Source organism: Idiomarina piscisalsi, assembly GCF_002211765.1.
Taxonomy (GTDB): Bacteria; Pseudomonadota; Gammaproteobacteria; order Enterobacterales; family Alteromonadaceae; genus Idiomarina; species Idiomarina piscisalsi_A.
In genome coordinates this window covers 173,015-403,700 of sequence record NZ_CP022133.1, presented here as the reverse complement: position 1 = coordinate 403,700, position 230,686 = coordinate 173,015, and the positions used below count along the sequence as shown (strand labels likewise).

At 48.0% G+C, this 230,686-nt stretch carries 218 protein-coding genes, 4 tRNA genes, 3 rRNA genes, 2 pseudogenes and 1 riboswitch (2 of these 228 cut by a window edge); of the genes and pseudogenes, 103 read left to right on the top strand and 124 right to left on the bottom strand.

Annotated features, from left to right (window positions below; translation table 11 throughout):
• On the top strand, positions 1-562 hold the 3' portion of the coding sequence (locus CEW91_RS01905) for an aspartate carbamoyltransferase (RefSeq protein ID WP_088767433.1). The gene continues 452 nt to the left of window position 1, outside the view; the window shows 562 of its 1,014 coding nt (coding positions 453-1,014); the start codon falls outside the window, past its left edge; it ends in the stop codon at positions 560-562.
• Between the two features lie 15 nt (positions 563-577).
• Positions 578-1,861, top strand: a complete 1,284-nt coding sequence (gene hemL, locus CEW91_RS01900; RefSeq protein WP_088767432.1) for a glutamate-1-semialdehyde 2,1-aminomutase — start codon at positions 578-580, stop codon at positions 1,859-1,861.
• Between the two features lie 34 nt (positions 1,862-1,895).
• On the opposite strand, the gene mrcB is transcribed toward hemL, so the two are convergent.
• The 3 genes from mrcB to pepB are packed head-to-tail and all read right to left on the bottom strand — an operon-like array spanning position 1,896 to position 7,930.
• Positions 1,896-4,157, bottom strand: coding sequence for a penicillin-binding protein 1B (gene mrcB, locus CEW91_RS01895; protein ID WP_088767431.1), 2,262 nt, complete (start codon positions 4,155-4,157; stop codon positions 1,896-1,898).
• Entirely contained in the window at positions 4,154-6,625 is a 2,472-nt protein-coding gene (gene hrpB / locus CEW91_RS01890) for an ATP-dependent helicase HrpB (RefSeq protein WP_088769330.1), read from the bottom strand. The genes mrcB and hrpB overlap by 4 nt, the downstream gene beginning before the upstream one ends.
• Before the next feature lie 6 nt (positions 6,626-6,631).
• A complete protein-coding gene (gene pepB / locus CEW91_RS01885; protein ID WP_088767430.1) occupies positions 6,632-7,930 on the bottom strand; it encodes an aminopeptidase PepB in 1,299 nt (432 codons plus the stop codon).
• A gap of 55 nt (positions 7,931-7,985) precedes the next feature.
• Here pepB and sfsA point away from each other — a divergent pair, with 55 nt between their 5' ends.
• The 7 genes from sfsA to panC all read left to right on the top strand — a co-directional run bounded on the left by sfsA (position 7,986) and on the right by panC (position 13,762).
• Positions 7,986-8,690, top strand: coding sequence for a DNA/RNA nuclease SfsA (gene sfsA, locus CEW91_RS01880; RefSeq protein WP_088767429.1), 705 nt, complete (start codon positions 7,986-7,988; stop codon positions 8,688-8,690).
• A gap of 141 nt (positions 8,691-8,831) precedes the next feature.
• The gene (gene dksA / locus CEW91_RS01875) at positions 8,832-9,284 is read left to right on the top strand and encodes an RNA polymerase-binding protein DksA (protein ID WP_053953875.1); all 453 of its coding nucleotides are present in this window, start codon (positions 8,832-8,834) and stop codon (positions 9,282-9,284) included.
• Between the two features lie 6 nt (positions 9,285-9,290).
• The gene (gene gluQRS, locus CEW91_RS01870; protein WP_088767428.1) at positions 9,291-10,142 is read left to right on the top strand and encodes a tRNA glutamyl-Q(34) synthetase GluQRS; all 852 of its coding nucleotides are present in this window, start codon (positions 9,291-9,293) and stop codon (positions 10,140-10,142) included.
• A 148-nt stretch (positions 10,143-10,290) separates the two neighbouring features.
• Complete coding sequence (gene pcnB / locus CEW91_RS01865; protein ID WP_198400895.1) at positions 10,291-11,613, top strand: polynucleotide adenylyltransferase PcnB; 1,323 nt, start codon at positions 10,291-10,293, stop codon at positions 11,611-11,613.
• A complete protein-coding gene (gene folK, locus CEW91_RS01860; protein ID WP_088767426.1) occupies positions 11,600-12,106 on the top strand; it encodes a 2-amino-4-hydroxy-6-hydroxymethyldihydropteridine diphosphokinase in 507 nt (168 codons plus the stop codon). Before pcnB ends, folK begins: the two co-directional genes overlap by 14 nt.
• 19 nt (positions 12,107-12,125) lie before the next feature.
• Positions 12,126-12,920 carry a 3-methyl-2-oxobutanoate hydroxymethyltransferase gene (gene panB, locus CEW91_RS01855; protein ID WP_088767425.1) on the top strand — a complete coding sequence of 265 codons (795 nt, stop codon included), beginning with the start codon at positions 12,126-12,128 and terminating at the stop codon, positions 12,918-12,920.
• Positions 12,917-13,762 carry a pantoate--beta-alanine ligase gene (gene panC, locus CEW91_RS01850; RefSeq protein WP_088767424.1) on the top strand — a complete coding sequence of 282 codons (846 nt, stop codon included), beginning with the start codon at positions 12,917-12,919 and terminating at the stop codon, positions 13,760-13,762. Before panB ends, panC begins: the two co-directional genes overlap by 4 nt.
• Positions 13,763-13,775: 13 nt before the next feature.
• On the opposite strand, the gene panP is transcribed toward panC, so the two are convergent.
• Genes panP through mpl form a run of 6 tightly spaced genes read right to left on the bottom strand, consistent with a single transcriptional unit; the run spans position 13,776 to position 19,777 of the window.
• Positions 13,776-15,425, bottom strand: a complete 1,650-nt coding sequence (panP, locus tag CEW91_RS01845) for a pyridoxal-dependent aspartate 1-decarboxylase PanP (RefSeq protein ID WP_088767423.1) — start codon at positions 15,423-15,425, stop codon at positions 13,776-13,778.
• Complete coding sequence (gene trmB, locus CEW91_RS01840; protein WP_088767422.1) at positions 15,426-16,100, bottom strand: tRNA (guanine(46)-N(7))-methyltransferase TrmB; 675 nt, start codon at positions 16,098-16,100, stop codon at positions 15,426-15,428.
• Positions 16,100-16,876 carry an ABC transporter permease gene (locus tag CEW91_RS01835; protein WP_088767421.1) on the bottom strand — a complete coding sequence of 259 codons (777 nt, stop codon included), beginning with the start codon at positions 16,874-16,876 and terminating at the stop codon, positions 16,100-16,102. The genes trmB and CEW91_RS01835 overlap by 1 nt, the downstream gene beginning before the upstream one ends.
• Positions 16,873-17,802: an ABC transporter ATP-binding protein gene (locus CEW91_RS01830; RefSeq protein ID WP_088767420.1), complete on the bottom strand. Its 930-nt coding sequence runs from the start codon at positions 17,800-17,802 to the stop codon at positions 16,873-16,875. Before CEW91_RS01830 ends, CEW91_RS01835 begins: the two co-directional genes overlap by 4 nt.
• 8 nt (positions 17,803-17,810) lie before the next feature.
• Complete coding sequence (locus CEW91_RS01825) at positions 17,811-18,431, bottom strand: flavin prenyltransferase UbiX (protein ID WP_088767419.1); 621 nt, start codon at positions 18,429-18,431, stop codon at positions 17,811-17,813.
• Positions 18,428-19,777: a UDP-N-acetylmuramate:L-alanyl-gamma-D-glutamyl-meso-diaminopimelate ligase gene (mpl, locus tag CEW91_RS01820; protein ID WP_088767418.1), complete on the bottom strand. Its 1,350-nt coding sequence runs from the start codon at positions 19,775-19,777 to the stop codon at positions 18,428-18,430. The genes CEW91_RS01825 and mpl overlap by 4 nt, the downstream gene beginning before the upstream one ends.
• A 150-nt stretch (positions 19,778-19,927) precedes the next feature.
• Here mpl and CEW91_RS01815 point away from each other — a divergent pair, with 150 nt between their 5' ends.
• The 5 genes from CEW91_RS01815 to CEW91_RS01795 all read left to right on the top strand — a co-directional run bounded on the left by CEW91_RS01815 (position 19,928) and on the right by CEW91_RS01795 (position 23,946).
• A complete protein-coding gene (locus CEW91_RS01815; RefSeq protein WP_088767417.1) occupies positions 19,928-20,911 on the top strand; it encodes a class 1 fructose-bisphosphatase in 984 nt (327 codons plus the stop codon).
• Positions 20,912-20,994: 83 nt separating this feature from the next.
• The gene (gene ppa, locus CEW91_RS01810; RefSeq protein ID WP_088767416.1) at positions 20,995-21,525 is read left to right on the top strand and encodes an inorganic diphosphatase; all 531 of its coding nucleotides are present in this window, start codon (positions 20,995-20,997) and stop codon (positions 21,523-21,525) included.
• A 26-nt stretch (positions 21,526-21,551) separates the two neighbouring features.
• Positions 21,552-22,250 carry an ABC transporter ATP-binding protein gene (locus CEW91_RS01805; protein ID WP_088767415.1) on the top strand — a complete coding sequence of 233 codons (699 nt, stop codon included), beginning with the start codon at positions 21,552-21,554 and terminating at the stop codon, positions 22,248-22,250.
• Positions 22,247-23,479, top strand: a complete 1,233-nt coding sequence (locus CEW91_RS01800; RefSeq protein WP_088767414.1) for an ABC transporter permease — start codon at positions 22,247-22,249, stop codon at positions 23,477-23,479. Before CEW91_RS01805 ends, CEW91_RS01800 begins: the two co-directional genes overlap by 4 nt.
• Positions 23,476-23,946, top strand: coding sequence for a DUF3299 domain-containing protein (locus CEW91_RS01795; protein ID WP_088767413.1), 471 nt, complete (start codon positions 23,476-23,478; stop codon positions 23,944-23,946). Before CEW91_RS01800 ends, CEW91_RS01795 begins: the two co-directional genes overlap by 4 nt.
• On the opposite strand, the gene CEW91_RS01790 is transcribed toward CEW91_RS01795, so the two are convergent.
• From CEW91_RS01790 to CEW91_RS01745, 10 genes are all read right to left on the bottom strand, one after another.
• On the bottom strand, positions 23,912-26,152 hold the full coding sequence (locus tag CEW91_RS01790; protein WP_088767412.1) for a GGDEF/EAL domain-containing response regulator: 2,241 nt from the start codon (positions 26,150-26,152) through the stop codon (positions 23,912-23,914). The two genes, CEW91_RS01795 and CEW91_RS01790, sit on opposite strands and share 35 nt — an antisense overlap.
• Positions 26,153-26,240: 88 nt before the next feature.
• Positions 26,241-26,930, bottom strand: coding sequence for a TIGR04219 family outer membrane beta-barrel protein (locus CEW91_RS01785; RefSeq protein ID WP_088767411.1), 690 nt, complete (start codon positions 26,928-26,930; stop codon positions 26,241-26,243).
• A gap of 21 nt (positions 26,931-26,951) precedes the next feature.
• The gene (locus CEW91_RS01780) at positions 26,952-27,365 is read right to left on the bottom strand and encodes a copper chaperone PCu(A)C (RefSeq protein ID WP_088767410.1); all 414 of its coding nucleotides are present in this window, start codon (positions 27,363-27,365) and stop codon (positions 26,952-26,954) included.
• 44 nt (positions 27,366-27,409) lie between these two features.
• A complete protein-coding gene (locus CEW91_RS01775) occupies positions 27,410-27,727 on the bottom strand; it encodes a hypothetical protein (protein ID WP_088767409.1) in 318 nt (105 codons plus the stop codon).
• 155 nt (positions 27,728-27,882) lie between these two features.
• Positions 27,883-30,312 (bottom strand): TonB-dependent receptor plug domain-containing protein, encoded by a 2,430-nt coding sequence (locus CEW91_RS01770; RefSeq protein WP_088767408.1) that lies wholly within the window; start codon positions 30,310-30,312, stop codon positions 27,883-27,885.
• Between the two features lie 358 nt (positions 30,313-30,670).
• Positions 30,671-30,786, bottom strand: a 5S ribosomal RNA gene (gene rrf / locus CEW91_RS01765).
• Between the two features lie 108 nt (positions 30,787-30,894).
• A 23S ribosomal RNA gene (locus CEW91_RS01760) occupies positions 30,895-33,778 on the bottom strand.
• A 218-nt stretch (positions 33,779-33,996) separates the two neighbouring features.
• Positions 33,997-34,072: transfer RNA gene (locus tag CEW91_RS01755), tRNA-Ala, on the bottom strand.
• 150 nt (positions 34,073-34,222) lie between these two features.
• Positions 34,223-34,299 (bottom strand) — tRNA-Ile (locus tag CEW91_RS01750).
• Between the two features lie 65 nt (positions 34,300-34,364).
• Positions 34,365-35,906: ribosomal RNA gene (locus CEW91_RS01745) — 16S ribosomal RNA — on the bottom strand.
• Together the 16S, 23S and 5S rRNA genes with 2 tRNA genes alongside form the textbook arrangement of a ribosomal RNA operon.
• Before the next feature lie 615 nt (positions 35,907-36,521).
• On the opposite strand from CEW91_RS01745, the gene trmA reads away from it, so the two are divergent.
• Entirely contained in the window at positions 36,522-37,490 is a 969-nt protein-coding gene (trmA, locus tag CEW91_RS01740) for a tRNA (uridine(54)-C5)-methyltransferase TrmA (RefSeq protein WP_088767407.1), read from the top strand.
• A gap of 2 nt (positions 37,491-37,492) precedes the next feature.
• Here trmA and CEW91_RS01735 read toward each other — a convergent pair whose 3' ends face one another.
• The 3 genes from CEW91_RS01735 to efp all read right to left on the bottom strand — a co-directional run bounded on the left by CEW91_RS01735 (position 37,493) and on the right by efp (position 39,571).
• Positions 37,493-37,888 carry a MerC domain-containing protein gene (locus tag CEW91_RS01735; protein ID WP_088767406.1) on the bottom strand — a complete coding sequence of 132 codons (396 nt, stop codon included), beginning with the start codon at positions 37,886-37,888 and terminating at the stop codon, positions 37,493-37,495.
• A gap of 132 nt (positions 37,889-38,020) precedes the next feature.
• Positions 38,021-38,992, bottom strand: coding sequence for an EF-P lysine aminoacylase EpmA (epmA, locus tag CEW91_RS01730; protein WP_088767405.1), 972 nt, complete (start codon positions 38,990-38,992; stop codon positions 38,021-38,023).
• 9 nt (positions 38,993-39,001) lie between these two features.
• Positions 39,002-39,571 carry an elongation factor P gene (efp, locus tag CEW91_RS01725; protein ID WP_053954303.1) on the bottom strand — a complete coding sequence of 190 codons (570 nt, stop codon included), beginning with the start codon at positions 39,569-39,571 and terminating at the stop codon, positions 39,002-39,004.
• Between the two features lie 106 nt (positions 39,572-39,677).
• On the opposite strand from efp, the gene epmB reads away from it, so the two are divergent.
• A complete protein-coding gene (gene epmB, locus CEW91_RS01720) occupies positions 39,678-40,700 on the top strand; it encodes an EF-P beta-lysylation protein EpmB (RefSeq protein ID WP_088767404.1) in 1,023 nt (340 codons plus the stop codon).
• A 13-nt stretch (positions 40,701-40,713) separates the two neighbouring features.
• On the top strand, positions 40,714-41,034 hold the full coding sequence (locus CEW91_RS01715; RefSeq protein ID WP_088767403.1) for a hypothetical protein: 321 nt from the start codon (positions 40,714-40,716) through the stop codon (positions 41,032-41,034).
• On the opposite strand, the gene CEW91_RS01710 is transcribed toward CEW91_RS01715, so the two are convergent.
• From CEW91_RS01710 to CEW91_RS01700, 3 genes are all read right to left on the bottom strand, one after another.
• Positions 41,031-41,531 (bottom strand): DUF3016 domain-containing protein, encoded by a 501-nt coding sequence (locus CEW91_RS01710; RefSeq protein WP_088767402.1) that lies wholly within the window; start codon positions 41,529-41,531, stop codon positions 41,031-41,033. The two genes, CEW91_RS01715 and CEW91_RS01710, sit on opposite strands and share 4 nt — an antisense overlap.
• Before the next feature lie 115 nt (positions 41,532-41,646).
• Entirely contained in the window at positions 41,647-43,290 is a 1,644-nt protein-coding gene (gene groL, locus CEW91_RS01705; RefSeq protein ID WP_088767401.1) for a chaperonin GroEL, read from the bottom strand.
• 52 nt (positions 43,291-43,342) lie between these two features.
• Entirely contained in the window at positions 43,343-43,633 is a 291-nt protein-coding gene (locus CEW91_RS01700; protein WP_088767400.1) for a co-chaperone GroES, read from the bottom strand.
• Between the two features lie 171 nt (positions 43,634-43,804).
• Here CEW91_RS01700 and cutA point away from each other — a divergent pair, with 171 nt between their 5' ends.
• The 12 genes from cutA to CEW91_RS01640 all read left to right on the top strand — a co-directional run bounded on the left by cutA (position 43,805) and on the right by CEW91_RS01640 (position 56,276).
• Positions 43,805-44,116 carry a divalent-cation tolerance protein CutA gene (cutA, locus tag CEW91_RS01695; protein WP_088767399.1) on the top strand — a complete coding sequence of 104 codons (312 nt, stop codon included), beginning with the start codon at positions 43,805-43,807 and terminating at the stop codon, positions 44,114-44,116.
• Positions 44,113-45,816, top strand: a complete 1,704-nt coding sequence (locus CEW91_RS01690; protein WP_088767398.1) for a protein-disulfide reductase DsbD — start codon at positions 44,113-44,115, stop codon at positions 45,814-45,816. Before cutA ends, CEW91_RS01690 begins: the two co-directional genes overlap by 4 nt.
• 145 nt (positions 45,817-45,961) lie before the next feature.
• Positions 45,962-46,426, top strand: a complete 465-nt coding sequence (gene aroQ, locus CEW91_RS01685) for a type II 3-dehydroquinate dehydratase (protein ID WP_088767397.1) — start codon at positions 45,962-45,964, stop codon at positions 46,424-46,426.
• A gap of 8 nt (positions 46,427-46,434) precedes the next feature.
• A complete protein-coding gene (accB, locus tag CEW91_RS01680) occupies positions 46,435-46,896 on the top strand; it encodes an acetyl-CoA carboxylase biotin carboxyl carrier protein (protein WP_088767396.1) in 462 nt (153 codons plus the stop codon).
• A gap of 20 nt (positions 46,897-46,916) precedes the next feature.
• Entirely contained in the window at positions 46,917-48,266 is a 1,350-nt protein-coding gene (gene accC / locus CEW91_RS01675) for an acetyl-CoA carboxylase biotin carboxylase subunit (protein ID WP_088767395.1), read from the top strand.
• A 4-nt stretch (positions 48,267-48,270) separates the two neighbouring features.
• On the top strand, positions 48,271-49,152 hold the full coding sequence (gene prmA, locus CEW91_RS01670; RefSeq protein ID WP_088769329.1) for a 50S ribosomal protein L11 methyltransferase: 882 nt from the start codon (positions 48,271-48,273) through the stop codon (positions 49,150-49,152).
• Positions 49,153-49,276: 124 nt separating this feature from the next.
• Entirely contained in the window at positions 49,277-50,248 is a 972-nt protein-coding gene (gene dusB, locus CEW91_RS01665) for a tRNA dihydrouridine synthase DusB (RefSeq protein ID WP_088767394.1), read from the top strand.
• 7 nt (positions 50,249-50,255) lie between these two features.
• Positions 50,256-50,549 (top strand): DNA-binding transcriptional regulator Fis, encoded by a 294-nt coding sequence (gene fis, locus CEW91_RS01660; RefSeq protein WP_053954316.1) that lies wholly within the window; start codon positions 50,256-50,258, stop codon positions 50,547-50,549.
• A gap of 73 nt (positions 50,550-50,622) precedes the next feature.
• Positions 50,623-52,179 (top strand): bifunctional phosphoribosylaminoimidazolecarboxamide formyltransferase/IMP cyclohydrolase, encoded by a 1,557-nt coding sequence (purH, locus tag CEW91_RS01655; protein ID WP_088769328.1) that lies wholly within the window; start codon positions 50,623-50,625, stop codon positions 52,177-52,179.
• Positions 52,180-52,265: 86 nt separating this feature from the next.
• On the top strand, positions 52,266-53,129 hold the full coding sequence (locus CEW91_RS01650) for a class I SAM-dependent methyltransferase (protein WP_088767393.1): 864 nt from the start codon (positions 52,266-52,268) through the stop codon (positions 53,127-53,129).
• An 8-nt stretch (positions 53,130-53,137) separates the two neighbouring features.
• Positions 53,138-54,421, top strand: coding sequence for a phosphoribosylamine--glycine ligase (gene purD, locus CEW91_RS01645; RefSeq protein ID WP_088767392.1), 1,284 nt, complete (start codon positions 53,138-53,140; stop codon positions 54,419-54,421).
• Between the two features lie 70 nt (positions 54,422-54,491).
• Positions 54,492-56,276, top strand: a complete 1,785-nt coding sequence (locus tag CEW91_RS01640; protein WP_088767391.1) for a bifunctional diguanylate cyclase/phosphodiesterase — start codon at positions 54,492-54,494, stop codon at positions 56,274-56,276.
• Here CEW91_RS01640 and maoP read toward each other — a convergent pair.
• Positions 56,273-56,638, bottom strand: a complete 366-nt coding sequence (maoP, locus tag CEW91_RS01635; protein ID WP_088767390.1) for a DUF413 domain-containing protein — start codon at positions 56,636-56,638, stop codon at positions 56,273-56,275. The two genes, CEW91_RS01640 and maoP, sit on opposite strands and share 4 nt — an antisense overlap.
• Before the next feature lie 172 nt (positions 56,639-56,810).
• Between maoP and CEW91_RS01630 the strand changes: the two genes are divergently transcribed.
• On the top strand, positions 56,811-57,809 hold the full coding sequence (locus CEW91_RS01630; RefSeq protein WP_088767389.1) for a DUF4382 domain-containing protein: 999 nt from the start codon (positions 56,811-56,813) through the stop codon (positions 57,807-57,809).
• Positions 57,810-57,864: 55 nt separating this feature from the next.
• Here the strand turns inward: CEW91_RS01630 and CEW91_RS01625 are convergent, their stop codons facing one another.
• Together CEW91_RS01625 and CEW91_RS01620 are read right to left on the bottom strand one after the other, a co-directional pair.
• A complete protein-coding gene (locus CEW91_RS01625) occupies positions 57,865-59,085 on the bottom strand; it encodes an Nramp family divalent metal transporter (RefSeq protein WP_088767388.1) in 1,221 nt (406 codons plus the stop codon).
• Positions 59,082-61,181, bottom strand: coding sequence for a tetratricopeptide repeat-containing diguanylate cyclase (locus tag CEW91_RS01620; RefSeq protein WP_088767387.1), 2,100 nt, complete (start codon positions 61,179-61,181; stop codon positions 59,082-59,084). Before CEW91_RS01620 ends, CEW91_RS01625 begins: the two co-directional genes overlap by 4 nt.
• A gap of 93 nt (positions 61,182-61,274) precedes the next feature.
• On the opposite strand from CEW91_RS01620, the gene CEW91_RS01615 reads away from it, so the two are divergent.
• The 5 genes from CEW91_RS01615 (at position 61,275) to CEW91_RS01595 (ending at position 66,927) form a co-directional block, all read left to right on the top strand.
• Complete coding sequence (locus CEW91_RS01615) at positions 61,275-63,116, top strand: bifunctional acetyl-CoA hydrolase/transferase family protein/GNAT family N-acetyltransferase (RefSeq protein WP_088767386.1); 1,842 nt, start codon at positions 61,275-61,277, stop codon at positions 63,114-63,116.
• Positions 63,117-63,119: 3 nt separating this feature from the next.
• Positions 63,120-64,037 carry a histone deacetylase family protein gene (locus tag CEW91_RS01610; protein ID WP_088767385.1) on the top strand — a complete coding sequence of 306 codons (918 nt, stop codon included), beginning with the start codon at positions 63,120-63,122 and terminating at the stop codon, positions 64,035-64,037.
• Between the two features lie 45 nt (positions 64,038-64,082).
• Positions 64,083-65,228: a dicarboxylate/amino acid:cation symporter gene (locus CEW91_RS01605; protein WP_088767384.1), complete on the top strand. Its 1,146-nt coding sequence runs from the start codon at positions 64,083-64,085 to the stop codon at positions 65,226-65,228.
• A 131-nt stretch (positions 65,229-65,359) separates the two neighbouring features.
• Positions 65,360-65,617, top strand: coding sequence for a helix-turn-helix domain-containing protein (locus CEW91_RS01600; RefSeq protein ID WP_088767383.1), 258 nt, complete (start codon positions 65,360-65,362; stop codon positions 65,615-65,617).
• Entirely contained in the window at positions 65,617-66,927 is a 1,311-nt protein-coding gene (locus CEW91_RS01595; protein WP_088767382.1) for a type II toxin-antitoxin system HipA family toxin, read from the top strand. The genes CEW91_RS01600 and CEW91_RS01595 overlap by 1 nt, the downstream gene beginning before the upstream one ends.
• Before the next feature lie 15 nt (positions 66,928-66,942).
• Here the strand turns inward: CEW91_RS01595 and CEW91_RS01590 are convergent.
• The 4 genes from CEW91_RS01590 to orn all read right to left on the bottom strand — a co-directional run bounded on the left by CEW91_RS01590 (position 66,943) and on the right by orn (position 69,352).
• A tRNA-Gly gene (locus CEW91_RS01590) sits at positions 66,943-67,018 on the bottom strand.
• Positions 67,019-67,056: 38 nt separating this feature from the next.
• Positions 67,057-67,132, bottom strand: a tRNA-Gly gene (locus CEW91_RS01585).
• Between the two features lie 99 nt (positions 67,133-67,231).
• Complete coding sequence (locus tag CEW91_RS01580) at positions 67,232-68,761, bottom strand: BCCT family transporter (RefSeq protein ID WP_088767381.1); 1,530 nt, start codon at positions 68,759-68,761, stop codon at positions 67,232-67,234.
• Between the two features lie 39 nt (positions 68,762-68,800).
• Positions 68,801-69,352 (bottom strand): oligoribonuclease, encoded by a 552-nt coding sequence (gene orn, locus CEW91_RS01575; RefSeq protein ID WP_088767380.1) that lies wholly within the window; start codon positions 69,350-69,352, stop codon positions 68,801-68,803.
• Between the two features lie 69 nt (positions 69,353-69,421).
• Here orn and rsgA point away from each other — a divergent pair, with 69 nt between their 5' ends.
• From rsgA to CEW91_RS01560, 3 genes are read left to right on the top strand one after another with little or no spacing between them, the layout of a single operon-like run.
• Positions 69,422-70,465 carry a small ribosomal subunit biogenesis GTPase RsgA gene (gene rsgA, locus CEW91_RS01570; RefSeq protein WP_088767379.1) on the top strand — a complete coding sequence of 348 codons (1,044 nt, stop codon included), beginning with the start codon at positions 69,422-69,424 and terminating at the stop codon, positions 70,463-70,465.
• Between the two features lie 44 nt (positions 70,466-70,509).
• Positions 70,510-71,358 (top strand): archaetidylserine decarboxylase, encoded by an 849-nt coding sequence (asd, locus tag CEW91_RS01565; RefSeq protein WP_088769327.1) that lies wholly within the window; start codon positions 70,510-70,512, stop codon positions 71,356-71,358.
• The gene (locus tag CEW91_RS01560) at positions 71,355-72,083 is read left to right on the top strand and encodes a glycerophosphodiester phosphodiesterase (protein WP_088767378.1); all 729 of its coding nucleotides are present in this window, start codon (positions 71,355-71,357) and stop codon (positions 72,081-72,083) included. The genes asd and CEW91_RS01560 overlap by 4 nt, the downstream gene beginning before the upstream one ends.
• On the opposite strand, the gene CEW91_RS01555 is transcribed toward CEW91_RS01560, so the two are convergent.
• From CEW91_RS01555 to nudC, 4 genes are all read right to left on the bottom strand, one after another.
• The gene (locus CEW91_RS01555; protein WP_088767377.1) at positions 72,080-75,178 is read right to left on the bottom strand and encodes an efflux RND transporter permease subunit; all 3,099 of its coding nucleotides are present in this window, start codon (positions 75,176-75,178) and stop codon (positions 72,080-72,082) included. The two genes, CEW91_RS01560 and CEW91_RS01555, sit on opposite strands and share 4 nt — an antisense overlap.
• A gap of 3 nt (positions 75,179-75,181) precedes the next feature.
• Entirely contained in the window at positions 75,182-76,237 is a 1,056-nt protein-coding gene (locus CEW91_RS01550) for an efflux RND transporter periplasmic adaptor subunit (protein ID WP_088769326.1), read from the bottom strand.
• A 143-nt stretch (positions 76,238-76,380) separates the two neighbouring features.
• Positions 76,381-77,451: a uroporphyrinogen decarboxylase gene (gene hemE / locus CEW91_RS01545; RefSeq protein WP_088767376.1), complete on the bottom strand. Its 1,071-nt coding sequence runs from the start codon at positions 77,449-77,451 to the stop codon at positions 76,381-76,383.
• A gap of 86 nt (positions 77,452-77,537) precedes the next feature.
• Positions 77,538-78,335: an NAD(+) diphosphatase gene (nudC, locus tag CEW91_RS01540; protein ID WP_088767375.1), complete on the bottom strand. Its 798-nt coding sequence runs from the start codon at positions 78,333-78,335 to the stop codon at positions 77,538-77,540.
• Positions 78,336-78,437: 102 nt separating this feature from the next.
• Here nudC and rsd point away from each other — a divergent pair, with 102 nt between their 5' ends.
• On the top strand, positions 78,438-78,914 hold the full coding sequence (gene rsd / locus CEW91_RS01535; protein ID WP_088767374.1) for a sigma D regulator: 477 nt from the start codon (positions 78,438-78,440) through the stop codon (positions 78,912-78,914).
• Positions 78,915-78,969: 55 nt separating this feature from the next.
• On the opposite strand, the gene fkpA is transcribed toward rsd, so the two are convergent.
• Positions 78,970-79,725 (bottom strand): FKBP-type peptidyl-prolyl cis-trans isomerase, encoded by a 756-nt coding sequence (gene fkpA / locus CEW91_RS01530; RefSeq protein WP_088767373.1) that lies wholly within the window; start codon positions 79,723-79,725, stop codon positions 78,970-78,972.
• A 94-nt stretch (positions 79,726-79,819) separates the two neighbouring features.
• Here fkpA and CEW91_RS01525 point away from each other — a divergent pair, with 94 nt between their 5' ends.
• From CEW91_RS01525 to CEW91_RS01515, 3 genes are all read left to right on the top strand, one after another.
• A complete protein-coding gene (locus tag CEW91_RS01525; protein ID WP_088767372.1) occupies positions 79,820-80,812 on the top strand; it encodes a WD40 repeat domain-containing protein in 993 nt (330 codons plus the stop codon).
• On the top strand, positions 80,812-81,036 hold the full coding sequence (locus tag CEW91_RS01520) for a SlyX family protein (RefSeq protein ID WP_088767371.1): 225 nt from the start codon (positions 80,812-80,814) through the stop codon (positions 81,034-81,036). Before CEW91_RS01525 ends, CEW91_RS01520 begins: the two co-directional genes overlap by 1 nt.
• A 61-nt stretch (positions 81,037-81,097) precedes the next feature.
• On the top strand, positions 81,098-82,000 hold the full coding sequence (locus CEW91_RS01515) for a phosphoribulokinase (RefSeq protein WP_088767370.1): 903 nt from the start codon (positions 81,098-81,100) through the stop codon (positions 81,998-82,000).
• A 2-nt stretch (positions 82,001-82,002) separates the two neighbouring features.
• On the opposite strand, the gene CEW91_RS01510 is transcribed toward CEW91_RS01515, so the two are convergent.
• The 5 genes from CEW91_RS01510 to CEW91_RS01490 form a co-directional block, all read right to left on the bottom strand.
• Positions 82,003-82,407 carry an OsmC family protein gene (locus CEW91_RS01510; RefSeq protein ID WP_198400894.1) on the bottom strand — a complete coding sequence of 135 codons (405 nt, stop codon included), beginning with the start codon at positions 82,405-82,407 and terminating at the stop codon, positions 82,003-82,005.
• 42 nt (positions 82,408-82,449) lie between these two features.
• Positions 82,450-82,800, bottom strand: a complete 351-nt coding sequence (locus CEW91_RS01505; protein WP_088767368.1) for a DUF3802 family protein — start codon at positions 82,798-82,800, stop codon at positions 82,450-82,452.
• A 71-nt stretch (positions 82,801-82,871) separates the two neighbouring features.
• Positions 82,872-84,341, bottom strand: a complete 1,470-nt coding sequence (astD, locus tag CEW91_RS01500) for a succinylglutamate-semialdehyde dehydrogenase (RefSeq protein ID WP_088767367.1) — start codon at positions 84,339-84,341, stop codon at positions 82,872-82,874.
• Positions 84,342-84,356: 15 nt separating this feature from the next.
• Positions 84,357-85,382: an arginine N-succinyltransferase gene (gene astA, locus CEW91_RS01495; RefSeq protein ID WP_088767366.1), complete on the bottom strand. Its 1,026-nt coding sequence runs from the start codon at positions 85,380-85,382 to the stop codon at positions 84,357-84,359.
• A 16-nt stretch (positions 85,383-85,398) separates the two neighbouring features.
• Positions 85,399-86,601 carry an aspartate aminotransferase family protein gene (locus CEW91_RS01490; RefSeq protein ID WP_198400893.1) on the bottom strand — a complete coding sequence of 401 codons (1,203 nt, stop codon included), beginning with the start codon at positions 86,599-86,601 and terminating at the stop codon, positions 85,399-85,401.
• Between the two features lie 336 nt (positions 86,602-86,937).
• Between CEW91_RS01490 and CEW91_RS01485 the strand changes: the two genes are divergently transcribed.
• The gene (locus CEW91_RS01485) at positions 86,938-87,642 is read left to right on the top strand and encodes a flagellar brake domain-containing protein (protein ID WP_088767364.1); all 705 of its coding nucleotides are present in this window, start codon (positions 86,938-86,940) and stop codon (positions 87,640-87,642) included.
• On the opposite strand, the gene CEW91_RS01480 is transcribed toward CEW91_RS01485, so the two are convergent.
• The 4 genes from CEW91_RS01480 to rpe form a co-directional block, all read right to left on the bottom strand.
• Positions 87,639-88,811 (bottom strand): HDOD domain-containing protein, encoded by a 1,173-nt coding sequence (locus CEW91_RS01480; RefSeq protein ID WP_088767363.1) that lies wholly within the window; start codon positions 88,809-88,811, stop codon positions 87,639-87,641. The two genes, CEW91_RS01485 and CEW91_RS01480, sit on opposite strands and share 4 nt — an antisense overlap.
• Positions 88,812-88,880: 69 nt before the next feature.
• Positions 88,881-89,462: an anthranilate synthase component II gene (locus tag CEW91_RS01475; RefSeq protein ID WP_088767362.1), complete on the bottom strand. Its 582-nt coding sequence runs from the start codon at positions 89,460-89,462 to the stop codon at positions 88,881-88,883.
• Between the two features lie 9 nt (positions 89,463-89,471).
• Positions 89,472-90,482, bottom strand: coding sequence for a tryptophan--tRNA ligase (gene trpS / locus CEW91_RS01470; protein ID WP_088767361.1), 1,011 nt, complete (start codon positions 90,480-90,482; stop codon positions 89,472-89,474).
• A gap of 14 nt (positions 90,483-90,496) precedes the next feature.
• The gene (gene rpe / locus CEW91_RS01465; RefSeq protein ID WP_088767360.1) at positions 90,497-91,171 is read right to left on the bottom strand and encodes a ribulose-phosphate 3-epimerase; all 675 of its coding nucleotides are present in this window, start codon (positions 91,169-91,171) and stop codon (positions 90,497-90,499) included.
• 134 nt (positions 91,172-91,305) lie between these two features.
• Here rpe and CEW91_RS01460 point away from each other — a divergent pair, with 134 nt between their 5' ends.
• Entirely contained in the window at positions 91,306-91,608 is a 303-nt protein-coding gene (locus CEW91_RS01460) for a hypothetical protein (RefSeq protein ID WP_088767359.1), read from the top strand.
• A gap of 11 nt (positions 91,609-91,619) precedes the next feature.
• Positions 91,620-91,841: a DUF2970 domain-containing protein gene (locus tag CEW91_RS01455; protein ID WP_088767358.1), complete on the top strand. Its 222-nt coding sequence runs from the start codon at positions 91,620-91,622 to the stop codon at positions 91,839-91,841.
• A gap of 166 nt (positions 91,842-92,007) precedes the next feature.
• Here CEW91_RS01455 and prlC read toward each other — a convergent pair whose 3' ends face one another.
• Complete coding sequence (gene prlC / locus CEW91_RS01450; protein WP_088767357.1) at positions 92,008-94,050, bottom strand: oligopeptidase A; 2,043 nt, start codon at positions 94,048-94,050, stop codon at positions 92,008-92,010.
• A gap of 134 nt (positions 94,051-94,184) precedes the next feature.
• On the opposite strand from prlC, the gene CEW91_RS01445 reads away from it, so the two are divergent.
• Both CEW91_RS01445 and gorA read left to right on the top strand, forming a co-directional pair.
• A complete protein-coding gene (locus CEW91_RS01445) occupies positions 94,185-96,485 on the top strand; it encodes a S9 family peptidase (protein WP_088767356.1) in 2,301 nt (766 codons plus the stop codon).
• A gap of 138 nt (positions 96,486-96,623) precedes the next feature.
• Complete coding sequence (gene gorA / locus CEW91_RS01440; protein WP_088767355.1) at positions 96,624-97,976, top strand: glutathione-disulfide reductase; 1,353 nt, start codon at positions 96,624-96,626, stop codon at positions 97,974-97,976.
• Positions 97,977-98,110: 134 nt separating this feature from the next.
• Here gorA and CEW91_RS01435 read toward each other — a convergent pair whose 3' ends face one another.
• From CEW91_RS01435 to CEW91_RS01425, 3 genes and pseudogenes are all read right to left on the bottom strand, one after another.
• The gene (locus tag CEW91_RS01435; RefSeq protein ID WP_269766168.1) at positions 98,111-98,524 is read right to left on the bottom strand and encodes a type II toxin-antitoxin system HicB family antitoxin; all 414 of its coding nucleotides are present in this window, start codon (positions 98,522-98,524) and stop codon (positions 98,111-98,113) included.
• Positions 98,525-98,543: 19 nt separating this feature from the next.
• Positions 98,544-98,729: a type II toxin-antitoxin system HicA family toxin gene (locus CEW91_RS12485; protein ID WP_088767353.1), complete on the bottom strand. Its 186-nt coding sequence runs from the start codon at positions 98,727-98,729 to the stop codon at positions 98,544-98,546.
• A 173-nt stretch (positions 98,730-98,902) separates the two neighbouring features.
• Positions 98,903-99,025: pseudogene (locus CEW91_RS01425) on the bottom strand (YnfA family protein); the annotation flags it as partial.
• A gap of 25 nt (positions 99,026-99,050) precedes the next feature.
• Here CEW91_RS01425 and CEW91_RS01420 point away from each other — a divergent pair.
• From CEW91_RS01420 to CEW91_RS01400, 5 genes are all read left to right on the top strand, one after another.
• Positions 99,051-99,674 (top strand): hypothetical protein, encoded by a 624-nt coding sequence (locus CEW91_RS01420; protein ID WP_088767352.1) that lies wholly within the window; start codon positions 99,051-99,053, stop codon positions 99,672-99,674.
• Between the two features lie 81 nt (positions 99,675-99,755).
• Complete coding sequence (locus tag CEW91_RS01415) at positions 99,756-100,628, top strand: LysR family transcriptional regulator (RefSeq protein ID WP_088767351.1); 873 nt, start codon at positions 99,756-99,758, stop codon at positions 100,626-100,628.
• Positions 100,629-100,720: 92 nt separating this feature from the next.
• Positions 100,721-103,594 carry an insulinase family protein gene (locus CEW91_RS01410; RefSeq protein WP_088767350.1) on the top strand — a complete coding sequence of 958 codons (2,874 nt, stop codon included), beginning with the start codon at positions 100,721-100,723 and terminating at the stop codon, positions 103,592-103,594.
• 16 nt (positions 103,595-103,610) lie between these two features.
• On the top strand, positions 103,611-105,038 hold the full coding sequence (locus tag CEW91_RS01405; protein ID WP_088767349.1) for a serine hydrolase domain-containing protein: 1,428 nt from the start codon (positions 103,611-103,613) through the stop codon (positions 105,036-105,038).
• Positions 105,039-105,043: 5 nt separating this feature from the next.
• Positions 105,044-105,229, top strand: coding sequence for a hypothetical protein (locus CEW91_RS01400; RefSeq protein ID WP_088767348.1), 186 nt, complete (start codon positions 105,044-105,046; stop codon positions 105,227-105,229).
• On the opposite strand, the gene gdhA is transcribed toward CEW91_RS01400, so the two are convergent.
• Entirely contained in the window at positions 105,226-106,578 is a 1,353-nt protein-coding gene (gene gdhA, locus CEW91_RS01395; RefSeq protein ID WP_088767347.1) for an NADP-specific glutamate dehydrogenase, read from the bottom strand. The genes CEW91_RS01400 and gdhA overlap by 4 nt on opposite strands.
• A gap of 72 nt (positions 106,579-106,650) precedes the next feature.
• Positions 106,651-107,841, bottom strand: coding sequence for a GGDEF domain-containing protein (locus tag CEW91_RS01390; protein WP_088767346.1), 1,191 nt, complete (start codon positions 107,839-107,841; stop codon positions 106,651-106,653).
• Between the two features lie 137 nt (positions 107,842-107,978).
• Here CEW91_RS01390 and CEW91_RS01385 point away from each other — a divergent pair, with 137 nt between their 5' ends.
• Both CEW91_RS01385 and CEW91_RS01380 read left to right on the top strand, forming a co-directional pair.
• On the top strand, positions 107,979-108,608 hold the full coding sequence (locus CEW91_RS01385; RefSeq protein ID WP_088767345.1) for a peroxiredoxin: 630 nt from the start codon (positions 107,979-107,981) through the stop codon (positions 108,606-108,608).
• A 124-nt stretch (positions 108,609-108,732) separates the two neighbouring features.
• Positions 108,733-110,373, top strand: coding sequence for a methyl-accepting chemotaxis protein (locus CEW91_RS01380; protein ID WP_088767344.1), 1,641 nt, complete (start codon positions 108,733-108,735; stop codon positions 110,371-110,373).
• Between the two features lie 101 nt (positions 110,374-110,474).
• Here CEW91_RS01380 and CEW91_RS01375 read toward each other — a convergent pair whose 3' ends face one another.
• From CEW91_RS01375 to hemH, 3 genes are read right to left on the bottom strand one after another with little or no spacing between them, the layout of a single operon-like run.
• On the bottom strand, positions 110,475-110,987 hold the full coding sequence (locus tag CEW91_RS01375; RefSeq protein ID WP_088767343.1) for a hypothetical protein: 513 nt from the start codon (positions 110,985-110,987) through the stop codon (positions 110,475-110,477).
• Between the two features lie 30 nt (positions 110,988-111,017).
• Complete coding sequence (locus CEW91_RS01370; RefSeq protein ID WP_232507005.1) at positions 111,018-111,488, bottom strand: retropepsin-like aspartic protease family protein; 471 nt, start codon at positions 111,486-111,488, stop codon at positions 111,018-111,020.
• A gap of 35 nt (positions 111,489-111,523) precedes the next feature.
• Positions 111,524-112,627 (bottom strand): ferrochelatase, encoded by a 1,104-nt coding sequence (gene hemH, locus CEW91_RS01365; protein ID WP_088767341.1) that lies wholly within the window; start codon positions 112,625-112,627, stop codon positions 111,524-111,526.
• Between the two features lie 141 nt (positions 112,628-112,768).
• Between hemH and CEW91_RS01360 the strand changes: the two genes are divergently transcribed.
• Positions 112,769-113,353 (top strand): YqaA family protein, encoded by a 585-nt coding sequence (locus CEW91_RS01360; protein WP_088767340.1) that lies wholly within the window; start codon positions 112,769-112,771, stop codon positions 113,351-113,353.
• Between the two features lie 25 nt (positions 113,354-113,378).
• Positions 113,379-114,434 carry a CNNM domain-containing protein gene (locus tag CEW91_RS01355; RefSeq protein WP_088767339.1) on the top strand — a complete coding sequence of 352 codons (1,056 nt, stop codon included), beginning with the start codon at positions 113,379-113,381 and terminating at the stop codon, positions 114,432-114,434.
• Here the strand turns inward: CEW91_RS01355 and CEW91_RS01350 are convergent.
• Positions 114,342-115,178, bottom strand: coding sequence for a sulfite exporter TauE/SafE family protein (locus CEW91_RS01350; RefSeq protein WP_232507004.1), 837 nt, complete (start codon positions 115,176-115,178; stop codon positions 114,342-114,344). The genes CEW91_RS01355 and CEW91_RS01350 overlap by 93 nt on opposite strands.
• Before the next feature lie 48 nt (positions 115,179-115,226).
• On the opposite strand from CEW91_RS01350, the gene trhO reads away from it, so the two are divergent.
• The 6 genes from trhO (at position 115,227) to CEW91_RS01320 (ending at position 120,560) form a co-directional block, all read left to right on the top strand.
• Positions 115,227-116,150, top strand: coding sequence for an oxygen-dependent tRNA uridine(34) hydroxylase TrhO (gene trhO / locus CEW91_RS01345; RefSeq protein ID WP_088767337.1), 924 nt, complete (start codon positions 115,227-115,229; stop codon positions 116,148-116,150).
• Between the two features lie 147 nt (positions 116,151-116,297).
• Entirely contained in the window at positions 116,298-116,774 is a 477-nt protein-coding gene (locus CEW91_RS01340) for a Dps family protein (protein WP_088767336.1), read from the top strand.
• Between the two features lie 167 nt (positions 116,775-116,941).
• A complete protein-coding gene (locus tag CEW91_RS01335) occupies positions 116,942-117,337 on the top strand; it encodes a response regulator transcription factor (protein ID WP_088767335.1) in 396 nt (131 codons plus the stop codon).
• On the top strand, positions 117,334-118,086 hold the full coding sequence (locus CEW91_RS01330; RefSeq protein WP_088767334.1) for a YaiO family outer membrane beta-barrel protein: 753 nt from the start codon (positions 117,334-117,336) through the stop codon (positions 118,084-118,086). The genes CEW91_RS01335 and CEW91_RS01330 overlap by 4 nt, the downstream gene beginning before the upstream one ends.
• The gene (locus tag CEW91_RS01325) at positions 118,043-119,158 is read left to right on the top strand and encodes a HEAT repeat domain-containing protein (RefSeq protein ID WP_198400875.1); all 1,116 of its coding nucleotides are present in this window, start codon (positions 118,043-118,045) and stop codon (positions 119,156-119,158) included. The genes CEW91_RS01330 and CEW91_RS01325 overlap by 44 nt, the downstream gene beginning before the upstream one ends.
• Entirely contained in the window at positions 119,151-120,560 is a 1,410-nt protein-coding gene (locus tag CEW91_RS01320) for a glycosyltransferase family 2 protein (protein ID WP_088767332.1), read from the top strand. Before CEW91_RS01325 ends, CEW91_RS01320 begins: the two co-directional genes overlap by 8 nt.
• Before the next feature lie 53 nt (positions 120,561-120,613).
• On the opposite strand, the gene CEW91_RS01315 is transcribed toward CEW91_RS01320, so the two are convergent.
• Positions 120,614-123,067: a TonB-dependent receptor plug domain-containing protein gene (locus CEW91_RS01315; protein WP_088767331.1), complete on the bottom strand. Its 2,454-nt coding sequence runs from the start codon at positions 123,065-123,067 to the stop codon at positions 120,614-120,616.
• A gap of 176 nt (positions 123,068-123,243) precedes the next feature.
• Here CEW91_RS01315 and CEW91_RS01310 point away from each other — a divergent pair, with 176 nt between their 5' ends.
• Positions 123,244-123,441, top strand: coding sequence for a DUF3185 family protein (locus CEW91_RS01310; protein WP_053953278.1), 198 nt, complete (start codon positions 123,244-123,246; stop codon positions 123,439-123,441).
• A 22-nt stretch (positions 123,442-123,463) separates the two neighbouring features.
• Here the strand turns inward: CEW91_RS01310 and CEW91_RS12375 are convergent, their stop codons facing one another.
• The 9 genes from CEW91_RS12375 to trxA form a co-directional block, all read right to left on the bottom strand.
• Positions 123,464-124,057, bottom strand: a complete 594-nt coding sequence (locus CEW91_RS12375; protein WP_232507003.1) for a hypothetical protein — start codon at positions 124,055-124,057, stop codon at positions 123,464-123,466.
• The gene (locus tag CEW91_RS12370; RefSeq protein WP_232507002.1) at positions 124,012-124,788 is read right to left on the bottom strand and encodes a hypothetical protein; all 777 of its coding nucleotides are present in this window, start codon (positions 124,786-124,788) and stop codon (positions 124,012-124,014) included. The genes CEW91_RS12375 and CEW91_RS12370 overlap by 46 nt, the downstream gene beginning before the upstream one ends.
• Before the next feature lie 13 nt (positions 124,789-124,801).
• Positions 124,802-125,545: a phosphotransferase gene (locus tag CEW91_RS01300; RefSeq protein WP_088767330.1), complete on the bottom strand. Its 744-nt coding sequence runs from the start codon at positions 125,543-125,545 to the stop codon at positions 124,802-124,804.
• The gene (pnuC, locus tag CEW91_RS01295; protein WP_232507001.1) at positions 125,542-126,159 is read right to left on the bottom strand and encodes a nicotinamide riboside transporter PnuC; all 618 of its coding nucleotides are present in this window, start codon (positions 126,157-126,159) and stop codon (positions 125,542-125,544) included. The genes CEW91_RS01300 and pnuC overlap by 4 nt, the downstream gene beginning before the upstream one ends.
• A 9-nt stretch (positions 126,160-126,168) precedes the next feature.
• Positions 126,169-128,292, bottom strand: a complete 2,124-nt coding sequence (locus CEW91_RS01290) for a TonB-dependent receptor (protein ID WP_088767329.1) — start codon at positions 128,290-128,292, stop codon at positions 126,169-126,171.
• Positions 128,293-128,341: 49 nt separating this feature from the next.
• A riboswitch (TPP riboswitch) is annotated at positions 128,342-128,440 on the bottom strand.
• Positions 128,441-128,480: 40 nt separating this feature from the next.
• Entirely contained in the window at positions 128,481-129,182 is a 702-nt protein-coding gene (gene fre / locus CEW91_RS01285; RefSeq protein WP_088767328.1) for an NAD(P)H-flavin reductase, read from the bottom strand.
• Complete coding sequence (gene ubiD, locus CEW91_RS01280; protein ID WP_088767327.1) at positions 129,183-130,655, bottom strand: 4-hydroxy-3-polyprenylbenzoate decarboxylase; 1,473 nt, start codon at positions 130,653-130,655, stop codon at positions 129,183-129,185. It abuts the gene before it with no gap.
• Positions 130,656-130,662: 7 nt separating this feature from the next.
• Positions 130,663-131,931 (bottom strand): transcription termination factor Rho, encoded by a 1,269-nt coding sequence (gene rho, locus CEW91_RS01275; RefSeq protein WP_053953284.1) that lies wholly within the window; start codon positions 131,929-131,931, stop codon positions 130,663-130,665.
• A 249-nt stretch (positions 131,932-132,180) separates the two neighbouring features.
• The gene (gene trxA / locus CEW91_RS01270) at positions 132,181-132,507 is read right to left on the bottom strand and encodes a thioredoxin TrxA (protein WP_088767326.1); all 327 of its coding nucleotides are present in this window, start codon (positions 132,505-132,507) and stop codon (positions 132,181-132,183) included.
• A 91-nt stretch (positions 132,508-132,598) separates the two neighbouring features.
• Between trxA and rhlB the strand changes: the two genes are divergently transcribed.
• Positions 132,599-133,870: an ATP-dependent RNA helicase RhlB gene (gene rhlB / locus CEW91_RS01265; protein ID WP_088767325.1), complete on the top strand. Its 1,272-nt coding sequence runs from the start codon at positions 132,599-132,601 to the stop codon at positions 133,868-133,870.
• Positions 133,839-134,804, top strand: a complete 966-nt coding sequence (locus CEW91_RS01260; RefSeq protein ID WP_232507000.1) for a Ppx/GppA family phosphatase — start codon at positions 133,839-133,841, stop codon at positions 134,802-134,804. Before rhlB ends, CEW91_RS01260 begins: the two co-directional genes overlap by 32 nt.
• Before the next feature lie 3 nt (positions 134,805-134,807).
• Here the strand turns inward: CEW91_RS01260 and hemB are convergent, their stop codons facing one another.
• The 11 genes from hemB to trmH are packed head-to-tail and all read right to left on the bottom strand — an operon-like array spanning position 134,808 to position 145,562.
• On the bottom strand, positions 134,808-135,812 hold the full coding sequence (gene hemB / locus CEW91_RS01255; RefSeq protein ID WP_088767323.1) for a porphobilinogen synthase: 1,005 nt from the start codon (positions 135,810-135,812) through the stop codon (positions 134,808-134,810).
• Between the two features lie 17 nt (positions 135,813-135,829).
• Positions 135,830-137,569 (bottom strand): sensor domain-containing diguanylate cyclase, encoded by a 1,740-nt coding sequence (locus CEW91_RS01250; protein WP_088767322.1) that lies wholly within the window; start codon positions 137,567-137,569, stop codon positions 135,830-135,832.
• A 39-nt stretch (positions 137,570-137,608) separates the two neighbouring features.
• Complete coding sequence (locus CEW91_RS01245) at positions 137,609-138,388, bottom strand: TatD family hydrolase (protein ID WP_088767321.1); 780 nt, start codon at positions 138,386-138,388, stop codon at positions 137,609-137,611.
• A 2-nt stretch (positions 138,389-138,390) separates the two neighbouring features.
• Positions 138,391-139,134, bottom strand: coding sequence for a twin-arginine translocase subunit TatC (gene tatC / locus CEW91_RS01240; RefSeq protein WP_088767320.1), 744 nt, complete (start codon positions 139,132-139,134; stop codon positions 138,391-138,393).
• Positions 139,131-139,481 carry a Sec-independent protein translocase protein TatB gene (tatB, locus tag CEW91_RS01235; protein WP_088767319.1) on the bottom strand — a complete coding sequence of 117 codons (351 nt, stop codon included), beginning with the start codon at positions 139,479-139,481 and terminating at the stop codon, positions 139,131-139,133. The genes tatC and tatB overlap by 4 nt, the downstream gene beginning before the upstream one ends.
• Positions 139,482-139,706, bottom strand: coding sequence for a Sec-independent protein translocase subunit TatA (tatA, locus tag CEW91_RS01230; protein WP_088767318.1), 225 nt, complete (start codon positions 139,704-139,706; stop codon positions 139,482-139,484). It abuts the gene before it with no gap.
• Between the two features lie 20 nt (positions 139,707-139,726).
• A complete protein-coding gene (gene ubiB / locus CEW91_RS01225; protein ID WP_088767317.1) occupies positions 139,727-141,385 on the bottom strand; it encodes a ubiquinone biosynthesis regulatory protein kinase UbiB in 1,659 nt (552 codons plus the stop codon).
• Complete coding sequence (locus CEW91_RS01220; RefSeq protein ID WP_088767316.1) at positions 141,385-141,990, bottom strand: ubiquinone biosynthesis accessory factor UbiJ; 606 nt, start codon at positions 141,988-141,990, stop codon at positions 141,385-141,387. Before CEW91_RS01220 ends, ubiB begins: the two co-directional genes overlap by 1 nt.
• Positions 141,990-142,745, bottom strand: coding sequence for a bifunctional demethylmenaquinone methyltransferase/2-methoxy-6-polyprenyl-1,4-benzoquinol methylase UbiE (gene ubiE, locus CEW91_RS01215; protein WP_088767315.1), 756 nt, complete (start codon positions 142,743-142,745; stop codon positions 141,990-141,992). Before ubiE ends, CEW91_RS01220 begins: the two co-directional genes overlap by 1 nt.
• 42 nt (positions 142,746-142,787) lie before the next feature.
• A complete protein-coding gene (recG, locus tag CEW91_RS01210; protein ID WP_088767314.1) occupies positions 142,788-144,869 on the bottom strand; it encodes an ATP-dependent DNA helicase RecG in 2,082 nt (693 codons plus the stop codon).
• Between the two features lie 9 nt (positions 144,870-144,878).
• Positions 144,879-145,562, bottom strand: coding sequence for a tRNA (guanosine(18)-2'-O)-methyltransferase TrmH (gene trmH / locus CEW91_RS01205; RefSeq protein WP_088767313.1), 684 nt, complete (start codon positions 145,560-145,562; stop codon positions 144,879-144,881).
• A 94-nt stretch (positions 145,563-145,656) separates the two neighbouring features.
• Here trmH and CEW91_RS01200 point away from each other — a divergent pair, with 94 nt between their 5' ends.
• Positions 145,657-146,865 (top strand): EAL and HDOD domain-containing protein, encoded by a 1,209-nt coding sequence (locus CEW91_RS01200; protein WP_088767312.1) that lies wholly within the window; start codon positions 145,657-145,659, stop codon positions 146,863-146,865.
• Here CEW91_RS01200 and CEW91_RS01195 read toward each other — a convergent pair.
• Genes CEW91_RS01195 through CEW91_RS01185 form a run of 3 tightly spaced genes read right to left on the bottom strand, consistent with a single transcriptional unit; the run spans position 146,862 to position 149,562 of the window.
• Complete coding sequence (locus CEW91_RS01195; protein ID WP_088767311.1) at positions 146,862-147,785, bottom strand: cation diffusion facilitator family transporter; 924 nt, start codon at positions 147,783-147,785, stop codon at positions 146,862-146,864. The two genes, CEW91_RS01200 and CEW91_RS01195, sit on opposite strands and share 4 nt — an antisense overlap.
• Positions 147,785-148,339 (bottom strand): hypothetical protein, encoded by a 555-nt coding sequence (locus CEW91_RS01190; protein ID WP_088767310.1) that lies wholly within the window; start codon positions 148,337-148,339, stop codon positions 147,785-147,787. The genes CEW91_RS01195 and CEW91_RS01190 overlap by 1 nt, the downstream gene beginning before the upstream one ends.
• Entirely contained in the window at positions 148,339-149,562 is a 1,224-nt protein-coding gene (locus CEW91_RS01185; protein WP_088767309.1) for a hypothetical protein, read from the bottom strand. Before CEW91_RS01185 ends, CEW91_RS01190 begins: the two co-directional genes overlap by 1 nt.
• 136 nt (positions 149,563-149,698) lie before the next feature.
• Between CEW91_RS01185 and CEW91_RS01180 the strand changes: the two genes are divergently transcribed.
• Entirely contained in the window at positions 149,699-151,042 is a 1,344-nt protein-coding gene (locus CEW91_RS01180; RefSeq protein ID WP_088767308.1) for a Na+/H+ antiporter NhaC family protein, read from the top strand.
• Between the two features lie 3 nt (positions 151,043-151,045).
• Here CEW91_RS01180 and CEW91_RS01175 read toward each other — a convergent pair whose 3' ends face one another.
• The 4 genes from CEW91_RS01175 to gmk all read right to left on the bottom strand — a co-directional run bounded on the left by CEW91_RS01175 (position 151,046) and on the right by gmk (position 154,622).
• Positions 151,046-151,438 (bottom strand): RidA family protein, encoded by a 393-nt coding sequence (locus CEW91_RS01175; protein ID WP_053953304.1) that lies wholly within the window; start codon positions 151,436-151,438, stop codon positions 151,046-151,048.
• 1 nt (position 151,439) lies between these two features.
• Entirely contained in the window at positions 151,440-153,545 is a 2,106-nt protein-coding gene (gene spoT, locus CEW91_RS01170; protein ID WP_088767307.1) for a bifunctional GTP diphosphokinase/guanosine-3',5'-bis pyrophosphate 3'-pyrophosphohydrolase, read from the bottom strand.
• 102 nt (positions 153,546-153,647) lie between these two features.
• The gene (gene rpoZ, locus CEW91_RS01165; RefSeq protein ID WP_088767306.1) at positions 153,648-153,917 is read right to left on the bottom strand and encodes a DNA-directed RNA polymerase subunit omega; all 270 of its coding nucleotides are present in this window, start codon (positions 153,915-153,917) and stop codon (positions 153,648-153,650) included.
• Between the two features lie 63 nt (positions 153,918-153,980).
• Entirely contained in the window at positions 153,981-154,622 is a 642-nt protein-coding gene (gene gmk, locus CEW91_RS01160) for a guanylate kinase (RefSeq protein WP_088767305.1), read from the bottom strand.
• A 170-nt stretch (positions 154,623-154,792) separates the two neighbouring features.
• Here gmk and CEW91_RS01155 point away from each other — a divergent pair, with 170 nt between their 5' ends.
• Complete coding sequence (locus tag CEW91_RS01155; protein ID WP_232506999.1) at positions 154,793-155,944, top strand: cyanate transporter; 1,152 nt, start codon at positions 154,793-154,795, stop codon at positions 155,942-155,944.
• On the opposite strand, the gene CEW91_RS01150 is transcribed toward CEW91_RS01155, so the two are convergent.
• Positions 155,928-156,518 (bottom strand): TetR/AcrR family transcriptional regulator, encoded by a 591-nt coding sequence (locus CEW91_RS01150; protein WP_088767304.1) that lies wholly within the window; start codon positions 156,516-156,518, stop codon positions 155,928-155,930. The two genes, CEW91_RS01155 and CEW91_RS01150, sit on opposite strands and share 17 nt — an antisense overlap.
• Positions 156,519-156,664: 146 nt before the next feature.
• Here CEW91_RS01150 and pyp point away from each other — a divergent pair, with 146 nt between their 5' ends.
• Positions 156,665-157,042 carry a photoactive yellow protein gene (gene pyp / locus CEW91_RS01145; protein ID WP_088767303.1) on the top strand — a complete coding sequence of 126 codons (378 nt, stop codon included), beginning with the start codon at positions 156,665-156,667 and terminating at the stop codon, positions 157,040-157,042.
• A 1-nt stretch (position 157,043) separates the two neighbouring features.
• Positions 157,044-158,291 (top strand): AMP-binding enzyme, encoded by a 1,248-nt coding sequence (locus CEW91_RS01140; RefSeq protein ID WP_088767302.1) that lies wholly within the window; start codon positions 157,044-157,046, stop codon positions 158,289-158,291.
• Positions 158,292-158,313: 22 nt separating this feature from the next.
• Here the strand turns inward: CEW91_RS01140 and CEW91_RS01135 are convergent, their stop codons facing one another.
• Complete coding sequence (locus CEW91_RS01135) at positions 158,314-159,480, bottom strand: PAS domain-containing protein (RefSeq protein WP_232506998.1); 1,167 nt, start codon at positions 159,478-159,480, stop codon at positions 158,314-158,316.
• A 146-nt stretch (positions 159,481-159,626) separates the two neighbouring features.
• On the opposite strand from CEW91_RS01135, the gene CEW91_RS01130 reads away from it, so the two are divergent.
• Both CEW91_RS01130 and CEW91_RS01125 read left to right on the top strand, forming a co-directional pair.
• The gene (locus CEW91_RS01130) at positions 159,627-161,666 is read left to right on the top strand and encodes a BCCT family transporter (RefSeq protein ID WP_088767300.1); all 2,040 of its coding nucleotides are present in this window, start codon (positions 159,627-159,629) and stop codon (positions 161,664-161,666) included.
• A gap of 114 nt (positions 161,667-161,780) precedes the next feature.
• Positions 161,781-162,668 (top strand): MaoC family dehydratase, encoded by an 888-nt coding sequence (locus CEW91_RS01125; protein WP_088767299.1) that lies wholly within the window; start codon positions 161,781-161,783, stop codon positions 162,666-162,668.
• 15 nt (positions 162,669-162,683) lie between these two features.
• Here the strand turns inward: CEW91_RS01125 and CEW91_RS01120 are convergent, their stop codons facing one another.
• Genes CEW91_RS01120 through CEW91_RS01110 form a run of 3 tightly spaced genes read right to left on the bottom strand, consistent with a single transcriptional unit; the run spans position 162,684 to position 165,380 of the window.
• Positions 162,684-163,955 carry a metal-dependent hydrolase family protein gene (locus tag CEW91_RS01120; protein WP_088767298.1) on the bottom strand — a complete coding sequence of 424 codons (1,272 nt, stop codon included), beginning with the start codon at positions 163,953-163,955 and terminating at the stop codon, positions 162,684-162,686.
• A 14-nt stretch (positions 163,956-163,969) separates the two neighbouring features.
• On the bottom strand, positions 163,970-164,419 hold the full coding sequence (locus CEW91_RS01115; RefSeq protein ID WP_088767297.1) for an RrF2 family transcriptional regulator: 450 nt from the start codon (positions 164,417-164,419) through the stop codon (positions 163,970-163,972).
• Positions 164,420-164,444: 25 nt separating this feature from the next.
• On the bottom strand, positions 164,445-165,380 hold the full coding sequence (locus CEW91_RS01110; protein ID WP_088767296.1) for an META domain-containing protein: 936 nt from the start codon (positions 165,378-165,380) through the stop codon (positions 164,445-164,447).
• A gap of 228 nt (positions 165,381-165,608) precedes the next feature.
• Here CEW91_RS01110 and CEW91_RS01105 point away from each other — a divergent pair, with 228 nt between their 5' ends.
• A complete protein-coding gene (locus CEW91_RS01105) occupies positions 165,609-167,741 on the top strand; it encodes a TonB-dependent receptor family protein (protein ID WP_088767295.1) in 2,133 nt (710 codons plus the stop codon).
• A 74-nt stretch (positions 167,742-167,815) separates the two neighbouring features.
• Here CEW91_RS01105 and CEW91_RS01100 read toward each other — a convergent pair whose 3' ends face one another.
• A complete protein-coding gene (locus CEW91_RS01100; RefSeq protein ID WP_088767294.1) occupies positions 167,816-168,757 on the bottom strand; it encodes an ATP-grasp domain-containing protein in 942 nt (313 codons plus the stop codon).
• Positions 168,758-168,818: 61 nt separating this feature from the next.
• Between CEW91_RS01100 and CEW91_RS01095 the strand changes: the two genes are divergently transcribed.
• The 8 genes from CEW91_RS01095 to CEW91_RS01060 all read left to right on the top strand — a co-directional run bounded on the left by CEW91_RS01095 (position 168,819) and on the right by CEW91_RS01060 (position 178,736).
• The gene (locus CEW91_RS01095; protein WP_088767293.1) at positions 168,819-170,183 is read left to right on the top strand and encodes an SLC13 family permease; all 1,365 of its coding nucleotides are present in this window, start codon (positions 168,819-168,821) and stop codon (positions 170,181-170,183) included.
• Positions 170,184-170,242: 59 nt separating this feature from the next.
• The gene (locus CEW91_RS01090; RefSeq protein WP_088767292.1) at positions 170,243-170,581 is read left to right on the top strand and encodes a zinc ribbon domain-containing protein YjdM; all 339 of its coding nucleotides are present in this window, start codon (positions 170,243-170,245) and stop codon (positions 170,579-170,581) included.
• Between the two features lie 131 nt (positions 170,582-170,712).
• The gene (pgsB, locus tag CEW91_RS01085; RefSeq protein WP_088767291.1) at positions 170,713-171,918 is read left to right on the top strand and encodes a poly-gamma-glutamate synthase PgsB; all 1,206 of its coding nucleotides are present in this window, start codon (positions 170,713-170,715) and stop codon (positions 171,916-171,918) included.
• Positions 171,915-172,490 carry a poly-gamma-glutamate biosynthesis protein PgsC gene (pgsC, locus tag CEW91_RS01080; protein WP_088767290.1) on the top strand — a complete coding sequence of 192 codons (576 nt, stop codon included), beginning with the start codon at positions 171,915-171,917 and terminating at the stop codon, positions 172,488-172,490. Before pgsB ends, pgsC begins: the two co-directional genes overlap by 4 nt.
• A 15-nt stretch (positions 172,491-172,505) precedes the next feature.
• The gene (gene pgsW / locus CEW91_RS01075) at positions 172,506-173,657 is read left to right on the top strand and encodes a poly-gamma-glutamate system protein (RefSeq protein WP_088767289.1); all 1,152 of its coding nucleotides are present in this window, start codon (positions 172,506-172,508) and stop codon (positions 173,655-173,657) included.
• Positions 173,658-173,838: 181 nt separating this feature from the next.
• Positions 173,839-174,897, top strand: a complete 1,059-nt coding sequence (locus CEW91_RS01070) for an HlyD family secretion protein (protein ID WP_088767288.1) — start codon at positions 173,839-173,841, stop codon at positions 174,895-174,897.
• Positions 174,894-177,620 carry a ribosome-associated ATPase/putative transporter RbbA gene (gene rbbA, locus CEW91_RS01065; RefSeq protein ID WP_088767287.1) on the top strand — a complete coding sequence of 909 codons (2,727 nt, stop codon included), beginning with the start codon at positions 174,894-174,896 and terminating at the stop codon, positions 177,618-177,620. Before CEW91_RS01070 ends, rbbA begins: the two co-directional genes overlap by 4 nt.
• Entirely contained in the window at positions 177,621-178,736 is a 1,116-nt protein-coding gene (locus tag CEW91_RS01060; RefSeq protein ID WP_088767286.1) for an ABC transporter permease, read from the top strand.
• On the opposite strand, the gene CEW91_RS01055 is transcribed toward CEW91_RS01060, so the two are convergent.
• The 3 genes from CEW91_RS01055 to CEW91_RS01045 all read right to left on the bottom strand — a co-directional run bounded on the left by CEW91_RS01055 (position 178,719) and on the right by CEW91_RS01045 (position 180,556).
• The gene (locus CEW91_RS01055) at positions 178,719-179,615 is read right to left on the bottom strand and encodes a TIGR00730 family Rossman fold protein (RefSeq protein ID WP_088767285.1); all 897 of its coding nucleotides are present in this window, start codon (positions 179,613-179,615) and stop codon (positions 178,719-178,721) included. The two genes, CEW91_RS01060 and CEW91_RS01055, sit on opposite strands and share 18 nt — an antisense overlap.
• Before the next feature lie 69 nt (positions 179,616-179,684).
• Positions 179,685-180,131 (bottom strand): GNAT family N-acetyltransferase, encoded by a 447-nt coding sequence (locus CEW91_RS01050; protein WP_088767284.1) that lies wholly within the window; start codon positions 180,129-180,131, stop codon positions 179,685-179,687.
• 2 nt (positions 180,132-180,133) lie between these two features.
• On the bottom strand, positions 180,134-180,556 hold the full coding sequence (locus CEW91_RS01045) for a secondary thiamine-phosphate synthase enzyme YjbQ (RefSeq protein WP_088769323.1): 423 nt from the start codon (positions 180,554-180,556) through the stop codon (positions 180,134-180,136).
• Between the two features lie 79 nt (positions 180,557-180,635).
• On the opposite strand from CEW91_RS01045, the gene CEW91_RS01040 reads away from it, so the two are divergent.
• A complete protein-coding gene (locus CEW91_RS01040) occupies positions 180,636-181,067 on the top strand; it encodes a nuclear transport factor 2 family protein (protein ID WP_088767283.1) in 432 nt (143 codons plus the stop codon).
• Here CEW91_RS01040 and CEW91_RS01035 read toward each other — a convergent pair.
• A complete protein-coding gene (locus CEW91_RS01035; protein ID WP_088767282.1) occupies positions 181,054-181,548 on the bottom strand; it encodes a hypothetical protein in 495 nt (164 codons plus the stop codon). The genes CEW91_RS01040 and CEW91_RS01035 overlap by 14 nt on opposite strands.
• Positions 181,549-181,675: 127 nt before the next feature.
• Between CEW91_RS01035 and CEW91_RS01030 the strand changes: the two genes are divergently transcribed.
• Both CEW91_RS01030 and CEW91_RS01025 read left to right on the top strand, forming a co-directional pair.
• A complete protein-coding gene (locus CEW91_RS01030) occupies positions 181,676-182,287 on the top strand; it encodes a methyltransferase family protein (protein WP_198400874.1) in 612 nt (203 codons plus the stop codon).
• 6 nt (positions 182,288-182,293) lie between these two features.
• On the top strand, positions 182,294-182,443 hold the full coding sequence (locus CEW91_RS01025; protein ID WP_088767281.1) for a DUF2256 domain-containing protein: 150 nt from the start codon (positions 182,294-182,296) through the stop codon (positions 182,441-182,443).
• Here the strand turns inward: CEW91_RS01025 and CEW91_RS01020 are convergent.
• Positions 182,391-183,470: a GGDEF domain-containing protein gene (locus CEW91_RS01020; protein WP_088767280.1), complete on the bottom strand. Its 1,080-nt coding sequence runs from the start codon at positions 183,468-183,470 to the stop codon at positions 182,391-182,393. The genes CEW91_RS01025 and CEW91_RS01020 overlap by 53 nt on opposite strands.
• Positions 183,471-183,532: 62 nt before the next feature.
• Positions 183,533-183,787, bottom strand: a complete 255-nt coding sequence (locus CEW91_RS01015; RefSeq protein WP_088767279.1) for a YkoF family thiamine/hydroxymethylpyrimidine-binding protein — start codon at positions 183,785-183,787, stop codon at positions 183,533-183,535.
• Positions 183,788-183,859: 72 nt separating this feature from the next.
• On the opposite strand from CEW91_RS01015, the gene CEW91_RS01010 reads away from it, so the two are divergent.
• Positions 183,860-185,035, top strand: a complete 1,176-nt coding sequence (locus CEW91_RS01010) for an MFS transporter (protein ID WP_088767278.1) — start codon at positions 183,860-183,862, stop codon at positions 185,033-185,035.
• On the opposite strand, the gene CEW91_RS01005 is transcribed toward CEW91_RS01010, so the two are convergent.
• Positions 185,032-185,709 carry a DNA-3-methyladenine glycosylase I gene (locus CEW91_RS01005; protein WP_088767277.1) on the bottom strand — a complete coding sequence of 226 codons (678 nt, stop codon included), beginning with the start codon at positions 185,707-185,709 and terminating at the stop codon, positions 185,032-185,034. The two genes, CEW91_RS01010 and CEW91_RS01005, sit on opposite strands and share 4 nt — an antisense overlap.
• Before the next feature lie 113 nt (positions 185,710-185,822).
• Here CEW91_RS01005 and CEW91_RS01000 point away from each other — a divergent pair, with 113 nt between their 5' ends.
• Positions 185,823-186,101: a peptidylprolyl isomerase gene (locus CEW91_RS01000; RefSeq protein ID WP_053953327.1), complete on the top strand. Its 279-nt coding sequence runs from the start codon at positions 185,823-185,825 to the stop codon at positions 186,099-186,101.
• 6 nt (positions 186,102-186,107) lie between these two features.
• Here CEW91_RS01000 and CEW91_RS00995 read toward each other — a convergent pair whose 3' ends face one another.
• The 5 genes from CEW91_RS00995 to CEW91_RS00975 all read right to left on the bottom strand — a co-directional run bounded on the left by CEW91_RS00995 (position 186,108) and on the right by CEW91_RS00975 (position 191,222).
• The gene (locus tag CEW91_RS00995) at positions 186,108-186,551 is read right to left on the bottom strand and encodes a YaiI/YqxD family protein (protein ID WP_088767276.1); all 444 of its coding nucleotides are present in this window, start codon (positions 186,549-186,551) and stop codon (positions 186,108-186,110) included.
• Between the two features lie 3 nt (positions 186,552-186,554).
• Positions 186,555-188,387 carry an ABC transporter ATP-binding protein gene (locus CEW91_RS00990; RefSeq protein WP_088767275.1) on the bottom strand — a complete coding sequence of 611 codons (1,833 nt, stop codon included), beginning with the start codon at positions 188,385-188,387 and terminating at the stop codon, positions 186,555-186,557.
• A gap of 133 nt (positions 188,388-188,520) precedes the next feature.
• Positions 188,521-190,389, bottom strand: coding sequence for a DUF885 domain-containing protein (locus CEW91_RS00985; protein ID WP_088767274.1), 1,869 nt, complete (start codon positions 190,387-190,389; stop codon positions 188,521-188,523).
• Between the two features lie 99 nt (positions 190,390-190,488).
• A complete protein-coding gene (locus CEW91_RS00980) occupies positions 190,489-190,908 on the bottom strand; it encodes a nuclear transport factor 2 family protein (protein WP_088767273.1) in 420 nt (139 codons plus the stop codon).
• A 17-nt stretch (positions 190,909-190,925) separates the two neighbouring features.
• Positions 190,926-191,222 (bottom strand): hypothetical protein, encoded by a 297-nt coding sequence (locus CEW91_RS00975; RefSeq protein WP_088767272.1) that lies wholly within the window; start codon positions 191,220-191,222, stop codon positions 190,926-190,928.
• 129 nt (positions 191,223-191,351) lie between these two features.
• Between CEW91_RS00975 and CEW91_RS00970 the strand changes: the two genes are divergently transcribed.
• Entirely contained in the window at positions 191,352-192,386 is a 1,035-nt protein-coding gene (locus tag CEW91_RS00970) for a sodium:calcium antiporter (RefSeq protein ID WP_088767271.1), read from the top strand.
• Between the two features lie 25 nt (positions 192,387-192,411).
• On the top strand, positions 192,412-192,975 hold the full coding sequence (locus CEW91_RS00965) for a 3'-5' exonuclease (RefSeq protein ID WP_088767270.1): 564 nt from the start codon (positions 192,412-192,414) through the stop codon (positions 192,973-192,975).
• A 37-nt stretch (positions 192,976-193,012) separates the two neighbouring features.
• Here CEW91_RS00965 and CEW91_RS00960 read toward each other — a convergent pair whose 3' ends face one another.
• A complete protein-coding gene (locus CEW91_RS00960; protein ID WP_088767269.1) occupies positions 193,013-193,876 on the bottom strand; it encodes a YicC/YloC family endoribonuclease in 864 nt (287 codons plus the stop codon).
• 9 nt (positions 193,877-193,885) lie between these two features.
• Positions 193,886-194,473 carry a DNA endonuclease SmrA gene (gene smrA / locus CEW91_RS00955; RefSeq protein WP_088767268.1) on the bottom strand — a complete coding sequence of 196 codons (588 nt, stop codon included), beginning with the start codon at positions 194,471-194,473 and terminating at the stop codon, positions 193,886-193,888.
• A 138-nt stretch (positions 194,474-194,611) separates the two neighbouring features.
• Here smrA and rph point away from each other — a divergent pair, with 138 nt between their 5' ends.
• Positions 194,612-195,325, top strand: coding sequence for a ribonuclease PH (gene rph, locus CEW91_RS00950; RefSeq protein WP_053953357.1), 714 nt, complete (start codon positions 194,612-194,614; stop codon positions 195,323-195,325).
• A 28-nt stretch (positions 195,326-195,353) separates the two neighbouring features.
• The gene (gene pyrE, locus CEW91_RS00945; RefSeq protein WP_088767267.1) at positions 195,354-195,998 is read left to right on the top strand and encodes an orotate phosphoribosyltransferase; all 645 of its coding nucleotides are present in this window, start codon (positions 195,354-195,356) and stop codon (positions 195,996-195,998) included.
• Here pyrE and CEW91_RS00940 read toward each other — a convergent pair.
• On the bottom strand, positions 195,995-197,659 hold the full coding sequence (locus tag CEW91_RS00940) for a cyanophycinase (RefSeq protein ID WP_232506997.1): 1,665 nt from the start codon (positions 197,657-197,659) through the stop codon (positions 195,995-195,997). The genes pyrE and CEW91_RS00940 overlap by 4 nt on opposite strands.
• Before the next feature lie 397 nt (positions 197,660-198,056).
• On the opposite strand from CEW91_RS00940, the gene CEW91_RS00935 reads away from it, so the two are divergent.
• The 5 genes and pseudogenes from CEW91_RS00935 (at position 198,057) to CEW91_RS00915 (ending at position 204,691) form a co-directional block, all read left to right on the top strand.
• Positions 198,057-200,660, top strand: coding sequence for a TonB-dependent receptor plug domain-containing protein (locus CEW91_RS00935; protein WP_088767265.1), 2,604 nt, complete (start codon positions 198,057-198,059; stop codon positions 200,658-200,660).
• Positions 200,661-200,678: 18 nt separating this feature from the next.
• Positions 200,679-202,129 (top strand): annotated as a pseudogene (yfcC, locus tag CEW91_RS00930) (putative basic amino acid antiporter YfcC).
• A 3-nt stretch (positions 202,130-202,132) separates the two neighbouring features.
• Entirely contained in the window at positions 202,133-202,381 is a 249-nt protein-coding gene (locus CEW91_RS00925; RefSeq protein ID WP_088767264.1) for a hypothetical protein, read from the top strand.
• A complete protein-coding gene (locus tag CEW91_RS00920) occupies positions 202,372-203,307 on the top strand; it encodes an amidohydrolase family protein (protein WP_088767263.1) in 936 nt (311 codons plus the stop codon). The genes CEW91_RS00925 and CEW91_RS00920 overlap by 10 nt, the downstream gene beginning before the upstream one ends.
• 64 nt (positions 203,308-203,371) lie before the next feature.
• A complete protein-coding gene (locus CEW91_RS00915) occupies positions 203,372-204,691 on the top strand; it encodes a transporter substrate-binding domain-containing protein (protein WP_232506996.1) in 1,320 nt (439 codons plus the stop codon).
• Here CEW91_RS00915 and trmL read toward each other — a convergent pair.
• On the bottom strand, positions 204,669-205,133 hold the full coding sequence (gene trmL / locus CEW91_RS00910) for a tRNA (uridine(34)/cytosine(34)/5-carboxymethylaminomethyluridine(34)-2'-O)-methyltransferase TrmL (protein ID WP_088767262.1): 465 nt from the start codon (positions 205,131-205,133) through the stop codon (positions 204,669-204,671). The genes CEW91_RS00915 and trmL overlap by 23 nt on opposite strands.
• 70 nt (positions 205,134-205,203) lie before the next feature.
• On the opposite strand from trmL, the gene fieF reads away from it, so the two are divergent.
• Positions 205,204-206,118: a cation efflux pump FieF gene (gene fieF / locus CEW91_RS00905; protein ID WP_232506995.1), complete on the top strand. Its 915-nt coding sequence runs from the start codon at positions 205,204-205,206 to the stop codon at positions 206,116-206,118.
• Here fieF and CEW91_RS00900 read toward each other — a convergent pair.
• The 6 genes from CEW91_RS00900 to glnA all read right to left on the bottom strand — a co-directional run bounded on the left by CEW91_RS00900 (position 206,060) and on the right by glnA (position 213,164).
• Positions 206,060-207,085 carry an alpha/beta hydrolase gene (locus CEW91_RS00900; protein ID WP_088767260.1) on the bottom strand — a complete coding sequence of 342 codons (1,026 nt, stop codon included), beginning with the start codon at positions 207,083-207,085 and terminating at the stop codon, positions 206,060-206,062. The two genes, fieF and CEW91_RS00900, sit on opposite strands and share 59 nt — an antisense overlap.
• Positions 207,086-207,099: 14 nt before the next feature.
• Positions 207,100-208,449, bottom strand: a complete 1,350-nt coding sequence (locus CEW91_RS00895) for a sensor histidine kinase (RefSeq protein ID WP_088767259.1) — start codon at positions 208,447-208,449, stop codon at positions 207,100-207,102.
• Positions 208,446-209,126: a response regulator transcription factor gene (locus CEW91_RS00890; RefSeq protein WP_088767258.1), complete on the bottom strand. Its 681-nt coding sequence runs from the start codon at positions 209,124-209,126 to the stop codon at positions 208,446-208,448. The genes CEW91_RS00895 and CEW91_RS00890 overlap by 4 nt, the downstream gene beginning before the upstream one ends.
• Before the next feature lie 75 nt (positions 209,127-209,201).
• On the bottom strand, positions 209,202-210,632 hold the full coding sequence (gene ntrC / locus CEW91_RS00885; protein WP_088767257.1) for a nitrogen regulation protein NR(I): 1,431 nt from the start codon (positions 210,630-210,632) through the stop codon (positions 209,202-209,204).
• A complete protein-coding gene (gene glnL, locus CEW91_RS00880) occupies positions 210,625-211,683 on the bottom strand; it encodes a nitrogen regulation protein NR(II) (protein ID WP_088767256.1) in 1,059 nt (352 codons plus the stop codon). The genes ntrC and glnL overlap by 8 nt, the downstream gene beginning before the upstream one ends.
• 71 nt (positions 211,684-211,754) lie before the next feature.
• Positions 211,755-213,164 (bottom strand): glutamate--ammonia ligase, encoded by a 1,410-nt coding sequence (gene glnA, locus CEW91_RS00875; RefSeq protein WP_088767255.1) that lies wholly within the window; start codon positions 213,162-213,164, stop codon positions 211,755-211,757.
• Positions 213,165-213,512: 348 nt separating this feature from the next.
• On the opposite strand from glnA, the gene typA reads away from it, so the two are divergent.
• On the top strand, positions 213,513-215,351 hold the full coding sequence (typA, locus tag CEW91_RS00870; protein ID WP_088767254.1) for a translational GTPase TypA: 1,839 nt from the start codon (positions 213,513-213,515) through the stop codon (positions 215,349-215,351).
• 82 nt (positions 215,352-215,433) lie between these two features.
• Here typA and trhA read toward each other — a convergent pair whose 3' ends face one another.
• Together trhA and CEW91_RS00860 are read right to left on the bottom strand one after the other, a co-directional pair.
• Positions 215,434-216,099, bottom strand: coding sequence for a PAQR family membrane homeostasis protein TrhA (gene trhA / locus CEW91_RS00865; RefSeq protein WP_088767253.1), 666 nt, complete (start codon positions 216,097-216,099; stop codon positions 215,434-215,436).
• The gene (locus tag CEW91_RS00860; protein ID WP_088767252.1) at positions 216,096-216,374 is read right to left on the bottom strand and encodes a DUF3081 domain-containing protein; all 279 of its coding nucleotides are present in this window, start codon (positions 216,372-216,374) and stop codon (positions 216,096-216,098) included. The genes trhA and CEW91_RS00860 overlap by 4 nt, the downstream gene beginning before the upstream one ends.
• Positions 216,375-216,548: 174 nt before the next feature.
• Here CEW91_RS00860 and CEW91_RS00855 point away from each other — a divergent pair, with 174 nt between their 5' ends.
• Positions 216,549-217,163, top strand: coding sequence for a TetR family transcriptional regulator (locus tag CEW91_RS00855; protein WP_088767251.1), 615 nt, complete (start codon positions 216,549-216,551; stop codon positions 217,161-217,163).
• A gap of 6 nt (positions 217,164-217,169) precedes the next feature.
• Here the strand turns inward: CEW91_RS00855 and CEW91_RS00850 are convergent, their stop codons facing one another.
• From CEW91_RS00850 to CEW91_RS00830, 5 genes are all read right to left on the bottom strand, one after another.
• The gene (locus CEW91_RS00850; protein ID WP_088767250.1) at positions 217,170-217,670 is read right to left on the bottom strand and encodes an MgtC/SapB family protein; all 501 of its coding nucleotides are present in this window, start codon (positions 217,668-217,670) and stop codon (positions 217,170-217,172) included.
• Entirely contained in the window at positions 217,670-218,188 is a 519-nt protein-coding gene (locus CEW91_RS00845) for an NADPH-dependent FMN reductase (protein WP_088767249.1), read from the bottom strand. Before CEW91_RS00845 ends, CEW91_RS00850 begins: the two co-directional genes overlap by 1 nt.
• Before the next feature lie 16 nt (positions 218,189-218,204).
• The gene (locus CEW91_RS00840) at positions 218,205-218,843 is read right to left on the bottom strand and encodes a DUF2959 domain-containing protein (RefSeq protein ID WP_088767248.1); all 639 of its coding nucleotides are present in this window, start codon (positions 218,841-218,843) and stop codon (positions 218,205-218,207) included.
• Positions 218,840-219,082, bottom strand: coding sequence for a YqaE/Pmp3 family membrane protein (locus tag CEW91_RS00835; RefSeq protein WP_088767247.1), 243 nt, complete (start codon positions 219,080-219,082; stop codon positions 218,840-218,842). The genes CEW91_RS00840 and CEW91_RS00835 overlap by 4 nt, the downstream gene beginning before the upstream one ends.
• Before the next feature lie 119 nt (positions 219,083-219,201).
• Positions 219,202-219,918: an SDR family NAD(P)-dependent oxidoreductase gene (locus CEW91_RS00830; RefSeq protein WP_088767246.1), complete on the bottom strand. Its 717-nt coding sequence runs from the start codon at positions 219,916-219,918 to the stop codon at positions 219,202-219,204.
• Positions 219,919-219,984: 66 nt separating this feature from the next.
• Here CEW91_RS00830 and CEW91_RS00825 point away from each other — a divergent pair, with 66 nt between their 5' ends.
• The 3 genes from CEW91_RS00825 to CEW91_RS00815 are packed head-to-tail and all read left to right on the top strand — an operon-like array spanning position 219,985 to position 222,240.
• The gene (locus tag CEW91_RS00825) at positions 219,985-220,839 is read left to right on the top strand and encodes a virulence factor BrkB family protein (protein WP_088767245.1); all 855 of its coding nucleotides are present in this window, start codon (positions 219,985-219,987) and stop codon (positions 220,837-220,839) included.
• A 56-nt stretch (positions 220,840-220,895) separates the two neighbouring features.
• Complete coding sequence (dtd, locus tag CEW91_RS00820; protein WP_088767244.1) at positions 220,896-221,333, top strand: D-aminoacyl-tRNA deacylase; 438 nt, start codon at positions 220,896-220,898, stop codon at positions 221,331-221,333.
• Between the two features lie 4 nt (positions 221,334-221,337).
• Positions 221,338-222,240 (top strand): bifunctional GNAT family N-acetyltransferase/hotdog fold thioesterase, encoded by a 903-nt coding sequence (locus tag CEW91_RS00815; protein WP_088767243.1) that lies wholly within the window; start codon positions 221,338-221,340, stop codon positions 222,238-222,240.
• A 16-nt stretch (positions 222,241-222,256) separates the two neighbouring features.
• Here the strand turns inward: CEW91_RS00815 and hutH are convergent, their stop codons facing one another.
• Genes hutH through hutC form a run of 3 tightly spaced genes read right to left on the bottom strand, consistent with a single transcriptional unit; the run spans position 222,257 to position 226,177 of the window.
• A complete protein-coding gene (gene hutH, locus CEW91_RS00810; RefSeq protein WP_088767242.1) occupies positions 222,257-223,786 on the bottom strand; it encodes a histidine ammonia-lyase in 1,530 nt (509 codons plus the stop codon).
• 9 nt (positions 223,787-223,795) lie between these two features.
• Entirely contained in the window at positions 223,796-225,472 is a 1,677-nt protein-coding gene (gene hutU, locus CEW91_RS00805; protein WP_088767241.1) for a urocanate hydratase, read from the bottom strand.
• Positions 225,473-225,475: 3 nt separating this feature from the next.
• On the bottom strand, positions 225,476-226,177 hold the full coding sequence (gene hutC / locus CEW91_RS00800) for a histidine utilization repressor (RefSeq protein ID WP_088767240.1): 702 nt from the start codon (positions 226,175-226,177) through the stop codon (positions 225,476-225,478).
• A gap of 113 nt (positions 226,178-226,290) precedes the next feature.
• On the opposite strand from hutC, the gene hutI reads away from it, so the two are divergent.
• Positions 226,291-227,517 carry an imidazolonepropionase gene (gene hutI, locus CEW91_RS00795; RefSeq protein ID WP_088767239.1) on the top strand — a complete coding sequence of 409 codons (1,227 nt, stop codon included), beginning with the start codon at positions 226,291-226,293 and terminating at the stop codon, positions 227,515-227,517.
• Here the strand turns inward: hutI and CEW91_RS00790 are convergent.
• Together CEW91_RS00790 and rraA are read right to left on the bottom strand one after the other, a co-directional pair.
• Positions 227,468-228,514: a formimidoylglutamase gene (locus CEW91_RS00790; RefSeq protein ID WP_088767238.1), complete on the bottom strand. Its 1,047-nt coding sequence runs from the start codon at positions 228,512-228,514 to the stop codon at positions 227,468-227,470. The two genes, hutI and CEW91_RS00790, sit on opposite strands and share 50 nt — an antisense overlap.
• Positions 228,514-228,999 (bottom strand): ribonuclease E activity regulator RraA, encoded by a 486-nt coding sequence (gene rraA / locus CEW91_RS00785; RefSeq protein WP_088767237.1) that lies wholly within the window; start codon positions 228,997-228,999, stop codon positions 228,514-228,516. Before rraA ends, CEW91_RS00790 begins: the two co-directional genes overlap by 1 nt.
• 160 nt (positions 229,000-229,159) lie before the next feature.
• Between rraA and CEW91_RS00780 the strand changes: the two genes are divergently transcribed.
• Positions 229,160-230,686 carry the 5' portion of a putative bifunctional diguanylate cyclase/phosphodiesterase gene (locus CEW91_RS00780; RefSeq protein WP_088767236.1) on the top strand. 543 nt of this gene lie beyond the right edge of the window, so only the first 1,527 of its 2,070 coding nucleotides appear in the window; it begins with the start codon at positions 229,160-229,162; its stop codon lies off the right edge, out of view.

The window sequence follows — 230,686 nt, the reverse complement described above, 5'->3', positions numbered from 1 at the left end:
TTATCACCAACAGAGCATTGATAACATGCACATCTGCATGATTGGTGACTTAAAGTACGGACGTACGGTTCACTCATTATCGACACTGCTGTCCATGTATAAAAACATTAAGTTCACGCTGATTTCTCCGCGTGAACTGTCGATGCCTGAGTCGGTATTAGCCACCCTGGATAGCGCCGGTCATCAGGTGACTATCACGGAAAAAGTCGACGGCATTGTTGATGCCGACATTGTGTACCAGACTCGCATCCAGCAAGAGCGTTTCGCCAGTCCCGAAGACGCTGATCAATATCGCGGTAAATTCCGTTTAAATCAGGACATTTACACTAAGCATTACAAGCCCAATACCGTCATTATGCACCCGTTGCCAAGAGATTCACGAGCAGAAGCGAACGAGCTCGACAATGATCTCAACCAGAACCCAAACCTGGCTATTTTCAGACAGGCGGACAACGGAGTGCTCATTCGTATGGCGCTATTTGCACTGACATTAGGCGTAGTTGACCAGGTCGACAAACACGAATGTGATGTCATCTGGTACAGCGAAAAAAGCCAACTATAAAGAGGTAACTGCGGCATGAGTCGTTCAGAAGATTTATTCAAGCAAGCACAAGTTAGCATTCCCGGCGGCGTTAACTCGCCGGTTCGAGCCTTTAGCGGCGTTGGTGGCACACCGATATTTTTTGAAAGCGCAGAAGGCGCTTATATGATTGATGCCGACGGTAAACGTTACATTGACTACGTTGGCTCATGGGGGCCAATGATTCTCGGGCACAACCACCCTGCCGTTTTAGAAGCAACCTTAGCGGCCGCAAAACGTGGTTTAAGCTTTGGTACGCCAACGGAAATTGAAATCACTATGGCGGAAACCATTCGCAAAATCGTACCGTCGATTGAAAAAGTCCGTATGGTGAACTCCGGCACCGAAGCCACCATGACGGCTATCCGCCTAGCGCGTGGCTACACCGGCCGTGACAAAATTCTGAAGTTTGAAGGTAACTACCACGGTCACGCTGACTCACTGCTGGTCAAAGCAGGCTCGGGCGCGTTGACCTTAGGAGTTCCTAACTCGCCGGGTATTCCGGAAGACCTGGCGAAACATACGCTGACCGTGAACTACAACGACATCGATTCAGTTAAAGACGCATTTAAAGAGTTCGGCGACGATATTGCTTGTATTATCGTTGAGCCAGTTGCCGGCAATATGAACTGTATCCCGCCTGTTCCCGGCTTTTTAGAAGGCCTGCGTGACGTTTGCGACGAGTACGGTTCGGTTCTGATTTTTGACGAAGTCATGACTGGGTTCCGTGTTGCTCCGGGAGGCGCTCAGGAGCGCTATGGCATTACTCCCGACTTAACCACCTTAGGAAAAGTGATTGGTGGTGGTATGCCGGTGGGTGCCTTTGGCGGTAAAAAAGAAGTCATGGACTACATCGCGCCGGTAGGGCCTGTCTATCAGGCCGGTACACTATCAGGGAACCCTGTCGCAATGTCCGCAGGCTTAGCTGCATTGCAGCAGCTGTCGACTCCGGGCCTTTATGACCAGTTGTACCGGCGCGTCGATGCGTTAGTGGATGGTCTACAAGAGCGCGCCAACAGAGCGGGCGTGCCAATGACAACGAATCGTGCCGGCTCTATGTTTGGTTTCTTCTTTACTGAAGAGCCGGAAGTGACGTCGTATGCGCAGGCAACACAATGCAATATGGAGCATTTCAAAGCCTTCTACCACGCTATGCTGAATGAAGGGGTATACCTTGCACCTTCCGCGTTTGAAGGCGGTTTCATGTCAGCGGCACACACTGAAGACGACATTGAGAAAACCTTACAAGCGGCGGAAAAAGCCTTTACCCAACTGAAGTAAACCTACAGCACTCATAACGAATAACCCGGTGGGACTAGCCTCCAAACAGGCGGTCCCACCAACTCTTCTCCTCGATATTGCCCTCACAGGTTATGTTATCCGGCAAGCGTATTTCTTCTGCAGGCAACAATTCGCCATTTCCACAATCATTCGGTATGCGCTGCCCTGTCCGTTCATGAAATCGCTGCATCTTCAGCGGCTCGGGTACATTCAACGCCATACTTAACGGCGGTTTACGTTCGTAGTAATCAGCAACGACTCTTAAGGCGCCGCTGCTACCTGTCAGGCCTGTCGGTTGGTTATCATCCCGTCCCAGCCAGGCAGTCACGACCTGTTCACCGTCAACAGCGACAAACCAACTGTCCCGGTAATCATTCGTCGTACCGGTTTTTCCGCCAACTTTCTGTCCAGCAAGCACTCGTTGTAAGGCGCTCGCTGTGCCCTCGGCAACGACACCGTGCAAACCAAACTTCGTCAGATAAGCGACTTTGGTGTCAAACACCTGCTCCCCATTTTTCTCAGAGGCCCGATATAAAACATCGCCCTGATGCGTAGTAATAGACGAAATCGCTGAGAGCGGCTGAAATCGGCCATCGTTCATCAGTGCACTGTACATTCGTGTGACTGCATACGGCGTCAGCGACGCAGAGCCCAATGTCAACGATGGATATACTTCCAAAGGCGTGACAACACCTAGTCGTCTCATGTAGTCAACGACGGTATCCACACCGACTTCCACGCCCACTCTCACCGCCGGAATATTGCGTGACTTAACCAACGCTTCATAAAGCAACAAGCTACCTTTAAATTCCTTGTCGTAGTTTTGCGGCTGCCACTGTTTACTTTGCTTGTCCTCAAGTGTAATAGCTTCATCAACCACCGGGGTATGCAAACCGACACCGGATTCCTGCATTGCAGTCGCGTATATCACTGGTTTGATAAGAGAACCAATGGGCCTCAGTGCCATTATTGCGCGGTTATACCCAACGGTTTGACTTAAACGTCCGCCCGCTAACGCGGTTACCGTCCCTTGACGGTAATTAGCAACCACCATCGCCCCTTCCAGCGCACTGTCATCCTCTTTAAGCTTGCCCGCCAACGACTTTTGTACCGCTTCCTGAGCGTTCACATCCATATGGGTATATATCTTTAAGCCCGTATCCTGCCAGTCATCTGGCAGCGCCAGCGTTTTCATTTCACGCTTAATAATATCCATGTAATGAGGGTACGGATGCTCCACTAAACGTCGGCTTTCTCTAACATCCAATTGTCGTTGTACCGCAGCGACATAAGTGGATTTAGCGATAAGGTCCTGATCAAACATCACCTTTAACACGGTGTCCCGACGCTCCTGAGCACGCTCAGGAAAACGTCTTGGGTCGTAATATGACGGTCCTTTTATCATGCCAATTAGCAAAGCCACTTCGTAGACCGACAGCTCCTGAACTTGCTTACCAAAATAGAACTGACTGGCCAGCCCAATGCCATGAATCGCATTGCGACCGTCCTGACCGAAATACACTTCATTTAAATAGGTTTCTAATATGGTGTTTTTATCAAAGCGGTAATCAATAACCAGCGACATCATGGCCTCATGGAATTTCCGCCATAACGTTTGTTCACGAGTGAGGTATAGGTTTTTGACCAACTGCTGCGTTAAGGTTGAGCCGCCCTGAACGGTGCGCCCGGCTTTTAGATTGGCGACCAACGCACGTAAAATTGCCCAAGGAGAAACGCCTTGATGATGATAGAAGTTGCGATCTTCCACCTGAAGCAACGTTTCAATAAGTAGATTAGGTACCACTTCCAAACCGACCAATAATCGGTCTTCTTTGCTTAACGTACTAATTCGACCGATGAGCTCAGGCTCCAAACGAAAGCTCTCCAGCTCTCTCCCACTGGGCCAGGAAGTAATAGACGCCACACGATTATTTAAAAAATTAATCTGAACCCGCTTAGACATTTGTGGGCCGTCTGAGAAATCAAAAGGCCGACGATGAACCATAACACTGCTATTACCCACCGAATAATAGCCAGATTGCTCGGTATCGTTACTGCGGTTATAGCCAATACGCTCGAGTGTTTTTATCAACGTCGACTGCGGTATTGGGTAACCAGGGTATAAACGCAGCTCACCAGCATAGACAAGCGCCGGAGCTTGATAGCGCTCCGTTTTAAAGTGCTTAGACAGGCTAGCGTCAAGGTATATCGCATACACAGCAACGACCGCAGCGACCGCGACGCCAACCTTGACGCCGGTCCAAAATAAGTAGCTTAACCATTGACGTTTTATCACTGCATTTGCCTTTTGGTTTTATAAGTTGCCTCGGCGTTTATTGGATCTTCCGGCCACGGGTGTTTCGGATAACGCCCTCGCATTTCTTTGCGGACCTCCTGATACGCATTACCCCAAAAGCCGTTCAAGTCATTGGTTCGTTGCAGCAGTCTGCCTGCCGGAGAGAGTAAATCCACCGCTACCACCTGCTGGCCATCAATAATTCGTGGCGAGTCTTTTACGCCAAACATTTCCTGCAATTTCACCTCAACTCGCGGGGTTCCGTCCAGATAATTTATAAAGATTTTACGTTGTGTCGGTGTTTGCCAGTGCTCAGGGCAGGCGTTGTCCAGTCGTTCTTTCTCGTCATAGTTAAGCCAATAGGTTAGCGCCTCACAAGGTTCCCAGGCTTCCAACTGCGACAATGATTTTAACGAATGCCAGTAAGGGTAAGCCCAGACCTTCAAATTAGACAGCAAGCCCTCAGGCGATAGTGGGTAGTCACTTAACTCGCCGGTCACTGACTGTAACAACCGCATGCGTGCCAACAGTTGATTTGCCTTTCGGGACCAATGTAGTGTCTCAAGGCCTTTTTTATTGAGATACTCCGCAAATGCCTGACAACGCTCTTCATGACTCACGCTTCCGTCTAGCTTTTCTTCAGAGAGTGTCAATGCACCGATGACCTGGCGCCTAACTCGAGTCAGAGTCTGTTGAGTACCGAGCCAGTCAGCTGAGTGAGTTTCAGATACTGGTAACCCAGCAGCGTCTATCGCGTCAGAAATATCGGATACTTCAACATAACGTCGCACTTTTCCTGTGCTATTCCCTTCTTGAAAGGTGGCCTCGAAAATAATCGCCCATTGAGGCTGGCTCAATAACTCGGCAACGGGAGCCAGACGCCCACCGGTCACCAGCTGAAAGCTTCTTTTCGTCTCACTGTACTTTGCCAACCTGTCTGGAAAGCCCGCTATTAGCATTGGCTCTGCGCCTTTCTCATTCGCTTCCGTATTTTCCGTCACCCGCAAACGTTGCAGCCAGTACTGCCAGCGTCTTCGCCATCGGCTCAATGACTGGCGCTGCTGATAATGTTGCTTAGTACTTTCAAGAATGTTGACCGTTTTAATGTGTGGTGACGGCTCTTCTAACGTCGCCAGAGCACGGGCACAAGCCGCCTTCACATTATTATTGGCCTCCTTATCACCAGTCTCGTTTGCGGCGGCACAGATGAGGGCAAGACGTACATCAGCCCCCGTATCCAATGACATCGCCTTACCCGTCAGTTGCTTGTCGTGCAAAAGTCCGGTTAACGATAAAAATTGTTCAGCAACACGACAGTGCACCGGATTAGGTGGAGTAAACCAGGCAAGTTCACTCACTGAGCTCCCCCACTTCAGGGCTTCCAATACCACCGACGTTACGTCCTGTGTCTCTATGTCAGCCCTCGCATACTCAGGTTGACCATGCTCATCTGCTTTAGACCAAACCCGATAGCAGGTTCCGGGTTGTAAGCGCCCGGCCCGACCGGCTCGCTGCGTTGCTGACGCTCGGGATACAAAGTGCGTGGTCAGCTGGTTCATGCCATAACCCGGCAAAAAGTTCGCTCGACGTTCACGTCCGCTGTCCACTACCACATCAATGCCTTCTATGGTTAAACTGGTTTCAGCTATGTTTGTCGCAAGGATAATTCGCCTACCATCACTGGCTTTTAACGCGTGCTGCTGCGCTTTAAGTGACAGCCGGCTATGCAGGGTATAAACACCGACATCAGTTGCCACCAGAGAGCTCAATGCGTGTTGCACCCGTTCAATTTCGTAGATACCCGGCAGAAACACCAGCACGCCTTTGTCGGCATTTCCTAAAGCCTCGACAATGACACTGGGCAAATGCAGTAACCACTCACTTCGCTGTTTCGGGGCTCGGTATTGAATATCTATTGGAAAGCTGCGTCCTTCGCTACTCAGTGTCGTGACGCCGTCGCAATATGCAGACAACCATTCGGAAATGTCTTTTGCCGGCAATGTTGCAGACATGATCAATAGATTTAAGTCCTCACGCAACGGCAATGCGTCAATCACTAACGCCAGGCTTAAATCACTGTGTAAATTGCGCTCATGAAACTCATCGAATATCAGTGTCGAAATATCACTAAGCTCAGGGTCTTCCTGTAACCAGCGTACTAATACGCCTTCAGTGACGACAAGAAGCTTGGTGTTCTTCGTGCGTTTCGTTTCACCGCGAACAATATAGCCAACGGTTTCACCAACGGGCTCATCTAACTGCCTGGCCAGGTAACTGGCCACATTGACAGCAGCAACACGCCGCGGCTGCAACATAACGGTAATACCGCTCGTGCCCAACTGTTCTCGAAGCAAATAAAGGGGTAAATAGGTGGACTTACCGGCACCAGGCGGTGCCTCTAAAACCACACGTGCTGCCGGGAAGCATTGCGCTAATGCCGGCAGCACGTTTTCAACGGGCAAGGTCATACCCAATCAGTCACCTTGAACGGTGGCGGCAATGGTTCTTACGCCTAATGCTGTCGCACCTGTTGCCCACATACCTGTCGCTGACTTCTGGTAAGCACCGGCCAGATCAAAGTGAAGCCAGCCTTTACCTTGCTCAGGCGCAAACCGTAACAGGAAACCGGCCGCGTTACTGGCGCCGCCAGCACCGCCACCTTTTTGCGGACGACTGTTCGCTGTATCGGCAAAGGCTGACGGGCAATTCTCTGAGTGCCAAGGGGCTAACGGCAAACGCCACAGCAATTCGTGTTCTTTATCGGCGTTTTTCAATGCGCGCTCGGCGGCACTGTTATCAACACTGAACAGCGCATTGTATTCATTACCGACGGCCATTTGAGCGGCACCCGTTAAGGTAGCGGCATCAATAATATTTTTCGCGCCGAATTCGCCAGCGGCCTGCAACCCGTCAGCTAACACCAAGCGACCTTCAGCGTCAGTATTCACCACTTCTACGGTCAAACCGTTCTTATAACGGATAATGTCGCCTAACTTGTACGCTCGGCCATCAATCATATTTTCTGCGCAGCAGAGAATCAGCTTCACGCGTTTATTCAAACCACGACGAATCGCTAACGACAATGCACCAGTGACCGTTGCTGCACCGCCCATGTCACACTTCATTGACAGCATGCCTTCACTTGGCTTAATACTGTAGCCACCGCTGTCATAGGTAATACCTTTACCGATAAGCGCTGTATCAACAAGCGCGTTTTTATCGCCGGTTGGGTTGTAGTCAAGTACCAACATGCCCGGTGCATGCTGGCTCGCACGACCCACAGTATAAATTCCCATCCAGCCTGCGTCTTTCAGCGCTTCACCTTTAATAAACTCTGCGCTGATTGCATCGGGTGCTAACCCTTTGAAGTGCTCAATGACACGTTCTGCCAGACTTTCAGGATAGATATCTTCGGCCGGTAAGTTGGTGAGCTCACGGCTAAATCGTGTTGCATCACGCATCGCATCGAGGTGCTTCGCCGCTTCCTTGTCGTCTGCGTGCCATACCACATCATTTTTCGACAATGTTGACGTAAAGCCCTGATAAAGCGCCCATTGACGCTCCATATCCCAGCCGTCACCAGATACTGCTACTTTTATGACGCCGTTGTTGTCGAGGGTTCGCCCGGCTTTTTGAATACGCCGCAAATTCTCAGACTCGTCGTCCACCAAAACTATTTTGGCGGCATCGCCGTCAAAGACGACATTTGACTTCGGGTTCCAATGAGCTGCTGGTGCTTCATTCGTTAAGTAAACCGCTAGTGCGCTGGACATTCTCAACCTCTCTCGATAATTTGCTTTCAGTTACTTTAGAGTTATGAGGTCTCTGATGCAATTTAACAAGCCCCTTCGCCGGGGAGTTTTAGAAAAACGCTATAAACGCTTTCTGGCCGATATTGATTTTGGCGATGGACAAATAACAACGGTTCATTGCCCGAACACAGGCGCAATGACGGGCTGTGCTGAGCCTGGGTTCGACGCATATTGCAGTCTTTCTGACAACAAAAAACGTAAGTATTCACATACCTGGGAGTTATCACGAACCAAGGAAGGCGAGTTTATTGCGGTGAATACCGGCTGTGCGAATACACTCGCCGGAGAGCTGTTAAACAGCGAACTTATACCAGAACTTAGCGGCTGGTCCGAACTGAGGTCTGAAAAGAAGTACGGGCAGGAAAATAGCCGCATCGACTGGTGGGGCGTAGACCCTAATGGCAAAGAGTGCTTTGTCGAGGTAAAAAGTGTGACACTTGCCGAGAAAGAAAGCGGCTATTTCCCGGATGCCGTCAGTCAGCGTGCCCATAAGCATTTGAATGAGCTCATGCACGTTGTCGAACAAGGGCATCGAGCCATCCAGCTCTATATGGTGATGCACACCGGTATTGAATCGGTCAGCCCAGCGAAACATATCGATCCAAAATACGCAGAACTCTGTATTAAAGCGGCGGAACACGGCGTCGAATTTTACGCGGTGAAATGCGCCATAAATGAAAAAGAAATTCGACTGGAGAGACCAGTTCCGGTGCGCTTATAGCGCGAGGTTTTGAGTTAAATTTTAAGCAAAAGAGTCGTTGGAATAGCGTTGCCAACCTGATCCCTTTCTGGTATATGTAGCGTCCTTTTTTAAACGCACGCTTTTAGAGCACTCTAGTTTTAGAGAATTAGGAGATCCAAAATGCCTCAAGGCAAGGAAAAGAAAACCCATGGCATTCTGGCACTAGCCGGCCTGGAGCCTTATCAGGAGAAGCAGGGCGAAGAGTACATGAATGACGCGCAGCGTGCGCATTTTCGTCGTATTCTGGAAGAGTGGCGTCGTCAGTTACGTCAGGAAGTTGACCGCACCGTGCATCATATGAAAGATGAAGCGGCGAACTTTCCTGATCCTGTTGATCGCGCGGCACAGGAAGAAGAGTTCAGCATTGAACTGCGCACTCGTGACCGCGAGCGTAAACTGATTAAGAAAATAGAGAAAACGCTGCAAAAAATTGAAGACGACGACTTCGGTTTTTGCGATTCATGCGGCATAGAAATTGGTATTCGCCGCTTAGAAGCACGTCCAACAGCGGATCTCTGCGTTGACTGCAAAACTCTCGCAGAAATGAAAGAGAAGCAGATGACAGGAGCCTAAGGGCTCATGTACCGAGGCCGATTTGCCCCGACTCCGTCGGGGCCTTTACATTTGGGCTCGTTAGTAGCTGCTGTTGGTAGCTACCTGGACGCTCATGCACACCGCGGCCAGTGGCTTGTTCGTATTGAGGATGTCGACAAACCTCGCGCCGTTCCCGGTGCGGCCGATATTATCCTCGGTCAACTTGAAGCCCACGGACTCACCTGGGACGGCGACGTTATTTTCCAAAGCGAACGTGACAAGGTTTATCAAAGCTACATCGACTCATTAACCTCTGCAGGTTTCATCTACCAGTGCGACTGTTCACGTAAGGCCATTCGTGAGCGCGGTGGTATTTATGAAGGCTATTGCCGCACTCGCCAGCCACGTCCTACCCCCTACGCACTTCGTTACATTAACAGCGCCCCTGTTAATCAATTCAATGACCGCGCACTTGGGGTACAGCACGGCGATACAAATACCTGCGCAGAAGATTTTGTCGTCAAACGTCGTGATAGCTTATACGCATACCAGCTAGCGGTGGTGGTTGATGATATTGAGCAAGACATTACCGATATTGTGCGCGGCAGCGACCTGGTTGTACCAAGCTTTTGGCAGCTTACTTTATGGCAGCATATTACTAGCGCCCAGCCCAGAATGATGCATTTACCGTTAGTCACATCCGACGATGGCCGCAAGCTCAGTAAACAAAATCACGCACCAGCAATCAACAGCCAAAACGCACCAGATAACCTGTTAATAGCGCTGAATTATCTGGGTATTGATGCCCATGAACTCAGTGAAACGCGAAAAATCGATGAGATACTGGCCTTTGCGGTGCAAAAGTGGCGCAAAAAGTGGCACATTACGGCCGCTTGACGGTACAATATGCGACCAATTGACAATAAACAACAATGACAATGGTAAGGGAGAGACCACCATTATTAAGCGAATAAAAGAGTTAGCAAAACGCGCTTTCTCCAGCAAGGATACCCCCAGCAACAGTCGTTTACCGGCGTTGAAAGTTATCCCAAGAGATAAACACCCTGTATCCCGGAACGACATTAGCAAAAACGCACTTAAAGTCTTGTACCGCTTACATAACAGCGGCTTTGACGCTTATTTAGTGGGCGGCTGTGTGCGTGACATTTTACTCGGTATTCAACCGAAAGACTTTGATGTAACCACCAACGCAACGCCCGAGCAGGTGAAGTCGCTGTTTCGAAACTGCCGTCTTATTGGTCGTCGCTTTCGCCTGGCGCATGTCGTGTTTGGCAAAGAGATTATTGAAGTCGCTACGTTCCGCGGACACCACGCGGACGAACCTGACGCAAAAACGGCGAAGAAAAACCAGCACGCACACAGTGATGAGCATGGCCAGTTAGTACGCGATAACGTCTATGGCACCATAGAAGAAGATGCCGAGCGCCGGGATTTCACTGCGAATGCGCTGTATTACAACATTGCCGACTTTGCCATTTATGACTTTGCTAACGGCGTCGACGACATCAATAAGGGTATTTTGCGGTTAATTGGTGATGCGGAGACACGCTACCGAGAAGATCCGGTTAGAATGCTGCGCGCAGTGCGTTTTGCGACCAAACTCAACATGCAAATGGATAACGCCGTCCGCGAACCGATTAACGAGTTGGCTCCGTTGCTCGCGAACATTCCACCTGCGCGTCTGTTTGATGAATTTTTGAAAATGTTTATGTCGGGTAAAGCTACGGCAAACTTTTCACTGATGATGGAGCTGGGGCTCTTCCAACAGCTATTCCCAATGCTTAAAGGGCATTTAAGTGACGCCCAGTCACCCGCCTATCAAATGCTGCTAAAAGCTTTTAAAGACACCGACAAACGCATTGCTGAAGACAAACGCGTAACACCGGCATACCTCATTGCGGTCCTGTTATGGTGGCCGCTTCTGGCTCGCAAAGAGCAGCTGGAAAATGAAGGCGGCCTGCCACCGATGGACGCAATAAACATTGCCGCTGCCGATGTGGTACACAGGCAGTCTCAGCGCGTTTCGATTCCTAAACGGTTTAGTTTACCCGCTCGTGAAATTTGGCAGCTGCAACGACGTTTGCAGGTCACAAAAGGCGGTCGTGCCATGAAGGCGCTTGAGCACAAACGTTTCCGTGCCGCTTATGACTTTATGCTGCTGCGAGCACACGCCCAGCCAGAAGAGAAAAAGCTGGCTGAACTGGCACAGTTCTGGACAGAAGCTCAGAATAATCCAGCGAAGCTGAAAACTGGTAAGTCCGGCGCACCTACCGGTAAACCCAGACGCCGTCGTCGCGGGCCGCGTAAAAAGAAGCCACAAAGCAACTCAGATAATGGCTCAGCATAATGCCTATGTCGCACTGGGGAGCAATTTAAACGACCCGCTCAATAACTTACTCAGTGCGCTGTCACGATTAAACCGGTCCAATAGCTGGCGACTTGTCAGCTATTCGTCGCTGTACGGCAGTAAGCCCATGGGACCGCAAGACCAGCCAGACTACGTTAATGCAGTCTGTCAGTTAAGCACAAACCTGCCCGCCTACGATTTACTGCGGTCACTGCATGCTATTGAAGATGAATTCGGCCGCAAACGCGTTCGTCACTGGGGTGAGCGGACATTAGATCTCGACTTGCTATTATTCGATGACGAGACACACCAAAACTCAGATCTGACGGTGCCTCACCCGGGCCTGTATGAGCGCAGCTTTGTCTTGTATCCTCTTCTTGAAATAGCACCGTCACTTGTCTTGCCCAATGGAAAAACAGTGGCTGAACAAGCCAAGGCACTTACCGAAAGCGGTCTTGACGTGCTAGTCTACCAGTCATCTATTTCTTTATAATGTTGCTAAAGGTCGCATAATGGCTACAACCAGCATTGCTACATTGCAAAAAATGAAGCGCGAAGGCGTTAAAATTAGTTCGTTAACCGCCTACGACTCCAGCTTCGCAAAATTAATGACCGAACAAGGTGTCGACTTTATGCTTGTCGGCGACTCTTTAGGTAATGTTGTTCAGGGTCGCAATTCGACCGTGCCTGTCACACTCGGTGATATGGTCTACCATACAGAGTGCGTGCGTCGCGGTGCACCCGATGCCTTCGTGATTAGCGATATGTCCTTCATGACCTACTCAACACCGGAACAAACCTACGACAATGCCGCTGTATTAATGCAAGCCGGCGCCAATATGGTGAAGCTGGAGGGCGGTGAGTGGCTGGAAGACACCATTAAAGGTCTACATACCCGTGGTATTCCGGTCTGTGCACACCTTGGTTTGCTGCCACAGTCCGTCAACGTTTTAGGCGGCTACAAAGTACAGGGCAAAGAAGAGCAACAGGCAGAAAATACGCTACGTCAGGCAAAAGCGCTTGAAGCCGCGGGTGCTCAACTGTTGGTGCTGGAGTGTATTCCATCCAGTTTAGGCAAGCGTATTACCGATGCCTTAAACATTCCGACTATTGGTATTGGCGCAGGCCCTGATACCGACGGCCAGATATTGGTAATGCACGACATGCTGGGTATGAACAGTGACTATTTGCCCAAATTTGCCAAAGACTTTCTGGCACAGGGCGGCTCTCTCGCTGATGCGTTTCGATTATACACCGAGCAAGTGCGCTCGGGAGAATTCCCGGCTCCGGAGCACTGCTATAAATGAAGGTACTAAAAAACTTACAGGCGCTCCGTGAGTGGCGTCGTGCGCAGCAGGAGGTTGCACTCGTTCCGACCATGGGCAATTTACATGACGGGCACTTACAGCTGGTAAAAAATGCGCTACAACATTGCGACACTGTCGTGGTGAGTATTTTTGTAAACCCAATGCAGTTTGGCCCTAACGAAGATCTCGACAGCTACCCCAGAACCTTAGACGCCGACTGCAGCGCTTTAGAAACGTTAGGCGTTAGTGCCGTGTTTACTCCAACAGTCAGCGATGTTTACCCGCGCGGACTGGAACAACAAACGAAAGTTAGCGTGCCCGGCATCAGCAATATTCTCTGTGGCGCCAGCCGCCCAGGCCATTTTGACGGTGTGGCGACTATTGTCTGCAAGCTATTCAATATGGTGCAACCACACGTCGCTGTTTTTGGTGAGAAAGACTACCAACAGCTGCAAGTTATTCGCCTTATGACTCAGGACTTAAGCTTGCCGGTAGACGTTGTCGGTGTGCCAACACAGCGAGAAGCCAGCGGTTTAGCTTTAAGCTCCCGCAACGGTTATTTAACAGCGGAAGAGAAAACTCAAGCAACCGCTCTTTACAAAAGCCTTCAAGATGCGAAGGTGGGGCTTGAACGCGAGGAAGACTTTGAACAAGTAGAGTCTCAGGCGGTGCAACAATTAGGAAAAGCGGGCTTTAAAGTGGACTACTTTAGCATCCGCAACGCTGATGACTTACAACCCCCCTCAGAAAAAGATGAGAAGTGGGTCATATTGGCCGCTGCTTTTTTGGGAAAAACCCGCCTGATAGACAACCTTCAGGTCGATAATCCAGCGACCACTTAACGCACTTTTCGCTTTAATTCAGCATACCGAGTTCACGCATCTCGGTATGCAAAGCGCCTCGCAGACTGGTGGCTTTGGAAGCGATTTCGCGCTGCTCTTCCAGTACTTCTTCCAGCATGTCGTGCGTTGTTAGCGGGTTCGCCAACACAACACGAAACACCACAGTGGGTTCATGATGATACTGTGCTGGTGTCAATTTGGTCCGCGATACAAATGAGCGCCCGGTTTCACGCTGACGTTTTTGAATATAACGCGTTAACGCATTTAAGTGCGGGGTTAAACGCGCCAACTGCTCAGACGTTGCGTTTTCAAGCGCCTTTTTAACTCTTTCCGGTACAAAGCGATAGGTCAGTATGCAAAGCTCCGGCTCGGTAATGACCTCGAAGTCATCTTGCTCACTAATAAGTTTCGAAAAGTAACGCGCTTTATCAATACTGTTGTTAATTAGCAGCTCATAACCCCGGCGCCCTATCACGTGCATAGCGGAAAACACCATCATGGCCATGCCCGCCCGGGAGCCCTCCATGGTATGCGAGCCGAGGTCTTTAGAGCCTTGTCGAATAATATACTCGGCATGATGTTCTATCGACTTCACCAATGACGGGTTCTTAAACAATACCAGACCGGCCCCCATCGGCACGTACATTTGCTTGTGGGCATCAATGGTAATGCTGTCGGCACGCTCAACACCATGCAATAGTGACCGGTGCTGCTCTGATAACAGGGTTGCGCCACCCCATGCAGCATCAATATGAAAATGCGCGCCAATATCTTCGGCGACATCGGCCATCTCGTCTAGCGGGTCAATGTGTCCGGTCTCTGTGGTACCCGCCACACCAACCAGTGCCAGTACTTTGCCGCCCTCTGCAGATATTGCTTCACAGGTTTCACGCAGCTTATCGATACGAATGCGGTTGTTGCTGTCTGTGGGCACTGCCACTAAATTACGCCGACCAATACCCAGAACATCGGCGGCTTTGCTCAACGAGTAGTGCCCGCGCTCCGAAACCACCACCGTCAATCGTGAGTAGCCATAATGTTGCAAGCCAGCAGCAATACCGTCCGCAGCAATGCCCCCGAAATTACCATCAGCTTGTAATAGTCGGTTTCGTGCTACCCATAACGCCGTCATATTGGCGATAGTCCCGCCTGAGCAGAAGGCGCCCAATGAGTGTTGGGCACTGTGCATCCAACGGTTATAAAACGTCGCCTCTTCGCGGTAAACCAGATGGTGCAGCATGCCAATGACGTTACGCTCCAATGGCGTAAATGCTTTTGAAGTTTCTATTTTCACCAGGTTCTGGTTCAAGCCGACCATCAGCTTCGCCAGCGGCAATAAAAAATAGGGTAACGCTGATGTCATGTGCCCAATAAAACGCGGCGAAGCGGTATGTACTGAGTGAGCCACTAATTTATCGAGCAAAAACTCCGTATGGTCAGAAACGAATTGCGGCTCTTCGGGGATTTGTGACCGGTCAAAGTCTCGCTCAATTTCCTGCAGAGGCTTCTCGCGCGCAACGATATGATCACCCAAAAACCCCATGAGGTTCTCAGATAAATGCTTTTCGATTTTACTCAATGTCGAGTCGGGCGCTTCCGGAATGGTGAAAATGCGATAAAGCGATTCTTCACTAACCTCAGCCACTTCGGTTTTAGAGCTCAATTACGTCTCCTTCGATAAATCTGCGTCGAGTTGCCACAACGGCTGGCCACTGGTTTTATACTTGCGCTCAAACGGCGTCATAATCTCTTCGTCGTCTTTAACAAGTGACACCTGTGCCTGACAACCACTCACCATAAGCGCTTGCGTTACTTCCAGCAAGTAAAGGCTCCAGTTGGAGCGCATATGTAAGTGCCCACCAAGTTCAACCACGTCTTTCCATACCGGGCTGCCATGCCAGCGTCGAGACAAGTGTGATGCCTTGGGCCAGGGGTTTGGGTATAAAATACAATGTTTTTCAAGCGTCCAATTGGCCTGGTTGGCCAGACGCCAAAAGTCGATAAGATCAGCCCGAACGACCCAGTAGCGCTGGCCTTTTTCATTATTCTGGTAATGACTATGACGCGCCAGCCGGTGTGCTGACTTATCAATACCAATAACCATGGCTTCGGGATGCTGCTCAGCCAGTTTCGCCGTGCTCTCTCCGACACCGCAGCAAGAGTCTAAAATAACCGGCCCATTCCAATCCTCAACTTGCGCATTAATATCTTCAAATGCCCTGAGGTTATGCTCCTGAAATGGCTTTTTGAACGCACTGCCTAAATGACGCTCAACCACGGCTACGGTGTCTTCGTGCGGCCCATGTTGGTTACTACTAACCGGTCTTGCTTCATTCATTACGAGCGAATTCCTATGCCTTTTTCAAGGATGTAGTAAGCAACGCCGAAAAACAGCACGTTAAAGCCAACCAGCACTGACACGGCAACCCCAATGCCCACATCCGACTGGCCTAAAAAGCCATAGCGGAAACCGTTCACCATGTAGAGAACAGGGTTCGCCATAGACACTTTTTGCCAAAACTCGGGCAGTAAACTAACAGAATAGAAGACCCCGCCTAAGTAAGTCAGTGGCGTCAGTACAAAGGTCGGCACTATGGATATATCGTCAAACGTTTTACCATAAACAGCATTAATCAAACCGCCTAAGCAGAATAATGTCGAGGTTAGTACCACCGTTAAGACAACGTAGCCCACGTGCGCTATTTGAATATCGGCGAATAAAAACGACACACAAGTGACAATAACCGCCACTATCATCGCGCGTGCCATGCCGCCGCCAACGTAACCGGCAATAATAACCGAGGTCGGTACAGGCGACACCAACATTTCTTCTATGTTGCGTTGAAATTTTGCACTAAAAAAAGAGGAGGCAACGTTTGAGTAGGAGTTAGTAATGACCGACATCATAATAAGACCCGGTACAATAAACTCCATGTAGCCCACACCACTCATTTCACCAATACGCTCACCAACAATGCTGCCGAAAATAACAAAGTATAGCGTCATGGTAATGGCTGGCGGCACCAGGGTTTGTACCCAAATTCTTAAAAAGCGGGTGCACTCTTTTATCCAAATGGTCTTCAATGCGATAAAGTTCGATGCTGAGTGACTCATTGCACAGTCTCCTTCTGACGCCCCTTTTCAACCATTGAGACAAAGAGTTCTTCCAGTCGGTTAGCTTTATTTCGCATAGATAATACTTTTACCTGTTGCTCACTCAATTGCTCAAAAACGCGGTTAAGACCGGCGTCCTTATCGACCTCGACTTCAACCGTATGGTCGTCTGTCCAACGGTGATTAAAGCCGTCAATGGTTGCACCATTATGTCCCGGCTCAACATCCAGAATAAACGTTTCCCGGCTTAAGGTTGCCAGTAATCGCTTAATAGAGGTGTCTTCAACAATTTGCCCCGCATCAATAATGCCAATGTTACGACACAGCATTTCCGCCTCTTCAAGGTAATGCGTCGTCAAAATAATGGTAATGCCCTGCTCGTTAATTTTGGTCAGGTAATCCCACATTGAGCGGCGCAACTCAATATCAACACCAGCAGTAGGTTCATCCAAAATCAATAGCTTCGGCTCGTGCAGTAATGCCCGGGCTATCATTAAACGGCGCTTCATACCGCCTGACAAAGAACGCGCAGGTTCATTTCGCTTGTCCCATAAACCTAACTGTTTCAGGTATTTTTCTGAACGCTCTTTGGCAAGTTGTCTGGGCACACCATAATAGCCAGCTTGGTTAACCACTATTTGCTGAACCGTTTCGAACTGGTTGAAATTAAACTCTTGCGGCACTAAACCAATTTGGCGTTTCAAATCAGCTAGCTGAGTATCCAGATCGTAGCCAAACACGCTGACCTTGCCTGACGTTTTATTCACCAGTGAAGCAATAATGCCAATAGTGGTCGACTTACCGGCACCATTGGGCCCAAGCAATGCGTAAAAATCACCTTCTTCTACTGACAGGTCGATACCTTTGAGCGCTTCAAAACCGCCCCGGTAGACCTTTCTTAACCCTTTAATTTCTAGCGCTTTCATACTCTGTACTATGACTCCTTTGAGTAGCCCCAACGCGCGACCAGCTTCTGTTCCAGTCCCAAATGATCAAGCACTCGGGCAACCATAAAATCGATTAAGTCGTCTATACTCTCTGGCTTATGATAAAAGCCGGGCGCTGCCGGCATTATCGTGACGCCCTGCTGACTTAACTGCAGCATATTTTGTAAATGTATGGTCGATAACGGTGACTCTCGCGGAACCAAAATAAGCTGTCCCCGCTCTTTCATAACAACATCAGCGGCCCGTTCTATAAGCGTGTTACTGCTACCACAAGCGACTGCCGACAAGGTGCTGGTTGAACACGGACAAACCACCATTTTCTTTGGTGCAGACGAACCTGACGCTACCGGCGAGAACCACTCTTCTTTGCCGAACACCTGAAGGCTATCGTCGCTCGCTGAAAAGTATTGGCGTAATTGCTCAGCCGCTTTGTCGGGCGCTGCCGGCAATTGCATACCATGCTCAGTTGCCAGCACCACTCTGGCTGCGCTGGATATCAGCAAAAACACCTGTTGATCTTGATCAAGCAGACATTGTATCAAACGCAGCGCATAAGGTGCACCTGATGCACCGGTGATAGCAACAGTGACTCGGTTATCCTGTTTCATTGGGCCTCCTGGCTTTGTTGGAGCGCACTGAGAAAACGGCGATGCAGCCCGTCAAAACTGCCGTTACTCATGATAACAACGGAATCTTCCGGCTGAACTTCATGCAGCAGCCCCTCGAGCAACTGCTCGGTGCTAGTGAAAACGTGAGCATTCGGTAACACCCGCGCCAGCTCCCACTTTAAGCCGTCAGGCTGCAGTACAAACACGTCATCGGCCGCTCTTAAAGCTTCTTCCATAGCATTAGCGTGAACCCCCATTTTCATGGTGTTTGAGCGTGGCTCCAGCACCGCAATAATGCGCGAACGCGGCAAGTGAGAACGCAAGCCACTCAGCGTTGTTTTAATTGCACTGGGATGGTGCGCAAAGTCGTCGTAGACTTTTATACGGTTATGCTCGCCAATCAGTTCCATACGTCGTTTCGGACTTTGAAAACGACTTAAGGAGTCAGCACTTTGCTCTGCCGGAATACCCACATGACGAGCAGCAATAATAGCCATCATGGCGTTATTAACGTTGTGCTCACCTAATAACGACCATTCAACGGTTGCGACCCCGTCGCCTTCATGCATCACCTCGAAGGACGTGCCATCCTCATTGTTGAGCTTTGTTGACCATTCTTTACCCAGTTGGACTTTATCGCTCCAACAGCCACCGTCAACCACTTCGTTTAACGCCGTGTCTTCCGTTGGATAAATAACCTGACCGGAGTCTGGCACAACACGCAGCAAGTGCGAAAACTGTCGTTTAATGGCGGCAAGATCATCAAAGATATCGGCATGATCAAACTCAAGGTTATTCAATACCAGCGTGTCGGGAGCATAGTGCACGAACTTCGAACGCTTATCGAAAAACGCGGTGTCATATTCATCGGCTTCAATGACGAAAAAATCGGAGTCAGTCAACCTTGCACTGACGGAGAAGTTTCCCGGCACACCACCAATCATAAACCCAGGGTTATAACCGTTATCCTCCAGGATCCACGCCAGCATACTGGCCGTTGTGGTTTTGCCGTGAGTACCCGCAACCGCCAGTACCCAGCGTTGGGTCAATATATTGTCATGCAGCCATTGCGCACCAGAGACATAAGGAAGCCGCTCACGCAGTACCGCTTCCACTTCTTCATTCCCCCGGCTCAATGCGTTGCCAATAACCACCAGATCCGGCACAGGGTTTAGGTTCGCTTCGGCATAACCCTCCATCAACTCTATACCCAAGTTTTCCAGCTGTGTGCTCATTGGCGGGTACACACTGGCATCGGAGCCGGTTACCTTGTGCCCAAGTTGTTGAGCAATGGCAGCCACGCCCCCCATGAAGGTGCCGCAAATACCGACGATATGAATATGCATGCGTCAATCCAATTCATCTATTTGTTACTGAAGCGAAAGTGTACCACGTCAAAAACGCCAAACAGGATTTTTACTAAAAAATAAGGTATCATTTGCGCCCTCAAAAACATGTCGTTTAACGCACCAACATTTTAAGCTGCAGGAACTGTTATGAAACGCTTATTGCCTACATTGAGAGCCGACCAGACCAGCGAGTCGCTCATATCCGTTATTAACACCATTCAAATTGCAGCCAAGGAAATTTCTTTCCGACTTCATCAGGGCGCGCTAGCCGGCGTACTGGGCTCAACGCTGGATGAAAACATTCAGGGCGAAACCCAGAAGAAGCTTGATGTGGTAGCCAACCAACTGTTGAAAAGTCTATTGCTGGAATCACCCAATGTCCATGCGGTCGCCTCTGAAGAAGAAGACTCCGTTGTCGACAGCCCGAACTCCGGTCATTACCTGGTCGCTTTTGATCCACTCGATGGCAGCTCTAATATCGATATTAACGGCGGCGTAGGCACCATCTTTTCGATACTAAGAAAGCCGGAAGGTGAAGAAACCAGCGAGTCGATGTTCCTGCAACCGGGTAAGGCCCAAGTTGCCGCAGGTTATGTATTATATGGTCCGGCTACCATGATGGTGCTCACTACCGGTAAATCGGTACGGATTTACACACTGGACCAAACCGTTGGCGAGTTTTTGTTAACGCAAGAAAAAGCAGAAATTCCAAAAGACACGACAGAATTTGCTATCAACATGTCAAACCGCCGCCACTGGGCGGACCCAATTAAAGCCTATATCAACGACTTACTCGAAGGCAAAGAAGGGCCGCGCGGCAAGAACTTTAATATGCGTTGGAACGCAGCCATGGTGTCTGACGTACACCGGGTGCTTTCTCGAGGCGGATTGTTTACTTACCCGTGGGACGCTCGCAAACCTAAGAAGCCATTCAAGCTTCGCTTAATGTACGAAGCTGCCCCCATGGCAATGTTGGTTGAAAAAGCCGGGGGCAAAGCGTCCGACGGCTATCAACGTATTCTGGATATTGTGCCTGAACACATTCACCAACGCGTTGCCGTGGTACTCGGTTCAGCAAACGAAGTGGACGCTTGTTTGAAGTACCATAAGCAATACCCAAAACCTTATTAGACCTTTAGCGATATTGCACGATAAAGCCGAACCGCTATAATCGCGCAATCGGTATCACTTTTACATTGAGAACAGGAAGTATTATGAGCTTAGGAAACGTACCAGCAGGCAAAAACCTGCCAGAAGAAGTTAACGTTATCATCGAAATTCCGGCAAACGCTGATCCCATTAAATATGAAGTCGACAAAGACACAGGTGCATTAGTGGTTGACCGTTTCATGGCAACGCCAATGTTCTACCCAGCTAATTATGGCTTCGTTAATGAAACGTTGTCACTTGACGGTGATCCGGTTGACGTTTTGGTACCAACTCCTTATCCACTTCAAGCGGGTTGCGTGATCAAATGCCGTCCAGTTGGCGTATTAAAAATGACCGACGAGTCTGGTGAAGACGCAAAAGTTATTGCCGTCCCTGTCAGCAAGTTGACCAAAGAATATGACCATATTAACGATGTGAACGACTTGCCAGAACTTTTGAAAGCACAAATCACTCACTTCTTCGAGCGCTATAAAGAGCTGGAAAAAGGCAAGTGGGTTAAAGTTGATGGTTGGGAAGACGCAGCGTCAGCTAAAGAAGAAATTAAAACGTCATTTGAGCGCGCTCAAAAGTCGTAAATTCTTAACGTAAGAAGGCAGTATCTATGACCGCCGTTTCTGTTCGTGATTTAAGCTTCGCCTGGAAGCGCAATGAACCCGCCACATTAGAAATACCTGAGTGGCAAGTACAGAACGGCGACACGCTGCTTTTACGCGGTCCCAGCGGTAGCGGAAAATCAACGTTGCTATCGCTGTTGGCTGGCATTAACACACCTCAAAAAGGCGAGCTCAGCCTTTTCGACACACCGCTTTCTAAGCTTTCCGGACGCCAGCGAGATCGGTTCCGGGCCGATAACATCGGCTATATCTTTCAGCAGTTTAATCTTTTGCCCTATTTATCTGCATTGGACAACGCCTTATTAGCTTGTCAGTTTTCAACCGTTCGTAAAGAACGCATAGCAAAAGCCGGTGACACGCCGGAGAACTCAGCTCACGGTATGCTGAAACGTTTAGGATTGAGCGAGAGCCAAATTCAACAACCCGCACACTCACTGAGTGTTGGTCAGCAGCAGCGTGTTGCTGCTGCTCGGGCTTTACTCGGAGCTCCTCCGCTTTTAATCGCGGACGAACCGACGTCAGCACTCGACGCTGAGCACCGTGACACTTTTATTCAGTTATTACTGGATCTATCGGCGAAAAACGACACAACGGTAATATTCGTCACGCATGACGCCGCTTTAGCTCGCTACTTTAACTCGCACGTTGAATTGAATAACCTCAATAAAGCGGGGGTTGCCGTATGATGAAGTTGGCCATTAAAAGTTTGTTGAACCGCCGTGCGAGTGTTCTACTCACTGTTATTGCCATTGCCGTCAGCGTCACCTTACTACTGGCTGTCGAGCGCACCCGAGAACAGGTACAAACCAACTTCGCCAATACGGTGTCAGGCACTGACTTAATTATTGGCGCCAGAACCAGTCAAATACAGTTATTGCTGTCGTCCGTGTTCCATATTGGCAGCATGACCAATAATATGAGCTGGGATGCCTTTGATGATATTCGCTCGCGCCCTGAAGTGGATTGGGCAGTCCCCATTTCGTTAGGTGACAGCGTCGGAGGTTTACCCGTTGTTGCCACCACAGAAGCCTACTTTCAATACTTTAAATACGGTAGTAAGCAGTCACTCACTTTTGCAGAAGGCAACGCTTTTCACGGTGAAAAACAGGTGGTACTGGGCGCTGAAGCTGCGTCTAAATTGAATAAGAAAGTCGAGGACGACATTACTATTGCGCATGGCAGTGGCGGCATTAGCTTTAGCGAACACGACGATCATCCATTAACTGTCGTAGGTATCTTAAAACGCACGGGGACACCCGTTGACCAAACTATTTTAACCAGCTTAACGAGCCTTGAAGTGATTCATGGTGGCGAAAGCCATGGCGAACATGACCACGGTGACAGTCACGCTCATCCTCCTGCCGAGAGCATTAGCGCTGCATTACTGGGGCTTAAAGCCAAACCGCTGGCGTTAAGGCTTCAACGACAAATTAACACCTACAAACCAGAGCCACTCACAGCATTATTACCCGGTATGACACTGCAAGAGTTGTGGAAGACGCTGCGCGTATTCGAGCAAGCGTTAACCGTTATTTCCTCGATGGTCGTGCTTATTGGGTTACTGGGTATGCTGACGATTATGCTTGCCAGTTTACGGGAACGCCGTCGCGAAATGGCGGTCTTAAGAGCAGTAGGAGCAGGGCCGGGTACCGTCTTCGGTTTGTTAGTCAGTGAAGCTTTATTACTGACGGTGGTAGGCGCCGCAAGCGGGTTGGCTCTTTTGTACTTGCTTGAATGGTCGCTGGCCGGCGTTATTCAGTCGCAGACCGGCATTGTTCTTAGCTTTGCATGGCCAACAGTGGCTGAGTGGTGGCGTTTAGGGCTCGTGGTAACGACAGGTTTTGTGTTAAGTTTAATTCCAGCCTGGCGTGCCTATCGCCAGTCTTTAGCAGACGGACTTACGGTGAAAGTATGAAGCAGTTATTAGCATTAGTGTTTTTAGTCGTTGCGATGCCGACGTTTGCAGCGGAAAAAATCGGCTGGAAAGACTTAATTCCTGAAGGGTTCACCCCTCCTCCGGTTAAACCTCAATCTTACTACGACGCTAACCCTGAAGAAGATAGACAAACGAACCTGGACGCACCGGTGGTTGAGTCGTTGGACGGCAAAAAAGTCCGCATACCAGGTTATGTTGTTCAACTGGAAGGTAATGCTGACAATGTCACTGAGTTTTTATTAGTGCCGTACTTTGGCGCTTGTATCCACGTTCCCCCACCGCCTCCCAATCAAATTATTCACGTTGAGTACGAAGAGGGGGTTCCTTACGAGAACACTTATGATGCCGTATGGATTGAAGGAACCATTAAGGTAGAACGCAAAGAAGGTGACTTAGCCGTTGTTGGTTACACTATGAACGCTGACTCTGTCGAAGTGTACCAGTAAGTTCTTTCTGTTCCTTTAGCAGTTTGATTAGCTCAATTGCAGGCATGGGCTTGGCAAAATAAAAGCCTTGCCCTTCGCTGCAGTCCAACCCAATAAAGTAATCACGCTGTTCCGGCTCTTCGATACCTTCAGCCAAAATCTCTAACCCCAACCGATGTGCCATATCGACAATGGTTTCAATAATGATTTGACCGCTCTTATGCGCAGAGTTGTTCACGAAGGTTTTATCAATTTTTATACGGTTAAGTGGTAGTTTCTGCAAGTAGCTCAGTGAAGAAAAGCCGACACCGAAGTCATCAATGGCCACTTTAACTCCCTGAAGTTTCAGCCGCTTAAGAATGTCTGCCACTAATTCAGGCTCTTCCATTAAGATGCTTTCTGTAATTTCAAGCTCAACTCGTTCCGGCGATATACCAGACTGTTCAATTTGCTTTTCAACCAATTCCGGAAAGTCTCGTTTTCTAAATTGAGGAACCGACACATTAATCGCAATACGCAAATTAGGGAGACCCTGTTCGTCAAATGTCTGAATTTGTCGGCAAGACTCTTCAATAACCCAAGATCCAATATCAACAATGAGCCCTGAATATTCCGCTAGTGGAATGAATTCGGCGGGCGAAATAAAGCTTCCATCGCTCTGTGGCCAGCGCAGTAACGCTTCCACACCAATAATACGCTCGCTCTCTAGCTCAACTTGCGGCTGGTACCACACTTCAAGTTTTCGATCGGCAAAGTCAGAGCGCAGCTTTCTGACCAGCTCCAGGCGCCGCTGCGTCTCTTGCTCCATAATCGGCTCATAAAAGTCAAAACGCTCGAATGAGTGAGTTTTGGCACTTTTTAAAGCGATATAGACTTGCTTGAGAAGCCCCTTACCATTTACTTGCTCTGTATTTTCAGCTGACGTGAAACCACAAGTCACTTGTAACGGTATGTAATGTTCACCAGCCCTAAACGGCAGAATAAACAATTGACTCAGGTTGTCAGGCGTAACGATATTCTTCGGACCCGTAATGCCAAAAACATCCGCCGAAATTCTGGAAACAAATACGTTGTTACCGAGCTGCTCAGTAAGCCTGAGCGCTACGGAGCGCAGCAGTAAGTTACCAATATCTTGACCCAGGCCGTCATTAACGTCTGAAAAATGGTCAATATCCACAACTGCTATGGCGGTTTCCTGACATGGCTTCTCAGAAATATTCTGCAACTGTCGCGTAAATTCTGCTCTATTTGGAATGCCCGTTAACGGATCAAGATAAGCGGCAGTACGAAGTTCTTCGAATAAATTAGCATTTTCAAAGCCCACAGCAATATTGGCTAAAAACACCTCCAGCAGTTCCTGGTCATATTCTGCCACCTTTTGGTCAGTTTCAATGTAAGCAGCTGCCTGATGCTCTTGCCCATCAATAAAAAATACCGTCGCATGTTCCTTCTGAATATGGCGTTTTTCATTCAAACATTGCCGTACAGAGCTTTCTATGTCTTCTGAATTCAGCGTCGACAAGCTTTTGTGGATACTGTTAGCAAAGTGACCAGCAGCACCAAGTACTAAGATGTCGTTGTCTTTATGAGGTGCTCGCGCTCCGACAATACCTTCCGCATTAAGGCCAAGTAATGAAGCAATTTGAGTGACGACACCTTCTGAAAAGTTAACTATGGAGTGCCGCTCCATCAAGTTCGAAGCAGAATGAATGATTTTTCTTAAGCCCCGACGGTTTTCATTAATGGTCTTTAATTGCTGATAAGAACGCACGGCGGAGAATACAGTGGTTAATAAGCGGCTGCGAGTCAGTTCGGTTTTGGTTTTATAGTCATTAATGTCATACGCTTTGACAACGTTTTCTTCAGGAGCATACCCGGGCTGTCCCGTTCGCAGAACAATGCGTATTTCATCATTACCGAGCTTTTCACGAATGTCTTGTGCGACTCTTAAGCCAGCATCGTCCGTTTCCATGACCACATCGAGGAGAATCATAGCAACATCATCGTGCTCACTTAGGCGATCAAGCGCTTCACTCCCACTATAGGCATGCAAAAACTGGAGGGGTTTCTCAGAAATTACGACATCGGCGAGTGCCATTTTTGTAACAGCGTGAATCTCCTGATCATCGTCGACAATCAGGATTTTCCAAAAACCTTTTGGCTTATCTACCTTGATCTCTTCATCATCGTCATGAAGGAACAGCGGCTCATCAGTGGTACTGCTCATTCGCCTTCCGCTTAAATCGTTACAAACATCTAACAATTTAGCTTATAAAGTTGTGCAACTGCAAGCGAATAAGCAGTATTCGTTTTCTTTAGAAGTGAACTTCCAGGCCAACAAATGGACCTTTGAAGGTGACATCAGAATAGATATCATCAACATCGTCTAGCTCAATGACTGAGTGGCGGTAGCCTGCATGCAAGTTCAAATCCACTGCCAAGTTCTCAACCAATCGATATTCAACACCGATTTGAGCATCCTGCACTTTTGAGTCTTTGACACTTAACGCACTCACTTCCGCAAACATCGTCAGCTCGGTCATCGGTATGCCCACGCGAGTCGCTAAATAGGCCGTTGGCACGGTCACCGAAAAGTCTTGTCGACCAAACGTCGTGCTCACCGGTGTACGAACTGTGCCGTCAAAGTCCATTGCGTTGATGCCCGCATCAAAAGAAATAATGTCATTATCGAAAAACTCGTAATAGAAAATGTAATCTCGATGACTAAAGTCGTTACGCCCGTAGCCACCATCAAATTCAAGGGCGTTCTCCCGAATTTTCACATTCGGAATCAATGGAACAGGATGCTCTAATGCGGCGTAATAGCTTGTTTGTCCTTTGTCTTCAAAGCCCGGAGTAAAAATTTCAGAGCCAACTCCGTACTCACCACTGGCATCGGTGTCCCAGTATTGCCCGCCAACATAAAGGCCTAAAACAGTGTCTGCGCTCGCAAGCGCCGGGGTCAATGCCAACGCGGCTGCGGCCATAATACTTTTCTTGTACATGTTCATCCTTAATACAACGTTTTATTTAACACGAATGGAAATTTGCTGTGTTTCGCCATTGCTGAAGTGTAATTGCAAGTCAAACGATTGCCCACTTTGCAGCAATGACGAGAGTCCAAATAGCATAAAATGATAACTTCCGGGTTCAAAAGTCACCTGCTCATTGGGAGAAATCTGAAGAGTCTTTACCTGCCGCATGGACATCATACCTTCGTCCATCACATGGGTATGAATTTCAACACTTTTTGCCACAGACGAGCTTACACGTTCTAGCGTTAGCGTATCTTTAGAAGTGTTGATTAACGTTCCGTACGCTGCTCCATTTGCCGCACCGGGTATACTTTCTCGAGCCCACCCGTCAGAAAAATTAACGACCTCGGCATAAGCTATCGAGGTCGTTAATAACAACAAAATACAACTGAATAATACGCGCATTGCTACTCCAGTAATGAGTTAATAATGCGCTATATTACACCTTATTAAGGCGCCCTAGAAACCCTGGGCTTGCGAAACACTAGGTAAAGAACGAAAAGACAGAGTAAAAGTGGCCAGAAAAAGCTAATTCCACTTAGCACCAGAGCGATAAAGGCGGCACAGAACCCGAGTAATGTGCTGCCAAATACTGTCGTGACAATGAAGAACACACCACCAACAACCAGCAACCAAACAATAAGAGAGACTGAAAGCTCAACTGCCGCCCCGAGAATTGAAGCCGTTAACGCAATAATCTCGTCACCAAAGAGTAGAAATGCGATGACGGCAATGACAATGAACCAAAGTGTTTTCTTATCTGACATAATTTTATCCACGCTTGTTAATGACGTTTATTGTATTGCCTTCACGAATCGTGCCAAAAATAACCTCATGTTTTTAAATGGTTTTTACAGAAGCTCTGGTATTAAAAATAAAAAAACCGCCAAATAGTGGCGGTTTTTACTAAGTTATTGGTTGTTTAAAATTTATATTCTACTTCAGAGTAGAAATAAGCACCGTTGAAACCAATAGGCGAATTTGTATTTGGGTATTTAAATATCGTATCAAACACACTTTCTACCGGCTGCTCTTCTGGATACTCGCTAAATACGTTCTGGCCACCAACAACCAGACTTAACGCATCAGAAAACGCGTATCTTACCGAAATATCCGTTACCCAGTTTGGTCCGTACGTATCATTGGCTTCTTCTGCTGTTTCGCCGGCGTCGTAGTCACCAATAATATAGGTTCCAAAGTAATTGAAACGTACGTCTGTTTTCCAGTCTCCTAAGGAATGAGTAAATCCTAGAGAGCCGCTATGGTCGGGGGTTGAATCCGTCATACGGATTTTTTCATCGTAATCGAATAAGACCGATTCAAGGCCATCGAAAAGCGGCGGTAAATTAACAGACTCTATTTCCGTATTATTGAAACCATAAGCAAGTTGTGCTTTAAGTTCGCCAAAGTCATTGAAATTAAATGTCTTGCTCGCAACAATATCCAGCCCTTCTGTTTTCGTATCAACGGCATTGATAAAGAAGCGCGCGTTTTCTGCCGAAACGGTACTTAACGCATCCGCGACCGCAGGAGAATCACTTGGAAATACTTGGTTCGATAGAATAATGCGATCATCAATATTGATACGGAAGTAGTCGAGCGTAATCGCCAAACCGTCATAACCATTCCAGACTATTCCCGCACTAATGCTGTCCGATTCTTCTGGTTGAAGGTCTGGAATACTCAGTGCTTCCGTCACCGGACTTAGGGAGTTAAACGTGCCAGAACGCTGTAGAACCGTCTCACCGTTGACATCCACAGCCAGAGTCGAAATGTTACTGAAGTAAAGCTGCTGGGCACTTGGCGCTCTGAAGCCTGTATTAACCGCCCCGCGTACCGCTATTCTATCAGTAATATCGTAGCGTCCAGACAGTTTCCAACTGGTATTCTCTCCAAAGTCAGAATAATCTTCGTAGCGTACAGCGGCGCCCCACATAAAGTCTGTAGTTAGCTGGTTTTCGGTTTCGAAGTAAACGCCAATATTGTCACGGCTCTGATTAACTTCTGCGTCAGGTCTGAAGCCCGTGTATCCTTGACTGCCAGCAGGTCTTCCGTCGTAGCCACCGTCTATATAGGACGCCTCCTCACCGGCTTCAATCTGGTAAGTGTTGTCTCTGTAACTTACACCGAAAGCTATTGATAGATCAGAGTTGTTTACGAAAGGAACGAAACGCTGAGCATCGAATGTCATGTTCGTTTCTTCATTTGTTAGTGTGCCCGCATCAAAAGATGTCGGTGTTAACTCCGGTCCTAAAGAGGCATTGAGCGAATTTTCGACATTATATTGAAACTCACTAACCCCATAACCGCCACTAAAATCCAGCGTCCACTCACCCAAGTACCACTCATAGCCAGCATACGCAGAGTAGTCTTTCACGTCCGGCGCTAAAATAGGCAGGAAGCCATCAGGATAGATTTCCGTGAGCGTGTTACTTTGAATCGCGCGTCGATAAAAAGCGCCTGATTCGGACTTGCGATCACTCACACCGCCAAAAGCATAAAGTCGACCGTCACCTAAAGTCATGTCGAAATTAGCAAATAAAGAGGCGTTTTCATATTCAGCTTGGCCTATATGAAAACTCTGTCTGTCAAAGGTTGCTTCTCGAGGATCCGGGTCGCCGTTTTCAAGCAACGGGTACTGCTGTCGGGTATCAGGACCCGCTCTATTGGTACGATTTTTATGGTGCAGTTCTCCAGATATCGTTAATGCGCCATCTTCACCCACAGCAAAGCCAGTACTCGCAGATGCTCGCCATTGTTCACCGTCACCTTTGTGAGTTTGACCAAGCTGTAAATTAGCACTGCCTCCGTCTGAGTTGTCTTTCAAAACAACATTAATCACACCGGCGATAGCGTCAGAACCATACAGTGCAGCAGCACCATCTCTTAATACTTCAATACGTTTTATCGCTGACATTGGTATCGCATTCAGATCAACGTTAGAGCTGCCTCGACCTGTTGTTCCATTAAGGTGAACCAAAGCAGAGCTATGACGACGCTTTCCATTAATAAGAACAAGCGTATGATCAGGCGATAGACCTCTAAGCGATGCTGGTCTTACAGCGTCACTGCCATCCGTAATAGAGGATGATGGGAAATTAAAACTCGGCACGGCATATTGAAGTGCTTTTGCAGTATCCGTCATCCCTGTGGCAGCTAGATCCTCTCCGCTAATAATGTCTACCGGTGCTGCACCATCTGTCGCTGTTCTCATAGATAAACGCGAACCGACAACCTGGATAACTTCTTCAACTTCCGCGCTTTCATTTGTGTCGGTACTTTGTGCGAATGCCACAGGAGTGATAAAAAAGCTACTAGCCAAAGCTAATGTTATAGGATTTATACGTTTCATACTGCTGCTCTCCCCGTTTATATGTCCTCTAAATATAGCAGCGAAAGAGCAATTTAGTTCAGTTCGGTTAGCGATGATATATAAACATTTGTTATAAGTAGCCTGGTGCGATTGCACTCGGTAAGGACTCATAATTTCAGCAGCGAGAAAGCGGATAGCAGGCATAAAAAAAGCCCCCGGCGTCAGCTGAGGGCTTCTTCGATTTGAAGTCTGGACAAGGTTTCGCAGAGCTCAACCTGTTCAGCGGGGTAAAGCCAAATTGTTGGCTTTACCGGGGACCCGCTTCACCCTACTCTCAGTAGGCCACCACCAGAAATAAAAAACCCCGATGCATCTGCACCGGGGTTATTTATTTGAAGTCTGGCGGTGACCTACTCTCACATGGGGAGACCCCACACTACCATCGGCGCTGGTGTGTTTCACTTCTGAGTTCGGGATGGATTCAGGTGGTGCCACACCGCTATGGCCGCCAGACATAAACTGTCACAACATAAAAAACTGATTCTAACTAATTTGCCACTCTCTTGCCGCTTAGCAGAGTCGCTCGCTTGTGCGTAACGTCTCAAACAACTTCGGTGTTGTATGGTTAAGTCTCACGGGCAATTAGTACGGGTTAGCTCAACGCATTACTACGCTTCCACACCCCGCCTATCAACGTCGTAGTCTTCAACGACCCTTCAGAGCACTCTAAGTGCTAGTGAGAGCTTATCTCGAGGCTCGCTTCCCGCTTAGATGCTTTCAGCGGTTATCGATTCCGAACATAGCTACCGGGCAGTGCCACTGGCGTGACAACCCGAACACCAGAGGTTCGTCCACTCCGGTCCTCTCGTACTAGGAGCAGCTCCTCTCAACTCTCAAACGCCCACGGCAGATAGGGACCGAACTGTCTCACGACGTTCTAAACCCAGCTCGCGTACCACTTTAAATGGCGAACAGCCATACCCTTGGGACCGACTTCAGCCCCAGGATGTGATGAGCCGACATCGAGGTGCCAAACACCGCCGTCGATATGAACTCTTGGGCGGTATCAGCCTGTTATCCCCGGAGTACCTTTTATCCGTTGAGCGATGGCCCTTCCATTCAGAACCACCGGATCACTATGACCTACTTTCGTATCTGCTCGACGTGTCTGTCTCGCAGTTAAGCTGGCTTCTGCCATTGCACTAACCGTACGATGTCCGACCGTACTTAGCCAACCTTCGTGCTCCTCCGTTACTCTTTGGGAGGAGACCGCCCCAGTCAAACTACCCACCAGGCACTGTCCACAACCCCGATAAGGGGCCTATGTTAGAACATCAAACATACAAGGGTGGTATTTCAAGGATGGCTCCACACCAACTAGCGCCAGTGCTTCTAAGCCTCCCACCTATCCTACACATGTAGGTTCAATGTTCAGTGCCAAGCTGTAGTAAAGGTTCACGGGGTCTTTCCGTCTAGCCGCGGGTACACAGCATCTTCACTGCGATTTCAATTTCACTGAGTCTCGGGTGGAGACAGCGTGGCCATGGTTACACCATTCGTGCAGGTCGGAACTTACCCGACAAGGAATTTCGCTACCTTAGGACCGTTATAGTTACGGCCGCCGTTTACCGGGGCTTCGATCAAGAGCTTCGCCTAAGCTAACCCCATCAATTAACCTTCCGGCACCGGGCAGGTGTCACACCCTATACGTCCTCTTTCGAGTTAGCAGAGTGCTGTGTTTTTAATAAACAGTCCCAGCCACCTGGTCACTGCGACCGCCAGCAGCTTATGACGCGAAGTCAATCACCACCAGCGGCGTACCTTCTCCCGAAGTTACGGTACTATTTTGCCTAGTTCCTTCACCCGAGTTCTCTCAAGCGCCTTAGTATTCTCTACCTGACCACCTGTGTCGGTTTCGGGTACGGTCGATGTTCATCTGAAGCTTAGAGGCTTTTCCCGGAAGCAGGGCACCAGCAACTTCACACCCGTAGGTGCTCGTCTCGTGTCTCAGCCTTAGCGACCCGGATTTGCCTAAGTCACCAGCCTACGCACTTTCACGCGGACAACCAACGCCGCGCTTGCCTAGCCTTCTCCGTCCCCCCATCGCAATGAACATCGGTACAGGAATATTAACCTGTTTCCCATCGACTACGCGTTTCCGCCTCGCCTTAGGGGCCGACTTACCCTACCCTGATTAGCATGGGATAGGAAACCTTGGTCTTCCGGCGTGCGGGTTTTTCACCCGCATTATCGTTACTCATGTCAGCATTCGCACTTCTGATACGTCCAGCAAACCTCTCGATTCACCTTCATCCGCTTACAGAACGCTCCCCTACCCAGTAGTAAACTACTGCCGCAGCTTCGGTGTATGGCTTAGCCCCGTTACATCTTCCGCGCAGGCCGACTCGACTAGTGAGCTATTACGCTTTCTTTAAAGGGTGGCTGCTTCTAAGCCAACCTCCTAGCTGTCTGTGCCTTCCCACATCGTTTCCCACTGAGCCATAACTTTGGGACCTTAGCTGGCGGTCTGGGTTGTTTCCCTCTCCACGACGGACGTTAGCACCCGCCGTGTGTCTCCCGGATAGTACTCATTGGTATTCGGAGTTTGCATGGGGTTGGTAAGTCGGGATGACCCCCTAGCCCAAACAGTGCTCTACCCCCAATGGTATTCGTCCGAGGCTCTACCTAAATAGATTTCGGGGAGAACCAGCTATCTCCGGGCTTGATTAGCCTTTCACTCCTAGCCACAAGTCATCCCCTAATTTTTCAACATTAGTGGGTTCGGTCCTCCAATTGATGTTACTCAATCTTCAACCTGCTCATGGTTAGATCGCCCGGTTTCGGGTCTATACCCTGCAACTCAACGCCCAGTTAAGACTCGGTTTCCCTACGGCTACCCTATACGGTTAACCTTGCTACAAAATATAAGTCGCTGACCCATTATACAAAAGGTACGCAGTCACGGAACAAGTCCGCTCCTACTGCTTGTACGTACACGGTTTCAGGTTCTGTTTCACTCCCCTCGCCGGGGTTCTTTTCGCCTTTCCCTCACGGTACTGGTTCACTATCGGTCAGTTGGGAGTATTTAGCCTTGGAGGATGGTCCCCCCATATTCAGTCAAGATAACACGTGTCCCGACCTACTCGTTTTCACTTTTCATGCACCTTCACATACCGGGCTATCACCGTCTATGGCTCTGCTTCCCAACAGATTCTGTTAGCACATGTAAAGCTTAAGGGCTGCTTCCCGTTCGCTCGCCGCTACTAGGGAAATCTCGGTTGATTTCTTTTCCTCCGGGTACTTAGATGTTTCAGTTCTCCGGGTTCGCCTCCTGGCACCTATTTTATTCAGTGCCGGATACTGAGCAAGCTCAGTGGGTTGCCCCATTCGGAAATCCATGACTCAAGTGGCTCTTACTGCCTCGTCATGGCTTATCGCAAGTTAGTACGTCCTTCATCGCCTCCAACTGCCTAGGCATCCACCGTGTACGCTTAGTCACTTAACCATACAACCCGAAGGTGTCTGGAATACATGACCAAGATTGTTTGTTCTCGCTGTACACAAGTTCGATACGCCTCTACCTTACGGTTTGTTCAAGTAGAGTGGCATTTCTTACTTTATTTACAATCAGCTTTCCATGTTGTTAAAGAGCGTGTAACACAAAGTTACCGGTAAACATTCTTAACCAAGAACACTTAACGCTAACGGTTACAAGAGAAGAAGTGGTGGAGCCAAGCGGGATCGAACCGCTGACCTCCTGCGTGCAAGGCAGGCGCTCTCCCAGCTGAGCTATGGCCCCGTTGTGGGCTTTCGACCACCCCCGATAAGGGAATTTCAAGCAAGGAAAAACCTGATACTTGAAATACTTTTGGCATTCTGGCAAGGCAAGAGGGTGCGAAGCATAGCCTGCTATGCGAGTACCCGAATAACGCCGTCCAGAATGACAAAATGGTGGGTCTGGGCAGACTTGAACTGCCGACCTCACCCTTATCAGGGGTGCGCTCTAACCAGCTGAGCTACAGACCCAGTTTCTTCTCTTTTAATATCAAGCCTGCAAACTGTGTGAGCACTCACGTCCGTTCGCAATAATGTAAGGAGGTGATCCAGCCGCAGGTTCCCCTACGGCTACCTTGTTACGACTTCACCCCAGTCATGAACCACACCGTGGTGATCGTTCTCCCGAAGGTTAAACTAACCACTTCTGGTGCAGCCCACTCCCATGGTGTGACGGGCGGTGTGTACAAGGCCCGGGAACGTATTCACCGTGGCATTCTGATCCACGATTACTAGCGATTCCGACTTCATGGAGTCGAGTTGCAGACTCCAATCCGGACTACGACGCGCTTTATGAGATTCGCTTACCCTCGCAGGTTCGCTGCCCTTTGTACGCGCCATTGTAGCACGTGTGTAGCCCATCCCGTAAGGGCCATGATGACTTGACGTCGTCCCCACCTTCCTCCGGTTTATCACCGGCAGTCTCCCCAGAGTTCCCGGCCGAACCGCTGGCAACTAAGGATAAGGGTTGCGCTCGTTGCGGGACTTAACCCAACATCTCACAACACGAGCTGACGACAGCCATGCAGCACCTGTCTCAGTGTTCCCGAAGGCACTAATCCATCTCTGGAAAATTCACTGGATGTCAAGGGATGGTAAGGTTCTTCGCGTTGCATCGAATTAAACCACATGCTCCACCGCTTGTGCGGGCCCCCGTCAATTCATTTGAGTTTTAACCTTGCGGCCGTACTCCCCAGGCGGTCAACTTAGTGCGTTAGCTGCGTTACTCACGTCTTAATGACACGAACAACTAGTTGACATCGTTTACGGCGTGGACTACCAGGGTATCTAATCCTGTTTGCTCCCCACGCTTTCGTACCTCAGCGTCAGTCTCTGACCAGGTGGCCGCCTTCGCCACCGGTATTCCTTCCAATATCTACGCATTTCACCGCTACACTGGAAATTCTACCACCCTCTTCAGGACTCTAGCGTGCCAGTTCTAAATGCAATTCCCAGGTTGAGCCCGGGGCTTTCACATCTAGCTTAACACACCGCCTACGTACGCTTTACGCCCAGTAATTCCGATTAACGCTTGCACCCTCCGTATTACCGCGGCTGCTGGCACGGAGTTAGCCGGTGCTTCTTCTGTGGCTAACGTCAACTGTAATCGCTATTAACGATTACCCTTTCCTCACCACTGAAAGTGCTTTACAACCCGAAGGCCTTCTTCACACACGCGGCATGGCTGCATCAGGCTTGCGCCCATTGTGCAATATTCCCCACTGCTGCCTCCCGTAGGAGTCTGGGCCGTGTCTCAGTCCCAGTGTGGCTGATCATCCTCTCAGAACAGCTAGGGATCGTCGCCTTGGTGAGCCTTTACCTCACCAACTAGCTAATCCCGCTTGGGCTCATCTTTAGGTGTGAGGCCCGAAGGTCCCCCACTTTGGTCCGTAGACATTATGCGGTATTAGCCACCGTTTCCAGTGGTTGTCCCCCGCCTAAAGGCAAATTCCCAAGTATTACTCACCCGTCCGCCGCTCGTCAGCAGAGAAGCAAGCTTCTCTCTGTTACCGCTCGACTTGCATGTGTTAGGCCTGCCGCCAGCGTTCAATCTGAGCCATGATCAAACTCTTCAATTAAAAGTAGTTCAATCAACTCAATGAATTACGCGTTTTGCTACTTAATGTAGCTGAACACTCATTCAAAAGTTGCAATACATATTTCTGTTTTGCGTAACTTCTGCAAGTGCCCACACAGTTTGCTTGGCTTGATATAATTGTTAAAGAGCGTTTCTCAGCAGCCTTGGCTGCGAGAGGTGCGTATTCTACACACCGTGTGTTTTCCGTCAATACTTTTTTGAAAAAAGATTTTTTAGAAAACTTAGGTTTTCGGCGGCTTCGTTGCCTGCCTCGAACGTGGAGCGCATTTTAGAGGTTTAACTCTCACCGTCAAGCGCTTTTTATGCCTTTTTAACTGTTTCTATCTCGACCGTTCAGTATTCGTTCAAATGTTGTCAGGAGTTAACATTTTATGCGTTAAATCTGAGCAAAATTTGGTAGTTAATAGTTTCGGTGCGTAAAATAGGGGGGAGTAAACGAAACCTACGCAACAGCGGATACTATGACCTACAAAAAGATTGATACAGCAAACTACCCAGAGCAGTTCCGACACAAAGAAGAACGTTTAATAAATAAGTTGTCTAAATTTGGAGTACAGCAATTAGATACTTTCGAGTCCCCCGGGAACACTACCGTATGCGTGCCGAGTTTCGTGTTTGGCATGAGGGCGATGACCTGTACTACATCATGTTCAACCCAGAAACGCGGGAAAAAATCCGTATGGATGAATTTTTGCCGGGTAGCGAGTTAATTAATCGCCTCATGAAACAGCTAATAGAAAAGCTAAGACCCAATCCAATACTTAGGAATAAGCTTTTTCAAGTCGACTTTCTTACAACCACAACGAACCAAGCAGTTATCTCTTTGCTGTATCACCGCCCCCTAGATGACGAATGGGAAAAGGAGGCCACAGCTTTACGTGAAGAGTTTAAAGACTTGGCGGATATTAATATTATCGGACGTGCGCGTAAGCAAAAACGAGTGCTGTTTGATGACAGCGTTATTGAGCACGTCGTTGTGGACGGTAAAGTCTATAAGTCCATTCAAACCGAAAATAGTTTTACTCAGCCTAATGCGAAAATTAACGAAGCTATGATTGGCTGGGTTAAACAACATATTGGACAAAACGATCACGACTTACTGGAGCTGTATTGTGGTAACGGTAACTTCACACTGCCTTTAGCCGAGAATTTTCAACGTATTTTAGCCACGGAGATCAGCAAAAGCTCAGTGGCTTCGGCTCGAAAAAGTGCCGAACTCAATGACATCACGAACGTCACTGTTGTTCGTATGTCAGCGGAAGAGTTTACAGAAGCGTTAAGCGGAGAGCGAACATCTCGTCGAGCTGAAGAAGCCGATATCAAAAGTTTCGATTGCAGGACTGTTCTAGTTGACCCACCAAGAGCAGGTTTAGATTCAGAAACATTGAAAATGGTATCGGCATATTCGCGGATTATTTACATATCCTGTAACCCGGAAACGTTAATAGAGAATCTAGACTATTTAACGAAAACTCATGACGTTACTGCCGCTGCTATGTTTGATCAGTTTCCATACACTGATCACGTAGAAACTGGGGTGATACTAGAAGTTAAAACAAACTAGCTCTACAGCGGTTGCTGAGAAGACGCAAAGGCCAACTTTTTGATAAGGCGTAAGTTTGAAACATGAGCGTATATGATCAAACCTGCGCCAAATAGAATAATAACCGGTTCACCCCAGTGTCCAAGCACGTCTCGCTGTGAGTAAATAGCAGCCCCCAGGAGTAACAGCGGCAATAAATTCCAGTTACCGTGCTTGCGTGCTCCACTCACCAATGACCAAAGTCCGATAAAGACGCTCAGTCCAAGGATTGAATTTTCTAAGGCATCCTCACCGATAAAGGCTAAGCCCGCCATTGCGAGTAATGGCAGAATAAGAGGCAGCAGTAAACAATGGATAGCACATAATGTGGTGATCCAAATTCCTGCTTTGTCCAAGTTTTCGGGCGTGTTGGCCTGCATAAAACGGTTCTGCCTTGCTCTGTCTTTCTCAAATGAATCATCTAACTCACGTGTTATATTATAACATACGAATTCATTATCCAAGACAGATCATCTAAATTTTGATTTAAGACAGAGTTACTCTTCGTTCTTTTAAGCGTTATTCGTTGTAAAAGGAAGGACTTCACTAATGTGCTTGGCACCGGATTTTATCATCAGTAGCCTATCAAAACCCAGCGCGACACCGGCACAGTCGGGTAGTCCGAATTTTAGAGCGTCAATAAGTCGTTCATCAGCCGGCATTTGCAATTGAGATTTCAAAGCGCGCTGCTGGTTATCCCTCTGAAAGCGCCGCTTCTGTTCGGCTGCATCGGTCAATTCGTGATAACCATTCGCCAGCTCGACACCTTGATAGTAAATCTCAAATCGCTTTGCCACTCTTGGGTCCGATTCATCGATTCGCGCCAGCGCAGCTTGCTCGACGGGAAAGTGGGTAACACATTGTGGTGTGTTCTCAGAGAAAGTCGGTTCAATACACTCAGAAAAAGCCACTTGAAGTATCGTGGACGCATCCGTTTCGCGTTTCATCCAGTCAGCTAAGGCAGGTAAACTCACAAGATGTTGTCTTATGCTTTCGACACCTTCCTGAGTCAATGGATCCAACTTCAGAACATCTAAAAAACACTGCTGATATGTTCGTTTAACTAAGGGGAGAGCACCACAGGTTTCTGATAGCAGTTCAGATACTTCGTCAATAAGCGCCGTGTCGTCATAACCCACTCGATACCACTCAAGCAACGTAAATTCAGGATTGTGGAAGCGCCCAACTTCGTCATCACGAACAACATGGCTGAGCTGATAAATATCTTGTTGGTAAGCGGCAATAATTCGTTTCATTGCAAACTCAGGGGAAGTTTGCAAATGCAGTGTTGGTGAACCGGATGGAAGAGACTGGCTAAACTCGGTAGACAGATTTTTTAGATGAACGTCGGTAACACCATACTGGGAGAGCAAATGAGTATCGACTTCAGTGACACCCCGCTTTTCGAAAAACTGGCGCACCGACTTCAACAGGTCAGCCCGCTGTTGCAGCATGCTCCAACTTGCGTCAGGGCGCCAGCTCATTACTCAAGCTTACTTCTGAACGCGTGAAACGTATTCGCCAGAGCGCGTATCCACTTTTATCACTTCACCAATTTGCACGAACAACGGTACTCGAACAACCGCACCTGTACTCAACGTTGCTGGCTTACCACCGGTTCCTGCGGTATCACCTTTTAAGCCCGGGTCTGTTTCGGTAATTTCCAGTTCAACAAAGTTCGGCGGCTGCACACTAATTGGTTTACCTTCCCACAAAATCAATGTACAAACATCCTGTTCAACCAACCACTTTTCCGCATCGCCAACAGCCTTAGCGTCAGCAGGCACCTGTTCAAACGTTTCATTGTTCATGAAATGCCAGAACTCGCCATCATTGTATAAATAAGACAATTCAAGTTCGATAACATCAGCACCTTCAACCGACTCGCCCGATTTAAAAGTTTTCTCGACCACTTTTCCGCTAATTAACTTACGGATTTTTACACGGTTAAACGCTTGGCCTTTACCAGGCTTAACCATTTCATTTTCGACGATCGAGCACGGCTCGCCGTCTTGCATGATTTTTAAACCGCCTTTGAATTCACTTGTGCTGTAATTTGCCATAACGACATTTTCCTTGCTTAAGCCATCATTATTTGCGCGCAATAATAAAACAAAATGAGTTTATTTTCAGGTAAAATACGCACTTTATTGAGCGTAGGGAGGTCACATGGACGAACATGCAGTATCGATCAGTCCGAGAGCCGACTGGCTATACGAATTAAAAAAGTCATATACTCGTCCCGAAGACTTGCTTTCCGCCTTGCAGCTTAACGCCAGTACTTACGCCAACGACATAAAAGCTCGACAATTGTTTTCTATGCGGGTACCACGCCCGTTCGCGCGACAAATGAAAGTCGGCGACCCTCATGACCCGTTGCTTCGCCAAGTGCTTCCTCTCGCAGAGGAATTTACCGTCGAACCTGGGTTTAGCAAAGATCCGCTAAACGAGCAGGCCTCACCTGCTAATGGGTTACTGCACAAATACCACGGGCGTGTTTTACTCATTTTACAAGGTGGGTGTGCCGTTAACTGTCGCTATTGTTTTCGCCGTCATTTCCCGTATGACGAATTAACCATTAGCCAACGTCAAATCGATGAGACCTTAGACTACATCAAACAAAATCCGGACGTTAACGAGGTTATTCTCAGCGGCGGCGACCCACTAATGGCTAAGGATGGGCGGTTGCAAAAGCTCGTGCATGAGCTGGAAGCTCTGCCGCAGCTAACCAGACTGCGTATTCACAGTCGATTGCCGGTCGTTATTCCGTCCAGACTAACGAATGAATTATTAACTGCTTTTACCCAAAGCCGCTTGCAAGTCGTGTTAGTCATACACGCAAATCACGCAAATGAGATTTCTGGCGAGTTGGCCGCCAATTTAAAAAAGTGGCATAACGCCGGCATACATCTGCTGAACCAAAGCGTTTTGCTAAGAGGGGTTAATGATAGTACAGACGCACTTTGTCATTTGAGCGAAACGCTGTTCAGCGCAAACGTGTTACCCTACTATCTGCACCAGCTCGACAAAGTTGAGGGTGCTAGTCATTTTGAAGTGAATGACAATGAAGCTCAGCAACTTTGGCTAGGCATGACACAAAAGTTACCTGGCTTTTTAGTTCCTAAGCTTGTTCGGGAACAAGCCAATAAACCCAGTAAAACAGCCATAATGCCCGATGGCTTAACAACATAATGAAGGATGATTCATGAGCGACAGCTTTGACAGTGTTGAACAGAAAATTCAAGAGCACCTGCAAATTCTCTACAGACAAGTCGTCGATGCCGATCAGTATCTAGATGACATGCGCCAGCAAGGTAAGGCTAAGTTTCAGGGCGTGTTTTCCGAGCAAACGATTTTTAATAGTAAAGGCAATAAGTTTCAGCCTTATTTAAATGAAGTTACCGAAAACTTTGAAGCCTGGAAAAAAGACCAGAGTAATGAAGAGTTGCTGCAGCTACTGGTTCAGCAACTGCAGCTCATGACAGAAACTCTAGCGAGGCTGAAGGCTATTCGCCAAGCGGGTTAGCTCTTTTCGCGTAAGGTTTCATTAAACCATCGAGTCAGCATTTCTTCTTCAAAATACAAATCGTTGCGACGTTTTACTGAAGCCAGGCTGTCATAGTTAAAGCCCATGTTCTTTAACTTCTCCTGGCCTTCCTTTATCACCTGCCCGCTGCTGTCAGTTAGCTGATAATTAAAGTGAATACGCGGAAAGTCTATTTCACGAACAATCCGCACATAGTTCGAGGTTGAACGTCCAAACGTTGGCTCTAAACGGCCCGTTAAGTCGACATCGGTTACCGTTAAAGTGAGCTTTTGTCCCTCTGGTAACTCTTTTGCAAGAGTCTGAATATGCTCAGCGAGCTGCCCTTTCACTTTTTCCTGATAACGCTCTTCATGACCATTAGCCGGCTCAAAATCGGTGTATTTATCAACACCTTCCCATTTAACTTCAGCCTCTCCCGCAAAGGAAAGAGCACTGAATGAAAGTGCCATTAAAACGACCAAACTACGGATACGCATGCTTATTCCTCCGTCATACGTTTTGCTTATATGTCGTTAGAGTGCCGAAAAGCAAAAAAATTCCATAAAAAAAGGGAGCCGGCTGAGGCTCCCTGTTTAGACGTTTAAGCGCGCATCACATCATGCCGCCCATTCCGCCCATGCCACCCATGTCGCCGCCCATTCCGCCAGCGTTATCGTCTTGCGGGATGTCAGCAATCATAGCTTCAGTAGTAATCATCAGCGCACCAACTGAAGAAGCAAACTGCAGCGCTGAACGAGTTACTTTGGTCGGATCCAAAATACCCATTTCCAGCATATCGCCATAGGTATCGTTACCTGCGTTGTAACCGTAGTTGCCTTCTCCATCACGTACGTTGTTAGCAACAACAGACGCTTCTGCACCTGCGTTGGTCGCGATTTGACGCAGTGGTGCTTCCATTGCACGCAGTGCTAAACGAATACCGACGTTTTGCTCTTCATTGTCACCACGTAATTCTCCCAGTTTGCTCGCTGCACGAACCAGTGCAACACCACCACCTGGGACAACACCTTCTTCAACCGCAGCACGAGTTGCGTGCAGGGCATCTTCCACGCGTGCTTTCTTCTCTTTCATTTCAACTTCGGTCGCAGCGCCTACTTTAATGACTGCAACACCACCGGCTAACTTCGCCAGACGTTCTTGCAGTTTTTCGCGATCATAGTCAGAAGTGGTTTCTTCCATCTGTTGTTTAATTTGTGTTACGCGACCTTCAATAGCAGCGTCATCGCCATTACCATCAACAACAGTGGTGTTATCTTTAGTGATAACCACACGTTTCGCTGTGCCTAAATCTTCCAGCTGAGTTTTCTCCAACTCCATGCCGATTTCTTCAGAAACAACAGTACCACCTGTCAATACTGCGATGTCTTGCAGCATTGCTTTACGACGGTCACCAAAGCCAGGGGCTTTAACGGCAGCCACTTTAACAATGCCACGCATGTTGTTTACAACCAATGTCGCCAACGCTTCGCCTTCAACATCTTCAGCGATGATCAGCAATGGTTTACCTGCTTTAGAAACCCCTTCTAATACCGGCAGTAATTCGCGGATATTAGAGATTTTCTTATCTACCAACAGGATGAACGGGTTATCCAGTTCAACTGAACCGCTTTCCTGATTGTTAATGAAGTAAGGAGACAGGTAACCACGGTCGAATTGCATACCTTCGACCACATCAAGTTCGTCAGTCAATGCCTGACCTTCTTCAACAGTGATAACGCCTTCCTGACCCACTTTGTCCATTGCTTCGGCGATGATTTGACCGATAGTTTCGTCAGCGTTTGCCGAAATAGTACCAACCTGCGCAATCGCTTTGCTGTCGGCACATGGTTGAGAAATTTTCTTCAACTCTTCAACTGCAGCGATAACCGCTTTGTCGATACCGCGTTTTAAATCCATTGGATTCATACCCGCCGCAACAGCTTTCAAGCCTTCGTTTACGATAGCTTGCGCTAATACGGTCGCAGTAGTTGTACCGTCACCAGCTTCGTCGTTTGCTTTAGACGCAACTTCTTTAACCATTTGTGCGCCCATGTTTTCGAACTTGTCTTCCAGCTCGATTTCTTTTGCAACGGACACACCATCTTTAGTGATATTCGGCGCACCAAATGACTTATCTAGAACCACGTTACGACCTTTAGGGCCTAAGGTTACTTTTACTGCGTCAGCCAGTACGTTGACGCCTTTCAGCATTTTTTGACGCGCTGTGTTACCAAACTTAACTTCTTTAGCTGCCATGTTTGCTTTCCTCTTTAAATACGGTTTAACGATTTATGCGTTAGGGTTTGGCTTATTCTTCGATAGCCAAAATGTCGCTTTCGCTCATGATCAGGTACTCTTCACCGTCGATTTTCTCGGTTTTGACACCGTAACCTTCGCTGAACAGAACCTTGTCGCCGGCTTTTACGTCCAGCGCACGCACTTCACCGTTATCCAAAATACGGCCATTACCTACAGCGACGACTTCACCGCGTGTAGATTTTTCTGCCGCAGAACCAGTCAGAACAATGCCGCCTGCCGATTTTGCTTCGACTTCGATGCGTTTAATAATGACTCGATCGTGTAAAGGACGAAGTTTCATTGGTGATAACTCCTCAACCTATGTTGTTAGTGGTAAATACCCCTTTGGGGCGTGTTAAAAACGTTGTGCTCAATAAATGGGGGAAATTTTTGTCTTATCAAGGGGGCAGATAAAAATTTTTTATGGTAATTTTGCTGCTCAATTGAATAACGCAATGATACAGGTGTTTCCATGGTCAAACTCTTCTATTGCACAACCGACAGTCAGTCATCTGCTAATGAGCTGGCCGCTTCAGTCGTGGAACAGCAATTGGCCGCCTGCGTTAATATCATCCCGGGCATTACCTCTGTGTATCATTGGGATAACGAGATTCAACACGATCAAGAGTGGTTGCTACTGATAAAAACCACTGACGAGATGTCTGAGCCGCTCAAAGACGCCATACTAAAAGCACACCCGTACGATTCGCCAGAGCTTATCAGTGTCGATGTTACCGATGGCTTACCTGATTATCTGCAGTGGGTTCAGGATACCGTAAAATGAGAAAGTCGCTGTTCAACGTTGTTATAGCCTTATTCTTAATAGCCGCTCTGCCTGCTCACGCAGCGCAAAGTCCTTTCGCCAGTAACAGTCAAGAGTTTCTGCCCGTTGATCAAGCCTTTGACTTTAGCAGCGACGTTGATGGCAAAACCGTAACGGTCAGTTGGTTAATTGCGCCAGACTATTATTTGTATCAGCACCGTTTTTCCGTGGTACCAGAGAATGCTCTAGCTGAAACATTACGCTTTCCGAAAGCCGAATCCCACCACGACGAGTTCTTTGGGGAATCCTTTATTTACCGGGAGTATGTAGAACTTACCTTTGAGCTAAGCGAAGACTACTCTGGCGAAAAAGTCACTATTCAATACCAAGGCTGTGCTGATGCCGGTCTGTGTTATCCGCCGACTAAAAAAACCATAACGCTCGACGCTAATACCGACAGTAACGCCAGTAACGTACAAAAAACGACTTCTGAAAGCGCCCTGTTTGGTATTGGTGAGCAGTCGCTTGTCGTGACACTCTTGCTATTTTTCGTATTCGGTATTGGTTTAGCCTTTACGCCCTGTGTCTTCCCTATGTACCCCATTCTGTCCGGCGTTGTTTTAGGTAACCGCCGGCGTACCTGGCGCAATACGTTATGGCTCTCCTTTATCTATGTGCAAGGTATGGCTATTACCTATTCGTTACTTGGTCTGGTCGTTGCACTGGCCGGTATGCAATATCAGGCTTACTTCCAACATCCAGCCGTTCTCATTGTTTTGGCGGTATTGTTTACTGCGTTTGCGTTCAGTATGTTTGGCGCGTTTACCTTACAGCTTCCCGTTAGTTGGCAGTCTCGACTGCAGCAATTTAGCGGCCAACAAAAAGGGGGTAGCCCGTTAGGTGTATTCATTATTGGAGCCATCTCCGGGTTAGTGGCGTCTCCGTGCACAACGGCTCCTCTTTCCGGTGCTTTACTTTTTATTGCACAATCAGGCGATATCATTAACGGCGCGGCAATACTCTATGCGTTAAGCCTGGGCATGGGGGTGCCTCTTATTCTGTTCGGTCTCAGCGGCGGTAAGCTGCTGCCTAAAGCCGGCGCCTGGATGACCGTTGTGAAACAGTTGTTTGGCTGGTTACTGCTTGCTGTCACACTGTTTTTAGTCGAACGCTTATTGCCAACCCATATAAGTATGTGGCTCTGGATATTCTACTTTGTGATTGCCGCCGGTGCGTTAATTGCCGCCATTAGTCGAATGACCTCAGTTAAATCGACCGTTGTCTCATTAGTTATCTTGTCGAGCCTGGCAACCGTTGGCGTTTACTGGCAAGTGAATAAGGCGCAGTTGGAGCAGCAAAGCCATGGCTTATTCAAGCAGGTTACGACTCTAGAAGACATTCAACGCGAAGTCGCTGAGAGTGACACATGGGTCATGTTGGACTTATACGCAGACTGGTGCGTTGCCTGTAAAGAGTTTGAACAATACACCTTCTCTGACGCGAGCGTGCAAAAACACTTTGAGAACATGCAGTTAATACAAGCTGACGTTACAGCCAACAATCAGCAAGATATCGATATATTGAATTACTACAACGTGCTTGGTCTACCAACCATTTTGTTCTTTTCACCAAGCGGCGAAGAACAAAATGCATACCGCGTAACGGGCTTTAAAGACGCCAAAGAATTCAAAACACATCTTGAGAAGATGCTAAATGAGTAATTTTGCGCCTAAATGCTCTGATAAGACCAGTAAAGTGCTGCATTCCTGTCATTTTTGCCTATAATACGGAAAATAAGAACTCACACTTGAAGTCGCTGTCTACAATAAGTTAGTTTTCAGTGATTTCGGAGCAGATGGCGGCATAATGGCGAAACCTTCTCATATATTAGTGCTAAATGGGCCAAACCTTAACCTGCTGGGCTCGCGGGAGCCGTCTATTTATGGTCACAAAACGCTCTCTGACATTCAGCAAGATCTAAACAGCATCGCCAAAGCTAAGGGTGCAGAATTAACCTTTAAGCAATCAAACGCTGAACATCAACTCATTGACTGGATACAACAAGCGGCGGAATCGGGTGTCGATTACATCATCATCAACCCAGCAGCTTATGCTCATACCAGTGTAGCGTTAAGAGATGCGTTGTTAGCCACTGCCATTCCATTTATTGAAGTACATATTTCCAATATTTACCGCCGTGAATCATTTCGGCATCACTCCTATTTAGCGGACGCCGCAACCGGCGTAATTTGCGGCTTAGGCCCCTCGGGTTATGAGTACGCGTTACACGCCGCTTTACAGCATTTAAATAACAACGACATTGAAAGGTAAGCGTTAGCATGGACATTCGTAAAATTAAGAAATTGATTGAACTGGTTGAAGAGTCAGGTGTAGCTGAGTTAGAAATTACTGAAGGCGAAGAGTCGGTTCGTATTAACCGATACAGCGCTCAAGCCGCGCCGGCACCTGTTCAATATGCTCCACAACCAGCACCTCAGGCGGCACCTCAAGCTCAGCCAGCTCCGGCGGCTGCAGACAGTGCTGAAGCACCCAGTGAGGAAATATCCGGTCATATCGTTCGCTCGCCAATGGTAGGTACCTTCTATGAAGCGCCTTCGCCAGATGCAAAACCATTCGTCACTGTCGGTTCGCGAGTCAACGCTGGCGATACGCTGTGCATTGTTGAAGCAATGAAAATGATGAACCAAATTGAAGCGGACAAGTCCGGTGTTGTGAAGCAAATTCTGGTCGAAAACGAAGAACCAGTTGAGTTTGATCAGCCACTATTTGTTATCGAATAAAGTAACCGCAGGAATTTGTCATGTTAGATAAAGTGGTCATAGCCAACCGCGGCGAAATTGCACTGAGAATTTTGCGAGCTTGTAAAGAGCTTGGCATTAAAACGGTTGCGGTTCACTCGACGGTCGACAGAAATTTAAAACACGTACTGCTAGCTGATGAAGCTATCTGTATTGGTAAAGCACCGGCGAATGAAAGCTATTTGAACATTCCCAGAATTATTAGTGCAGCGGAAATTACCGACTCTGCAGCTATCCACCCAGGCTACGGCTTCTTAGCGGAGAACGCAGACTTCGCTGAGCAGGTTGAACAATCTGGCTTTGTTTTCGTCGGCCCAACAGCAGACGTTATTCGCCTGATGGGCGACAAAGTGTCAGCAATCAAAGCGATGAAAAAAGCGGGTGTTCCTTGCGTCCCGGGATCAGACGGTCCATTAGACGACGACAATGAGCGCAATATTAAGCTCGCTAAACGCATCGGTTACCCAATTATTATCAAAGCAGCCGGCGGCGGCGGTGGTCGCGGTATGCGCGTAGTGCGTCAGGAAAGCGAACTGCTAAGCGCTATTAGTATGACGCAAAACGAAGCTCGCGCTGCTTTCGGGAACCCCGTTGTCTATATGGAAAAGTTCCTGGAGAATCCTCGCCACGTCGAGGTTCAGGTTCTAGCCGACGGCCAGGGTAATGCTATCCATTTAGGTGAACGTGACTGCTCCATGCAGCGTCGCCACCAAAAAGTAGTGGAAGAAGCGCCGGCCCCGGGTATCACACCGGAAATGCGTAAGTTCATCGGCGAGCGCTGCGCCAAAGCCTGTATTGAAATTGGCTATCGCGGTGCCGGTACCTTTGAATTCTTATATGAAAACGGCGAGTTCTACTTCATAGAAATGAACACCCGTATTCAGGTAGAGCACCCAGTCACCGAAATGGTTACCGGTATCGACCTCATTAAAGAGCAGCTTCGCATCGCTGCTGGTCGCCAACTCTCTATCAGCCAGGAAGATGTCGTTATTCGTGGGCATGCTGTTGAGTGTCGTATTAACGCTGAAGACCCAGATACCTTTGTACCGTCGCCCGGTCAAATTACCCGTTTCCATCCACCGGGTGGTTTTGGTGTGCGTTGGGACTCTCACGTTTATGCGGACTATAAAGTACCACCCAATTATGACTCAATGATTGGAAAGCTGATTACTTACGGGGAAAACCGAGATATCGCCATTGCCCGTATGCGCAACGCGTTAAGTGAGCTCATTATTGAGAACATAAAAACCAACGTGCCGCTGCAAAAAAGCATCATGGCGGATGAGAACTTCCAGCATGGTGGTACAAACATCCATTACTTAGAGAAAAAGCTGGGTATGGGTGGTCATTAATAGAATGGCCTGGATACAACTCACACTTTCAAGCAGTGAAGAGCATGCGCCGCGTGTCGGCGACATGCTCATGGGTAACGGCGCTCAAGCGGTCACCTACCGCGACGGCGCCGACACACCTATTTTTGAGCCCAGACCGGGCGAAGTGACGCTATGGCAAAATACCCTTGTCACAGGGTTGTTCGACGCTGAAGCTGATATTAAATCGGTTGTCACTAACCTGGAAAAGTCAGCTATTCTGCCGACGCCTCTTCAATACAAAACTGATGCACTTGAAGACAAAGACTGGGAACGCGAATGGATGGATAACTTCCACCCTATTCAATTTGGTGAGCGGCTTTGGATTTGCCCAAGTTGGCGTGATATTCCTGACCCATCGGCTGTCAATATCTTGCTTGATCCAGGCATGGCGTTTGGCACCGGTACGCATCCAACGACGGCGATGTGCCTGAGATGGCTTGATGCGAACCCACCAAAAGATAAGACCACCTTAGACTTTGGCTGTGGCTCCGGTATTTTAGGCATCGCAGCGTTGCTATTTGACGCTAAGCACGCCATCGGTATCGATATCGATCAACAAGCGCTCATTGCGACCAAAGATAATGCCGAACGTAACGGTGTCAGCGACAAGTTTGATGTCTACTTACCAAGTGAGCAACCACAAACACAGGTCGATTTAGTCCTCGCTAATGTGCTTGCCGGTCCACTCAGAGAGTTATCGGACACCATACTGGCGTTTGTAAAGCCCGGTGGTCAGCTTGTGCTGTCAGGTATTCTGGAACGCCAAGTCGATGATGTTATGCAAGCCTACCAGCCTGACATTAATTTCGACACGCCCGTCATAGACGGTGACTGGGCAATGCTGAGCGGTACTCGAGTTGGTTAACAAGCGTTCGCTTTGTCAATAGTAAAAAGTTAAAAAAAGACTCAAATTGCGTAATAAATAGCCTTTTCTTTATTGCGCAAATTCCATAAAATTCTCTCCCCTTTCGCTGAGTAGTTTTTAACCGATGCGGATTGGTCCATATCAACTCGACAATCAGGTCATTCTAGCTCCCATGGCCGGAGTTACTGATCAGCCCTTTCGTCAGCTGTGTTACAGCAAAGGGGCAGGTTTGACAGTGTCTGAAATGCTGTCCAGTAACCCGAAAGTGTGGAAAACCGGTAAGTCCAGGCAACGCATGGATCACTCTGGTGAGTTAGGTATTCGCGCCGTGCAGATTGCAGGCTCGGAGCCTTCGCTAATGGCAGAGGCGGCTAAGGTGAATGTCGATATGGGCGCTCAAATTATTGACATTAATATGGGTTGCCCGGCAAAGAAAGTGAATAAAAAAATGGCAGGCTCTGCGCTGATGCAATACCCAGAGCTTGTGGAAGAAATACTGACGGCTGTGGTTTCAGCGGTTGATGTTCCGGTCACGTTAAAAACCCGCACAGGTTGGGATCGCGAACATAAAAATGGAATTGAAATAGCAAGAATAGCTGAGCGCTGTGGTATCCAGTCACTTGCTCTGCATGGCCGGACTCGGGCATGTATGTATAAGGGCGAAGCGGAATACGACACCATACGGGCAGTGAAAAAAGCAATCTCAATTCCCGTTATTGCTAATGGCGATATTCGCACGCCACAGCAAGCGAAAGACGTTTTAGCTTATACCGGTGCTGACGCCATCATGATTGGCCGGGGCGCACAAGGAAACCCATGGTTATTCCGGGAAATAAGCCATTATCTGGAAACTGGTGAGGAATTAGCACCGCCGCCAATAGCAGAAGTTGCGGAAACAACAATTAACCACGTTGAACAGCTGCACAGCTTTTACGGCAGCTTTCAGGGTGTACGTATAGCCAGAAAGCATGTCGGCTGGTACTTGAAAGAGCAAGCCAGTAACGATGAGTTCCGGCAGGTATTTAACCGTCTGGAAGATGCCAGCGAGCAACTCCAGGCACTCGAAGATTATTTTGTCACTGTAGAGAAGAGATAAGCGTATTATGTTTGATCAAAACCCTAATCGTGAGAATGTATCTCCCCTGACCACTATCGGAAACAACGCTCAGCCTAAGCCACTGCGTGATTCCGTAAAGCAAGCACTGCACAGCTTCCTGCGCCAGCTTGACGGTCAGGATCCAGAAGAGCTGTACGAACTGGTGCTGTCAGAAGTAGAAGCACCGTTACTTGAAGAGGTCATGACTTACACCCGGGGTAATCAAACCCGCGCCGCAACCATGCTTGGCATTAATCGCGGCACCTTACGCAAAAAGCTGAAAAAATACGGCATGAACTAATACGATTTTTGGGCGCCTTTTGGCGCCTTTTTTTTATGGCTTAAAAAGTAACTTAGAACAGAAAGGCAAAACCATGGAAAACCGTCCTATTCAACGCGCGTTAATTAGTGTTTCAGATAAAACAGGCATTGTTGAGTTTGCCCAGGCATTAGCAGCAAAGAATATTGAAATACTCTCTACAGGCGGCACGGCCAAACTCTTACGCGACTCTGGCTTAACCGTAATTGATGTCTCTGAGCACACCGGACAAACGGAAATTATGGGCGGTCGTGTTAAGACACTGCATCCGAAAGTTCACGGTGGGATTCTGGGCCGTCGTGACATTGATCAGGCCGTTATGCAGGAACAAAATATCGCGCCGATCGACATGGTTGTTGTAAACCTCTACCCGTTTGCCGAAACCGTTGCTACAGAAGGCTGTACGTTAGAAGACGCGATTGAGAATATTGATATCGGTGGGCCAACTATGGTTCGAGCCGCAGCGAAAAACCATAGAGATGTCACTATTGTGGTTAATGCGTCTGACTATGACCGCGTTCTAAGTGAAATGAATAACAGTGGCACTGTCAGCTACGATACTCGCTTTGATTTAGCGGTTGCCGCGTTTGAGCATACTGCGCAATACGATGGCATGATAGCAAATTATCTGGGCAAACAGTTAAGCGACAATGACTTCGCCCGCACATTAAACCTGCAAGTATCGAAGAAACAAGACCTACGCTACGGAGAAAACTCGCATCAATCAGCAGCATTCTACACTGAGAGCAATGCGCCTGAAGGTAACGTGTCTACGGCTAAACAGCTGCAAGGCAAAGCACTGTCGTTCAATAACATTGCCGATACCGACGCCGCGTTAGAATGTGTGAAAAGCTTCGTTGAACCGGCTTGTGTTATCGTCAAGCACGCGAATCCATGCGGCGTTGCTATTGGTGAATCTATTTCCGACGCTTACGACCGGGCGTTCAAAACCGACCCAACCTCAGCGTTTGGTGGCATCATTGCATTTAATCGCGAGCTCGATGAAGCGACCGCAACTGCCATTGTTGAACGCCAGTTTGTTGAAGTGATTATCGCACCAAGCGTCAGCGATGCCGCAAAAGAAGCTGTCTCCGGTAAGAAAAATGTGCGTTTGCTCGAATGCGGCCAGTGGGCTGACTCTGGGACTCAACTCGACTATAAACGCGTCACCGGTGGCCTGTTAGTGCAAGATACCGATACCGAGGACTTTAATGCAGACGAGTTGAGCATCGTTAGCAAGGTTCAACCAACCCAAGAACAAATGACTGACCTGATGTTCTGCTGGAAGGTCGCTAAGTTTGTTAAGTCAAATGCCATTGTCTATGCCAAAGACGGTATGACCATTGGTGTTGGCGCTGGACAAATGAGTCGGGTTTACAGCGCAAAAATTGCTGGCATTAAAGCAGCTGATGAAGGTCTTCAAGTCGAAGGTTCAGTCATGGCATCTGACGCATTCTTCCCATTCAGGGACGGTATCGATGCTGCCGCTGAAGCTGGCATTAAAGCGATTATTCAACCCGGTGGGTCTATTCGCGACGACGAAATTATAGCGGCCGCAGACGAGCACGGTATTGCCATGGTCTTTACCGGAATGCGCCATTTCCGCCATTAATGCGTAGTGATAAGTGATGTTATTTGCTGCCCCGACGATTCGGGGCTAATCTTTACAAACACTTATAAAAACGAAGAGGCAGGTTTATGAAATATTCTGCAATCGCATTATCTATGGTATCGCTGTTAGCTCTGTCGGCTTGTGATAGCGGCCCTAAGTCATCCGCACCAGCGAGCACCGAGCAGGGAGCTTCAATAACGTTGGAACAAGCGGTCAATCATGATGATCGTACGCCCGCGTATGTTGAGCGAGATCAGTTCCGTCACCCAAAAGAAACACTAGCGTTTTTCGAACTTGAGCCATCCATGACGGTTGTGGAAATATGGCCGGGCGGAGGTTATTACAGCGAAATTCTGGCGCCATATCTTGCCGAAGAAGGGACATTTTACGCAGCTCACTTCCCCGAAGACACACAAAGCGACTACTACCAACGTTCGCTCAATAAATTTAAAGAGCGCCTGACCAGCGAAGCGGTATTTGGCAATGTAGAGCTGACTCAGTTTGCACCATTAACGCCATTGGAAACAGACATTGCGCCGCCAAACAGCGCTGACCGCATACTGACCTTCCGTAACTTACACAATTGGTATATGAGTGGCGGCGAAGAAGCGGTGCTGGATGCTTTCCGTCAATTCCATCAAGCGCTAATTCCGGATGGTATTTTGGGTGTGGTTGATCACCGTTTACCGGAAAGTGCCGATGACGGCGCTATGGAAAACAGTGGTTACATTAAAGAAAGCTGGGTCATTGACCTTGCAAAGAAGGCAGGCTTTGAGCTGGTCGAAAGCAGTGACATTAATGCAAACCCGAAAGATACAGCGGACCATCCCAACGGTGTTTGGAACTTACCACCAACACTGAATGTAGAAGATGGTGACGACGCGGAAGTTTATAAAGCTATCGGTGAGAGCGACCGATTCACACTGAAATTTAGAAAACCCGTAGAATAAGGATACTCATGAAAGTTTTGGTTGTTGGCGGCGGAGGCCGTGAACACGCACTGGCGTGGAAAGCAGCGCAGTCTTCACAAGTAGACTGTGTCTTTGTAGCTCCTGGCAATGCAGGTACCGAGCGTGAGCCACACCTCACAAATGTTGATATTGCAGCCGAAGACATTGATGGTCTGCTTAACTTTGCCAAGCAAGAAGACATCGGTCTCACCATTGTTGGGCCTGAAGCTCCTTTGGTTGCTGGCATTGTCGACAAGTTCAGTGAAGCCGGACTAGCCGCTTTTGGCCCGACAGCCAAAGCGGCTCAACTGGAGGGCTCTAAAGCGTTCAGCAAAGACTTCCTGCAGCGCCACAATATTCCAACCGCTGACTACCAAAACTTCACTGAAGTAGAGCCTGCAAAAGCCTATGTTGCGGAAAAAGGTGTGCCTATTGTCATTAAGGCGGACGGCTTAGCGGCTGGTAAAGGCGTTATTATCGCTGAAACCCTAGAGCAAGCGAACGCAGCAATTGATGACATGTTGGCCGGCAACCGCTTTGGTGACGCTGGTCACCGCGTGGTTATTGAAGAATTCTTAACTGGTGAAGAAGCCTCTTTCATTGTTATGGTTGACGGTGAACGCGCAATACCGTTTGCCTCTAGCCAGGATCATAAGGCTCGTGACAATGGCGATACTGGCCCGAACACCGGTGGCATGGGAGCCTACTCTCCCGCGCCCGTCGTGTCTCCAGCTATCCATGATTGGGTAATGCGCCATGTTATTAAACCGACTGTTGACGGAATGGCTGCTGAAGGAGCTCCTTACAAAGGTTTCCTATACGCTGGCTTAATGATTGCTAACGACGGTACTGCCAAAGTACTCGAATATAACTGCCGTTTTGGAGATCCGGAAACACAACCTATTATGATGCGTTTGAAATCAGACTTGGTGGAGCTATGCTTGCAAGCCGTTGACGGTAAACTAAACCAAGCCCCTATCGAGTTTGACGAGCGCGCAGCGGTAGGCGTTGTTATGGCTGCTGGCGGCTACCCAGACAGTTATAAGAAAGACGACGTTATTCAAGGCTTACCAAATACTGAGTCTGAGAATCAAAAGGTCTTTCACGCCGGTACTAAAATGGAAAATGGACACGTTGTTACCAGCGGTGGGCGTGTGCTCTGCTGCACTGCACTGGGTAACACAGTCACTGAAGCTCAGAAGCAAGCTTATGACCTAGTCAACGGTATTAACTGGGACAATGTTTATTTCCGTACGGATATCGCTCACAGAGCCATTAAACGCGAAAGCTAAAGCTCACCTCCTGTCATAACATCGTCATAAAACGGATTTATCATCCGTGATGTTTATGACAGGAGGCTTTATGTCGACGTGTGATAGCCGCCAGGCGCTCATTTCACTGATTGAAAATCAACAACTGTTTCCCTTATTTCAACCTGTTGTTGATACTGCCCGCGGTTGTGTCATTGGCCATGAGTCGCTCATTCGAGGACCCAGAAGTCACGCTCTGGAGTTTCCCGATAAGCTCTTCTCTGTTGCCAATGAGTGCGATTTACTATCTGAGCTGGAGCTTGCCTGCCGTTATGCCGCACTAAAAGAGTTTCAGCGTCAGGGCATGACCGGCAAACTGTTTTTAAACGTAAACCCCAACGTATTAAAAGATGATTCTCACCCCCATGGTTCGACTTTACGGCTATCACAACAGCTTGGCCTCGACCCAAACCAAATAGTGATCGAAATTTCCGAGCGTTATCCGATAGAAGACACTGAAAACCTAAAGGAAGCCATTATTCACTACCGACAATTAGGCTTTATGATAGCCATAGACGACTTAGGCGCTGGTTACTCCGGTTTAAAGCTTTGGTCTGAGCTACACCCCGATTACGTTAAAGTTGACCGCTATTTCGTTCAGGATATTCATGAATCATCGGTGAAAAGAGAATTTGTGCAAAGCATTCTATCGTTGGCAAAAAACATACAAACAAAGGTGATTGCCGAGGGGATTGAAACCAAAGAGGAACTTGAACAACTTCACGCGTTAGGCATTAAACACTGTCAGGGGTATCTGTTTGGTAAGCCTGATAAATTACCGGTGCATAATGTTCAACCATCACTTTTAAACACCTATAAGCCAGTAAAAGGCGGTTATAATGAAACGATTGCCAGCGTTGTTAATTCGCTGGAAATTATTGCTGATGATGAACCGGCTTTAGAAGCACTGAACCGCTTTACCAAAAATGCGGCATTGTCATTACTTCCTGTCACTCGCCACGAAAAAGTGGTCGGCGTCATCAGCCGGGAAAAGTTATTAGAGCGGTTTTCTGGATCGTATGGACATGCACTGAATGCCAATAAACTTGTTGCTCACATAATGGAAAAAGAGCCTATTGCTGTCGACTGGCAAGCGTCGCTGGAAGACGTCAGTCAGTTAATTACTGAGCATGACGAAACCGATGTCTACCAACATATTATTGTTACTCGCAACAACGGCTATTACGGCGTGGCCTCGATAAAAAGCTTGCTACGCAAAATAACCGAACTGAAAATTAACGATGCTCGACATGCGAATCCGTTGACTCAATTGCCCGGCAACGTCGCAATCAATCGTGTTATCAACGAAAAACTGAGAGAACAACGTCAATTTAGCGTTGCCTACTTCGATTTAAACCACTTTAAACCCTACAACGATATTTACGGCTATGAGCAAGGTGATCAAGTGATAAAATGGGTCGCTCAGTTACTGCAAAAAACGCTGACAGGGTGCAGTAACTTCGTCGGCCATATTGGCGGTGATGACTTTGTCGTGATATTTGATCATGCCGCTGTCACTGCCGACAGAATTGAAAACAGCTGCCAGAAAGTCATTGAACGGTTTGATGAGGACATTGTTCAGTTTTACCAAGAAGAACATATAAAACTTGGCGGTATTAAGGCGGTGAACCGCGAGGGTCACCCAACATTCTTCTCTTTATTGAGCATTGCGGTTGGCGTTGTCAGCCCTGATGCTAAGCTTTGTGAGTCGCACCACGACGTTGCGTTACTTGCAACCGAAGCCAAGAAGGAAGCAAAACGTTTTGGCGGCAGCTATTGTTACCATTGCCACCGCCAGGCTCCCAGACGCTTAAAGCTTGTTAGTTCGCACTCTTAATCTTCGACTATCAGATCATCTTCTGTGTCCGAAGATGAGCCTAAAGAATCGTCAGCAAACTTACCTTTACCATACATACTCGCCACTTTAGGACGATGAATACGCGCCTGATATTTCGCCCATGTCTTTTCAACCGGGGTAGCAGGCGCTTGCTCGCCTTTTGCAGCAGCCAGTAAATCGATGTCTTCCTGCAACGTCGGTTTAAACTCGCCATTGAGCATGGCGGTAATCAAACAACCATAGTGTGTCAATGCATCGCTTTCCCTGATAGAAAAGTCGCCAGAACGCGCGAAGCCATAAGGATAGTTTCTGAAATCGTTAAACGGTTTCTTCAATAATAACTCTCGGGTAATAGTGGTCATGATAAGCCCTTCCTACAGACTAAAACCGAACAAAAAGCCTGTCGTTATTTACGACAAAAACGATATAGAGCTATACCACAACTTTGTCAATGAAAATGTTTGTAAAACGCGTTTAAATTTTGTTGGCTCAAGTCTATAACTAACGGGAAATAACTCACAAGGAGGAATACCCATGCGTTTATTCGCATACACAACGTTAGCTTTAGCGACGGTAACGCTAGCCGCTTGTGGCGGTTCTGATGATGACCCGACCACACCGGATACTGCTCAGTTCACTTTGGGAGTGAGTGACGCGCCTGTCGATAACGCCGAGGCTGTTGTTGCTTGCTTTAATGCCGTTGAACTCACGGGGAATGGTGACGGGGCACAAACATTTACCGTCGGAGACGATTTAGAAGCACCGGAAGAAAATGACCTTTGTTTAGACTCTGAAGGCAACCCGATCCCTAATACGATCGGTATCGATTTACTTGAATTTACCGGAAACGAGTCGATGGTGTTTCTCGAAAATGCTGAAATTGATGCCGGCCAATATGGGCAGCTAAGACTGGTGATGGCCGATGGCTCGTACGTAATGACCGATACGAATGGCGATGGAGATGCTGAGCAAGTGCCTGTCCAAGTGCCTTCAAATGAGCTAAAGCTTGATGGGTTCATCGCCGATGCAGGCGGTAACCTTAACTTCACCGTTGAGTTTGATCTTCGCCATGCAATGACCAACCCGGTCGGTCAAGAACACTATATTCTTAAGCCGCGCGGCGTTCGCCTGGTTGATAATTCTGCGGTTGGTCACTTGAAAGGCACGGTAGCGGAAGGTGCTCTGCTGTTTAATGAAGCCTGCACTGTCGCACCTGAAGATGCATCGCTACCGGTTGCTTACGTTTACCTTTATGAAGGCAGTGGCCTAGAAACTTCAGCGTTAGCCGACAACGGCGGTAGCGAAGAAAATGAGCCGTACGCAAGCACAGCGGTTTATTTTGACGGAGTTGACACCTATGACTTCGCTATGGGCTTCATTGCGACTGGCGATTACACCGCGGCATTAACGTGTAACGATGCGGACGACCCAGAAGCCGATGACGACATAGAGTTTTTCTTAACGGAAAATGTCACCATTGAAACATCAAGCGAGCCGGTAGAACTCGAGTTCGTTGGTGCTGCAAGCGAGTAACTCGTTTCGTGAGTTTTAGGCAGCAGGGACGCTGCCTTTTTCCTATTTTAGAGATTTAAAAAGCGCCAAACGCTGAGCCTAAACTTCTGATACTCAGTACAATTGAAATAATGAACACCAGCGCAGCTAACAGGTTTTGCCACCAGGAATTGCGATTCTTGCCCAGTAAGCTTCCCCAGCTTAGCCACCACAAAAAGCCTACAATAACGGGAAGCAAAATGCCGTTCGCCACCTGAGCAAACCAAATAACAGTGACCGGTTCGATGCCGAGACTGGAAATAGCAACGCCCAACAACAAAATGGTCAACCAAACCGCTCTAAAGGCGCGGCTCTTCAAACTCACTGACCACCCCATTATACCGTTGAGAGCATAGGCGCTGGCTAGAGGAGCCGTAGTCGCCGACGATATACCGGCAGCAAACAGACCCATTGCCATTAAGTACGTTGCCGCGTTGCCAAACAATGGCTCTAAAGATATAGCTAAATCGGCAGCGCTGGAGATTGTAATCTGGTGACCAAAAAATGCGGATGCAGCGGTCGCTACAATTGCCATTGATATTAAGCCGCCTAATGGAATGGAAACAAATAAGTCGCGGCGAACGGCTGGCAAGTCAGTTGTTGATTGCCACTTTTTGGAAATGCTGGAGGCATGAAGAAAGATGTTATAGGGCACCACTGTCGTGCCAATGAGCGCCACCACGGTCAATGTGGCTCCCGAAGGCATGCTGAGTGAGAAAATACCGTTAAGTACACCAGCCCAGTCAGGGTCGGTCAAAAAGAACGTACCTAGAAATGCGATGCTCATAAGGAGCACCATAGCAATAAGTGACTTTTCAATAATTCGCGCATTACCCGACCAAAGCACCAGGAATGCCACAAAACCGATAACAACCGCCCAGGCATTACTTAGCCAATGATCCAGCACAGGAACAGGTCCGAGCAATTCAAAAGCCCCCAAGCTTGCACCGGATAAATTACCGCCCTGATAAACGCTGTTGCCAATAGCTATCGCACTAAAAATAAGCAGTAATGCCAACCAACGCAGCCAGCCAGACGTGAGATTGCTCCGGATATTCTCGCCCAGCCCGGCTTGAGTCACAAGACCAATACGAGCTGACATTTCTTGCAAAATGAGACAAGCGAAAACAGAGAAAGCTAATGCCCATAATAGGGCGTAACCATAGTTAGCCCCGGCAAGCGATGCAGTAACAACAGTTCCAGGACCGATAAAAGCGGCTGCCACCAGTGCGCCGGGCCCAAACTGAGAAAGCTTCATGACTGATCTTTATTCGGCATCTTCGGACCTTCTATGGTTTCCATCGATATCCATTTGTTGCTAAGAGCCTCAGATAAGTCCTTTTCCAATACTGCCCGAGCATCTTCGTAAGAGACATGCAGCTCAGTGACTCCACAGGCCCGATTGCGGCCATGCGCCTTACCCATGTACAAGGCCATATCAGCAACCTGCAGTACTTTTTCCCAGTCCATTTGGTTTTCGGATACACCCGAGAAAGGCAAGCGAATAAAACCGATAGTGGTTGTTACTGATATTTCATGACCTTCGAACCTGATCGGCTTTTTCGCCAACTCGTTCAGTATTCGTTCACTCATTTCTTTTAGGTTCTCGTCATCGATGTTGCGAACCAGAAATAAAAACTCCTCGCCGCCCCAACGAATGAGCTTATCACTGTCTCGACAAACCATTTGCAAGCGGCGACTCACCTCGGCCAAAACAGCATCGCCCGCTGCGTGACCATACTTGTCATTGATGCGTTTGAAAAAGTCGAGGTCAAGGAGAATTAAACCGTCTGATTGTATAGCTGCATCCCGACGCTCTCCGTGCTTTTTGCGCTCGTCCATCTCCTTTTGCAATGCTCGACGATTCCATAAGCCGGTTAAAGGATCTTTTAAGGACTGATCTGCCAGCATAGTGTTCGCGGCTTTCAGGCGTAAATTCGCCTTCCGGGCTTTGCGGTACATAATAAAGACGAAAACCGCAGCAAATACCGCCACGATTCCAAGTAACAACCAAATCATGTTGCGCTGTTGATTTATTTCCAACAACTGCTCTTTAAGTTCATTTTGACGCTCTAATAACTCAATTTGCTGCTCTTTGTCTTTGCTTTCATACAGTTGTTGCAAATTCGCCAGGTTTTTCTGTTGATCATTTTGATAAAGTTCTTTAGACAATGTCATTTGTTGTTTCAGCGCTTCCGCTTGATTTTGATATTGACCAGCGAACTCATACGCTTCCGCCAATTCACCCAACATAGCCTCGACTTCCGTCTTTATTTCTTCATCTCGGTAAAACTGAACCGCCTCTCTCATCTCTTGAAGACCGGTTTCTGTATTCCCTTGATGTACATCAACAAACCCTAGATTAAAATGTATGGTCTGAGCCAACCTCACGTCTTCAACTTCTTCAGCAAGCTCCAGCGCCTCTAGTAAATGACTTCGGGCTTTCTCCCATTCCTTTTCATACATGTAATGATCGCCGAAGTTATTCAAAATTGTCGGCAACAAATAGATACGCTCATCTTTCTTAGCAACATCATAAGCCTTTCGCAAAGACTCCAGCGAAGCATCCCGATCGCCCATGCCTGCTTCAACATAGGACTTATGTAAAAAGAAGTCAGGCAAGTCATATTCCAGACCGTTTTCTTTTGCGCTTTCTATTGCCTTGTTGATGGTCTTTAACGAGCCCTTCCAGTTTTTGAGCTCCGTCTGAATAATCGCAATGGAGTAATCGAGGAATTGCTGACGAATAGGCGTTCGTTCGTTATTCGTTTCATTTACCGCTTCTTGAGCCGACAACAAATGCCTGAGTGCATCGTCGTAACGATTCCAATCTGCATAAACACGGGAAATAAGATTGTGTGCGTAATATCGAACCCTTGGGATACGGGCCCGGGAAAGATGAATTTCAATATCACTGAGCAGCAGAAAAGCCTCGCCGTACTTCCCTTCAAACTGCAGCAGCTCGACCTGAGTTGCTAACGCTTCTGCTTTTACATCCGCTAACTCTGTATTTTCGGCAAGAGCTAAAAGTTCATCCAGCTTATCAAAAGCCAGTTCCTTTTCTTTTTCATAATAATACCAAAAAGTCTCATAACTCAACGCTCGAGCTCTTGTCGCAACAGGAGTGTCCTTTGATATTGCTTCAATCATACCAAAGAGCACAGCTTTTGAATCAACGCCTTCATCGCCAACGGTCGTTAAATATTCATCAAGCCTATTTTCCATCGCTATATCAACAGGAACACCATTGATATTTTCTATGGGAGTCTGGTTTGCCTTTACCGCAAAACTAAGTAGCAGCAACAATGACAAAGTAGCCCCAAATTGAGCCCATTTATTGTTATTTTCATACATGGGAGCGATGTCTTTTTGGTTATTAATTAATCGTCGAGTTTACCTTAATTTTAGTGATTGCACAAAATATACATCTGCGATAAAACGGATGTTATGACAACATTAAAAATAAATTGGTCAAACGTTCTAAAATCGGGTCAGCGCATTTTTATCGGCTCTCATGCGGCCGTACCAACGGCGTTAATTGACGACCTGATAGAGAACTCAAAAGACCTGCACGATATTGAAATTGTGCAGCTTATGACGCTGTCCAACAACAAATGGGCAGAGCCGCAGTATCAGCAACTGTTTAAGGTGAATACGTTTTTTATTGGTGGTGGCACAATTCGCAAAGCTGTTAATGAAGGTCGTGCTGATTACACGCCAAGCTTTATTTCCGACATCCCTAACCTGTTCAATAACGGTATTTTGCCATTAGATGCGGCATTGATCATGGTCGCTCCCGGTGACAAATACGGTTACCACTCGATGGGCGTATCCGTCGATGTGGTGGCGGCTGCTGCTAAGTCAGCGAAAACAGTCATTGCTCAGGTTAACCCGCACATGCCGGTCACTTACGGACAGTCGTTTTTACACGAAAATCAAATTGATTACTTCTGGGAACATTCGTCGCCACTGCCGGAGTTAGCACCGCCAGAGCATGACAACAGTAAAATTATTGAGCGTATTGGTCAGTATATTTCCCTGTTAGTCGAAGACGGTGCTACTTTGCAGGTCGGTATTGGCAATATTTGTGCAGCCGCTTTGAGATACCTCAGTAATCATAAAGATTTAGGCATTCACAGCGAACTGATTACCGACGATGTCATGCACTTAATGTTGAAAGGTGTCATTAATAACCGTAAGAAGACCTTTCACCCGAATAAAATTGTGACCAGTTTCTGCATGGGCTCAAAAGCCCTATACGACTTTGTTGATCATAACCCTCATGTCGGCTTCTACCCGAGTGAGTACGTCAACTCACCCGCTAACGTCGCACGTAACGATAAGTTAGTGGCCATCAACAGCGCTATTGAAGTCGATTTAACCGGACAAATTGTGTCGGACTCTATTGGTCACCAATTTTACAGCGGCATTGGCGGACAAGTCGACTTCAGTCGAGGGGCTTCTTTAAGTAAAGGCGGGAAACCAGTTATTGCTCTCCCCTCTACCACAAACGACGGGAAAGTCTCTCGCATCGTCCCATTTATACGGGAAGGGGCCGGCGTCGTTACAACTCGTGGACACGTACATTACGTTGTCACAGAATTTGGAGTTGCTTCATTGCGCGGTAAAAGCATCCGCGAGCGGGCACTTGAACTTATTCGCGTAGCGCACCCGAAATTTCGTAATCACCTGCTTCAAGAAGTCCGCAAGCATTACTGGGTACCGCATTATCAACAGCAAAGCCCGGTCGATGTGCCAGAGCTTGGCGACATTGGCTTCAAAAAACTACAAATCAATGGCGAGAGTTTTGACTTACGTCCGTTATACCCGTCGGATGAACGTCGTCTGCAGGAGTTTTTCTACTCGCACACCAAAGAAACGCTGCAATTGCGATACAACGCCGTGCCCACCAGCATGAGTCGTGAAAAGTCCTGTAACTTAGTCAGCGTCGATCAGTCCAAAGACTTAGCACTTTGTATCGTTCACCAGAAAGGCTCTGCGGTGCAAATTCAGGCGGTTGGGCGTTACTACTATATCGAGTCGCAAAATAGCTGTGAGGTCGCTTTTGTCACTCGCGAGAAATACCAGGGCCGCGGCATGGCGGGCAAGCTCTTAGATGAAATGATCCGCATAGCACGGGAACGTGGCCTGGACAGTATGCAAGCCTACGTATTAGCTGCCAATAAACCAATGCTGAGTGTGTTTGAACGGGGCGGCTTTAAGCGCCTCCCCAGTGAAGAGCCCGGTGACGTTTTGCTAAAACTCGACCTTAAAGAGGGCAGTGAATAAATTATGTCGATAGTCGTATTCAGTCACGATGACTGCCTTAAACACATCCCCAACGAGCAGCACCCCGAATGCCCTGCACGTATTGAAGCCATTAATGACCAACTCATTCGCTCCGGGCTCGACTTCGTGCTTATACGCAAAGAGGCTACCGCGGCCCCTTGGGAGGCGATTCAAGCGGCGCATTCGAAAGCACATATCGACTTTATTCGTGCGGAAATTCCCGAGTACGATCATGAATGGATAGACCCGGATACTTTAGTCACACCCGGCAGTTTACTCGCCGCGTTGAAAGCCGCTGGGGCTGCTGTAAACGCCGTAGACGACGTTATGACAACGCTCAACAAACAGGCGTTTTGTGCCGTTCGACCGCCGGGACATCATGCGACGCGAACAAAAGCCATGGGCTTTTGCTTATTCAACAACATTGCCATTGCGGCCTATCACGCCATTGAAAAACATGGGCTTGAGCGAGTTGCCATTGTCGACTTTGACGTACACCACGGCAACGGCACCGAAGACATTGTTCAGGGTGATGACCGTATCCTGTTTTGCTCGTCATTCCAGCAGGCGTTCTACCCATTTACCGGGGAAGGCACTAGCGCCGGCAATGTGCATAACGTACCGCTGCCAGCTGGTTGCAAAGGCGAACAATGGCAACAGGCCGTTTCAGAAAAATGGTTCCATGCACTCGACGAATTTCAACCTCAATTGGTGCTCATTTCGGCAGGCTTTGATGGTCACGCAGAAGACGACATGTCACAGTTTCTACTGAAAGAAGAAGACTACCACTGGATGAGCGTTAAGCTGAAAGAAATTGCCGACAAACACTGTGACGGTCGTATCGTATCGACGCTCGAAGGCGGGTATAATCTCAGCGCGCTAGGCCGCAGTGTGGTTGCGCACTTAAAAGGTCTACTCTAAGCGCACCTCTATTCTTAAAACATTCATAAAAAAGAGTCGAATATTATGGGATTAGTTCTTAAGCTTGTGGCGGGTATTGTCGCCGGTATTCTTATTGGGTTATACATGCCAGAATGGGTCAGCCAAACCCTGCTGACCTTCAAGACACTGTTCGGTCAGCTGCTGTTCTTCACTATCCCATTACTTATTTTGTTCTTTATTACCAGCGGTATTGCGAGCTTACCGAGTAACTCCGGAAAAATGCTGGGTAAAACCTTAGGCATTGCTTATGCCTCTACGGTTACTGCGGGTATTGTTGCGTTTTTCGCTGCCAGCATTGTCGTTCCTTGGCTGACAACCGACGCTCAGAGTGTTTCTACAGAAGCCAAAGCCACTATCGAACCCTTTATTGAGCTGTCGGTTCCGCCGTTAATGGAAGTGATGTCCGCATTAGTTCTGGCCTTTATCTTTGGTTTAGGCATAACCAGTTCCAAAGCGGAGAATTTGAAAAAGCTCTCTGATCAAGGCCGTGACATTATCGAGTTACTGCTGGTTAAAGTGATTATTCCCTTGCTGCCCTTTTATATTGCCGGCATTTTTGCGGAAATGGCTGTTGCCGGTACCGTCTTTAACACGCTCAAAACCTTTGGTGTTATTCTGATACTCGCCGTTGCCCTGCACTGGGTTTACATTACCTCTATGTACATTATGGCGGGTATCAAAACCGGTCGTTCGCCGCTGTTTTTGATCAAAAACATGCTGCCTGCGTATTTTACGGCACTAGGCACTATGTCCAGCGCCGCCACTATTCCGGTCACCCTACAAAGCGTACGCAAGAACAAAGTCGATAACGACGTTGCCAACTTTACGGTTCCGTTGTGCGCGACGGTTCATTTGGCTGGCTCTACCATTACCATTGTCAGCTGCGCGGTTGCGGTTATGGTTTTGCACAACTCGCTAGCTATTCCCGGCTTCTTTACCATGCTGCCGTTTATTTTAATGCTGGGTATTGTCATGTTAGCTGCACCGGGTGTTCCAGGCGGTGCGGTTATGTCGGCAGTTGGTTTGCTCGGTTCCATGCTGGGCTTTGGTGAAACCGCAGTTGCCTTAATGATAGCTCTGTACATGGCACAGGACAGCTTCGGTACCGCCTGTAACATTACCGGTGACGGTGCTATTGCGATGTTTGTGGATAGTTCGAAAAAGAGTTAGTGAGAACCTTCAAACTCGGTTAGTCGCTAGTGCGTTTAGAAATTTATATATACGCACTAGCGATTAAAGTTTGATTTATACGCAGCTGCGTATAATACTATTCTTAAACGGACTCACGTTTAGGAATAGGTATGAAAATTACAAGCCCCCACGCGTTAGCGGTTCATTTAAAAGATGAAAGAAAACAACAAAGATTAAGTCAGGCAAACGTTGCTGAATCCGTTGGTTTAAGACAGGGCACTGTCTCAAGCTTTGAGCTTTCTCCAGAGAAAAGCCAAATAGATACGTTATTTCGGCTTCTATCAGCGCTTGGGCTAGAGTTAAGTATTAAGAGCAAGGAAGACGCTCAGGAAAACAACACTGAACACTCATGGAATGAGGAATGGTAATGGATAAACTCGATATTTATATGAACGGGCTACTGGTCGGTGAGCTGCACCGTAGGCACTCTGGCGCCCACCGTTTTAACTACAGTATCAACTGGCTCGATACACCGGGCGCTCGCCCAATTTCGTTATCGATGCCTCTAACAAGAAACGCCTACGAAGGTGCTGAAGTCATCAACTTTTTTGATAACCTCCTGCCCGATAGTCAGGAAGTTCGAGACAGGATTGTTGCGCGCTACCGAGCCGACTCGAAACAACCTTTCGATCTTCTAAAAGCAGTAGGCCGAGATACAGTAGGCGCTTTACAGTTTTACCCTCAAGGGGAACAACCTGGCAATATAAGGACAATAAACTACCAGCCTCTGAATGATAGCGAGCTAGAAAAGGTTCTTCTAGGCTATCAGTCTAAGGCACCGCTTGGCATGGTGAATGAGCTCAATGACTTTCGTATATCGATAGCTGGAGCACAAGAGAAAACAGCGTTACTTAAAATAGAAGATAAATGGTGTATTCCCGAAGGAACTACACCGACAAGCCACATCATCAAACTACCTATCGGAAAGATCCAAGGAGCAGACCATACTATCGACTTATCCGACAGCGTTGAAAATGAGCTGCTGTGTCTGGAAATCGCCAGAGAATTCGGTTTCGACGTGCCCGCTTGTGAGATTGTTAACACAGGTAAGGTAAAAGCTCTGGCCGTAGAGCGCTTCGATCGCAAATATTCCAGTGATAAATCCTGGCTCATGCGCCTGCCGCAAGAGGATTACTGTCAGGTACTTAGCTGTCCTTCTGCTCGAAAGTACGAGTCTGACGGCGGTCCGTCCATAGCGCAAATTATGAAGCACTTACAAAGCTCTTCTAACTCTCACAAAGACAGAAGAACTTTTATGGCAGCACAGGTGCTATTTTTTCTGTTAGGAGCAACCGACGGGCACGCTAAAAACTTTTCTGTGTTTATAGAGCCAGAAGGTGGTTTCAAATTAACTCCGCTTTACGACATTCTTTCGGCGTACCCAGCAGTCGGAGGTCAAGGGCTTCATTTAAGAGACTTAAAACTGGCGATGACACTTAAAGGCTCAAAAGGTCGAAAGTCAAAGCTTTTCCAGATTTACGGGCGTCATTTCATCAGTTCGGCAAAGGAAGCGCAGTACAGCCTAAAAGAGATGCAGGACATTCTTAAGCTAATGCATGCAAGCACAGATAACGTTATTGAAAGGGTGAGTAAGCGCTTACCCAAAGACTTTCCGATGAAAGTTTCAGAGCCTATTTTTGAAGGTCTTAGTCGTCGAAAAGAGAGGCTTATTAGCTGACTTTGAAATAAAACTTGGAGCGGGAAACGAGATTCGAACTCGCGACCCCAACCTTGGCAAGGTTGTGCTCTACCAGCTGAGCTATTCCCGCATATTGGTACTTTTGCAGTATTCTGGAAAGTCTGACGTTGGAGCGGGAAACGAGATTCGAACTCGCGACCCCAACCTTGGCAAGGTTGTGCTCTACCAGCTGAGCTATTCCCGCTTCGTCAGTGCGGCGTGTATTCTACCCATTACGCCGCGTTCGTCAATAATTTTTCAGAAAAACCTGCCTACTTGTCTAAGATTTCACCGAAAAACACCTTCAAGACTGCTCTTCGTACATAGCTTTTGCTGTTCTGGGTCCTGTCCATAGAGTTGGCAGAATTACCAACGAAACAGGCAGCGCCGTTATCACTATAAATTGCTGTAAAACACTAATTTGACCGGCGCCCATATAAAGCAAGACTGCAGCCATTGCCGCCATCGCGCCACCCCAGAATACACGAATCCAGGGTTGAGGTTCGTCATGCCCAGCTCCCACCATAGCAATTGAGTAACTCATCGAGTCCCCAGTGGTTGCGACAAATATCGTGGTTAATAGCAATATAGCAGCAGCCATTATCTTCCCACCCGGAAGCGCCTGCGCGACAGTCAACGTGGCGACATCGAACCGAAAGTTAGTTAGCGGCTCAGTTAAGTCAAAAACACCCTGCATTTGATAGAAAATACCGGATCCGCCTAGCAGCGTGAACCAAACTGTGGTGGCGATAGGTGCTATGACAGCAACCGCAACGACCATTTGTCGAATCGTCCTACCTTGAGAAATACGAGCTACAAATACCGCCATTAACGGCGTATAGCCAATAAACCAGGCGAAAAAGAACACCGTCCACCACTTCATCCACCAATCCGGTGCGGTATTCGTTGTCATAGTGGCCATTTCAAAAAATGAACCAATATACTGACCCATTCCCTGCAGGTAGCTATTGGCTAAAAACAGCGTAGGACCAAAAATCACTATGACCACAGCTATTGCTATCGCTAAAAACACATTCATGCGACTCAGAAACTGAATGCCTTTATGCAACCCAGTGAGCGCGGAAATCATATAAATGGCCGCCAGACACAACAGAATAATCAGCTGTAACGCGAAACCATCGGTTGCACCGAACAGCTCACTCAAACCGAAACTGACCTGTGTCGCCAGAAAGCCAATAGGGCCTACGGTTCCTGCAACTACGGCGATAACACAGCAGGCATCAATAATACTGCCGAAAACACCTTTTAGCGCCCTCTCGCCAAATACCGGGTAAAGAAGCGTGCGTGGTTGTAACGGCTTACCCTTAACATAGTGTGAATAGGACAAGACGATTGCAGACAGGGAACCTAAAACAGCCCAAGCTAAGAAGCCCCAATGCATGAAGCTTTGAGCTAACGCGGGGGCTATTGCTCCACTGCTTGCCGCCTCGGCAGAAGTCACTGGCGGTGTGACTAAAAAATGATAAACAGGCTCACCCGCCGCGAAAAAAACACCGCCGCCGGCAAGCAGCGTACAGAGAATCATGGATAGCCAACGAAAAGTGCTAATTTCAGGAGTGGATCTTGCCCCAATTCTGGCTTTTCCGTAACGACTGAGAGCCGTGCCAATGGCTATAAAAAACGTCAGTATCAGTAACACTTGGAAGAACGAGCCGAAGTATTTAGCCGTCCAGGCAAAGCCTTGTTCAATCGTTGTTGCGGTCAGTTCGATATTCCACAAAGACAGGCCCAGAAACAGGACAATAAATCCCATGGTCAATCCAAGCACGACAACATCGCCGACACTTTGTGTTTTTGACGCTTTATTTTCCATACATTCTCAGTTTTGTTGAGCGTTAAATAGTATTACCGCCTATAGCCGTAAAAAGTTTTCCCGGTAATGCTTCAGCTCATCGATAGACTCGCGAATATCTGCCAAGGCTTCGTGCGCCCCGGACTTTTTGAAGCTATCCGCTACGTCTGGCTGCCAGCGTTTTGCCAGTTCTTTTAACGTGCTCACATCGAGGTTTCGGTAATGGAAAAACGCTTCGAGATCCGGCATGTGACGCGCTAAAAAACGGCGGTCCTGACAAATACTGTTACCGCACATGGGCGATACACCGGCATCGATATGCTGCTGCAAAAACTCAATGGTTGCTGCCGCTGCTGTGCGCTCGTTATGCTGACTTTTCTGCACGCGTTCGACTAGGCCTGAGCCTGTGTGTGTTTTCACATTCCAGGCGTCCATGCGATCGAGGTATTTCTTAGGTTGATGAACCGCAATTACCGGACCTTCGGCTATTGTATTGAGTTCAGCATCCGTGACTATAGTCGCTACCTCAATAATATGGTGTTCTTCTGGCACCAAGCCGGTCATTTCTAAGTCTATCCAGATTAAGCGTTGTTTCTTATTGTCTTCAGCCATTACCCTGCTCTCTCAATGCAATTTGTTGTATGATAGCGTCATTTAAAGCTCGACAACAGGTTATCCCGATTGGCAAAACGCAAACGTCTCAATAAAGGTCAGCAACGCCGCGTGTCGGCGAACCAGAAAAAACGGCTAAAAAACAATGACGTCGAATGGAACGACGGCCAGCTTAACGCGCCTGAAACGGGCCGCGTCATTAGCCGTTTTGGGCAGCACGCTGACATTAGAGATGAGCAGGGCAACACCTATCGTTGTCATATTCGCCGTGTGGTCGACAGCTTAGTCTGTGGCGACATTGTTCAATGGGCGCGAGCAACGACTGAGCAGCAAGGCATGCAGGGTGTCGTTATTGCCGTACACGAGCGCCAAAGCCTGCTTTCACGTCCAGACTATTACGATGGCCTGAAGCCTGTGGCATCCAATATTGACCAAATTTTTGTCATATCCAGTGTATTGCCGAGCTTTTCGGCTCAAATTATTGATCGCTATTTAGTGGCGTGCGAAGACATAGGTATTGAGCCTATTATTGTGCTTAACAAAGCCGACTTACTCGACAATATCGATGACGAAGAAAAAGCACACATTGAGCAACGTTTAGCTGACTATCAGACGATTGGCTACACCGTGCTTAAGGTCAGCAGTACAACCGGCGAGGGGCTTGAAGCACTTACGCAGCGGCTTAAAGACCATGTCTCTATTGTTGTCGGGCAATCGGGTGTCGGGAAATCGTCATTAGTGAATCAATTACTGCCTGAAGTGAACGCCGAAACCAAACAAGTGTCAGATAATTCCGGGTTGGGTCAGCATACAACAACGGTGGCCACTTGGTATGATTTAAACGAAGGCGGCGCCTTAATCGATTCGCCCGGTATTCGCGAGTTTTCACTGTGGCACCTGGAGCCGGAGCGCGTTGCCTGGTGCTATGTCGATTTCCGTGACTATTTAGGTGGTTGTAAATTCCGGGACTGCAAGCATGCAGACGATCCGGGCTGCGCACTGCAGGACGCCGTTAGCAAGAATGAATTGCACGAGTGGCGCCTTTCTAATTATCATCGCATTATTGAGACAATGAAAACACAGAAACCCAGCAGGGTTATTCGAGGTAATTAACTGTGGCAAAGACTGATAAAGCCAAAATTTTCTTCCAGCATATTATGCCGAAACATCTTATTTCCCGTTTAATGGGAAAATTTGCAGCGGCGCGTGCCGGGTGGTTCACTCAAGCATTCATCCGCTGGTTTATCCGTCAATATAAAATTGATATGAGTGAGGCTATTGAAGAGTCGCCGCACGCCTATAAAACCTTTAATGACTTTTTTACGCGTCGTTTGAAACCGGAGCTGAGACCGTTAAAAGCGGATGAGGGCGAGTTGGCTCATCCGGTAGACGGTGCGATCAGTCAGGCTGGCGAGATAAAGGACGGGCGTATATTTCAGGCCAAAGGACATGACTATTCGTTAAAAGAGTTGCTCGGTGGCAGCGAGGAAGACGCTAAGCCCTTTATGAATGGCGATTTCGCAACCATTTATCTGGCCCCGAAAGACTATCACCGTATTCACATGCCTTGCGACGGTGTGCTTAAAAAGATGATTTACGTCCCCGGGGACTTATATTCAGTAAACCCATTAACAGCGGCCAATGTACCCAACTTATTTGCGCGTAATGAACGCGTTGTCGCTATTTTTGAGACAGAGGTGGGTCCTATGTCGTTAGTGCTGGTTGGCGCGACTATTGTTGCCAGTATTGGCACGGTTTGGTCCGGAACAGTCACGCCGCCGACCGGTGGCCGCATTCAAAGTTGGTCTTATCCGACATCAGGTCCAGCGTCTATCCACCTTAAGAAAGGCGAGGAAATGGGTCACTTTAAATTAGGTTCAACCGTGGTGCTGACCTTTGCTAAGGACGCGATAGAGTTTGACGATGAGCTGGAGCCTCTTTCCACAACTCGCATGGGTGAAGTGATGGCAAAAATTAAATCTGAAACTAAAGAGAGTGACGATTGATTTTATGGGCTCACCGGGGCGCAAGTTACGAAGCCCCGGAAAATACCTTAGCGGCCTTCACTCGCGCTATGGACTCCGGCGTACATGGCATTGAGCTCGATGTCTACGGCATTGACGGCGAGCGGTTTGTCTTTCACGACCGCTACCTTGAGCGCCTTACCGCAACGCCCGGCCGCTTAAAAGATTTATCTGCCGAGCAAATAAAGCAGTTAAAAATATTTGGTCAGCAGCCCATACCCACACTGCGCGATGCCCTCAAACACATTAATGGCCACTGTCATGTGAACATAGAGCTCAAAGGCGACATTCCAACTCGCGAATTGCTTAAAGATGTGGATTTTGCACTAGCCAATACAGACTTTTCGCAAGAGCAGCTTTTGTTTTCATCCTTTAACCATCATTGGCTGCAACGCCTTAAGAACCGTCGCCCCAATGCGCTTATTGGTGCGTTAAGTGCCAGCTGTCCGCTAACTTACTGCCAGTTTGCACAAGACCTTAATGCATACTCAGCCCACTTTGCCGTGGACTTTGTCACCAAAGAACTGGTCGAGGATGGGCACAAAAGAGGTTTGCAGGTCTACGTTTACACAGTCGACGAACAGCACGACATTGAAGAGCTTCACGAAATGGGTGTTGACGGCATTTTTACCAACCACCCAAGCTTTGCGCAAAACGTCATTGCCGGCTTAACAACCGCCGGCAATGATCCTATCTTGCACTATTAACTGTGATGGTCCGGATACTCTTCCTGCATGGATTCCAGCTTACGCGTAATGGCCATCGGTGAACTGGTTTTCTGAGCCAGTGCAATGTACAACGCAGGAATGACGAACAGGGTTAAGAACGCCGATACCGCCACGCCGGCAAAGATGACCGTACCAATGACCTGACGGCTTTCAGCGCCCGGACCTGAGCCAAGAATAAGCGGCATAGCACTCATGAGGGTCGTGAATGCAGTCATCACAATAGGACGCAAACGCTGACGCGAAGCCCGTAGCACCGCCTCTTTAAACTCGACACCGGAGTCACGCAGCTGGTTCGCAAACTCCACAATTAAAATGCCGTTTTTCGCGGCCAGACCTATCAGCATGACAATACCAATTTGGCTGTAAATGTTGATACTCATGCCCGTTAAGTAAAGGCCAATGAGGGCACCTACAACCGCCATTGGAACCGCTAGCATTATGACCAGCGGATGTATAAAGCTCTCAAACTGAGCGGCCAGTACCAAGAAGGTAATCACCAGCGCTAAGCCGAAGACAAAGACGATAGAGCTACCACTTTCTTTGTAAAGCTGCGATTCACCTTTGTAGTCAATGGACACGTCTTCCGGTAATTTCTCCTTAACCACACCTTCAAGATAGCTCAACGCTTCACCCAGCGAATACCCCTCAGCTAAGTTCGCCTCGATTGTCACACTGCGCATACGGTTATAGCGATTCAGCCTTGCTGACGTTGCCTGCTCAGTAATGGTGACCAAATTTGAAAGCGGAATAAGTTCATTACTTTCACGCGAGCGCACATAGATATTATCGATAGCACTGGGGCTTCGATAATCCGCTTTTTCCCCTTCAAGCATCACGTCATATTCTTCGCCTCTGTCGAGGTACGTTGTGACACGCCGCTGCCCCAATACTGACTGCAGTGTAATACCAATATCCTGAACTGACACACCCAAGTCCGCGGCACTAGCTTCGTCGACTTCAATCAACAGCTGCGGTAAGGTTTCTTTATAGTCACTGTCCAGGTTTTGCAGCCCAGGATTTTTCGATGCTTCTTCAATAACAATGTCACGAAAATCCGCCAGCCGTTCGTATGTATTCCCCTGCAACACGAACTGCACAGGGCGACCGCCGCCGCCACTAATGCCGCTGCGCATAAAGGCAAAGGCCTGCACGCCGACTACCGAGTTCAGCTGCTCTCGCATTTCTTCCATTAAGTCAAAACTTGACCAGTCGCGCTCATCGAATGGCACCGCGCCAACAATCGCGATACCGGCACTACCGCCCCACCCGGGCGCTCTTACAATTAAACGATCAATTTTACCCTCGTCGATATAAGGCAAAAGAATTTGCTCAATTTCATCCATATGGCGTGAGCTCGACTCGAAGCTGGCACCTTCGGCGCTATTGACGCGTATATAAAAGGTCCCTCGATCCTCTGGTGGCGCAAATTCCTGAGGAATAAAGCTGAACAACCCGTAGGCAACCACACCTGACATGACCACTAAAACAACCGCCATTAGCGGGCGCTTCACGCTTTTTTCAAGAATGTTGCCGTAGCCGTTTTCCAGCCAGTTAAAGGTCGCATCAAACGCCCGACCAAACTTACTGGTTCGCTCTTTTTTGCTGAGTACTTTCGAGCTCAACATCGGGGTTAGCGTCAGTGCTGCAATACTTGAAAAAGCGACCGCTGCAGCTATGGCTAGAGCAAACTCGGTAAAGAGCTTACCAATGTTCCCTTCCAGAAACGCCAAAGGTACAAACACGGAAATAAGCACTAATGTGGTTGCTATAACGGCAAAGCCAACTTCTCGCGCACCCCGATAAGCCGCCAACAAAGGTGGCTCGCCTTCTTCGATACGTCGGTAAATGTTCTCTAACACGACAATGGAGTCATCAACCACCAGACCAATGGCCAACACCAGCGCCAGCAAAGTCAATAAGTTAATGGAAAAGCCCAAGGCAAAAAGCACAATGTAGGAGGCAATTATGGCGACAGGTACCGTTAACGCAGGAACTATGGTCGCCCGTACATTCCCCAAGAACAGGTAAATCACAACAATAACCAGCGCCATCGCTACCGCTAATGTGTTGTAAACCTCATCCACTGAGCCCTGAATGAAAATAGAAGAGTCATAACTTGGCGCCAAGTACATGGTCTCGGGGAGCGTTTCCTGAATATTCTCCATTTCGCGGTGAACATTATTGACCACCTCAAGAGTGTTCCCCTTAGACTGTTTGATGATGCCAATACCGACCATATTGACGCCGTTGCCCCGGAAGTCAGTCTTGTCATCTTCGGCTCCTAGTTCCACTCGAGCCACTTCACCTAACCGGACAAGGTAACCATCGTCTCCCTGACGTATCACCAGGTTTCTAAAGTCTTCGGGTGTTAAATACGCTCGCGCCATGCGAACCGAAAACTCTCGGTCCGTCGATTCCACTTCCCCTGCAGGTAACTCGATATTTTCTTCCCGCAAGCGGCTGACAATATCCGTTACAGTGACGCGCCGCGCAGCCATCGCATCACGATCCAGCCAAACCCGCATAGCGTAACGGCGATCGCCGCCTATTACGACCCGAGCAACGCCATCAGCCACTGACAAGCGGTCAACAATGTAGCGCTCTGCATAGTCGGTCAGCTCTAATATGGACATGCTCTCGCTGCGCAGGTTGTACCAAACAACCGTACTTTCATCGCTTGAGGCTTTTGACACTTCAGGCGGGTCAGCTTCTTCCGGCAGGTTATCAAGCACCCTGGAAACACGTTCCCGAACGTCATTCGACGCGGCATCAATATCTCGGGTCAGGTTGAATTCAATACTGATACGCGAGCGGCCATTACTGCTGCTGGAGCTAATGTTTTTGATACCTTCAATACCGCTTATCCGGTCTTCGACCAGTTGAGTAACTTGCGTTTCTACGACTTCAGCCGAGGCTCCCGGGTAGTCGGTGTCAATCGAGACAATGGGTCGATCAATGTCCGGGTACTCACGCAGCGGCAGCATAGTGAAGGCGACAATGCCAAACACCAGTAATAATATGTTCAGAACGGTCGCGAATACCGGACGTTTTACAGAGAGATCAGACAACAACATAAGTTACTCTCCCTGAACGGATACTGGAATTCCGTCGCGAAGGCGAACAATACCTTCAATGATCACTTTCTCACCGGGCTTCAGCCCATCAGTTATCTCAACAATGCCAGGCTTTCTGCGACCAATGGTCACTTCCTTCTGACGGGCGCGGTTATCCGGCGTTAACACATACACATATTGGCGACTTTGTATTGGAACCAGCGCCTTTTCCGGAAGCAACATCGCTTCGTCAATGCTGCGCAATAACGTTATTTGTAGCAGCATCCCCGGACGCAGGCGCTCGTCGTCGTTGGTGATTTTGGCTCGAACACGTACGGCACGGGTCACCGGATCGATGCGTGAATCGATACTGGTTATGCGCCCGCTGAAAAGTTCTCCCGGGTAGGCGCGGCTACGGGCCATCACTTCCTGGCCAACCGCAATACTGGCAAAGAAACGCTCCGGTACACTGAAATCGATTTTTATCGGCTTAATGTCGTCTAAGGTTGTGAAAACATCCCCCGGGCTAACTAAAGAGCCGGGACTGACCTGCCGAATCCCCACTCGCCCGGAAAATGGTGCGTAAATTTTCATTTCTCGCAACGTCGCTTCAGCAACTTCCAAGTCAGCCTGTAAACCGTTGACTTTAACTTGTTGCTCATCAAGCTGTTGTTGTGAAGCCGCATTTCCACGGCGCAGCTCACCAATGCGGTCTAATTGGCGTTTTGCTTCATCTAAGCTAAATTTAATTTGCTGGACACGGGCGACTTCTTTGCGAGCGTTAAGCTCTGCTAAAAGCTGCCCTTCTTTTACCAAGTCACCACTATCAAAATAGATTTTTTCAACAACGTCCTGGGTCTGCGCTGTTATTTCGACGGTCTCATTGGCCATCGCCGTACCTAAAGCTTCGATTGTGTCACGAAACTCACTGATTTCCGCCTGCTGAACCTTTACCGGTACGGCCTGCTGCTCTCCTTGCTCTACAGTCTCTTTTGGTGGAAACCCAAACAAGTAAACAGCTGCCGCTATTAAAACGACAACCACTATAGTAATTGGGTTAATCCAGGTACGCTTTGCCATGTTGACCTCTAAACGCTTGTGTCCAACGGTTTTAAACATAGCCTATTGTACGGAAAACACCGCCATAAAGGCGGTGCGCTTAACGAGGATTATCGGTCTTTAATCGCAAATTCAATATTTTAATTGCGATCTTACCCGCTGGGCTACTTGTGGTATTGCGGACTGTACTTATGGATGGCGTCAATAAACGCTTTCGCATGCTCTGGGTTCACCTCTGGGTGAATGCCATGCCCCAAATTAAAGACATGACCCTCTCCATGACCAAAACTCTCCAGTATGCTCTGAACTTCCTGTTCAATGCGTTCCGGCGAAGCGTATAGAACACTTGGGTCCATATTTCCTTGTAACGCTACCTGACTGCCAACGCGAGCTCGTGCATCTGACAAGTCAGTTGTCCAATCAACACCAAGAGCGTCAGTACCGGTTGCAGCCATTGCTTCTAACCATTGGCCACCGTTTTTAGTGAATAGCGTCACCGGCACTTTACGCCCGTCAGCTTCACGGGTCAGTCCTTTTACGATCTTTTCCATGTAGGCCAGTGAGAACTGCTTGTAGTCCCTAGGCGATAAAACACCACCCCAGGTGTCAAATATCATGACTGACTGGGCACCAGCGGCTATTTGCGCGTTCAAGTATTGAGTCACCGAGTCGGCCAGTACATCGAGAAGCATGTGCATTGCTTCTGGCTCTGCAAACATCAGCTGCTTAACTTTCGAGAAGTTCTTAGTACTGCCGCCTTCGACCATATACGTTGCTAGCGTCCAGGGGCTGCCGGAAAAGCCTATCAATGGCACCTCACCCTGCAGCTCACGGCGAATCATCCGAACCGCATCGGTCACATAGCCAAGCTCGTCTTCCATATCAGGCACCGACAAGTTCTTAATCGCCGCCATGTCTCTTACCGGGTTCTTAAATTTAGGCCCTTCGCCGGCTTCAAAGTACAAACCAAGACCCATAGCATCCGGAATGGTTAATATGTCACTGAATAAGATAGCAGCATCAAGATCAAAGCGGCGCAACGGCTGTAGCGTTACTTCACAGGCCAGCTCTGTATTGCGGCATAACGACATAAAGTCGCCGGCTTCGGCCCGGACCTCTTTGTACTCTGGTAAATAGCGCCCCGCCTGACGCATCATCCACACCGGCGTACGGTCAACGGGTTGCTTCAATAAGGCACGAAGGTAACGATCATTCTTTAGCGCTGGCGCCGTCATAACTCATCCATTTTCAACAAAATACTGCGGCGCATTTTAACAGTGAGCGCGCCCGCACTCCATGAAAACTTATAGCTACTGACTTTCTACCTCTTTAGGGCTATATCAATAAGCGTACGGGCGATTGTGCCATGCGGTGGTATTTGCGGTAAGTCATCTACTGGAAACCAGTCACCGGTAACCAATTCATGCGGGTCAATGTGCAAGTCTCCTGACTCCCATTCAGCGGTGAAGCCCATCATTAAAGAGTGCGGAAAGGACCAGGGCTGACTCATATGGTACCGAATGTTTTTAACACGGATTCCCGCCTCTTCGTAAACCTCACGCTCAAGCGCCTGTTCTAAATTTTCACCCGCTTCAACAAAGCCCGCTAAAATGGAATAGAGCCCGGCTTTATGCCTTTTGCCCTGGGCAAGAAGTAATTCATCACCTTTAGTGATTGCCACAATAATGCAAGGCGAAACGCGCGGGTAACAACGATGATGGCATTGATGACAATGCATCGCCAACTCCCATTCAACACTTTGCATCCTTGTGCCACAGCGACCACAAAACCGATGGGTATTAAGGAAGTCGCTGAATTGACGGGCGCGCCCTGCCATCGCAAACATTTCCATGTCCTCAGGGCTTAACAGTTGTCGTAACGGCGCAAAGTCACCGCCATTGAACTGCTCATCCATGTAATCTGCCATGACCAGGTAGCAAGTTCTCTCACGGATTTCGCCAATTTCAATGACCTGATATTGCGTTAAGTCCGGAAACGCGAGTTCATTAAGCGGTCCAAAAGGAACTTCACCATCATGCGTCAGAAAAACATGATCAGCGCTGACGACAAACCACCAGGCGGGTTCATCAGTGGCGGGAGTTGCGTATAAAGTGGCCATATTTCCGTTCTTTCTTCTGTAGGACGATTTTTGCGTAAAACCTATTGAGTTCTAACGACTGAGAATTTACATTGATGACTGATATCAATAACGGAGAGTATCATGTTAAGCCGTAATGAACAGGCAAAAAAGCGCTGGGGTGGCGCTCACAAAACGATTGATCACTGGCTGGAAGAACGTCAGGACTTACTGATCAATTATTTCAAGCTTGCCGCCCTGCCCCCCTATGAAAACAGCCATAAAGGTTTGCCAGACGTCGTTGATATCCGAAATTTCTGCGGCCAATTGGTTGATTATGTGTCCAGTGGTCACTTTGAAATTTATGATCAGATTGTGCGCGAAGCGAGCAGCCAGGGTCACTCCGTTGATGACTTAGCGGATGACTTATTCCCGCTCATTTCAGATACGACCGATATAGCGCTGGATTTTAATGATAAATACGGTGATATCGAATCAACAAATAACTGCGATAAATTTGATCGCGATTTATCGGCTTTAGGTGAAGCCATTGAGCTGCGAATGGAGTTTGAAGATCAGCTATTGAACCACTTGGAAGAACACCAGCTGATATCAGCATAGATGCAAAACATTCGTAGCCTGACGCTATTGCGTCAGGCTACGTCTGGTTCAGATATTACTGTTCTGTGTCGCCTGCAGGTGACTCTTCCGTATTTTTTACGTCAAGTAACTCAACCGTGAAAATTAATGTCGAGTTCGGTGGGATTTGACCACCACCCACTTCGCGCTCACCGTAAGCAAGCTCAGCCGGAATAACGAAACGATATTTTGCGCCTTCTTTCATCAACTGAAGGCCTTCGGTCCAGCCTTGAATGACACGGTTTAACGGGAATGACGTTGGTTCTCCGCGCTCGTAAGAGCTATCAAACACTTCACCGTTAATTAGCGTGCCTTCATAATGAACTTCCACCATGTCCGTTTCAGAAGGACTGTCACCTTCACCTTCCTCAAGAACTTCGTACTGAAGACCTGACTCAGTTACTTGAACGCCTTCTTTTTTCTTGTTCTCTTCAAGGTACGCTTTACCTTCTTCTGCAGACTTTTGCCCTAAAACATTTTGACGCTGTTCCATCACTTCCTGACGCATTGCCGTCAGAATTTCTTCCGCTTCTTCGTCGCTCAATTGAGGGTCGCCTTTAATTGCGTCGACAAAACCGGCGATGATGACATCACGTTCAAGAATAAAGTCAGCTTCTTCCTGACGTTCTAAGTTACGAGCTATAAAGCCACCAACCGATGAGCCCAATGCGTACGCTTGTTTGTCTTTTTCTGTCTGCAACTGAGTGTCGTTTGCCGGAAACTTCTCTTGTGAACAAGCGGCTAACGCCAAAGCGACCGCTGATACTGCCAACGGCTTCATCAGATGTTTCATTGTTTTCTCCAATTATCGTCTTGCATCCTTTCGGACTATGTCATAATAGTGTTAGTGAACAGAACCATACTACACAACCACAGGGGAGTTGCCTATGCCTTTTATAAAGCTTAGCGCTATACTGCTATTAACTTTAGCGGCAAGTGCCTGTCAGCCTTCCCCTGACAAAATTCATAAAAAAGTTCATGCTGAAAACGGCACCTACGCGGCCGATATCTCCGATGATGCATCATACAGCTTGGTATCCACAGACGAAACCGGGCTCCTGTTGTGGCCTCGCTATGCCAACAACGCTAAGTATCAGTGGGAACACGAAGAAGGCGAAGTCTCACAAATTATTGATGTCGATATCGCTGCCGACAACAGTGTCGCCGTTGCGGCATCACGTTACGAATTTTCTATGTGGGACATAGAAACCGGCAAAAACCTAGGCTTTTGGAGCATAGGTAATGGTCGAATCCAAAACATCGTTGTCAGCAAGTCCGGTGGCACGGTGGTTTTAGGTAAGCGCGATGGCACGCAAGTAGCATTTAACCCACAGTCGGGACGACGTATTGAGTTTTATGGCCATACCGAAGCCGTCAACGCTCTGGATATTTCACCTAATGGCTTCTATGTACTCAGTGCTTCTAACGACTACACGGCTATTTTATGGGACACCCGCAGCGGCCAAATAGTACACCGCTGGGAGTACGAAGGTCGCATGACACAAGTCGCCTTACACCCTGACGGAAAATACGCCTTTGCGGCTGACTCCACCGACAACGCGGTTATAAGAGCATTACCAGGCGGACAGGAGGTCAGTCGCCTTAAGTTTCCTGACCGCCAACGTATTTTCAGTGCAGCTCGATTCAGCCCGTCGGGTGACTACTTAATTACCGGCGCCCCGTCACGCCGAATTGCTTTATGGGATACAGCCACGGGCAAACTTTTAAGCGATTGGCGAGTCGCCTTACGGGACGGCGGACGCCCGAGTAATGCGGCCGTTCTAGCGGTGGTATTCGACGAAGAGGAAAATACCGTCGTTAGCGAGAGCTCGGCAGGGCTGGTTGAATGGTGGGAAATTGACGTAACAGGTAGTAAATAATGGATTTAAAGAAAGTTGAAGAACAAATGGCTAATCTTGAAACGCAATTAACGTTTCAGGAGGACACCATTGAATCACTGAATCAATTAGTCACTGAGCAGACCCATCAAATGACCGAGATGCAACGTCAAATTCGTTGGCTTGGTAAGCGTCTGAAGCAGATGCAGGAACAAAATAGCACGGATTCCGACCCCGCCAACGAACCGCCACCACCACATTACTAATATTGATCTTGCGGGCTAAGCAACGTATAACAACTGTTCTGTTTTAGTTTGCGGGAATGTTATGTCATCAAAACATCCAATTATAGCGGTTACTGGGTCTTCGGGTGCCGGTACGACAACGACTGGTCAAGCCGTTCGGCATATCTTCCGTTCGCTAGACGTGAGCGCGGCTTTTGTCGAAGGTGACAGTTTCCACCGCTATTCCCGCCCGGAAATGGACTTAGCTATTCGCAAAGCGCAGGAACAAGGTCGCCATATTAGCTATTTTGGCTCTGAAGCGAATGACTTCGACCGCTTAGAGTCGCTTTTCCGCTCGTACTCGCAAACCGGCCAGGGTAAAATCCGCCGTTACTTACACAGTTTTGATGATGCTGTGCCTTATAATCAAATGCCCGGCACCTTTACACCTTGGGAGGAGCTGCCGGAAAACACCGATGCGCTTTTCTACGAAGGTTTACACGGTGGTGTTTGCGGCGACAGTTATGATGTGGCGCAATATGTCGACTTGCTCATTGGCATGGTGCCCATTGTTAACTTGGAGTGGATTCAGAAGTTAATTCGTGACACCTCAGAGCGCGGCCACTCCCGGGAAGCAGTGACCACAAGCATTGTTCGCAGTATGGAAGACTACATTCACCATATTGTGCCGCAGTTCTCACGTACCCATATTAACTTCCAGCGCGTGCCTACTGTCGATACATCTAACCCATTTAGTGCGAAGGACATACCGTCACTGGACGAAAGCTTCGTGGTCATTCGTTTCCGCGGAATTAAAAACGTCGACTTTCCGTTTTACTTACAAATGATAGAGGGGTCATTTATGTCCCGGACCAATACGTTAGTCGTTCCGGGTGGGAAAATGGCGTTGGCAATGGAGCTGATTTTAACACCATTGATTGAACAAATAATGGATAGAAAAAACCAAGTTCGCCGACAGGTCGACTGGATTTCCAGCCAACAGTAACTCTACGCTTCTTCGATACGATAACTATGAGTGATGTTGACTGAGGCTTCCAGCATTTTAGCCACCGAGCAGTACTTGTCGGCTGACAATTTGACTGCACGATCAACATGACTTTCGCTGACGTTTTTGCCAACCACCACAAACTCGATATGAATGTCTGTAAACACTTTGGGGGTTGAGTCAGCGCGCTTACCAGAAAGCTCACAGTAGCATTCGCTAAAGTCCTGACGGGCTTTTTGTAGGATACTGACAACATCAACAGAGGCGCAGCTGCCAGCGGACATTAGCACCATTTCCATTGGGCTTGGTGCTTTGCCAGGCGAATCTCCGTCCATTATGACCTGGTGACCGCTGCCGGAAGTCGCCACAAACGTCATATCCTCATGCCAGCTCACTTTTGCGTTCATCGTGTTATCAGCCATTATTGTTCCTTGTCGTATTAAAAAGGTTTATACGCGGTATTCTCGCAGGTGTTCGTCAAACAAGTTTTTGACCAGCCCAACAAATTCATCAATGAAGGCTTCCTGCTCTGAGGTAGGGTGAGTATCCAGCACTTTGGAGAGAACTTCTTCTAGGTCATAAACGATAGCGTCGGTTTCACGGACTATGTCGAGCCGTTGTTCCTGACTCAATTCGTTTTGCTCAAAAACCGCCATCATGCTCATGGAAAGCTTTTCTTCCATTAAGTCCCGCAGCGTGTAGTCTGCGGTTTTTTCCTGAGCGCTTTGGTCAGAAAATAACGGTAACTGCCCCGTTAAGTACTGAATCAGCTCAATGTATCCGTCGTTTTCTACTATCATCTGACTCTCTTTATGTATGCGGTTGGACAACCATTCAAATTGCCCAACCGCTAAAGTAGCACAGATTGTGACTAGAATTTAAGTCCCGGCGCTAATGACTCAGGTAACGTCATCGAGTCAGCCTCAACAGAGGCAACCGGGTATGCACAGTAGTCAGCCGCGTAGTAAGCGCTTGCTCTGTGGTTGCCACTCGCACCAATGCCGCCAAATGGTGCAGCGCTACTCGCACCTGTAATTGGCTTATTCCAGTTCACAATGCCTGCCCGAATGTGCTTAAAGAAGTAGCGATAGGTCTGCTCGTCGTCACACAAAATGCCTGCCGACAAACCATAACGCGTGTTATTCGCTTCTTTAATCGCGCCATCAAGCTCTTTATAGCGATACACTTTTAGCAGTGGGCCAAAGTGCTCTTCGTCTTCAAGGCCTTCAACGCCGGTTACATCAACAATACCCGGTGTCACAAACCCTTTTTTAGGGTCTTCCTGTTTCATACGAACCAGCGACTTCGCACCTTTATGCAAAAGCTCATTCTGTGCATCGACCATTTCGCCGGCAGCTTTAGCAGAAATCATGGCACCCATGAAAGGCTGCGGATCTGCCTCGTAGTCATCAACCAGAATGTTTTCTGTGACTTCCACCAAGCGTTCCAGCACTGCACGACCTTGCTCTGAATCTTCAATAAACAGGCGGCGCGCACAAGTACAACGCTGACCTGAGGTGATAAAAGCAGACTGCACAATATTGTGAACCGCAGCGTCAATATCAGACACATTTTTCACCAGTAACGGGTTATTCCCCCCCATTTCCAGCGCTAAGATCTTGTCCGGGCGTCCACCAAACTGCTTGTGCAGCAAGTGCCCAGTATTCGACGAGCCGGTAAAGTACAAGCCGTCAATTTGTGGATGCGCAGACAGCGCTTTACCAGTCTCAACTTCGCCTTGTACCAAGTTGATTACGCCAGCAGGTATGCCCGCTTTTTCCCAAAGCTTAACCGTTTCCTGAGCCACCATTGGGGTCAACTCGCTCGGTTTAAAGACAATGGTGTTTCCGGCGATTAACGCTGGCACAATGTGACCATTTGGCAGATGCCCGGGGAAGTTATAAGGCCCATAAACAGCAACGACACCGTGAGGCTTGTGACGAATAAAAGCTTTCGCGCCGGGCATTTCATTTTCAACTGTGCCAGTGCGCTCATGGTAAGCCTTTTCTGAAATCGCTACTTTGCCGATCATTGCACCAACTTCCGTGCGAGTTTCCCAAACGGGTTTGCCCGTTTCTTTCGCCATGGTGCGCGCCAAGTGCTCTTTGTTTTCTTCCAGTAACTCCGAGAATTTTTTACAAATTGCCAAGCGCTCGTCGACAGACTTGTCAGCCCACTCAGGGAAAGCCTCACGAGCGGCCATTACCGCCTTTTCAACTTGGTTGGCACTGGCTGATTCACCAGACCAAATAACTTCATTACGAGCTGGATCGACCGAGTCGAACTTCTGACCTTCGCCTGCTTCCCAAGCTCCGTTAATAAATTGAATACTGTTCGTCATAAATTTAGCTCCTGCTTAAAGTGCGACAATTCGAACGTCGTCGCCGTCACTTAAATGCATTTTTTCGGCTTGCTCGTTATCGAGAATCAGCTCATCTGCGCCTTCTGTTAACAACAGTTTGGTGGCTCGAAAGTTTTCAAGCTGAGTATTGCAGACAATATGTGGCACCGCTGCTTCAACTTCAGGCACTTGTTCTTTAACACTCACGGTTACCACTTTGCTGTTTCTTACACTGTTTAAGTTGCAGACCTCGGCTTCTACCGTTGGACCCGCATCAAAAATATCGACAAAGCCACGGAAACGGAAACCTTCCGATTCCAGCAACTTAAGTGCTGGTCGCGTGTTGTCGTGCACTTTCCCAATAACCGCTTGTGCTTCATCACTCAACAAGTTCGTGTAAATTGGAAAGCGTGGCATCAGCTCAGCAATAAAGGTTTTATCGCCAATACCGCTTAGGTAATCCGCTTTTGGAAAATCCATGGAAAAGAAATTATCTTCCAACCAGGTCCAAAACGGTGAATCGCCATTGTCGTCGGAAACCCCACGCATTTCTGCAATCACCCAGTCGCTAAAACGCTGCTTAAACTGAGCCAAAAACAACATACGGAAACGCGACAACGTGCGACCGTTCATGTTGTGACGATAGGGTTCGCGCAAGAACAAAGTGCACAACTCTGACACACCCGTGTAGTCGTTACACAAGGTCAACGTTTCCAATGCATTATAGATATTAAGTTTTTCTGAATGATGCACGACTTTACCGAGACGGTAATGCCAAAATGCTTCATCCAGACCCACCGCAGCTTCAATACCACTCACACCCGCGATGGTTCCGGTTTCGGTGTCTTCCATCACAAATAGGTAACTTTCGTCACCCGGTGTTTCGACGTTCTCTTTTCGAAAAGCCTTTTGGGCACGATCAATACGGCGCTCTAATAGCGACTGGTCAACGGGCAACGAGGTAAACCCGTGACCCGACTCAATCGCACACTGATACAACGCTTCGTAATCTGACGGCTTAATGGGTCTGATTAGCAACATAAAAACGCCTCAGTAATTAACCAGCAACCTGAGCAACGGCTTTTTCAAAGCGTTGCAGGCCTTCTTTGATATCGTCTTCAGAGATGATGAGCGATGGGGTAAAACGTACAACGTTTGCCCCCGCTACCAATACCATCACGCCGTGCTCTTGTCCCGCTAACAAGAACTCACGTGCTTTACCTTCATATTGCCCGTTGAGCGCCGCGCCCAGCAACAAGCCCTGGCCACGAACTTCACTGAAGACATTGTACTTTTCATTGATGCGCTGCAGTTCTTCTTTGAAAAGCTGCTCGCGTTTTTTAACGCCGTCCAACGTTTCTTTGGTGTTCACAATATCGAATACCGCTTCAGAAACAGCACAAGCTAACGGGTTACCACCATAAGTACTGCCATGCGTTCCTGGTTTCAGGTGCTCTGCAATTTCTTTAGTCGTTAACATAGCGCCAATTGGGAAACCGCCGCCCAATGCTTTAGCAGAAGTTAAAATGTCAGGTGTTACGCCTAACTGCTCGTAAGCGTAAAGTGTGCCGGTACGGCCAAAACCCGTTTGAACTTCGTCGAAAATAAGCAGTGCGTTATTCTCGTCACACAATTCACGCACCGTTTTCACGAACTCAACGTCTGGCGCTACTACACCACCTTCACCCTGCAGCGGCTCCATCATAACGGCACACGTGTCGTCAGAAATAAGTGCTTTCAACGCTTCAGCATCGTTATAGTCAACGTGTTCAACAGCGCCTGGTTTTGGACCAAAGCCGTCTGAGTAGGCCGGTTGACCACCAACGGTTACCGTAAAGAAAGTACGACCGTGGAAACCTTTAGTAAAAGCAATAATTTTTTGCTTATGCTCGCCGTGCTTTTCAATGGCCCAGCGACGCGCCAGCTTAAGTGCCGCTTCGTTGGCTTCTGCGCCAGAGTTTGCGTAGTAAACACGGTCAGCAAAAGTAGCGTCTGTTAATTTTTTAGCCAAGCGGATAGCCGGCTCATTAGTAAATACGTTACTTAAGTGCCACAACTTTTGGCTTTGCTCTTGCAACGCTGACACCATTGCCGGGTGACAATGACCTAAACAGTTAACAGCAATACCGCCGGCAAAATCCACATACTCGCGACCGTCTTGATCCCACACTCGGGCGCCTTCGCCTTTAACTGGGATCATTGACGCTGGGTTGTAGTTTGGAACCATAACGTCGTTAAACATTTCGCGATTTACTGCCATTTTGTCTGTCATTACTCTCGTCCTTATCGCTCATGCGAATTAACAAAGGTGTCAACAAATGAATGTCTTGAAAAGGGCGCTATTATGCCAAAATTTGACCAGCTTGTCTGTGTTAATTCCTTTCAAACCCCTTTTCATATCAGCATTTGGGAATTTATTGCGTTTTAACTGAATAGTTATGCTTAAGCGCGAATAGTGGCTGAATCTTTACTCACACTTTTTTCTTTAAGTTTCGTGTTGTAAAACTTATTAACAACTCTTTATCATGAATTACATTGCTTTTTGTTCGTTCTTCTTTTAGCCTGAAACTAGTCCTATACAACTTCGGCAGAGGCTATGGAAAAAGAAACACCGACAATACCAGAATCATCTCAGCCCCATATGAAGTTAAATTACTTACGTCCGGGCGATATGATCGACGTTGAGTTTGCATCTGCCACCAAAGTACGCACGAAACTCCAGCTTATCGGTTTTGACAGCGGCCGCTACTTATTGTTGAAGCAACCCAACCCCAAAATCGATGGGAGCTATGTTGACGTTTTGTATGAAGGAAACCCGGTTATTGTTCGTTTGGTTCTGGAAGGTGAAGCTGGTGAGTGCATTGCCTTTAAAAGTAAAATACGAGCGGTAACCAACTTTCCTTTTCGACTCGTTTACCTTGACTACCCTAAAGAAGTTGAACAGCGCGCGCTGCGGGCTCAAAAGCGCGTCAGCACCCACATCCCCGTTGATGTTACCTCAGCAGCCGCTCAACCGGGAGAGCGTAAAAAGCTTGCCAGCGGTGTCATTGTCGATATTTCCTCAGCAGGTTGCAGAATACTCTTTAAAGCTCAAAACGCTGCAGGCAATGTGACGCACATGAATATCAAGGTGAACATTGGCTCAGGGTCGCAAAGAGAGCCGTTGACACTGTCCGGCCAAATTATGAACCAGCGTAAAGAAGTGGGCCGAATCGGTATTGGTGTTCGTTTTACCGACCCGGAAGAGCATATAACAGAAGTGTTTAGTCATCTGCTCATTGACACCGACTTCGAATGTTAGTCAGGAACAATGATTGGCGGACGTTTTAAACTCACGTTATTTAGCCGGGCGAGCGTTTCCGCCGACACCGAATACTTGTTCAATATGTGCTTACCTTCTTCCAGACTCGCTAAGTCGACTTCCCGCATCATGCGGAATTCACAATAAGCGTTTGCCTGGGCTAATACCTCAGCATACTCGGAATCATAGTGAGGTGTTGTTCTGTCTGCCTGGGTAAAATCGAGCAAATGCTTGCTAACTGGTACCCGCTTCAACCCCCAGCCTTCGGCGACTAAATAACTCACTTCTTTATCTTTCTCTAACATCAAGTCACGCAAAAAACGCTCGTCCGGCGTTAACTGAACAAGCGCATTATGTCGTTCCGGCGACTTGTCATTAACTGAGGCCATCGCGAACTCACGCTGCACGTCATCAAACAGCTTCAAGTACAGTTTAGTTAGCGCGATTTTGCCCAGCTCATGGAACATCCCCATGGTGTAAGCCAAAATCGGATCTTTTAACTTTCTTTCCACCGCAATGTTATGAGCCGCTATGCTGGTACCCAGTGAATGCTCCCAAACTTTTCTGCGAAACAACGTAAACGGCTGTGTCGACGGCGGTAACCAGTTCTGCATAATGTAAGCCGGTGCCAGTAGCCGAAGGTTCTCGGTACCCACAAAACTCATCGCCACCCGCAAGTTATCAAGTTTTACCTGCTTGTTACGATCAATAAACGGTGGTTGATTAACGGTACGCAGCAAGCCAGTATGAAACCAGTCCATACCCTGCACGATAGATTCAATACGACGCATTGAAGCGGCTTTCAGACTGAGGGTATCGAGAAGTTCAGGCAGCTTTTCCGGAAGAGGGATTAACCGCTCGCGAACATAGTCACCGTCTTCAATCGTATTCAAGGCACGGTGATAAATTTCCTCATGCAGTTCTGCTGAAATTGTATCTGAAAAACGCTGGCGTGCTTGCGCCTTTCTGTCACGCTCTTCGTAATTTAGGCGCTCTACCTCAAGTAATTGACGACGCTGCTCCTTCTCCTCATCTTCAATACCATCAGCTTTAGAACGGGCTTTGCGCGCAAACGGAAAACTAATGAGATAGTTAATAAACCGTTTCTCAAGCCGCAATGCGGGGTCTTTACTGCCACCTTCCGTGGTATTTGAAAAAAAATGAAACATCAATGCTCGCCTATGAGGTTATTACTGACTTAAGTATCGGCAATTTTGGGGGGAAGCAACAGTTACCAATCATCGTATATAACGTAAAAAATTCGCTAACAGATTATGTCCCTGCTTAGTCATTACCGATTCGGGATGAAACTGAACCCCGAAAAGTGGCAGTGTCTTATGTCGAATCGCCATAATCTCCCGCTGCCCCGTTACGCTTTTGGTTTCGGCATCAACAATAAATGCTTGAGATAAGGTATTCGGCGCAACAACCAGTGAGTGATATCGCGTCACGTCCATGGGGGTAGGTAACCCCTCGAACAGCCCTTGGCCTGTATGCATCAGGCTAGACACTTTGCCGTGCATTACTCGTTCCGCACGAACAACGGTTGAACCAAACACTTGAGCTAATGCCTGATGTCCCAGGCAGACACCCAATATGGGAAGCCTGTCTTTAAAGGCTGCAATGGCTTCCAAAGAAACTCCAGACTCGTCGGGCGTGCATGGTCCCGGAGAAATAACGAGAGCCTCTGGGTTTAAGCGCTCAATGTCTGCTACGCTAATTTCATTATTGCGGAAAACCTCAACCGACTCGCCCAGCTCGCAAAAATAGCGAGCCAGGTTATGAGTAAAAGAATCAAAGTTATCAATGAGTACAATCATGTACCGGCATTACGCCTCTGGGTAAGGTACAAATCCAACGGCGTTATAAACATCTTTTAAAGTTTTAGCGGCAGCTTCGCGTGCTTTATCGGCGCCTTGTTTCATAACACTTTGCAAGAATGCCTGATCATTGCGCATCTCATGGTAACGTTGCTGAACAGGCTCTAGCATAGCAACCACTGACTCCGCCACATCCACTTTCAAGTGCCCGTACATTTTGTCTTCATACTCAGGCACTAACTCGTCTATCGACTTACCTGTTGCGGCAGACATAATGCTCAGTAAATTAGATACGCCAGGCTTTTCAGTTGGATCAAAGTAAATACGCGCCTGTTCATCCGAGTCAGTCACCGCTTTCTTAATTTTCTTAAGGATTTTCTTCGGCTCTTCCAATAGACCCACAAAGTTGTTCGGGTTGTCATCCGACTTAGACATTTTTTTAGTTGGGTCTTGCAGCGACATAACCCGCGCGCCCACTTTCGGAATCATAGGCTCAGGAATCGTAAAAATATCACCGTACAAATTATTGAAACGCTCTGCGACATTACGCGTCATTTCCAGGTGTTGCTTTTGGTCGTCACCCACCGGCACTTCATTTGCCTGATACAACAAAATATCAGCCGCCATTAATGCGGGGTAGGTGAACAAGCCCGCATTAATATTATTCGCATGACGCTGCGACTTGTCTTTAAACTGAGTCATGCGGTTCAGCTCGCCCATTTGCGTGTAGCAGTTCAACACCCAGGCCAACTGTGCATGCTCCGGTACGTGCGACTGAATAAATACGGTGCTTTTCTCAGGGTCTAAGCCGCACGCCAAATAAAGCGCTAAACCGTCTAACGTCGCCTGCTGCAGTTGCTCAGGCTCCTGCCGAACGGTTATTGCATGCTGATCAACGAGCATAAACTTACAGTCATGCGTGTCCTGCATATTCACCCACTGACGCAACGCACCAATGTAGTTTCCAATAGATAACTGCCCTGACGGCTGACAACCACTTAATACAATTGGTTTCGACATTCTTCTTCTTTCCTCTACGAGCCTGTTACTGCAGCAATTTCATCACGCATGGTCTGTATGACACTGGCATAATCATCCGCATTAAAAATAGCCGAACCTGCCACAAACATATCTGCGCCCGCTTCTGCTATTTCACCAATATTTGAAACTTTGACACCGCCGTCCACTTCTAAACGAATATCACGACCACTGTCATTAATTCGCTTGCGCACCGCTTTGAGCTTATCTAACGTTGATGGAATAAACGACTGACCACCGAAACCTGGGTTTACCGACATCAGCAAAATCACATCAAGCTTGTCCATAACATGATCTAAATAGTGTAAGGGAGTCGCCGGATTCAAAACTAAACCCGCTTGACAGCCATGCTCATGGATTATCTGCAATGTGCGATCAACATGCTCAGACGCTTCCGGATGAAAAGTGATGATAGAAGCGCCGGCCTTCGCAAAGTCGGGGATGATTCTATCCACCGGCTTTACCATTAGGTGCACGTCGATAGGCGCTTCAATGCCATAGTCCCGCAATGCCTTGCACACCATCGGACCAATGGTCAGATTCGGCACATAATGATTGTCCATTACATCGAAGTGGACAACATCGGCGCCAGCATTTAATACGGACTCAACTTCTTCACCTAAACGCGCAAAATCTGCGGACAGAATAGAAGGGGCAATTAAAGGCTTCATCGTTATTTATCCCAAGGTGTCAAAAGTGGCGGCTATTGTAGCAGCTAACCGAAGACAAAAAAATTCGTATCGATGACTAGAATTTTTACAAAATCGCTGATAAATTGTTCAGTCTAATGCTTTTGGGAGATGTTATGCGCTTATCTATAGTTACTCTATCACTGACACTGATGGCTCTTGCCTCAGTTGCAGCGGTAACGCCTAGCACTCTGTTTGCCCAGCAAAATGCCACTCAACAATGCCAACAACTCCTTGCCGGCAGTGAAAATAATCAGTTGAAAAAAGAATGTGAACTGGCCGCAGAGGAAGTCACCTGGGGTGACTGGCTAAAAGGCCACAGTCGTTCAGTGCAGTTCCACTTCTTCGACTTGATAGAGCTTTTTTCAAGCTCTAGCGATACTCAAAAAGAACGTTACAAAAACAACTACTCCCGTTAAGACGTATATTCATGTCTGAACAGCAGGAAAACACCCAACAAAAACCCGGTTTTATTAGCATGGTTGTCAGCGTACTGGCGGCGTTTCTGGGTGTGCAAACCGAGAAAAATCGGCATCGCGACTTTCAACATGGAAACCCCAAAGCCTATATCATCATTGGCGTTGTTTTGACCATTCTATTTGTTTTAGGTCTGGTTGGCATTGTAAATCTGGTCATGGCATCCGCTGCATAACATTAGGGGCGTAGCCTGATGCTATTGCATCAGGTGAGATCTATGGGCTTTAAAGAAAGTCTCAATTATTGAGCATTGGCACAAGTGGCCATACCGCACCTGACGTAAATAACGTCAGGCTACGGCGTCCTCATGAAGAACTCTCATAGCCTCAGCGCCCCAATAGTTAGGTAGCCTTGATGCCACTATGACGTAACAGCGGTTCCACGCTGGGCTCTCGACCACGGAATTCCTGAAATAAGTCAGCGGCTTTACGGCTGCCACCGCGCTCCAAAATCACTTGCAGGAAGTCGCGTCCGGTGGAGGCACTGAAAATGCCTTCTTCTTCAAAGCGTGCGAACGCGTCCGACGACAACACTTCTGCCCATTTGTAACTGTAGTAACCCGCAGCATAACCGCCGGCAAAAATGTGACCAAAGCTGTGCTGAAAGCGATTGTACTCCGGCGGAATACGTACAGAGGTCTGCTCGCGAACTTCACTCAAAATCTCGCTGATTCGTGCGCCTTTGCTTTCATCAAACTCGTGGTGAATGCGCATATCAAACAGCGAAAACTCTAACTGACGCATCATTTGCATGGCCGACTGGTAATTACGCGCCGCCAGCATTTTATCCAGTAATTCTTGCGGTAATGGTTCACCGGTTTCATAGTGGCCAGAAATAAGCGCTAACGCTTCAGGTTCCCAACACCAGTTTTCTAAAAACTGGCTTGGCAGCTCTACTGCGTCCCACTCAACACCGTTAATACCAGAAAGCCCTGCCGTATCGACCTGCGTCAGCATATGGTGCAGACCATGGCCAAACTCATGGAATAACGTCAGTACTTCGTCATGAGTAAAGAGCGCAGGCTTACCGCCCACAGGTTTGCTGAAGTTACAGGTTAAAAACGCCACCGGGTTTTGTAGCTCGCCATTGGCATGAACCCGCCGCCCAACAAAGTCTGCCATCCAGGCGCCGCCGCGTTTACCCTGGCGGGCATACAGGTCTAAATAAAAGCTGCCACGCAAGTGACCGTCGGCGTCGTGAATGCGGAAAAACCGCACATTCTCATGCCAGGTTTTCACGTCTTTTTGTTCACTCACCGTCATGCCGAATAAACGCTTAACCACTTCAAATAAGCCGTTTAATACCTGCTGCTCGGGGAAGTACGGACGCAGTAACTCATCGGAAATGGAATAACGCTGTTGCTTCAGTTGCTCACTGAAATACGGCACGTCCCAGGCTTCCATTTTGTCGACGCCCTGCTCTTTGGCAAAAGCTTCCACCTCAGCGTATTCTTCTTTTGCCTGCAGCATAGATTTGTCGGCTAAATCTTTTACAAAGCCCAGCACTTGCTCTGGTGATTCTGCCATTTTCGTCGCTAATGACATTTCGGCGAAGTCATTAAAGCCAAGCAACTTTGCCATTTCATGACGCAAAGCCAGGGTCTCATCCATAACCGTAGAGTTATCGAACTTACCGCCGTTAGGGCCAGTTTCAGAAGCCCGCGTCACAAAGGCCTGATACATGTCTTTGCGAAGTTCTCTGTCTTCGGCATACAGCATCACCGGTAGGTAGCTCGGAATATCCAGAGTAAATAACCAACCTTCTTTTTCCTGATCAGCCGCTGTTTCTTTCGCCGCTTCTTTAATGCTTTCAGGCAGTCCGGCTAAGCGACTTTCGTCCGTAATTAAGCAAGTCCAGGCGTGAGTCGCATCCAGCAAGTTGTTGCTGAACGTCGACGACAAGTCAGATAGGCGAGACGAAATTTCAGCGTAGCGTTTCTTTTTGTCCGCAGGTAAATCGACACCCGACAAACGAAAATCACGCAAGGTATCGTTAATGAGCTTCTGCTGAGCTTCGGTCAGTTCGGCAAATTCATCACTGTTACGCAGCGTTTCATAGGCATCAAACAGGCCTTTGTGCTGACCCACATAAGTTGCATAGTCAGACAACAACGGCAGGCAGCTGTCATGGGCTTCACGCAACTCAGGCGTGCTGACCACCGAGTTTAAATGCGACACCGGCGCCCACACGTGCTCTAACTTTTCATCGGCGTCGGTTAACGGTTCAATTAAGCCGTTCCAGCTGAAGTCTTCTCGCGCCAGCACGTCGTCAATCGTTTGTCGCGCATCATTAATACATTGTTCTACCGCAGGTTTTACATGCTCTGGCTTAATGCTTTCAAAGTCAGGAAGCTGACCCTGTTCAAGTAAGGGGTTCTGGCTCATTATTACCTCAATTTTTTCAAAATGCTTACGGTAGATATTGGGACTTTCCGCTAGTCTTCAAGCGAGTCCCATGGTTTCTTCTCGTATTTACGGTATTATTCCGTTGTTAATTATTCAGAATAAAGGTAAATGTCATGTCTGACACCTCTTTTCGAACATTACGCCTAGTCGCTGGTGCGGCGGCTTTTATGGCGCTAAGTGCTTGTAGTAGCTTCGACAGCGAACAAGCATCCGACGACACCGCGCAAACAGACGTTGTCGGTAGTCATCAGTTAACACATGAAAAAATCTTTGCCAGCGACACCTTTAACGTTGAGCGCCCCGCGCCGACACGCTGGCTGGAAGACGGCTCAGGCTATACCACTCTGGAAAAATCTGACTCAGCCGACGGTCGCGATATTGTGCGTTACCATCCGGAGACTAACGAACGCACCGTGTTAGTCAGCGCTGAGCAACTGACACCAAAGGGCAAAGATAAAGCACTGGATATAGCCGATTACGTCTGGTCTGACGATGGCAATAAAGTGCTTATTTTTACCAATACCAAGCGCTCATGGCGCACCCATACGCTGGGCGATTACTGGGTATTAAACCGCGACAACAATGAACTGAGAAAGCTCGGCGGTAGCGCACCAGAGTCGACGCTGCAGTTTGCCAAGTTTAACCCGCAGGGCACCAAAGTCGCTTATGTGATGCAGAACAACATCTACGTACAGGACTTACACAGCTTCCGCATTACAGCACTGACAAACGATGGCAACGACACCATCGTGAATGGCACTTTCGACTGGGTGAATGAGGAAGAATTCTTCCTGCGTGACGGTTTCCGCTGGAGCCCGGACGGGCAGCACATTGCCTATTGGCAGCTCGATACCGAAGGCACGCCAGTGTTTACCATGATCAATAACACCGACGAACTGTACCCTACGCTTAAAGAGTTTCCTTACCCGAAAGTCGGTGAAACCAACGCCGCTATGCGTATTGGTGTCATGCCGGCCAGTGGTGGTACAACACAGTGGATGGATATTCCCGGTGACCCGCGCCAGCACTATTTGGTACGCATGCAATGGGCCGGTAATAGTGAGCAACTGCTTATACAGCAGCTTACTCGCAAACAACACATTAACCGGGCTTTCATTACCGACATAGATTCAGGCGATGCACAGGAATTATTGCGTGAAAGTACTGACTCGTGGGCCGAGTACGTCGACGACATTCACTTTCTGAATGACGGGCAAGAATTTACCTGGCTAAGTGAGCGCAGTGGCTATCGTCATATTTACCGAGTTTACCGTGACAGTGGTCGCATTAGCGCTATTACCCGCGGCAACTGGGACGTTGTCGATGTTTTGCGTGTTAACGAAGCTGACGGCTGGGTGTACTTTATCGCATCACCTGAAACGCCGTTAGAGCGTTATTTGTTCCGCGCCAGCTTAGACGGCAGTGGTCGCTTAGAGCGTCTGACGCCAGACATGGACGGGACGCACAGCTACAGTATTTCGCAAGACGCCAAATACGCAGAACATACCTTTAGTGCGGTCAATCAGGTACCGGTCACTAAGATGATCTCTCTACCGGACCATAAGGTTATCCGTACGGTCGTTGATAACAATGACGTACAAAAAGCGGTCGAAAACGTCGAGAAACAGCCAGTTGAGTTTTTCCGTGTTGAAGCACGTGATGGACTTGAACTGGATGGCTACATCATGAAGCCGACCGACTTTGACCCGAGCAAAGAATATCCTATTTTGTTCTACGTTTACGGCGAACCATGGGGGCAGACTGTGGCCAATAAATGGGGTGGTTCGTTGTATTTGTGGCACACCATGCTGACACAACAGGGCTATATTGTTGCCTCCATTGATAACCGGGGCACCAAGTCACCACGCGGCTTTGACTGGCGCCGTTCTATCTATAAAAACCTCGGTGTTGTCACTGTACGCGACCAGTACGACGCGCTGCAACAGATGCTGGAGCGCTGGGACTTTATTGATGAAAGTCGCGTTGGTATCTGGGGGCACAGCGGTGGTGGTTCACAAACCCTGAATGCGCTGTTCCGTTACCCGGACGCCTACGACATGGGTATGGCGCTGGCACCGGTGCCCGACTTAACCTTGTACGACACCATTTATCAGGAGCGATACTCTGGGTTATTGCCTGAGTCAGCGGAGCGTTACAAAGAAACCTCGGCGATTACACACGCGGAGAATCTAGAAGGTGACTTATTGTTAGTGCATGGTACTGGTGACGACAACGTTCACTTCCAGGGCAGTGAGCGCTTAGTTAACGAGCTGATTAAGCACGGTAAGCAATTTGAGTTTTTCGCCTACCCGAACCGCTCTCATGGTATTTATGAAGGTGAAGGCACCACCTTACACCTGCGCACCATGATGACCGAGTTCGTGAAAGAGAATTTGCCGGCAGGTGGTCGCTAAGAGCGGTGTTATAAACTGATCTTTCGATTACTGCTATCGGTATAAACAACATGACAACCCCGTGTCTTTATTTGCAAGATACGGGGTTTTTATTCAAGATATGCGCAGTTTTTGAATTAAGCACAGGAGTTAAGCAGTATGAGCAAACATTATGACTATCTGGCGATAGGTGCCGGCAGTGGCGGTATTGCGTCAGCCAACCGTGCCGCCATTCGTGGTGCAAAAGCCGCCGTTATTGAAGCAAAGTTCGTTGGCGGCACCTGCGTAAACGTGGGCTGCGTGCCTAAGAAAGTCATGTGGTATGGCGCTCATATTGCCGAAGCCGTTAAGTACTCACCTTCTTATGGTTTTAACCTGGAACAAAAGGGTTTTGACTGGGCAACTATGGTGAAAAACCGGGAAGCCTACATTGAGCGTATTCACGGAGGCTATCATCGTGGTTTCCAGAGCAATGGTGTTGAGTTCATAGAAGGCTTTGCCAAATTCGTTGACCACCAAACGGTTGAAGTGAATGGCGAAAAAATTACTGCCGAACATATTACCATTGCGACCGGCGGCCGCCCGATGATACCTGAAATCCCGGGTGCTGAGCATGGCATCGATTCTGACGGCTTTTTTGCGTTAACCGAACAACCGAAGAAAGCTGCGGTTGTAGGCGCTGGTTATATCGCCGTTGAAATTGCGGGTGTTTTCCACGCTCTGGGTACGGACACACATTTGCTCGTACGCCGCGACCGCCCGCTGCGCACATTTGACAAAGACATTACTGATGGCTTGCTTGAACGAATGAAGCAGGACGGCCCTGAACTTCATACCGAAACAACGGTGCGTGAAGTCGTAAAACAGGACGACGGGACGCTGACCCTCCACTTTGAAAACGGCAAAACAATGGAAGGCGTGGATTGCCTGGTATGGGCCATTGGCCGCGTTCCTTCTACTGACAACATCAACCTGGAGTGCACCGGTGTTGAGCTCGACAAAGACGGCTTCATTCAAGTCGACAAATTCCAGAACACCAATGTGCAAGGCATTTATGCAGTCGGTGATAACACTGGCGCAGCAGCGCTAACACCCGTCGCGATTAAAGCAGGTCGCCAGTTAGCAGAACGCCTGTTTAACAACATGCCAAACGCGCACATGGACTACGAGAATATTCCTACCGTTGTGTTCAGTCACCCAACCATTGGTACTGTTGGCTTGAGCGAAGAAGACGCCAAACTGAAGTTTGGTGAAGAGAACATTAGTGTGTATAAGTCGTCATTTGCGGCTATGTACAACGCAGTGACACCACACCGGGCGCTCAGCTACTTTAAACTGGTTTGCCACGGCAAAGAAGAAAAAGTGGTGGGCATTCACGGCATTGGCGAAGGCATGGATGAAATTTTACAGGGCTTTGCCACTGCACTGAAAATGGGCGCTACGAAAGCTGACTTAGACTCAACCGTAGCTCTGCACCCGACTAGCGCAGAAGAGTTTGTTACAATGCGCTAGCATGAGAATTTTAAGCCCCCTGGAAGAATCAGGGGGCTTCTTTTCCCAAAGACTGTGTAATTCATTATCCAGAAAGTCATTTTGATGTAATTAAATTCGGTTACATCTGAGAAAGTAACCAAAAACGGTTACTACTAAACCACAGACAAACTCAAGTGCTTACCCATTGCCTCAAGCGCTTTGTTTAGCTTATCGATTTTTGTGTTGTGACCAAGATTAATAATGCGTTGCATCTCTTGTTTCCGAGTGCCCATTCGCCGAGCTAACTCAGCTTGACTAATATGTTCATTAAGCATCGTGTTTAGCAGCAACACCTTAGCCCAAACGCTTGCTGGTACACTAATAACATCCCGTCCATTTGCGTCTGACGGCATAGGGATTTGACGCTGATCTTCAAAATAAAACTCAAACGCCGTAATTAGAGCATCTCTCGCTTCTTCCAGGGCTTCTTCATAAGTATCAGCACAAGTCATTGCCTCTGGGATATCCACAAAGCGAACCATAAACGTGTTGCCATCAGGCTTAATAATTACAGGGTAATTCATCATCAACCTCATTTTGTAACCGCTACTGTCTTTTCTTTAGGCCCAGCTGTTTGATAATTGCACTTCGTAGACCTTCCCCAATTTCTTTTCCAGGATGTCGCGGCATAACGCTTTGCTTCCCCTGAAAGTATAACTTTAAATGGTTCGTTCCCTGCCTAACCTCAACACCCTGCTTTTCAAGCCAGCGTCTGAATGCACTTTGCTTCACATCATCTCCTTGATGTCATGCCTTAAAAGTAATCAAAAATGATTACTTTGTCCAGTTAAATATTCATCCGATGAATCCTAAATTTTACAGAAAAGTGCCGTTAATAAACGGAAGGTAGAGCAACAAAGGTGATATTCTTACGGATAGATAATCGAATAACACATTAGGCTTTCCAACCATGCGCTTCCATCTTTTTTCAACCACGGGTAAGGTAAGTAGCAGCCTACAATTTCAGCAATAGCGGTTATAAAAAACAGTCCAAACGTTTTAGTGACTAACAAAGCAGACGTAGTCAGCGCCTTTCGATAAGGAAATTAAATTATGCGTTCTACTATAAAAGAAATAATGACACACAACACATTCCTCTTCGGTTGCTTCTTAGCTCTTACTCTGCACTCTCTGAGCGTTGCTAATGCCGCACCAATAGAGTCAAAGTGCAGTTATAACAAAGAAAAAATGCTGGAGCTAAGCCCTAGGGAGTTTGATCAAAACTATGAAGAAGGCTGGCCTTCGTTGGTTAAAAATGGTGAATGCCTGGAGCCAGCAGCGGATCTTATCCACCTCTATTACAGTAAGAACAAAGTCTCGGAAGGCGCCATGAGAACATTGGTATGGCACGAAGGGCAACTTCGCGCTGAAGTAGGACAGTATCAACGCGCTATTAAGTTAATGGAGAAATCGACCAAACCTGCCAAACAAGACCATTCCGGATGGAATCATTACGTTAAGGCAACAATCGCGTTTTTAGAATCTGATCTGGATGAACTAAAAGCCCAAAGAGAGAAACTGGCTATGGTTCCAAAACCTGCCGGATTTAACCCCAGAGATGCACAAGGAAACCCTATCGACGTACCTTGGCCGCCTAATTTAAGTATCGTTGATAGCTTTATTCGCTGTTTTGGGCAGACTTACGCTGAGGCCTATGCTGGGTGCACTAGGAACTAGGGCTCAATAGTTGGTAAGCCTATCCAACTCACTCAAAGCATAATATCATCCTAGCTAACACATATAGCAATAGACGGACTAATGGCAAAATCGACTCTCGAACAATGGCGCATGTTTAAAGCAGTAGCGGACCACGGCGGCTTTATGCAAGCGGCTCAGCAAGTGCACAAAAGCCAGTCGAGCATTCATCATGCTGTTAATAAAATGGAAGAGCAGTTGGGTGTTAATTTGTTTGAGGTCGATGGTCGCAAAACGGTGTTAACCCAGGCCGGCAAACTCCTACTACGCCGTATTAATTATTTATTGTCGGAAGCTGAGCGCTTTGAAAATGTCGCTCAGAATCTGAAAGAGGGCGTGGAGTCGACACTGAACATTGCTGTTGATGAGGCGTTTCCGAAAGAAGTGCTGTACGAGGCGCTAGAAAAAGTTTCTGAAGAATTCCCGCTGGTGCACATAGAGGTTATTGAAACCATCTTAACCGGTGCCGACGAGCTTTTACGAAAAGGGTTAGCAACCGTTTCGCTATCGCCTTTTATGCTCGATAACGAACTCAGTGAAGCGCTAAGCGACGTTACCTTCATTGCCGTATGCGGCAAAGGTCATGCACTTGCATTAAAAGCGTCTGTCACTCTCGAAGATTTAAAGAATAGCCGTCAAATTGTGCTACGAGACTCTGGTATCGAGAAAAGCTCTGATATTGGCTGGCTGGGCTCTGAACAGCGTTGGACGGTCAGCCATTTAACCACGTCCGTTGAGCTGATTCGCAAAAATCTCGGCTTCGCCTGGCTGCCTGAGTCGGCAGTGAAAGCCCATATTGACGACGGTAGCTTGGTGACATTAAACCTTGAGCGTGGCACCACTCGCACTATGCCCATTTACCTTAATTTCGAAGACGCGGACAGTGTCGGCCCGGTCGCCAGAAGCTTTATTGGCCACATCCGGTTTCTCACTTAAACACTCTGTTACAAATTACTAACAAAATAACTTCAAGCCTCTGGAGTGCCCAAGTATCATTGAGTCATTAATGAATAAACGGAGACTCCAATATGAAAAAGCTACTCCTGGCGAGCGCTATTAGCTCTGCCCTGCTACTAACAGGCTGCGGCCAGACCGTTACTGAAACACCGAATACACAAAGTATTGTCGCCGGTAAAGTTATTAAAAGCCCAAACGATGAGCGTGATTATCGCGTTTTGAAACTCGATAACAACATTGAAATTATGCTGGTGTCAGACCCTGATGTTGATAAGTCAGCGGCTTCCTTAAGTGTTGGTGTCGGTCTGTTGCAAGACCCTAAATCACAACAAGGCATGGCCCATTACCTGGAACATATGCTGTTTTTGGGTACGGAAAAATACCCGGACACCAACGGCTACAGCGAGTTTATGAGCAATAATGGCGGCAGCCAAAACGCGTCCACCTGGCTGGACATTACTAACTACATGTTCAAGGTGAATAACGAGGCTTACGACGAGGGTCTGGATCGCTTTTCTGACTTCTTCAAAGCGCCAAAACTCTACCCTGAGTATGTGGATAAAGAGCGTAATGCGGTAAACGCTGAATGGTCGATGCGCCGTGAGATGGACTTTTTTGGTCAATTTAAGCTCGGTCGTTTGTTGCTTGGTTCACACCCGTCTAACCGCTTCCTTATTGGTAACCTGGAAAGCTTAAGCGATAAAGAAGGCAGTAAGCTGCACCAGGAAACTGTCGACTTTTATAACCGTTTTTACTCGTCAAACATTATGAAAGTGGCGATGATAAGCAACCGCTCGCTTGATGAAATGGAAGCGCTGGCTCATAAACACTTTGCCAGCATTGAAGATGACAAGATTGAAGAACCGGAAGTGACCGCACAAATCAACTTTGATGATGTTGGTAAAAAGCGCATTCACTACGTGCCAAATGAAGATGTGAAGCAACTCAAACTCGAGTTCATCATCAATAATAATCAAGACCAATTTAAGGTAAAACCTAACCGTTACGTGAGCTACTTGTTAGGTTCTGAGATGCCAGGCACGCCAGCTCAGAAGCTCAAAGAAGCTGGGCTTATTTCGAATTTAAATGCTTCTGCGCAACCGACGTTTTACGGAAACTACGGCGTTATGCGTCTGGACATTGAACTGACTGACAGCGGCATGCAGCAGCGTGACGATATTGTTGCTCTCATAATGCAATACATCGACAAAGTCCGTGCTGAAGGCGTCGACAAAAAGTATTTCAATGAAATTAAAACCAGTCTAAACAACCGTTTCCGCTTCCTGGAAAAAGGTGATGAGTTTAGCTATGTGTCTAATCTTGCGCAAGCCATGCAAAATTACCCAGCTGAATACGCAATTAGTGCGCCTTACGAGTACCAGGAGTTTAACCCTGAGGCCATTCGCTCAGTGTTGTCGCAGTTAACCCCTGAACGTTTAAGAGTTTGGTACATAAGCCAAGACGAGCCGCATGACAGCGAACTTGACTACTACGATGGTAAGTACAAAGTCACAGACATAACCGCCGGGGAAATTGCGAGCTGGAAACAAGAGCCAAAAATGGCCATTAATTTGCCTAAGGTCAACACGCTTCTGCCGGAAAGCTTCGAGATTAAAAATAACGATGCGTTTGAGAAACCTCAAGTGGTTATTGAAGAAGAGGGCCTGCAGGTATGGCAGTACCCAAGTCAGTTATACGGCGACCAACCACGCGGCATTTTCACTATTCAAATAAATAACCCTGCGTCGCTTCAGAATATTAAAGCCAACGTATTAGGCGCTTTGTGGAAAGATTTGTACAACATGAACGTTAGTGCACTGGACACCGAAGCCAATATTGCCGGCATGAATTTAAGCTTAAATGACACCACCGGCATGACACTGACCGTGTCAGGCTTTACCGACAAGCAGCCACAGTTGCTTGAGCGTGCGATTGAAGGCTTAAGTTTTGAGGTTGAACCACAAGCCTTTAAACAAGCCGTTGATCGCTATGTTCGTGCGCTTAAGAATAAAGGTCAGCAGTTCCCTATTTACCAAAGCTTCGATGCCTATAGGCAGCTAATTCGCGAAGGTGGTTTTGAGCAGTCAGACTTAATCAACACAGCTCAGTCGCTTAGCAATGACGAATTAGAAGCTTATATGGACACTCTGTTGGGTCATAATTCCATTCGTGTGTTTGCTTTTGGTAATTACGACAAGTCCGATTTAACTGAAGCGGTTGATCGCGTTAAAACCAGCTTACCTGAGAACCGGGAAGTCACTAACTTTGAGACCGCCAAATTCTGGACTCCTCAATCAAACAAGGCCGTTGTACTACGCAAAGATCTTGAGGTGGCCGACGTCGCCTTAGTCGATGCGCACATTCATCCTGAGCCTGGCTTCAAAGCTCAAGCTACGGGTGTAGTATTGCAAAACCATTTCCGCACGGCGGCTTTTGATACCTTGCGTACCGAAGAGCAGCTGGCCTATGCAGTGGGAGCTTTTGCCCCATCGCTTGATCATTACGCAGGCTTTGGTCTATACATTCAAACGCCGGTTAAGAGCGTGGCGGATATGCAGGCGCGCTTTGACAAGTTCAAAGACGAATACTGGGCGCAGCTTGAAGCAATGACCGAAGACGAGTTCGCTCAATTAAAACAAAGCGCGTTGGTCACGTTAAAAGAAACACCGAAGAATATGCGTGAAGAAGTCGCTCCAATACTGTCAGACTTAGCGCTTGAACGTTATGACTTTGATAGCAAGGAACAGCTGATTAAAGCCGTTGAAAGCACAACGCTGGCAGACGCTAAAGCTTTCTACAAAGATACGCTAATGAACCCAGACGCCGCTCGCATTTCCGTACAGCTTCGCGGCACGAAGTTCGCAGACGAGCCTTATGCAGACTTGCCGAATCAAACGGTTGTCGAGGATCTGGCGGAGTTTCATCAAACCATGGAGACTCAATAATATTTGAGGATATATCATGAAAACACTGACTCAATGGGTGTTAGGTAGTTTTATAGCGGTGGCAGCTCTCTGCCACCCAACTTCTTACGCTAGCCAGTATGACTCTGAACTTAACGGTATGTGGCGTGGGGAGTTAGAAATACAAGACGGTGTCAGCTTAACCATAGGCCTTTTAATAAAAGACGGTCAGCTAACTTTAGACAGCCCTAACCAAGGCATGTTTGAACATAAGCCGACTGAGTTTTCTATGACAGGAAATACAGTCAGCTTTTCCGACAAAAGTTTAAACGCCAGTTACGAAGGGCAATTAAACGGAGGCACTTTAGAAGGCACCTTTAAACAAGGTAAGTCTTTTAACCTAGACATGCACAAGCTGACTGAGAGTGATAAAGCCCGTTTAAAGTATGAAGCGACCTATACTGGCAACCTGACAGTTAGCGAGAACAGCGCACTTCCGCTTCGACTTAATGTCGCTGTTGTTCACGATGGTTACATAGGCACGCTTGATAGCCCTGCCCAGCAAAGCTATGGCATTCCTCTAACTGAGCTTGTTATCAATGACAGTGAGCTCAGCTTTAAGTCACCAATGCTGCAAGCCAGCTTCTCCGGTGAACTGACTGAGGACGGATACGCCGGTACTTTTACGCAAGGCAAAGATTTCCCACTCACCTTAAAGAAATTAGAGGCGGGAGCAGAACAGGCTAACGCTGACGCGCCCGAGCTTGGCGAACACGGCGCCAGCGTTGTCGTTATAACGCCGGACAAAATAGAGAAACAATTCTATGGTGACCATGATGACAATACGCTTTATGAGATTGGTTCTGTCACTAAGACGATGGTGGGGTATTTATTAGCTGAGGCAGCAACTAACGACAACCTGGATCTGAATACGTCCATTAATGAGTTTTGGTCAAAGGCCCCGACAGAGGTCACTTTAAAAGAGTTAGCGGTGCACCATAGTGGGCTGCCTCGTTTACCGGCTAATCTGTTTGACGAGGCTGATCAGAGTGACCCTTACGCTCATTTTGATGACTCCATGCTAGCGTCTTCACTAACGAGCACATCCGTTGGCGAAAAAGCTTACGAGTATTCGAATTTTGGTTATGGAGTGCTTGCAGAAACTTTAGCTAAGCACTCTGACACATCATTTTCGGACTTATTACACGCACGAATTTTTGAGCCATTTGGTATGACCGACAGTTATGTCGCATTAAACAGTGACTATCAACCCGAAAGCCTGGCTGCTGGACACAATGTACTCGGTGAAGCGGTGCCTCATTGGCACTTCAAATCACTGGCCGGCGCTGGCGCAGTGGTTTCAACCCCCAATGACATGGCTCGCTATATTCAAACGGTCATGGGAAAAAGCGCTAACGACAATAAGGTTGTATCAACATTACTCACCCCCGGGAAACTATCGAAGGCTGCTGCCAACAAGCCTTAAGCTGGATGATCAGTGAAGACAGTAATGGTAAGCCATATGCTTGGCACAACGGTCAAACGGCCGGCTTTAGCAGTTTTGTTGGCTTTTATTTAGACGGTAGCCGGGGTGTTGTCGTTCTCAATGCTCAGTCAGTCAACGTGAACAGTGATGCTCTTTCGCTACTGACGGAAACATCCAAGAGCGAGAATTAAACCACGCCTTGTTCAATCATAGCGTCAGCAACTTTACGGAAGCCGGCTACGTTGGCACCCAATACTAGGTTTGACGGATGACCAAATTCTTCAGCCGTACGTTTCGCGTCTTTGAAAATATTACGCATAATGCCTTTGAGCTTTTCATCCACTTCTTCAAACGACCAGCGCAACATACTGGCATTTTGCATCATTTCCAGCTGACTGGTAGCAACTCCTCCCGCATTCGCGGCTTTACCCGGACCGTAAGCGGTATTGCTTTCAATGAACAAGTCGACAGCTGCTTGTGTTGACGGCATATTGGCGCCTTCCACCACATATTTGCATCCGTTCTCCAATAGCGATTGGGCGTCTTTCTCGGTCAGTTCATTTTGTGTAGCGCAGGGAAATGCAATATCCGCTTTGTAACGCCACACAGTATGCCCATCTTCAGGGTATTCATCTCTTGGTGTGTACTCAGCGTTACTATGAGTTTCTAAATAGTCTTCTAAGCGCCCGTTTTGCTCTTCTTTTATACGTTTTACCAAGTCCAGATCGATGCCTTTTTCATGATAAATAGTGCCACTTGAATCACTGCACGTCACGGGCGTAGCACCAAGTTCATAGAGCTTTTCCATTGCGTAAATAGCCACATTGCCAGAACCGGATACCAGACAACGCTTCCCTTCTAATGAGTCGTCTTTATCGTCCAGCATGCATTCGGCAAAATAAACGGCTCCATAACCGGTGGCTTCTTTACGCACAAAAGATCCGCCCCAAAGCGTACTCTTACCCGTAAGGACACCGTCGAATCGGTTCGCCAGGCGTTTATACTGTCCAAATAAATAGCCAATTTCGCGGGTTCCAACGCCGATATCACCGGCAGGCACATCCGTATTTGGACCAATGTGTCGATACAGTTCACTCATGAACGACTGGCAAAAACGCATGATTTCAGCGTCTGATTTTCCTTTAGGGTCGAAGTTTGAACCGCCTTTACCTCCACCAATAGGCAGGCCTGTCAGCGCATTCTTAAATATTTGTTCAAAACCAAGAAACTTTATAATTCCGGCATTAACGCTTGGATGAAAACGCAAACCGCCTTTGTAAGGGCCTAGTGCCGAATTAAACTCAATACGGTACCCTTTATTGACCTGTATCTGACCGCTATCGTCCACCCAGGGTACACGAAACATCACTTGCCTTTCCGGCTCAACCAGACGCTCAATAATCGCTTGTTCTCGATATTTAGGGCGCTCTTCTAACAAAGGCTCTATCGATTCAAGTACATCTTCCACCGCCTGATAAAACTCCGACTGCGCCGGGCTGGTTTGCTTTAATGTCTCGATAGTGTCTTTTATATAGCTCATGTCCGCCCTTTTTATTAATTAATGGTATTTAATTTAACGTACTCCGTTAAATTTAGATCGCCAAGTACTTCTTTAGTTTTTGAGAATAACCCGATTCCGCCCCGCCTTTTTGGCAGCATACAGGTTTTCATCCGCTCGCTTCAGAATACTGTCGGGCGTATCCCCTGGCGCTTTTATCGTCGCACCTAAACTGATGGTGACTTTCACCGTTTTTTTGTCACTTTGTTTACCACGCTTTTCTTTACCTTTTTGCGGCTTTTTAGGTCGGGAAGGGTCTCGTAAAGCAAGCGGGTAATTAGCCACCTTTGAGCGTACCGTTTCCAGTACGTCTTTTAACTTTTCTTCGTTGTTGTTTGAAAATACTAAAGTGAACTCTTCGCCTCCATATCGGTAGGCTTTAAATCCGCTGACACTTTTTAAAATACTGCCAAGCAGCCTAAGTACTTGGTCGCCAACCTCATGCCCGTAGCGATCATTGAATTTCTTAAAATGATCGACGTCGAGCATACAGACGGCGCTTCGCTTGCGCAGATATCGTAGCTCACTCATGAGCGCTCGGCGTTGCGGTAATCCGGTGAGCTCGTCAATATAAGCCAGCTTTAGCATTCTGTCGGCTAATGCCAGCAAGAAACTAACTGAAACAACCAGCACAGCCCACATTGACGCTTCAGTTTGCTTAACGCCGATAACAAACACCATCAAAGCTAACCAAGCCACTAACTGACTCCAGCGAAACGCCGATGCTTGTCTGTAGAGCAAGGTAGTGGCCCATACCCCTCCCATAGCCATCATCCATAGCGCCGTGCCTACACCGGGAAATTCGCCAGCGAGGCTTAGCATTTTAGAAGGATTTAACAGACCCACAGCGCCAGAAAATGGTTCTATAAGCAGTAAGAAAGGAGAAAGACCGGCAGCAATAAACAACAGGAAGCCGTTCATAGAAAACAGTACCGGCAACTTGATAAGCGCCAACAGCAAAGCCGTTAGCGACAGCCAAACCGGCAACGCTTCATATAAAACCGTCACAGGCTGTTGGCTCAGTGGCTGCTGCAAACCCAACTGAATAACCGCATAAAATCCCGCTGTCCAGGCGCACCAGTAAAACCATTGCCATTGCCGGAAAAACCCCGCAACAACGAGGACCAAACTCAAAGAGGCAATAACACTCTCTGGCACCGGTAAGTCAACACTCGTCAGTATCGTCGGCGCAAAAAAGCCCAATATAAACCATGCGACCAGAGGCAAAAAAACAACTAAAGACAAACGCAACTCCTGCTAATAACTCAGCTGTCTAACGTAGAGTAAAAGGTTATAAGTTAACCACCTTGCAAAGCGGGCAATCAGCTACTATTTAAAGGTTATCTATTTTCGTCTTAAAAAGACACACTAGGAGTAGCTCTATGACATTACGTATTGGTGATACCGCACCCGATTTTACGATTGATACCACAGAAGGTTCTATCAATTTTCATGACTGGGCCAAGGGTTCTTGGGTCTTTTTCTTCAGCCACCCCGCTGACTACACGCCAGTTTGTACGACAGAAATGGGGCGCACATCGCAGCTAGCGCCAGAGTTTGAAAAACGTAACGTAAAACCATTAGGGCTTTCTACCGACTCAGTTGACGCGCACAAAGGCTGGATCAACGACATTAACGAAACTCAAAATACCGTTCTGGAGTTTCCCATTGTTGCGGACAAAGAGCTGGAAGTCGCGCAAAAGTACGACATGATTCACCCGAATGAGAGTACTACAGCGACGGTTCGCTCGGTATTTATTATCGATCCGAACCAAAAAATTCGTCTGATAATGACTTACCCAATGACGGTTGGTCGTAACTTCAACGAGATTCTACGCGTGATTGATGCGTTACAAACGACCGATCGCGAGGAAGTCGCTTGCCCTGCGGACTGGGCACCAGGAGACTCCGTCATTATCCGTCCTAATGTCAGTGACGATGATGCGAAAGAGAAATTTCCACAAGGCTGGAAAACGCTGAAACCCTATCTTCGCCTAACCGATATAAAATAACGTCAACCCAAGCGCTGGGCTCGCAGGAGCCCAGCGCTTATTTATTGACCAGCTAAAGTTAAACTGCTTAGCTTACGATAACAAGTCATTAGACTTTAGTCGTAAAGCAATAAAGGCGAATAATATGAGCTGGTTCAATAACCTTCGATTCCGCTATAAGCTATTACTGCCCATTGTCCTGCTGGCAATGGTATTGATAAGTATCGCTGCTGTCAGCGCCGTTAATTTTAAATCTGTCGCAAACAGTGTTGATAAAATAGCCAGTGAGCACTTACCCGGGCTTAATTACCTACTTCAAGCTGACCGTGATCTTCATCAGGCCCAAGTTGCCGAAAGAACATTACTCTCAGTTGAGCCAGACTCTTCCCTCCAACAACAGCTTATCGATACCCATAACGAAAACCTAGAGCAAGCCGAGCAGCGGGTAAATCGATTCTTAAGCCTTACCTCCAGTGCCGAAGAGCGTCGTATGGTTGAGGACTACAAAACAAAAAACGAAATATGGACAACCACCGCTCAGCGGGTGATTGAATTACACCGACAAGGTAGTGTTCAACAAGCCATTCAGCTCAGTCAAACTGACAGCGGTCCGCAATTTGAAACCATGCGTGACGTGCTGGACCAACTAGAGCAACGAAAAGAAGAAGCCGCTTTAAACCAGTCGACAATTATTGAGGGGGTCATTACGCAAAGTAACTGGACACAAATGGTGGTACTTATTATTGGTTTAGCTATTTGCGTTTTGTTAGCACTATTCTTCCCACCGTTAATTACCAAGCCATTAAACCTAATGTTGGAACGCTTCGAAGATATGGCGAAAGGTGAAGGGGATTTAACAGCGCGTGTCAATCTGGATAGAAGCGATGAGTTAGGCCTAGTCGCCGACGCCTTTAATGAGTTTGTCGAAAAACTACAACGTACTATTACTAAAATAAACTCCATGACAGAACAACTGGCCACATCATCTGAAGAGTTATCCAGCATTTCCGAGCAATCCAACGCCAGTGTTAGGGAACAACATCAAGCCGTAGAGCAAGTCGCAACGGCCATTCATGAAATGTCGACGACGGTGGATGAAATTGCGAAAAGCGCCAACGAGGCGGCGAATTCTGCACGCACAGCGGACGATCACACCAAGCAAGGCCGAGACGTCGTCAATGCAACCGTTGCTGCTATCAAAAATTTAGCGAGCCACGTAAATCGAACCACACAAACCATCACAAAAGTTGCCGAAGACAGTGATAACATTGGCAAAGTATTAGATGTCATTGGCAGTATTGCCGAACAAACCAACCTGCTAGCGTTGAATGCCGCTATTGAGTCAGCCCGCGCCGGCGAGCATGGTCGTGGCTTTTCGGTGGTCGCTGACGAGGTAAGAACCTTGGCTAGCCGCACTCAAGAATCTACTCAGGAAATTCAGGAAATGATAGAGCGGTTACAAGCGGCGACTAAAGAGGCGGTACAGTCAATGCAAACCGGTAAAAAAGAAGCTGATCATACGGTCGACAAAGCGCAGGGGGCCGATGAGTCGCTACAATCGATCACTCAGGCTGTCGACGAAATTAATGATATGAACAGCCACATTGCAAGTGCGGCTGACGAGCAGAGCTCTGTAACCGATGAAATTAACCAGAACATTAATACGATTAGCAATATTTCTGATCAGTCGGCCCAGGCATCCGCTCAAGTTAAGGAGTCGAGTGATAATTTAGCGAAATTATCGTCCGACTTACAACGCGAGTTGCGTCAATTCCGAATCAGCTAAAGTTCGTTATTTTGTGACTACTTGGGAACTGCCGAATTGAGCAGTTCCCGGCATTCTCGGTTTGCTGAGCAAATATCTCTGCGCAATGTATACATCAAGTTTCACTTAACGCGCTGAACTCGCATACGGCGATTGGAGCCTTCACGGCCAAAGAAGAATGAGTTCAGTGCACCCCGCTCAATGTAGTAGGAGTCTCCGTCCCATGAAAAATAACCGCTGTCGGTTTGCTTCCAAACCTGACCGTTGGTTAGCGTTATGCGCCACTTGCCGTAGGGCCCCTCTTCGCGGTCAGCCAAAGTCACGCTAATGCGCTCATCCTCAGTGTCTGCCCTCTCTTTATGTTCAAACCCAAAACGCTCATTGGCTTGTTCGCGGCGCTCTTGCGCTTTCTCTCTCATTTCAGCCGCTTTCTGCTTACCTTTACGAGCCTGCTCCGGAAGCTCTCTATCTTGACGTTGCTGTTCCCCAGACTGTTCTTTTTTAGCTAAATTGTCATAACACACCAAACGCTCTAACGAATCCTCAATTTCAGCACAGGCTTCTAATCCTGACTGTTGAGCAAAGCTTGTAGCGCTAAAGGCGATCGTTGCCATTCCAATAAACAACTTATGCATGATTCATTCTTCCTATAAATTTGATTCGTTTTAATACGTTAACCTAAGCGTATCGTTTTTTTGGGTTAACTCAAATTCTTTTAATGCGCTCATACCTAAAAGAATAACGTTTCCGTCCATACCCGGCGTAATAGACGCGTCAACGTTGTTAAGTCGTATTTCACCCAGTTCCAATGTATCAATTTCCGTTCGATAGGTAATAACCCGGCCGTTGGCAGTTTGTGACATACCTTGCCGCCCTTTTTGTAAGCCTAATTGACGTGCAAGCTCTTCAGGAACCGCCACCAGCGTCGCTCCGGTGTCTAAAAGAAACGTCACCTGTTGACCATTTATTTTTCCTCTGGCCACATAATGCCCCATACGGTTTTGCTCGAGAACAACGGTCACCTCACCACTACTGCGATGACTCTGGATGTTTGAGTTCGGGTTAAACTGTTCCTGAAGCTGATCTTGAAAAAACCAAACTAATAGAGCAATTGCCAGCCCCCATGCAATGAACATGAAAGGCTTTCCAAAAGCGTTACTTCCCGCCACCGTTATTTTCCTTCCTCACTATAAGGCAATGTTTGCTTCTCGACTTTGTCCGCTAATGCCTGGCGTTGTTCAGTCATTTTTTCAACGGACCAACCCTGCAAGTGAGTATTCACTAACTCTGTTAGCGCTGCAATATGATCAGGCTCAGCATTCAATGCGCTAATGTACTCATAACGCTCTCCGCCGCTTTCCATAAAGTACTCGCGGTTTTCCTCACCAATTTCTTCAATAGTTTCCAGACAGTCAGCACTGAACCCCGGACAAAAAACCTGTACTGATTTAATGCCTTTTTTCGGTAAGGCTTTCATGGTCATGTCGGTGTATGGCTGCAACCACTCTTCACGACCAAAGCGCGACTGGAAAGTGGTTAAATACTCATCTTGTTTCAGTCCTAGGCGCTCTGCCAATAGTCGCGAGGTTTTGTAGCACTCACAATGATACGGGTCACCGTTTTTCAAGTAGCGCAGCGGTATGCCATGGTAGGAAAACAATAATTTGTCAGCGCGCCCATGCTCATTCCAGTGACGCTCAATACGCTTAGCGGCCGCCTCTATAAAAGGCGGGTAGTCATGGTAATGCGTGACAAAACGAAGCTCCGGCAACCAGCGTCGCTGAGTAAAGTCTTTTGCCAACGCATCAAACGTCGAAGCCGTAGTTGATGCACTGTATTGCGGGTAAAGAGGCAAAACCAGCATCTTACGCACGCCTTTTTCCAGCATCCGTTCAATAACGTCGGAAATAGCCGGGCTTCCGTAGCGCATGGCAAAGTCGACCACAATGTCCTCACCCCAAGTTTCTTTTAGTTTTGCTTCTATGCCTTTGGCCTGATCTTCGGTGTGGAATAATAATGGTGAGCCCCGATCTGTCCAGACCGTTTTATAAGCTTCTGCTGAGCGTTTCGGGCGAAAGCGTAAAATAACGCCATTTAAAATTAACGACCAAAGCAACCGTGGCACTTCAACCACCCGAGGGTCTGACAGAAACTCTTTCAAGTAGGGCTTCAAGGCTTTCTTTGTCGGGGCCTCGGGTGTGCCTAAATTGGTGACAAGCACACCTATTTTGTCAGCTTGGTGGTGGGAAAACGAAGAACTACCACGATATTTCATCTGCTTTTACCTTAAAATTCTGTTTTGCTTGGGAATGAAGCGAAATTTACGTAATTTTTAACGGGTTCGATCCCTATTTGCAAAAAAATCGGGTTACACTGCAACGATACACGCTATCGAAACTATTTGCTTGACCCATTTATGTCGACAACATCTACCCGTGAAAAATGGTATATAAAGCTGGCTAACTCACCACACGCGCTGGTGCTTCTGTTCTTTCTTTCGGCACTAGAAGCGACTGTTTTACCGATTCCGTTAGAGCTTATCCTGGTGCCTTATATGGTGCTGGAGCGGGAGCGTATTTGGTTAATTGCGTCCGTCGCATTAGCGGGATTCATGGCTGGCTCAGTCGGCGGTTATTACATTGGTTATGCGTTGTTCGATACCATCGGCCAATGGTTTATTGACTGCTTATCCGTTCAGGAGCAATACGACGAATTTCAATCGGCCCTGGAAAATAACGGCTTCTGGTCAATATTCCTAGTTGGCGTTACGCCTGTTCCCTTTCAGGTGGCGATGCTTGCTGCCGGGGCTGGCAAATACCCTTTAGCGTTGTTTTTACTAGCCGCCGGTATCGCCCGAGCGTTACGTTACTACATTCTGGCCGCCTTAGTGTTCTGGCTCGGGCCACAAGCGGAAGATATCTGGAAACATTATTCGGGCCCCGCCGGATGGTCCATACTTATTGCTGCGGTTTCTGTTATATTGTTGATACAATTTTTATAATCAACAGTTATTCACTCGGAGCCCGATGACTCTTCTTATACTTTTTGCGTTTTTGGCTATTGGCGTATCCTTTATATGCTCGGTTCTGGAGGCGGCAATACTGTCAGTAACACCGAGTTACATTGCTCACCTAAAAGAATCCAGACCAAAAACGCATAAGCAACTACGTAAACTCAAAGATGGCATCGATAAACCCCTGGCCGCTATTTTAACCTTAAATACCGTCGCTCATACCGCCGGAGCGGCAGGTGTCGGCGCACAAGTTGGTGTGGTTTTTGGTGATGGTTACCTGGGCGTTGCGTCAGCAGTTATGACGTTACTCATCCTCATTTTGTCCGAGATTATACCAAAAACCATTGGTGCCAAATTTTGGCGGCCATTGGCGCCCTGGCTTCCACCAATTTTGAACCTCATGATTCTAACGCTTAAGCCCTTTATTTGGCTGTCAGACCAAATAACGAAGCGCATTGGTGGCACAGAAGAAGACATTGATGTGCGCTCTGAAATAAAAGCCATGGCAACCATTGGTCATGAGGAAGAAGCCCTGGATGCCGACGAAAGACGCGTTATTTTAAACATTCTCGACCTTCACGACATTCGGGTGAAGGAAGTTATGACACCGCGAACGGTTTGCGAATCCATACGACCTGACGAAGACATTATGGTTGTTAGTCAAAAGATTCGTGAGCTACCATTTTCCCGTTACCCGGTCATCGACGCCGAAGAAGAACCACACGGCATTCTGTTCCGCAGCGATGTTTTTGACGCCGACGAGGGGACACCTATTCTCGACATTGTTCGCCAGGTAGAGGTCGTCACCGAAACCGTAAGCGTGGAAGCCTTAATGAGCCACCTGATATCGACACGGCAACACATGGCGTTAGTTTACGACGAACACGGCAGCTGGTTAGGGCTTATTACTCTGGAAGATATTATTGAGACCATTTTGGGCACGCCAATAATGGATGAAACTGACAACATTGCCAGCCTACGCCGCTACGCCAGACAGCGCTGGGATAAGCGCCTCAAGCGCGACCCAAAGCAAGCGCAGCGCCAGCAAAGTAATGATCATTCGGAATAGTTGATCAAAGTGCTGGTTCGTTATTTTTTTGAGCCAGTGCAAACCTATCCAGGTACCGGCAAAGCCAGCCGCTATCATTGCCCCAATTAAAGGCAGCCAGTCCTTAAAGACAAAGCCAGCCATACCGAATACGATGGCTTTTGGACCATGCTGAAACGTCATTACGGTCGCAAAGGTAGCCACAGTTTGCATTCTCTCGCTGAAACGAGCTTTTACGAAAGCCGCCACCAGAGGGCCTGATGCGCCAACAAATAATGCTAAAAACCCCGTTAACAAGCCCCCGCCGACAAGACCCGCACGTCCAGACAGGCTTTGCGGTAGTTTTGGACCCCACGTTAACCATAACAGGAAAAGGCCAATGGTAATTTGCAGTATTTCTGTAGGTAACTGAACCAGTAACAGGCTTCCAAGAAAGGTGCCCAATAGCCCAAAAGGCACAAACCAAGCGACAGTCGGCCAGTGAATATGTGGCCATGACAAAGCTGCGCGCCCTACGTTTGACCCCATTTGCACCAAACCATGAACCGGAATAACGGCACTACCTGGCAGCACCAGCGCAATAACGCCAATTAATACCGCACCACCACCAGCACCGGCTACCGCACTTAATAAAGACGTTGACGCGGAGAGCAACACTAACCCATAAAATAACGACTCACTGACCACTGACTTCGACTCCTGGTTTGCGCTGATCTGGATCAATACGTATAATTCGCGCTCGATTTTTAAATCGACTATTTCCAAACAAGGCTTCGGATTTACGTTCCGAACCGCTGAAAAAGGTAACACGATATGTACATTTGTGCGGCATTGTATAAATTTGTCGAGCTCAATGACTATGAGCAAATTCGCGAACCACTCTATCAAACTCTTATCGACAACGACGTAAAAGGCACACTTTTACTCGCCCGAGAGGGCATTAACGGTACCATTTGTGGTACCCGAGAAGCCATTGATAATGTCTTGGCTTATCTGCGATCAGATGACCGATTTGCTGACATTGATCACAAAGAATCACCGAGTGACGAGCAAGCCTTCTATCGCACCAAAGTTAAGCTGAAGAAAGAAATTGTAACCATGGGCGTCGACTGGGTTGATCCTAAAAATACTGTGGGCACCTACGTTGAACCGGAAAAGTGGAACGACTTAATCTCTGATCCTGAAGTGCTGGTCATTGATACCCGCAATGAGTACGAATACGCCGTAGGTACGTTCGAAGGTGCGGTTAACCCAAAGACTGATACCTTCCGTGAGTTTCCTGAATACGTTAAAGAGCACTTGGATCCGGAAAAGCATAAGAAGGTCGCCATGTTCTGTACTGGCGGCATTCGCTGTGAGAAATCAACGGCATATTTAAAAGAGCAGGGCTTCGACGAGGTGTATCACTTAAAAGGCGGGATATTGAAATACCTTGAGCTGGTGCCGGAAGACAACAGCCGCTGGAACGGCGAGTGTTTCGTTTTTGACCAGCGAGTCACCGTTAAGCACGGGCTTGAACAAGGCGAATACGACCAGTGTTACGCCTGCCGCATGCCAATTACCAAAGAAGAAATGCAATCCGAGCATTATCAGAAAGGGGTTAGCTGCCCGCATTGCTTCGACCAAACATCCGCAGAACAAAAAGAGCGTTTCGCAGAGCGTGAGCGCCAAATTCAGCTTGCCAAAGCGCGCGGCGAAAAGCACATTCGCGATGGTAAAGTTGAGTCTTTGAGTTGATCTAACTCGCTTCAAAACTGCACTCCTTGATGTAAGCTAAAGCTGACAGTTATCGAATTTAACTGTCAGCTTCATCGATTTTCATCGCTTTCTTTAACCTCATGAATGGACTATGGTTAATGCATAACGATGACAAAGGAGGGTTTTATGAAACAGTTAAGCGTTATTGGTTTAGATCAGAAAAAAGCCGAGCAACTTGGCGACAAGCTGAACGAGCTGTTGTCGAACTATCAAGTGTTTTACATGAACGTTCGTGGTTTCCATTGGAACATTAAAGGCGAGCGCTTCTTCGAACTGCATGCGAAGTTTGAAGAAACCTACGATGACTTATTGCTGAAGATTGATGAGATTGCAGAACGCATTTTAACCTTGGGTCAACGTCCTCAACACGCTTATTCGACCTATATTAAGAATAGCGAAATTGAAGAAGTAAAAGACGTCCATGAAGGTCGCGCTTGTGTCGCAAATATTCTGGACAGTTATCAAACAACGATTCGCCTGCAACGTGAGATTTTAGACCTCGCAGGAGAAGCCGGTGATGAAGGCACCAACGCGTTGATGAGTGACTACATTAAAGAGCAAGAGAAAACAGCGTGGATGCTGACCTCTTACTTAGGTAATTAATGGCAGAAATTCGACGCCTGTAATGACTGGTAACAACCAAGACCGAGTAAAAAATTACTCGGTCTTTTTTTGTGTGTAAAGCACTTATTGCTTGTTCTTTAAAGAGGTTTTTCCTTGCTCCCAACGCCTAAGCTACTTATGCTTGAATTAAGCGAGGAGACACGTATATGAGCAAGTTCAAAATTTTAATTGTTGAAGACGACGTAGTTTTACGTGAACTATTAGAATTTTTATTACAGCGCGAAGGGTATGAAACTCACTGCTGTAATGACGGCTCCGAAGCTCAAGATTGGTTACGTGGTTCGACTCCGGACTTGGTGCTCCTTGACTTGCAATTACCCATCATATCAGGGGCACAGCTCATCCAATGGCTTCGCAATCGCGAACCAAGCCGTGCGGTTCCCATCTTGGTATTAACCAGCTTACAAGACGACGATGATATTGCCAACGCTCTGGATTCAGGCGCCAACGACTACATGGTAAAGCCCTTTCAGCCAAAAGAATTGCAGGCTCGGCTCCGTAAACTGCTTAATATCCAAAGTCAGAAAAGGAGTTTTTCATGAAGCTCAGTGTACTGACCTCGTTGATTCTTTTGTTAAGTATGCCACTACAAGCTCAGTCCTATAATCAGGCATTCGAGGCCGGAGTGGGTTTCGATAGTCTGACCGGTAATTATGACAATTGGAAAAATGCCTACATTCAATATGAACGGTCATTATCAGATGAGACGCTAGGCTATTTGCGGTTTAACCAAACCCGCCGTTTCGACCTCAGCGATAACGAAATGTTGGCCGGATTTTACACTGAGCTTAACGAAAACTGGCAATTATTTGGCGAGCTTGGCGGTTCAGGAACGTCCCGGGTTCGTCCCGAGTTTCAAGGTCAGATTATACTCAGCCGCGCGCTGAATAATGGTTACCTTATCAGTGCAGGAGCTCACAGAAGCCGTTGGCCGACAAGCACCAGTCAAGGTTATAGTCTTCAATTAGAGCGTTACTTTGAGCAGTGGCGCTGGTCTTACCGAATTCGCCAGGATCACCTTTTAGGTGGTGACTCAGCTCTGTCTCATGCCGCAACTCTTAGCTACTTTTATAATGACTGGAGCGCCATAACACTGGCTCTCAATCAAGGTGAAGAAGCAGAAAAAATCGCCCCTCAACAGGTTCTGATAACCAATGTACAAGGCATCAGCGTTTACGGTTTACATCAGCTTTCACCCAGCTGGGGTCTGCGTTGGGCAGTGAGTTTTAATCAGCAAGGCGACTTTTATGATCGCCGGGGGGTGTTGCTTGGACTTCGCTATCGATTCTGAACAACTCTTGCAATGGATGCACAGTGCCCTGCTGGTTATTGTTGTTTTCGTTCTATTGGTTTGGTCGTGGTTGTTCATCCTGCGCATTATTCATCAGGAGGATGAGAAAAAGCGCAATGAATTACAACGACAATGGCGCCGATTCCTATTCGAATGTTGTGCAAATCCAAAAGCAGAATTACCCGAGCGCGCCCAAATAAAGCAGCTGTGGCAGGATACTCAGGCTTTTTTGTGGTTCATCCAACTGTGGTCCCTTATGCATCGTTATGTCCGCGGCGATGCCGATGATGGCCTTGAACGCTTAGCCGAACACATTCGTCTAGAACGTCAGGCGCTCGAGCTAATGCGCGGTCAAGATGTCAGAACGTTGATTGCAACAGCGATTGCCATGGGCGATCTGCAAAAGCTTTCTCCCGCTACCATAAAACGTTTAAAAGAGCTCACTCAGCATTCCAGCAGTATGGTTGTTCTTACAGCACTGCGCGCTCTAATGCGTAATGATCAAACCATTGCAGTGCCAATACTGCTTCAGTTGAAACGTTTCGTTGCGCCAGAACGTTTGGTTACGATAGCCAAAGAATGTGACTCACGTTACCTCATTCAGCAGGCTCAGAAAATTCTACTTGAAACCACGGCTGAACATGCCGTTTATCTGCTTACGGTGCTGCAAGGAGTGAACGCACCTCTCTCCAGCAGTGAAGCCGAAACCTTAATTCGCCATTTTAAGTCGCAACCTGAGGCGACAGCACAACTGATACCTCTGCTTGATCACCCGCACCACCTGCCATTAATTAGACGTTTGACTCAGTCAGCCGAATTGAGTATCAGGGTTCAGGCTACCCGAATGTTGGGTGAGCTGGCACGTAACAAACAAGATTTAGAGCGCCTATGGCAGCTGTTGCAAGATTCGGCTTGGTGGGTTCGTTACCGAGCTGCTCGAGGAATTTTTTCACACCCAGAATTTTCGCCAGACTACCTTAAAGAACAACTGACTGAACTGGCCGATCCATTTGCCAGGAACATGTTGATGCAAGTAGCGAACGAAATGAATTTGGAGATAATCGATGCTTGATAACTGGCAACCCTGGATTGAAATAGCACAGCTGAGTTTTATTGGTTACTTCGTCGCCTTAACCGTTGTTTACCTTATACTCAACATCATTAGTTTTGTGGTTATCCGTCGGTATATGCGGCGATATGATAATCAGTTACTACCCATGAGTTTTGGTCCGTTGCTACCGCCAGTCTCCGTCATTGTTCCTGCCTATAACGAAACTGTTGGCATTGTATCGTCGGTTAAAAGCATTCTGCAGCTCGAGTACCCCAAATATGAAATTATTGTCATTAATGACGGTTCTCGCGATGACACCATGGCAACGCTTATCAGCGCATTTGATCTCCAGGTGTATCACGAGGCGTACCGGAATCAGCTGACCACTCAACCCATCCGGCAAGTCTACCGCTCAAAAAAATACCCGCAGCTTCGGGTCATCGACAAAGACAATGGCGGTAAAGCTGATGCCTTAAATGCGGGTATAAATGCGTCTCGTAACCCACTATTTTGTGCGGTGGATGCCGATTCTATTTTACAGCGGGATAGCTTAGATAGAATTGTGCGCCCTTTTATTGACGAACCAGAAACCGTTGCCGTTGGCGGTTCAATTCGAGTCGCTAACGGATCAACCATAAGGCAAGGGCTGTTAACCAAAGTTGGCTTACCGGGCTCGTGGCTCGCCCGTCTGCAAATAGTCGAATACTTACGCGCTTTTTTATTTGGACGAATGGGCTGGTCACCACTCAACGGTATGCTCATTATTTCAGGCGCCTTCGGGGTGTTCCGCAAGCAGCGTGTTATCGACTGTGGCGGGTATCAGGCCAATACTGTCGGCGAAGATATGGAGCTAGTGACACGGCTACATCACCATATGAATAACAAGAAGATCCCTTACCGTATCGCCTTTATACCCGATCCAGTCTGCTGGACAGAGGCCCCTGAAGATCTAACCACCTTAAAAAACCAGCGCATTCGATGGCAGCGAGGCTTAATGGAAAGCCTCACAAAAAACATAGGGCTTTTATTTTCATTGCGCGGCAAAGCTGCTGGCTGGATAGCTTACCCTTTCATGCTGTTTTTTGAGGGAATAGGCCCACTGATCGAAGTATTGGCTTATTTACTAACAGCCTACTTCTTTTTTGCCGGCCTGGTTGATCTCAATTTTACACTGACTTTTTTGCTTGCTGCTTTCGGACTGGGTGTCTTTATTTCCATATTTTCTCTTATTTTAGAGGAACTGACCTTCAGAACCTATCAATCCAAAAGAGATCTCATGTGGCTTATTTTTACCGCCGTACTGGAGAACTTTGGCTACAGGCAACTGAACAGTTGGTGGCGTTTACGGGGATTCTGGCAATTCATACGAGGGCGCAGACACAATTGGGGAACAATGAAACGTGTTGGTCGTCTCGGTCAGTAACCCCCAAATAAAAACGCCCCTTTAAAAGGGGCGTTTTTATACACATAAGTTTTTTAGAACGTGTAGTTCAAACGCGCGTAATAGTAGCCACCGTTGATACCAAACGGGAGCGTTTCCCAACCGTATTTGAAGCCCGCATCAGAGAATGGTGAGCCTTCACTGCCCCACTCATCCGGGTAAGTATCAAACAGGTTGTTTGCACCAATACGTACGTTCAGATTATCAGTGAAATCATAACCAACGGACGCGTCCGTCAACCATTTTCCACCCCACTCTTTCTTAACGCCGGTAAATGCCTGACCTTCAACAGCCCCGAAGTAGTTAAACGCCACATTCACATTCCAGGCATTTCGAGTCCAATCTGCAGTGATGGTTGCTTTCTCACTTGGCTGACCTTCTTCTAAACGCAGGATTTGCGTCTCGCTGAATATTTCATCACCAGGGATCAATGATGAAACGGAATTCACCCGCTCAACTTCCGTGTTCATGAAGCTCATTGCAGCGGTCAGTTTTAGTTCACCTTCCATTAATTCCGTCGGGTAAGAGGCAATAACATCCAGCCCCGTGGTTTTGGTATCCACTGAGTTAGTAAAGAATTGTGCGGCACCTAAGTTGTTATCCTCCAAAATTTCACCAAACTCAGCTCCGACGGAAGCCGTTAAGGACTCCGATAAAACAATGCGGTCATTGATGTTGATTTGGTAGGCATCCATCGTCAGGTCGAAACCGTTATCAAAACGCTTAATTAATCCAAAGCTGACGCTTTCTGAGGTTTCTTCTTCTAGCTCTTTGATGCCGAATTGTCGTGCTAACTCGTCGTCGTTGGCTATGGTTCCGGTCTCAACCAGCGTACCGTTTACCACGTTAGTCAAAACTTGGCTGTAGTATATTTGCTGAACGCCCGGCGCCCGGAAACCGGTTGCTACGGTTCCACGCAAGGAGAAGTCATTGTCAATATCGTAACGAGCCGACAATTTTCCGGAAATATTGTCACCGGCAATATCATAATCTTCATAGCGCAGCGCGCCAGCTAATAAAAAGTCCGGAGTTACGTAATATTCAGCATCGACATAGGCACCGTAGCTATCACGATCAGCGTCTACCGCCTGACTCGGGCTAAACCCAGGGAATCCCTGGATGCCTGCTTCTGCGACGGTTCCGTAAGGCGTTAAAATTTCCACGTCAGGATCATTCGCTCGACCATAAGCCCAAGATACCGGATCGCCCGGATTAATTTGATAGCTGTCCTGGCGCAGTTCGACACCCAGGGCTAAATAAAGAAGCTCATTAGCCACGTCGACGGTACCATTGACATCAAAGTTGAATGTGGTCTGCTCAAAGACTAACTCACCGTCAAAGGCTTCTGTTGGCGTCTCACCATAAATACCGCCATCTGGATGTGGCTCATAGTACCAACTCACGTTGGCAGAATTTGACGAGTTAAATCCAAACTCATTTTTACCGTAAACCACACTCGCGTCCCATAACCAGGCGTTAGGCAAATCACCACGAACACCCACCGCTAAGGACTGATCATCGGCTTCTGTTTCCAGTTTTGGTAAGAAACCGTCAGGATAAATCGCCTCTATTGTTCTTGGGTGGCCGCGTCCACGGAAAAAGCCTGAAGAGCCACCGTCTCGATTCGAAATACCGCCAAACGCGTAAAGCTCAGTGGTGTTGCCCAAGTTGTAACCCGCGTTAAACCAGGCGTACATATTTTCAGAGTCTGCGTCACCAACGTGTAAACGAACGACAGGTTCACCGCTTGGAGACAACCAATCACCAATAAGTGATGCTTCAGCCGGCGATGCGCGGTTGGTCATGCCGCGGTCACGGTATTCCAACGTACCGTTGAAGAAGCCATTATCGAATTCTTTACCAAAATTAATACCAACGGTATTCACTTCACCGTCTTTTTCATACGTTTGTCCAACTTCAGCGGAAATCATACCGCCTTCTGAGCTTTTCAGCGTAATGTTAATAACACCAGCAATCGCATCTGAGCCATATTGTGCTGCTGCACCATCGCGGAGAATTTCAACACGCTCAACCGCCGTAATTGGAATCGCGTTAATGTCATACCCGGCAGAGCCTTTACCGATGGTTTCTTGTACGTTAACCAGCGCCTGCTGGTGACGGCGCTTACCGTTCACCAACACCAATACCTGATCCGGGTTCAGACCACGCAAAGTAGCCGGACGAATAATATCCGAACCATCTGAAATAGTCGTCGATGAGAAGTTAAATGACGGAGCACTCATTTGCAGCGCTTTACCCAGTTCAGTTGCACCAGTATCAACCAGCTGATCGGCTGAAATAATATCAATAGGCGAGGCCGATTCGGTCGCCGTTCGACCGTTTACGCGTGAACCCAACGTCACAATGCGTTCAATCGACTCGCCGGTTTCGGCATTAACAGCATCTTGAGCCATAGCCGTTCCTGGCGCCACAAACGCAGCAGCCAGAGACAGCGATAAAAAACCTAGCTTGAAAGGCGCTCTAGTCATAGTTCTTCCCCAATCTTGTTATTTTAGTTTTAAACGGTGCGCTTATTAACAATTACACTTACAATAATCGTTAAGGAATATGCCGTATGATATAAATCAACAAAAAAATGAGGGCTTGCGCTTAAATAACAGTGCGATATATTGAGAAACTGTTAACGCAACAAAAGGAAACCGTTATGACTCGCATAGTTGGTATTGTTTTAATTATCGTTGGCGCTATCTTGCTGTACTTCTCTTATGAAGCGTCACAATCCATTGCGTCGGAAGTATCGGAAATGGCAACCAATGAACCAACAGACAACACCATCTGGTACCTAATTGGTGGCGTTGCCGCGGTAATTATTGGTCTCTACGCCACCATTCGAGGAAAGTAAAATCTGCAGCAGTTTTTGTAAGCTATGCTGACGTGTCTCCGGACACGTCGGGTAGTTTCAATGCGCTTAACGTTGCAAGTATACCTACCGCAATAAGAACCCATAAAACAGCATGAGCTCCATACGCTGAGTCAACCCAGCCAAGTAACAACCCTGCTAATAAAACAACTCCCATAACGGTATTTGAAACAGCGGTCAGTTGTGCTCTATTATCCTGATTTGCCATATCGACCAAATACGTTTTACGGCCAACCCGCGCACCATGGTGAGCGACTGCGGACGCAAACAACAATAAAGCAGCAATCCACTCAAGACCGAGCCAATTTGGTGCCCAATAGAATATAGCCAGTGCTGCCGCCATGACGAACGTCGACATGACCGATGCTGCCGCCATAACATGATGGCTGGCTGAGTCAGACCAACGTCCCCAAAAGCGCCCAGCCAGCAAGCCAGCAAGGCCACTGGCCAGCATAAGACTACCCAGACTGGTTAATTCGGTATCGCCCTGGCGCTGAATAAGCACAACAATATAAGGAATGGCAAAAGCAGCCGCGACGAGCAAAGCGCGAGTCAAAACAAAATGCCCAAACTGACCGTTCCGCCAAAGCAGAGACATTGACTTAACGGCTTCAGAGACTGCATTCCCCCACCTTCAGTTGCGCCAGCCACTTCTGGAATGCCAGCGTATAAGGCTGCCGCTAATAGCCATAAAACAACACCCGCTCCCAGCAAGGCTAAAAATAGCCAACGCTGACCTTCCACTTCTGGCGAAAAAACAATAAACAAAGCGGTCAACAACGTCAGTAAACCAGCAGAAGAGGCTGCGACACCCGATAGTCGGCCTCGGCGTGTTTTAGACACCGTTTTACCGGTAACGTCCTTATTGGCAACAGAACAAATCCCCCGGGACAGGCTAAACAGTGCAAGTAGCGAGACAACACTCCAACCCAGTGCACTGTTATTCAGCGTGGCCACTGCAAACAGCATTAAAAGTAAAGAGAGAGCCTGCCCCACGCTGCCTGCAACCCAAAACCATTTTCTAACGGGTTGTTGGCGTAATTGTTGCGCTACGAACAGCTGAGGCAATAACGCCAGCGACTCTCGCAGAGGCACTAGCGCACTGATAAATATTGCAGGAGCGCCTAACGAGCTTAGCATCCAGGGTAAGACTAAGCGGGCACTGACTAAGCTATCGCCCAACTTAGTTAACGTCAAAGACAGCAGCATTAACACAAACGATTTTGGCTGATGGTGACATGCCGATTCAGGAATATCCTTACACACCCGCGCGTCTTCATCTTCCGCTAAATAACCGTAAACCTTTTCAGTCAACTGTTTGTCGGCCATGCTACTTTCAACTTTATTTAGAATAGGAAAGTAAATGCTGCCATAAGTTATTCAGCCAATCCACCAAATCAAGCCATTCGGCCATATCAGCAAGCTCGACGTCATAACGCGTTAATCGTGCGTAGTCTGTCAGCAGCCGTTCGGCCATTGCGTCGTCAAGCTTGTTCATGACGATGGTATTCGCAATATCAAACAGTGGGTGGCCGATTCCCGCATACTCCCAGTCAATCACTTTAATGGGAGCCGTCATAAGAATATGATTCATCGACAGGTCATTGTGACAAAGCACCGGGTACTCCAGCCATTGATCAATCGCCTGCTGGTGCTGGCTTTTCTCTTCCCGAAAAGAGTTAGCCAAGGAAGGTTGATAGTTGGAAAGCTGCTGCAGATAATGCTCTACTTTGTCGTTCAATCTCCAGTGAGGAATGCTTGGCTTAAAGGAGTGAATTTTCGCGAGAACCTCAGCCAATACCGTTGCTTTAATAGCGGGCGATAACGTTACCTGATTTAATGAAGGCACTTCTAAGTATGGCTGCAATAGCCAGCCTTCTGCTTCATTCCAGTCCAACACGTCAGGGGCAGCTCCGCTTTCGGCAAGCGTTTTCTGTACAGCAACCTCCAGGCCCCGATGAACCTGAAACAAGCCATCATTTTGCCACCGCTTTAGTACGAGATCAGAGTCATCGGATTTAAGCCGCAGCGTTTGGTTTGACTGGCCACTGGTTAGTCGAGTGACTGTTTTAGGTGCAGGTATCATCCGGCACTCTTTACCGGCTCTGGTTGTGAATTATCCTGATGCCAACGCCACATGGCATAAATCACTAATCCCAAGTAGACAACAAACAACAACGCTGTTGCGACAAAACCTTTACTGGCGTACAAATAGACATAAACACTGTCGATAACCAGCCAGTACCACCAGGTTTCATACGCTTTCTTAGTCACCAGCCAAGTCGCCAGCAAACTGAATACAGTGGTATAAGTATCGAGCCACACGGCGTCGGCGTCAGTATACACAGAAAGCATATAAGCGGTCATAGCAGCCAGAGGTATCAGCCAAGCCCACTGTAAAAGATGCCACCTCAACGAGTACTTAGCCCCCCCGGGACTCTCTTGCGCTGCGGATTTTTGGAAACGCCACTGCCACCAGCCGTAACCCGCCATGACCACATAAATAGCCTGCAGTACCGACTCCATATACAACTTACCCTGCCAGAACAACACCGCGTAAATACTGCAGCTTATGGTTGCCGACAGCCAACACCATTGTTTCTGATGCGCCGCAAGCACTAGGTACCCCAGCGCAAATAACAGTGCGGCTAATTCCCACAAAGAGCTCATCATTAACTGTTCTAACAGGGTTTCTATCACGGCTTTTCCTTAGAACGATTTGCTAACAGTGACACCGAAACGACGCGGCTCACCGTACTGTACGTAGGTTTCGTCATTCGCGTACTGAGTTCTGGGGTCATTAGCAAAGTAGAAACCGCGCACTTCGTAATCTTCATCCGTTAAGTTCCGTCCCCATAAACTCACACGCCAGTCATCGATGTAGTAATTCACGGCAAGGTGAACCAATGTCATAGACTCAGATTTCTGATTATGGGAGTTCGAGAAATAAAACTCATCTTTGCCGTCAGCCTGCAGCACCCATTGAACATTCTCGCCATACCAACCTTCGAGACCAACATTGAATTGATACTGAGGCGCATGAGCTTGCTCACGCCCTGTCATATCCATGCCGTCCTCTGTCACAAAGCCTTCTATTTCAGTTTCCAGCCAGCTCGCAGAAGCAAATAGTGTCAACCAGTCCGTCAGTTTGTTACGGATTTCAGCCTCAAGGCCATAACCTTTACCTTCTGCGGCATTTTCAATATAACCGACAAACGATTGATTACGGTTCACCCAGCTTTTCAGCTGAACATCGTCACGCCAATGGTAAAAAGTGCTCACTCGCGAGGTTAAGTCCCCACTTGGGCTGCTCCCTTTAACACCAAACTCAGCACTCCATAGAATTTCAGGCTCAAAAGTCGCGCGCTCAAGCAGATAGTCTTTGAGTTCGTCCAGGCCTTGGTCGTCTGCTTTACCCAGAGCCTCGCCATTAACACCGCCTGACTTATAACCGCGCGATACCGTGGCATACCAGTAACTATTTGGTGCAGCCTGATACCGAGCACTAAAGCTACCGCCGACCATGGTATCTTCAGGCTGCGCGTCTATATTACGGCTGTCGGTGTAGTCATTGTCATACTGTTCAATACGCAAGCCACTAATAGTGGAGAACTTCTCACTCCAGTGCTGCGTTAATTCGCCATAGACCGCGGCATGTTGACTGCGATAATCACTTTGGAAAATATCCGGCTGGCCTAAGTCCCAATTAAAGTAATCACGCGTCAGCGCTACGTCTTTTTCGTAGTAATAGGCTCCCGCTACCCACTCAGTGACTACCCCAAATAACGCTTCAGGATCGATTGATAACCAACGAACCTCGGCTGTTTTGTCTTTTCTGTCTCTAAGGTAGGCATCAAATGACGAGTACTCCCAACCAGGAGCAATCCCAACATACGTCCAGTCTTCGTCAAAGGCGTAAGCAGTATCTGCGTTTAAAACACTGGCTGACAACTCAAGCCGGCTGTTATCCCAGCCTAGATAATTCAGAGTCGTTTTTACCGCTTCACTTTCCAGGCGATCATACCCCGGCTCATCTGACAACGTCGTTCGGTTGTTATCGAGGCTAAAGGCATCGTAACCGTTATCAACATCGTTGTAGTGCAGGACGGTGTCTAACGTCCAGTTCCTGGTAAATTCGGTGTTCAACAAAAGCCGTACGCCAAGTTCATCCCGATTGTTCGTGTCGTCTCGATCTAAATAGGTATTCTCAATGTAGCCGTCTTGCTTAAACTGACTGACAGAAAAGCGGGCCTTGCCCAGTACGCCCAGTTGCCCGCTTAATGCTAAGCCACCCATGCGTTCGTCATAATTACCAGCTGACAACTCAAACTGACCACTGAACTCTTCCGTTGGTTGCACGCTGTCCAACAACACTAAACCGGCCATCGCGTTGACTCCAAAACGTCCGCTTTGCGGTCCTCGGAAGACTTCAATCTGGTTGATATCGAAAAGCGACGCGGCCGTACCTAAGCCGCTGTAATCAATACCATCTATAATAAGGCCGACTGACGGGCTAACCGGATCAACAAATTGAGAACGCTCGCCCATGCCGCGAATCTGGATAAAGCGTGCGGTCGATGTACCACCGGAGAAGTTGACGTTGGCAAAGCTGTTGAGCGTATCCTGCAAATGCTGCGCATTACGCTGCTGCATCGCATTTTGGTCGATTATTGACACACTGCTGGTGGTTTCATTCAGCGTGCGTTTGTGAAAGTCACCGCTAACTTCAATGATTTCGAAATCGCTGGCGTTATCCTGACCATAAGCCAGAACCGGCGTTTGCAATAATGCTAAGCCAATACTGGCTGCTAAGTAAGATGTGATTTTTTGCATGGATCATTTCCTCAAAACGAAGTCAGAAACGATCCGGTAAGGCTGTATTAGACGGGTTTTCTACCATCCCTACGCCAGTATTAACCGGATCAGGTTTTAAGGGTTCGCTTTCGCATCTCAGCCGTTGCCGGCACCCCTTGGTAAAGCGGCGTCAGTATAACGCAGCTTATTGCATTAACAAATTGTCTTTAAATAAACGACAGAGCGTCACCGTAAAGGTTTTCTAACGGTACGCCTTGAGCGACAAAGTCGTCTCTAATAACGCGCACCATTTCAAAACGGCCGGCCATGTAAACTTCACAGTCTTGCAAGTCCTGTTGACGCGCCATTACCGCCTGGTGGACTAATCCAATAGAATACGGCCAGTCGCCAGCGGCGTCTTCAACCACCGGGTGATAGTCAAAGTGTTCATATTGTTTTGCTAATTGCTCAAGCTCGTCATGCAGGTACAAATCGGCCAGGCTCTTTGCGCCCCAATATAACGTTAATGGGCGCTCCGGCGTTGCTCGTAAATGCTGTTGTAGAATGGAATAGGCATAAGAGAAACCAGTCCCGCCTGCAATAATGACAGCAGGCTTATCGCTGTCTTGTCGATAAAACGCAATACCGTCAGGGCCGTCAACTTCCAGTTCACCGTCTGCGCGTATTTTATCCAGCACTTCCATCGCATAGGTGTTGTCTGGCGTTGCTCCTACATGGAGTAACCACTCACTTCCCTTCGATGGGCATGACGCAATACTAAAAGGTCGCTTATCTCTCTCGCCCATAACCGCCATCATGTATTGGCCTGCTTTAAACTCAACCGGCTGCGGCAACTGCAAACGCACTTCCCATACAGCGTCCGCTAATTGGCGCGAAATTTCGGCTTTACAGGTCATTTGTTGACTCATTCACGACTCCATAATGTTCAGTTCGTCCCACAACTGGTCGACACGCTGTTTAACTTCTTCACTCATGACAATAGGCTCGCCCCACTCACGGTCGGTTTCGCCCGGCCACTTATTGGTTGCATCCATGCCCATTTTTGAGCCAAGGCCCGACACCGGAGAGGCGAAGTCGAGGTAATCAATTGGTGTATTCTCAACCAATGTGGTGTCGCGCGCCGGGTCCATTCGGGTCGTCATCGCCCAAATCACATCTTTCCAGTCACGTGCATTCACATCGTCATCACACACAATGACAAACTTGGTATACATAAACTGACGCAAGAAAGACCAGACACCCATCATCACCCGCTTAGCGTGTCCGGAATATTGCTTCTTCATAGTGACTACGGCCAAACGATACGAACAGCCTTCCGGCGGCAAATAAAAATCGACAATTTCCGGAAACTGTTTTTGCAATAACGGAATAAAGACTTCGTTCAAAGCCACACCCAGCACCGCTGGCTCGTCTGGCGGACGACCGGTATAAGTACTGTGGTAAATTGGGTCCTTACGATGAGTCACATGCGTCACGGTAAACACCGGAAACTCATCCACTTCGTTATAGTAGCCGGTATGGTCACCGTACGGCCCTTCGGGCGCTGTTTCACCCGGTTCAATGTAACCTTCCAGAATAATTTCTGCGTGCGCCGGTACGTGTAAGTCGTTGCTAATACATTGGGTTACTTCGGTCTTGCTGTCACGCAGTAAACCAGCAAAGGCATATTCAGAAAGGCTATCTGGTACGGGCGTCACCGCACCTAAAATCGTAGCGGGGTCAGCGCCTAATGCGACGGACACCGGAAACTTTTCACCCGGATGTTGCTGACACCACTCCTGAAAGTCCAGCGCACCACCGCGATGCGACAACCAACGCATAATGAGCTTATTCGGTCCCAAAAGTTGCTGGCGATAAATACCTAAGTTCTGGCGCTCTTTATGTGGTCCCCGAGTCACCGTAAGCCCCCAGGTGACTAACGGCGCTACATCGCCCGGCCAACAATGCTGAATAGGTAACTTAGTTAAGTCGACCTCGTCACCGCTCATGACGACCTGCTGACACGGCGCCTTTTTCAGTTTTTTCGGCGACATACTCAGCACTTTCTTGTAGGTAGGCAACAAATTCAACGCATCACGGAAACCTTTCGGCGGCTCAGGCTCCTTTAAAAACGCAAGCAGTTTGCCCACGTCGCGTAGTGCCGTGACCGACTCTTGCCCCATACCCAAAGCTACCCGCTCTGGCGTACCAAAGAGATTCGCTAACACCGGCATATCATGACCTTTCACGTTTTCAAACAATAAGGCCGGGCCCTCTGCTTTTAACGTACGGTCAGATATTTCGGTCATTTCAAGGTAGGGATCGATTTCTTGCTGGATGCGTTTGAGTTCACCGCGCTCCTCGAGGAGCGCGATGAAGTCTCGCAGATCTTGATATTTCATACGCCGCTTAGCTGTTGCGTTGACGCTTCATCGATTCGAAGAATTCGTCGTTGGTCTTAGTCATTTGCAAACGGTCAATCAAAAACTCCATGGCTTCAACTTCGCCCATTGGGTTCATAATCTTCCGCAGGATCCACATTTTCTGAAGCTCGTCCTGAGACGTCAGCAATTCTTCACGACGTGTACCTGAACGGTTAAAGTCGATTGCAGGGAAAACTCGCTTCTCTGCCAACTTACGGTTCAAGTGCAATTCCATGTTACCGGTACCTTTAAACTCTTCGTAGATAACTTCATCCATCTTTGAGCCGGTGTCGATAAGCGCTGTCGCAATAATGGTTAAGCTGCCGCCTTCTTCAACGTTACGTGCGGCACCAAAGAAACGTTTTGGTTTATGCAGCGCGTTAGCGTCCACACCACCTGTCAGGACTTTACCTGAGCTTGGAATAACGGTGTTATAAGCGCGCGCCAAACGAGTAATTGAATCCAATAAGATGACAACATCTTTTTTGTGCTCAACCAAACGCTTCGCTTTCTCGATAACCATTTCCGCGACCTGTACGTGGCGACTGGCTGGCTCATCGAAGGTTGAAGCAACCACTTCACCCTGTACCAAACGGTGCATTTCCGTTACTTCTTCCGGACGCTCATCGATAAGCAGTACAATAAGCTCTGCTTCCGGATGATTCGCCGCAATAGACGTTGCAACGTTTTGCAGTAATAGCGTCTTACCCGCTTTCGGTGGCGCCACAATAAGACCACGCTGGCCTTTACCAATCGGGGCCGACAAGTCGAGAACGCGCGCCGTAATATCTTCCGTACTGCCATTACCGCGCTCTAAACGAAAACGTTCATCTGCGTGCAATGGTGTCAGGTTTTCAAAGAGAATTTTATTACGGGAGTTTTCAGGTTTGTCAAAGTTGACTTCGCGAATTTTCAGGAGGGCAAAATAACGTTCGCTGTCTTTCGGCGGTCGAATTTTACCGCCAATCGTATCACCTGTGCGCAAGTTAAAGCGACGAATTTGGCTAGGCGATACATAAATGTCATCCGGACCGGCCAAATATGACGAATCGGCCGATCGCAAGAAGCCGAAGCCGTCCTGCAATATTTCCAACACACCGCCGCCGTATATGTCTTCACCGCTTTTCGCGTGGGCTTTTAAAATAGCAAAAATGATGTCCTGCTTACGCAGACGGGCCATATTCTCAAGGCCCATTGAGTCCGCGAGCTCAACAAGCTCGTTTACGGGTTTATCTTTAAGTTCAGTTAGATTCATAGGAGGGTTTTCGAGTTATCGATTGAACACAAAGCCTTTTTATTGACTCTAGAATATTAAAACAAATGGAACGTTCGGATTTCGCGAGTTGCGAAGTCAGAAACAGAAGTTTCTCTTACTTAACAAGGCGCGCCGGTGGAGTTGGCAAGCCTGCTTGAATAGTTAATAAACAGAAGGTATCACCAAAATTAGAATTCGTCCAGTTTTGCTAACAAAAACGGCGCATAATGCGCCGCTTTTTGATACCGATTAAATGTGCTGTTCTAAAAATTCGACCAGCTGAGCACGAGACAATGCACCCACTTTCGTTGCAATGACATCGCCGTCTTTAAACAGCAGCAATGTAGGAATGCCACGAATATTAAATTTCGGTGGGGTTTGCTCGTTATGGTCCACGTTCAGCTTCCCAATAACCAACTTACCTTTGTACTCTTCGGCAATGTCGTCCAGAATTGGCGCGACCATTTTACACGGCCCACACCACTCGGCCCAGAAGTCGACCAGTACAGGTTTATCGGATTTGATGACATCTTCATCAAAACTGTCATCGCTTAGCTGAACAATTGCGTCACTCATGGTACTCTCCGCTAAATTCTTTCGCGTGGAAATATAGAATAGTATTATTTCTGTTTTTGAATACAAGCGCAAACTGATATGCTTATAACTTATGAATAAAACACATCTTTCAGAAACTCGTTTCGCTGATTTGGCGCTTCATCCCAAATTACAGCAAGCGCTATCCAATGCCGGATTCGAATATTGTACTCCAATCCAGGCGTTAAGTCTGCCTGTTGCGTTATCTGAGCGCGACGTTGCTGGTCAGGCTCAAACCGGAACAGGGAAAACCTTGTCATTTCTTCTGGCGACTTTCAACCGCTTAATGCAGAACGCGTCGTCCGAAAAAACCGATTCAGGCCCTCGTGCACTCATTATGGCTCCTACGCGAGAACTGGCCATTCAGATTGCCCACGACGCAGAACCATTGCTTGAAAGCTGTGGTTTGAACATGGGTGTCATATACGGTGGCGAAGGCTACGACGCTCAAAAGGAACAACTGAGCAATAGTCCGGACATTCTCGTTGGTACTACCGGTCGCCTCATCGACTTTTATAAGCAAGGCTTATTCTCATTGAATGACATTGAGGTGGTGGTGCTGGACGAAGCCGATCGCATGTTTGACTTAGGCTTTATTGACGATATTCGCTATTTACTTCAGAAAATGCCCGAGCCTGCGAAACGCCTCAATCTTTTATTTTCGGCGACTCTGTCTTATCGCGTTCAAGAGTTGGCCTACGAGCACATGAACGCGCCAACCAAACTGGAAGTTGAGCCGGCACAGAAAACAGCAGTGCGGGTTACCGAAGAATTATTTTACCCGTCTAAGCCGGACAAATTCCCGCTTCTGTTGACGCTTATTGAGGAAGACTGGCCAGAAAAAGCGATTGTTTTCGCTAATACCAAGCATGGCTGTGAGAAAGTTCACGGCTGGTTAGTGGCAAACGGCCACCGGGCAGGCTTACTCACAGGTGACGTCCCCCAAAAGAAACGACTCAAAATTCTCGATGACTTCTCAGAAGCCCGCATCGACTTTTTGGTTGCAACCGATGTCGCTGCACGCGGACTGCATATTCCGGAAGTGACGCATGTCTATAACTTCGATTTACCGGACGACTGTGAAGATTACGTGCACCGCATAGGACGCACAGGCCGTGCTGGCGCAAGCGGCGCAGCTATTAGCCTGGCGTGTGAGGAGTATGTTTATAACCTTCCGGCTATTGAGGAATACATTGGTCACAGCATTCCGGTCACTAAGTACGATGCCGACGCTATGTTGAGTGACTTGAGACGACCTCGTCCACCGCAACGCCGACGCCGCCACAACTCCGGCGGCAATAAAGGCAAGCCCCGTGGCCGTCGTTCAGGACCACCGAGGTCGTAATTCGCCAATGGCGCTGAAAAAGAAAAAACTGGCTGCCATCGACATGGGCTCAAATAGCTTCCATTTGTTGATGGCAGAGGTTTCAATGACCGGTTTTTTCCCAAAGCCACGAGTGCTTACACGGCACAAACAGAAAGTCAGACTGGCCGACGGGCTTAACGCAGCAAATACCATTGATGACGATGCAGCGAAACGAGCATGTCAATGCCTGTCAGGTTTTGCCGCAGAGCTCGAACAATTCCAGCCCGATGCCGTGACCGTTGTCGCGACAGCGGCACTGCGCAAAGCCAGTAATCAAATCCCACTATTAGAGCAATTTGAAAGCGCTTTAGGGCACCCTATTCAGGTGATTACCGGTGAGCAGGAAGCTGAACTAATTTACTCGGGCGTTTGCAGTGTGTCTCAATGTGCCAACGATGTACTGGTCATTGATATTGGGGGGGCCAGTACAGAAGTTATCGCTGGGCATGGGTTGATCCCGAAATACCTGCAAAGTTTAGACATGGGTTGTGTGGTTTTCCAGAATCGTTATTTTAAAGGCGGCGTGATGAGTGAACCGGCTTTCGCACAGGCAAAACGTGAAGCTACGACCCTTATTGAGCCTTTTCTCAACGACTACCGCCAGCACAACTGGCAACGTGTACTGGGTGCGTCGGGCACATTCAGAGCGGTTAGTGAAATAGCGCACGCCGAAAGTCAGCCTACGTTAACACGTGAGTGGCTCAATGAATTAATTCAACGATGCGCTCAAAAAGGAACCGTAGACGCACTCGACTTCCCGGGCTTGAGAGAAGACAGAAAAGCGGTTTTGGCTGGTGGCTTAGCGATTCTTGCCGGTATTACTGAAGCACTTAATATAGAAGAGTTTGAGGTGACTTATGGCGCACTGCGCGAGGGATTACTCGCACAGCTTGCCAATGAAGTAACGGCTTAACGGCTATTCAGACTTAGCCCACTTTTCAGCAATGGTTTTAGCAAAGTACGTCAAAATCCCATTAGCTCCGGCACGCTTGAAAGCCAGCAAGCTCTCTTCGACAACGTCTTCGCCCAACCACCCATTAGCAATGGCGGCTTGCAACATGGCATATTCACCACTGACTTGATACGCAAAGGTCGGCACACCGAATTCGTCTTTTACCCGACGCACGATATCTAAGTAAGGCATGCCCGGCTTCACCATCACCATGTCGGCACCTTCCTGGATATCCAGAGCAATTTCATGCAGGGCTTCATCAGAGTTTGCCGGGTCCATTTGATACGTCTTTTTGTCTCCGCCCTTTAAGTTGCCTGCAGAGCCCACTGCGTCTCTGAACGGCCCGTAAAATGCACTGGCGTATTTAGCGGAATAGGCCATTATCTGAGTATTATGGAACCCTTCACCTTCCAATACATCACGGATAGCACCAATACGGCCGTCCATCATGTCTGACGGCGCAACAACATCGGCACCGGCCTTCGCATGAGACAACGCCTGTTTAACCAGCACCTCGGTGGTAATGTCATTTTGAACATAGCCATTGTCGTCAATAATGCCGTCCTGACCATGGGTCGTGAACGGATCCAGAGCCACGTCGGTCATTACACCCAACTCCGGGCACTCGGTTTTTATCGCTTTTACGGCTCGCTGCGCCAAACCATTATCATCATAGGCCGCTTCTGCCATTTCAGACTTTGCAGACGCCGGCGTTACCGGAAATAGGGCGACCATAGGAATGCCTAATTCGACTAAACGTTTACATTCAGCCACCAACAAATCGATACTGAGACGTTCGACGCCGGGCATAGAGTCAACCGTTTCGCGTTGATTCTGCCCTTCCAGCACAAATACAGGGTAAATTAAATCGTTCACCGACAGCTGGTTTTCCGAAACCAGCCTGCGACTGAAAGCTGAACGTCTTAACCGTCTTAAGCGGCGTTTTGGGAATGACCCTTCATTCGTCATTTATTACTCCTGCTTTACTACTCAGCGACCTGATCACGACCTTGATTCTTAGCGGTATACAAGGCCTCATCTGCGGCTTTGAAAAGCTCATCCACGTTATCAAAAATACGATTGCTAGTTGAAATAACACCGGCACTGATGGTGATACGCTGTTCTCCGACATCAGTTTCAAAGCGCTGCTCCCTAACCATACTTAGCAATTGCTCAGCAAAGATCCGCGCATCATCAAGGTCTGTTTCCGGCAGAATAATAGCAAACTCTTCGCCACCATATCGACAAACGACATCAGCGGCTCGCTTAGCGTGCTGCCTCATTAAGTTAGCTAACTGTTTTAAAATTTGGTCACCCACCATGTGTCCGTGGGTATCGTTAATGGGTTTGAAACGGTCGACGTCAATCATCAGTAACGCCAATGGTAACTCTCTGCGCAACGTTCTGCGTAACTCGCGTTCAAGGTGTTGCTGGAAATAGCGACGGTTATAAAGCCCCGTGAGCGGATCTTCCATGTTTTTCTGTTCAAGCTCACTGTTAACGTCCTGCAATTCACGCAACGCAATTTGCAGCTCAAAGGTGCGTTCTTCAACATTTTCTTCAAGCTCTTGATTGTACTTTTGCTGCGCCGCCAGGCGTTCTTTGCGCTGCTCGTTGTAGCGCACTGCCAATACCCAAGAAAGTAGCAGTATTTCTATCCCTGAACCGAGCATGATGGCATGGCGTTGAATGAACATACTGTCTATGACACCCAAATAACCGAGCGAGTTTGCAACCACAGACAGCAATAAGCTGCACCACGCCAATGTAAAAATTCGAGCGTACAGGAAACCTTTACGCCATAAGTAAGCACCCACCAACAACAAGAAAAAGCACCCCGGGGCGGCCAGTATCAGTAGCACATGAATGCTGATTCGATAACTGGCAAATATACCGACCACTAAGCTGGCTGCGGACAAAAATGCCATAACCATTAAACCACGCCCCAGTGTATTTCGATATCGCTTCAGCTCTAATAACTGATAGGCAAATAAAGCGGCGGTTAAAAATGTCAGGCTACCAAATATGGGGATGCCCTTATCCTGAAGATAAATGGACTCGGGCCAGAGGTAGTGAAAACCCAGACCTTCCAAAGAGAGCATCAGACCGGCGAAAAACACGGTATATAAGGAGTACAGACCAAACTCCGGTTCTCGCGACGCGACAAACCCGAACAGGTTATACACCGCCATACACAGCAAAACACCGAAGTAGATACCTTCAGCAATACGGCGATTCATTTGAGTTTCAAAGAAGCCGATGTTCGATCGCACCGCTATTGGCAACCGCATAGAGCTTTGGCTGGTCGCGCTAATGTATACCATGCCACTGGTGCCTCCAGGCAGTGGTACCGCAAATTCAGACGTCGGAATTGGGCGCTCATGAAACGGCTTCGTATCGCCGAGTTCATACGTTTTTATACCCGCATCCGTTTGTATGTAAATACTCAACTCATCGAGCAGCGGATAAGCAATGTGCAGCACTCTGTCGGTATTTGAACCTTGTAACTGAAATCGAAACCAATATTCGTCAGTTGTGTAACCAAAGGAGGCTCTGTCTGATTCTAAGGCAGACCATTGCTCGTCATTAAGCCGTTTTACCTCTTCCAGTGACAGCTTTTTCTCACTGTTTGTGTATTCGATGCCTAAAGACGACCCTGTCTTGGTCAGTAACTGTGCGTTCGCTGAAAACGCAACGACCATGCCGATGACAAGTATCATCAGCATAAAATGTTTTATCAGCCGTCGTGTTAAGCGCAATACAAGTTACCCTAAGTTAAATAATCGCTTGGCGTTTTCAGTGGTTTGTTCCGCCAATGCTTCCGCCGATATATCCAGCGCCTCTGCTACTGCAGCCCCAATCACCGGTAAATACTTTGGCGCATTCATTTTAGGACGCGGCTTAATGCCTCGGGGCAGTAAAAACGGTGCATCGGTTTCCAGTACTAAACGCTCAAGCGGAATACTCGGCAAAGCGGCCAGTAATTCGCTGTTACGACGTTCATCACAAATCCACCCTGTTACGCCAAACCAGTGACCTCTCTCCAAATACCGCTCTAATTCTGCTGGCCCGCCAGTAAAGCAATGCGTTAAACAAGTTGTGTCATCATCGCAGTAGCGGTTCAACAATTCAATTTGTTTATCAATAGCGTCTCGCTCGTGGAGGTATAACGGCAAGTTAAGCTCATTCGCTAACTTTATTTGCGCAACGAATACTTGTTCCTGAGTGTCTTGAGGCGAATAATTTCGGTTAAAGTCCAGCCCGCACTCGCCAATAGCAACAACAGCTTTGTGCTCAGCAAGTGCTCTCAACTCATCAGCAAAACTTTCGGGGGCTTCTCCAGCGTCATGGGGGTGAATACCAGCAGTCATTACTAACTGCTGTGGGTATTGCTCACAAAGCTTTATCGCTTCTCGCGTTTCTTCGAGCGAGGTCGCTATAATAAGCTGCCTTGCCACTCTAGCTTTTTCCGCAGCCTCCATCACTTCAGGCAACGCCTTCAATAACCGTTTGTTGGTTAAATTCACTCCAGCATCAAACCACATCGTTAAGCCTCATCAGCCTGTTCTTTGTCATTCGACTTTGCGGGTGTGTACCAGCGACTTATTTGCAAACCCAGCTCAAACAGCAGCCACATGGGAATAGCCAGTAAAGTTTGCGAAATAACGTCCGGCGGCGTTAACAGCATACCGACAGTAAACGCCCCCACAATAATATAGGGACGTTTACGTGCCAACGATTCGCGAGTACTGACACCGCTCCATATCAGCAGCATAATGGCAACAGGCGTTTCAAACGCAATACCAAAGGCCATAAATATGGCCAGGACGAAATCAAGGTAACGGCTTATATCCGTCGCAACCGTAACACCCTCAGGAGCAGCGCCGGTAAAAAAGGCCATGGCAATGGGCAACACCACAAAATACGCAAACGAAATGCCTGCATAAAACAACAACGTACTGCTCACCAGTAGCGGTACCACTAAACGCTTTTCTTTTCGGTACAGACCGGGGGCAATAAAGGCCCAGAGTTGCCATAACAAATAGGGTATGGCGAGCGCCAATGCGATGACAAATGTCAGTTTGAAGGGCGTAAAAAAGGGAGCGGCCACATCGGTTGCTATCATCTGAGCATCGTCAGGCAGGGCCACTAGCAGCGGCTGCGCAAGCAAGTTATAAAGATCATTAGCAAAATAAGCCAATGCCGCAAACACCACCAACACCACGAGCACCGACCGCAACAGTCGATTACGCAATTCCAGCAAGTGGTTCAGTAACGGTGAGTCACTCATTCACTGTCCCTGCTCTTATCTGCCGTATTCGGTGAATTTGAGTCATCTGGCTTTTTCGAATAGGGACGTTGAACGTCAGCGGCGGCATTTCTCAGTTCAACCAGCGAGCGTTGCAATTCAGGGCTAAGATTTTCGAGATCCTGACTTTCGGCCTGTTTTAAGTGCTCGTGCAACTCTTTAATACGAAGTTCATGATCGAGTTCACTTTGGACTTTTTGCGTGTATTGGCGCACACCGCTAAGCATACGTTGGAAGCCACGAATGGCAGAAGGGAGCCGCTCGGGCCCAAGTACCAGCAGCCCGACAATTGCTATCAGCAATAACTCCCAAAAGCCAATATCGAACATTTACGATTTTCCGGATGTATCCGAGTCGTCATGTTGCTCTTTGTCTTGCAGCGACTCTTTCTTTTTTTCTTTATCGTCTTTGTTGTCAGCTTCATCATTCATTGACTTTTTGAAGCCTTTTACGGCATTACCCAAGTCTGAGCCCATGTTGCGCAAGCGCTTGGTGCCAAACAGTAAAACAACAATAACGAGCAGAATCAGTAACTGCCAAGGTGATATACCCATGTGCTTTCCTATAATCGTTTTTAGTTAAATTCGCCGTTCGACGTTTTCGGCCGGCTTCGCCAGGCCATGACGGCTAGTAATATCGTTATTATACCAGAGCCGATAGTTGGCGCCGACAATTCGGTGTCCGTCCATAATAGCGTGGTACAAATGAGTCCGCTGGCACTTAACACGGTCCAGAAGGTTAACGTTGAGGCCTGCTTTTGCGCGCGAAGCAGCGCTTGCCAACGATAGTCATTTTGCTTAGGTTGCGTTTGATACTGGCGCAGACTGTCATAAATCATGTTCGGAATTTCCGGCATTTTTTCCGCCCAGTAAGGCGCATTTTCTTTTACCGAGCGAACAACGGCACGCCAACCTAATTGCTCATTCATCCAGCGCTCAAGGAAAGGTTTTGCGGTTTTCCACAAGTCCAGCTCGGGGTAAAGCTGACGTCCTAAGCCTTCAATGTAAAGCAACGTCTTTTGCAGTAGCACTAGCTGCGGCTGCACTTCCATTTCAAACCGGCGGGCGGTATTGAACAAATTAATAAGCACATGCCCGAACGAAATTTCCGCCAGTGGCTTTTCGAAGATAGGCTCACAAACCGTGCGAATCGCCGATTCGAACTCTTCGATATTGGTGTGGCGGGGTACCCAACCGGAGTCAACATGCAGCTCAGCGACTTTACGATAGTCGCGATTAAAAAAGGCCAAAAAGTTTTCCGCCAAATAGCGTTTGTCGTCCCTGTTCAGGGTACCGACAATACCAAAATCGATGCCAATATAGCGTGGGTGCAACGGGTCGTCTTTGGCGACAAAAATATTGCCAGGATGCATGTCGGCGTGAAAGAAGCTGTCGCGGAATACTTGTGTAAAGAACACTTCAACACCGCGCTCGGCCAGCTTTTTCATATCGACACCACGGGCTCGCAGAGTATCAACATCGCTCACCGGTATGCCGTCAATGCGCTCCATCACCATTACGTTATGGCGGCTGTAGTCACTGTAAACCACCGGAATATAGAGCATGTCAGAGTTTTCAAAGTTACGCTTAAGCTGAATCGCATTGCCCGCTTCACGCAATAAGTCCAACTCGTCTAGCAATGTCTTACGGTATTCTTTAACCACTTCTTTGGGCTTTAGCCGACGCCCGTCGGGCAGGTGTCGCGCCGCCACAGAGGCCAGTGTTTCCATCAACTCAAGGTCGGCATGAATGGTTTCACGAATATCTGGCCGAATGACTTTAATGACCACGTCGACAATATCGTCCGCCTGTTTTAGCTGCGCAGTATGCACTTGGGCAATCGAGGCCGAAGCCAAAGGTGTCGTGTCAAAATCAATAAAACAATCGTCGATACTATTCAGGTTTAACGACTTCTCAATGATCTTCTGGGCCGCTTCACCGTTGAATGGCGGTACCTTGTCCTGCAAGCGCGCCAGCTCAATAGCAATATCCGGCGGCAGTAAGTCACGGCGAGTTGACAGCATTTGACCAAATTTAACCCAAACTGGCCCCAGCTGTTCCAACGCTAACCTTAGGCGAACCCCAGCCGGTTTGTCTTTGTGCTTATTCGGCATCCAGAATAACGCATGACGACCTAAGCGTATCGTCCAGGGTAGCCAACGAGCCGGAATTAAGTCATCCAGCCCGTAAGTCAGTAAGGTTTTAGTGATTTTGTAAAAACGCCGAGTCCGCATTAGCTCTTCCTTTCCCCGAACTGCCTTTGCAGGCGCTCTACTTTTGCACGCAATTGCTGCATATTGTCTTTGAATTCATTAAATTCTTCGCGCGTTGGAAGCAACTGTTTCTCATCTGTGACAACGCCTTTAAACCAACGTTTACTTTCTTCCAACCTTTTCTCGACGTGGCTTCGACTTTTGTGCCACAGTTTCATGAACCAATGTGCGGGGGCATCTCCGAGCGTATTCGCCAATTCGGCTTCCCAGTCGACATCCAGCGACTTAAACAAGCCCACCAGTTGTTGCGCCAACATAGGGTCGCCATCAATATCGAGCTGATCAGCCTTAATTAGACGCGTTAAATTGGCGGTATCCTGCAGTTCCGGTAAAACGCCAAGTTCAGTGCTTATGCAGCAGTCAACGTCATCGCTATCCGCCGTGCTGATATAAATACCCGCTTCATCCACACTAACGGTGGTTGTAAATGGTAACTCTTTAAGTTTCAGCCGAACGCGTTTACCCGCTAAACGGCGCAGTCTTTCAGAGCTTTGCGCGTCTTTTTTTAACAGCGAATTTGCTAACTTCTCAAACAGAACCGTTGGCAATAGCGGTAATAACGTCATTAGAACTTATATCCTCTATGCAGAGCGACAACACCGCCTGTCATATTTTGATAGTCGACTTTTTCGTAGCCGGCGGTTTCCATCATCGACTTTAGAGTGTTCTGATCAGGGTGCATACGGATCGATTCCGCCAGATACTGATAACTATCGGCGTCATTCGCAACCACCAGCCCCATTTTGGGCAGTATATTAAACGAGTAAAAGTCGTACAGCTGATTTAAGGTGGCTGATACAGGTTTAGAAAACTCCAGAATTAACAGTCGACCGCCAGGCTTTAAAACACGCAACATAGAGCGCAATGCTTTGTCTTTGTCGGTCACGTTACGCAGACCAAAAGCAATGGTAATAACATCGAAAGTATTGTCGTCAAACGGCAATTCTTCCGCGTCTGCCTGCACGTAACGCACGTTGCCAACAACACCTCTGTCACGCAGTTTGTCGCGGCCAACTTTTAACATAGCGTCATTAATGTCCGCTAACACCACTTCACCTTCCGGACCCACCCGGCGCGAAAATTGCGCGGTTAAGTCGCCTGTACCACCAGCAATGTCCAGTATTTTCATACCTTTACGAACACCGCTACAATCAATGGTGTAACGTTTCCATAACCGATGAATGCCAAACGACATTAAGTCGTTCATGACATCGTATTTCGCCGCAACCGATTGAAACACGTTGGCGACCAGGTTTTTCTTTTCACTTCTGGCCACTTTTTGGTAGCCAAAATCTATCGAATCATCTTTTCTATCGTTCATTCAAACTGTCCCGAACTCAATTTCCTGTAGTGTACTTGATGTTCACACTTGAGCATAGTGGTCACGCCTTGGTAACCACCGCTCAATCAGCGCATTTGCGCTTTGCGGATACTCTTTCAATACAATTTCAGCAATTCGCTGAGCTTCCGGAATAAGCGGCTCGTCACGCTCTAAGTCCGCCACTTTCAATGCCGCCAAACCGGTCTGTCGATGACCAAGCAATTCACCCGGTCCACGAATTTCTAAATCCTTCTGGGCAATCACAAAGCCGTCGTTACTTTCACGCAAGACGCCCAGCCGCTGCTGGGCCGTTTGCGACAGCGGGCTGTGATAAAGCAGTACACAGTGGCTGGCCACCGAACCTCTACCAACACGCCCCCGCAACTGATGCAACTGCGCTAAACCAAGGCGCTCCGGGTTTTCAATGATCATCAACGACGCATTGGGGACATCCACTCCGACTTCAATAACCGTTGTTGCCACCAAAAGATCAACGTCACCCGCCTTAAATGCCTGCATAACCTGTTCTTTCTGTTCATGCTTGAGGCGGCCATGCACTAATCCGATATTTAACCCCGGCAATTGCTCTTGAAGATCGTTAGCGGTGTCCTCCGCTGCCTGGCATTCCAATACATCAGACTCTTCAATAAGCGTACACACCCAATACGCTTGCCGGCCTTCGCTTTGACACACGTCCCGCACGCGCTCGACTACGTCCTGTCGTCGTGTATCCGGCACCGCCACCGTTGTCACCGGGGTTCGCCCCGGCGGCAATTCGTCGATAATGGACGTGGCCAAGTCCGCATAAGCCGTCATGGCTAATGTTCGGGGTATTGGCGTTGCCGTCATAATTAATTGGTGCGGATGCACACCCGCCTGAATACCTTTCTCCCGCAATTGTAACCGTTGATGTACCCCAAAACGGTGCTGTTCATCAATAATAACTAACGCCAGGTTCTGATATTCAACGTCATTTTGGAAAAGCGCGTGAGTACCCACTAACAGATGAATATCGCCGGCCTTTAATTGGTCGAGTAGCTCGGTACGACATTTGCCTTTCGACTTACCGCTTAACCAGGCAACATTAACGCCCAGCGGGCTTAACCACTGCTCGAACGTAATGGCGTGTTGCTCGGACAGCAGTTCGGTGGGGGCCATTAGCGCAACCTGATATCCTGCCTCAATAGGCGCTAAGGCGCTCAGCGCAGCCACCAGTGTTTTACCTGAGCCGACATCGCCCTGCACAAGCCGCATCATAGGGGCGCCCTGAGCCATATCACCGGTAATTTCATCCACTACACGCTGTTGTGCATTAGTCGGAGAAAACGGAAGCTGGCTTAAAAAGGGCTGAGTTAAACGCCCTGAACCCGCCACTTTAAAGCCGGCTTGCTGCTGTTTCGAGTGTCGCAGTTGCAGCATACTTAATTGGTGAGCAATAAGCTCTTCCATGGCCAGCCGCTGCTGGGCAGGGTGTTCACCTTGTTCAAGCGCTTGCAGAGACACGTCTTTCGGAGGCTTATGAAGCGTTAAAATAGCCTGTTCCAATGATAAATGATGTGGCTGCAACGCATTGGGGAGTAACTCAGGTAAGGCTCCCGGGGTTAAGTAACTCAGTGCTTGCTCTATGACCTTTCTTAGTAGCCCTTGAGTGACCCCTTCAGTCATAGGGTATACCGGTGTCAGCGTATCTTCGGTGGGCACAGCGTCGTCCCCCCGCATCACTTTGTATTCCGGGTGAATCATCTCCCATCCAGTCATACCGCGCCGCACTTCACCGAATGCCAGAATCTTTGTCCCGGCGGCAAACTGCTTCAACTGAGCGGCACTGAATTGAAAGAACCGCAACGAGATGCTGCCGGTGTCGTCCGACGCCTGACAGATCAACATACGCCGACGACCATATTTAATATCAGCATGCCTGACAGTGACCAACACATTCGTCGACATGCCTTGGCGCAGCTGAGCGACCGATTCAATACGGGTGCGATCTTCGTAACGAAGCGGCAGGTGCAATAACGCGTCACTGACAGACTCAAGCCCAAGCTTTTTCAGCTTAACCGCTACTTTGTCTCCAACGCCTTTTAGCACCGTTAATGGAATTCGGTGCAGCCCGTTTTCCGGCACAATGCCCCCTTAACGTTTTTCCCGCATGCTTTGCCACCAAGTCTCATCCGCCATAATTTGACCGCTTTCATCGAGCTCAGGATAAGCTATGCCTTTGCGTTTACACGCTTTCGCATAAATGGGGTGGCCACCCTCAAAAAGCACTCGGTGACGCTCTTGCGCACTCATTTGAGGCGACTGATACATACCGGCCAGTTCACGCTGACGCTGTGCTTCATAAAACATTACCGCTCCTGCCACTGACACATTCAACGACTGCACCATTCCCACCATGGGTATCATCACATGATGGTCAGCTTGCGCCAACGCCTGCTCAGTCACCCCGTACTTTTCCTGCCCAAGTAGAATAGCCGTTGGTTTTGTGTAATCAATGTCTCTGAAGTCGACTGAATGCTCTGATAAGTGCGTCACCACAATCTGCATTCCCTGCTCACGCACAGTGCTTATAGCGTCATCCATAGACCGGTGATTATGAATTTTCACCCAGTTTTGACTGCCTAGTGCAGTGCCACCCGATAGTCTTGCCTTTTTAGTCAGCCATACCGCATGCATTTCATGTACACCCACTGCGTCGGCAGAGCGCACGACCGCTGACAAATTATGGTTCTTATGAACATTCTCCATAATTACCGTTAAGTCAGGCTGGCGTTTATCAAGCATTTGGTTAATTCTTAAATAGCGTTCGGGACTCATTGCATTTTTTCGAAAAAAGAACTAATTATTAGCAGTATACCCGAGTCAGTGAATCAGTCCTAACCGAAAACAACGACACAAAACAGGACATTGAATGTCATATTCGTACATCGCCAGACAACCGATTCTTACCCGCGACCAAAGAGTTTACGGGTACGAATTATTGTTTCGCGACAGTGAAGCAAACAGCTTCCCGAATATTGATCCCAACGAAGCCACATCAAAGCTTTTGCTCGAACAGCACTTACTGGGTGACATTCAAACCTTGTGTATGGGCAAGCAGGCGTTTATTAATTTTCATGCGCAAACGTTGTTGAATGACTTCCCGTCTTTTCTTAATGCCCGAACGGTCTGGGTGGAGTTGCTTGAAACCGTTGGTGTCGACGAGCCCTTATTAAAAGCCTGCAACTCCGCCAAATCAAAAGGTTATCGCATCGCCCTTGATGATCACGACTTCGATAATCAGTGGGAGCCCGTCATTCCCATGATCAATATGGTCAAAATTGATATTCAGGAGCAGGGGCTGGCTCTGGATGACAAGATAAAATACTTCAAAGAGCAAGGCGTTCCGTTACTTGCGGAGCGCGTCGAAACCAGAGAAGAGTTTGAACGCTGTCTGGAGCTCGGTTTTGACTACTTTCAGGGATTCTTCTTTGAGCAACCGCAAGTACTTCAACGAAAGTCACTGTCTCCCAACCGACTCAGCATGCTGACACTGCTGAAAGAGACCCACAAAGACGATATTGATTTAAAGGCGTTGCGGCAGATTATCGAGCAAGACTTATCACTCACCTACAGTTTGCTAAAGCTGGTCAACAGTGCCTTGCACGGTGGCCGCAAACGAATAGAAACTATACAGCACGCGTTGGCCTATTTAGGCACCAATGAGATAAAGCGTTTCATCACACTGGTGGTTTTGGCCAATGTGTCTGCAGGCGAGCCCGAAGAGCTGACCATAAAGTCAATTACCCGTGCACGGTTTATGGAGCTTATTAGTGCTGAAATTCTTAGCGAGAAGTACCATTCTGCTGCGTTTTTAACGGGCATGCTGTCATTACTGGATGTTATTTTAGGTGTCTCTATGGAAGACATATTAAAGCAGCTTCCTGTGTCGAAAGACATCGAACGCGCCCTATTAAAACGTGAGGGTGCCTGGGGCTTTTTACTGGAAATGACCGAGCTGTATGAACGCGGTAAGTGGGACAAACTGGAAAAGCATCCGTTAAAACAAAAAATGAACGGGACTAATGTTGGTCAATTATACATCGATGCCAGTCAGTGGTGCCGCCTCGCCATCAGTTAAGCCACCCATTTCTCGTCTTTGGTAAAGGCAACTGTCAGCCACCAGCGGTACCCCAGTTTTACAATTTGACTGTGTATTTTTTCGCGAATGGCATCCTGGCGTAACACCGTGACAGAAAAGTCGTCGGGTCTAACAATAAAATCAATTTCCAGAAATACGGTACGGCCAACTTTTTGGATACGAACCACACTCGAGTCGAAGTTATTCTCTTTTTCAACCTCTTCCACAATTCGGTTTAACTGCTTGACAAGTTTTCCTTTCGGCTGAAAACCAATGAGTTCTTTGGCACTTTGGATTAGCCCTTTCAGCGGAGTAGCAATAAACGCAAGTGACGCTACCAACACCAATACCGGGTCAATATAGGGCACCCACTCTTCCATCGAAACGCGCATGAGTATTAGCGCACCAACAAAGCCAATAAATATGCCCGTAGACAAAATGGTATCCAGAAACCATTCGTAAGACTCAGAGCGAACTAAGTCTGACTCCAAATTGGCTGAGGCTTTTTTGAAATAAAAGTAAACACCCGCACAGACAACCGAGGAGATAAGCGAATACACCAACGCCACGTCGATATTCACGTCACTGCCGCCAGCGGCAATATCAAAGGCGGCAGCAAAAGCAGAATACACACATAAGACAATTAACGTGAGGTATTTAACGCCGACTAAAAAAGGCTCAATAGCGCTTTTGCCATAAGGAAAGGACACACTGTCGTCGGCGTTCACATTTTTAGCAGCAATGAGCGACAAATAGGACAGTAATAAGCTGATACCCGAGTACAAGCCGTCAAAAAGCACTACTGACGAACCGGTTAACAGCCCAACCACAATACCCGACACCGTGAAGAACAACGAGGCCAAGACCGATAACGATAACAGCTGTGACTCTAACTCCGGATCGAGCTTTTTACTGAACATTACCTATCCTTACGATAAAAATTTGCCGAGATATTATTCATACCGAAGAGTTCGCAGAGTCTTCGCCCTTCTTCCGAGTAGGCTTCCGCAAAAATCCCCTTAGCTTGCGGGGTTTCCTTTAAATACTGATTCAAGAGACGATACCCCTGGCGTATGAGTTTCATTGCAACAGAACTGTTTCGCAAAGTCTTCGTCACCACGACGGCGCTAATATAAACATAGTGCGGTGCTGTTTGAGCATCCTGCCCTGAAACCACGCTGAACTCAGTCTCAGAGCACTTCCCCTCTAAAAACGCCATTGCTTCATCTGTTTTTACGCGCATGGCTGAGAAGTGGCCTAACATAGTGTCACCCTGCATAGCACAAACAAACAATGACATATTGTTCCGACGATGCTTTAACCAATACTGACTCTCGTTATCTTGCGAGTCATAGCCGGAAATATCATCGGCTGATAGCGCGACGGTTTTTTCAACAATGTCATCAACGGTGTAGCCCATTCCCTGTAATTCTGCATAGGTGAAAAAGCCGGGGCTTAACTGTTTTTCTTGCATTAACTTCGTACCGCTTTTTTGGTGAGCCGACGCATTCTTACAATGCCCAAAATCGCTACAAATAAGACAAAACTAACACTAATCGCAGCTATCCCGGAATATATCGCTAGCATATTAAGCGGCTTTTTCTGGATAAGTGATTCAGCTAACACGAATAGTAACGGCACCGCCTCGAAAAAGAACACGATAATAGCAATGTAGTTTATCGTGCGGGTTTCTTTTTCTGCCTGCGCAGCATTCGACAGGTTTACCCGCTGTTCGAGAAAGCTCTGGTTTTTTCGGTACGTTTCCAGCGAACGATCAATATCGAACTTTTCGAATAAACTGTCAGCCAACTGCTGGGCTGATGGATAGAGAAATATATCTAAATCCCAAAACAAAATGGCCGCTTTAAAATCGCCCATCAAGTCATTAATGTCGTCCAGTTCCAGTTTCTCATCGGTTTGTATTGAATGAGTTACTCGCAAGTTCGCACGTTTTATAGACGCTTCTCTGAACATCAACAACTCAATAATAAAGGTCAGCATTAAGTCACGCCGAATGGCATTTACTGACGTGCCCGATAGCTCAGGATCATCATTATCCAGATTACTGTCGTAACGAAGCACAGTTGTCTTGCTCGCGTATATCTCACTGCTGTTGTACACCGCTATATTTTCCTGCCAACAGCCTTGACCAAAGGTCGGCAATAAACCCGCCGACTCCATCACATCGGACTCAAACATCTCGTTCGCAAATATCGACGGCTTTAAAATGTCTGACAGCTTTTGACCTGTACTGAGGCAAACTCGTGCTTTGCCGGACACCTGCAATCCATGGTTTGCTTTTAAGTATTCATAGAAACTGGCGTTACGCTCATCACCATTCGTTATTTCAATGCCTTCACGCGAGACTCTGTCTAACAGCTGAGTTATTGGCTCACCATTAACACCAAATACAATCGTTAAAATGCATAACTGAGTACGCTGGTTTAAGGTGAAATAAACGTCACCCGGCAGTTGCTCGCAATTCGTGTCCTTTTCACTTTCGCCGTAAAAGTTAAATGAAAAACGACCCAGTGTTCCGCGTTCGAACTGGTTCCAGCTGCGGTTAGACACTTCTTCTGAAAACCTGTCAGCCATTTCACTGACATAGGACCCTTGTTCAGTTTCAACCGCTTTTAGTGCTTTTCCGTCCAAATAGCAAGGAATAAACACATAAGCCCTGCCAAAAAACTGATCCATAAACGCCTCCTTTTGCAAAAATATACCACTGTGGTCACAATCAATGCATTACTTTCGTGTTGCAGAAAAAATGTTGCACAAAAACCAATGGACGGATAAGCTTCTGGACGTCCAAAATAAAAATAAAAGGTAGTTTATGACAGATTCGTCGCCACAACCGGCAAGTGCTAAAGCGCTTCTTCCACTCGCGCTATTCCTGATTTTATTTTTAGGCACTGGCCTCTACTTTCAGAACGAAGGTGTTGAGTACGCTTTCTATCAACTACCAAGTCCTGTCGCCATATTACCCGCCATTGTATTAGGTATACTGCTCAGCAAGCAGGCCTTTGAAGAAAGAATTAATACCTTTGTCGCCGGTGTGGGTGACAATAACATCATTACCATGTGCGTTATCTACCTTCTGGCAGGCGCATTCAGTACAGTTGCTGAAGCCACGGGTGGTGTGGATGCAATGGTTGCATTAGGCCTCAGCATTATTCCTGCCGCGTTCCTGCTGCCAGGTCTGTTCATTATTGCAGGGGTTATCTCAACCGCCATGGGGACATCCATGGGCACTCTGGCGGCGTTAGCGCCGGTGGTTTTAGGTATTGGCGAAGCCACTGACATTAGCTTGCCACTGCTCGCGGGTGTGCTGGTCAGCGGCGCTATGTTTGGTGACAACTTGTCGATAATATCTGACACCACCATTGCCGCAACGCGTACTCAAGGTTGTACCATGCGTGACAAGTTCCGTGCGAACCTAAAAATTGCGATACCAGCAGCTATTGTCACTGTTTTGTGGTTAGTTACTTACGACACCAGCGGTGTCCCTCTGAATGTTCCGGACGCTAACCTTTGGCTCGCCATTCCTTATTTTGCGATTATTATACTGGCGGTTTTAGGTCTGAACGTATTTGCAGTTCTTGGCCTGGGTATCGTTATGGCTGCAGCATTCGGTATGTTCACCGTCGACTACGAATGGGTTGCTTTCAGTCAGGACATTTACAAAGGCTTTGAAAGCATGCAGGAAATTTTCTTGCTGTCATTGCTTATTGGCGGGTTATCAGCACTGATTCGCCAGCAGGGCGGGTTAGCTTTCCTGGCGCAGTTTGTCGAAGCCGCCGCAAACAAAGTCAGCAAGCATAAGCAGCGGGCCTCAGCTATTGGCGTTGCTGGACTCACCGCCCTTACCAACCTGTGTGTTGCCAATAATACAGTCAGCATTCTATTAGCCGGGGAAGTCAGTAAACGACTGGCTAAAATTGGCAATTTAGCGCCACGTCAAAGCGCCAGCTTACTGGATATTTTTGCCTGTGTGGTACAAGGGGCATTACCCTACGGAGCGCAAGCTTTACTAATGGGGGCCAGCTTTAAAATATCGCCGTTGTCGGTCAGTATCCACACCGGTTACTGCTTTATTCTGGCGGCGGTCGCTATCGCTATTATTATTTGGCGCCGACCTCTGGAAGACAGGGAGCCAGCGCCAGAAACAGTGGTGTGAAGCTTAGTTAGTGCTCGGCAACTCGAGAATACCGTCTATCTCAATCTGTGCGCCTTTTGGCAATTGCTTTACGCCAATAGCCGCACGGGCTGGGTAAGGCTCTTTAAAGAACTTAGCCATGACTTCGTTCACAATGGCAAACTCGCCCAAATCGGTCAGATAAATTTGTAGCTTAACCATGTCCTGCAGTTCACCACCGGCAGCTTCGCAGACAGCGGTCAGGTTTTTAAAAACTTGTTCCGCTTGTGCGGTAAAATCTTCACTCACCAGTTCCATGGTTTCAGGCACCAATGGAATTTGCCCTGACAAATACACCGTCGTGCCAATTTTTACTGCCTGCGAATACGTGCCAATAGCAGCAGGTGCGTTATCGGTAGAAATAATCACTTTTGACATACTACTTCCTTAAGCGCGTCACGCGCTGAACATCCGGCATTTTTCGAATGTGGCGTATGACATCCGCTAAATGTTTCCGGTTTCTTATCGTTAGTGCGACATCGATAAAGTAAATATTGGCGTCAATTTCTTCTGTTTTCAGTCCGTCAATATTACAACCGGTGGTCGCAATTGAAGAGGTTAACCGGGCTAAAACACCCTGGTGGTTAATAATTTCGATTCTAATTTCTGAAATAAATTCCGCTTCTGGCTTGTTATCCCACTCGACCGGGAAGTAACGCCCCGGATCATCCTCATGACCACGCACGTTTTTGCACTCACGGCGGTGAATGACCAAGCCTTTACCGGGACTCACGTGTGCAATGATGTCATCGCCCGGAATTGGCCGGCAACATTTCGCAAAGCTCACCAACAAGCCCTCAGCGCCTTTAATAGACAAGCTCTTTTCTGAAGCGTTTTCATCTTTTATTGGCTGTAACTCACCCAACAGTCGTTTCGCTATAGCAATAGACATTAAGTTGCCCAGACCAATTTGCTTCAACAATTCTTCTTTCGAAGCGACTTTGGTGTCCGTTAGCACACGATCAAATTCTGATTCGGGAATATCGTCGTAGCTGACAGGACCCAATGCTGAGCGAAGTAAGCGCTCACCCAACTGTTGGGCTTCGTCGGCCTCCTGACTTTTCAGGTACTGTCGTATTTTTGCCCGTGCTTTTCCGGTCACCACAAAATTCAGCCAAGCAATATTCGGACGCGAATTCGGTGCCGTTTTTATTTCTACGGTTTGCCCGGTTTCCAGCGGCTTACTAAGTGAATAGGTGCGATGATTGACGCGCGCACCAATGCACGTGTTGCCAACGTCGGTATGCACGGCGTAGGCGAAGTCAACCGCGGTTGCCCCTTGCGGCAACTCAGTAATTCGTCCGTCTGGACTGAACACGTAAATCTCTTCGGGGAATAAATCTGACTTAACGCTTTCAATAAACTCAAAAGAGTTGCCAGCACTTTGCTGGAGTTCAAGTAAGCTTTGCATCCATTTACGAGCACGCACCTGAGCGGTGGTGCCAGAATCATCGGTTTTCTTGTACATCCAGTGCGCCGCAACCCCTCGGTCAGCCATCAAATCCATTTCTTCCGTACGAATTTGGATTTCCACTGGCACCCCATGAGGACCTTTCAGCGACGTGTGCAACGACTGATAGCCGTTCGATTTAGGAATCGCAATATAGTCTTTAAAACGCGTTTCGATTGGTTTGTACAGATTATGCAACGCGCCCAGAACCCGGTAACAAGTGTCGACGCTATCCACAATGACACGGAACGCATAAATATCCATGACTTGCTCAAACTTGAGCTCTTTGGTCTGCATTTTCCGATAAATGCTATGTAAATGCTTTTCGCGGCCCAGCACTCGGGCACTGATGTTATTACCTTCCAGGCGGGAGTTTATTTCACTTTTGACCCGATCGGTAAATTCACGACGGTTACCCCGGGCTCTTTTAACCTCCGACTCTAGTAACCGTGCACGCCACGGATAAAGTGCCCAAAAGCCTAAATGCTCAAGTTCATTCTTTATGTCATGAATACCCAGCCGGTGAGCCAAGGGAGCATAAATCTCTAATGTTTCCCGGGCAATGCGGCGACGCTTGTCGGGACGCAGATGCTCAATAGTTCGCATATTGTGTGTGCGGTCTGCCAATTTTATTAACACCACACGAATGTCCTGCACCATCGCCATTATCATTTTGCGATAGTTTTCCGCTTGCGCTTCTTCTTTTGAGTTAAATTGCAGCTTATCGAGTTTAGACACGCCCTCTACCAAGGTCGCAACCGTTGAGCCAAACTGCTCGGCGAGGTCTTCCTGGCTGGTTTCTGTGTCTTCTATGACATCATGCAGCAACGCTGCCATGATAGTTTCGCAGTCAAGCCGCATATCGGCCAGTAAGCTGGCGACCGCTACCGGGTGGGTAATATAAGGTTCACCACTACTGCGCTTTTGCGTGCTGTGAGCTTCATTCGCCACAACAAAGGCCTCGGCTACTCTGTCGACTTGGTCAGACGGCAGATACTCGCTAATTTGCGCTTTTAAACCTTCAAATAGGTACACCAGTAACTCCCCAGTTAAGACTGGATAATAGATATACTTTCAGAATAAGGGGATTTGAGGGATTTGCCAACGGTATTGATACCGTTGGCGAACTGACTTCTATTATTCAATGCCACGCAGTGCATCAACGGCACGAAGTTCTTCAGCATCTTGCTCTTGCTGAGCCGCTTGCTCTTCTACGTCTAAGCGTTCGCCATCAATTAAGCCGTGCTCAATTTCACGCAACGCAATAACGGTTGGTTTTTCGTTTTTAGTTTCAACGAGTGGCTCTTTACCATTAGCTAGTTGACGCGCGCGGCGTGACGCTAACAAGATTAAATCAAAACGGTTACCTACACGGTCTACAGCATCTTCTACAGTTACGCGAGCCATGGTTTACTTACTCCCACTAAAACTTGAGTGACATTTTTCGAAAGGCTAAGAATTATACGGAATTCAGCCTGACGATCCAAGTAATTCCTTCAATACCTGCGAATATCTTACTTGTTGATGTGGCATTTTGTGTCGTTGTGCCATCACAATCTGCTCTAGCGCATTCAGCGAATCATTAAAATCGTCATTCACCAACAGGTAATCGAACTCATGATAATGCGACATTTCCGCCTGGGCTTTGGCCATGCGTTTAGCAATAACGTCTTCTGAATCTTGTCCTCGCGCCCTGAGACGTTGCTCTAAAATTGACAAACTTGGTGGCACAATAAAGATAGAACGCACCTCGGGGTGATGCTCACGCACTTGCTGAGCGCCTTGCCAGTCAATATCCAAAAAGACATCTTTGCCGTCAGCCAACAGCGACTCAACGACCTTACGTGACGTACCATAGTAGTTGTCGAACACTTTGGCCCATTCGTAAAACTCACCGGCAGCTATACGCTTTTCAAATGCTTCCACGTCTAAAAAGTGATAGTGCACACCGTCTACTTCGCCCGGTCTGGGAGCGCGCGTGGTTGATGAAACAGACACCTGCATGGAGTTGTCTGCGTATTTGTCCAACAAAGCTTTTATTAAACTCGACTTGCCTGCACCACTGGGGGCTGCAACGATAAATAAATTCCCTGGCGCCGTAGATGCGGTCATAACGGGTACTCTTTCAGTAAAGGATAGCGACTGTTGGCGCCAAAGAATAACACGGTTTCACACAACGATGAAAATTCAGTAAAGTAAGGTTTTAAATAACCAGCGGTATTATTTTGTCAAAAGGATCAACGTTTACTCCTGCGCCCTCAGGAATTCGACTCGTCGTTAGCTTGACTGTTTTAGTGCTATTAGGGCTGAATTTAAGACCGTTACTTACGTCTATCGGTCCATTAACGGGTGAATTACGCGACATAACCGGGTTGTCATTCAGTGAAGTATCGCTGCTTACGACTATTCCTATTTTAATGATTGGTGCTATGGCGCTATTTGCCGGGCGTGTTACCACCGCTTTGGGTTACCGCCATGGCATTGGTTTGGGACTTTTCATTTTAACCGCTGGTTTAGTCTCTCGCCTCTTTGAACCAACCAGCACCAGTATGATAACCAGCGCGGTGATTGGCGGTGTCGGCATATCCCTATTGCACATTGTGATTCCTGAGCTGACAAAGCAGCAGTATCTTAAACGTCTTGGATTGGTCACGGGGCTATGGTCAGCGGCTTTAATGGGTGGTGCCGCATTGGGCGCAGTTGCCACGCCCTGGGCCGCTAATTTATTGCCAGAACGCTATCAGGCAATGGGTGGCTGGAGCCTTCTGGCAGCGCTGGTTTTGGTCATTTGGTATTTGCCAATGAATCGGACACCCGTTGCCAGTATTCCACCCAGGCATTTATTACTGCGAGCCTACAAGTCGCCAAGAGCCTGGGTGCTCGGTGCCTACTTTGCGTTGGTGAATGCAGGCTATGCGGGCTTTATTGCATGGATAGCGCCCTTTTACGCAGAGTTTGGTTGGTCGGCCCAAGCGTCAGGGAACCTGTTGGCGCTGTTCTCTCTCGTTCAAGTCATTGGGGCGTTAGTGCTGCCTGCGTTATCACGTTCTCAAGATCGCCGCCCTTGGTTGGCGTTGGCTGTACTCACACAAATGGTTGGATTTATCGGCCTGAGTTGGTTTCCAAATGTGTCGCCCTGGCTATGGTCGGCACTTTGCGGTTTTGGTTTGGGTGGTGCTTTCCCACTGTGCATTGTTATGGCATTAGACCATATTGATAACCCCGTTCAGGCAGGGCGCCTGGTGTCCTTTATGCAAGGCATCGGCTTTATGTTTGCCAGCTTTATGCCGTTAATTACCGGTTGGTTTCGTGATGTTTCCGGCAACTATACATTCGGCTGGCAATTGCACATTGCGGTCGGCTTAATTATTCTGGCAATGACTTGGCAGTTTAATCCCAGGGGCTACAAAGGACTGTTTAATTCATTGGAATAATGCGGGCGATAACGTCATCGACCAACACTTCCAATTGCGCCTGCGGCAGGCTCCGCCGTGCCATTGTCCTCAAACCAATCACATTGGTTTGAATCAGTCTAGCCAACTGCCCGGGTGAGCTTTGTTTACTGAGCTCGCCACGGCTTCTTGCGTCTTCCAACGCGCTTTTAAACATTGTCTCAATTGAATCAAAGTATGCATATACCGGGTCACTAAAGGCTTTATCTTCCGGCGTAAACTCCAACAAAGTTTTGACCAACATGCACGCTTTGGTGGGCGCACAGCTCTCGCTCGTGCTTGCAATATCTTTCAAATATTGACGGAACCCTTGTAGCACCGACGGTTGCTTGGCGATGGTTTCCCGAAAGTTTTGCTCAACCATAGAAAAGTAAGCATCCAACGTTTCTTTAAATAAGGCTTCCTTATTACCAAACGCCGCATAAATACTACCCGGACGCATATCCATAGCTTCTTCAATGTCTTTCATCGACGTGGCGTGATAGCCCTGTCGCCAAAAAAGATACAACGCGTTATTTAAGGCAGTTTCACGGTGAAATTGGGGTGTTCTTGGCATCCTTGTGTCCCCTCGACGTTGTTAATAAAAGAATAAGTATAGACCTCTATTTTGACTATGACAGTAAAGAATTTGTTAAGGAGTGTGATCTAATCTCCACCGTTCGGTACTAAAAGAAGGACATTGACCAAAAAAGGTAAACGACGATGGAAATTGTTCAATTCGGTTCAGAAGACATTGAAAACAAACTGGCGCAAATGTCTGATGGCAAAATCAATGACATTGCTTTCGGTGCTATTCAGCTCGACGGCCAAGGAAAAATTATTCAATACAATGCAGCGGAAGGGGATATTACGGGTCGTAACCCTGACGAAGTGGTTGGTAAAAACTTTTTCCGAGACGTTGCACCTTGTACAAACAGCCCTGAATTTAAGGGTCGCTTTGACGAAGGCGTAAAAAATGGTGATTTAAATACCATGTTTGAATACGTCTTCGACTATGAAATGAAGCCCACCAAAGTCAAAGTCCATATGAAAAAAGCCTTATCGGGTGATAGTTACTGGGTCTTTGTGAAACGCCTGTAAAGTGAGCGTCAACTTAAAAAAGCCAGCACTTGTTCAGCTCATTGGTGATCTTATTGCCGAAGAGCTGACAAGACTGCGCCCTGCTGAAAGTAACGAGTGGCGGCGTCGTCGCTGGCTGCCTACCGACGAACTGGTTCCGCAAAGTAAAGCAACTGGAGAAGCGACTGGTAAAACAACCGATAGTGCCGGCAACGAAATCGTGATCGACTCGCTTGAATGGATGGCAATTGCTGGTCGTGTTGTACAGTTTTTCCAAATGGAAGAAAGCGGTATTGAAGACTATCTATTGCGCAAGAACAGGCTCGATGAATGGTCGGAAATAGTGCAGAAAGCCCGCGACATTGCATCAAACAACATAACGGTCACAACCTCCGGCAGCACAGGTCAACCAAAGCCATGCAGACACCCCTGGGCTCAACTCACTGGCGAAGCAGACTACTTTGCCGAGCTGATAAGCACCCAAAATACGAGTGTTCAGCGCGTCATTACGTTGGTCCCGTCGCATCATATTTACGGGTTGTTATTCTCGGTATTACTGCCTGACATTCTGGACGTTCCCGTCATACGGGGATTCAGTGCCTTTCAACAAGTAACCGGCGGCTCTTTGCAGCCCGGCGACCTCGTTATAGGCTTTCCTGAGGCTTTAACTCAGGCAACGAAACTACTAAGCCATATACCCAACGAAGTCACTTTCACAACGTCGTCGGGCCCGTGCCCGGCAGAAACCATCAATGCGCTTTATGAGGCAGGCGCATCCCGCGTTATTGAAATTTATGGCAGCTCTGAGACTGCCGGTATTGGTTATCGCTTCTCACCGGAGCAACCCTTTCTACTTCTGCCTCGCTGGCAACAAGAGTCGATAAACACCCTGCAGGAAAAACACACACAACAAAGTTACGAGTTGCCCGATAAGCTCAACTGGCTATCCGATAAGAGCTTTATTGTCAGTGAGCGGGTTGATAGTGCTGTTGTTATTAAAGGCACCAATGTCTATCCGTCGCGAGTAATGACACTTATCGAGTCACACCCAGCCGTCAGTGCAGCTGCCGTAAGACAAAAAAAGCCAGCAGAAGGTAAAGGGTTAAAAGCGTTTGTGGTTCTGAAAAACCATAGCGAGAAAATAACGGAAGCTGATCTGAAGCATTGGTTAAGCGAGCATCTTCTCGATATTGAAGTCCCCACGCATATTACGTTTGGAGATGCCATTCCAGCCAATGAAATAGGCAAGCAGCAAGACTGGTCACTTTAAACTTAAACTGCAATGAGCCTTCTCAAGGCAATGCCCGCGTCAGGATATCATCGAATCGGCTATCGGTATTCTTCGCTTCTTCCAACATACAATGGCTTTCAATGCCGGCGTCGCTCAGTTCCGTTATAACACGACGAAGGCTGCTATTATTTTCCGGACGCGACAAAGTCGACAGCAAAACGGTAATTAAGCCATTGCCTAAATGTCCTGGTGTGTCGTAATCTCTGATATTCGCGCGAACAATTTCTGCCGCTCGAGCGAGCGTTTTAGAGTCATTAGTGACTTTCAAAGCCAGTAAAAAATAAGGGTATTCCGGGTGGGCTTTATAAAAACTGAACCGTCGCTGGAGAGCACGCAACATCATACGTCGGTTATAGAAGCCTGTGTGTTCATCCTCTCCACCGGTGCTGCGCAACTTCAGCTCCATCTCTTTGTAGTCGGTAATATCCTGAACCGTGCCAAAAATAATTTCATCACCATTCTCATCAAGCTGATAAATACCGGATTCCCGCAACCAACGAACGGTGTCGTCACTGCGAATAATACGATGTTCCACGTCGCGCACACCTGACTTTTTGGCGGCTTCAATAGCGTCGGTTACGGCTTTTCGATCCTGTGGATGCGTTTTTTCCATGACAATATCAAGACCGGGGTCAGTGGTGTTTTTTTCCAGGCCATAGAGCTCGTAAACCGTGTCAGACCAAATTGACTTGCCAGTGTTTAAGTTCAGTTTCCAGTGACCCAAATTTGCCACTCGTTCGGCCAGCTCAAGATTTCGCTGGTGACGTTTCACCGTCAATTCCAGCTGTTTTCGCTCAGTGATATCCAGTAACTGCCCTTTCCAAAGCGTACTGCCATTCGCCTGCCGTTCGGTCACTGCGTGCCCGTACACCCAGTGCAATTCACCGTTACGAACCACTCGGTACTCTTTGTTCCACGGAATTTGATATTTCGCGGACTCGAGTAAGCTATTGACTACCGCTTCATAGTCATCAGCGACAATAATGTCTTTCAAGACACATGTGTTTTTCTGAAGGTCACTCACGGTGCACCCGTAAATGCTTTCAATACCTTCACTAACAAAATGAAAGTGCCAGTCGCCACTTTCGGTTAGCTCTAATTGATAGACCGCGCCCGGCAGTGCATTCGTTAAACTCACTAAATCAACTGATGAATTCTGAGCCTTCATATAACCACTAACTGAAAAATATGAACGGGCATTCATCATACCGTAAAGACTACAAAATAAGCAGTAAAAGAAATGTAAAGTGACCCATTACAAAACAATTTAAGTAGGCTATATATATACAAACCATAATAAAAACAGGAGTTTTTATGTCGGCGGAGAAAAGTAAGTGGCACAACGCGATACTGGTTCCGGTGTTTTTACCAGCGGTTATTGTCATTGCTTTACTGGTAATAGGGACGTTAAGTGCACCTGAAAAAGCCGGTGAACTGTTTAATTGGACATTAGCAGGTATTACTGACAATTTTGGTTGGTTTTACATGCTTGCGGTTGCCCTCTTTCTTATCTTCATTATGGGGGTTGCTATATCCCGCTGGGGCCGCATTAAATTAGGCCCTGACCACTGCGAACCGGAATACAGCTTTACGTCCTGGTTCGCGATGTTGTTTTCTGCCGGGTACGGTATTGCCCTTCTATTCTTCGGCGTTGCCGAGCCAGTGTTGCACTATGCTGAGCCCCCTGCGGGCGCCGCAGAAACCGTTGGCTCCGCCAAGCAGGCAATGCAAATTGCTTATTTCCACTGGGGGTTTCACATTTGGGCCATCTACGGGCTGGTCGGCTTAGTTTTAGCGTATTTCTCATTTCGACATGGCCTGCCACTTTCGATGCGCTCAACCTTGTACCCGTTGATTGGCGAGAAAATTAATGGTCCGGCAGGACACGCTGTCGACACCTTCGCAGTATTAGGCACCATGTTTGGTATTGCCACAACCCTGGGTTTGTCGGTGATACAAATAAACACTGGTCTTAACTATTTGTGGGAAGACATTCCCGTGGGAACCACCGTGCAAGTGATTTCAATAGGTGTTATTACTCTTGCCGCAATAGCATCGGTGGTTGCCGGCATGGATAAAGGGATTAAACGGCTGTCGCTATTGAACATGACACTGGTTCTTTTTCTATTATTATTCGTGTTCATTGCCGGGCCTACCATCCACATTCTGGAAACCTTCCTGCAAAATACCGGGGCCTACTTAAGCGGTATTGTCGAACGAACCTTTAATTTGCAAGCCTATGAACGCAGTGACTGGATTGGTAACTGGACGCTGTTTATCTTTGGCTGGACCATCGCCTGGGCACCATTCGTTGGGCTCTTCATTGCTAAAATCAGTCGTGGCCGTACGATTCGCCAGTTTGTTTTTGGTGTCATGTTCGTACCTACTATATTCACGTTTTTCTGGTTCGCCGTATTTGGTGATACCGCGTTGAATATGATCATGAACGAAGGCTACACGGTACTCATTTCAGAAGTGCAGGATAACCAGGCCATCGCTTTGTTCAAACTTTACGAAGAACTGCCGCTGACCAGCATTATTAGCTTTGTTACCGTGCTCTTAATTATTACCTTCTTCGTGACATCATCAGACTCTGGTTCACTGGTTATCGACTCGTTAGCATCCGGTGGCATGGAAACACCTGTATGGCAGCGCGTTTTCTGGGCAAGTAGTGAAGGCGTTGTTGCGGCAGTATTGCTTGTTGCCGGCGGCTTAGGCGCGCTGCAAACCGCGGCAATAACCAGTGCCTTACCGTTCGCTGTCATTATTTTGATATCGGCAGCCGGAATGTGGCGAGCGTTGGTTATTGAAGGGCACCAATACAACAGTCTGAAGAGCCACCGCCATCATCACCGTCGTGGTGTTAACGAGGGTCCGGACTATTGGAAAAAACGTTTAGCCGGCCTGGTCGACTTTCCGAAAAAAGAACCTGTATTGGAGTTTATTAACGGACCGGCGACGGAGTCCTTGAAAAAAGTAAAAGAAGAGCTGAAAAGTCAGGACTGGCCTGCCGAATTTACAACGGACGAAGAGCACAATCGCATCATTCTTAGTGTTGAACGAGAAAATGATCTCGATTTTGCTTATGAAATTCGTCTGCGCGACTACTTACTGCCGGAGTTTGTGCTCAGCAACGACCAAAACCGCGAAACCTACTACCGAGCAGAGGTGTTCCTGAGACAAGGTGGGCAGTCGTACGATCTATACGGGTATGAGTCGTCAGATATTATCAATGACGTCATTAACCAGTTCGAGAACTACCTGCACTTCAGACACCACAGTCCGGGTGTTCTACCGTGGGATCTCGAAAAACACGATGAAGACCTCAACGACGACATAGAAACCAACAAGTAACACCGGGAAAACTAGAGTAGCCGCTCTCCGGAGCGGCTTTTTAGTGGTCGGACTGTTGAATTTTTGCAACATGTGCGAGAATAACCCCTAAGTCAGTAGGGAGTCACTATCACTATGGAACGTGTGGATAACCATCCGCAAAAACTAGCCCCCATGCCAACTATGCTGTTCAGGTCATTATTTACCTTACAGCGTAGCGATGAGTCTGAGGCTGATTCAGAAACCCTGAAAAAGCACTACTCCATCCCCGCTCCGGCAGATAAGCAACTTGAAAAGTATCATGATGCTTTTGGTGGCTTTGTGAGTGATGTCCCGCTTGCCATGCTGTATTGCATCGCGCAGCGTGCGCACTTAGCGCAGATGCTCGACGACAGCTTCCCTTGGCCTGCACCGGGTTTGGTGCACGTCAGCAACAAACTAGAGCGCCATGCGGTTATTCAAACTGACCAGTCGTTTCAGCTGGTGTCAAAAGTCAAAGTACCTAAGCGCGGACCTGATGTGTCTCCACGCCGGTTAAGACCGCAGTTTACGGTCGAGTTTTGGCAAGAGGGTGAAAAAGTAGCGACCTGTACCAGCGTTTATCAAGTCATGAAGTCGGATAACGCAAAAGCACAAACAAAGAAAGCAACGCCGAAACCTTTCGAACCCGACGAAGGCTGGGACAACTTGGCTCATTGGCAGTTAGGCAGCGGTATGGGCCGCCGATACGCCCGTATATCGGGCGACTTTAACCCCATTCACCTGCATCCACTCGTGTCGCGCTGGTTTGGTTTCGAGAAACCGATTATTCATGGTATGTACATGATGGCTCGAGCTCAGGCTGAGCTTGAACGCAAGCAGTCAAAGGCTGTCACTTATATAGACGTCACCTTCAAGCGTCCGGTTATTTTGCCGGCGAGAGTGCAGCTGTGGGTGAATTGCGAGGAAGATAAAACTAAGTACGAAGTGCGCAGTAGCGACCACACGTCTTTGAAGCTAGAAGGGTCAGTACGTTTCGACTGACCCCTCTTAGTTACTCTATTGCTTATACACTTTTCCGTCTTTCATCACGAAACTGACATTTTGTAGCAGAGTAATATCCTCTAAAGGATTACCTTTTACCGCCACAATATCCGCCTTTTTATTCGCTTCAATACGGCCAATTTTATCGTTCTTCAGAAAATCAGCTGCGACGCTTGTCGCTGCCTGGATCGCTTCAGCTGCAGGCATACCTGCTTCAACCATGTACTGGAATTCCAGAGCATTGTCACCATGTGCAGATACGCCGCTATCCGTACCAAACGCCACATTCACACCCGCTTTATAAGCTTTGGCGAAGGTATCCTGAATTTTCGGACCAATTTCGCGCGCTTTGGGTCTTACCACCTCCGGGAAGTACCCGTCAATTTCAGCTTTTTCAGCAACAAATTTACCCGCCAAAATTGTCGGTACTAAATACGTACCATGCTCTTTCATGGCCGCAATCACTTCGTCGTCCATATAAGTACCATGCTCAACCGACGCAATGCCTGCTTTAACTGCACGAAGCATACCGGCTTTGCCGTGCGCATGGGCGGCGACATGAAAGTTGTAGTCATCAGCAATATCAACCAAGGCTTCTAACTCGTCGTCAGTAAACTGAGGGTTGTCACCGCTGCTAGCCATACTCAATACACCACCTGTTGCGGTAATTTTAATAAAGTCGGCACCGTCTTTGTAATGTTGACGAACCGCTTCACGAGCATCTTCAGCGCTATTAATAACGCCATCTTTCGGCGTTGGGCGACCCATCAGTTGTTCTTTCCAGCCGTTTGTCGGGTCCGCATGCCCACCCGTTGTTGCAATAGACTTGCCTGCGGTATAAATGCGTGGCCCAGCGGTAATGCCGGCGTTAATCGCGTCCCGCAAAGCAATGGTCACATTGTCAGAGTCACCTGGGTTACGAACCGTTGTAAATCCCGCTTTCAGCGTTTTCATGCCGTAGTGCTGAGCAATCAACGCTAAGTCCGCCGGGTTCTGAGTAAATTGCTTGATGTACGAATTTGGACCGGACTGACCGTCTAAGTGCACGTGGAGGTCAATAAACCCCGGCAAACACGTACTGTCTGACAAGTCGGTTATTTGGCTGGAGCTTCCCGGTGAGTTCACTTTGACCGCCTTAATATCACCATTTTCAACTTCAATGTAACGCTCGCCAATAAGCTGTCCAGACTGACTATCAAATACGTCCCCGCAATGCAGCCAGTCTCCTGCCTGAGCTGATGTCGCCGCCAAACCAACGGCTATGCCTACTACCAATTTCTTAAGCATGGAACTCCCCTTCATTATTGTGCTTCGTTTATTGGAATTTCCTGTCCCCAGAGTCGGCGAATATCAGCGTCATTCTGCATTAGCGAGGCTAATGTATAGTCTGATAAAAACCGGTAGAACGTTTCCTTACCTTCATTGATTAAATTCTTAAGCTCGCAGGCCGGGAATATAGCGCATTCCGGCTTATGACAATCTATCCAGTACTCGTCACCTTCAAGCCTGCGTATGATCTTGTCTAACCGCACATCGGCAGGGTCAACAGCCAGCAAAAAACCACCATTTTTCCCCCGGCGAGTGTCAATAAACCCTTCTTTTCCTAACTGATGCACCACTTTATTTAAGTGATTTCTGGGCACATTGAAGATACCACTGAGTTCATCAATCGTGACTCTATTGTCGTCTTTTTTGGCCGCAAGATACATTAAAACGCGCAGACCATAATCGGTGTATTTTTTAAGTTGCATAGGCGTTAACCCTATCAGGATATTGCTACTGTTGCTCGACAAAAATCAGTTGTCGATTACCGCGAGTGGTCAACACTAAGCGCTCATTGTTATCAATAAATACTTGATAGACACGTTGCATAGCGTCACTGAACTCTCTTTCCAGTTGACTGGCGGTTTCTGGACACGCCATTTTGGTACTTCCCATAAGCTGTATTTGCGCCAGCTCACCACCTAAGTTGTATTGCCCGAAGTACCTATTACAGCCATTAAATCCAGTCAGCTGACCGTCGGCCAGAAAACTCAGTGTCGGCGTTTTTGTATTGAGCGGATGGTCGCCAAATTTAACCAATTGCCACTCGACACCCTGCACTAACCATTCACTGTCGCCACCACAGCCGGAATAAACGTTACCGTCTTCGTGCAAATCGACTTGGTAGGGGTAAAGCCTGCCACTCATCGAGTCCCGACATAACGTATCAATAACCACTAACTGCGTTGCTGTGGCTGAGTCAATGCGCCATTCATAAGGGTTCTCAGAAACGACTTTGGCCGGCGCGACATCAACAATTGCTTCGGTATTCGGTGTCGTAATGGTCATGTGTTGCGGATTAACCGCAACCTGCCAGAAAGGTTCGTTGCCACGGCCTGTAAAGTGCTTAGGCAAAGTGCCTTTTTCCACACAGGTTGGCAATTCCTGTCCCTGCCAGGTAATGGTCGCTTCATTACCTTTCCCCCAATATTGGGTGACGGGATCAGCACCGTCGTTATAGCGTGCGCCCGATGCACTAACCACCTGCTGCAAATGTGTCGAGCTGCCTTTGTAATGAAGTGTCGCTGCCGCGTCAGTAAAGTTGAGCGTAACTTCGGCCGCCCCGCATTGATACTGAATGGTTTGCTCTGAGTCACTAGTTAATGAACTGCAACCGACTACACCAGCTAATACGGTTAGCACCGTGGTCAGTTTTATTATTTTCGTCATTTAAAGCGCCTTAACGGTTTCCCCTCTTTGTAAACACTTTACCTCGCCCAAGCGCTTTTAACCAAACTCTCTGACTAAGACAACGACAAGTACCACAAAAAAACCGACCAAAGAATTGCTAAAGATAAAAACTGTTGTTGCGAATCATTATTATTTATATTAGCATTCGCGGCGATTTGATAAACCAATAATGAAATAACCTTTCAAAAAACATTAACAGGGTAGATCATGAAAAAGACGTTACTGACTACGGCTATTCTTGCAAGCTTCGCTGCTCCGGCCTTTGCAGAAGTGGCTATTGACCGAACTGATGATATTGAACAAATCAAAATTATCGGTACAAAAACTGACTCCAGAGCCACTGCAGGCTCAAGCGCCGTTATCGACGAAGAGCAAATGCGAATTGAAGTACCATCCGACATTAACCAGTTGATGAAAACCATCCCTGGTGTCTATGTGCGTGAAGAAGACGGCCAGGGCCTCCGCCCAAACATTGGTATCCGTGCCGCAACCGCCGGCCGTGTCAGTAAAGTGACCCTTTTGGAAGACGGCGTTATGGTAGCGCCAGCGCCCTACTCAAACCCGGCTGCATATTACTTCCCAACCACCTTCCGCATGTCTTCTATTGAAGTGCTGAAGGGCGCTCCATTATTGCGTTATGGTCCTCAAACCACTGGTGGTGTACTTAACCTGGTTACGACCCCCGTTCCGGAGCAGTTCGGTGGTCAAGTATTGACTGAGTTCGGTGAAAACAGCAGCCGCGATATTCATGCGCATGTTGGCGGCACAAAAGGTCAGTGGGGCTTCTTGCTAGAAACCGTTCAACGCAGCAGCGACGGTTTTAAAGATATCGACCGCAGCAGCCGTGACGCTGGATTCGACATTGAAGACTATGTTGCAAAATTAAAATGGACTGGCGATCGTCAAAGCTTGTTGGCTAAAGTTCAGTACTCCGAAGAGATTTCAAACGAAACCTATCTGGGACTGACAGATTCAGACTTCGAAAAAGATGAAAACCGTCGCTATGGATTGTCGGAAATCGATCAGATGGACAATTCACATAAAGGCTATAGCCTGAATTATGCATTCGAAGCGTCAGATAACCTTACACTGAATATCCTTGGTTACTACAATGACTTCGCTCGTAACTGGTTCAAACTTGATGGCGGTAATGCGTATGTTAATGCCGCTAACAATGGCGATGAAGATGCCTTAGCCATACTGCACGGCGCCATGGATGAGACTGGTCTGAACTACAAAAACAACAACCGCGCGTACGAATCAAAAGGCATCGAGGCCAATGCGCAGTTTACCCTAGCTAACCATACGTTGGAGCTGGGCGCTCGCGACCATAGTGACGAGATGGATCGCTTCCAACCTGTTTCTGTATACGATCAAGTGAACGGCAGCTTGGTTTTCCAAAACACCGTCATGCCAACTGGAAGCAATAACCGCTTAGAGGGCGCTGACGCGTTGAGCGTATGGTTAACTGACGAGTGGCGAGTAAGCGATGCGTTAATGGTCAACGTCGCGCTGAGATATGAAGACGTAGAGTCCTACCGCTATCAATTTGCTGACACAGCTCGCTCAGAACTTGACAGTGCACGCTCGAATGACAGCAGCGAGTGGTTGCCAGGGGCATCATTTACTTATGATGTAAACGATAACTGGCAGGTTCTGGCAGGCGTACACAAAGGTTTTTCCCCCTTAGGTGGCGGTGCAAAAGAGAACCAAGAGCCTGAAACCAGCACGAACTACGAGGCTGGCGTACGTTACAACCAAGGCGCTTTGTTTGTCGAAGCGGTTGGCTTCTACAGCGACTTTAACGACACAACACAACAATGCTCAATCGCGAACCCATGCGACAACGGTGCTGAATCAGGCAACTACGTACTAGGCGAATCAGTTGTTCGTGGCCTGGAGTTCCAGGCAAGCAACACGTTTGAAGCAGGAAGCTTCCTGATTCCTGTGGATGTAACCTATACCTACACCAAAGGTGAAATCAGCGAAGATAACCTGAATAACCTTGACGGTGATGAATTGGCAGACATTCCGCAAAATACGTTCAGTATGCGCGTTGCACTAGACAACCAAAACGGTTGGATAAACTACATTGTGGCAAAATACGCCGACGAAATGTGCGTCAGCACGGGCTGTAACCGTACCGACAGCCAATTCGACAGAACGGAATCTGTGTTTGTCACTGATTTCGTCAGCCGTTATGAGATGAACAACAACATGGCGGTTTATTTCAAAGTCGAAAACCTGTTTGATCAGCAACAAATTGTCGCTCGTTCACCGCATGGTGCTCGTCCTAATAAGCCTCAAACAGCATCCTTTGGTGTGGAATACACTTTCTAAACGCCAGACTCTCTCCCTGGCTTTTTTGCGGCCCCACGTGTTGGGGCCGTTTTTTTCTCTTATTGAGGGAGTCGTTATTTGGCTAAATCAATAAGATAGTCAGCCAGAGCACCCATTCCGGTTTGCTTTACACCCGCTTCCCGCTCGGCCGTTTGGTTATAATTGGTATTGGTATTCACGTCATACACGTACAACTCACCTTTGTCGTCCTCTATGAATTCAATACCGGCGACATCAATATCATTCGCCTTTAAAAAGGCTTCAAGGGCGAAAATAATTTCGTGGTCGTTAAAGCGTTTAGTAATCGTAAATTTATTCGGCGTTTCCGCCGGCGCTTCGCTGGTCGGGCAAAACGCATCATCAACACTACAGACATCGGCCGGACAGAGCTCAAACCCCTGTTCGGTATTCACATTCACTGCATAAACAAATTTCTGACCAACAAACTCGCTGCGGGTAATGTGGGGTTGTTTCGGTTTGATGTACTCCTGCAACAACCAAACACCGTCCAGAGGCTCTTCGTAGTCGGCACTATCAATATAAGCTTGCAAACCAGCAGCATCATCAAACTTAATAACACCCAAGCCTTTGCCGCCACGATTCGGTTTTAAAATAACGGGCCACTGAGCAAACGTTTCAGCAGCTTCAACCAATAAACTCTTACCCACGACCGCTTGTGTTTTAGGAACATTCAGCCCGGCTTTTTGCAATGCCGCATACTGCGATAACTTGCAGACTTCCAGCGCAAGAACGCCGGTACCATTCACAACCGTTCGATTGTTGCTTTCCAACCAGGTTAAGGCCATACGAGTGAGTTCTGGCGCAAAACGATGCCCTCGGGTATGCGAAGAGGCACTCATGCGGTTGTAATACACCGCATCGTCAGGCAGTTCGGTAAAAGGAATGACGCCAGTGTCCAAAAACCACTCTTTGGCCTCAACTCCGCGCTTCTCAAATTCTGCTCTCAATGGCACTAGCCACTCTTCATTTTCGTGCAGAATAACAATATCTCGCATGTGAACCTCTTATCTATTATCTTTACTGGGAAAGATACGCAATGGATAGAAAAATCGTTTAATGAAACATTTAGCGCTCGGGCCGTTAACCGCTCTCATTGTACTGCTTGCCACCCAACTCGCCAACATGCCTTTACCGGCGGCTCTCACTCTAAGCACAGTTGTCTGGGTCGCTTGGTGGTGGGTCACCGAATGCATTCCTCTGCCTGTCACTTCATTGTTGCCCTTCGTGTTACTGCCCGTATTCGGAGTTATTGATACCAGCACCGCTGCAGGCGCGCTGGGTGACAATATCATTTTATTGTTCATGGGTGCCTTTATGTTGGCCAAAGCGGTGGAAGCCAGCGGCGTTCACAAACGTATGGCATTAACGCTTATCGCCCGTATCGGAGCTGACAATGGTCGCAAAGTGGTTATTTCGTTTATGGCTGCGACCGCATTTTTATCCATGTGGATATCGAATACCGCTGGTGTTCTGGCACTTTTGCCCGTCGCTCTGGCACTCGCCGATGCCAGCGACGACGAAAGCTTTCAACGCGCACTGTTATTGGGTCTTGCTTACGCCGGCTCGTTAGGCGGTATTGCTACCTTGGTCGGCACACCGCCTAATTTAATTTTCGCCTCCATTTATCAGAATATTACCGGAACCGAGTTCAGCTTTACCCGCTGGCTTAGCATTGGTTTACCGATGGTTCTGCTCGGGTTACCAGTGATTGCTTTGTGGCTCACTCGACACGTCAAGCTCACAAAACCATTAGAGCTTCCCACTACGAGTAAAATGACCACCTATGAAAAGCGCGTATTAATGGTGTTTGGTGCCGTCGTTTTCCTGTGGATAACCCGCACAGCACCATTTGGCGGCTGGACCGGCTTTTTAGGGCTGGGCAGCTTAAATGATGCCACTGTCGCTTTAGCCGGTGTGGTTGCGATGTTTGTGATTCCAAGCGGCAAAATTAAGCACGAAAAACTGCTTAACTGGACACTGGCGAAAGACATTCCCTGGGGCATCTTATTGCTATTTGCCGGCGGCATTTGTCTGGCCCGGGGCGTAATGGAAAGCGGCCTGGGTGATATCATTGGCCAGTCGCTCACAGCGTTAGGTGCGCTTCCTTTATGGTTGCTCATTTTTGTGCTCACTCTGACCGTCTCGTTTGTCACCGAAGTCACATCCAATACAGCGACCGCCACTCTACTTATGCCTATTTTGGCAGCCACCGCTACGGCATTACAGTTACCGATTGAATTACTGATGATTCCGGCCGTTATTGCCTGTAGCTGTGCATTCTGCATGCCTGTCGCAACACCGCCAAACTCTATTGTGTTTGCCTCTAAACGCATTACGATAAAAGCTATGGCACGAGAGGGAGTTGTTCTTAACGTTCTACTGGCCGTAATAACAACAATTGCGGTGTTGCTGTTCGTTTAATGCGGGCGTGGCGCTAACAGGCTATAATTGCGCCTCTTTTTAATTTAAAAGGATTTCTAATGAGCGACTTCCCCGCCTGCCCTGAATGCCAGTCAACCTTCACTTATCACGACGGTAACTTACTGATTTGCCCTGAATGCGCCCATGAGTGGTCTGAAGATGAACCAACAGACACTGAAAATACCCCCCAGTACCGTGACTCTAACGGCACACCGCTTGAAGACGGCGATACCGTCACTGTGATTAAAGACTTGAAAATAAAAGGGTCTTCTTCCGTCGTTAAGGTCGGCACGAAAGTGAAAAACATTCGCCTGGTAGCAGGTGATCATGACATCGACTGCAAAATAGACGGCATTGGTCCCATGAAATTAAAGTCCGAATTCGTTAAAAAAGCATAATCCCAATTCGCCATACGGTCATCCGCTTCTTCTTGCGAACTAAAGTGTAAAGATCCCTAAATTCATTGGTTTTTTTCATAAAGGTTCGCTAAAAAGAATACATACATTTATGTATGTTAAGGGGAGCGATTATGGAAATACCGGTTTTGCTCGCCATTGTTGCAGGACTTTGGTTAGCACTTGTTCTTGCAGGTGGTTTAGAAGCACTAAAACACCGTTGGCTGGTTAGCCGTATTCCAGTACGCGTCCACGTCAATGGCACACGTGGAAAAACCAGTGTCACTCGATTGATTGCTGCTGGCCTTCGCGCCGGCGGCAAGCGAGTATGCGCAAAAACAACGGGCTCTGCCGCCGCAGTCACTGACCCTGACGGGCGTGAATTTCCAATTTACCGCATCAGTGGTGCCAATATCATTGAACAAATGCGCACGCTAAAGCGCATGGCTAAATTAAAGCCGGAAATTGTGGTTATGGAATGCATGGCACTACAACCGCAGTATCAGTCATTGAGCGAGCTGCGCATGGTGCGTTCTAATGTGGGTGTCATTACCAATGCCCGCCCTGACCATTTAGATGTGATGGGGCCCGGCGAAGAAGATGTCGCCTTAGCTTTGGCTGGGAGTACGCCCGTTAAGGGCAACTTGTTCACCGCCGAACGAGATTTACTCCCCACCTTTGAACACTCCTGTAAAGACAGAAAGTCACAGCTCCACGGTGTCACACTGGAAGAGGTTGAGGCCATTTCTGAAGACACGATGAGTCAATTTCGTTACGCCGAGCATAAAGAAAACGTCGCTCTGGCTTTAAAAATATGCGAACACCTTGGCGTTGACCGAGATAAAGCGTTAAAAGGCATGACCGAACTTGAGCCGGAAGCTGGTGCTATGCAAGTTCTGCACATTAACTATTTCAAGCGTGAAATTGTGTTTGTTAATGGCTTTGCCGCTAACGACCCGGAGTCGACCGGCAAGATTTGGGAAAACATGATTGAGAAGTTCGGTGAAGATCGCCGCAAAATCATGTTGATTAACTGCCGGGCCGACCGCCCACATCGGTCTCAGCAAATGGCTGAAGAAGCCGGAAAATGGACCAAGGCCGATAAAGTCATCTTGATGGGCTCTGGTTGTTTTGTCTTTGTTCGAAACGCAGTAAAGCACGGACTCGATCCGGAAAAGCTACTTGTACTTGAAGGCGGTGACACAACCGATATAACAGAAACCATTTTAGAAGAATCCGCAGGCAACGCACTGGTTGTTGGTATGTGCAATATTCACGGCGGCGGCGAAGAAGTCGCTCGCTTCTTCCAAAACCGTGCCGTTAAAGAGGAAGATTTATGATAGCGCTCAATATATTGGCTGTTGCCATTGGTGTTGGCTTATTTTTTACCTTGCTGCTTACCCATACTCTCGGGCTAGCCGCAGGAGGTTTGGTTGTTCCGGGTTATGTTGCATTACAACTGACCGACCCACTCAGTCTGGCCATTACATTACTCGCCGCCCTGATTACCTATTTGATTGTTAAAGTCATAGCGAGCTTTGCGATTATTTATGGTCGTCGCCAAACCATTATTATGATTCTAACCGGCTATTTAATCGCCGGCCTGTTCGACCTATTCATTGGCAACTTAGTGAACTGGGCAGACTTACAAATGATAGCCGGCGGCGACAATGCACAAGCACAAGTTGGCGCTCTCGAGTCGACGGTAATGATGTCGGTCATGGAGAGCAGCATCATTGGCTATATTATCCCGGGGCTTATTGCTATTTGGTTTGAACGACAAGGCGTACTGCAAACCTTGTGTGGGCTAGCAGTCACCGCCGTGTTAGTGAGGTTGGCGCTTATTGTTATTATGCCTGAATCTTTGCAAATGTATGAAGCGAGTCAAGCTTTTCAAATGCCCGGTTGGTAACAGGAGAACCCTATAATGAGTAGTTTTACTAAAATTTATTGGCGCTCTTCAGGTGTACCGACCTGGGGGCTCATTTTCTTAATTGTCGTCGCAATTATTGTGGTTATTGCGGCAGAAAAAATGAAGCAGCGCGACCCAGTTGTGGAAGACAACTACGCGACCATGGTAAATGCGGCGAAAATCATGCGCCAGGGCATGAACGTGTTGCAACCACTGAGAGCTCAAATAGCCCCCATTAATCCTGAGTTTGATCCTCAACGATCGGGCTTGGTCGGTTTAGAGAACAGTATTGTCACAACCAATCATGGCGGTCGAGAATCTAAACAAACCACTATTAACCCAAATTGGGCGGCAGTTGCTGTTAAATTATTAGCGGAAGCGGGTGTTAAAAAAGGCGATTTAGTTGCCGTAACAGTTTCAGGCTCGTTCCCAGCGCTCAACTTGGCTGTCTACTCAGCACTTGAGGCGATGGAAGCAAATGCCGTTATTGTTGCATCTGCCTCGTCGTCTCAGTGGGGCGCTAACACGCCTAATTTTCTATGGCTGGATATGGAACGAAAGCTTCGTGAAGCGGGCGTTATTTCGCTCCATGCCGATTATGCATCGATTGGCGGCATTGAAGATAGAGGCATTGGCATTCCTGAGGAAGGCATTCAATCCATTCGCCGTTCAATTGAACGTGCTGACGTTAAATTCATTGACCCTGCCAACTACCAAGAAGCGGTCGCCGATAGGATTGCCATTTTTCGGGAGTACTCTGCCGAGCGAAATTACACTGCCTACATCAACGTGGGTGGTGGCGCGACGGTTGTCGGTCCCCCTGGCATTGATGACATGTTCAAATCTGGCTTACAGACAGACGCACCAGCACGTGCCTTTGCAGTAGAGACCGTTATGGGCTACTTCCTGCAGGAAGACATTCCGGGTATTCACTTTATCGGCATTAAAACCATGGCAGAACGCCATGGCTTACCGTTAATGCCACCAGAGGCAGTACCAGTAGGGAATGGCGGTATATACTCAGCCACGACTTACAACCGCTGGTTAGCACTGGGCTTAGCTGTCGGCTTGTTTGGGCTTACCTGGCTTATCGTCCGCTCTGCACGTATTACCAGTTTATGGCAGCGCTCTGGTCATAGCGGGAAAGGCACAAAACCGATGGTTTAACACTACCTCTTATAAGGTAGCTTCTCTTCTCTAAAAGAGAGCCTTACATTTATGTCGTTTAATGCTAAAACTATAAATGGCAACTTCCATGTAAGGCTCTCTTTATGAATCGACATTTAACCAATAAACCCACCACAGTATTTCTGTTCTTATCCTCCTGGCTCCAGGGTGGGATGACTCTATGAATAAAAGAAACCTTGTTTGGATCGTCGTCATTATCGGTCTTGGCTTTTTTGTCTACCTTGGTGTTAACAAGGAAAACGAAGGCTATGAGGGAATTGTCAGTGGCAACGGGAGAATCGAAGCCGCTGAAATTAATGTTGCCACTAAAGTTGCCGGGCGACTCGCTACCCTGTCGGTGGCGGAAGGTGACTTCGTGCTTACCGGAAGCAAGCTTGCGAGCATTGATACCACGACGCTCGAAGCCGAACTTCACCAAGCACAGGCACAATTTAACCAAGCAAAGAGCGCAATTAACACAGCTGAAAGTCAAATTGAGCAGCGTCGAGCGGAAAAAAGCGCGGCGCAAGCGTTACTGAAACAACGCAACGCTGAGTTAGAGCTTGCTAAAAAGCGACTCACCCGAGTTCAAAGTCTATCTCAAACGGGCTCGATGTCAGTACAAGATCTTGATGATGCAAAAGCGTCCGTTATTAGCGCCGAGTCGGCCGTCACCGCAGCTAAATCCCAGATTTCCGCAACCGATGCAGCCATAGCGACAGCGATTTCAAGACATGAAGAAGCTAAGTCCGGTGCCGAAGCCGCCAGAGCAACGATTGAACGCATTCAAACTCAAATAGATGACAGCACACTTCTTGCGCCTCGCGACGGCCGCATTCAATACATTATTGCTCGGCCGGGGGAAGTTATTGGCAACGGAGGTCGAGTTGTGAACATGGTGGACTTGAGCGATGTTTATATGACGTTCTTTCTCCCCACCAGCGCTATTGGAAAGATATCAGTAGGAAGTGAAGCACGCATTGTGTTAGATGCGCTGCCAAACTATCGCATACCCGCTAGTATCAGCTTTATATCGGATATCGCACAGTTCACACCCAAAACGGTTGAAACCCAGGAAGAACGAGAAAAACTCATGTTTCGGGTTCGTGCCAGCATCGACAAAGCACTCTTAGAGAAGCATCTTGAACGTGTAAAAACGGGACTACCTGGCGTTGCCTACGTGAAGCTTGATGAGCAAGAAGCTTGGCCCGAAGAGCTCAAGTCGGAGCTCAATGAATGACCCAAGAGAATGACGTTGTTGTCTCTCTAAATGAGCTCAACTATCACTACAGCAAGCAACCAGCACTGCGCTCTGTATCTTTGGCTGTCCCTCGAGGAAAGTTGTGCGGTGTCATTGGTCCTGATGGCGTTGGTAAATCAACGTTACTGTCCCTGATCTCCGGCGCTAGAGCGTTACAGTCAGGCCAGCTGTTTGTATTAGGCGAAGATCTGAGTAAATCTCGTCAACGCAAGCGGCTATATCGCCGTGTTGCTTATATGCCGCAAGGGTTGGGGAAAAACCTCTACCCTACACTGTCAGTGGAAGAAAACCTCAGCTTTTTTGCGCAGCTTTTTGGACTAAAGGGCCAACAGCGCGAACAACACGTTTTTCGCTTATTAAAAGCGACCCGTCTGTGGGAGTTTAAAGACCGCCCCAGCGCAAAGCTTTCAGGCGGAATGAAGCAAAAACTGGGGTTATGTTGCGCATTGATTCATGAGCCAGAACTGCTGATATTGGATGAGCCGACAACCGGAGTTGACCCTTTGTCTCGCCGTCAGTTTTGGCAGCTTATCGACGACATTAGACAACAACACCCGGACATGAGCGTGCTGGTGGCAACGGCTTATATGGATGAAGCCAAACGCTTTGATTGGTTAGCGACCATGAATAACGGTGAGGTGCTCGCATCAGGATCTCCCACCCAACTTTTAACTCAGACCTCAACGTCTTCTTTAGAGCACGCTTTCGTATCACTGCTTGGTGCTCAATCTATAGAGCCTTTTACGAGCCGGCCGCATCAGTTCGACAAAGACAACCCTACAGCGATAGAGGCAAAAGAGCTGACCATGCGTTTTGGCGATTTTACCGCCGTTGATAAGGCCAGCTTTCGTATTCAGAAAGGTGAGATTTTCGGCTTTTTAGGGTCGAATGGATGCGGTAAAACAACAACAATGAAAATGCTGACCGGGCTGCTAACAGCCAGCTCAGGTAAAGCCTGGCTTTTCGATGAGCCCATTGACAGTCACTCCTTAGAAACTCGTAAGCGCGTTGGCTATATGGCTCAAAGCTTTTCCCTATATAGTGAGCTTACGGTCTATCAAAATCTTAAATTGCACGCTCAGCTATTTGATATTCCTAAAGAGAACATTGACGAGCGAATAGAGGCGATAGCGGAGCAATTCGATTTACAACGGCTATTCCAGCAGCTCCCCAAGCAGTTACCCATTGGTGAGCGCCAGCGCTTATCACTGGCTGTCGCCATGATTCATGAGCCAGAAATACTGATTCTGGACGAGCCAACCTCCGGTGTCGACCCTGTCGCCCGCGATAGTTTCTGGCATATTTTATTGAGACTTTCCCGCGAGCACGGCGTCACTATCTTTATATCCACTCACTTTATGAATGAGGCGGAACGGTGTGACAGAGTGTCACTCATGCACGCAGGAAAGGTGTTAGTCACCGACACACCTAACGGCATTATCCAGAGCTGTAACAAAAACTCTCTTGAGGACGCTTTTGTTGACTATTTAGAGGCGGCATCAGGGCAACCCGATAATAGCCGTGAAGAGCCGACGCTAAGGCGACAAACTCATAGTGACCTTCAGCTAAGTCACGGCTTTAGTGTAAGACGACTGCTTAGCATCAGTCACCGCGAAACATTAGAGTTGTTCCGGGACCCCGTTCGACTTGTCATGGCTTTAGTCGGTAGCGTTATCCTGATGTTCGTGCTGGGATACGGTATTAATATGGATGTCGATGAAATTGACTTTGCCGTACTTGACCGTGACAAGACCAGCACCAGTCGCGATTACATTCTTAGCTTATCGGGCTCTCGCTACTTTAACGAGCAACCGCCTTTAAGCAGCTACGAAGAGGTGGATGACCGCCTGCAGAGTGGCGACATTAGTCTGGCCATTGAAATACCCAACAACTTCGCCCGCAATATACAACGAGGCGATAACGTCACTGTTGGTGCGTGGGTCGATGGCGCTATGCCTATGCGAGCAGAAACTGCTCAGGGTTATATTCAGGGTATGCATATAGACTGGCTACAGAAGCAACAACAGCAACTGAGTGTCCCTACTCCCCAAACAACCACTATCGATATTGCTTCCAGATACCGCTACAACCCTGATATTAAAAGCTTGCCGGCTATGGTGCCGGCAGTGATACCTCTGCTGTTAATGCTGTTTCCATCTATTTTGACTTCTCTCTCTGTCGTTCGGGAAAAAGAGTTAGGCTCCATCACCAATTTTTATGTCACTCCAACGCGTAAAAGTGAATTTTTCCTCGGTAAACAGCTGCCTTATGTCGTTCTTGCGATGGTTAACTTCTTAATACTGGTTGGACAGGCTTTATTTATTTTCAAGGTCGAACTGACCGGCAGTTTTCTGGCGTTTACCCTAGCCACGTTTTTCTACGTCATTTGCGCCACTGCATTGGGGCTTATTATGTCCGCTTTCCTGAACAGCCAAATTGCAGCGCTGTTTGGCACCGCTCTGGCCACCATTCTTCCAGCCTCTCAGTTTTCCGGCATGATAACGCCGGTCACATCATTAGAAGGATTGGCGAAAATTATTGGGGAAGTGTATCCGACGACCTATTACATGATTGTCAGCCGCGGCGTCTTCTCAAAAGCCTTATCCTTCAATGAGCTGCACGTCATGTTGGTCGGTCTCATTATTGCTGCCATTATTTTTATAGCGGTTGGCATTAGCTTAGTGAAAAAGCAGGAGCGATAAATGCGTTCTCTCAAAAACATGTCGCATTTAGGCATAAAAGAGTTAGTGAGTTTGTCACGCGATCCCATGCTGCTTTTATTTATTATGCTGGCTTTTACCGTCTTTGTTTATACCGCTGCATCAGCCACACCACAAACCCTTTACAAGACCCCCATAGCCGTTATCGACAATGACCGCTCACAGCTGTCTAACCAATTAATTAATAGCTTTTTAATGCCTTATTTTCTGCCACCCGAAGCCGTTTCGGCGGATCAAGCCGATCAGCTCATGGACGAAGGTCGTTACACCTTTATTCTGGATATTCCGGAGGGGCTGCAAAGAGACTTACTCAATGGCGAACGACCACAAATTCAGCTTATTGTCGACGCGACCCGAATGAGCCAGGCGTTTACTGGTAACGGATACATTCAGTCAATTATTAATCGGGAAGTCAGTACGTTTACTCAATCAACAGCTCAACTGCCCATCGATATTGCTGTGCGAGCCCAATTCAACCCAGAGCTGGATAGTGGTTGGTTTAGTGCCGTCATGGAACTCATTAACCAAATCACCATGCTATCGATTATTTTAACTGGCGCTGCATTAATCAAAGAGCGAGAACATGGCACCGTCGAACATCTTATGGTGATGCCGGTAACGCCTTTTCAAATTATGGTCAGTAAAGTTTGGTCCATGGCGTTAGTAGTCCTAGTGGCATCCGCTTTTTCTTTAGTCGTGGTGATAAAACAAGCATTGGCAATACCCACGAGTGGTTCGTTGGGCCTCTTTTTATTCGGCACTGCATTGCATCTATTTGCGACCACATCCATCGGCATCTTTTTAGGTACTTACGCTCGTTCAATGCCACAGTTCGGTTTGTTATTTTTGCTCATTATTATGCCCATGCAAATACTGTCCGGTGGCATGACACCATTCGACAGTATGCCAACCGTAGTGCAGGCCGTTATGTATTTTGCTCCAACATCTCATTTTACTGAGTTTGGTCAAAGCATTTTGTTCCGTGGCGCGGGCGTCGATATCGTCTGGCCACAATTGTTGGCATTAGCGGGGATTGGCGCCTTGTTCTTTTGGGTATCATGGCGCCATTTCCGAGAGCGGTTAGCGGATATGGCGTGAGCCATTTTTTAAATCATAACAGTGGCAAATGGCCTGCCAGGCTTCTTCAGCGGTATCGACAATTTCAAATAAAGCCAAGTCATGCTCGGAGATAGTGCCTTCTTCAACGAGTAAATCAAAGTCAATTAGCCGCTGCCAAAACTCTTTTCCAACGAGCACAATAGGTACAGGTTCGGACTTTTTCGTTTGCACCAATGTTAACGTCTCAAACAGTTCATCCAATGTACCAAAGCCACCGGGGAAAGCGACCAGGGCACGGGCTCGTTGCAAAAAATGCATTTTACGAATAGCAAAATAATGAAACTGAAAGCAATACTCAGGCGTTATATACGGGTTCGGTCGCTGCTCATGAGGTAGCACGATATTCAAGCCAATACTGTGTCCTCCTGCCTCCATGGCTCCCCTGTTTGCTGCCTCCATAATGCCCGGACCGCCCCCACTGACAATCATTAGGTTTTCATCATCATGACAGAGATTATGTTCAGTGGCGATGCGTGCAAAATCCATTGCTTGTTGATAATAGGCACTGTTTTTCAGTGCTCTTTTCGCTCGCTTCAGGTTTCCCATCAACGTGTCGTTGTCCGGATCTTTCTCCAACGCTTGTTCAGCGACACCAACATCATGCTGTGCCTGCTCGGGCGGCAAAAACCGTGCACTGCCAAACACCACAATAGTGGCATCGACATTGTGCTTTTCCAGCGTCAGCTGCGGCTTTAAATACTCCAGCTGAAGGCGCACGGCTCGTAAGTCATCACTCAACAAAAAGTCATGGTCAGCAAAGGCCAATTTGTAGGAGCCTTGCCCCTCTATCTTTGCTATAGATTCTTCTGACTGCTTGGCGGAAATAAGACGACGCCGGCGAAGTTCGTTTTCTGTCATGGAGAGTCCGTTAGGGTTTATGTATTGTTTCGCATCAGTTTACCGTAAAAACAGCTTAAACCTGCTGAATTATTGCGACTCCAGTCGCATTGCAACCATACCTTGGTTTTCGCCAACTTCATCAAAGCCAAGACTGTTGTATAACCGCCGGGCAGGCTCGTTTTCCGGGTACACATTCAACGTAATAAACTGAGTTTCTTCCTGTGACCATGCATTTTCCAGCAGTGCTTCGACAAATTTTCTGCCCAGCCCCTGACCACGAACTGCAGAGTTCACAATGAGGCATGCGATGTGTATACCGTTTTCGACTTTTTGGTAGGCTTGTGCAAAACCGATAAGCGTTCCGCCCCGATAAAAGCTAAAAGTACCGCGCTCTTCCGCTTTAATTTGTTCCCAAATAGCCTCAGCTGAACTGCCATAAGGTACTTTTTCACCAAACCAGAGTCGAAACTCCGCCGCATTGTCCGGCCAAGTCAGTGCTTCTTTGAGTTCATCTATTGTTGCTCGTTGTAGCATGCTCACTCGCCTTGCAGAGTTAGAATTAAGGTGCGGGTACCGCCGTGATCTCTATGTTCGCAAAGATAGACTCCCTGCCAAGTGCCTAAATTTAAGCGTCCATTAGTCACCGGCAGGGTTAAGCTACTCCCTAAGATGCTCGACTTTAAGTGTGCAGGCATATCGTCTGGGCCTTCAAACGTATGTCGGTAATAAGGCGCATTTTCCGGCACCATTTCATTAAAATGGCTTTCAAAGTCCTGACGAACCGTCGGGTCTGCATTTTCATTAATGGTCAACGATGCCGATGTGTGCCGAATAAACACATGTAATAGTCCAGTCGACAGTCGTCCCATGTCGACCAAAGCCCGTTCAATATCATCAGTAATAAGGTGAAAGCCTCGTGGATGAGGCGCCAGTTGCAGTTCCGTTTGTTTGATAAGCATTTGTAAACCTGTTTGCCGTGCTTCATTGCTTGCCATATGCTTACAGCATACCGAAAAACAACCGAAAGGAATAACGACAATGCGCTACTTATTATTTACCATCGCCGTTTTGTTCAGTGCGGCGTGCTCCGCACAAGAAAGCGTTGAAGAAGCAACAACCAAAGCCGTAGAAGCCTTTTTATACGGGGCCAGCATTGGTTCACCTAAAGCGCATGACCGCTTCTGGGCGGAAGAACTGACCTATACCAGTTCCAGCGGTGAACGTTTTGGTAAAGCGCACCTAATGTCGGGTATGAAAGACACTAAACCCAAAGATCCAGACAACGTTACTGTCTGGTATGGCGCTGAGGATATCGAAGTAAAGCAGTTTGGTGACACCGTGGTATTCAACTTTACCTTAACCGCTGAAGAGGAAGGTAAAGTCACTCAATATTTTTATAATACCGGTGTTTTGATTCAACGCGATGACCGTTGGCAAGCGGTTAACTGGAACGCGACTAAAGTTCCTTAAGAGGTTCCTTAATTTCTGAAGAGTCGTTCTCTGATGCCGCATCGCCATTGTCTGATTTTACATAAATGGCGATGCCTTCCCCCGTTTTATCAGTCAAACCGAAGGCTTTACCGACACTGACCCCAAAGCCAACATTACCAGAATAGCCACCGGAGCCAGCCCCGACATAAACTGACTCTCCTTGCTTATCACCGGTTTTTTGCAGTAAGACGCCATTAGCCCCCACTTTAGCCGCTTCCTGTTTCAGTCGCTTCAATACGGCGTCCATTTTCGCTTGTTCACCAAAGCTCCAGGAGGCATCACTGCTTGCTTCAATTAAGGCTATTTCTTCATAGCTTTTCGGCGCCTCTAAGTAAACTTTTACTTGTGCTACCGGTATTTCCGACCGAGCGTCTCCAATTAGGATGGAAGAGGTGGGTGACGCGCAGCCAGTCAGCACCAGACCAAACAATAAAACCGCACTATAGGTTATAAAACGCATACGACTTCCTTTACCAAGAACATAATTAATCAATAGCACATAAAACGATATTTCACCTGACTCTTTCAATCTCTTTAAAGAACCGTAGAATGGAAAACGATTGCGTGTACCGAAGTTGGAGATCTTTTTGTTTGATATTGACCTGATTAGCCGCCATTTTTTAGCCGTGTACTTTTTGTTCATTGCGGTTCACTACGCGAGTACCGCTATTGGATTGAACAACAGAACCTCGCAAAGCCATATTCAATATGGTGAAAAAGGCAGTGCGACATGGTGGATACGTCAGGTCTTTAATCTGTTCCGTGGTGCAATTTTAGTAGTGTGTATTGCTCGGGTCTTTTACCCTATTGATACCTGGCTTGGCGTTATAGAACCACTTTACACACCTTGGGTGCTGTCTATTGGCATGCTTACAATGCTTACATCGTTAGGGTTGGTCAGCTACAGCCACGCCTATATGCGTCAGGACTGGCGTTCAGGTATCGACAGCGACAACTCCCGGGCACTGTTAACGAAAGGGCCTTTTTCACGCTCGCGTAACCCAATGTTCTTAGCCATTATGCTCGGTCAACTGGGTCTCTTCCTAACACTCCCCAGTGTTTTCACCCTGATTTGCTTATTGGTGGGCGTCGCCATGATGCGCGCTCAAGCGGTTAAAGAAGAGCACGCCTTAAATGAGCTTTATGGCAATGCGTATCAAAGCTACAAAACTCAAACGCCCAGGTGGCTGAAGCTCTAGTTAACTATGACTCACAAAAAGCCCCACCTGCCTAACAAGGTTTGTGAAACGTGCCAACGACCCTTTTCATGGCGAAGAAAATGGAAAGACTGCTGGGAGAACGTTAAATATTGCTCAGAGCGTTGTCGAAGGAATCGGCACTCAACATTGAAATAGCCCTATTCCTTCCTCTACTTTTGGCCATGTATAAGCTTTTATCAGCGAGATGCAGTACCCCTTCAGCCGTCAAGTTTGTGTTATTTGATGCCTCAGCAACTCCAATGCTGACGGTAGCATATATGTCTTCAACGAGCGGCTGGGACTGAATACTTTCAACGATTCTATTAGCCAGAGTCATCGCCTCTTTGCTGTCAGTTTCAGGGCAAACAACTAAAAACTCTTCCCCACCCCACCGGCCCACAAAATCACACTCTCTAACCGCCTCTTTGAGAAGCGTCGCGATAGCACAAAGGACTCTGTCACCCATTAAGTGGCCATATTCATCGTTAACTTTCTTAAAATGATCAACATCGATTAATAAAACAGACAGGTTTAAGCCTTTATGCCGGGAGGACGAAAGTAACGTATTGAGATTGACGTCCAGGTGCAGGCGATTATATAAACCCGTTAGAGGATCGGTAACAGACGTGGTTTGAAGCTGTTCATAGGCTTCTCTTCTGGAACGCTCATAATAACGGAAGAGAAACAATTGTGCCGTCGCGACTTCAATGAAATTAAGCCATGCACCAAGGCTCAGGTCGCCCGGAATTCCACGGTTTAACTGCTCGTAAAAAAACCAACCACAGTAAGCAAAAACAATCCCGGTTACCCAGGCTCCCGCTCGAGGACCATGAAGAAAAAAAGCAATAGGAGGGAGTATTGTGACCCAAATTAATGAGTAATTTCTGCCCTCCGCCAAGTGTATAAATGCCAGGAGCACGAATATCAGTGTGCCTGTAACCAACCATCCAGCAACCGTAAAGTTGCTTCCACGGCTGACATAAAAATAAATACCAGCGATAAGGACAAAGCCGGAAAAGTCATATACGGCAATATGTGCCGCATCAAATAGCGTCACATTCAGCACACCTATAACGCTAAAATAAGCCAGCATTATCAATAGTATACTGTATATTAACGACACCTGATGGTAACGAGGGTCATCAACATTAATTTCCGGATGATACTTACGCCAATACTTCATACGAGCCACTCTATTTTTGGCTATAGTAGCTCTAATTAGAGATACTTGGAATCCTTATCACCTTAGTCTTCAGGACTTAAGTCGCCGTGTAAAAATTTACAAACAAAGACAACTTTGCCGTAGCGCTCAAATGACCATTTAATACAGCGTTGCAAAGCATCCATTACATTGTCGTAGTCACCAAATACCTGAGTACTCAATGTATTGGTGATAATTTTTACATCATCCGTTTTATTAAGCTCATCAATAAAACCCTTTATTGGACCAATATAATCATCCGCCAGTGGGTACTTGCTAATTTCAACCGTCAGTTTCATGATAGTCACTCCTTTGTCGTTATTATTGCGACGTAAATTATCAGGCCATTCATACTAACACGAGGTTGATGAATGACATCGGATGTCCGCTCGCGCATTGCTTTACCTATTATCATTTTAGCTCAGCTGCTGGGCACCTCATTATGGTTTAGCGTTAATGGTGTTTGGTTAAGCCTTTCGTCAGAGCAAGGACTGTCAGAAGCTGACTTAGGCGCGTTCACTCTCGCCGTGCAGCTAGGCTTCATTATAGGCACTTTGTCTTTAGCACTTACCGGTTTGGCTGATCGCTACAAAGCCAGCGCTATTTTCTGCCTTTCTAGTTTGTTCGGCGCGTTAATTAATGCGCTCTTCATTACTGCCGTCGACCATTTCTCACTCGCGTGGTTTCTCCGCTTGCTAACCGGCTTGTGTTTGGCCGGCATTTACCCGATGGGCATGAAACTGGTTATTTCATGGGTACCTAAATACGCAGGCGCCGCACTGTCCTGGTTACTGGCTATGCTGACGTTAGGAACCGCACTTCCGCACTTAATGAGAGGCTTCACTCTTGGTTTAGATTGGCACATCCCATTGTTTGCTGCCTCTATGCTAGCCGTTTTAGGTGGTATGGGCGTGGGGCTCCTCGGTAGTGGACCTCATTTACCGGCAACGGCTAAACCTGCCGCATTAAGCCAGGGGTTGTCGGCGCTTAAAAAGCCCGGTTTCCGTGCCGTTGCCGGCGGCTATTTCGGACATTGTTGGGAACTCTACGCCTTCTGGATGTTAGTTCCTCTGCTCCTATTAGCGCCAGTATTGGAGCTTGGCTGGTCATTCTCCTCTATTCCCTGGTTATCGTTCTCGTTAATTGGTGTGGGCGCTATTGGCTGTGTCTGCGGCGGTTGGCTTAGCAACAAGTACGGTGGTATGTCGATTGCCAGACTCGCTCTTATCACCTCCGGCGCAATGTGCCTGTTATACCCATTCATTATGGCACTACCAGCCTGGTTTGCTCTTTTCGCTCTGACACTTTGGGGTATTTCGGTTATCGCCGACTCACCTCAGTTTTCAGCATTAGCCGCTCAAGAGGCACCAGCAGATAAAGTTGGCAGTGCCTTAGCAGTCATGAACTCGGTTGGATTCGCCCTGACTATTCCAGCCATCTGGCTCGTTAGCTGGAGCTGGCCAGTATTAAACGAGTGGGTCGCCTGGCTGCTATTACCCGGCCCTGTTTTAGGGCTTTGGGCAATACGAAAGTTTGGTACGCATTAACCAACGCTGTATGACAATATCCGGGAAATATGGCTGCGTGGCAGTCCTGTCTCCCGGTGCCAGTGGTTAATAGCCGTTTGTATTTGCTTAAGACCCTTTTGGCTGGTTGGTGAGGCATCGAGTAAATTGTAGTTCCGCAGTGCAGTCAGTACGTCACTAGAGCAAACGAACCCGTCCCAGCCCAACATGCGTAATAAATACTGACCCGTGTTACCGCCTAAGCGCGCACCATTCTTCTTGAGAAAGAGCAGCAACCCAACTTGGTCGTCGTGCGACCAGCTAGCCAAAAACTGACTAAAACTCCCATGCTCTTCCGACACTTCAACAATCATTCGGGCATTAACCGGTACGGTTATTATTTTTTGGAAATTACGCACAATACGCTCGTCTTGCGCTAACTCTTCGAGTCGCTCCGGTGGCACTTGCTGCCAGTAAAGCGGCACAAAACCACTGAAGGCTTCTTCAAATTGCGGCCACTTACGGTCAATAATCTGCCAGACGAAACCTGCCCGAAAGATACAGCGAGTCATTAACGAAAGGACTCTGTCATCGGTCGTTTTTGTCAGTTCCGCATCGGCTGCTACCTTGGGCATTAACGCAAGCATCGCTTGCTCTCCACCCTTGCGTTTGCAGGCACGCTCATAAAATACTGAAAAGTCGATAATGTCAGTCATTCTGGTTTACTTCAGCCTCGCTATTCGGCTCACCGTTTGAGCCAAATAATGATTCTATTCGGCTCACGATGCAAATTTAGGTAAAATGCATAAAATAAACTAAGGAGTCCGAGATGGCACGAGCACACGCAGTACACATATTAGTGAAAACCAAAGAAGAAGCAGAAGACTTGAAAAAGAAACTGGCCGGCGGCGCTAAGTTTGCGGATTTAGCCCGTAAACACTCACTTTGCCCGTCGGGCAAAAAAGGCGGCGACTTGGGTGAGTTTCGCCGCGGAGAAATGGTGCCAGCTTTCGACAAAGTCGTTTTCGGCAAGCCCACGCTGGAAGTGCATGGTCCGGTAAAAACCGCGTTTGGCTGGCATTTAATTAAAACGCTTTCGCGTAGCTAACGCTGATTAAACCCGCGCCAGAATTTTATCCAGCTCGTTCGCAAACGCCATGCGGTCACGTTGATGCAAAGGCGGTGGACCACCGGTATGTTCACCGCTGCTGCGCATAGTATCCATAAAATCGCGCATATTAAGGCGCGAACCAATATTACTTTTTGTAAAAAGCTCACCCCGTGGGCTCAGCGCCTGTCCACCTTTTTTAATCACGTCCGCCGCCAACGGAATGTCGGCGGTAATGACTAAGTCGCCCGGCTCACACTGCTCGGCAATGGCATCATCCGCAACATCAAACCCGGCGGACACTTGCATGGTTCTTATAAACTTTGACGGCGGTACTCGCAGCGGTTGGTTCGCAACTAAAATGAGCGGCAGCTGCTTGCGCTCTGCAGCCCGATACAGAATGTCTTTAATAACCGTGGGACAAGCGTCCGCATCGACCCAAATATTCATTGATTATGCCTCTTCTGCCAAAAAGCCACCGGACTGATGACGCCATAATTTGGCGTATAAACCGCCTTTTGCCAGTAGTTCTTCATGAGAGCCCTGCTCAATAATTTGTCCCTGATCCATTACCACCAGCTTATCCATCGCCGCTATCGTTGAAAGACGGTGTGCAATGGCAATCACTGTTTTGCCTTGCATTAGCTGGTAAAGATTTTCCTGAATCGCGTTTTCAACTTCGGAGTCCAGTGCCGATGTCGCCTCATCTAAAATCAATATTGGTGCGTCTTTTAACATGACACGGGCGATAGCTATGCGCTGTCGCTGACCACCGGAAAGTTTAACACCACGCTCACCGACATGAGCATCCAAACCCTTGCGCCCTTTGCTATCGCTGAGCTCATCAATAAATTCTTCGCAATGCGCCCGCCGAACTGCATTCATTAACTCTTCTTCGCTGGCGTCAGGGCGTCCATACAAAATATTGTCGCGCACCGAACGATGCAGCAGCGACGTATCTTGTGTGACCATGCCGATATTTTCGCGCAAACTGTCTTGCTGAACGTTATGTATCGCTTGTCCATCAATACGAATCTCACCACGCTCTACGTCGTAAAACCGCAATAGCAGATTCACAAAAGTGGATTTTCCAGCGCCGGAACGCCCGACAATACCGACTTTTTCACCGGGCTGTATATGCAGGTTAAAGTCATCCATAACCCCATGTCCCTTGCCGTAATGAAATTGCACGTGATCAAACTGAATGTCACCGTGCTCGACATTAAGTGCTGGCGCGTTAGGTTTATCGACGATACGCTGCGGTACGGCAATAGAGCCGATACCGTCCTGCACCGTACCGATGCTTTCAAACAACGTCGACATTTGCCACATCACCATCTGTGACATACCAAAAAGCCGCAAAACCAGACCAATAACGACGGCGACAGCTCCTAACGTGACTGCGTTATCCATCCACAGATAAATAGCAGTGGCTGCTGAACCAAACAATAACGCACAGTTAATGAAATACAGTGCGCCATAAAGCTGGGTCACTAAACGCATTTGTTTATGAACGGTGCCTAAGAAGGTGTCCATGCCCTCATGCGCAAAACCGGCTTCGCGTTGAGAGTGGGAGAATAGCTTCACCGTTTGAATGTTGGTATAGGAGTCGACAATTCGCCCAGTCATTACAGAACGAGCGTCGGCTTGCTCTGCAGACACTTTGCCAAGCTTCGGCACGAAATAGCGCAACAGCAACGCATAAAGCACAAGCCAGCCAGCTAATGGCAGCATCATTCGCCAATCGGCACTACCGATAATGACGAACATCCCCAGAAAATACACCACCACATAGTTGACGATTTCAATAAACGTCATAATACATTGCCGCAGCGCCAGCGCGGTTTGCATCAGTTTAGTAGCAACACGGCCGGCAAACTCATCCTGATAAAAGCTCATGGACTGTTTCATCAGGTAGCGGTGTCCCAGCCAGCGAATACGCATAGGGAAGTTGCCTAACAGCGTTTGATGCGTCAGCAGCGAATGGAACCATACAAGTAAAGGTAAACCCAGTAACACCAAGGCACTCATACCAATAAGCGGCCAAAATTGGTCACTTAAAAACGTATCGCGGTCTTGCGCAGCCAGCCAGTCGACAATTTGCCCTAAAAAGCCAAATAGCCAAACTTCTGCAATGGCGATGCCTGCCATCAGTAGCGCAGTTATCGCAATAAACGGTGTCGCGCCCTTGGTGTAATGCCAACAAAAAGCAAAAAAGCCTGTTGGGGCTTGCTGCGGTTCCTCAGGTGGGAAGGGGTTTAGTCGGCGCTCAAACCAGGAAAACATGAATCACTCCTCGATGAATATCGAGCCTATAATATCAGCTTTAAGGTGTTCTGACTTTCATAAAAAAACAGCGCAGAGCCGACTAAAGCAATGCGCTGTTTTTTTTGGTTGCAGGCTCTAGTTAGCCATTGTTTTACGCGCTTTTCTTCTCGCTAATGTAGTCGTTAACGAACTGCTCCAGAATATTCAACGGTACTGGGCCACTACCCAAGACCACATCGTGGAATTCACGAATATCAAACTTCTCGCCTAATTCCGACTTGGCTTTTTCACGCAGTTCAAGAATCTTGTTCATACCAATTTTGTAGGCGGTTGCCTGACCTGGCATGACAATGTGGCGTTCGACCATTTTCACCGCATCCGATTTAGCGTTTGGGGTGTTGGTGACATAAAAATCGATGCCTTCTTCACGCGTCCATTTCTTCGCATGGATACCGGTATCCACAACCAAACGAACCGCGCGCCAAAGTTCCATAGCTAAGCGACCAAAGTCTGAGTACGGGTCTTGGTATAGACCAATCTCCTTAGGTAGCTTCTCGGTATACAGACCCCAGCCTTCGCTGTAAGCAGTATAGCGGCCAAAGCGGCGGAACTTAGGAATGCCCTCAAGTTCTTGTTGGATGGCAATCTGCATATGGTGGCCAGGGATACCCTCGTGGTACGCCAGCGCTTCCATCTGATAGGTTGGCATCGCCGTCATGTCGTACAAGTTAGCGTAGTAGGTACCAGGGCGCGAGCCGTCCATTGATGGTTGCTGATAGAACGCCTTACCCGCTGACTTTTCGCGGAACGGTTCGACCGCTTTGACAATCAAGTCAGCTTTCGGTTTGTTGATAAAGAGTTCATCCAGACGACCGCGCATGTCATCAATGATCGCTTTCGCTTCATTTAGGTATTTTTGACGACCCTCTTCGGTATTCGGATAAACGAACTCATCGCTATTGCGCATGTGCACGAAGAATTCTTGCAACGTGCCTTCGAAGCCTACTTTCTCCATGATGTCGCGCATTTCGTTATGGATACGCTTCATCTCACTTAAACCGATTTCATGAATTTCTTCAGCTGTCAGGTCGGTTGTTGTGGTACGTTGCAACGCGTTGTTATAAAACGCTTCGCCGTTCGGGAATTTCCAGGCGCCATCTTTCGTGGTGGCCTGCTCTGCAATACCCTCTACCGCCGTAATTAAGTTTTCATAAGCAGGTTTCACTGACTCTAGCATCGCTTTTTTTGCGTCCGCGATTAACTGCTCACGTTGGCCCTCATCGATCTCTAAGTTGTCCAACTTACCGGTAAAGTCGGCCCATAAGGCGCTGGCTTCGCCATCATCAAACGGCGCACCGCTAATGATGTTTTTGCTGTCGCTAATGACATACGGGTAAACAAACTTCGGCGCGATAATGCCTTTTTCAGCTCGCAGCTCCAGATTCTCCGCTAGCTGATCAAACAGCTCCGGCAAGCCATTAAGGCGAGAGATATAATCTTCTGCGTCGTCCACGCTGCTAATGCGGTGTTGGTTAATCAACAACGACGCCACGCTCGAGTGCAAGCCAAACATTTGGTTAACCGGATAGTTGTGATGACGCCATTTAAAGTCAGCGATCTCGTTTTCAAGCTTTTGCTTCATTAACATCCAGCTGACTTTGGTTTGCTCGTTCAGCTTCGACTCGTCAATCGCTTTAACTTGCTCTAAGTGCTTCTTGGTCAGTGCCAGATCTTCTTCCGCCTGTGCTTCAGAGATGTCGTCCCATTTGTCCTGATCTTGTTTTATACCCAGGTAAGACTGGTACATTGGGCTGCGCATAACATTTTCCATGAAAATGTCTTCAAACAGCTTATTGGCTTTTTCAGATTCAGTCTGTTCAGCATTCTGAGTCGTGTTTTCAGACGTTGCAGTTTGAGACTGAGCATTTGCTGTGGTCGCTTCTTCTTTAGAAGCATCTGAGCATGCGGTTGTCATTAGCACCAACGATACCGCCAGCGCAATTTTCTTATATTCAAACATGTCGTTGTTCTCCTGTTGTTTTGTTTATCTTGATAACGGTTGCAGCGCAAGATGTCAATGTATGCGCGGTGGTGAGGTCAGTTACTAAGGTCAATCGACTTATTCAGCAGGGAAATAATAAACGCGACGAATGAGGCTATTAGAGAACTCGTAAATCGCCAGGCTTTTCTGCGACCTCAGTTGATCCTTTTGCCGCCAACTTGCCTCTTCTATTGTACTGACGCGATTTCCCAATACGGTTATGTCGGTTAGTTCACTTTGACACGACGGGCAAGATTTAAAGTATCCGCTCATCGCTTTTATGAGCTCAGTCTTACCGCTGGTTTCAACCGCTATTCTGTCACCATTTACCGACAGCCATTGAATATTATCGGTTACATACTGTGACATTAGCTCCGCATCGTGCGCATTAAACGCGGCGACGAACTGCTTAACTTGCTCAGAGCGCTCGGAAGCCGCCAACCCGGAAGTCGAAAAGACAAAGCAAAAGGACATAAAACAGTAAGCTAAATGGCGCATGGTAAATCCTTTTTCAGTTACTGCAGTGTATATTCCAGACACGCTTCAATTTGTGATGCAGGCAGCCTAACACCAATAACAGGCTGAAGTGCCGACTGAACCTTAGGTATTAATGCCCTGAACTCAGCAAGTAATACATCTTCGCTGACCTCTTCGTTAAACACCAAGGTGATCTTTAAGCTTTGTGGGAAACGCTGATAGTCCACTTCGTGGGTCAGCCAAATAAAGCCTTCATGGTCAAACTTTGCAGCTTCACACACCCGAGTCAGCTCGCGGATAATCTCGCGTTCTAGTTTCTTATCACTTTTTCGCATACAAATACCTTTAATAGCTTTCTAGCCTTAGGATAACCTAATAACAGCAATGTTGCCCTGCCTGGCGTTTGACCCGCCTATTCAGCTAGCTATACTCATTTTATCAGTCGTAGTAAGGGGCATTGGCATTTGTTAAACCCTGATAACTGGACGTTATTTCAAGGACTGGCGGTATTTGGGCTTTGCGCCCTGATTATAGCTATTGCCGGTACCCGCATTACACGAATTGTCGATCAGCTTGCCGATCGCACGGGTATCGGTGAGGCAGCAGCAGGCGCGGTGTTACTGGGTGGTACAACATCCATTGGTGGTTCCGTGCTTTCGGTTACCGCGGCATGGAACGGTAATGCAGAGCTGGCAATGAGTAATGCCCTGGGTGGTATTGCGGTACAAACCTTTTTCCTGGCGGTGGCCGATATGGTCTACCGACGCGCGAACCTTGAACATGCGGCGGCGTCTGTTCCGAACATGATGCAAAACGCACTGCTTATTGTTCTGCTGTCTCTTATCCTTATGACGCCTCTGTTGCCTAATGTGACTGTCTGGGGTCTGCATCCGGTCACGCCCGTACTCTTTCTTGTTTACATCTACGGTATTCACCTTGTGCACCGGGCGCATGACGCACCCATGTGGGCTCCGACAAAAACGCGTGAAACACGGGAAGATAAACCGGATGACATAAAGCTTATGCCTTCAATGGCTAGACTTACGAGCGAGTTTTTTGTGCTGTTTATCGTGCTCGGTTTTGCCGGTTACATGCTGGAGCCTTCAGCAACTGTCATTGCCACAGAGACCGGACTAACACAAACCATAGTAGGCGTTATGCTAACCGCTATCAGCACCTCAATTCCCGAGTTGGTCACTTCCGTCGCAGCCGTTCGGCGTGCTGCATTAACTCTGGCTGTCGGCGGCATTATCGGCGGCAATGCGTTTGATACCTTATTTACCGCTGCATCGGATATTGCCTACCGCGATGGTTCGATTTATCACACCATGACCGATGGTACCCTATTCTGGGTGTGCCTGACGCTGTTAATGTCAGCCATTCTGATCATGGGCCTCATTCGACGTGAGCGCGAGGGTCCCGGCCGTATTGGCCTGGAAAGTGTACTTATTACGCTGCTGTACCTTGGTGGGGTGTGGTTACTGATAAGTCAAATTTAAACATACGGACGAGGCGCAAAATATTTTGGATCCACAAAAGCTCATTTTAATTGTCGACCTTGAAGCCACCTGCTGGGACGGTAATGTTGAAGGTTTAGAGCGCAAGCAAACCGTCGATGACATGGAGATCATTGAATTCGGTTGTGCTATCGCACAATTAGACGGAGCCGTGGTGGACTCCCGTTCGTTTATGGTTCGTCCACAGGTCCATCCAAAGCTCAGCAATTTTTGTACTCAATTAACCACTATTACACAAAGGGATGTTGAGTCAGCCCCTGTTTATCAAGACGTAGTGCCTAAGATAAACCAGTGGTTGGAGAGTTATGATTTAGCGGCTTGGGGCTCATGGGGTAATTACGACAAAAACCAGATTAGCGCAGAACAAAGACGACATAATCTGGTACCGGAATTTTTCCCGCTGCCGCACATTAACATCAAGCAACAATGGCGACAGGGCAAAGTGAATAGTCGTAGTGCTGGTTTAGCCAATGCTCTTAACTATCATGGTTTGTCTTTTGAGGGCACGCATCACCGGGGGATTGATGATGCATTGAATATTGCCCGATTGCTGCGATTTACTGAATTATAGGATCTCACCTGCGGCAGAACCGCAGGCTACGCCGGGGTTATTCGATGTTTTGGATCTGCTCCCGCATCTGCTCAATCAACACCTTTAATTCCACCGCAGCGGCGGTGATATCCGCATTAATAGACTTAGAGGCCAGGGTGTTCGCTTCGCGATTAAACTCTTGCATCATAAAGTCCAGGCGACGTCCGCAGGGGCCGCCTTTTTTCAATATTTTGCGAGCTTCTTCTACGTGTGCGTCGAGCCGGTCCAGCTCTTCGGCTACATCAACTTTTTGCGCCAGCATAATCATTTCTTGTTCAACACGCTGAGGGTCTAGGTCGACTTTTACTTCTTCAAAACGGGTTAGTAAACGCTCACGTTGCCACTGCATCACTTCGGGCATGTGCTCGCGAACGAAGGCTACCTGTTTACTAACGCCATCCAGACGCTCTTGCAGCATGCGATCAATAGCCGCGCCCTCGCTTTTTCGGTTTTCTATGAATTCAGAAATGGTCCTATCTAATGCTGTCAGCACTTCTTTTTGCAGAGCATCAGTATCTTGCTCGTCGGCATTCACCACACCCGGCCACTTCAACACATCAATTGGGTTCAACTGACCGGCAGCAGAGTGCTGGCTCACCCACTTAGCGCTGGCAATAACGCTTTTCGCCAAATCCTCATTTATCGACAACTCACTTTGGCGAGTTTCATCCATGTGTACGTAAAGCTTACATTCGACCTTACCGCGCTGCAGATTTTTACGAAACTTATCGCGTAGGGAATTTTCCAGCGAACGAAAGCTCTCCGGCAAACGGAAAAAGGTTTCCAAATAGCGTTGGTTTACCGAACGCACTTCCCACGTTGCAGTACCCCAGTCGGCTTTATGTTCGTGGCGAGCGTAGCCCGTCATACTTTGAATCATTTTATTTCCTTATTTTTTCGCGTGCTTTTCGCGATTTTTCTGTTTCTGTTCGGCGTTTTTCTTCATCATAATGTACACGGCACCACGGCCGCCGTGCGGCCGTTGCGCGCTGTGAAACGCCAGTACCGGCGGCAGCTCTCGTAGCCATTTATTCACATAGCTTTTTATCAGCGCCGGGTGTGGCTTCGAATGCTTACCCATGCCGTGAATCACCAGAGCCGTTCTTACACCCGCCGCATGGCAGTCCTGCACAAAATTAAACAATGCTGTGCGCGCTTCCGCTAACGAGTGATGATGCAAGTTCAGACTGGCTTCCATAGTATAACGGCCTTGCTTCAAGCGCTTAAATACACCGGCTTGCACGCCGTCTCGGTGAAACTCTATGGCTTCATCCGGCTCGACCAAATCGACATACTCAGTCGACAGGAAGTTGGCATTCTCTTCTTCCTCTGCTTCGGCCGCGCGGCGCCGTTCTTTTTGCGCCAGCGTTGGTTCAAAAGCCTGCTTAATATCCGCTACTTCTTCGCCCGCCAGCGGCGTTACGTCCGTCATTTCCTGACGAAACAACTCAAATTCTTCATCATCTGAACGCGACATACTGCCTCCCGCTCATATTCCTTTTGCTCGTTCTAGTGTAATACGTTGTTCGTGGAATCGCGATCCATTAATCGTGCAATTCTGCTACAATTGCGTTCAATTTCTTACACAGCGACATTCACTCAACAAGGAGATGACATGCGTCCAAGTGGCCGTACGGCACAACAGATTCGACCGGTAACCATTACCCGCAACTTTACCAAACACGCTGAAGGCTCAGTGCTAATTGAGTTTGGCGAAACCAAAGTACTTTGCAATGCCTCTGTTGAGAAGGGCGTTCCACGCTTTTTAAAAGGCAAAGGCCAGGGTTGGGTCACAGCCGAATACAGCATGTTACCGCGAGCCACCCACACACGTTCGCAACGTGAAGCGTCCCGCGGCAAACAAGGCGGACGCACCTTGGAAATCCAGCGCCTTATTGGTCGTTCACTACGCACCTGTGTCGACTTGGCAGCTCTGGGCGAGAATACGATTACTGTCGACTGCGACGTGATTCAGGCCGACGGGGGCACACGTACGGCCTCTATTACCGGCGCTTGCGTAGCGTTGGTTGACGCATTGAACTGGATGCGCGCACAAGGCATGGTCAAAGTGAACCCGTTAAAAGAAATGGTCGCGGCTATTTCGGTAGGCATTTTAGATGGCGACCCGGTCAGCGACTTAGAGTACGTTGAAGACTCAAAAGCCGACACCGACATGAACATTGTTATGACTGAAGCCGGCAAATTTATCGAAATTCAGGGCACTGCCGAAGGCGAAGCGTTCAGCTTTGATGAAATGAACAGCTTGGTCGATATGGCGCGCCACAGTATCCGCGAACTTATCGATATTCAGAAAAAAGCACTAGCCTAACGTCAGCAATAGTTCAGGAAGTTAACGAATGAAAACGTATCAAAAAGAGTTTATTGAATTTGCCATTGAGCGTGGTGTTCTTAAATTTGGCGAGTTTACCTTAAAGTCGGGACGCACCAGTCCCTACTTTTTTAATGCCGGACTTTTTAACAAAGGTTCAGACCTGGCTCGTTTAGGCCGTTTTTACGCCGAGGCATTGGTCGACTCAGGTATCGACTTTGACGTTTTATTTGGCCCGGCTTATAAGGGCATTCCTATTGCTACTGCAACGGCTGTCGCACTTTACGACCAGCACAACCAAGACACCCCTTATTGCTTTAACCGAAAAGAAAAGAAAGACCACGGCGAAGGCGGCAACCTGGTGGGCTCTGCGTTGGAAGGTAAAGTCATGCTGGTTGACGACGTTATTACCGCAGGCACCGCTATTCGCGAGGCAATGGACATTGTTCAAACCAATGGTGCTGAGCTCTCCGGCGTATTGATTGCGTTGGACCGTCAGGAAAAAGGCAAAGGCGAGCTGTCGGCTATTCAGGAAGTTGAGCGCGACTTTGGAGCCAAAGTGGTTAGCATTGTCAGCCTGAACGATGTCATCACCTTTTTGAAAGATGACGACACGTTCAAAGAGTATTTACCCAAAGTTGAAGCTTATCGCAGCGAGTTCGGCGTAGCCTAAAGCTTCTCTTCCGGCTGGTAGGCGATGCCAATGCTACCGTTCACAATTTGGCATTCGCCGCCGGCGGCTTGAACACGGCTCGACTCACCCCTTTGCGCGACCAGTCGATAACTCTTATTCAGCAAGCTGACTTGGTTTCGCTCACCACACAAAATACGCATAGAGTCGATTAAGCCACGATCCGTCAGGAAATTTGTCGTCGGCTGTGTCTGCACAACATCATCACTTTCTGCGAATTCAGCGGTTTGTAAACCAAAGGGTGAAATCACGCCAGAGGCGCCGGCCACTAAATAATGAAAAGTTCCGGCAACAGCGCTATCGGTAGACTGAGCATTTTCGACAAAGAACACCCCACGCTCGCCATGCACATCAAAAGCGCCTGTCTCTAGGTTAACGGCTAATGCTGTTTTCTCATCAATACCTATGGACAAAGGTGTCGAAGTTGCCGCAGCAAGGCGCAATAAACGACCATGTCTGCCACGCTCTGAGAAATGAGTATCCAATGTCGCAAAATGAAACAGGCTTAAACCTCCAAGAGGATGGTAAGTCAAACTGTCAGGGCCAACATTGGGAGGACATGTAGTATCCAAGTGGCATCCAAACGGAGGTGGCTCGGACGCAATTGCTCCCTCTTTTATCGCCTGAGCCGTGGTTCCATTTGAAATCATCGGTTTTGATGTCATCACCGCTGTACCAGCACTAGTACCGCCGACAACTATTTCTTTCTGCTGAACGTTAGCAATAATCATTTTCAAGATATCGCTGGGCTCGTTATTCGGCTTCAGAAAAGTTGAGCGAGTGAGGTTCTGATCGCCTCCGTTGAAAAATAGTCCATCCGCACTAGAAATCATCTCTGCGGCAGCCGCTGTATCTTTACAGAATTCGACTTGCTCCTTGTATCGCTCTCTATGAACACGGTCTCTTTCATACGTGCCTAACACTTCTTGCTGCACTTCAGCGAGCTCATCACATCGGTTCTCACGCTGTGCTTTTACCACAGCTGAGTCTAAAGGTAGCCAGTGGGCATTTGCTCCTAGCTGTTCAAATACACTGCTATAAAAATCGATTGCGTCGTAAGGGTTCCGTGATGCTGAAGTCAAAAAATAGATTGTTGGTTTTTGCTTAGATTCACTTACCGTCTGAGCCATTTTCAAAAAGCGTTGAAAAATCGCTTTGGATTCACCTTTTAAGCTCTCATCCAAATTAACCACTTCGCGAACGGCATCCGGGACCGGCAGTTCCAATAAATCAATGATACGGTTCCACTCAGCGTCTGATAGTGAGTTATATAATTGCTGAGTTGCTCTGCGTGTAAACTCCCTTAAGAAAACACGCTCAGGTACAATATCTTCGTTAATTCGGTCGTGGATAAGTGCCAAAGCATCCACAACCTTTTTTCTTGTCTCTTCACGATAGCTAGGCCAAACAGCTTCTGACGTCGCTTTCGAGCGAAACTTCTTTGAAATGTTTAGATAACGATCAGTTCGCATCGTCTCTTTATCAATCCAGTCAACATCGTCACATTTGTCCGAGGCAAAGCTTGAACATACCTCTAAGCCACCTCCGGCCAATAATAAATGACGAAAGTCTTTCCCGTTTTCTGCAGTGGCTGAGGCCACAAGAACTGGCGCGCAAGCAACAGCAAAAAACTTTAAAAACATATGCTTAACCATAAACTAAGTTCCTAATTCCTGACCACTACCACTGTATGGCTATGATATTTGGCTAAATTGACAGCTAGCAACGCTAGTGCTATTCCTATGTCACTGTCAATCAAAGACAGCAAATTATTAGGATAATTATAACCATTATGCTAAAAAAAGCTTATCAACTGACTAACTATCATTACGATAGTTTTTATCTCTCGGAGTGGTTCGACGAATAGGCCACGGTAGCCGTCCCTGGTTACTGCGGCGAGCGCACCACTGCCTCCCCCGCTATCGCTCTCTTATGAGCAGTGACATGAGTCAACGTGTGTCTTTAAGACTCGACTCGTGAAACAAGCCCCGTACATACGGGAAAATCTCAAGACAATAAAAAACCACAAAGGAGATTCCTATGTCCAAGTGGAGCCTATTGATCCCATTAGCGGGTCTAACTCTTTCGCCTGTCGCGATCGCAATGCAACAGGCAAATAATGAAAACGAACAACAACAAGAAGCACAAATTGACGAGAACATCCAAGTCACAGGATCTCGCTTAAAAGGCATCGATATGGAAGGTGCCAATCCAGTGCAAATCTTTAGCCAAGAAGATTTAAACGAGCGAGGACACATTAGTGTTGGCTCTTTCTTAAAAGACTTACCTCAAGCCGCCACCGCCGGTACCTTTACTGAAAATGGTGGCGTTGGTGGAGCTGATGGAGCCCCAGCGGGATCAGCTGGTGTTAGTTTACGCGGTCTCGGCAGTAGCTCTACGCTTGTATTAGTCAACGGACGACGTGTCAATGTGAGTTCTTTCGCTAATGGCGCAGACTCTTTCGTCAATGTTAACAACATTCCTATGTCGGCTATTGATCGAATTGAAGTACTAACCGACGGTGCTTCCTCCATTTATGGCTCTGATGCCATCGCAGGTGTCATTAACTTTATTATGCGTAAAGACTTTGAGGGTCACGAAGTCTCAATAATGTACGGAGATGATACCGACTCCTCCGACGGCAGCCGTTATAATGCAACCTATGTTGGTGGCTTTAATACGAAAAATAGTAATACAACTGTCATTCTAGATTATGCCAGTCAAAACTCCGTTTTTAACTCTGACAGGCCTATCACCGTAACCTTTGAGTCAAGCACTTTCGTAGACATCGATGGGACTGAATACGCTGAGCCATACTGTAACAACGGCACACCAGTTGCGAATAGTCGTTGCGACTACGATTATGTAATACAACGCGTAGTCCAGCCCGACTATGATAACTTTGGTGCCACACTTAATCATTATTATCGCCTGAATGATCGGACTGAGTTCTTTGCTGAAGCGATGTTTCAGCAAAATGAGGGACACGCATACGACTCTGGTGCCGCTTTCTCAGCAACCATACCGGGTGATTCATCTGTTATCCCTGAGTGGGCAAGTGAATTGAATCAGGAAGACGGCTCGGCCGACCCAATTTACATTCGTTCACGTTTTCCCGATCGCCGCACTCAAGAATATACTGATACATCTTACCGGCTGCTTGCCGGACTTCGTGGTGAGATCGGTTATTGGAACTGGGAAACTGCAGCTAGCTACGGTAAATCAGAGAGTGAAATACTGCACACCGCAGGCTTTTACTCAGTATCAGCTGTCGATGACGCTATTGCAAACGGTACCTTTGATCCATTCAATTTAGGTCGCAATAACGATGCGAGCACTTTAGCCAGTTTGCGTACGTTGGCGCCAAGAAACGGCGAATCTGAACTATTCTCTTTTGATTTCAATATTGCGGGAGACTTATTCGAGTTGCCAGCGGGTTACGTTAAATCTGTTTTTGGTGGTGAATATCGCCGTGAAGAGCTTTTTGATGAACCGGCAGCAATCGCCGCGAATAACGGCGTTTTTGCGCTAGGCGCCAGCCAAGCAGAGGCCGACAGAAGCCAGTACGCTTTTTATAGCGAATTTCACTTACCCTTAACACAATCGCTGGATGCTATTGCGGCTTTACGCTACGACCATTACAGCGACTTTGGTGGAGACGTTAACCCGAAATTATCACTTCGCTGGAGAGCAACCGATGACCTGATTTTCAGAGCCTCTGCCAGCACTGGTTTCCGAGCCCCATCACTCACTCAACTGGGAGCAGGGACATCACTTTCGGCGGCTTACATTAACTGTACACCAGATGACCCTTACGTTTCTTTGTGCGGTACTTCGGGTAACGAGCAAGGAGAACTAGAGCTCGATCAGGAAACGCTTGGTAACCTGAACCTTGAAGCTGAACAGTCCGTTGCATACAACATTGGGACATCTTGGAATATTACCGACACTTGGCAATTAACAGTGGACTATTGGCGGTATGACCATGAAGATATCGTCGACATCGATGCCAATACAACACTGGATGCATGTGTCGCTGGTAACTCTCCTGTTGTTAATACCGTGAGCGAACTAGGCGATAACGAGTTTGGTTGTGTTGTTAATGCTGACGGCGATTTGGTCTTTTTACGCACCGGTTATTTCAACGTCGGTGAGCAAAAAACTGATGGCGTTGACATTCGAACGGACTACAGTCTTAGCACGAACAGCTATGGTGATTTTAACCTTTATGCAAGCGGGACTAAAACGTTCAGTTATGAACGGAAACTAACGCCTGAGTCTGAAGCCGAAGACTTATTGGGCCGTTTAAGCGGAGCTGCTGAAATAGCCCGTCCTGAGTTCGTTGCCGACTTTGGTGTTGAATGGGAGCTCTCTGATTATAATGCAAACCTAAATGGGCATTATGTTAGCAGTCTGGGCGACGGTGACTTTAAGTTTGGTGGTAATGAGACCGTTGATGCATGGTTAACCTGGAATGCGAGTATTGGCTATCAATTTAATACAAACCATCGCTTCTTATTGACCGTCCGTAACCTGTTAGATGAAGAACCTCCTTACGCTTCATCACCAACTAACGGTTATGCATCTTCAGTCCATGACTGGTTAGGGCGGCAGGTCTCGCTGCGTTACACCGTTAACTTTTAAAGAGGTTTAACAAGCAGTATGACACAACAAAAACACCCGATGACCATGCCTGATGCGTTAGTCATCCTGTTCTTTGTTGCTCTTCTGGCAGCACTCGCCGCATGGTGGGTGCCTGCTGGATATTACGAGACAGAAACCGTTACCCGCAATATAAACGGTGAGCTGCAGCAACGTTCAGTTATTATTCCTGAAAGCTTTCAATATGCCGATAACGAAAGTTTTCAACGACCATTTTTTGCCGAAGGCGGTCAGATTGGCCTCGCCAACCTTCCTTTCGAAGGTCTAGTCTCTGGGTCTAAATGGGGTTCAGCAATTGGTGTCATCGCATTTATTCTCGTAGTCGGTGGTGCGTTTGGAATGATTCTGAAAACCACGTCAATAGAACGAGGTATTCTTGCTCTTGTCGAGAAAACGCGACATTTTGAGTTAGTATTTCTGACCTCCATGTTTCTTGTTTTCTCACTTAGTGGCGCAATATTCGGCATGGGCGAGGAGGCTATCGCATTCTGCCTGGTCCTTTTACCCGTACTGCGATCATTAGGTTACGATGCTGTCACCACAGTTTTAGTTACCTACGTAGCAACTCAAGTGGGCTTTGCAACCTCCTGGATGAATCCATTCAGTGTTGCTATTGCTCAGGGCATTGCTGAAGTCCCTTTGCTCTCCGGTAGCGGCTTCAGAATGATACTCTGGTTTTGCTTTACACTGTTCGGCCTTCAGTTCACTTTAAGGTATGCCAAACGCATTAAACAGCCTGTGGTCACAAAACAAGTTTCAACATCTGCATCAAACCGATCATTCGAGTACGTCGATGCAGCAATTCTGATTTCATTTGTAATTGGTTTAGCTTGGGTTATATGGGGTGTCACGCAACGCCAGTACTATATCCCGAAATCGCGGCACAGTTTTTCGTTATGGGTTTGGTATGCGGATTGATAGCTCTTATTGGCAAGCGCTTGTCTGCTAATGATCTTGCTCAAGCGTTTAATCAAGGTGCAAAAGACTTATTACCAGCAGCATTAATTGTTGGCTTTGCCAAAGGCATTGTACTTTTGCTTGGCGGAGACGATGCAACCACACCTTCAGTTTTAAATACCATTCTGCATAGTGCAGGTAATACCATCGGTGAATTCTCTACGGTTGTATCTGCATCACTTATGCTCGTTTTTCAGTCTGTTTTTAATTTCTTTATCGCCTCAGGTTCAGGTCAGGCAGCTTTAACGATGCCCTTAATGGCGCCTCTTTCAGACTTAGTCGGGGTCAGCAGGCAAACTGCCGTGTTAGCGTTCCAACTCGGTGACGGTCTAACAAATATTATTATCCCGACATCAGCATCCCTTATTGGCTGCCTTGGTGCGGTCAAATTAGACTGGGGAAGCTGGGTAAAAATTATTTGGAAGTTCCAACTCGGACTTCTGCTTTTGTCATTGATTTCAATGATCCTCGCTGTAACTATAGGATTCTCTTAATATATGCTCACACTAATTAAAAATGCCCATGTTTGGTCACCCGATCCCATTGGTCAGCTCGATATTTTATTGGCTGATGGCCGTATCGCCGCAATAGAGAACAACATTGATATTACCGGACAAAATATCCAAGTCCACACGATAGATGCTAAAGGTCTGTGGTTAATTCCCGGCTTCGTTGATCCGCTTGCACATTTTAATGGAGGTGGCGGCGAGGGGGATTCCATACCAGAACGCCTGATATGCCGGTAACTGACGCTTTCAGCGCTGGAATAACCACAATGGTCTCTGGTTTGGGAACCGATGCCTCAACACGTTCCCTAGTCGATATGTTGGCCAAAGCTCGGGGATTAACTAATGAAGGTCTTAGCACTTATTGCTACACAGGCTCTTACGAATTCCCAGTAAAAACCATTAGTGGTTCCGTACGTGACGACCTTATTCTAATTGATAAGTTTATCGGTGTAGGTGAAGTTGCTATCGCCGATAAGCGCGGCTCTCAAATAACGCCACATGAACTTGCTCGACTCGCATCTGATGCTAAAGTCGGAGGGTTATTAGCGGGCAAAGCAGGGGTTGTTTTTTTGCACGTAGGGGACGAACCTGCAATGCTGTCCGTGGTCGAGCAAGCATGTTCCGATTATGACGTCACCGCGCACCAGTTTTATCCAACTCATATTAATCGTCACCGCGAGTTACTTGAAAGTTCAGCTTCTTTTGCACATCAAGGAGCAGTGTTGGATTTAACCACCTCAACCACACCTGAGTTACTAGCAGCAGGCGAAATTGCAGCAGCTGAAGCACTCGGTGAGTTATTGGAACTCGGAGTAGATGAGAACTTCATTAGTTTTAGCACTGACTGCAATGCAAGTTTGCCCGACTTTGACAAAAATGGTCGGCTACGTGGCTTAAAAGTAGGTCAGGCGCAAAGTTTACTGGAGTCCGTTCAAGAGGCTCTTGCCAATCAAATTCCTCCTCAGAAAGTATTTAAGGCATCCTCAACTAACGCGGCTAGTCACCTAGAACTTTTGCACAAAGGTCGTGTGGCGGTGGGTGCTGATGCCGATCTCGTTTTAATGAACCCAGATGACTATTCCATAACCTATGTGATAGCCAATGGTAAAATGGTTGTTGAAACAGGTAAGCTATTGAAATTTGGTGAATTTCAGGGGTCGTGACCGACCTCTGAACGCTGCTATACTGTGCGTTGTATAAGCAACCCGAGTCCTATGCATTCTTACTATGAAATTGCGACTACCGAGTATCGCGGCATTCGTATACTGTATCGGTATACTCTTAATAACAACTAATAGCTATGCCCAGGAAAAGCTCACTTTCCGTGCGCCGGACGAGAGTGCCTTTACCAATTATGTTACCGCTGTGCTTGAAGAAGCCTACCGTGAACTTGGTATTCAACTTAACTATATAGACCTGCCACGGGTGCGAGGTGAACAGTTAGCCGCCAAAGGAACCATTGCCGGGGAGCTCGGCAGAACAACCGCTTTAGAAAACAAGCGGCACGAACTGCGACGCGTTCCTTTTCCACTATTTAGGTTTGACATCCTGGCAGTCACCGACCGACGCCGGTGCGGTTATTGTCGCCCGGGAAACTATGACAGCCTGGCGTACGTTAACGGAATGGATTCAATTACTACCGTCGTCAAAAAGCTTTCAAGACCGCCCTCTGTTGTCACGCCAACGGATTTAGAGCAAGTAGTAAAACTGGTTGAGGCTGGTCGAGTAGACGCCGCCTTTATGGCGGACTTCCAGTATCAGGGGTCTGCACTAAGCAAAAACCCTAACTTTATTACTCACCGACTTTCTATCGAGCAAGGCTTTCATTACCTAAACGAAGAGCACGCTCGGCTTATTCCTCAACTGACGTACCAGCTGCAAAAGCTGAGAGAAAGTGGTCGTATTGAGGAGCTGCAAAAGGCCTATGGTGTTCATACAGCGCCCCCTGCACAGCCACTTGACCCATCGAAGCCTGTGGTTGTTTTAGGGCCTGTTCAAAAAGGACTAACGAACGCAGACGGTACAGGCAAATTGTGGGCATTTGCAAAGCGCGTTTTCCCAGAAGTAGCCGAATTGCATCCGGTTGTTACCAGCTGGCAGCGAGCGAAACAAATGATACAGGAAGCTCGTGCCGATGCTCTGTTGGGCGTTCGAGCTAGCCAAAGCATTCCCAATACCATCTTGTCAAAGTATCACGTTGGCTATGACGACAGCCTTTACTTGTTCAGTCTGGAAGAACAAAATGAAGGGCCTATTTGCCTGTCGGGACCACGATTCATTGAAGATCTGGTCGATACGCAACGTCCGTTTTACCGGGCAGACAGTTCTCTCGACTGTTTTGCATTATTAGATATGGGCCGGGTCAATGCTGTTGTTGATTACCGAAGCAACTTACCTGACTGGACTGAAAAACCCTACAAGCAACAATTAATTGCGGAGCCAAGTCCACTTTTCGTCGCATTTCCCGCTACACCACGAGGTCGCTCGTTAAAGCGTGCATTCGACCATTATGTCGTTAATAACGTTAGCGGGCCCCCGCAAAATTAAGCTGACGCCACGCTTCATAAGCGAAGATTGCCACTGAGTTCGACAAATTTAAGCTGCGGCTGGTATCAGCCATTGGTAAACGCAACCAGTTTTCCGACGAAAACGTTTCCAGCACGGTCATTGGCAGACCTCGAGTTTCCGGCCCAAACAGCAATACATCATTTGGCTGATATTGAACGTCGGTATAACGAGTCTTGCCCTTCGTCGTGCAGGCAAAAATACGGTTGTGCTCAACATTAGACAAAAACGCCTGCCAGCTTTCATGAATGCTGACCGCTGCCAAATCGTGGTAATCCAATCCCGCACGCCGTACTTTCTTCTCATCCAACTCAAAGCCTAACGGCTCTATCAAATGCAGTCGCATGCCCGTGTTCGCGGACAAGCGTATAACATTGCCGGTGTTAGGCGGTATTTCCGGCTCAAATAAAACTAAATGCAGCATGGCTAATTTTCATCGTTTATAGAAAAACGGTAGAATAGCAGAATATTCTTTTTTAATGTGTGTCCGCATCGTGCCAAAGCAGAAAAATTATCAGCAAAACTACGCTTTCTGGGTTCGCTTAGCCAGCGCTTCGTCGGTTATCGTGGCTGCCACTCTCATTGCAATAAAGCTGTTTGCCTGGTTACAAACCGAATCTGCGAGTATGTTGGCTTCCTTAACGGACTCGATTCTCGATAGCGGCGCGTCTATTTTCAGCTTTTTTGCCATTCGCTATGCACTTCAGCCTGCAGATGAGGAACATCGCTTTGGTCACGGTAAAGCTGAATCTTTGGCGGCTATGGCGCAAAGCGCCTTTATTGCTGGTTCCAGTATGTTATTAGTCTTTCACAGCGTGCAGCAACTGTTACAAGGCGGAGGTGTGCCTAAGGCGGGTTATGGCATTATCGTTTCTATTATCGCCATTGTGATTACGGCAGTGCTGATAGTGATTCAACGTATTGCTATAAGACAAACCCAGTCACAAGCCATCCAGGCCGATAACCTACATTACCAGTCCGATATTTTGCTGAACCTGGCGGTCATTGTTGCGCTGATACTGACCAGCATGGGGTGGTTCTGGGCAGACAGCGTTTTTGCCATTGGCATAGCACTATATCTAATTGTTGGTGCAATAAAAATTGGCTGGGATGCCTTTCAGTCACTCATGGATCGCGAACTATCAGAAGAGCATCAAAAGCAGATATCTGAAGTTACCCTTTCTGTTGATGGGGTTAAGGGCTTTCACGGTTTAAGGACTCGCGAAGCCGGACCCGTTCGTTTTATACAGCTCCATATTGAGCTCGACAACCGTTTGTCACTATTGAGAGCTCACGCTATTGCCGATAACGTTGAGACCGAATTGATGAAAGCTTTTCCGGGGGCCGACATTATTGTTCACATGGATCCTGAGATTGTTGCAATAGTGGAAGGGTCTGCTCAACGATAGTGCGCAGCAAAGGCGCACGAAACTCGTCTTTTTCCATCATTAACTCGTGGTACGCCCCCTCTATTGTTCTTAGGGTGAAACGTTCTTCTGTCGCTTTTGCTGCGACCGCCAGCTGCCCTGTTTTAGAAACAACCTGGTCGGAACCAGCCCGGAATAATGTCACTGGAATGCGGATTTCATTGACCACATTCTGAGCCGCTTCTGAGGCTTTTATTGCTTCAAACAACCAATTAAACGTTGGTCCGCCAAGCTGCAACTCCGGCTGAGCGTCATAACCATCACGAAAAGCATCGTACCGCGCCGGGCTTTGTGTCAGCACATTGTCATCAAACGCAAGGCGCTGATAATTCTTCATGCCCAAAAAGTACCAAGGTCGGGCAAACCATCGGTTCACCCGAGCCCCCACACAAACAACCAGCTTCGCTAACCAATACGGCACTCCGCCAGTTTCAATTGAGAACATAGGCGCTGACAAAATAAGCGAGCGATAACTGTGTTGGTAATTTGCGCAATACAAAGTCGCTATGGTTCCGCCCATGGAGTGCGAGAATAGCGTTTTTGGCACACCCCCAAAGAGCGTCTTAAGTTCAGAAGAAAAAAGAGCAAAGTCACGAACAAAATCATTAAAGTCCTCAACATGCCCTTGGTGCGGGTTACTCGTTAAACGATCCGATAACCCTTGACCACGATGATCGATAGCTGCGACAGAGAGTCCGTATTGTGCTAATTCCCAAAACAGCTCCTGATATTTTAACGCCGACTCGATACGCCCCGGACTAATAACAACCAAAGGTGCATCTGCGCTGTGTTTATAAAACGCATAATGTAGGGTGAGTCCATCTTCAGTTTTAAAGTACGCCGACTGAACCTTTGTGTTCCAGAAGGGCACAATCGTCTCATCAAAAAATGCTCGCCAATCAGGCGAGTCATCGGCAGGCTTTTGTTTTATAGGGTCGTTTAGCGACATGCGTGTTGCTCAAATTACCGTTTTGGCAATTCTAGCACGACTTCCAGTCCGCCTTCAGGGTGGTTTCTGGCGGTCAAGCTCCCACCAAGCACAACCGCTGCTCTCTGACTGAGAGCAAGACCAAGTCCGACTCCTGCTTTATGATGGCGAGCCGGATCGCCCCGGTAGAAGGGTTCAAACAATTTCTCCAACGTTGATTCTTCCACCCCCGGACCGTGGTCTCGAATTATCACACACAGAGTGTCCCGACCCACTTCACAAGCGAGCTCAACGTTATTCTCCGTGTAGTGCAGCGCATTACGTACAATATTCTCGAGTACCAAACGGAATAGCTCCGCATCGGTGTCCACTTCTGGCCAGGCATCACCGAGTTTCACTAAACGCTTCTCAACCTCGGGCTTCTGATAGCACATATCGTTTATCAACTGCTGCACCAGCTCGCCACTGTCCAGAGCCTCTTTGTTCAGTTCTATTAAGCCGTTTTCCAAGCGAGATAGTGACAAAATACGTTCTATAATGACGCTGAGCCGCTCTGTGTCTCTGCGCAGCTGCTGCCAGTTAGGATCATCCTGACTTACGTCGGTTTCGGTTAAGTCCAGAGCAACCTGCATACGCGCCATTGGCGAACGCAGTTCGTGTGACACATCGCTTAAAAGCCGGCGTTGGGCGTCTCTCGATTTCGCTAAATCCAGTGCCGTTTGCGACAAAGCTCGCGCCAGCTCGCCCACTTCGTCGCTACGCTTTGGCAATCTTTTTAAATCGGGTTTCGCACTGCCTTTTGCCACTTCTCGCATACCTAATATCATTCGGCGAATAGGGCGAATAAGCCAAATACCCAACAAAATAGCCAACACGCCACTGCCGATAATGACGGTCAGTGCACGCGCCTCCATCGACTCTTGTTCAAGTTGCTCTTTATCGACGTATTCCTCAGGGCCTAATGGTCGTGTCACCAGTATTTTATTGCCATTAAGCTCGAAAGGACCCATCAACAACCGTTCATCGAGGGGGATTTGCTGCGGTTGCTCCTGACCCAGCATTCGCAATAACGTCGAACCGTGTTTAATGCGCAGCAGTTCATCCATCAGGAGTTTTTCGCTACCAGTATTCGACAATTGCGCGGCAACTCGGTAATCACCGGCAATGAGGCGCCCCGGCTGCAGGGAGTGAAAGGTTAACGCATCGCTCAAAAGCGGTTGCAGGGTTTGGTATATTTCAGGTTTAAGCGGAGAAAGCTCCGCCTTAGGTTTGTTCCAAATAGCCAAAAGGTAGCCGCTGGCGGCAGTCACTGACAGCAGCGCCCAGAAAACCAGCAGCAACCTTAACGTTAATGACCGATACCACCGCGTGCGTCGTGTTTTCATAAACTCGCAAGTAAGCGATACCCACGACCACGAATGGTTTGAATACGATCGGGCTTAGTCGGTAATTTTTTACGAATATTACTGATGTGAACATCCAAACTGCGGTCAAAAGGCTCCATTTTTCGTCCTAGCGCCGCTACCGACAGCTGATCTTTACTGACCATGTGCCCGGCCTGTTGCATTAAGCAACGTAAAATATCGAACTCAGTGGGCGTTAAAATCAGTTCAGAGCCATCACAATGCACTTCGGTTGTGGCAGGATCTAAATTAATGCCACATACCGACAGGCGTTCACTCTGCATAGTCGTGTTTGGCGTACGGCGCAGCAGTGCTTTAACGCGCGCAATCAACTCTCTGGGGTTAAAGGGTTTTGGCAGGTAGTCGTCTGCACCCAGCTCAAGTCCCATAACCCGGTCATCGTCGTCACCACGCGCGGTCAGCATTAACACGGCGGTGTCACGGTGTTGTTGGCGAAGGCGTTGCAGCAACTGCATACCGTCAATTCCCGGCAACATAACGTCCAGTAGAATCAGTTCATAGTCACCGTTTAATGCTTCATCAAGTCCTTTCACGCCGTCTTCAGCGGTCGTCAGATCAACAGATTCACGCTTAAACAACTCCGTCAGCATAACGGACATTTCGCTATCATCATCAATGAGTAGTACTGAATGTCTCATAACTTGTTGTTCTCTCCAGAAATAAATCCATGATCCAAAATGACCGCTCAATATACGACCCAATTTACAGAACTTTTACTTTAGCAGATTTTTCCGTTTTCGGGTCAGCGTGTTCCGGCCCCAACCCAGCCACAGTGCGGCTTTCTGTTTATGTCCGTGAAACCGATTTAATGCGTGCTCAAGCGCGGCTTTTTCAAAGTCTCTTTGGTAACTCTCTAATACCGCTTCGCTATCATCGGGCAGCCTTTTAAGTTCATCGACTAATAGACCTAACCAGTCTTCAAAAGGTTCACTTTCGCTGCGCTCCCGGGGCGTGCTTAACAGCTCCCTTTTATCGTTTTCCCGGTGAACAATGTCATCCGGTAAGTCATCCATACCCACCCGCTGACCCGGCGCCATAACCGTCAACCAGCGACAGGTGTTTTCTAGTTGGCGTACGTTGCCCGGCCACTCATACGCTTTTAGAATACTTAACGCGTCTTTAGACAGCTTTTTCACTGCAACACCAAGTTCTTCGGAAGCCGTTTCCAGGAAGTGCTCAGCTAACGTAGGAATATCATTCTGCCGTTTTCTTAACGGCGGCAATTTCAGTCGAATCACATTCAGGCGGTGATAGAGATCGTCTCGAAATAGCCCCTTTTCCACCAAGGTTTCCAACGACCGATGTGTCGCAGCAATAACCCGAACATCCACCTCTACCGGTTGGTGTGCTCCCACCGGATAAAACTGGCCTTCGGCTAATACACGCAGCAGCCGGGTTTGAACAGGCAACGGCATATCGCCTATTTCATCCAAAAACAGCGTACCGCCATTGGCTTGCTGGAAACGACCAATGCGTTTTTTGTCCGCGCCGGTAAAAGCACCACGCTCGTGCCCAAACAGTTCCGATTCGATGAGATCCGCCGGAATCGCCGCCATATTCAATGCAATGAAAGGCTCCTCAGCTCTCGGACTGTGCTTATGCAATGCACGAGCGACTAACTCTTTACCTGTACCCGTTTCGCCAGTGAGCAATACACTCACACTCGATGACGACAGTCGCCCAATGGCACGGAAAACATCCTGCATGGCCGGTGCGTCACCAATAATTTCAGGCACTTTGGCCGTTTTCGGCTGCTGCGCACGTTGTCTATTTTCAGCCAGGTGTCGTAAAGCCCGGTCTACTGTCGTCAACGCTTCATCAATATCAAATGGCTTCGGTAAGTACTCAAAAGCCCCACCCTGAAATGCTTTCACGGTCGTATCTAAGTCAGAATGCGCCGTCATGACCACGACCGGCATACCGGGATAGTTCTCTTTTAGTTTCTCCAGCACAACCAGTCCGTCATCGCCGGGCATGCGAATATCCGTCATGACGACGCTGGGCTGTTGCTGTTCAAGCGCGTTAAAAAACGAATCGCTGTCGGAAAACGCGCGCACTTTATAGCGGCTGTTTGCGAACGCTTTTTCCAGCACCCAACGAATGGAGTCATCGTCATCGATAATCCATAAACTCGCGTCAGTCATTCCCAGATCCCTCACTTACATAAGGTAAATAGACAGAAAATTGAGTGCGCCCGGGTTCCGAGTTCACCTCAATTTTGCCTTTGTGCTGATGCACGATGGTTTGCGCCAGCGACAGCCCCAACCCGGTGCCTTCCGCTCGGCCACTGACTAGCGGATAAAATAGCGTGTCCCGTAATGCGTCCGAAATACCCGGGCCGGTATCAATAAAATGCACCACGGCACATTGCCGATAACGCTCACCGAACAGTGTCTGCTGATGCTCGACCCGCGTTCTTACCGTCAGCTTCCCGTTACCATTCATCGCCTGCGCCGCATTTTGTGCGATATTCAAAAACACCTGTTCGCAGCTTTCTTCAACAATCATGATGTCCGGCAGCGATGGGTCATAGTCACGCGTGATCGTTAGCGTATCGCCATATTCATAAGACAGGGTCTTTGCGACACGCTCGGTTATTTCATGAATATTTACCCACCCCCGTTTACCGGGTTTCATCGGACCTAACAGACGGTCAACCAAAAACCGTAGCCGGTCAGACTGACTGATAATTAAGTCCGTGTATTCTTTCAGGTAGTCATCATTTAACTCACGAGCAAGCAACTGTGCCGCGCCGCGCAATCCACCTAACGGGTTTTTAATTTCATGCGCCATGCCACGCAGTAAATGCTGAGTTGCATACAGCTGGTTACGCTGTTGGTCTTCCTGATTAATGCGACGCAACTGATCCGCCTTACGAAGTTCCATCAGCAATTGCGTTTGGCCGCTGTCCTGTATCGTCTGAATGCACACATCAACGGTAATTCGATGCCCGGAATGTAAGGTGAATTCCACATCGGTATTTAACACTCGCTGCTCATATTGAAAGCAGTTTGCAATGGTCTCACTGGCCAGCGAGCATTGAAAAAATGCCGTCGAAAAGGGTTCGCCGAGCAGTCGCTTGGCGCTGTGATCAAGCAACGACTCCGCCGCTGAATTGACATAGCGTATGGTGAAATTCTCGTCTAAAACGAGTATCCCGGTCAGAAGCTGATTGATTAAGGTATTTGTGTTCACAAGGAGAGAATAGCGTACGCACCAAATTGGTGCAATTAAAAAGGGCGGTATAAACCGCCCTTTAAAGGTTGTTAAACGCTGTAGTACATATCGAACTCTACCGGGTGGGTAGTCTTCTTCAATGTCTCTACTTCGTTGTATTTAAGGCCAATATAAGCGTCGATCATGTCATCGTCCATAACACCGCCTTGCTTCAGGAAGTCACGGTCTTTATCTAATGCTTCCAGCGCCATTTCTAACGAATGACAAACGGTTGGAATGTCTTTCGCTTCTTCTGGCGGCAAGTTGTATAAATCCTTGTCCATTGCATCACCCGGGTGAATCTTGTTACGAATACCGTCAAGACCAGCCATAAGCAGTGCAGTGAAACACAGGTAAGGGTTCGCACTTGGGTCAGGGAAACGCACTTCAATACGACGCGCTTTAGCACTCGACACCAGCGGAATGCGAATGGATGCAGAACGGTTACGCGCTGAGTAAGCCAGCATCACCGGCGCTTCAAAGCCTGGCACCAAACGTTTATAAGAGTTCGTTGATGCGTTAGCGAAGGCATTAATCGCACGAGCGTGTTTCACAATACCGCCAATGTAATAAAGCGCCGTTTCGCTTAAGCCAGCATATTGGTCGCCTGCGAACAGGTTTTCGCCGCCTTTATTCAGTGACATATGTACGTGCATACCTGAGCCGTTATCGCCCACTAAAGGCTTAGGCATAAAGGTGGCTGTCATGCCATAAGAATGAGCAACATTGTGCACAACATATTTGTAAATCTGCAGCTCGTCGGCTTTGGTTGTTAAGGTGTTGAAACGGGTCGCTACCTCGTTCTGACCAGCTGTCGCCACCTCATGGTGGTGCGCTTCAACCACTAAGCCCATGTCTTCCATAACCAAACTCATGGTGCCACGAATGTCGTGAGCTGAGTCGACCGGTGGTACCGGGAAGTAACCGCCTTTCACGCCCGGACGGTGAGCCATGTTGCCTTCCGAGTACTCACGACCTGAGTTCCACTCTGCTTCATCCGCATCAATTTTATAGAACGAACCGCTCATATCAGTACGGAAACGAACATCGTTGAAAAGGAAAAACTCTGGCTCCGGACCAAAGTAAGCTTCATCGGCAATGCCAGAACTGCGCAGGAACTCTTCCGCACGTTTGGCGATAGAGCGTGGGTCACGGCTGTAACCTTGCAGTGTTTCAGGCTCTAAAATGTCGCAACGAATGTTTAACGTCATTTCATCAGTGAACGGATCCAGTACGGCTGAATCATTGTCAGGCATTAACACCATGTCCGATTCGTTAATACCTTTCCAGCCTGCAATTGACGAGCCGTCAAACATTTTACCTTCTTCGAAGAAGTCTTCATCGATTTGCGACACCGGAATAGTGACGTGTTGTTCTTTACCCTTAGTATCGGTAAAGCGTAGGTCGACGAATTTTACGTCGTTTTCTTTAATGGTATCGAAAATCTTATCAGCTGACATGTTGTCCTCCAGTAGACAGCGTCTTTAAAAAGTAACAGCCACAGTATAGCAAAGCCTGTGCCAATTTACTTTTTATTAAAAATCAATCAGTTACTTCAGTGTCATTTTTGTGCAAACTTACTTGCGCACCATTACCGCTCATTACGCACCATTAGGGTGCATTCGATCACCGGCAGTCACAAATTCGGAACAGAATGAGTGGCGGTTTATTCGACAAAAATAACGAACAAAAAACAATCAGGTCTTTTTTAATATCGTCTAAGCAGGTAGAATACGCCGCTATTTTTCATAAACCCCCGTCGGAAGGGTTGGGTTTACACTCACTACCGACAAACACAGGCTTTCTTAATGACAACTCAGGCATTTGATATCAATAAGCTTCGCAACATTGCGATTATTGCGCACGTAGACCATGGTAAGACGACACTCGTAGATAAGTTGCTCCAGCAATCCGGTACACTCGAAAGTCGTGGTGAGCTTGAAGAGCGCATCATGGACTCTAACGATCTGGAAAAAGAACGCGGCATTACTATTTTGGCCAAAAACACAGCCGTTAACTGGCAGGACTACCGCATCAACATTCTGGATACTCCAGGGCACGCTGACTTTGGCGGTGAAGTTGAACGCGTTCTTTCTATGGCAGACTCTGTATTACTGGTGGTCGACGCTGTTGACGGTCCTATGCCACAAACGCGTTTCGTCACACAGAAAGCATTCGAGCACGGTTTAAACCCAATTCTTGTTATCAACAAAATCGACCGCCCGGGCGCTCGTCCTGACTGGGTCATGGATCAGGTCTTCGACTTATTCGATAACTTAGGTGCCACCGACGAACAGTTAGACTTCCCAGTGGTTTACGCGTCGGCATTGAACGGTTGGGCGACTCGCGAAGAGGACACGGTTGGCGAGGACATGACACCGTTGTTCGAAACTATCGTCAATGAAGTTAGCCACCCAGACGCCGACCCAGACGCTGACTTACAGATGCAAATTTCACAGCTGGATTACTCAAGCTACCTTGGTGTTATCGGTATTGGTCGTGTGACTCGCGGTAGCGTGAAAGTCAACCAACAGGTAACCATTGTGGGTGCTGACGGCAAAGAGCGTAGCGGTAAAATTGGTAAAGTCTTTAATTATCTGGGCCTTGACCGCATTGACGCCGAATCAGCGCATGCAGGCGACATTTGTGCGATAACCGGTTTGGGCGAACTGAAGATTTCAGATACCGTTTGTGCGGTTGGCGCAGCTGAGGCAATGAAGCCGCTAAGCGTTGACGAGCCAACAGTGACCATGACGTTCCAGGTCAACACCTCGCCGTTCGCGGGTAAAGAAGGTAAGTTCGTTACTTCACGTCAAATTCTTGAGCGTTTACAGCAAGAGCTGGTTCACAACGTAGCGCTTCGCGTTGAAGAAACGGACAACCCTGATAAATTCCGCGTATCAGGCCGTGGTGAATTACACTTAGGTGTATTAATCGAAAACATGCGCCGCGAAGGTTTCGAGCTCGCTGTGTCTCGCCCGGAAGTTATCATCAAAGAAGAAGACGGTAAGAAAATGGAACCGTATGAGTCTTTGACTGTTGATATCGAAGAGCAGCACCAGGGTTCGGTCATGGAAAAACTGGGCTTACGTAAGGCCGAGATGACCAATATGACACCTGACGGTAAAGGTCGTGTCCGTGTTGACTTCGAAGTACCAAGCCGTGGCTTAATTGGCTTCCAGACCGAGTTCATGACACTGACATCGGGTACTGGATTGATGTACCACACTTTTGACCACTACGGTCCGCACAAAGGCGGCACTATTGGTCAGCGCGTGAACGGTGTACTCATTTCGAACGCGCAGGGTAAAGCACTGACTTACGCACTATTTAACCTGCAAGAGCGCGGTAAATTATTCGCAGCACACGGCGACGAAGTCTATGAGGGCCAGGTTATTGGTATTCATAACCGCTCTAACGACTTAACCGTTAACTGTCTTAAAGGTAAACAGCTGACGAACGTTCGTGCTTCAGGTACTGACGACGCTCAAACGCTTAGTCCACCAATTAAGTACACTCTTGAGCAAGCGCTTGAGTTCATCAACGATGACGAGCTGGTTGAGGTTACGCCTGAATCGATCCGTATTCGTAAGCGTGCGCTGACCGAGAATGAGCGTAAGCGACTGGGTCGCGAATCAAAAGGCTAACTTGTGCTTTTAGCCACTATGAATAAAGCCCCGCTTAACGGCGGGGCTTTTTGTATGTGTCTGGAAATTGCCGCAACGATGTTTAGCTGGCAGCGACAAGCTCCGGTTGCGGCAGAACAAAATAGAAAATAGAGAAGAAATGAAAAATACTGCCCGCTAACACGAATAAATGCCAAATAGCATGATGGTACGGCAGTGACTTCCACACATAAAAAATGACCCCAAACGTATAAGCCAGCCCGCCTGCTACCAGTAGCATTAAGCCACCGAAATCGACATTATCTATCATGGGTTTTATTGCAATAAGCGCCATCCAGCCCAAACCTAAATATAAGCTCAGTGACAGCCATTTAATACGTTTGGTCATGGCCAGCTCAAGCACCACTCCGACAATGGCAATACCCCAGACAATCCCCAGTAACGTCCAGCCCCAGACACCGCGCAAATTAATCAGTGCAAATGGGGTGTAAGTACCGGCAATCAGAATATAAATAGCCGCATGATCAAGCTGCTGAAACACCGCTTTTATATTCGGCCAGGGAAAAGCATGGTAGAGCGTTGACGCCGTGTAGAGCAAAATAAGGCTCGCCCCGTAAACGCTTGCCGCAACGACGTGCCAGGCGTCGCCATAGGCGACAGACCAGAGTATCATGACGACTAAAGCCGCAATGCTTAACGCCGCCCCAATACCGTGGGTCAGCGCATGCGCGACTTCTTCCATCGCCGTGTAGGCTTTATGCTGGCTCATCGCTCGTACCCTGGTGTCTCGTAACCGTCCGCAATATTTTTTACCGCTCGAATAAATTTATCGACTTGTGATTCGTTCTCATAATTCAAGTGGTAAGAACTATGAAATTGAAGCGTCAGCGTGACTCCGTAACCTTCTAAAAAAACGGTATAGCCGTCATGATCGGTATAAGCTTCTATGCCGTCTAAATAATGGCGTCCCTGACGCGCTTCGCCGTGGGTCTGAATTTTTTCATAAGCATCAAGCATTAATTTTGTGTCTAGCTCGTTTTTCATGCCGCACCTCTTCTTGTTAAATGTATACCTTTATTATTGGGGTCTAAAACCATTTCGACAACCGATTTGGAACAAATGTTTGAATTTAGTTGCCTAAGTTTTTACATACACATGTGCATGATTAATTAGAATCCGTTATAATAATGAACGAATGTTAAGTAATTGGAGTTCACAATGGTTAGACGCACTAAAGAAGACGCCATGGAAACTCGCTCTAAATTACTGGACGCCGCTGAGGCGTTGTTCAGTGAAAAGGGCGTGACCCATACGTCAATGATGCACGTGGCAGAAAAAGCCGGTGTGACTCGCGGTGCGATATACCACCATTTTGAAAATAAAATGGATCTCATTGAGTCGTTGATGGGGCGCGTTAAGTTGCCTATTGACGAAATGCGCGAGCAAATTTCAGAGACCAGTGAGTTTGGAATTCTCGAAGAAATTAAAGCTCGCTCAAAGGAGTTTTTGGCAAGAGTTCAGAACGAGCCTCAAGTTCAATCGCTTGCAAGCATACTGCTTCATAAATGCGAGTATATCGACGAAGTGAATCCAATAAAACTTCGACATGTCAGCGGCCGGAATGAGTGTATTGATAATGTTGAAAACCTCTTCCAGAAAGCAATCGATGCTGGCGAAATTGCCCCAACTATTGAGGCAAGAATGGCTGTTATTGGTTTATTTTCCTTGGTTGACGGGCTCATTTACAACTGGTTACTGGCGCCCGACTTCTTCCCTCTGGTTGAGTACGGTAATACCGCTATAGACACTTATGTCAAAGGATTGCCGCGTTAAACACCACTAAGGCTCGTTGCTGTCGCCGCGTCGCCGGCGCCAGCCACTGTACTTTCGGTGCACGCCTTTGGTCAGTGACTGAAAGGTATCTTCTAGTAAGTCAACGCCAAGCAATACACCCACAATAACTAAAGAAAGTACGATACCGACACCATACATACCAAGCCCAACAGCAATACCGATAGCCGCTAATGCCCAAATCGTAGCGGCTGATGTGACACCGACAACAACACCATCACGCGCCAGCATCACTCCCGCGCCAAGAAAGCCAACACCAGTGATAATCTGGCCGATGATGCGTGATGGATCGCCCGTTTCTGACAATACCGACGAGCCACCCGCCAAAAATAGATACGTACCGATAGTAATAAGAGCTGACGTTCTAATGCCGACGGGCTTTCCGCGAACCTGCCGTTCTATACCAACAATGGCACCACACAAAAGCGCTGTGCCTATGCCTTCCCAGGAATAAGGTCCTAACTCCTGAACCAATTGCCAATCTATCACTAACCGTTGTCTCCCTGACGCAGGAAATTAATTAAAAACTCTTCGTCCATTGACGCAATAGCGCTGTCACTGGCATTGGGGCAACTCGCACACATTGGCGCCGTCCATGCCTTTACATTGGCCAGTATATCGCGCAGATGACTGACCGCGCGTAAACCGCCTAAACCGCCCGGTGACGCGGCCGCCAGCAAGACGGTTTTTCCACTCCATGCCTGCATATCAAGGCGTGAAACCCAGTCAATCGCATTTTTAATCAAAGGAGATACCGACGAATTATATTCCGGACTGACTAGCACCACTTTGTCGGCAGCATCAATGGCTTTCGCCAACGCCTGCATTGACTCAGGCACACCTTCAGCTTCTTCGAGATCCCCATGATAAATCGGCGCATCCAAAGCGTCAGCATCCAGCAGTTTGTGTTGTATACCATGCTTTTCTGCCACCTCCACCAGTCGGTGTTTTAGTTTCGTATTCAGCGACTCTTTGCGGCGGCTGCCCCCGATAAATAATACCGTCATACTGTCTCCTAACTGATTACTGCTTCATTGACTCAATAAAGCGATTTGACTCTTCAATAGATGCTTCCATCTCTGCAATTAACGACGAAATGTCATTTTGCAGATTGTTAAATTCACCGCGAATGGCATCTATCGCTTTGGCGTTTAAATTGTGCTTCAGATAAAGCACGTTATCCTGCATTTTATCCAGCACAGGCTGCATTTTGTCGGAAGCCCGTTCCATCACTCGCAGGAGCTCCGCATAACGACGTTCTGTTTCACGAAGTTGGCGTTCACTTTGACGACGCATGTTGTCATTGCTGTACTCGCCAAGTTCTTCGCTCCATTCGTCGAATAAATCCTGAGCGACGTCATCCACCGCATCAATGCGATCTTTCACGTCCTCGGCTGCCGCTTTACTGTCTTCGTAATCATCATTAAGCGCGTTGTAAGTTTCTTCCAGTTCACCGCCTTCAATGTTCAACATTTCGTCAAGGCGTTCGAAAGCCGAACGAAACTCTTCCTGAGCATCAGCTTGCGAATCGCGGGCATCGTCAACGCGGTCCACGAGAATGTCACGCTTCTCAACACCAAACTTTTCCATGGTGCCATAATACGCGCTTTGGCAGGCAGAAAGCGCGACGACTGCTGCGACCGGAACTATCCACTGTTTCATTTATCTTGTCCTCTTGCCGCTTTAATTAACCGTTCATCGCGCTTGCGTTGACGATAGTCATGTACCGCAATAATCGCGTGAATAATCGCAATTAAATAGACAATGCCCAGGGCGCCAATTGACACAATGAACAACACCACACCCACAACCGCTATAATTAAATTGAAAATGGCCTGGAATATTTTCCCCGTGAACAAAATAGCCAACGGCGGAAATAAAATGGCTAAAATATAAAGCATAATAACTCCTTACACTGAAAGGCCTTGCTACCAATTAACCGATATTCTCAGTGTAAAAGCAAATAACGATTACCGTTTCTTACCCAAAAGCAACGAAACCAGATCAACCCCTCAGGCGATTAATAAGGCAACTCTGTCCCATCCCAATGCCATAATTTACCGGTATCCTCTGGTTGAATCTCATTGATAACCTTAAGAATTCTTTTAGCAGACAATTCCGGTGTATACAATTTTTCGTCAGGAATCCTGCTTTGAAACGGTTTTGAGAGGGCGGTATCTGTGGTGCCAGGGTGAATAGCCGCAACAACTAAGCGCTTATGGGTGCGTTTGAGCTCTATAGAGGCTGTTTTCAGTAACATATTTAACGCGGCTTTACTGGCTCTGTAGGCGTACCAACCGCCCAAATAGTTGTCTTCAATACTGCCGACTTTCGCCGATAGCTGCACCCAGAACGCCGTGTGCTTTCTGTCTAAAACTGAACGGAATGACTTCAATGCCAAAATTGGCTGAATGGCATTCACATCAAAAAGCTTGCGTAAATTGGCTTCGCTTAAGTCGCCCAATTTCTTTTCCGGAAACGTATCGTCGTCGTGCAGCATACCTATCGTTGAAATAAGCCCGGTCAACTTGAGCCCCTGGCTGTGGAAGTCATCAACAAGGGTATTCAAAGCGTCTTCGCTGTAATCCTTTACTTGTATCCGCTGTATACGCTCACCCGGCGCTTCCAATGCCTGTCTCGATACAGTAACGATGGTTTCTTCAGGGTATTCGGCAGTGAGTGCATTTGTCAGGGCTTTTCCAAGCCCGCCGCCGGCACCCAATATCACCATTGCCATTTAACGTGTCCTCAATCATGATAGTCTTTAATGACTACGCAAAAGAAAGGTAAGCGGCTCAATCGCATGAAACAAACAGACTGGAAACATTACGCGGGTGAGACTTGGCGGTTTTTAACCTATTTCGGGCGCCGGTTTAACAGCGACAGCATCAACGTGACGGCGGGGCATTTAACCTATGTTAGCCTGCTCTCACTAGTGCCGCTGTTGGTTGTTATGTTTACCATTTTTTCAGCGTTTCCCGTTTTTGAAGAACTAAAAGGTAATTTGGAACAAGCGTTGTTCGCGAATTTATTACCAACCTCTGGCGAACAGCTGCAGGAATACATCAATGAATTTGTCGCCAATGCGTCAAAAATGACGGCGGTGGGTGTCGGCTTTTTGTTTATTGTTGCCATTACGCTCATGTCGGCCATTGATAAGGCATTAAATAATATCTGGCGCGACGTCAACAAGCGTCACTGGCTGGTCTCTTTCGCAGTGTACTGGATGCTATTAACTCTGGGGCCGTTACTGATTGGTTCAGGACTTGCCGCGACGTCTTACCTCATTTCACTCAGCCAGTTCGCTGATGAGTATATTTCCGGCGCCCGCAGTTTTACTTTATGGATGGTGCCGGTCGCTACGTCGTTTATATTTTTCACGTTAATGTATCAGTTGGTCCCGAACCGCCAGGTAAAACTTCGGTACGCTGCTTTTGGCGCCGTTATCGCGGCCATTTTATTTGAACTCAGCAAGCAACTTTTCTCGTTATACATCACCTCATTCCCGACCTATCAAGCCATTTACGGGGCGTTGGCCACCGTACCCATTCTGATTATTTGGGTTTACCTGTCCTGGATGATTGTCCTCACAGGCGCGGTGCTAACGGTCAGCCTCGAGGAATACCAGCAATTACCGGAAGAGCCGACTTCCGATTGACCTGCGGCAGTTTTTAAAACACCATAACAGGTTCGTTTAAACAAACTCGGGTTAACATGATAGGACTGATTCAGCGGGTATCTCGCGCACAAGTCACCGTCGACAACCAAACCGTTGGTTCTATAGACAAAGGGCTGCTTGTTTTGTTGGGTGTCGAACACGCAGATGACGAAACAGCGGCTGACAAGTTGGCTCAACGCATTGCCAATTACCGCGTTTTCACCGATAGCGAAGGCAAGATGAATAACAGCGTTATCGACGAGTCAGGCTCTGTACTGGTGGTGTCGCAGTTCACATTAGCAGCAGACACCCGAAAAGGCCGCCGTCCCAGCTTTTCATCGGCCGCAACGCCAGAGCAGGCGAAAGCGCTCTACTTGCACTTCTGCGACGCTATGAAAAAACAGGGTTTGCCGGTCGAAACCGGTCAGTTTGCCGCCGATATGCAGGTTGAACTGGTCAATGACGGCCCCGTTACGTTTGAGTTAAGGGTGTAATGTTATGTACCGCGTGATCACACCACAGAATGAAACTGAGCTGGAACGCTACTTTTACCTGCGCTGGCGAGTACTGCGCGAGCCCTTTCAACGCCCCTTAGGCTCTGAACAGGACGAGTACGATCAAGTCGGTCATCACCGCATGGTGGTGAACGAAGCCGACGAGGCTGTCGCGGTCGGACGGCTGCACTTTAACAGCCCGGAGGAAGCACAAATTCGCTTCATGGCCGTTGCGCCAGAGTATCGGGGTGAAGGCCACGGCGTTGCCATTATTTACGCATTGGAAATAGCGGCGCGTCAGGAAGGCGCTACCCATGTTGTCATTAACTCGCGCGACAATACCATCGGGTTTTATCGAAAGTGTGGGTACGACATTGTCGAGGAAGCGGATACCGTTAACAACCCCATGGCTGAGCACCAGTTGCGCAAGTCATTTAACGACTACAACCGCATTATTTACCGCCCCGACTGGTGCGCCGAACTTCAAAAGACATGGCAAGATGACATTCCTATTTCTGACGCGATGGGCATCAAAATTCATCAATACACGGGTCGCGTTTTCGAAACCCGCGCCCAATTGTCACGTAACGTGAATGTGCATGGCACCATGTTCGCCGGCAGTATCTATTCACTGGGCACGCTAACCTGTTGGGGGTTATTGCACTTACAACTGCTCGAGCGGGAGTTGGAAGGCGCAGTCGTACTGGGCGATGGGAATATTCACTATCATAAACCGGTCACGCAAGAGCCGCGGGCAGTGGCTCGATTAAGCGATGTCACGGGAGACTTTTCGGCGCTTAAAGAAGGGAAAAATGCGCGCTTAATGATGAAAGCACAAATTCTGGATGAAGAGCGACCGGTGGCAGAATTCACCGGCCGCTTTGTTGTACTGGCTAAACGCGATTAGCGCTTACAACCAAAGCTTAAGACAACATATGCGGTAGTGTCACCACCGCCGCCAACTCACCATGTTTAATTAAGTCACTCGCCGCCTTAATGTCCGGCGCAAAATAGCGGTCCTGGTCATAATAGGCGACGTGTTCACGCAAGCAGTTAAAGGCCGTTTCGACCGCTGCGGACGCTTTTAACGGGCGACGGAAGTCCAGACCTTGCGCCGCTTCTAGCCACTCAATGGCAATAATGTCGCTGACATTGTTTGCTATATCCGTCAGGCGACGTGCCGCAAAGGTGGCCATCGACACATGATCTTCCTGATTAGCAGACGTTGGCATGCTGTCGACAGAGGCCGGATGCGCCAAGGTTTTGTTCTCAGACGCCAGTGCCGCTGCAGTCACCTGCGCCAGCATAAAGCCCGAGTTGACGCCGCCATCATTCACCAAAAATGCCGGCAGCTTGCTTAAATTGCTGTCTATCAGCAAAGCACTACGGCGCTCTGACAAAGCACCAATTTCGCTCGCGGCAATCGCCAGAACATCAGCCGCCATAGCGACAGGTTCCGCGTGGAAGTTACCACCTGAGATGATGTCCTGCTCTTCACTGAATACCAGCGGGTTATCGGTTACCCCATTGGCTTCACGCTCTAAAATGGCTGACGCATGCTCGATTTGATCAAGCACCGCCCCCATAACCTGAGGCTGACAGCGCAATGAATAAGGGTCCTGTACTTTTTCGCAGTCTTCGTGATCTTTGGCAATTTCAGACGTTTCGGTCAATACATGGCGGAACATTTCCGCCGCTTTCATTTGCCCAGGCTGACCACGTACCGCATGTACACGCTCATCAAACGGTGAGCGGGAACCCATGGCGGCTTCTACGGATGTTGCGCCTACCAAAATGGCAGCGTGATAATTGCGCTCAATGCGGAACAGTCCGGCTAACGCTAACGCAGTGGACGCCTGAGTACCATTTAACAAAGCCAGACCTTCTTTCGGCGCCAACTCAAACGGCTCCAAACCGGCGTGTTTAATCCCTTCTTTAGCGTCGTACACTTCACCTTTATAGCGAACCGTACCTTCACCCAACAGCGGTAACACCATGTGCGCCAATGGAGCCAAGTCGCCCGATGCGCCTACCGACCCTTTTTCCGGAACACATGGGTACACTTCAGCGTTCAACAGCTTAATGAGCGCATCAATAACCACCGGCCGCACACCGGAAAAGCCGCGCGACAGTGAATTGACTTTTAACAGCAGCATTAAGCGCACAACCGCGTCTTCCATTAAATCGCCGGTACCCGCAGCGTGCGACAAGACAATGCGGCGCTGAAGATCGGTCAGGCGCTCCGGCGGAATACGCGTATTCGCCAGCAGCCCAAAGCCCGTATTAATACCGTAAACCACACGCCCCTGCTCAAGCACATCGGCAACGGTTTTTGCGGAAGTCGCAATGTTGTCGTTCGCTTCATCAGACAGCGTCAACGTCTGATGCTCGTAAAACCAGCGGCGCAAATCGCTCAGCTGCAGCTTTCCTGGCTGTAATTCAAAATGACTCATGCAACCTCCTTACTTCGTATCCAGCATAGGTAAATCAAGACCTTGCTCGCGAGCGCAGTTCTTTGCGATGTCGTAGCCGGCATCCGCATGACGCATAACACCGGTTCCCGGGTCATTCCAGAGCACTCGGCTTAACCGCTTGTCGGCTTCTTCGGTACCATCAGCCACAATCACCACACCGGCGTGCTGAGAGTACCCCATGCCAACACCGCCTCCGTGGTGCAGGCTTACCCAGGTTGCACCGCCTGCGGTGTTTAACAGGGCATTCAACAACGGCCAGTCAGAAACGGCGTCTGAACCATCCTGCATGGCTTCTGTTTCACGGTTAGGACTGGCTACCGAGCCTGAGTCTAAGTGGTCCCGACCAATCACGATTGGTGCTTTTAACTCACCGCTTTTAACCATGTCGTTAAACGCACGAGCAATGCGGGCACGATCTTTCAGGCCAATCCAGCAAATACGTGACGGCAAGCCCTGGAAGCTAATACGTTCTTTAGCCATATCCAGCCAGTTGTGCAGGTGCTCGTTGTCCGGAATCAGTTCTTTCACTTTTTGGTCAGTTTTGTAAATGTCTTCCGGGTCGCCCGAAAGCGCTACCCAACGAAATGGACCTATACCTTCGCAGAACAGTGGACGAATATAAGCCGGCACGAACCCCGGGAAGTCGAAGGCGTGATCGACGCCAACGTCTTTCGCCATTTGGCGAATGTTGTTGCCATAGTCCAGTACCGCCGCACCGTCTTTTTGGAAGTGCAGCATGGCGCGCACCTGCACCGCCATCGACTCTTTCGCAGCGGCTACGGTGCCGCTTGGGTCGCTTTCCTGCTTCGCTTTGTAGTCATCCAGTGTCCAGCCTTGTGGCAAGTAACCATGCAAAGGGTCATGTGCGGACGTTTGGTCCGTCACCACATCCGGCGTTACACCACGTTTTTGCAGTTCTGCGTAAACATCAGCGGCGTTACCTAACAAACCAACAGAAATGGCTTCGCCTTTGGCTTTAGCGTCGTTAATCAGTTGCAACGCTTGATCGAGGCTGGTCGCCTTGTGATCGACATAACGGGTACGCAGACGGAAATCGATGCGCGTCTCGTCACATTCAACTGCCAGCATACAAAAACCGGCCATCGTCGCCGCCAGCGGTTGAGCGCCGCCCATACCACCCAGACCGCCTGTCAGTATCCACTTACCTTTTGCATCACCATTGAAATGCTGGCGTGACACCGCACCAAAGGTTTCGTAAGTACCTTGAACGATGCCTTGTGAGCCAATATAGATCCACGAGCCGGCGGTCATCTGGCCATACATCATCAGACCTTTTTTATCGAGCTCGTTAAAGTGGTCCCAGTTCGCCCATTCGGGCACCAGGTTAGAGTTTGCAATCAGTACGCGCGGAGCATCTTCGTGTGTTGGAAAGACACCCACCGGTTTACCGGACTGAATCAATAGCGACTCATTAGGTTTCAGGCGCTCTAACGTCTCAATAATTTTGTCATAGCATTCCCAGCTGCGTGCCGCGCGGCCAATACCACCATAAACAACTAACGCTTGCGGGTGCTCCGCTACTTCGTCGTCCAGGTTATTCATCAACATGCGCTTGGCCGCCTCTACCTGCCAGTTACAGGTGGTGAGCTCGGTTCCATGAGGTGCGCTGATTTTGCGACTTTTATCCAAACGGGTGAATGACATACGTTACTCCTTAAACGTTAAGTGGCCGCCTAACTTAAAACGAGAACCCGGATGCGTCAGCGTGGCAAAAGTCACCACGCCGCCCGAGCTCCAGGTGCGGCGAAAAATGCGTAAACAAGGCTCATGACGGTCAATGCTCAAGTATTGGCAGACCGAGTGAACCGGCAAAATGGCTTCAATTTGATGGCTAGCTTCGGTCAGTGGACTCACCACACAGAGGTATTCATGCGGCGTCACTTTGCTGTAGTCTTGTTTGAGGTAATCAGGGACCAGTGTTGGGTTCACAAAACGTTCTTCCAGTTGCACCGGCTGGTCATTCTCATAGTGCGTTATCAACGAATGATAAACAGGGGCACCTTCTTCAAGCTCTAATGCTTCGGCAATTTGTGCTGAGGCGGATTGCTCTTTCAGTAAATGTACTTTGGCACGGTAGTCATGCCCGCGCGAGCGCACTTCGTCAGCAATATTGCGAATAGCCATAAACGATGTTTGTGACTTAATCGGTGCCACATAAGTACCCGAGCCTTGAGTGCGTATGACTAATCCTTCATCAGCCAATTCCTGCAAGGCTCTGCGAGCGGTCATTCGGCTTACCGAAAACTGCTTACACAACGCGTTTTCCGAGCTAACCGGATGATTCTCAGGCCACTCTCCAGACTCAATTTTGTGGTAAATATGTTCTTTGATTTTGGTAAATTTGTTCACTGCATCCCTCACCGCTAAACAGGCAGTTGTGGAGAGAAAGTTTAGTTGAGAACAATTGTATATACAAGCTTGTTTTGCTATTCTTTTTAGCATTGTAATCAGTAAGGATAATTATGCAGCGCATCGAAAATATTACTGCCGCGACCATGTCCGATGACACCGGCTATGGGCTTATAAAAGACGCCGTAGTGATTATTAACGACGGTAAAGTTGAGTTTGTGGGCCCGGCGTATGACGCACCGGCAACACCCACAGCGGACGTTGTCGATGGTAACGGTGGATTACTGACCCCCGGGCTTATCGACTGCCACACTCATCTGGTTTGGGCTGGTTCCCGTGCTAATGAGTTTGCTCAGCGCCTGCACGGCATGAGTTACCAGGAAATTGCAGAGCAGGGTGGCGGTATCAAAAGCACCGTAAAGGCCACTCGCGAAGCCAGCGAAGAACAGTTAATGGCACTGGCTTTAGAACGAGCAGAAACTCTAATGTCACAAGGCGTCACAACACTGGAAGTGAAATCCGGGTACGGCCTCGATTTGGAAAATGAGCGAAAGCAGTTGAAAGTCGCACGTCAGTTGGCCGAAAGGCTACCCGTGCATGTGAAAACAACGTTACTGGCCGCCCATGCTGTGCCTCCTGAGTATCAAGGCAACGCTGACGGCTATGTGGACGATATCGTCAACAATATTCTGCCAACACTCACTCAGGAAGGGCTTGTCGATGCGGTCGATGCCTTTTGTGAAAGCATCGGCTTTAGTATTGAACAAACGCGTCGCGTTTTTGAGCAGGCAAAAGCGCTTGATTTGCCGGTGAAACTTCATGCCGAGCAGATAACAAACCAACAAGGTGCAAAACTGGCGGCGGAATATAACGCGTTGTCGGCTGATCACTTAGAACAACTGGACGAAGACAGCGTTAAAGCGATGGCGGAGAACGGTACAGTGGCCGTATTGTTACCCGGCGCATTTTACTTCCTGCGGGATACGCAAAAGCCACCCATTGAGCTACTCAGGAAATATAAAGTGCCTATGGCGGTAGCAACGGATGCCAACCCGGGCTCGTCGCCCATTCATCATTTGCCACTGATGTTACAAATGGCGGCAACCTTCTTCCATTTAACGCCTGAAGAATGCCTGCGCGGTGTGACAGTCAATGCGGCTAAAGCGCTGGGGGAAACGCAACGAGGTGTTATTGCGGAAGGTAACTACGCCGATTTAGCCTTGTGGAAATGCCAGGGTGCAGCCGAGCTAACTTACCAAACCGGCGTTAACCCGCTGCAAACCTTGTGGTTTAACGGCGTCGCTCACGACCGTGTAAGTAAGCCGTGGTCAGCTCGCTAAGCAGCTGGCCACATATTTTCAGGCCTTCTTCAAAGCCGGCGCTGCATAACGACGGTGCCGCTTCGGCCAGATGCAAATAGCGGGTTTCATTCACTTCAGCTAAGCGCTTTACGTACTGAAACCCTTGCGCCAGACTAAGCCCTGCATAATTCACGGCGCTTGCCGGCACGGCATTTAACGCGTCGACATCCACTTCAATACCCAAAGGTCGTTGCCAGGAGTCTGCCTTGGCGACGACTTCGTCCATCACTTCATAAAAGGGACGCTCATACAGTCGGTGTAGGGTGTGGTACCGCATGCCAGCGTCCTGTAATTGTCGCAAACTGTCCGCCGAGTTTTTGCCCTGGTGAAGACCGACAACATGATAATACTCCAGCGCGCCTTCCATGTAGGCATAGCTGAAACCATTACCAGAATGCCGGCCCTCTCGCGGGCGGAAGTCGGCATGAGGATCTAAATTGACGGCGCCACAAGCTTCTTTTGATATATCAGATAAGCTTTTTAGCAGAGGATACGCATTGTTGTGACCACCACCAATGACGATAACTTCGAAGCCTTGCTCAAACAAAGGCTTAATCACAGCCTGCACACGGACATCGACTTGAGCACAAAGCGCTCTCAACTCGGCTAGATCGTGAGGCTCTGTTGCGTCCAGATGACTCGTTTTTTCCATCAAATCAGCGCAGTTAACCGCACCGACCAGCAACAATTCGTGAGTCGACAGAAGACCCGTTTTTTGCAGATTCAAAAAGCTTTTTAAGAACGCTTGCCAACCATCTTCAGCGCCACCGCGCCCTAAATTACCGCGTACTCCGATACTTTCCGGAATACCCACTAAGGCAACGCGCTGACCATCATTCCAGGCTTCTTGAAGGCTTTCTTCATAGGTACCTTCTTCTGAAAGCACCCGTATTGCCTGACCTATTTTCGTTTCATGCTCTCTGACATTGACCCACTTTGCCGGGTCCGTCAGTTCCAGAAATGAAATATTACTCATTACTCAATATCAAGTGGTTCAGGTGACAAGATAACGCCGGTGGTGTCTACGTATAAATGGTCATCAGGCAGGAAGGTAACACCGCCGAAATTCACCGGCACATTCAATTCGCCAATACCGTCGCTCATTGCCGCAACTGGGATTGAAGAGACACCTAAAATGCCGATATCGAGTTCTTCTAACGCATCAACATCACGCACGGAGCCATAGCACACGATACCTTCCCAGTCGTTGTCCATTGCTTGCTCAGCAATAGCGGCATCAATTAGCGCTCGGCGTGAAGAGCCTCCGCCATCAACCAAAAGAACTTTTCCGCCGCCATCTTCCGCGACCGTTTCTTCAATAATGCCTTTGTCTTCATGACATTTAACAATCACTAAGCGTCCGCCGAAAGAGGCGCGGCCACCGTAGGATTCAAACATGGGCTCGACCACATCCACCATGTCGGGATAAAGGTCACAAAGTTCCGAAGTATTGTATTCCATGAGCGTATCCTAAAGTCACTGTTGGCTTGGGCTAGGAGTATACCTGCTATCCTCATATTACTAAAGGATTCAATAGCAATGCACGAACCTCTTGAATTATAGAATAAAAACCCGTTTAATCTAGGTAACTATAAGAATAATAAAAGCAGAACCAATCTTAATGCCTCAGCTCGATTTGATCACTAGTCTGGCCATAGAATCCTTTACTCATACGATACAAGCATTGCTTTTGTTGGGTTTCGCGATGCTGCTTCTGTATTATCATAATTTTTATCGACATGATTACCTACGTTATTGGTCATTCGCCTGTTTTGCATTTGGTCCCAGTGAGTTCATTCGAGCACTGACCGCCGGCAGTGCTATGGTCGACCCTGAGTCTACTCTCGGATGGTCCAGCGGCTTACAAGGCATAGCCCTTACGCTACAATACCTCGCTATTAGTTTTATTGGCTTGGGTGCTAGCTCTGCCGTTTTTAATAACAAACCGAAGCAATATTGGCTTTATGTTGCTTACGCGGTCTCTTTGCTCGGCGGTATTATTTCGTATTTCTGGCTAGAACCTTCTATTAGTTACATCTCCAGTACTGTTAATGCCGGCTTTATGCGGTTCTTAGTCACTGGTCTTGCTTTATTCACTATCGGCGTATTCATGTGGCGTCGTCTCGGCTCAGGCGTGGGGCCTAAGTTAGTGTCTGCTGGCTTTTTAAGCATCGGTGTCAAAAACTTCATCGTACTTTACGGTATGTACTCCATTAGCGGCAACGCGCTGGACTGGCTATTAAGCTTCCAGGCGCTGTTCACCGTTATTATCATTGCCATAGTCTTGGTTGGAGTCATCATTTGGCTACTTGAATCAGAGCGCAACACAGCCGTTCGCGCTATTCAACGCGCTGAATACCTGCATACGCACGATGCTCTGACCGGTGTGTCAAATCGTGACCAGCTGGTTAGTAAAATTCCATTATTCATTGAATACTGTCGCAGTAATAATCGCCATTTAACGGTCATGCTGGTCGGTATTAGCCGCTTTAAGGTTGTGAACGAGAACTTCGGTATTCGTGGCGGTGACCAAGTACTAAAAGAAGTTGCCAGACGTCTGCAGAACTTTTACAAACAACCACTGACTGTCGCTCGTATTAGCGGTGATGTTTTTGCCGTCGCTTTTGACCACTTGAAAAGCCGCAACCGCATTAAAGACTTGGCGGTTGAAATCCAAAACCGCATTGCAGAACCTATTGAAATCAATGATGAAACCGTCAATATTGTCGCCGGCGTTGGTATCTCACGTTACCCACAACATGGAACCCGATCAGAACTACTGATCAATAAAGCCACTATCGCACTAACGCAGTCGAAAGAGTCACATCAACCCAAAGCCACCTTTTACGAGCGTGGTATGGACGAAATGTATTCACACTTAGTGGATATGGAGCCGGTGCTGCGTAAAGCGATGAGCGACAACGAGTTTCAGCTATATCTTCAGCCCCAGTTCGACTTTGATCATCAACAACTGTGCGGGTTTGAAGCGCTCATTCGATGGCAGCACCCTGAACGCGGCCTGCTTAGCCCTGTCGAGTTTTTGCCGTACATTGAACAGCTTGGACTTTCAGCAGAATTAGATGACTGGGTGTTAAATGAAGCCGCCAATATATTGATGCACTGGAAACGTTTGTTCGGTATGTGTTGG

Coding starts and splice junctions, on each gene's coding strand:
- hemL (WP_088767432.1), top strand. CDS start 578: ATGAGTCGTTCAGAAGATTTATTCAAGCAAGCACAAGTTAGCATTCCC.
- hrpB (WP_088769330.1), bottom strand. CDS start 6,625: ATGACCTTGCCCGTTGAAAACGTGCTGCCGGCATTAGCGCAATGCTTC.
- pepB (WP_088767430.1), bottom strand. CDS start 7,930: ATGTCCAGCGCACTAGCGGTTTACTTAACGAATGAAGCACCAGCAGCT.
- sfsA (WP_088767429.1), top strand. CDS start 7,986: ATGCAATTTAACAAGCCCCTTCGCCGGGGAGTTTTAGAAAAACGCTAT.
- dksA (WP_053953875.1), top strand. CDS start 8,832: ATGCCTCAAGGCAAGGAAAAGAAAACCCATGGCATTCTGGCACTAGCC.
- gluQRS (WP_088767428.1), top strand. CDS start 9,291: ATGTACCGAGGCCGATTTGCCCCGACTCCGTCGGGGCCTTTACATTTG.
- folK (WP_088767426.1), top strand. CDS start 11,600: ATGGCTCAGCATAATGCCTATGTCGCACTGGGGAGCAATTTAAACGAC.
- panB (WP_088767425.1), top strand. CDS start 12,126: ATGGCTACAACCAGCATTGCTACATTGCAAAAAATGAAGCGCGAAGGC.
- panC (WP_088767424.1), top strand. CDS start 12,917: ATGAAGGTACTAAAAAACTTACAGGCGCTCCGTGAGTGGCGTCGTGCG.
- trmB (WP_088767422.1), bottom strand. CDS start 16,100: ATGAATGAAGCAAGACCGGTTAGTAGTAACCAACATGGGCCGCACGAA.
- CEW91_RS01835 (WP_088767421.1), bottom strand. CDS start 16,876: ATGAGTCACTCAGCATCGAACTTTATCGCATTGAAGACCATTTGGATA.
- CEW91_RS01830 (WP_088767420.1), bottom strand. CDS start 17,802: ATGAAAGCGCTAGAAATTAAAGGGTTAAGAAAGGTCTACCGGGGCGGT.
- CEW91_RS01825 (WP_088767419.1), bottom strand. CDS start 18,431: ATGAAACAGGATAACCGAGTCACTGTTGCTATCACCGGTGCATCAGGT.
- mpl (WP_088767418.1), bottom strand. CDS start 19,777: ATGCATATTCATATCGTCGGTATTTGCGGCACCTTCATGGGGGGCGTG.
- CEW91_RS01815 (WP_088767417.1), top strand. CDS start 19,928: ATGAAACGCTTATTGCCTACATTGAGAGCCGACCAGACCAGCGAGTCG.
- ppa (WP_088767416.1), top strand. CDS start 20,995: ATGAGCTTAGGAAACGTACCAGCAGGCAAAAACCTGCCAGAAGAAGTT.
- CEW91_RS01805 (WP_088767415.1), top strand. CDS start 21,552: ATGACCGCCGTTTCTGTTCGTGATTTAAGCTTCGCCTGGAAGCGCAAT.
- CEW91_RS01800 (WP_088767414.1), top strand. CDS start 22,247: ATGATGAAGTTGGCCATTAAAAGTTTGTTGAACCGCCGTGCGAGTGTT.
- CEW91_RS01795 (WP_088767413.1), top strand. CDS start 23,476: ATGAAGCAGTTATTAGCATTAGTGTTTTTAGTCGTTGCGATGCCGACG.
- CEW91_RS01790 (WP_088767412.1), bottom strand. CDS start 26,152: ATGAGCAGTACCACTGATGAGCCGCTGTTCCTTCATGACGATGATGAA.
- CEW91_RS01785 (WP_088767411.1), bottom strand. CDS start 26,930: ATGTACAAGAAAAGTATTATGGCCGCAGCCGCGTTGGCATTGACCCCG.
- CEW91_RS01780 (WP_088767410.1), bottom strand. CDS start 27,365: ATGCGCGTATTATTCAGTTGTATTTTGTTGTTATTAACGACCTCGATA.
- CEW91_RS01775 (WP_088767409.1), bottom strand. CDS start 27,727: ATGTCAGATAAGAAAACACTTTGGTTCATTGTCATTGCCGTCATCGCA.
- CEW91_RS01770 (WP_088767408.1), bottom strand. CDS start 30,312: ATGAAACGTATAAATCCTATAACATTAGCTTTGGCTAGTAGCTTTTTT.
- trmA (WP_088767407.1), top strand. CDS start 36,522: ATGCGTGCCGAGTTTCGTGTTTGGCATGAGGGCGATGACCTGTACTAC.
- CEW91_RS01735 (WP_088767406.1), bottom strand. CDS start 37,888: ATGCAGGCCAACACGCCCGAAAACTTGGACAAAGCAGGAATTTGGATC.
- epmA (WP_088767405.1), bottom strand. CDS start 38,992: ATGAGCTGGCGCCCTGACGCAAGTTGGAGCATGCTGCAACAGCGGGCT.
- efp (WP_053954303.1), bottom strand. CDS start 39,571: ATGGCAAATTACAGCACAAGTGAATTCAAAGGCGGTTTAAAAATCATG.
- epmB (WP_088767404.1), top strand. CDS start 39,678: ATGGACGAACATGCAGTATCGATCAGTCCGAGAGCCGACTGGCTATAC.
- CEW91_RS01715 (WP_088767403.1), top strand. CDS start 40,714: ATGAGCGACAGCTTTGACAGTGTTGAACAGAAAATTCAAGAGCACCTG.
- CEW91_RS01710 (WP_088767402.1), bottom strand. CDS start 41,531: ATGCGTATCCGTAGTTTGGTCGTTTTAATGGCACTTTCATTCAGTGCT.
- groL (WP_088767401.1), bottom strand. CDS start 43,290: ATGGCAGCTAAAGAAGTTAAGTTTGGTAACACAGCGCGTCAAAAAATG.
- CEW91_RS01700 (WP_088767400.1), bottom strand. CDS start 43,633: ATGAAACTTCGTCCTTTACACGATCGAGTCATTATTAAACGCATCGAA.
- cutA (WP_088767399.1), top strand. CDS start 43,805: ATGGTCAAACTCTTCTATTGCACAACCGACAGTCAGTCATCTGCTAAT.
- CEW91_RS01690 (WP_088767398.1), top strand. CDS start 44,113: ATGAGAAAGTCGCTGTTCAACGTTGTTATAGCCTTATTCTTAATAGCC.
- aroQ (WP_088767397.1), top strand. CDS start 45,962: ATGGCGAAACCTTCTCATATATTAGTGCTAAATGGGCCAAACCTTAAC.
- accB (WP_088767396.1), top strand. CDS start 46,435: ATGGACATTCGTAAAATTAAGAAATTGATTGAACTGGTTGAAGAGTCA.
- accC (WP_088767395.1), top strand. CDS start 46,917: ATGTTAGATAAAGTGGTCATAGCCAACCGCGGCGAAATTGCACTGAGA.
- prmA (WP_088769329.1), top strand. CDS start 48,271: ATGGCCTGGATACAACTCACACTTTCAAGCAGTGAAGAGCATGCGCCG.
- dusB (WP_088767394.1), top strand. CDS start 49,277: ATGCGGATTGGTCCATATCAACTCGACAATCAGGTCATTCTAGCTCCC.
- fis (WP_053954316.1), top strand. CDS start 50,256: ATGTTTGATCAAAACCCTAATCGTGAGAATGTATCTCCCCTGACCACT.
- purH (WP_088769328.1), top strand. CDS start 50,623: ATGGAAAACCGTCCTATTCAACGCGCGTTAATTAGTGTTTCAGATAAA.
- CEW91_RS01650 (WP_088767393.1), top strand. CDS start 52,266: ATGAAATATTCTGCAATCGCATTATCTATGGTATCGCTGTTAGCTCTG.
- purD (WP_088767392.1), top strand. CDS start 53,138: ATGAAAGTTTTGGTTGTTGGCGGCGGAGGCCGTGAACACGCACTGGCG.
- CEW91_RS01640 (WP_088767391.1), top strand. CDS start 54,492: ATGTCGACGTGTGATAGCCGCCAGGCGCTCATTTCACTGATTGAAAAT.
- maoP (WP_088767390.1), bottom strand. CDS start 56,638: ATGACCACTATTACCCGAGAGTTATTATTGAAGAAACCGTTTAACGAT.
- CEW91_RS01630 (WP_088767389.1), top strand. CDS start 56,811: ATGCGTTTATTCGCATACACAACGTTAGCTTTAGCGACGGTAACGCTA.
- CEW91_RS01625 (WP_088767388.1), bottom strand. CDS start 59,085: ATGAAGCTTTCTCAGTTTGGGCCCGGCGCACTGGTGGCAGCCGCTTTT.
- CEW91_RS01620 (WP_088767387.1), bottom strand. CDS start 61,181: ATGTATGAAAATAACAATAAATGGGCTCAATTTGGGGCTACTTTGTCA.
- CEW91_RS01615 (WP_088767386.1), top strand. CDS start 61,275: ATGACAACATTAAAAATAAATTGGTCAAACGTTCTAAAATCGGGTCAG.
- CEW91_RS01610 (WP_088767385.1), top strand. CDS start 63,120: ATGTCGATAGTCGTATTCAGTCACGATGACTGCCTTAAACACATCCCC.
- CEW91_RS01605 (WP_088767384.1), top strand. CDS start 64,083: ATGGGATTAGTTCTTAAGCTTGTGGCGGGTATTGTCGCCGGTATTCTT.
- CEW91_RS01600 (WP_088767383.1), top strand. CDS start 65,360: ATGAAAATTACAAGCCCCCACGCGTTAGCGGTTCATTTAAAAGATGAA.
- CEW91_RS01595 (WP_088767382.1), top strand. CDS start 65,617: ATGGATAAACTCGATATTTATATGAACGGGCTACTGGTCGGTGAGCTG.
- CEW91_RS01580 (WP_088767381.1), bottom strand. CDS start 68,761: ATGGAAAATAAAGCGTCAAAAACACAAAGTGTCGGCGATGTTGTCGTG.
- orn (WP_088767380.1), bottom strand. CDS start 69,352: ATGGCTGAAGACAATAAGAAACAACGCTTAATCTGGATAGACTTAGAA.
- asd (WP_088769327.1), top strand. CDS start 70,510: ATGCCGAAACATCTTATTTCCCGTTTAATGGGAAAATTTGCAGCGGCG.
- CEW91_RS01555 (WP_088767377.1), bottom strand. CDS start 75,178: ATGTTGTTGTCTGATCTCTCTGTAAAACGTCCGGTATTCGCGACCGTT.
- CEW91_RS01550 (WP_088769326.1), bottom strand. CDS start 76,237: ATGGCAAAGCGTACCTGGATTAACCCAATTACTATAGTGGTTGTCGTT.
- hemE (WP_088767376.1), bottom strand. CDS start 77,451: ATGACGGCGCCAGCGCTAAAGAATGATCGTTACCTTCGTGCCTTATTG.
- nudC (WP_088767375.1), bottom strand. CDS start 78,335: ATGGCCACTTTATACGCAACTCCCGCCACTGATGAACCCGCCTGGTGG.
- rsd (WP_088767374.1), top strand. CDS start 78,438: ATGTTAAGCCGTAATGAACAGGCAAAAAAGCGCTGGGGTGGCGCTCAC.
- fkpA (WP_088767373.1), bottom strand. CDS start 79,725: ATGAAACATCTGATGAAGCCGTTGGCAGTATCAGCGGTCGCTTTGGCG.
- CEW91_RS01525 (WP_088767372.1), top strand. CDS start 79,820: ATGCCTTTTATAAAGCTTAGCGCTATACTGCTATTAACTTTAGCGGCA.
- CEW91_RS01520 (WP_088767371.1), top strand. CDS start 80,812: ATGGATTTAAAGAAAGTTGAAGAACAAATGGCTAATCTTGAAACGCAA.
- CEW91_RS01515 (WP_088767370.1), top strand. CDS start 81,098: ATGTCATCAAAACATCCAATTATAGCGGTTACTGGGTCTTCGGGTGCC.
- CEW91_RS01510 (WP_198400894.1), bottom strand. CDS start 82,407: ATGAACGCAAAAGTGAGCTGGCATGAGGATATGACGTTTGTGGCGACT.
- CEW91_RS01505 (WP_088767368.1), bottom strand. CDS start 82,800: ATGATAGTAGAAAACGACGGATACATTGAGCTGATTCAGTACTTAACG.
- astD (WP_088767367.1), bottom strand. CDS start 84,341: ATGACGAACAGTATTCAATTTATTAACGGAGCTTGGGAAGCAGGCGAA.
- astA (WP_088767366.1), bottom strand. CDS start 85,382: ATGTTGCTAATCAGACCCATTAAGCCGTCAGATTACGAAGCGTTGTAT.
- CEW91_RS01490 (WP_198400893.1), bottom strand. CDS start 86,601: ATGGCAGTAAATCGCGAAATGTTTAACGACGTTATGGTTCCAAACTAC.
- CEW91_RS01485 (WP_088767364.1), top strand. CDS start 86,938: ATGGAAAAAGAAACACCGACAATACCAGAATCATCTCAGCCCCATATG.
- CEW91_RS01480 (WP_088767363.1), bottom strand. CDS start 88,811: ATGTTTCATTTTTTTTCAAATACCACGGAAGGTGGCAGTAAAGACCCC.
- CEW91_RS01475 (WP_088767362.1), bottom strand. CDS start 89,462: ATGATTGTACTCATTGATAACTTTGATTCTTTTACTCATAACCTGGCT.
- trpS (WP_088767361.1), bottom strand. CDS start 90,482: ATGTCGAAACCAATTGTATTAAGTGGTTGTCAGCCGTCAGGGCAGTTA.
- rpe (WP_088767360.1), bottom strand. CDS start 91,171: ATGAAGCCTTTAATTGCCCCTTCTATTCTGTCCGCAGATTTTGCGCGT.
- CEW91_RS01460 (WP_088767359.1), top strand. CDS start 91,306: ATGCGCTTATCTATAGTTACTCTATCACTGACACTGATGGCTCTTGCC.
- CEW91_RS01455 (WP_088767358.1), top strand. CDS start 91,620: ATGTCTGAACAGCAGGAAAACACCCAACAAAAACCCGGTTTTATTAGC.
- prlC (WP_088767357.1), bottom strand. CDS start 94,050: ATGAGCCAGAACCCCTTACTTGAACAGGGTCAGCTTCCTGACTTTGAA.
- CEW91_RS01445 (WP_088767356.1), top strand. CDS start 94,185: ATGTCTGACACCTCTTTTCGAACATTACGCCTAGTCGCTGGTGCGGCG.
- gorA (WP_088767355.1), top strand. CDS start 96,624: ATGAGCAAACATTATGACTATCTGGCGATAGGTGCCGGCAGTGGCGGT.
- CEW91_RS01435 (WP_269766168.1), bottom strand. CDS start 98,524: ATGATGAATTACCCTGTAATTATTAAGCCTGATGGCAACACGTTTATG.
- CEW91_RS01420 (WP_088767352.1), top strand. CDS start 99,051: ATGCGTTCTACTATAAAAGAAATAATGACACACAACACATTCCTCTTC.
- CEW91_RS01415 (WP_088767351.1), top strand. CDS start 99,756: ATGGCAAAATCGACTCTCGAACAATGGCGCATGTTTAAAGCAGTAGCG.
- CEW91_RS01410 (WP_088767350.1), top strand. CDS start 100,721: ATGAAAAAGCTACTCCTGGCGAGCGCTATTAGCTCTGCCCTGCTACTA.
- CEW91_RS01405 (WP_088767349.1), top strand. CDS start 103,611: ATGAAAACACTGACTCAATGGGTGTTAGGTAGTTTTATAGCGGTGGCA.
- CEW91_RS01400 (WP_088767348.1), top strand. CDS start 105,044: ATGATCAGTGAAGACAGTAATGGTAAGCCATATGCTTGGCACAACGGT.
- gdhA (WP_088767347.1), bottom strand. CDS start 106,578: ATGAGCTATATAAAAGACACTATCGAGACATTAAAGCAAACCAGCCCG.
- CEW91_RS01385 (WP_088767345.1), top strand. CDS start 107,979: ATGACATTACGTATTGGTGATACCGCACCCGATTTTACGATTGATACC.
- CEW91_RS01380 (WP_088767344.1), top strand. CDS start 108,733: ATGAGCTGGTTCAATAACCTTCGATTCCGCTATAAGCTATTACTGCCC.
- CEW91_RS01375 (WP_088767343.1), bottom strand. CDS start 110,987: ATGCATAAGTTGTTTATTGGAATGGCAACGATCGCCTTTAGCGCTACA.
- CEW91_RS01370 (WP_232507005.1), bottom strand. CDS start 111,488: ATGTTCATTGCATGGGGGCTGGCAATTGCTCTATTAGTTTGGTTTTTT.
- hemH (WP_088767341.1), bottom strand. CDS start 112,627: ATGAAATATCGTGGTAGTTCTTCGTTTTCCCACCACCAAGCTGACAAA.
- CEW91_RS01360 (WP_088767340.1), top strand. CDS start 112,769: ATGTCGACAACATCTACCCGTGAAAAATGGTATATAAAGCTGGCTAAC.
- CEW91_RS01355 (WP_088767339.1), top strand. CDS start 113,379: ATGACTCTTCTTATACTTTTTGCGTTTTTGGCTATTGGCGTATCCTTT.
- trhO (WP_088767337.1), top strand. CDS start 115,227: ATGTACATTTGTGCGGCATTGTATAAATTTGTCGAGCTCAATGACTAT.
- CEW91_RS01340 (WP_088767336.1), top strand. CDS start 116,298: ATGAAACAGTTAAGCGTTATTGGTTTAGATCAGAAAAAAGCCGAGCAA.
- CEW91_RS01335 (WP_088767335.1), top strand. CDS start 116,942: ATGAGCAAGTTCAAAATTTTAATTGTTGAAGACGACGTAGTTTTACGT.
- CEW91_RS01330 (WP_088767334.1), top strand. CDS start 117,334: ATGAAGCTCAGTGTACTGACCTCGTTGATTCTTTTGTTAAGTATGCCA.
- CEW91_RS01325 (WP_198400875.1), top strand. CDS start 118,043: ATGATCGCCGGGGGGTGTTGCTTGGACTTCGCTATCGATTCTGAACAA.
- CEW91_RS01320 (WP_088767332.1), top strand. CDS start 119,151: ATGCTTGATAACTGGCAACCCTGGATTGAAATAGCACAGCTGAGTTTT.
- CEW91_RS01315 (WP_088767331.1), bottom strand. CDS start 123,067: ATGACTAGAGCGCCTTTCAAGCTAGGTTTTTTATCGCTGTCTCTGGCT.
- CEW91_RS01310 (WP_053953278.1), top strand. CDS start 123,244: ATGACTCGCATAGTTGGTATTGTTTTAATTATCGTTGGCGCTATCTTG.
- CEW91_RS12375 (WP_232507003.1), bottom strand. CDS start 124,057: ATGTCTCTGCTTTGGCGGAACGGTCAGTTTGGGCATTTTGTTTTGACT.
- CEW91_RS12370 (WP_232507002.1), bottom strand. CDS start 124,788: ATGGCCGACAAACAGTTGACTGAAAAGGTTTACGGTTATTTAGCGGAA.
- CEW91_RS01300 (WP_088767330.1), bottom strand. CDS start 125,545: ATGATACCTGCACCTAAAACAGTCACTCGACTAACCAGTGGCCAGTCA.
- CEW91_RS01290 (WP_088767329.1), bottom strand. CDS start 128,292: ATGCAAAAAATCACATCTTACTTAGCAGCCAGTATTGGCTTAGCATTA.
- fre (WP_088767328.1), bottom strand. CDS start 129,182: ATGAGTCAACAAATGACCTGTAAAGCCGAAATTTCGCGCCAATTAGCG.
- ubiD (WP_088767327.1), bottom strand. CDS start 130,655: ATGAAATATCAAGATCTGCGAGACTTCATCGCGCTCCTCGAGGAGCGC.
- rho (WP_053953284.1), bottom strand. CDS start 131,931: ATGAATCTAACTGAACTTAAAGATAAACCCGTAAACGAGCTTGTTGAG.
- trxA (WP_088767326.1), bottom strand. CDS start 132,507: ATGAGTGACGCAATTGTTCAGCTAAGCGATGACAGTTTTGATGAAGAT.
- rhlB (WP_088767325.1), top strand. CDS start 132,599: ATGAATAAAACACATCTTTCAGAAACTCGTTTCGCTGATTTGGCGCTT.
- hemB (WP_088767323.1), bottom strand. CDS start 135,812: ATGACGAATGAAGGGTCATTCCCAAAACGCCGCTTAAGACGGTTAAGA.
- CEW91_RS01250 (WP_088767322.1), bottom strand. CDS start 137,569: ATGCTGATGATACTTGTCATCGGCATGGTCGTTGCGTTTTCAGCGAAC.
- CEW91_RS01245 (WP_088767321.1), bottom strand. CDS start 138,388: ATGTGGTTTGATGCTGGAGTGAATTTAACCAACAAACGGTTATTGAAG.
- tatC (WP_088767320.1), bottom strand. CDS start 139,134: ATGAGTGACTCACCGTTACTGAACCACTTGCTGGAATTGCGTAATCGA.
- tatB (WP_088767319.1), bottom strand. CDS start 139,481: ATGTTCGATATTGGCTTTTGGGAGTTATTGCTGATAGCAATTGTCGGG.
- tatA (WP_088767318.1), bottom strand. CDS start 139,706: ATGGGTATATCACCTTGGCAGTTACTGATTCTGCTCGTTATTGTTGTT.
- ubiB (WP_088767317.1), bottom strand. CDS start 141,385: ATGCGGACTCGGCGTTTTTACAAAATCACTAAAACCTTACTGACTTAC.
- CEW91_RS01220 (WP_088767316.1), bottom strand. CDS start 141,990: ATGACGTTATTACCGCTATTGCCAACGGTTCTGTTTGAGAAGTTAGCA.
- ubiE (WP_088767315.1), bottom strand. CDS start 142,745: ATGAACGATAGAAAAGATGATTCGATAGATTTTGGCTACCAAAAAGTG.
- trmH (WP_088767313.1), bottom strand. CDS start 145,562: ATGAGTCCCGAACGCTATTTAAGAATTAACCAAATGCTTGATAAACGC.
- CEW91_RS01200 (WP_088767312.1), top strand. CDS start 145,657: ATGTCATATTCGTACATCGCCAGACAACCGATTCTTACCCGCGACCAA.
- CEW91_RS01195 (WP_088767311.1), bottom strand. CDS start 147,785: ATGTTCAGTAAAAAGCTCGATCCGGAGTTAGAGTCACAGCTGTTATCG.
- CEW91_RS01190 (WP_088767310.1), bottom strand. CDS start 148,339: ATGCAAGAAAAACAGTTAAGCCCCGGCTTTTTCACCTATGCAGAATTA.
- CEW91_RS01185 (WP_088767309.1), bottom strand. CDS start 149,562: ATGGATCAGTTTTTTGGCAGGGCTTATGTGTTTATTCCTTGCTATTTG.
- CEW91_RS01180 (WP_088767308.1), top strand. CDS start 149,699: ATGACAGATTCGTCGCCACAACCGGCAAGTGCTAAAGCGCTTCTTCCA.
- CEW91_RS01175 (WP_053953304.1), bottom strand. CDS start 151,438: ATGTCAAAAGTGATTATTTCTACCGATAACGCACCTGCTGCTATTGGC.
- rpoZ (WP_088767306.1), bottom strand. CDS start 153,917: ATGGCTCGCGTAACTGTAGAAGATGCTGTAGACCGTGTAGGTAACCGT.
- gmk (WP_088767305.1), bottom strand. CDS start 154,622: ATGACCGCATCTACGGCGCCAGGGAATTTATTTATCGTTGCAGCCCCC.
- CEW91_RS01150 (WP_088767304.1), bottom strand. CDS start 156,518: ATGCCAAGAACACCCCAATTTCACCGTGAAACTGCCTTAAATAACGCG.
- pyp (WP_088767303.1), top strand. CDS start 156,665: ATGGAAATTGTTCAATTCGGTTCAGAAGACATTGAAAACAAACTGGCG.
- CEW91_RS01135 (WP_232506998.1), bottom strand. CDS start 159,480: ATGAAGGCTCAGAATTCATCAGTTGATTTAGTGAGTTTAACGAATGCA.
- CEW91_RS01130 (WP_088767300.1), top strand. CDS start 159,627: ATGTCGGCGGAGAAAAGTAAGTGGCACAACGCGATACTGGTTCCGGTG.
- CEW91_RS01125 (WP_088767299.1), top strand. CDS start 161,781: ATGGAACGTGTGGATAACCATCCGCAAAAACTAGCCCCCATGCCAACT.
- CEW91_RS01120 (WP_088767298.1), bottom strand. CDS start 163,955: ATGCTTAAGAAATTGGTAGTAGGCATAGCCGTTGGTTTGGCGGCGACA.
- CEW91_RS01115 (WP_088767297.1), bottom strand. CDS start 164,419: ATGCAACTTAAAAAATACACCGATTATGGTCTGCGCGTTTTAATGTAT.
- CEW91_RS01110 (WP_088767296.1), bottom strand. CDS start 165,380: ATGACGAAAATAATAAAACTGACCACGGTGCTAACCGTATTAGCTGGT.
- CEW91_RS01105 (WP_088767295.1), top strand. CDS start 165,609: ATGAAAAAGACGTTACTGACTACGGCTATTCTTGCAAGCTTCGCTGCT.
- CEW91_RS01100 (WP_088767294.1), bottom strand. CDS start 168,757: ATGCGAGATATTGTTATTCTGCACGAAAATGAAGAGTGGCTAGTGCCA.
- CEW91_RS01095 (WP_088767293.1), top strand. CDS start 168,819: ATGAAACATTTAGCGCTCGGGCCGTTAACCGCTCTCATTGTACTGCTT.
- CEW91_RS01090 (WP_088767292.1), top strand. CDS start 170,243: ATGAGCGACTTCCCCGCCTGCCCTGAATGCCAGTCAACCTTCACTTAT.
- pgsB (WP_088767291.1), top strand. CDS start 170,713: ATGGAAATACCGGTTTTGCTCGCCATTGTTGCAGGACTTTGGTTAGCA.
- pgsC (WP_088767290.1), top strand. CDS start 171,915: ATGATAGCGCTCAATATATTGGCTGTTGCCATTGGTGTTGGCTTATTT.
- pgsW (WP_088767289.1), top strand. CDS start 172,506: ATGAGTAGTTTTACTAAAATTTATTGGCGCTCTTCAGGTGTACCGACC.
- CEW91_RS01070 (WP_088767288.1), top strand. CDS start 173,839: ATGAATAAAAGAAACCTTGTTTGGATCGTCGTCATTATCGGTCTTGGC.
- rbbA (WP_088767287.1), top strand. CDS start 174,894: ATGACCCAAGAGAATGACGTTGTTGTCTCTCTAAATGAGCTCAACTAT.
- CEW91_RS01060 (WP_088767286.1), top strand. CDS start 177,621: ATGCGTTCTCTCAAAAACATGTCGCATTTAGGCATAAAAGAGTTAGTG.
- CEW91_RS01055 (WP_088767285.1), bottom strand. CDS start 179,615: ATGACAGAAAACGAACTTCGCCGGCGTCGTCTTATTTCCGCCAAGCAG.
- CEW91_RS01050 (WP_088767284.1), bottom strand. CDS start 180,131: ATGCTACAACGAGCAACAATAGATGAACTCAAAGAAGCACTGACTTGG.
- CEW91_RS01045 (WP_088769323.1), bottom strand. CDS start 180,556: ATGCTTATCAAACAAACGGAACTGCAACTGGCGCCTCATCCACGAGGC.
- CEW91_RS01040 (WP_088767283.1), top strand. CDS start 180,636: ATGCGCTACTTATTATTTACCATCGCCGTTTTGTTCAGTGCGGCGTGC.
- CEW91_RS01035 (WP_088767282.1), bottom strand. CDS start 181,548: ATGCGTTTTATAACCTATAGTGCGGTTTTATTGTTTGGTCTGGTGCTG.
- CEW91_RS01025 (WP_088767281.1), top strand. CDS start 182,294: ATGACTCACAAAAAGCCCCACCTGCCTAACAAGGTTTGTGAAACGTGC.
- CEW91_RS01020 (WP_088767280.1), bottom strand. CDS start 183,470: ATGAAGTATTGGCGTAAGTATCATCCGGAAATTAATGTTGATGACCCT.
- CEW91_RS01015 (WP_088767279.1), bottom strand. CDS start 183,787: ATGAAACTGACGGTTGAAATTAGCAAGTACCCACTGGCGGATGATTAT.
- CEW91_RS01010 (WP_088767278.1), top strand. CDS start 183,860: ATGACATCGGATGTCCGCTCGCGCATTGCTTTACCTATTATCATTTTA.
- CEW91_RS01005 (WP_088767277.1), bottom strand. CDS start 185,709: ATGACTGACATTATCGACTTTTCAGTATTTTATGAGCGTGCCTGCAAA.
- CEW91_RS01000 (WP_053953327.1), top strand. CDS start 185,823: ATGGCACGAGCACACGCAGTACACATATTAGTGAAAACCAAAGAAGAA.
- CEW91_RS00995 (WP_088767276.1), bottom strand. CDS start 186,551: ATGAATATTTGGGTCGATGCGGACGCTTGTCCCACGGTTATTAAAGAC.
- CEW91_RS00990 (WP_088767275.1), bottom strand. CDS start 188,387: ATGTTTTCCTGGTTTGAGCGCCGACTAAACCCCTTCCCACCTGAGGAA.
- CEW91_RS00985 (WP_088767274.1), bottom strand. CDS start 190,389: ATGTTTGAATATAAGAAAATTGCGCTGGCGGTATCGTTGGTGCTAATG.
- CEW91_RS00980 (WP_088767273.1), bottom strand. CDS start 190,908: ATGCGCCATTTAGCTTACTGTTTTATGTCCTTTTGCTTTGTCTTTTCG.
- CEW91_RS00975 (WP_088767272.1), bottom strand. CDS start 191,222: ATGCGAAAAAGTGATAAGAAACTAGAACGCGAGATTATCCGCGAGCTG.
- CEW91_RS00960 (WP_088767269.1), bottom strand. CDS start 193,876: ATGATTCAAAGTATGACGGGCTACGCTCGCCACGAACATAAAGCCGAC.
- smrA (WP_088767268.1), bottom strand. CDS start 194,473: ATGTCGCGTTCAGATGATGAAGAATTTGAGTTGTTTCGTCAGGAAATG.
- rph (WP_053953357.1), top strand. CDS start 194,612: ATGCGTCCAAGTGGCCGTACGGCACAACAGATTCGACCGGTAACCATT.
- pyrE (WP_088767267.1), top strand. CDS start 195,354: ATGAAAACGTATCAAAAAGAGTTTATTGAATTTGCCATTGAGCGTGGT.
- CEW91_RS00940 (WP_232506997.1), bottom strand. CDS start 197,659: ATGTTTTTAAAGTTTTTTGCTGTTGCTTGCGCGCCAGTTCTTGTGGCC.
- CEW91_RS00935 (WP_088767265.1), top strand. CDS start 198,057: ATGTCCAAGTGGAGCCTATTGATCCCATTAGCGGGTCTAACTCTTTCG.
- CEW91_RS00925 (WP_088767264.1), top strand. CDS start 202,133: ATGCTCACACTAATTAAAAATGCCCATGTTTGGTCACCCGATCCCATT.
- CEW91_RS00920 (WP_088767263.1), top strand. CDS start 202,372: ATGCCGGTAACTGACGCTTTCAGCGCTGGAATAACCACAATGGTCTCT.
- CEW91_RS00915 (WP_232506996.1), top strand. CDS start 203,372: ATGAAATTGCGACTACCGAGTATCGCGGCATTCGTATACTGTATCGGT.
- trmL (WP_088767262.1), bottom strand. CDS start 205,133: ATGCTGCATTTAGTTTTATTTGAGCCGGAAATACCGCCTAACACCGGC.
- CEW91_RS00900 (WP_088767260.1), bottom strand. CDS start 207,085: ATGTCGCTAAACGACCCTATAAAACAAAAGCCTGCCGATGACTCGCCT.
- CEW91_RS00895 (WP_088767259.1), bottom strand. CDS start 208,449: ATGAAAACACGACGCACGCGGTGGTATCGGTCATTAACGTTAAGGTTG.
- CEW91_RS00890 (WP_088767258.1), bottom strand. CDS start 209,126: ATGAGACATTCAGTACTACTCATTGATGATGATAGCGAAATGTCCGTT.
- ntrC (WP_088767257.1), bottom strand. CDS start 210,632: ATGACTGACGCGAGTTTATGGATTATCGATGACGATGACTCCATTCGT.
- glnA (WP_088767255.1), bottom strand. CDS start 213,164: ATGTCAGCTGATAAGATTTTCGATACCATTAAAGAAAACGACGTAAAA.
- typA (WP_088767254.1), top strand. CDS start 213,513: ATGACAACTCAGGCATTTGATATCAATAAGCTTCGCAACATTGCGATT.
- trhA (WP_088767253.1), bottom strand. CDS start 216,099: ATGAGCCAGCATAAAGCCTACACGGCGATGGAAGAAGTCGCGCATGCG.
- CEW91_RS00860 (WP_088767252.1), bottom strand. CDS start 216,374: ATGAAAAACGAGCTAGACACAAAATTAATGCTTGATGCTTATGAAAAA.
- CEW91_RS00855 (WP_088767251.1), top strand. CDS start 216,549: ATGGTTAGACGCACTAAAGAAGACGCCATGGAAACTCGCTCTAAATTA.
- CEW91_RS00845 (WP_088767249.1), bottom strand. CDS start 218,188: ATGACGGTATTATTTATCGGGGGCAGCCGCCGCAAAGAGTCGCTGAAT.
- CEW91_RS00840 (WP_088767248.1), bottom strand. CDS start 218,843: ATGAAACAGTGGATAGTTCCGGTCGCAGCAGTCGTCGCGCTTTCTGCC.
- CEW91_RS00835 (WP_088767247.1), bottom strand. CDS start 219,082: ATGCTTTATATTTTAGCCATTTTATTTCCGCCGTTGGCTATTTTGTTC.
- CEW91_RS00830 (WP_088767246.1), bottom strand. CDS start 219,918: ATGGCAATGGTGATATTGGGTGCCGGCGGCGGGCTTGGAAAAGCCCTG.
- CEW91_RS00825 (WP_088767245.1), top strand. CDS start 219,985: ATGAAACAAACAGACTGGAAACATTACGCGGGTGAGACTTGGCGGTTT.
- dtd (WP_088767244.1), top strand. CDS start 220,896: ATGATAGGACTGATTCAGCGGGTATCTCGCGCACAAGTCACCGTCGAC.
- CEW91_RS00815 (WP_088767243.1), top strand. CDS start 221,338: ATGTACCGCGTGATCACACCACAGAATGAAACTGAGCTGGAACGCTAC.
- hutH (WP_088767242.1), bottom strand. CDS start 223,786: ATGAGTCATTTTGAATTACAGCCAGGAAAGCTGCAGCTGAGCGATTTG.
- hutU (WP_088767241.1), bottom strand. CDS start 225,472: ATGTCATTCACCCGTTTGGATAAAAGTCGCAAAATCAGCGCACCTCAT.
- hutI (WP_088767239.1), top strand. CDS start 226,291: ATGCAGCGCATCGAAAATATTACTGCCGCGACCATGTCCGATGACACC.
- CEW91_RS00790 (WP_088767238.1), bottom strand. CDS start 228,514: ATGAGTAATATTTCATTTCTGGAACTGACGGACCCGGCAAAGTGGGTC.
- rraA (WP_088767237.1), bottom strand. CDS start 228,999: ATGGAATACAATACTTCGGAACTTTGTGACCTTTATCCCGACATGGTG.